212 protein-coding genes and 2 tRNA genes (2 of these 214 running past the window's edge) are annotated in these 230,686 nt (G+C 38.6%); 114 read left to right on the top strand and 100 right to left on the bottom strand.

All coding sequences use genetic code 11. From position 1 onward, the window contains the following. The 3 genes from ACOMC3_RS02315 to ACOMC3_RS02305 form a co-directional block, all read left to right on the top strand. Nucleotides 1–275, top strand: partial view of a PspC domain-containing protein gene (locus ACOMC3_RS02315; protein WP_420317913.1) — the final stretch only. It extends 2,158 nt beyond the left edge of the window; only the last 275 of its 2,433 coding nucleotides appear in the window; the start codon falls outside the window, past its left edge; it ends in the stop codon at nucleotides 273–275. Between the two features lie 102 nt (nucleotides 276–377). Next, on the top strand, nucleotides 378–596 hold the full coding sequence (locus ACOMC3_RS02310) for a hypothetical protein (RefSeq protein ID WP_420317912.1): 219 nt from the start codon (nucleotides 378–380) through the stop codon (nucleotides 594–596). A 24-nt stretch (nucleotides 597–620) separates the two neighbouring features. Further along, nucleotides 621–920, top strand: a complete 300-nt coding sequence (locus ACOMC3_RS02305) for a hypothetical protein (RefSeq protein ID WP_420317911.1) — start codon at nucleotides 621–623, stop codon at nucleotides 918–920. Here the strand turns inward: ACOMC3_RS02305 and ACOMC3_RS02300 are convergent. Further along, entirely contained in the window at nucleotides 917–1,201 is a 285-nt protein-coding gene (locus ACOMC3_RS02300; RefSeq protein ID WP_420317910.1) for a putative quinol monooxygenase, read from the bottom strand. The two genes, ACOMC3_RS02305 and ACOMC3_RS02300, sit on opposite strands and share 4 nt — an antisense overlap. Before the next feature lie 3 nt (nucleotides 1,202–1,204). Further along, nucleotides 1,205–1,981: an SAM hydrolase/SAM-dependent halogenase family protein gene (locus ACOMC3_RS02295; protein ID WP_420317909.1), complete on the bottom strand. Its 777-nt coding sequence runs from the start codon at nucleotides 1,979–1,981 to the stop codon at nucleotides 1,205–1,207. Nucleotides 1,982–2,146: 165 nt separating this feature from the next. Between ACOMC3_RS02295 and ACOMC3_RS02290 the strand changes: the two genes are divergently transcribed. After that, nucleotides 2,147–3,109 carry a PhoH family protein gene (locus ACOMC3_RS02290; RefSeq protein ID WP_420317908.1) on the top strand — a complete coding sequence of 321 codons (963 nt, stop codon included), beginning with the start codon at nucleotides 2,147–2,149 and terminating at the stop codon, nucleotides 3,107–3,109. Continuing rightward, nucleotides 3,090–3,515: a GNAT family N-acetyltransferase gene (locus tag ACOMC3_RS02285; RefSeq protein WP_420317907.1), complete on the top strand. Its 426-nt coding sequence runs from the start codon at nucleotides 3,090–3,092 to the stop codon at nucleotides 3,513–3,515. The genes ACOMC3_RS02290 and ACOMC3_RS02285 overlap by 20 nt, the downstream gene beginning before the upstream one ends. Here the strand turns inward: ACOMC3_RS02285 and ACOMC3_RS02280 are convergent. The 5 genes from ACOMC3_RS02280 to ACOMC3_RS02260 all read right to left on the bottom strand — a co-directional run bounded on the left by ACOMC3_RS02280 (nucleotide 3,484) and on the right by ACOMC3_RS02260 (nucleotide 9,660). Continuing rightward, nucleotides 3,484–6,537 (bottom strand): efflux RND transporter permease subunit, encoded by a 3,054-nt coding sequence (locus tag ACOMC3_RS02280; protein WP_420317906.1) that lies wholly within the window; start codon nucleotides 6,535–6,537, stop codon nucleotides 3,484–3,486. The genes ACOMC3_RS02285 and ACOMC3_RS02280 overlap by 32 nt on opposite strands. Before the next feature lie 59 nt (nucleotides 6,538–6,596). Beyond that, nucleotides 6,597–7,139 carry a TlpA family protein disulfide reductase gene (locus ACOMC3_RS02275; protein ID WP_420317905.1) on the bottom strand — a complete coding sequence of 181 codons (543 nt, stop codon included), beginning with the start codon at nucleotides 7,137–7,139 and terminating at the stop codon, nucleotides 6,597–6,599. A gap of 419 nt (nucleotides 7,140–7,558) precedes the next feature. Continuing rightward, a complete protein-coding gene (locus tag ACOMC3_RS02270) occupies nucleotides 7,559–7,975 on the bottom strand; it encodes a hypothetical protein (RefSeq protein ID WP_420317904.1) in 417 nt (138 codons plus the stop codon). After that, entirely contained in the window at nucleotides 7,975–9,156 is a 1,182-nt protein-coding gene (locus ACOMC3_RS02265; protein WP_420317903.1) for a hypothetical protein, read from the bottom strand. The genes ACOMC3_RS02270 and ACOMC3_RS02265 overlap by 1 nt, the downstream gene beginning before the upstream one ends. A 216-nt stretch (nucleotides 9,157–9,372) precedes the next feature. Further along, on the bottom strand, nucleotides 9,373–9,660 hold the full coding sequence (locus tag ACOMC3_RS02260; RefSeq protein ID WP_420317902.1) for a hypothetical protein: 288 nt from the start codon (nucleotides 9,658–9,660) through the stop codon (nucleotides 9,373–9,375). Between the two features lie 410 nt (nucleotides 9,661–10,070). On the opposite strand from ACOMC3_RS02260, the gene ACOMC3_RS02255 reads away from it, so the two are divergent. Genes ACOMC3_RS02255 through ACOMC3_RS02240 form a run of 4 tightly spaced genes read left to right on the top strand, consistent with a single transcriptional unit; the run spans nucleotide 10,071 to nucleotide 16,403 of the window. Then, the gene (locus tag ACOMC3_RS02255; protein WP_420317901.1) at nucleotides 10,071–10,241 is read left to right on the top strand and encodes a hypothetical protein; all 171 of its coding nucleotides are present in this window, start codon (nucleotides 10,071–10,073) and stop codon (nucleotides 10,239–10,241) included. Then, nucleotides 10,238–11,287 (top strand): efflux RND transporter periplasmic adaptor subunit, encoded by a 1,050-nt coding sequence (locus ACOMC3_RS02250; protein WP_420317900.1) that lies wholly within the window; start codon nucleotides 10,238–10,240, stop codon nucleotides 11,285–11,287. Before ACOMC3_RS02255 ends, ACOMC3_RS02250 begins: the two co-directional genes overlap by 4 nt. 33 nt (nucleotides 11,288–11,320) lie before the next feature. Beyond that, nucleotides 11,321–14,224: an efflux RND transporter permease subunit gene (locus tag ACOMC3_RS02245; protein WP_420317899.1), complete on the top strand. Its 2,904-nt coding sequence runs from the start codon at nucleotides 11,321–11,323 to the stop codon at nucleotides 14,222–14,224. Between the two features lie 16 nt (nucleotides 14,225–14,240). Further along, complete coding sequence (locus tag ACOMC3_RS02240; RefSeq protein ID WP_420317898.1) at nucleotides 14,241–16,403, top strand: ComEC/Rec2 family competence protein; 2,163 nt, start codon at nucleotides 14,241–14,243, stop codon at nucleotides 16,401–16,403. 91 nt (nucleotides 16,404–16,494) lie between these two features. Here the strand turns inward: ACOMC3_RS02240 and ACOMC3_RS02235 are convergent, their stop codons facing one another. The 4 genes from ACOMC3_RS02235 to ACOMC3_RS02220 form a co-directional block, all read right to left on the bottom strand. Further along, a complete protein-coding gene (locus ACOMC3_RS02235) occupies nucleotides 16,495–17,463 on the bottom strand; it encodes a ketoacyl-ACP synthase III (protein ID WP_420317897.1) in 969 nt (322 codons plus the stop codon). Nucleotides 17,464–17,564: 101 nt separating this feature from the next. Then, nucleotides 17,565–19,586: an excinuclease ABC subunit UvrB gene (uvrB, locus tag ACOMC3_RS02230; RefSeq protein WP_420317896.1), complete on the bottom strand. Its 2,022-nt coding sequence runs from the start codon at nucleotides 19,584–19,586 to the stop codon at nucleotides 17,565–17,567. Further along, the gene (locus ACOMC3_RS02225; RefSeq protein WP_420317895.1) at nucleotides 19,586–20,323 is read right to left on the bottom strand and encodes a shikimate dehydrogenase family protein; all 738 of its coding nucleotides are present in this window, start codon (nucleotides 20,321–20,323) and stop codon (nucleotides 19,586–19,588) included. The genes uvrB and ACOMC3_RS02225 overlap by 1 nt, the downstream gene beginning before the upstream one ends. 32 nt (nucleotides 20,324–20,355) lie before the next feature. Next, entirely contained in the window at nucleotides 20,356–21,246 is an 891-nt protein-coding gene (locus ACOMC3_RS02220; protein WP_420317894.1) for a DUF368 domain-containing protein, read from the bottom strand. A 107-nt stretch (nucleotides 21,247–21,353) separates the two neighbouring features. On the opposite strand from ACOMC3_RS02220, the gene ACOMC3_RS02215 reads away from it, so the two are divergent. Then, a complete protein-coding gene (locus ACOMC3_RS02215; RefSeq protein WP_420317893.1) occupies nucleotides 21,354–21,968 on the top strand; it encodes a hypothetical protein in 615 nt (204 codons plus the stop codon). A gap of 1 nt (nucleotide 21,969) precedes the next feature. Here the strand turns inward: ACOMC3_RS02215 and ACOMC3_RS02210 are convergent, their stop codons facing one another. The 6 genes from ACOMC3_RS02210 to ACOMC3_RS02185 all read right to left on the bottom strand — a co-directional run bounded on the left by ACOMC3_RS02210 (nucleotide 21,970) and on the right by ACOMC3_RS02185 (nucleotide 29,289). Continuing rightward, nucleotides 21,970–22,725, bottom strand: a complete 756-nt coding sequence (locus ACOMC3_RS02210; protein ID WP_420317892.1) for a phosphosulfolactate synthase — start codon at nucleotides 22,723–22,725, stop codon at nucleotides 21,970–21,972. Between the two features lie 67 nt (nucleotides 22,726–22,792). Continuing rightward, on the bottom strand, nucleotides 22,793–24,196 hold the full coding sequence (locus ACOMC3_RS02205; protein WP_420317891.1) for a tetratricopeptide repeat protein: 1,404 nt from the start codon (nucleotides 24,194–24,196) through the stop codon (nucleotides 22,793–22,795). Between the two features lie 97 nt (nucleotides 24,197–24,293). Further along, a complete protein-coding gene (locus ACOMC3_RS02200; protein WP_420317890.1) occupies nucleotides 24,294–25,013 on the bottom strand; it encodes a tyrosine-protein phosphatase in 720 nt (239 codons plus the stop codon). Beyond that, nucleotides 25,013–27,388 carry a GumC family protein gene (locus ACOMC3_RS02195; RefSeq protein ID WP_420317889.1) on the bottom strand — a complete coding sequence of 792 codons (2,376 nt, stop codon included), beginning with the start codon at nucleotides 27,386–27,388 and terminating at the stop codon, nucleotides 25,013–25,015. Before ACOMC3_RS02195 ends, ACOMC3_RS02200 begins: the two co-directional genes overlap by 1 nt. Then, entirely contained in the window at nucleotides 27,388–28,140 is a 753-nt protein-coding gene (locus ACOMC3_RS02190) for a polysaccharide biosynthesis/export family protein (protein WP_420317888.1), read from the bottom strand. Before ACOMC3_RS02190 ends, ACOMC3_RS02195 begins: the two co-directional genes overlap by 1 nt. Before the next feature lie 39 nt (nucleotides 28,141–28,179). After that, the gene (locus tag ACOMC3_RS02185; protein ID WP_420317887.1) at nucleotides 28,180–29,289 is read right to left on the bottom strand and encodes a glycosyltransferase family 4 protein; all 1,110 of its coding nucleotides are present in this window, start codon (nucleotides 29,287–29,289) and stop codon (nucleotides 28,180–28,182) included. Nucleotides 29,290–29,354: 65 nt separating this feature from the next. On the opposite strand from ACOMC3_RS02185, the gene hflX reads away from it, so the two are divergent. The 10 genes from hflX to ACOMC3_RS02135 all read left to right on the top strand — a co-directional run bounded on the left by hflX (nucleotide 29,355) and on the right by ACOMC3_RS02135 (nucleotide 41,014). Beyond that, nucleotides 29,355–30,479 carry a GTPase HflX gene (hflX, locus tag ACOMC3_RS02180; protein WP_420317886.1) on the top strand — a complete coding sequence of 375 codons (1,125 nt, stop codon included), beginning with the start codon at nucleotides 29,355–29,357 and terminating at the stop codon, nucleotides 30,477–30,479. An 81-nt stretch (nucleotides 30,480–30,560) separates the two neighbouring features. Next, a tRNA-Arg gene (locus tag ACOMC3_RS02175) sits at nucleotides 30,561–30,632 on the top strand. A 278-nt stretch (nucleotides 30,633–30,910) separates the two neighbouring features. Further along, nucleotides 30,911–31,834: a DUF4382 domain-containing protein gene (locus ACOMC3_RS02170; protein WP_420317885.1), complete on the top strand. Its 924-nt coding sequence runs from the start codon at nucleotides 30,911–30,913 to the stop codon at nucleotides 31,832–31,834. An 81-nt stretch (nucleotides 31,835–31,915) separates the two neighbouring features. After that, nucleotides 31,916–34,303: an ATP-binding protein gene (locus tag ACOMC3_RS02165; protein ID WP_420317884.1), complete on the top strand. Its 2,388-nt coding sequence runs from the start codon at nucleotides 31,916–31,918 to the stop codon at nucleotides 34,301–34,303. Further along, the gene (locus tag ACOMC3_RS02160; protein WP_420317883.1) at nucleotides 34,303–35,661 is read left to right on the top strand and encodes a sigma-54-dependent transcriptional regulator; all 1,359 of its coding nucleotides are present in this window, start codon (nucleotides 34,303–34,305) and stop codon (nucleotides 35,659–35,661) included. The genes ACOMC3_RS02165 and ACOMC3_RS02160 overlap by 1 nt, the downstream gene beginning before the upstream one ends. Before the next feature lie 124 nt (nucleotides 35,662–35,785). Further along, nucleotides 35,786–36,289 (top strand): hypothetical protein, encoded by a 504-nt coding sequence (locus ACOMC3_RS02155; protein ID WP_420317882.1) that lies wholly within the window; start codon nucleotides 35,786–35,788, stop codon nucleotides 36,287–36,289. Nucleotides 36,290–36,343: 54 nt separating this feature from the next. Continuing rightward, nucleotides 36,344–37,249, top strand: a complete 906-nt coding sequence (locus ACOMC3_RS02150) for a hypothetical protein (RefSeq protein ID WP_420317881.1) — start codon at nucleotides 36,344–36,346, stop codon at nucleotides 37,247–37,249. 79 nt (nucleotides 37,250–37,328) lie between these two features. Further along, the gene (locus ACOMC3_RS02145; RefSeq protein ID WP_420317880.1) at nucleotides 37,329–37,928 is read left to right on the top strand and encodes a porin family protein; all 600 of its coding nucleotides are present in this window, start codon (nucleotides 37,329–37,331) and stop codon (nucleotides 37,926–37,928) included. A gap of 115 nt (nucleotides 37,929–38,043) precedes the next feature. Next, entirely contained in the window at nucleotides 38,044–38,376 is a 333-nt protein-coding gene (locus ACOMC3_RS02140) for a PadR family transcriptional regulator (protein ID WP_420317879.1), read from the top strand. Continuing rightward, nucleotides 38,363–41,014 carry an ABC transporter permease gene (locus tag ACOMC3_RS02135; RefSeq protein WP_420317878.1) on the top strand — a complete coding sequence of 884 codons (2,652 nt, stop codon included), beginning with the start codon at nucleotides 38,363–38,365 and terminating at the stop codon, nucleotides 41,012–41,014. The genes ACOMC3_RS02140 and ACOMC3_RS02135 overlap by 14 nt, the downstream gene beginning before the upstream one ends. Here ACOMC3_RS02135 and ACOMC3_RS02130 read toward each other — a convergent pair whose 3' ends face one another. Together ACOMC3_RS02130 and asnS are read right to left on the bottom strand one after the other, a co-directional pair. Beyond that, nucleotides 41,015–41,833: a sterol desaturase family protein gene (locus ACOMC3_RS02130; RefSeq protein WP_420317877.1), complete on the bottom strand. Its 819-nt coding sequence runs from the start codon at nucleotides 41,831–41,833 to the stop codon at nucleotides 41,015–41,017. A gap of 57 nt (nucleotides 41,834–41,890) precedes the next feature. Continuing rightward, entirely contained in the window at nucleotides 41,891–43,348 is a 1,458-nt protein-coding gene (asnS, locus tag ACOMC3_RS02125) for an asparagine--tRNA ligase (RefSeq protein WP_420317876.1), read from the bottom strand. Nucleotides 43,349–43,499: 151 nt separating this feature from the next. Here asnS and rpoN point away from each other — a divergent pair, with 151 nt between their 5' ends. Together rpoN and ACOMC3_RS02115 are read left to right on the top strand one after the other, a co-directional pair. Continuing rightward, nucleotides 43,500–44,939: an RNA polymerase factor sigma-54 gene (gene rpoN, locus ACOMC3_RS02120; protein WP_420317875.1), complete on the top strand. Its 1,440-nt coding sequence runs from the start codon at nucleotides 43,500–43,502 to the stop codon at nucleotides 44,937–44,939. 8 nt (nucleotides 44,940–44,947) lie between these two features. After that, nucleotides 44,948–45,550, top strand: a complete 603-nt coding sequence (locus ACOMC3_RS02115) for a hypothetical protein (protein ID WP_420317874.1) — start codon at nucleotides 44,948–44,950, stop codon at nucleotides 45,548–45,550. On the opposite strand, the gene ACOMC3_RS02110 is transcribed toward ACOMC3_RS02115, so the two are convergent. Further along, nucleotides 45,547–46,254 (bottom strand): outer membrane beta-barrel protein, encoded by a 708-nt coding sequence (locus tag ACOMC3_RS02110; protein WP_420317873.1) that lies wholly within the window; start codon nucleotides 46,252–46,254, stop codon nucleotides 45,547–45,549. The genes ACOMC3_RS02115 and ACOMC3_RS02110 overlap by 4 nt on opposite strands. Nucleotides 46,255–46,414: 160 nt before the next feature. Here ACOMC3_RS02110 and ACOMC3_RS02105 point away from each other — a divergent pair. Further along, nucleotides 46,415–46,488, top strand: a tRNA-Arg gene (locus ACOMC3_RS02105). Between the two features lie 136 nt (nucleotides 46,489–46,624). Here ACOMC3_RS02105 and ACOMC3_RS02100 read toward each other — a convergent pair. The 6 genes from ACOMC3_RS02100 to ACOMC3_RS02075 form a co-directional block, all read right to left on the bottom strand. Beyond that, on the bottom strand, nucleotides 46,625–46,837 hold the full coding sequence (locus tag ACOMC3_RS02100; protein ID WP_420317872.1) for a heavy-metal-associated domain-containing protein: 213 nt from the start codon (nucleotides 46,835–46,837) through the stop codon (nucleotides 46,625–46,627). Between the two features lie 136 nt (nucleotides 46,838–46,973). Continuing rightward, a complete protein-coding gene (locus tag ACOMC3_RS02095; RefSeq protein WP_420317871.1) occupies nucleotides 46,974–48,389 on the bottom strand; it encodes a DUF5689 domain-containing protein in 1,416 nt (471 codons plus the stop codon). 87 nt (nucleotides 48,390–48,476) lie between these two features. Beyond that, nucleotides 48,477–49,508, bottom strand: a complete 1,032-nt coding sequence (locus tag ACOMC3_RS02090) for an FAD-binding oxidoreductase (protein ID WP_420317870.1) — start codon at nucleotides 49,506–49,508, stop codon at nucleotides 48,477–48,479. A 10-nt stretch (nucleotides 49,509–49,518) separates the two neighbouring features. Continuing rightward, nucleotides 49,519–51,768, bottom strand: a complete 2,250-nt coding sequence (locus tag ACOMC3_RS02085) for a heavy metal translocating P-type ATPase (protein ID WP_420317869.1) — start codon at nucleotides 51,766–51,768, stop codon at nucleotides 49,519–49,521. Nucleotides 51,769–51,779: 11 nt separating this feature from the next. Further along, the gene (locus ACOMC3_RS02080) at nucleotides 51,780–52,427 is read right to left on the bottom strand and encodes a helix-turn-helix domain-containing protein (RefSeq protein ID WP_420317868.1); all 648 of its coding nucleotides are present in this window, start codon (nucleotides 52,425–52,427) and stop codon (nucleotides 51,780–51,782) included. A 74-nt stretch (nucleotides 52,428–52,501) separates the two neighbouring features. Beyond that, the gene (locus ACOMC3_RS02075; RefSeq protein ID WP_420317867.1) at nucleotides 52,502–53,083 is read right to left on the bottom strand and encodes a helix-turn-helix domain-containing protein; all 582 of its coding nucleotides are present in this window, start codon (nucleotides 53,081–53,083) and stop codon (nucleotides 52,502–52,504) included. A gap of 180 nt (nucleotides 53,084–53,263) precedes the next feature. Here ACOMC3_RS02075 and ACOMC3_RS02070 point away from each other — a divergent pair, with 180 nt between their 5' ends. Continuing rightward, nucleotides 53,264–54,685: an MFS transporter gene (locus tag ACOMC3_RS02070; protein WP_420317866.1), complete on the top strand. Its 1,422-nt coding sequence runs from the start codon at nucleotides 53,264–53,266 to the stop codon at nucleotides 54,683–54,685. 87 nt (nucleotides 54,686–54,772) lie between these two features. Here the strand turns inward: ACOMC3_RS02070 and ACOMC3_RS02065 are convergent, their stop codons facing one another. The 7 genes from ACOMC3_RS02065 to ACOMC3_RS02035 all read right to left on the bottom strand — a co-directional run bounded on the left by ACOMC3_RS02065 (nucleotide 54,773) and on the right by ACOMC3_RS02035 (nucleotide 64,265). Continuing rightward, complete coding sequence (locus tag ACOMC3_RS02065; protein WP_420317865.1) at nucleotides 54,773–55,969, bottom strand: efflux RND transporter periplasmic adaptor subunit; 1,197 nt, start codon at nucleotides 55,967–55,969, stop codon at nucleotides 54,773–54,775. Nucleotides 55,970–55,979: 10 nt separating this feature from the next. Continuing rightward, entirely contained in the window at nucleotides 55,980–60,353 is a 4,374-nt protein-coding gene (locus tag ACOMC3_RS02060; protein ID WP_420317864.1) for a CusA/CzcA family heavy metal efflux RND transporter, read from the bottom strand. A 204-nt stretch (nucleotides 60,354–60,557) separates the two neighbouring features. Then, complete coding sequence (locus ACOMC3_RS02055) at nucleotides 60,558–60,956, bottom strand: hypothetical protein (RefSeq protein ID WP_420317863.1); 399 nt, start codon at nucleotides 60,954–60,956, stop codon at nucleotides 60,558–60,560. A 47-nt stretch (nucleotides 60,957–61,003) separates the two neighbouring features. Then, nucleotides 61,004–61,405 (bottom strand): Fur family transcriptional regulator, encoded by a 402-nt coding sequence (locus ACOMC3_RS02050; protein WP_420317862.1) that lies wholly within the window; start codon nucleotides 61,403–61,405, stop codon nucleotides 61,004–61,006. A gap of 3 nt (nucleotides 61,406–61,408) precedes the next feature. Then, the gene (locus ACOMC3_RS02045; protein ID WP_420317861.1) at nucleotides 61,409–62,641 is read right to left on the bottom strand and encodes a hypothetical protein; all 1,233 of its coding nucleotides are present in this window, start codon (nucleotides 62,639–62,641) and stop codon (nucleotides 61,409–61,411) included. Further along, the gene (locus ACOMC3_RS02040; RefSeq protein WP_420317860.1) at nucleotides 62,638–63,069 is read right to left on the bottom strand and encodes a Rieske (2Fe-2S) protein; all 432 of its coding nucleotides are present in this window, start codon (nucleotides 63,067–63,069) and stop codon (nucleotides 62,638–62,640) included. Before ACOMC3_RS02040 ends, ACOMC3_RS02045 begins: the two co-directional genes overlap by 4 nt. Before the next feature lie 2 nt (nucleotides 63,070–63,071). Continuing rightward, the gene (locus tag ACOMC3_RS02035) at nucleotides 63,072–64,265 is read right to left on the bottom strand and encodes a di-heme oxidoredictase family protein (protein WP_420317859.1); all 1,194 of its coding nucleotides are present in this window, start codon (nucleotides 64,263–64,265) and stop codon (nucleotides 63,072–63,074) included. 85 nt (nucleotides 64,266–64,350) lie between these two features. On the opposite strand from ACOMC3_RS02035, the gene ACOMC3_RS02030 reads away from it, so the two are divergent. Further along, nucleotides 64,351–65,013, top strand: a complete 663-nt coding sequence (locus ACOMC3_RS02030) for a metal-dependent transcriptional regulator (protein ID WP_420317858.1) — start codon at nucleotides 64,351–64,353, stop codon at nucleotides 65,011–65,013. A gap of 47 nt (nucleotides 65,014–65,060) precedes the next feature. Here ACOMC3_RS02030 and ACOMC3_RS02025 read toward each other — a convergent pair whose 3' ends face one another. The 12 genes from ACOMC3_RS02025 to ACOMC3_RS01970 all read right to left on the bottom strand — a co-directional run bounded on the left by ACOMC3_RS02025 (nucleotide 65,061) and on the right by ACOMC3_RS01970 (nucleotide 77,607). Further along, complete coding sequence (locus tag ACOMC3_RS02025; protein WP_420317857.1) at nucleotides 65,061–65,546, bottom strand: hypothetical protein; 486 nt, start codon at nucleotides 65,544–65,546, stop codon at nucleotides 65,061–65,063. A 204-nt stretch (nucleotides 65,547–65,750) separates the two neighbouring features. Further along, nucleotides 65,751–66,980 carry a hypothetical protein gene (locus ACOMC3_RS02020; RefSeq protein WP_420317856.1) on the bottom strand — a complete coding sequence of 410 codons (1,230 nt, stop codon included), beginning with the start codon at nucleotides 66,978–66,980 and terminating at the stop codon, nucleotides 65,751–65,753. Beyond that, complete coding sequence (locus tag ACOMC3_RS02015; RefSeq protein WP_420317855.1) at nucleotides 66,977–67,444, bottom strand: TlpA family protein disulfide reductase; 468 nt, start codon at nucleotides 67,442–67,444, stop codon at nucleotides 66,977–66,979. Before ACOMC3_RS02015 ends, ACOMC3_RS02020 begins: the two co-directional genes overlap by 4 nt. After that, on the bottom strand, nucleotides 67,444–68,025 hold the full coding sequence (locus tag ACOMC3_RS02010; protein WP_420317854.1) for a DUF2911 domain-containing protein: 582 nt from the start codon (nucleotides 68,023–68,025) through the stop codon (nucleotides 67,444–67,446). Before ACOMC3_RS02010 ends, ACOMC3_RS02015 begins: the two co-directional genes overlap by 1 nt. 52 nt (nucleotides 68,026–68,077) lie before the next feature. Further along, nucleotides 68,078–68,569, bottom strand: coding sequence for a DUF3347 domain-containing protein (locus tag ACOMC3_RS02005; RefSeq protein WP_420317853.1), 492 nt, complete (start codon nucleotides 68,567–68,569; stop codon nucleotides 68,078–68,080). A 130-nt stretch (nucleotides 68,570–68,699) separates the two neighbouring features. Then, nucleotides 68,700–70,493: an efflux RND transporter periplasmic adaptor subunit gene (locus tag ACOMC3_RS02000; RefSeq protein WP_420317852.1), complete on the bottom strand. Its 1,794-nt coding sequence runs from the start codon at nucleotides 70,491–70,493 to the stop codon at nucleotides 68,700–68,702. Beyond that, nucleotides 70,490–70,849, bottom strand: a complete 360-nt coding sequence (locus tag ACOMC3_RS01995; protein ID WP_420317851.1) for a four helix bundle protein — start codon at nucleotides 70,847–70,849, stop codon at nucleotides 70,490–70,492. Before ACOMC3_RS01995 ends, ACOMC3_RS02000 begins: the two co-directional genes overlap by 4 nt. A 44-nt stretch (nucleotides 70,850–70,893) precedes the next feature. Beyond that, nucleotides 70,894–72,168, bottom strand: a complete 1,275-nt coding sequence (locus ACOMC3_RS01990; RefSeq protein WP_420317850.1) for a TolC family protein — start codon at nucleotides 72,166–72,168, stop codon at nucleotides 70,894–70,896. Then, nucleotides 72,158–72,526 (bottom strand): four helix bundle protein, encoded by a 369-nt coding sequence (locus tag ACOMC3_RS01985; RefSeq protein ID WP_420317849.1) that lies wholly within the window; start codon nucleotides 72,524–72,526, stop codon nucleotides 72,158–72,160. The genes ACOMC3_RS01990 and ACOMC3_RS01985 overlap by 11 nt, the downstream gene beginning before the upstream one ends. A gap of 7 nt (nucleotides 72,527–72,533) precedes the next feature. After that, the gene (locus ACOMC3_RS01980; RefSeq protein ID WP_420317848.1) at nucleotides 72,534–73,217 is read right to left on the bottom strand and encodes an acetolactate decarboxylase; all 684 of its coding nucleotides are present in this window, start codon (nucleotides 73,215–73,217) and stop codon (nucleotides 72,534–72,536) included. Further along, entirely contained in the window at nucleotides 73,214–77,113 is a 3,900-nt protein-coding gene (locus tag ACOMC3_RS01975; protein ID WP_420317847.1) for an efflux RND transporter permease subunit, read from the bottom strand. Before ACOMC3_RS01975 ends, ACOMC3_RS01980 begins: the two co-directional genes overlap by 4 nt. Before the next feature lie 80 nt (nucleotides 77,114–77,193). Further along, a complete protein-coding gene (locus ACOMC3_RS01970; protein WP_420317846.1) occupies nucleotides 77,194–77,607 on the bottom strand; it encodes an HYC_CC_PP family protein in 414 nt (137 codons plus the stop codon). Nucleotides 77,608–78,062: 455 nt separating this feature from the next. Between ACOMC3_RS01970 and ACOMC3_RS01965 the strand changes: the two genes are divergently transcribed. From ACOMC3_RS01965 to ACOMC3_RS01940, 6 genes are all read left to right on the top strand, one after another. Beyond that, entirely contained in the window at nucleotides 78,063–79,373 is a 1,311-nt protein-coding gene (locus tag ACOMC3_RS01965; RefSeq protein ID WP_420317845.1) for a TolC family protein, read from the top strand. An 18-nt stretch (nucleotides 79,374–79,391) separates the two neighbouring features. Further along, the gene (locus ACOMC3_RS01960; protein ID WP_420317844.1) at nucleotides 79,392–80,468 is read left to right on the top strand and encodes an efflux RND transporter periplasmic adaptor subunit; all 1,077 of its coding nucleotides are present in this window, start codon (nucleotides 79,392–79,394) and stop codon (nucleotides 80,466–80,468) included. Nucleotides 80,469–80,481: 13 nt separating this feature from the next. After that, nucleotides 80,482–83,703 (top strand): efflux RND transporter permease subunit, encoded by a 3,222-nt coding sequence (locus tag ACOMC3_RS01955; RefSeq protein ID WP_420317843.1) that lies wholly within the window; start codon nucleotides 80,482–80,484, stop codon nucleotides 83,701–83,703. A gap of 7 nt (nucleotides 83,704–83,710) precedes the next feature. Further along, the gene (locus ACOMC3_RS01950; protein ID WP_420317842.1) at nucleotides 83,711–84,016 is read left to right on the top strand and encodes a hypothetical protein; all 306 of its coding nucleotides are present in this window, start codon (nucleotides 83,711–83,713) and stop codon (nucleotides 84,014–84,016) included. 11 nt (nucleotides 84,017–84,027) lie between these two features. Next, nucleotides 84,028–84,213, top strand: a complete 186-nt coding sequence (locus tag ACOMC3_RS01945) for a YgaP family membrane protein (RefSeq protein WP_420317841.1) — start codon at nucleotides 84,028–84,030, stop codon at nucleotides 84,211–84,213. A gap of 215 nt (nucleotides 84,214–84,428) precedes the next feature. Then, nucleotides 84,429–85,058, top strand: a complete 630-nt coding sequence (locus ACOMC3_RS01940; protein ID WP_420317840.1) for a Crp/Fnr family transcriptional regulator — start codon at nucleotides 84,429–84,431, stop codon at nucleotides 85,056–85,058. Nucleotides 85,059–85,091: 33 nt separating this feature from the next. Here ACOMC3_RS01940 and ACOMC3_RS01935 read toward each other — a convergent pair whose 3' ends face one another. Continuing rightward, nucleotides 85,092–85,778 carry an aspartate/glutamate racemase family protein gene (locus ACOMC3_RS01935; RefSeq protein WP_420317839.1) on the bottom strand — a complete coding sequence of 229 codons (687 nt, stop codon included), beginning with the start codon at nucleotides 85,776–85,778 and terminating at the stop codon, nucleotides 85,092–85,094. Nucleotides 85,779–85,942: 164 nt separating this feature from the next. Here ACOMC3_RS01935 and ACOMC3_RS01930 point away from each other — a divergent pair, with 164 nt between their 5' ends. From ACOMC3_RS01930 to ACOMC3_RS01915, 4 genes are read left to right on the top strand one after another with little or no spacing between them, the layout of a single operon-like run. Beyond that, nucleotides 85,943–86,257, top strand: coding sequence for a rhodanese-like domain-containing protein (locus ACOMC3_RS01930; RefSeq protein ID WP_420317838.1), 315 nt, complete (start codon nucleotides 85,943–85,945; stop codon nucleotides 86,255–86,257). Nucleotides 86,258–86,267: 10 nt separating this feature from the next. Then, nucleotides 86,268–86,879 carry a class I SAM-dependent methyltransferase gene (locus ACOMC3_RS01925; protein WP_420317837.1) on the top strand — a complete coding sequence of 204 codons (612 nt, stop codon included), beginning with the start codon at nucleotides 86,268–86,270 and terminating at the stop codon, nucleotides 86,877–86,879. Between the two features lie 5 nt (nucleotides 86,880–86,884). Further along, nucleotides 86,885–87,043, top strand: coding sequence for a hypothetical protein (locus tag ACOMC3_RS01920; protein ID WP_420317836.1), 159 nt, complete (start codon nucleotides 86,885–86,887; stop codon nucleotides 87,041–87,043). Next, on the top strand, nucleotides 87,024–87,248 hold the full coding sequence (locus ACOMC3_RS01915; protein WP_420317835.1) for a hypothetical protein: 225 nt from the start codon (nucleotides 87,024–87,026) through the stop codon (nucleotides 87,246–87,248). Before ACOMC3_RS01920 ends, ACOMC3_RS01915 begins: the two co-directional genes overlap by 20 nt. Before the next feature lie 177 nt (nucleotides 87,249–87,425). Here ACOMC3_RS01915 and ACOMC3_RS01910 read toward each other — a convergent pair whose 3' ends face one another. The 3 genes from ACOMC3_RS01910 to ACOMC3_RS01900 all read right to left on the bottom strand — a co-directional run bounded on the left by ACOMC3_RS01910 (nucleotide 87,426) and on the right by ACOMC3_RS01900 (nucleotide 89,879). Then, nucleotides 87,426–87,749 (bottom strand): hypothetical protein, encoded by a 324-nt coding sequence (locus ACOMC3_RS01910; RefSeq protein WP_420317834.1) that lies wholly within the window; start codon nucleotides 87,747–87,749, stop codon nucleotides 87,426–87,428. A 131-nt stretch (nucleotides 87,750–87,880) separates the two neighbouring features. Beyond that, nucleotides 87,881–88,534, bottom strand: coding sequence for a response regulator (locus ACOMC3_RS01905; RefSeq protein ID WP_420317833.1), 654 nt, complete (start codon nucleotides 88,532–88,534; stop codon nucleotides 87,881–87,883). Beyond that, nucleotides 88,521–89,879, bottom strand: coding sequence for a response regulator (locus ACOMC3_RS01900; protein WP_420317832.1), 1,359 nt, complete (start codon nucleotides 89,877–89,879; stop codon nucleotides 88,521–88,523). The genes ACOMC3_RS01905 and ACOMC3_RS01900 overlap by 14 nt, the downstream gene beginning before the upstream one ends. Nucleotides 89,880–89,959: 80 nt before the next feature. Here ACOMC3_RS01900 and ACOMC3_RS01895 point away from each other — a divergent pair, with 80 nt between their 5' ends. Continuing rightward, entirely contained in the window at nucleotides 89,960–90,550 is a 591-nt protein-coding gene (locus ACOMC3_RS01895; protein WP_420317831.1) for a LuxR C-terminal-related transcriptional regulator, read from the top strand. Here ACOMC3_RS01895 and ACOMC3_RS01890 read toward each other — a convergent pair. Continuing rightward, nucleotides 90,540–93,788 carry a PAS domain S-box protein gene (locus ACOMC3_RS01890; protein ID WP_420317830.1) on the bottom strand — a complete coding sequence of 1,083 codons (3,249 nt, stop codon included), beginning with the start codon at nucleotides 93,786–93,788 and terminating at the stop codon, nucleotides 90,540–90,542. The genes ACOMC3_RS01895 and ACOMC3_RS01890 overlap by 11 nt on opposite strands. A 356-nt stretch (nucleotides 93,789–94,144) precedes the next feature. On the opposite strand from ACOMC3_RS01890, the gene ACOMC3_RS01885 reads away from it, so the two are divergent. The 4 genes from ACOMC3_RS01885 (at nucleotide 94,145) to ACOMC3_RS01870 (ending at nucleotide 98,290) form a co-directional block, all read left to right on the top strand. Continuing rightward, nucleotides 94,145–95,173, top strand: a complete 1,029-nt coding sequence (locus tag ACOMC3_RS01885; RefSeq protein WP_420317829.1) for an extracellular solute-binding protein — start codon at nucleotides 94,145–94,147, stop codon at nucleotides 95,171–95,173. After that, on the top strand, nucleotides 95,154–96,728 hold the full coding sequence (locus ACOMC3_RS01880) for an ABC transporter permease (protein ID WP_420317828.1): 1,575 nt from the start codon (nucleotides 95,154–95,156) through the stop codon (nucleotides 96,726–96,728). Before ACOMC3_RS01885 ends, ACOMC3_RS01880 begins: the two co-directional genes overlap by 20 nt. Next, a complete protein-coding gene (locus ACOMC3_RS01875; protein WP_420317827.1) occupies nucleotides 96,725–97,735 on the top strand; it encodes an ABC transporter ATP-binding protein in 1,011 nt (336 codons plus the stop codon). The genes ACOMC3_RS01880 and ACOMC3_RS01875 overlap by 4 nt, the downstream gene beginning before the upstream one ends. Nucleotides 97,736–98,095: 360 nt before the next feature. Further along, complete coding sequence (locus tag ACOMC3_RS01870; RefSeq protein ID WP_420317826.1) at nucleotides 98,096–98,290, top strand: PspC domain-containing protein; 195 nt, start codon at nucleotides 98,096–98,098, stop codon at nucleotides 98,288–98,290. Here the strand turns inward: ACOMC3_RS01870 and ACOMC3_RS01865 are convergent, their stop codons facing one another. The 6 genes from ACOMC3_RS01865 to carB all read right to left on the bottom strand — a co-directional run bounded on the left by ACOMC3_RS01865 (nucleotide 98,291) and on the right by carB (nucleotide 105,421). Further along, complete coding sequence (locus tag ACOMC3_RS01865) at nucleotides 98,291–99,430, bottom strand: formimidoylglutamase (protein ID WP_420317825.1); 1,140 nt, start codon at nucleotides 99,428–99,430, stop codon at nucleotides 98,291–98,293. It abuts the gene before it with no gap. Nucleotides 99,431–99,529: 99 nt separating this feature from the next. Beyond that, a complete protein-coding gene (locus ACOMC3_RS01860; protein ID WP_420317824.1) occupies nucleotides 99,530–99,856 on the bottom strand; it encodes a hypothetical protein in 327 nt (108 codons plus the stop codon). A gap of 170 nt (nucleotides 99,857–100,026) precedes the next feature. Beyond that, nucleotides 100,027–101,325, bottom strand: coding sequence for an NADH:ubiquinone reductase (Na(+)-transporting) subunit F (gene nqrF / locus ACOMC3_RS01855; protein ID WP_420317823.1), 1,299 nt, complete (start codon nucleotides 101,323–101,325; stop codon nucleotides 100,027–100,029). A 125-nt stretch (nucleotides 101,326–101,450) separates the two neighbouring features. Beyond that, complete coding sequence (accD, locus tag ACOMC3_RS01850; RefSeq protein WP_420317822.1) at nucleotides 101,451–102,290, bottom strand: acetyl-CoA carboxylase, carboxyltransferase subunit beta; 840 nt, start codon at nucleotides 102,288–102,290, stop codon at nucleotides 101,451–101,453. Between the two features lie 54 nt (nucleotides 102,291–102,344). Then, a complete protein-coding gene (locus tag ACOMC3_RS01845) occupies nucleotides 102,345–102,593 on the bottom strand; it encodes a DUF4834 family protein (RefSeq protein ID WP_420317821.1) in 249 nt (82 codons plus the stop codon). An 11-nt stretch (nucleotides 102,594–102,604) separates the two neighbouring features. Continuing rightward, nucleotides 102,605–105,421: a carbamoyl-phosphate synthase large subunit gene (gene carB / locus ACOMC3_RS01840; protein WP_420317820.1), complete on the bottom strand. Its 2,817-nt coding sequence runs from the start codon at nucleotides 105,419–105,421 to the stop codon at nucleotides 102,605–102,607. A gap of 255 nt (nucleotides 105,422–105,676) precedes the next feature. On the opposite strand from carB, the gene pcaF reads away from it, so the two are divergent. After that, entirely contained in the window at nucleotides 105,677–106,882 is a 1,206-nt protein-coding gene (gene pcaF, locus ACOMC3_RS01835; protein WP_420317819.1) for a 3-oxoadipyl-CoA thiolase, read from the top strand. 9 nt (nucleotides 106,883–106,891) lie between these two features. Here pcaF and ACOMC3_RS01830 read toward each other — a convergent pair whose 3' ends face one another. Continuing rightward, nucleotides 106,892–107,401, bottom strand: coding sequence for a hypothetical protein (locus ACOMC3_RS01830; protein ID WP_420317818.1), 510 nt, complete (start codon nucleotides 107,399–107,401; stop codon nucleotides 106,892–106,894). A 207-nt stretch (nucleotides 107,402–107,608) separates the two neighbouring features. Here ACOMC3_RS01830 and ACOMC3_RS01825 point away from each other — a divergent pair, with 207 nt between their 5' ends. Genes ACOMC3_RS01825 through ACOMC3_RS01810 form a run of 4 tightly spaced genes read left to right on the top strand, consistent with a single transcriptional unit; the run spans nucleotide 107,609 to nucleotide 111,716 of the window. Continuing rightward, nucleotides 107,609–108,199 carry a transferase hexapeptide repeat family protein gene (locus ACOMC3_RS01825; RefSeq protein ID WP_420317817.1) on the top strand — a complete coding sequence of 197 codons (591 nt, stop codon included), beginning with the start codon at nucleotides 107,609–107,611 and terminating at the stop codon, nucleotides 108,197–108,199. A 37-nt stretch (nucleotides 108,200–108,236) separates the two neighbouring features. Next, nucleotides 108,237–108,854: a deoxynucleoside kinase gene (locus ACOMC3_RS01820; protein ID WP_420319297.1), complete on the top strand. Its 618-nt coding sequence runs from the start codon at nucleotides 108,237–108,239 to the stop codon at nucleotides 108,852–108,854. Nucleotides 108,855–108,906: 52 nt separating this feature from the next. Continuing rightward, nucleotides 108,907–110,958: a phenylacetic acid degradation bifunctional protein PaaZ gene (paaZ, locus tag ACOMC3_RS01815; RefSeq protein ID WP_420317816.1), complete on the top strand. Its 2,052-nt coding sequence runs from the start codon at nucleotides 108,907–108,909 to the stop codon at nucleotides 110,956–110,958. Beyond that, nucleotides 110,958–111,716 carry an enoyl-CoA hydratase/isomerase family protein gene (locus tag ACOMC3_RS01810; protein ID WP_420317815.1) on the top strand — a complete coding sequence of 253 codons (759 nt, stop codon included), beginning with the start codon at nucleotides 110,958–110,960 and terminating at the stop codon, nucleotides 111,714–111,716. The genes paaZ and ACOMC3_RS01810 overlap by 1 nt, the downstream gene beginning before the upstream one ends. A 1-nt stretch (nucleotide 111,717) precedes the next feature. On the opposite strand, the gene ACOMC3_RS01805 is transcribed toward ACOMC3_RS01810, so the two are convergent. Further along, entirely contained in the window at nucleotides 111,718–112,404 is a 687-nt protein-coding gene (locus ACOMC3_RS01805; RefSeq protein WP_420317814.1) for an alpha/beta fold hydrolase, read from the bottom strand. A 36-nt stretch (nucleotides 112,405–112,440) separates the two neighbouring features. Between ACOMC3_RS01805 and ACOMC3_RS01800 the strand changes: the two genes are divergently transcribed. Together ACOMC3_RS01800 and ACOMC3_RS01795 are read left to right on the top strand one after the other, a co-directional pair. Then, nucleotides 112,441–113,235, top strand: coding sequence for a hypothetical protein (locus tag ACOMC3_RS01800; RefSeq protein ID WP_420317813.1), 795 nt, complete (start codon nucleotides 112,441–112,443; stop codon nucleotides 113,233–113,235). Between the two features lie 57 nt (nucleotides 113,236–113,292). Next, nucleotides 113,293–115,449 carry a S9 family peptidase gene (locus ACOMC3_RS01795; RefSeq protein WP_420317812.1) on the top strand — a complete coding sequence of 719 codons (2,157 nt, stop codon included), beginning with the start codon at nucleotides 113,293–113,295 and terminating at the stop codon, nucleotides 115,447–115,449. A gap of 42 nt (nucleotides 115,450–115,491) precedes the next feature. On the opposite strand, the gene ACOMC3_RS01790 is transcribed toward ACOMC3_RS01795, so the two are convergent. Further along, entirely contained in the window at nucleotides 115,492–116,625 is a 1,134-nt protein-coding gene (locus tag ACOMC3_RS01790) for a Fic family protein (protein ID WP_420317811.1), read from the bottom strand. A 367-nt stretch (nucleotides 116,626–116,992) separates the two neighbouring features. On the opposite strand from ACOMC3_RS01790, the gene ACOMC3_RS01785 reads away from it, so the two are divergent. Next, entirely contained in the window at nucleotides 116,993–119,062 is a 2,070-nt protein-coding gene (locus ACOMC3_RS01785; protein ID WP_420317810.1) for an alpha-ketoacid dehydrogenase subunit alpha/beta, read from the top strand. A gap of 365 nt (nucleotides 119,063–119,427) precedes the next feature. Here the strand turns inward: ACOMC3_RS01785 and ACOMC3_RS01780 are convergent, their stop codons facing one another. Beyond that, the gene (locus ACOMC3_RS01780; protein WP_420317809.1) at nucleotides 119,428–119,856 is read right to left on the bottom strand and encodes a hypothetical protein; all 429 of its coding nucleotides are present in this window, start codon (nucleotides 119,854–119,856) and stop codon (nucleotides 119,428–119,430) included. Nucleotides 119,857–120,054: 198 nt separating this feature from the next. Between ACOMC3_RS01780 and ACOMC3_RS01775 the strand changes: the two genes are divergently transcribed. Further along, nucleotides 120,055–121,167 (top strand): carboxypeptidase-like regulatory domain-containing protein, encoded by a 1,113-nt coding sequence (locus ACOMC3_RS01775; RefSeq protein WP_420317808.1) that lies wholly within the window; start codon nucleotides 120,055–120,057, stop codon nucleotides 121,165–121,167. Here ACOMC3_RS01775 and ACOMC3_RS01770 read toward each other — a convergent pair. After that, nucleotides 121,164–122,534, bottom strand: a complete 1,371-nt coding sequence (locus tag ACOMC3_RS01770; protein ID WP_420317807.1) for an amidohydrolase family protein — start codon at nucleotides 122,532–122,534, stop codon at nucleotides 121,164–121,166. The two genes, ACOMC3_RS01775 and ACOMC3_RS01770, sit on opposite strands and share 4 nt — an antisense overlap. 171 nt (nucleotides 122,535–122,705) lie before the next feature. Here ACOMC3_RS01770 and ACOMC3_RS01765 point away from each other — a divergent pair, with 171 nt between their 5' ends. Then, nucleotides 122,706–123,884 carry a hypothetical protein gene (locus ACOMC3_RS01765; RefSeq protein WP_420317806.1) on the top strand — a complete coding sequence of 393 codons (1,179 nt, stop codon included), beginning with the start codon at nucleotides 122,706–122,708 and terminating at the stop codon, nucleotides 123,882–123,884. 8 nt (nucleotides 123,885–123,892) lie between these two features. Then, nucleotides 123,893–127,675 carry a PKD domain-containing protein gene (locus tag ACOMC3_RS01760; protein ID WP_420317805.1) on the top strand — a complete coding sequence of 1,261 codons (3,783 nt, stop codon included), beginning with the start codon at nucleotides 123,893–123,895 and terminating at the stop codon, nucleotides 127,673–127,675. 6 nt (nucleotides 127,676–127,681) lie between these two features. Here the strand turns inward: ACOMC3_RS01760 and ACOMC3_RS01755 are convergent, their stop codons facing one another. The 3 genes from ACOMC3_RS01755 to ACOMC3_RS01745 form a co-directional block, all read right to left on the bottom strand. After that, the gene (locus ACOMC3_RS01755) at nucleotides 127,682–128,806 is read right to left on the bottom strand and encodes a pyridoxal phosphate-dependent aminotransferase (protein ID WP_420317804.1); all 1,125 of its coding nucleotides are present in this window, start codon (nucleotides 128,804–128,806) and stop codon (nucleotides 127,682–127,684) included. Between the two features lie 7 nt (nucleotides 128,807–128,813). Beyond that, entirely contained in the window at nucleotides 128,814–130,088 is a 1,275-nt protein-coding gene (locus ACOMC3_RS01750) for a hypothetical protein (RefSeq protein WP_420317803.1), read from the bottom strand. 85 nt (nucleotides 130,089–130,173) lie between these two features. Continuing rightward, entirely contained in the window at nucleotides 130,174–131,658 is a 1,485-nt protein-coding gene (locus ACOMC3_RS01745) for an ATP-binding protein (protein ID WP_420317802.1), read from the bottom strand. A gap of 140 nt (nucleotides 131,659–131,798) precedes the next feature. Between ACOMC3_RS01745 and ACOMC3_RS01740 the strand changes: the two genes are divergently transcribed. From ACOMC3_RS01740 to ACOMC3_RS01700, 9 genes are all read left to right on the top strand, one after another. Beyond that, nucleotides 131,799–132,152 carry an arsenate reductase family protein gene (locus ACOMC3_RS01740; protein ID WP_420317801.1) on the top strand — a complete coding sequence of 118 codons (354 nt, stop codon included), beginning with the start codon at nucleotides 131,799–131,801 and terminating at the stop codon, nucleotides 132,150–132,152. Between the two features lie 30 nt (nucleotides 132,153–132,182). Further along, a complete protein-coding gene (locus ACOMC3_RS01735; RefSeq protein WP_420317800.1) occupies nucleotides 132,183–132,749 on the top strand; it encodes a hypothetical protein in 567 nt (188 codons plus the stop codon). 291 nt (nucleotides 132,750–133,040) lie between these two features. Next, nucleotides 133,041–133,916, top strand: coding sequence for a hypothetical protein (locus ACOMC3_RS01730; protein WP_420317799.1), 876 nt, complete (start codon nucleotides 133,041–133,043; stop codon nucleotides 133,914–133,916). Nucleotides 133,917–133,962: 46 nt separating this feature from the next. Further along, on the top strand, nucleotides 133,963–134,931 hold the full coding sequence (locus ACOMC3_RS01725; RefSeq protein WP_420317798.1) for a helix-turn-helix transcriptional regulator: 969 nt from the start codon (nucleotides 133,963–133,965) through the stop codon (nucleotides 134,929–134,931). A gap of 4 nt (nucleotides 134,932–134,935) precedes the next feature. Next, nucleotides 134,936–135,418 carry a YybH family protein gene (locus tag ACOMC3_RS01720; protein ID WP_420317797.1) on the top strand — a complete coding sequence of 161 codons (483 nt, stop codon included), beginning with the start codon at nucleotides 134,936–134,938 and terminating at the stop codon, nucleotides 135,416–135,418. An 88-nt stretch (nucleotides 135,419–135,506) separates the two neighbouring features. After that, complete coding sequence (locus ACOMC3_RS01715) at nucleotides 135,507–136,145, top strand: GyrI-like domain-containing protein (protein ID WP_420317796.1); 639 nt, start codon at nucleotides 135,507–135,509, stop codon at nucleotides 136,143–136,145. Next, complete coding sequence (locus ACOMC3_RS01710) at nucleotides 136,142–136,513, top strand: VOC family protein (RefSeq protein ID WP_420317795.1); 372 nt, start codon at nucleotides 136,142–136,144, stop codon at nucleotides 136,511–136,513. Before ACOMC3_RS01715 ends, ACOMC3_RS01710 begins: the two co-directional genes overlap by 4 nt. Continuing rightward, complete coding sequence (locus ACOMC3_RS01705) at nucleotides 136,510–136,866, top strand: DUF1801 domain-containing protein (RefSeq protein WP_420317794.1); 357 nt, start codon at nucleotides 136,510–136,512, stop codon at nucleotides 136,864–136,866. Before ACOMC3_RS01710 ends, ACOMC3_RS01705 begins: the two co-directional genes overlap by 4 nt. Nucleotides 136,867–136,992: 126 nt before the next feature. Continuing rightward, nucleotides 136,993–138,741 (top strand): ATP-binding protein, encoded by a 1,749-nt coding sequence (locus ACOMC3_RS01700; RefSeq protein WP_420317793.1) that lies wholly within the window; start codon nucleotides 136,993–136,995, stop codon nucleotides 138,739–138,741. A 2-nt stretch (nucleotides 138,742–138,743) separates the two neighbouring features. Here the strand turns inward: ACOMC3_RS01700 and lpdA are convergent, their stop codons facing one another. The 3 genes from lpdA to ACOMC3_RS01685 are packed head-to-tail and all read right to left on the bottom strand — an operon-like array spanning nucleotide 138,744 to nucleotide 144,511. Then, on the bottom strand, nucleotides 138,744–140,138 hold the full coding sequence (gene lpdA, locus ACOMC3_RS01695; RefSeq protein WP_420317792.1) for a dihydrolipoyl dehydrogenase: 1,395 nt from the start codon (nucleotides 140,136–140,138) through the stop codon (nucleotides 138,744–138,746). A 42-nt stretch (nucleotides 140,139–140,180) separates the two neighbouring features. Further along, nucleotides 140,181–141,749, bottom strand: a complete 1,569-nt coding sequence (odhB, locus tag ACOMC3_RS01690; RefSeq protein WP_420317791.1) for a 2-oxoglutarate dehydrogenase complex dihydrolipoyllysine-residue succinyltransferase — start codon at nucleotides 141,747–141,749, stop codon at nucleotides 140,181–140,183. A 47-nt stretch (nucleotides 141,750–141,796) separates the two neighbouring features. Next, nucleotides 141,797–144,511, bottom strand: a complete 2,715-nt coding sequence (locus ACOMC3_RS01685; protein ID WP_420317790.1) for a 2-oxoglutarate dehydrogenase E1 component — start codon at nucleotides 144,509–144,511, stop codon at nucleotides 141,797–141,799. Nucleotides 144,512–144,788: 277 nt separating this feature from the next. On the opposite strand from ACOMC3_RS01685, the gene ACOMC3_RS01680 reads away from it, so the two are divergent. The 11 genes from ACOMC3_RS01680 (at nucleotide 144,789) to ACOMC3_RS01630 (ending at nucleotide 156,148) form a co-directional block, all read left to right on the top strand. Then, nucleotides 144,789–145,553, top strand: a complete 765-nt coding sequence (locus tag ACOMC3_RS01680) for a 30S ribosomal protein S16 (RefSeq protein ID WP_420317789.1) — start codon at nucleotides 144,789–144,791, stop codon at nucleotides 145,551–145,553. 6 nt (nucleotides 145,554–145,559) lie between these two features. Next, nucleotides 145,560–146,123 (top strand): ribosome maturation factor RimM, encoded by a 564-nt coding sequence (gene rimM, locus ACOMC3_RS01675; protein ID WP_420317788.1) that lies wholly within the window; start codon nucleotides 145,560–145,562, stop codon nucleotides 146,121–146,123. Between the two features lie 52 nt (nucleotides 146,124–146,175). Then, nucleotides 146,176–146,847, top strand: coding sequence for a tRNA (guanosine(37)-N1)-methyltransferase TrmD (gene trmD, locus ACOMC3_RS01670; RefSeq protein ID WP_420317787.1), 672 nt, complete (start codon nucleotides 146,176–146,178; stop codon nucleotides 146,845–146,847). Between the two features lie 174 nt (nucleotides 146,848–147,021). Beyond that, the gene (locus ACOMC3_RS01665) at nucleotides 147,022–147,549 is read left to right on the top strand and encodes a hypothetical protein (RefSeq protein ID WP_420317786.1); all 528 of its coding nucleotides are present in this window, start codon (nucleotides 147,022–147,024) and stop codon (nucleotides 147,547–147,549) included. Between the two features lie 3 nt (nucleotides 147,550–147,552). Further along, complete coding sequence (locus tag ACOMC3_RS01660; RefSeq protein WP_420317785.1) at nucleotides 147,553–149,160, top strand: tetratricopeptide repeat-containing sensor histidine kinase; 1,608 nt, start codon at nucleotides 147,553–147,555, stop codon at nucleotides 149,158–149,160. Beyond that, on the top strand, nucleotides 149,157–149,774 hold the full coding sequence (locus ACOMC3_RS01655; protein ID WP_420317784.1) for a response regulator: 618 nt from the start codon (nucleotides 149,157–149,159) through the stop codon (nucleotides 149,772–149,774). Before ACOMC3_RS01660 ends, ACOMC3_RS01655 begins: the two co-directional genes overlap by 4 nt. A gap of 75 nt (nucleotides 149,775–149,849) precedes the next feature. Then, the gene (gene rplS, locus ACOMC3_RS01650; protein WP_420317783.1) at nucleotides 149,850–150,212 is read left to right on the top strand and encodes a 50S ribosomal protein L19; all 363 of its coding nucleotides are present in this window, start codon (nucleotides 149,850–149,852) and stop codon (nucleotides 150,210–150,212) included. Between the two features lie 64 nt (nucleotides 150,213–150,276). After that, a complete protein-coding gene (gene dapF / locus ACOMC3_RS01645; RefSeq protein WP_420317782.1) occupies nucleotides 150,277–151,047 on the top strand; it encodes a diaminopimelate epimerase in 771 nt (256 codons plus the stop codon). A gap of 91 nt (nucleotides 151,048–151,138) precedes the next feature. Further along, a complete protein-coding gene (secA, locus tag ACOMC3_RS01640) occupies nucleotides 151,139–154,492 on the top strand; it encodes a preprotein translocase subunit SecA (protein WP_420317781.1) in 3,354 nt (1,117 codons plus the stop codon). Continuing rightward, entirely contained in the window at nucleotides 154,474–154,965 is a 492-nt protein-coding gene (locus ACOMC3_RS01635) for an SPOR domain-containing protein (protein ID WP_420317780.1), read from the top strand. Before secA ends, ACOMC3_RS01635 begins: the two co-directional genes overlap by 19 nt. After that, nucleotides 154,958–156,148 carry a M20 metallopeptidase family protein gene (locus ACOMC3_RS01630; RefSeq protein ID WP_420317779.1) on the top strand — a complete coding sequence of 397 codons (1,191 nt, stop codon included), beginning with the start codon at nucleotides 154,958–154,960 and terminating at the stop codon, nucleotides 156,146–156,148. The genes ACOMC3_RS01635 and ACOMC3_RS01630 overlap by 8 nt, the downstream gene beginning before the upstream one ends. Here ACOMC3_RS01630 and ACOMC3_RS01625 read toward each other — a convergent pair whose 3' ends face one another. Then, nucleotides 156,149–157,312, bottom strand: a complete 1,164-nt coding sequence (locus tag ACOMC3_RS01625) for a porin (RefSeq protein WP_420317778.1) — start codon at nucleotides 157,310–157,312, stop codon at nucleotides 156,149–156,151. 196 nt (nucleotides 157,313–157,508) lie between these two features. Between ACOMC3_RS01625 and ACOMC3_RS01620 the strand changes: the two genes are divergently transcribed. Genes ACOMC3_RS01620 through ACOMC3_RS01605 form a run of 4 tightly spaced genes read left to right on the top strand, consistent with a single transcriptional unit; the run spans nucleotide 157,509 to nucleotide 161,125 of the window. Then, nucleotides 157,509–159,227 carry a Na/Pi cotransporter family protein gene (locus ACOMC3_RS01620; RefSeq protein ID WP_420317777.1) on the top strand — a complete coding sequence of 573 codons (1,719 nt, stop codon included), beginning with the start codon at nucleotides 157,509–157,511 and terminating at the stop codon, nucleotides 159,225–159,227. A 26-nt stretch (nucleotides 159,228–159,253) separates the two neighbouring features. Then, nucleotides 159,254–160,393 carry a Na/Pi symporter gene (locus ACOMC3_RS01615; RefSeq protein WP_420317776.1) on the top strand — a complete coding sequence of 380 codons (1,140 nt, stop codon included), beginning with the start codon at nucleotides 159,254–159,256 and terminating at the stop codon, nucleotides 160,391–160,393. A gap of 23 nt (nucleotides 160,394–160,416) precedes the next feature. Further along, nucleotides 160,417–160,776, top strand: a complete 360-nt coding sequence (locus tag ACOMC3_RS01610; protein ID WP_420317775.1) for a phage holin family protein — start codon at nucleotides 160,417–160,419, stop codon at nucleotides 160,774–160,776. Beyond that, complete coding sequence (locus ACOMC3_RS01605; RefSeq protein ID WP_420317774.1) at nucleotides 160,754–161,125, top strand: hypothetical protein; 372 nt, start codon at nucleotides 160,754–160,756, stop codon at nucleotides 161,123–161,125. Before ACOMC3_RS01610 ends, ACOMC3_RS01605 begins: the two co-directional genes overlap by 23 nt. Here ACOMC3_RS01605 and ACOMC3_RS01600 read toward each other — a convergent pair. Together ACOMC3_RS01600 and ACOMC3_RS01595 are read right to left on the bottom strand one after the other, a co-directional pair. After that, nucleotides 161,122–162,036: a helix-turn-helix domain-containing protein gene (locus ACOMC3_RS01600; protein WP_420317773.1), complete on the bottom strand. Its 915-nt coding sequence runs from the start codon at nucleotides 162,034–162,036 to the stop codon at nucleotides 161,122–161,124. The genes ACOMC3_RS01605 and ACOMC3_RS01600 overlap by 4 nt on opposite strands. Before the next feature lie 114 nt (nucleotides 162,037–162,150). Next, a complete protein-coding gene (locus tag ACOMC3_RS01595) occupies nucleotides 162,151–163,290 on the bottom strand; it encodes an acyl-CoA dehydrogenase (RefSeq protein WP_420317772.1) in 1,140 nt (379 codons plus the stop codon). A 178-nt stretch (nucleotides 163,291–163,468) separates the two neighbouring features. Between ACOMC3_RS01595 and ACOMC3_RS01590 the strand changes: the two genes are divergently transcribed. Beyond that, the gene (locus ACOMC3_RS01590) at nucleotides 163,469–164,410 is read left to right on the top strand and encodes a hypothetical protein (RefSeq protein ID WP_420317771.1); all 942 of its coding nucleotides are present in this window, start codon (nucleotides 163,469–163,471) and stop codon (nucleotides 164,408–164,410) included. A 71-nt stretch (nucleotides 164,411–164,481) separates the two neighbouring features. Here ACOMC3_RS01590 and ACOMC3_RS01585 read toward each other — a convergent pair whose 3' ends face one another. The 4 genes from ACOMC3_RS01585 to panC all read right to left on the bottom strand — a co-directional run bounded on the left by ACOMC3_RS01585 (nucleotide 164,482) and on the right by panC (nucleotide 167,471). Next, a complete protein-coding gene (locus ACOMC3_RS01585; protein WP_420317770.1) occupies nucleotides 164,482–165,174 on the bottom strand; it encodes a zinc metallopeptidase in 693 nt (230 codons plus the stop codon). 103 nt (nucleotides 165,175–165,277) lie between these two features. Continuing rightward, nucleotides 165,278–166,255, bottom strand: a complete 978-nt coding sequence (locus tag ACOMC3_RS01580) for a lysylphosphatidylglycerol synthase transmembrane domain-containing protein (protein ID WP_420317769.1) — start codon at nucleotides 166,253–166,255, stop codon at nucleotides 165,278–165,280. A 7-nt stretch (nucleotides 166,256–166,262) separates the two neighbouring features. Further along, nucleotides 166,263–166,613: an aspartate 1-decarboxylase gene (gene panD, locus ACOMC3_RS01575; RefSeq protein WP_420317768.1), complete on the bottom strand. Its 351-nt coding sequence runs from the start codon at nucleotides 166,611–166,613 to the stop codon at nucleotides 166,263–166,265. Nucleotides 166,614–166,619: 6 nt separating this feature from the next. Beyond that, nucleotides 166,620–167,471 (bottom strand): pantoate--beta-alanine ligase, encoded by an 852-nt coding sequence (panC, locus tag ACOMC3_RS01570; protein ID WP_420317767.1) that lies wholly within the window; start codon nucleotides 167,469–167,471, stop codon nucleotides 166,620–166,622. Nucleotides 167,472–167,583: 112 nt separating this feature from the next. Between panC and ACOMC3_RS01565 the strand changes: the two genes are divergently transcribed. The 7 genes from ACOMC3_RS01565 to ACOMC3_RS01535 all read left to right on the top strand — a co-directional run bounded on the left by ACOMC3_RS01565 (nucleotide 167,584) and on the right by ACOMC3_RS01535 (nucleotide 175,050). Continuing rightward, nucleotides 167,584–168,393, top strand: a complete 810-nt coding sequence (locus tag ACOMC3_RS01565) for a glycogen/starch synthase (protein WP_420317766.1) — start codon at nucleotides 167,584–167,586, stop codon at nucleotides 168,391–168,393. Nucleotides 168,394–168,430: 37 nt separating this feature from the next. Further along, nucleotides 168,431–169,768: a DUF4270 family protein gene (locus ACOMC3_RS01560; RefSeq protein WP_420317765.1), complete on the top strand. Its 1,338-nt coding sequence runs from the start codon at nucleotides 168,431–168,433 to the stop codon at nucleotides 169,766–169,768. A 5-nt stretch (nucleotides 169,769–169,773) separates the two neighbouring features. Next, nucleotides 169,774–171,612 carry a glutamine--fructose-6-phosphate transaminase (isomerizing) gene (glmS, locus tag ACOMC3_RS01555; protein WP_420317764.1) on the top strand — a complete coding sequence of 613 codons (1,839 nt, stop codon included), beginning with the start codon at nucleotides 169,774–169,776 and terminating at the stop codon, nucleotides 171,610–171,612. 9 nt (nucleotides 171,613–171,621) lie between these two features. After that, on the top strand, nucleotides 171,622–171,999 hold the full coding sequence (locus ACOMC3_RS01550; protein ID WP_420317763.1) for a RidA family protein: 378 nt from the start codon (nucleotides 171,622–171,624) through the stop codon (nucleotides 171,997–171,999). Nucleotides 172,000–172,065: 66 nt separating this feature from the next. Further along, the gene (gene gltX / locus ACOMC3_RS01545) at nucleotides 172,066–173,601 is read left to right on the top strand and encodes a glutamate--tRNA ligase (protein WP_420317762.1); all 1,536 of its coding nucleotides are present in this window, start codon (nucleotides 172,066–172,068) and stop codon (nucleotides 173,599–173,601) included. A 4-nt stretch (nucleotides 173,602–173,605) separates the two neighbouring features. Beyond that, nucleotides 173,606–173,791, top strand: a complete 186-nt coding sequence (locus ACOMC3_RS01540) for a hypothetical protein (protein WP_420317761.1) — start codon at nucleotides 173,606–173,608, stop codon at nucleotides 173,789–173,791. 53 nt (nucleotides 173,792–173,844) lie between these two features. Beyond that, nucleotides 173,845–175,050, top strand: coding sequence for an NAD(P)-dependent oxidoreductase (locus ACOMC3_RS01535; RefSeq protein ID WP_420317760.1), 1,206 nt, complete (start codon nucleotides 173,845–173,847; stop codon nucleotides 175,048–175,050). 55 nt (nucleotides 175,051–175,105) lie between these two features. Here the strand turns inward: ACOMC3_RS01535 and ACOMC3_RS01530 are convergent, their stop codons facing one another. Together ACOMC3_RS01530 and rho are read right to left on the bottom strand one after the other, a co-directional pair. Further along, nucleotides 175,106–176,182 (bottom strand): hypothetical protein, encoded by a 1,077-nt coding sequence (locus tag ACOMC3_RS01530; RefSeq protein ID WP_420317759.1) that lies wholly within the window; start codon nucleotides 176,180–176,182, stop codon nucleotides 175,106–175,108. Between the two features lie 109 nt (nucleotides 176,183–176,291). After that, a complete protein-coding gene (rho, locus tag ACOMC3_RS01525) occupies nucleotides 176,292–177,866 on the bottom strand; it encodes a transcription termination factor Rho (RefSeq protein ID WP_420317758.1) in 1,575 nt (524 codons plus the stop codon). Between the two features lie 251 nt (nucleotides 177,867–178,117). Here rho and serS point away from each other — a divergent pair, with 251 nt between their 5' ends. Then, on the top strand, nucleotides 178,118–179,404 hold the full coding sequence (gene serS / locus ACOMC3_RS01520) for a serine--tRNA ligase (RefSeq protein WP_420317757.1): 1,287 nt from the start codon (nucleotides 178,118–178,120) through the stop codon (nucleotides 179,402–179,404). A 63-nt stretch (nucleotides 179,405–179,467) separates the two neighbouring features. Continuing rightward, nucleotides 179,468–179,914, top strand: coding sequence for a GNAT family N-acetyltransferase (locus ACOMC3_RS01515; protein ID WP_420317756.1), 447 nt, complete (start codon nucleotides 179,468–179,470; stop codon nucleotides 179,912–179,914). Here ACOMC3_RS01515 and ACOMC3_RS01510 read toward each other — a convergent pair. Further along, the gene (locus ACOMC3_RS01510) at nucleotides 179,911–180,216 is read right to left on the bottom strand and encodes a DUF4286 family protein (RefSeq protein WP_420317755.1); all 306 of its coding nucleotides are present in this window, start codon (nucleotides 180,214–180,216) and stop codon (nucleotides 179,911–179,913) included. The two genes, ACOMC3_RS01515 and ACOMC3_RS01510, sit on opposite strands and share 4 nt — an antisense overlap. A 97-nt stretch (nucleotides 180,217–180,313) precedes the next feature. Between ACOMC3_RS01510 and ACOMC3_RS01505 the strand changes: the two genes are divergently transcribed. The 6 genes from ACOMC3_RS01505 to ACOMC3_RS01480 all read left to right on the top strand — a co-directional run bounded on the left by ACOMC3_RS01505 (nucleotide 180,314) and on the right by ACOMC3_RS01480 (nucleotide 185,224). Then, nucleotides 180,314–181,201, top strand: coding sequence for a MerR family transcriptional regulator (locus ACOMC3_RS01505; RefSeq protein WP_420317754.1), 888 nt, complete (start codon nucleotides 180,314–180,316; stop codon nucleotides 181,199–181,201). A gap of 117 nt (nucleotides 181,202–181,318) precedes the next feature. Then, nucleotides 181,319–181,825 carry an RNA polymerase sigma factor gene (locus ACOMC3_RS01500; protein ID WP_420317753.1) on the top strand — a complete coding sequence of 169 codons (507 nt, stop codon included), beginning with the start codon at nucleotides 181,319–181,321 and terminating at the stop codon, nucleotides 181,823–181,825. Beyond that, nucleotides 181,815–183,311: a phytoene desaturase family protein gene (locus ACOMC3_RS01495; protein ID WP_420317752.1), complete on the top strand. Its 1,497-nt coding sequence runs from the start codon at nucleotides 181,815–181,817 to the stop codon at nucleotides 183,309–183,311. The genes ACOMC3_RS01500 and ACOMC3_RS01495 overlap by 11 nt, the downstream gene beginning before the upstream one ends. Next, a complete protein-coding gene (locus tag ACOMC3_RS01490) occupies nucleotides 183,311–184,153 on the top strand; it encodes a phytoene/squalene synthase family protein (protein WP_420317751.1) in 843 nt (280 codons plus the stop codon). Before ACOMC3_RS01495 ends, ACOMC3_RS01490 begins: the two co-directional genes overlap by 1 nt. A gap of 33 nt (nucleotides 184,154–184,186) precedes the next feature. Next, entirely contained in the window at nucleotides 184,187–184,636 is a 450-nt protein-coding gene (locus ACOMC3_RS01485; protein WP_420317750.1) for a beta-carotene hydroxylase, read from the top strand. 99 nt (nucleotides 184,637–184,735) lie between these two features. Then, complete coding sequence (locus tag ACOMC3_RS01480; RefSeq protein WP_420317749.1) at nucleotides 184,736–185,224, top strand: NUMOD4 domain-containing protein; 489 nt, start codon at nucleotides 184,736–184,738, stop codon at nucleotides 185,222–185,224. A gap of 136 nt (nucleotides 185,225–185,360) precedes the next feature. On the opposite strand, the gene rpmA is transcribed toward ACOMC3_RS01480, so the two are convergent. Together rpmA and rplU are read right to left on the bottom strand one after the other, a co-directional pair. Beyond that, nucleotides 185,361–185,621 carry a 50S ribosomal protein L27 gene (gene rpmA / locus ACOMC3_RS01475; protein WP_420317748.1) on the bottom strand — a complete coding sequence of 87 codons (261 nt, stop codon included), beginning with the start codon at nucleotides 185,619–185,621 and terminating at the stop codon, nucleotides 185,361–185,363. Nucleotides 185,622–185,627: 6 nt separating this feature from the next. Further along, nucleotides 185,628–185,939 carry a 50S ribosomal protein L21 gene (gene rplU / locus ACOMC3_RS01470; RefSeq protein WP_420317747.1) on the bottom strand — a complete coding sequence of 104 codons (312 nt, stop codon included), beginning with the start codon at nucleotides 185,937–185,939 and terminating at the stop codon, nucleotides 185,628–185,630. A gap of 418 nt (nucleotides 185,940–186,357) precedes the next feature. Between rplU and ACOMC3_RS01465 the strand changes: the two genes are divergently transcribed. Both ACOMC3_RS01465 and ACOMC3_RS01460 read left to right on the top strand, forming a co-directional pair. Beyond that, the gene (locus ACOMC3_RS01465; RefSeq protein WP_420317746.1) at nucleotides 186,358–187,350 is read left to right on the top strand and encodes a ribonucleoside-diphosphate reductase small subunit; all 993 of its coding nucleotides are present in this window, start codon (nucleotides 186,358–186,360) and stop codon (nucleotides 187,348–187,350) included. A gap of 35 nt (nucleotides 187,351–187,385) precedes the next feature. Continuing rightward, the gene (locus ACOMC3_RS01460; RefSeq protein WP_420317745.1) at nucleotides 187,386–189,785 is read left to right on the top strand and encodes a ribonucleoside-diphosphate reductase subunit alpha; all 2,400 of its coding nucleotides are present in this window, start codon (nucleotides 187,386–187,388) and stop codon (nucleotides 189,783–189,785) included. 107 nt (nucleotides 189,786–189,892) lie between these two features. Here ACOMC3_RS01460 and acs read toward each other — a convergent pair whose 3' ends face one another. After that, nucleotides 189,893–191,788: an acetate--CoA ligase gene (gene acs / locus ACOMC3_RS01455; protein ID WP_420317744.1), complete on the bottom strand. Its 1,896-nt coding sequence runs from the start codon at nucleotides 191,786–191,788 to the stop codon at nucleotides 189,893–189,895. Nucleotides 191,789–191,945: 157 nt separating this feature from the next. On the opposite strand from acs, the gene rpsT reads away from it, so the two are divergent. The 9 genes from rpsT (at nucleotide 191,946) to lysA (ending at nucleotide 200,253) form a co-directional block, all read left to right on the top strand. After that, complete coding sequence (gene rpsT, locus ACOMC3_RS01450; protein WP_420317743.1) at nucleotides 191,946–192,197, top strand: 30S ribosomal protein S20; 252 nt, start codon at nucleotides 191,946–191,948, stop codon at nucleotides 192,195–192,197. A 108-nt stretch (nucleotides 192,198–192,305) separates the two neighbouring features. Further along, entirely contained in the window at nucleotides 192,306–192,998 is a 693-nt protein-coding gene (gene radC, locus ACOMC3_RS01445; RefSeq protein WP_420317742.1) for a RadC family protein, read from the top strand. A gap of 22 nt (nucleotides 192,999–193,020) precedes the next feature. Continuing rightward, nucleotides 193,021–193,617, top strand: coding sequence for a DUF1684 domain-containing protein (locus ACOMC3_RS01440; protein WP_420317741.1), 597 nt, complete (start codon nucleotides 193,021–193,023; stop codon nucleotides 193,615–193,617). A gap of 73 nt (nucleotides 193,618–193,690) precedes the next feature. Next, complete coding sequence (pheT, locus tag ACOMC3_RS01435; protein ID WP_420317740.1) at nucleotides 193,691–196,102, top strand: phenylalanine--tRNA ligase subunit beta; 2,412 nt, start codon at nucleotides 193,691–193,693, stop codon at nucleotides 196,100–196,102. After that, nucleotides 196,103–196,399: a hypothetical protein gene (locus ACOMC3_RS01430; RefSeq protein WP_420317739.1), complete on the top strand. Its 297-nt coding sequence runs from the start codon at nucleotides 196,103–196,105 to the stop codon at nucleotides 196,397–196,399. Between the two features lie 15 nt (nucleotides 196,400–196,414). Continuing rightward, nucleotides 196,415–196,699 (top strand): cell division protein ZapA, encoded by a 285-nt coding sequence (locus tag ACOMC3_RS01425; protein ID WP_420317738.1) that lies wholly within the window; start codon nucleotides 196,415–196,417, stop codon nucleotides 196,697–196,699. Nucleotides 196,700–196,764: 65 nt separating this feature from the next. After that, a complete protein-coding gene (gene rny, locus ACOMC3_RS01420; protein ID WP_420317737.1) occupies nucleotides 196,765–198,330 on the top strand; it encodes a ribonuclease Y in 1,566 nt (521 codons plus the stop codon). An 18-nt stretch (nucleotides 198,331–198,348) separates the two neighbouring features. Then, the gene (locus tag ACOMC3_RS01415; protein ID WP_420317736.1) at nucleotides 198,349–198,852 is read left to right on the top strand and encodes a hypothetical protein; all 504 of its coding nucleotides are present in this window, start codon (nucleotides 198,349–198,351) and stop codon (nucleotides 198,850–198,852) included. Between the two features lie 192 nt (nucleotides 198,853–199,044). Beyond that, entirely contained in the window at nucleotides 199,045–200,253 is a 1,209-nt protein-coding gene (gene lysA, locus ACOMC3_RS01410; protein ID WP_420317735.1) for a diaminopimelate decarboxylase, read from the top strand. 27 nt (nucleotides 200,254–200,280) lie between these two features. Here the strand turns inward: lysA and ACOMC3_RS01405 are convergent, their stop codons facing one another. Further along, on the bottom strand, nucleotides 200,281–201,324 hold the full coding sequence (locus tag ACOMC3_RS01405; protein WP_420317734.1) for a bifunctional transcriptional activator/DNA repair enzyme AdaA: 1,044 nt from the start codon (nucleotides 201,322–201,324) through the stop codon (nucleotides 200,281–200,283). Nucleotides 201,325–201,455: 131 nt separating this feature from the next. Here ACOMC3_RS01405 and ACOMC3_RS01400 point away from each other — a divergent pair, with 131 nt between their 5' ends. The 3 genes from ACOMC3_RS01400 (at nucleotide 201,456) to ACOMC3_RS01390 (ending at nucleotide 202,667) form a co-directional block, all read left to right on the top strand. Then, nucleotides 201,456–201,797 carry a TfoX/Sxy family protein gene (locus tag ACOMC3_RS01400; protein ID WP_420317733.1) on the top strand — a complete coding sequence of 114 codons (342 nt, stop codon included), beginning with the start codon at nucleotides 201,456–201,458 and terminating at the stop codon, nucleotides 201,795–201,797. Between the two features lie 77 nt (nucleotides 201,798–201,874). Beyond that, the gene (locus ACOMC3_RS01395) at nucleotides 201,875–202,324 is read left to right on the top strand and encodes an SRPBCC family protein (RefSeq protein WP_420317732.1); all 450 of its coding nucleotides are present in this window, start codon (nucleotides 201,875–201,877) and stop codon (nucleotides 202,322–202,324) included. Further along, nucleotides 202,314–202,667, top strand: coding sequence for an MmcQ/YjbR family DNA-binding protein (locus tag ACOMC3_RS01390; RefSeq protein WP_420317731.1), 354 nt, complete (start codon nucleotides 202,314–202,316; stop codon nucleotides 202,665–202,667). Before ACOMC3_RS01395 ends, ACOMC3_RS01390 begins: the two co-directional genes overlap by 11 nt. Here the strand turns inward: ACOMC3_RS01390 and ACOMC3_RS01385 are convergent. Both ACOMC3_RS01385 and ACOMC3_RS01380 read right to left on the bottom strand, forming a co-directional pair. Beyond that, nucleotides 202,660–203,853 carry an alpha/beta hydrolase-fold protein gene (locus ACOMC3_RS01385; protein WP_420317730.1) on the bottom strand — a complete coding sequence of 398 codons (1,194 nt, stop codon included), beginning with the start codon at nucleotides 203,851–203,853 and terminating at the stop codon, nucleotides 202,660–202,662. The genes ACOMC3_RS01390 and ACOMC3_RS01385 overlap by 8 nt on opposite strands. Continuing rightward, entirely contained in the window at nucleotides 203,834–205,507 is a 1,674-nt protein-coding gene (locus ACOMC3_RS01380) for an alanine/glycine:cation symporter family protein (RefSeq protein WP_420317729.1), read from the bottom strand. The genes ACOMC3_RS01385 and ACOMC3_RS01380 overlap by 20 nt, the downstream gene beginning before the upstream one ends. Nucleotides 205,508–205,694: 187 nt before the next feature. On the opposite strand from ACOMC3_RS01380, the gene ACOMC3_RS01375 reads away from it, so the two are divergent. Together ACOMC3_RS01375 and ACOMC3_RS01370 are read left to right on the top strand one after the other, a co-directional pair. Continuing rightward, entirely contained in the window at nucleotides 205,695–206,525 is an 831-nt protein-coding gene (locus ACOMC3_RS01375) for a mechanosensitive ion channel family protein (RefSeq protein WP_420317728.1), read from the top strand. A 62-nt stretch (nucleotides 206,526–206,587) separates the two neighbouring features. Further along, entirely contained in the window at nucleotides 206,588–206,965 is a 378-nt protein-coding gene (locus ACOMC3_RS01370) for a RidA family protein (RefSeq protein ID WP_420317727.1), read from the top strand. A gap of 3 nt (nucleotides 206,966–206,968) precedes the next feature. On the opposite strand, the gene ACOMC3_RS01365 is transcribed toward ACOMC3_RS01370, so the two are convergent. The 3 genes from ACOMC3_RS01365 to hutI all read right to left on the bottom strand — a co-directional run bounded on the left by ACOMC3_RS01365 (nucleotide 206,969) and on the right by hutI (nucleotide 210,116). Beyond that, nucleotides 206,969–207,895, bottom strand: a complete 927-nt coding sequence (locus ACOMC3_RS01365) for an aldo/keto reductase (protein ID WP_420317726.1) — start codon at nucleotides 207,893–207,895, stop codon at nucleotides 206,969–206,971. 63 nt (nucleotides 207,896–207,958) lie between these two features. After that, nucleotides 207,959–208,897 carry a formimidoylglutamase gene (gene hutG, locus ACOMC3_RS01360; RefSeq protein ID WP_420317725.1) on the bottom strand — a complete coding sequence of 313 codons (939 nt, stop codon included), beginning with the start codon at nucleotides 208,895–208,897 and terminating at the stop codon, nucleotides 207,959–207,961. Between the two features lies 1 nt (nucleotide 208,898). Next, nucleotides 208,899–210,116, bottom strand: coding sequence for an imidazolonepropionase (hutI, locus tag ACOMC3_RS01355; protein WP_420317724.1), 1,218 nt, complete (start codon nucleotides 210,114–210,116; stop codon nucleotides 208,899–208,901). A 66-nt stretch (nucleotides 210,117–210,182) separates the two neighbouring features. On the opposite strand from hutI, the gene ACOMC3_RS01350 reads away from it, so the two are divergent. Continuing rightward, nucleotides 210,183–210,953, top strand: coding sequence for a hypothetical protein (locus tag ACOMC3_RS01350; RefSeq protein WP_420317723.1), 771 nt, complete (start codon nucleotides 210,183–210,185; stop codon nucleotides 210,951–210,953). On the opposite strand, the gene ACOMC3_RS01345 is transcribed toward ACOMC3_RS01350, so the two are convergent. Next, nucleotides 210,950–212,218 carry a replication-associated recombination protein A gene (locus ACOMC3_RS01345; protein ID WP_420317722.1) on the bottom strand — a complete coding sequence of 423 codons (1,269 nt, stop codon included), beginning with the start codon at nucleotides 212,216–212,218 and terminating at the stop codon, nucleotides 210,950–210,952. The two genes, ACOMC3_RS01350 and ACOMC3_RS01345, sit on opposite strands and share 4 nt — an antisense overlap. A gap of 49 nt (nucleotides 212,219–212,267) precedes the next feature. Between ACOMC3_RS01345 and ACOMC3_RS01340 the strand changes: the two genes are divergently transcribed. After that, on the top strand, nucleotides 212,268–213,152 hold the full coding sequence (locus tag ACOMC3_RS01340; protein ID WP_420317721.1) for a DMT family transporter: 885 nt from the start codon (nucleotides 212,268–212,270) through the stop codon (nucleotides 213,150–213,152). Here the strand turns inward: ACOMC3_RS01340 and ACOMC3_RS01335 are convergent. The 3 genes from ACOMC3_RS01335 to ACOMC3_RS01325 are packed head-to-tail and all read right to left on the bottom strand — an operon-like array spanning nucleotide 213,149 to nucleotide 215,917. Further along, on the bottom strand, nucleotides 213,149–213,559 hold the full coding sequence (locus tag ACOMC3_RS01335) for a hypothetical protein (protein ID WP_420317720.1): 411 nt from the start codon (nucleotides 213,557–213,559) through the stop codon (nucleotides 213,149–213,151). The two genes, ACOMC3_RS01340 and ACOMC3_RS01335, sit on opposite strands and share 4 nt — an antisense overlap. A 26-nt stretch (nucleotides 213,560–213,585) precedes the next feature. After that, the gene (locus tag ACOMC3_RS01330; RefSeq protein WP_420317719.1) at nucleotides 213,586–214,605 is read right to left on the bottom strand and encodes a threonine aldolase family protein; all 1,020 of its coding nucleotides are present in this window, start codon (nucleotides 214,603–214,605) and stop codon (nucleotides 213,586–213,588) included. After that, nucleotides 214,598–215,917: an HTTM domain-containing protein gene (locus tag ACOMC3_RS01325; protein WP_420317718.1), complete on the bottom strand. Its 1,320-nt coding sequence runs from the start codon at nucleotides 215,915–215,917 to the stop codon at nucleotides 214,598–214,600. The genes ACOMC3_RS01330 and ACOMC3_RS01325 overlap by 8 nt, the downstream gene beginning before the upstream one ends. A gap of 358 nt (nucleotides 215,918–216,275) precedes the next feature. Here ACOMC3_RS01325 and sucD point away from each other — a divergent pair, with 358 nt between their 5' ends. The 4 genes from sucD (at nucleotide 216,276) to ACOMC3_RS01305 (ending at nucleotide 219,904) form a co-directional block, all read left to right on the top strand. Further along, entirely contained in the window at nucleotides 216,276–217,148 is an 873-nt protein-coding gene (gene sucD, locus ACOMC3_RS01320) for a succinate--CoA ligase subunit alpha (RefSeq protein ID WP_420317717.1), read from the top strand. 99 nt (nucleotides 217,149–217,247) lie between these two features. Beyond that, entirely contained in the window at nucleotides 217,248–217,919 is a 672-nt protein-coding gene (locus ACOMC3_RS01315; RefSeq protein ID WP_420317716.1) for a hypothetical protein, read from the top strand. 177 nt (nucleotides 217,920–218,096) lie between these two features. Next, nucleotides 218,097–218,459 carry a BlaI/MecI/CopY family transcriptional regulator gene (locus tag ACOMC3_RS01310; RefSeq protein WP_348281962.1) on the top strand — a complete coding sequence of 121 codons (363 nt, stop codon included), beginning with the start codon at nucleotides 218,097–218,099 and terminating at the stop codon, nucleotides 218,457–218,459. Next, on the top strand, nucleotides 218,456–219,904 hold the full coding sequence (locus ACOMC3_RS01305; protein ID WP_420317715.1) for a TonB family protein: 1,449 nt from the start codon (nucleotides 218,456–218,458) through the stop codon (nucleotides 219,902–219,904). Before ACOMC3_RS01310 ends, ACOMC3_RS01305 begins: the two co-directional genes overlap by 4 nt. Before the next feature lie 38 nt (nucleotides 219,905–219,942). On the opposite strand, the gene ACOMC3_RS01300 is transcribed toward ACOMC3_RS01305, so the two are convergent. From ACOMC3_RS01300 to ACOMC3_RS01255, 10 genes are all read right to left on the bottom strand, one after another. Continuing rightward, the gene (locus tag ACOMC3_RS01300) at nucleotides 219,943–220,404 is read right to left on the bottom strand and encodes a MaoC family dehydratase (protein ID WP_420317714.1); all 462 of its coding nucleotides are present in this window, start codon (nucleotides 220,402–220,404) and stop codon (nucleotides 219,943–219,945) included. A gap of 132 nt (nucleotides 220,405–220,536) precedes the next feature. After that, complete coding sequence (argH, locus tag ACOMC3_RS01295) at nucleotides 220,537–221,835, bottom strand: argininosuccinate lyase (protein ID WP_420317713.1); 1,299 nt, start codon at nucleotides 221,833–221,835, stop codon at nucleotides 220,537–220,539. Between the two features lie 20 nt (nucleotides 221,836–221,855). Next, the gene (locus tag ACOMC3_RS01290) at nucleotides 221,856–222,947 is read right to left on the bottom strand and encodes a M20 family metallo-hydrolase (protein ID WP_420317712.1); all 1,092 of its coding nucleotides are present in this window, start codon (nucleotides 222,945–222,947) and stop codon (nucleotides 221,856–221,858) included. Next, entirely contained in the window at nucleotides 222,925–223,713 is a 789-nt protein-coding gene (gene argB / locus ACOMC3_RS01285) for an acetylglutamate kinase (RefSeq protein ID WP_420317711.1), read from the bottom strand. The genes ACOMC3_RS01290 and argB overlap by 23 nt, the downstream gene beginning before the upstream one ends. Continuing rightward, nucleotides 223,713–224,657 (bottom strand): acetylornithine carbamoyltransferase, encoded by a 945-nt coding sequence (locus ACOMC3_RS01280; RefSeq protein ID WP_420317710.1) that lies wholly within the window; start codon nucleotides 224,655–224,657, stop codon nucleotides 223,713–223,715. The genes argB and ACOMC3_RS01280 overlap by 1 nt, the downstream gene beginning before the upstream one ends. Beyond that, nucleotides 224,654–225,778 (bottom strand): aspartate aminotransferase family protein, encoded by a 1,125-nt coding sequence (locus ACOMC3_RS01275; protein ID WP_420317709.1) that lies wholly within the window; start codon nucleotides 225,776–225,778, stop codon nucleotides 224,654–224,656. The genes ACOMC3_RS01280 and ACOMC3_RS01275 overlap by 4 nt, the downstream gene beginning before the upstream one ends. A gap of 1 nt (nucleotide 225,779) precedes the next feature. Continuing rightward, on the bottom strand, nucleotides 225,780–226,589 hold the full coding sequence (gene proC, locus ACOMC3_RS01270; protein ID WP_420317708.1) for a pyrroline-5-carboxylate reductase: 810 nt from the start codon (nucleotides 226,587–226,589) through the stop codon (nucleotides 225,780–225,782). A gap of 2 nt (nucleotides 226,590–226,591) precedes the next feature. Then, nucleotides 226,592–227,554 carry an N-acetyl-gamma-glutamyl-phosphate reductase gene (argC, locus tag ACOMC3_RS01265; RefSeq protein WP_420317707.1) on the bottom strand — a complete coding sequence of 321 codons (963 nt, stop codon included), beginning with the start codon at nucleotides 227,552–227,554 and terminating at the stop codon, nucleotides 226,592–226,594. Further along, nucleotides 227,547–228,728 carry an argininosuccinate synthase gene (argG, locus tag ACOMC3_RS01260; protein ID WP_420317706.1) on the bottom strand — a complete coding sequence of 394 codons (1,182 nt, stop codon included), beginning with the start codon at nucleotides 228,726–228,728 and terminating at the stop codon, nucleotides 227,547–227,549. The genes argC and argG overlap by 8 nt, the downstream gene beginning before the upstream one ends. Further along, nucleotides 228,725–229,357 carry a GNAT family N-acetyltransferase gene (locus tag ACOMC3_RS01255; RefSeq protein ID WP_420317705.1) on the bottom strand — a complete coding sequence of 211 codons (633 nt, stop codon included), beginning with the start codon at nucleotides 229,355–229,357 and terminating at the stop codon, nucleotides 228,725–228,727. The genes argG and ACOMC3_RS01255 overlap by 4 nt, the downstream gene beginning before the upstream one ends. A 249-nt stretch (nucleotides 229,358–229,606) precedes the next feature. Between ACOMC3_RS01255 and ACOMC3_RS01250 the strand changes: the two genes are divergently transcribed. Further along, nucleotides 229,607–230,686, top strand: the 5' portion of a protein-coding gene (locus ACOMC3_RS01250; protein ID WP_420317704.1) for a glycoside hydrolase family 15 protein. 708 nt of this gene lie beyond the right edge of the window; 1,080 of the gene's 1,788 nt are visible here — the first part of the coding sequence; its start codon is at nucleotides 229,607–229,609; its stop codon lies beyond the right edge, outside the window.

Genomic DNA, 230,686 nt, shown 5'->3' with positions numbered 1-230,686 from the left:
ATTATATGGAAGTAGATATAACCGGCGCTTCTGAATTAACCCTTGTAGGCAGAGGTGATGATTTGAAAGCTGAATTGAGAGGAGCATCTGAATTAGATGCTTTTAATTATATAACAGAAGATGCTGACATTACTGCTTCTGGAGCTTCTACTGCAAAAGTTTATGTGAATAATGAGCTTGAAGCCAATGCCTCAGGTGCAAGTAAAGTGAGATACCGAGGCGATGCGAGAGTTTCTTCTGATAGCAAAGGATTAAGTTCAATCAAAAGAGACTAATAAAATCACTAACTGGTCGAGAGCCAACGGCTCTATCATTTAGGTTTTGGTTCCCCTGCTTTTGGTCGGGCAGGGGATTTTTTGTTTATAATGATCCCGATTATGAAAACTCCAATAAACTTAAAATATATTCTTTCGGTGCTTAGTGCAGTTATTTTCACGTGGCTGATTCATGAATTTGCACACTTTAGTACGGGAGAGGTGCTGGGTTATCAAATGAAGATGACTTTGAACTCAGCGGGAACTCTTAGCAATGGTTATACAAAAGAATGGCATCAATTGCTTGTAAGCTTTGCAAGTCCTTTTATCACCATTATATAAGCAGTTTTTGCTTGGATTTTAATTATGAAGAGACCAAATCAACACTTGTTTCCTTTCCTATTTGTTCCTTTTTATTTCAGATTGCTTGCATCGGGTATGAATTTCATCAACCTAAATGATGAGGGTAAGGTAAGTGCTGCATTGGGTATCGGTACATTTACCATTCCAATTATAGTATCACTTTTCCTATTTGTACTGGTCTATAATGCAACACGAAAATTATACTTCAAGCAAAGTTTCATTGCATGGACTACCCTTATCACAATGCTATTTAGCTCAATTTTGATTCTTTCAGATCAAGCATACAACTTTAGGATTCTTTAATCCGGCAGAAGCGAATAAGCCAACGGTTTCCCTCCAAACAAAACCTTGGTTTTGGCCCAGGTATCTTCAAATAGTGCTGAATGCCTGTATTTCTCAAGATCACCTTCACTCTCCCATTTACTAAACGTATAGTACACATGATCCAGGTTGGCATCCTTACACAATTCCAGATGCTTGCAGCCAGGAAATGTTGATATATTTTCTTTTACTGTTTCAAAAAGGGCTAGAAAATCATTGACTTTCTCTGGTTCAAAATCCATACGGACGATTCGTATCAGCATCGTTTAATTGGTAACAAATTCGATAATAACTGGTGAGTCTACAGAAAGCCCTAAAAGAGCTGAGGCATTTCCTTTATTAATTCCAATCTGTAACTGATTGGAAGAATTGAATAGGACATAGCAATCACCAGACTCAACATCAGTAAAAAAATTGTGCAGCTTTTCAAATTGCTCTCTACCAAATCTAAGTACATACTTAACGCCTGTTCCATTAATCTCTAAGATTTTTTCAAACTCAGTTCGATTGATGTTGGTGATCAGATTTCCATAATGATCAACTGAAACCACATGTCCTGCGATTTCCCTTTTTGTGACTTTCAATTGCCGGGCATATAACTCTGTAATCGCTTCAAGTTTTTGACCCACATCCTTTAATTTCTTTCCGTTAGCTAGCTGTAGCGCTGTTTTTGCAAGTACATCCTTTGCCGGGAATGTTGATAGTCCATTTTCCAAAACCACCATCTCTGCAGGCTTTTTGTCAGTTATCAAACTGAATATACCCGAATCAAACCCTACGAAAATGTGTCCATCCAATTCAAGTGCCAATGCTTTAGATTTCTCCTTTACTGAATCTACTGCCACTATGTGCACAGTTTTGGCTGGAAAATCTTTGTAAACACTTCGAAGTACGTTGGCAGCATGAGAGATATCAAACGGTCGGATATCATGAGTAATATCCGTGATTGGCTGATTGGCTGATTCTGAAACAATAGCAGCTTTTACAGCTGCCACATAGTGATCAACTGTCCCAAAATCAGACATGAAGGTGATTAACGCCATTTGAGGGAATTCAGCTTACATTTGTTGTCACAAAGCTATATATTTTACTCACACAGTGAGTTCTAAAAAGCTTGAGGTTTATCACAAAAAAGCGATAATAAATAGTCAAGCAAAGTATTGTATTCCATTGGGAATTTTCTTTTGAAGTTTTAACTGAAATATCGATTGCTGGAAAAAATAATTACACTTGAAAATGTCTCCCTGGTCGACTTTCTGGGGGTTGAAAATCAGAACATCAAAACCATTGCTACGGCATTTCCTGATAGCAAAATTGTAAGCAGAGGAAATGAGATTAGAATCAAGGGCTCTGCACCACAAATTCTAAAAATCAATGAGATACTAAACTCACTGCTCGCACACTACCACGAGTATGGTAAAGTGACTACAGAGAACGTAAAAGATTTTGTTGACAATGAAGAAAACACCATTGAAGCGGATAAAAATTCCGCAGTTCTAGTTCATGGCACTAGTGGATTTAGAATTGCCCCAAAAACGGTCAATCAAAAAAAATTAGTTGCTGCCGTAGAGAAAAACGATCTTGTTTTTGCCATTGGTCCAGCGGGAACTGGGAAAACATATATATCTGTTGCCCTTGCGGTAAGAGCGCTAAAAAATAAAGAAGTCAAAAAAATCATCATAACCCGACCGGCAGTAGAAGCGGGTGAAAACCTCGGGTTTCTTCCAGGTGATTTAAAGGAAAAAATTGATCCATATCTGCGTCCAATCTATGATGCATTGAGAGATATGATCCCTGCGGAAAAACTCAGATACTACCAGGAAAATGGAGTAGTTGAAATAGCTCCGTTAGCCTACATGAGAGGTCGGACATTAAATGATGCGTATGTACTTCTTGATGAGGCACAAAATACAACTCCCATGCAAATCAAGATGTTTTTGACACGAATGGGTCCTCAGTCCAAAGTGATCATTACTGGGGATCAATCACAAATTGATCTACCTAAAAAACAAACATCTGGCCTGATTGAAACCATGAAAGTCCTTAAAAATGTGGGTGGAATAGGATTTGTCACATTAGATGACCGAGATGTGGTAAGACATAAACTAGTTAAAGCAATCATAAAAGCATATAATAAATATGACTTACAGGGTGGTCCTAGCGATAAATGAAGAGCTAAAAAGGAAATCGTTTGAAATTAGGGAAGAGGTATTTGTTGTGGAGCAGGAAGTTGCTCCTGAAGAAGAATTTGATAAATATGAGGATGAATCCTTTCACTTCGTAGCACTTGATGAAAATGATAACCCCATTGGTTCTGCGAGGTGGAGATATACAGATAAAGGCATTAAGCTCGAAAGATTTACAGCCAAGCATTCCATGCGAGGAAAAGGACTGGGGACCGCAATTGTCAAGGCTGTACTTGATCACATTTCAGAAAATACACCAAAAGGAACCTATCTCTACATGCATGCCCAGCTACCAGCTGTGCCACTGTATCTAAAGTTTGGTTTCCAAACGAAAGGCGATCAGTTTGATGAGTGTGGGATTATGCACTATCTGATGTGGCGGGAGCTTTAGTTAATAATGTAGGAAAAATCACAAAAACCAATGCAATGGAAAACAACAACCCACCAATTACTCCAATAGCAAATGAAAACCAAAATACTTCTTGCTGACCGTCTATCAGAAACGGAACCAGCCCGAGGCAAGTAGAAATAATGGTAAGCATGATCGGGACAAATTTTCGTGAACATGCTTTGATAAGATTTCTATTAACATTCTTTGAATGATAATTTCTACTTTCATTGAGAATAAAAATTGTTGCATTTACTACAATTCCTGCAAGTAGTACAAATGCAGCATATCCGCCCTGATCAAAGTAAAAGCCACCCCAGGAAAAGGTCATGAAAATACCAATGAAAGAGAGGGGTATTACTAGTATGATATAAAATGGAAGTTTAAGGTTTTCAAATGTCACAGTACAAATCACGTAAACAAGCAGTAAGATGAGTATAATAAGTGCATACTGTCTTTTCGTTTTATTGGAAGACCAATCATATTCTAACTTTTCATATGAATAGCCTACTGGGAAAACGTGATTTTCTATAACTTCTTTCAGATACTGATTGCCAAATCTATAGCTACCGTAATATTCGAAAGAAACAACACGTATATATTGTCTGTTTTCCCTATACAGCGCACCTGATTTCACTTCACTTGTAAGGATGGCATTGGTCCTTAAGAGATCAGAACTGCCTTCATTCATTAGTCTATAGATGCTGAAATCTTGTGATCGTTTATCTCTTAACAAAATTGGTAATTGAGTATTATTTATTGTCACATTTGATTGAGGTAGGTAACTCATTGAAGCATTTGAAATCTGATTTAAACTCGTCAAATAATTATCCAAGGTCATTTCATTCTTAGGAGATAATACATATTGATCAGCCGATTCATCTCGCCATGAGAAACGATCATTTGTATTTACCTCCTTGATGCGAGGATGAGATATAAGTTTTTGAGCAATGTCCTCTGCAAGAACTTCTAAATCTGAATAATTGTAGCCCTTTAGCTTTATTCTAAATGATGGAATTGATTCACCAGAAGCATTACTAAATCCCCTACCTACACCATAAATACTCCAGTCAACACCTCCCCAATCAAGCGATCTTTGAATTAATCTGTTTTTCAAAACATAAGGCAGAGAGCCGGATTCTGAATCTTTGTTAAACTCAATTACTACCTGCGCATATTGACCTGAAAAAATGGAGGATTTAAAACTCTCCAGGCCTGCAACCTGGCTTAAATAGTCTTCTACCTTATTAATTATCCTATCCATCTGTTCAATGGTATGCCCTTGATCCATTGATGCAGACACATATAGTCGTGTTTTTTCGGGAGTTCGGTATCCGGAACTTTCAAATACATTGAGGTAGAACGATCGAAGCATCCCTCCCAGAATTTTATCTGAAACCGGCCGAATGTTTTCCTGATAGAGATCTGAGCCGATGGTTCTATTATACAGATCAAAACCTTCGATACTCTTTGGGACCAGATAAACGGGCAGTCCAAAGGTCAAGATTAAAAGGACAATGATTACTTTTTTGTATTTTGATAATGTTATAATGAAATTATAATACGACCGCTGAACCCGAATGAGTTTTTTTAAACTCGAAATTGATTTGGATTGCATTTGTTCGTTTCGGCCAACTGCCTTAGAAAAAGCTGGTGTAAAAATTAGAGATACAATTACCGAAGCACATAGAGCAATTGAGATAGCAATAGCAAAATCATCCATGCCAACCCGCTCATCTTTGGGAAGAATAAATATTACTAATATGGCAGAAATGGTGGTTAATGTTGCGACAAGTAGGGCAGCTATCACTTTTAAATTTTTTCTTCTTTTCAAATGATCAATGACCATAATTGAATTGTCGATGACAAGTCCAAAAGATATGGTGAGCCCTGCTATGGTATATAGGTGAATAGGTACATTCATCAGATACATAATCAATGCAGAAATACCCAAGGAGACTAGAACAGAACCTATTAAAACTACCAACTGATTCATTTTTCGGTATACCAGAAAGACCAATGCTGAAAGAATGAGAATGGATAAAATTGCTCGCTTTGAAATTTTTTGTAATTCACGAGTAATAAAATCCGTATCATCGTATGAAAGCTTTATGCCTAAATTCTCTGGAAGACTTGCTGTTAGATGTACTATGGATTCACGAAGAGATTTGGCGAGTGCTGGCTTGTTCTCATGTTCCTGAACGAACAGACTTAATTGAATTGCGTTTTTGCCATTTAATCTTGAAATAAAAGTAGCTCGTTGGTTCTCTATTTGGGCAACAGCAACATCGCCTAAGTCTATATCTTTAGATATGGAGATGCTTAATAAATCTGACAGATCAGAAGGAGTAGAATTGATAAATAGGGCCTTAGTTTGACTATTTTTAGTCATCACGCCAAGTTGCTCATTTTTATATTGCTCAGAAATCCTTTTTAAGAGAAGAGGTGGATTGATTCCAATCGCATTAAGTTGATCCAAATCATAGGATATTACGATTACAGGCTGACTGTCCGTCGACAATTCAAGAGTTTTAATCCCCGGATTAAGGCCTATTTTAGGTATAATAAGATTCTTGGTCAGTTCTACTATTTGATCCATGGGAAGGCTGGAAGAAATAGAATAGATCAGAAGTGGTTCTTCCTTATCTTCAGATCTTCCAAGAGAAATGGAAGGAAATGATATATTTTCAGGCAGTTTGTCTCTTACCTGCCGAATTGCAGTAAGAATCTCCAAGCGCTTTTCCTGGAGTCCATCCTCTTCGAATGTAACAGTGATATAACCACCACCAAAACGTGATACAGATTTTATTTCTTTTAAACCTTCTATAGAACTAAGCGCTCCTTCTAAAATCGATGTGATCTTCTGTTCTGTGACGAGTGGTGGATCGTTGGCATCAGATGAAAAACTGATTATGAATGAATTACTGGAATTAGGTGGCGTAAAATCTACTTCCAGAAGAAAAGCAGAGGCTATCCCTGCCAGAGTGATTACAAGAAATACTAGAGAAATTCGAAAAGGTGTCACATAGCTAAATTAAGTCGAACTCGTTATAAGAAAAAAGCTATTGATAGTGCCTTAAGAATTCAATTGCTTGACAGTAGTGATTTAATATATTTTTCCAGCAATTCATTATTTACCCCTGTAAACAAATCAACCAAGTTTCCCTTCTTATCAATTACGATATGTAAAGGATAGACATCCAAAAATCCATACTCAGAAAATGTCCTATTGGTTGCAACATGAGTGTATTGGAAATTCAACCCCTTCAATTTTTTCTGTAAGCTTTCACTGAGAATATTTGGATTTCCAGGTGCGATAACGGAAAGAAATTTTACATCATCTCCATACTTTTCAACAAGTTTGGAAAGATCTGGCATTTCTTTAAAGCATGGTGTACAGCCAAAAGCCCAATAGTTGATCAAGATCGGCTTCCCCTTTAGTGACTTCAAATCAAATCTATTTCCACCCACATCCAAAAACTTGATATTAGGAAAACCTTCTTCATAATAAGTTCTTTTAAGCACTTCATAATAATTATCTTCATTTTCGAAATAAGAATTAGAAGTTTGTGAATAAGTCGCAGAGAAAGGCACCCAAATAAAAGATATATAGAAGATTATTTTCATTGGTTTCAAAAGTAATCCTAGAGTGTGTTGATAAAATTTATAGTTGAACTGGCTTTGATTCGTTGTAAGAGGTGACAGAAACATTAAAAATGCATGCAATTAGGTTTACTCAGATTGGACTATCGTAAATTATCAAATCCACTACTACATTTGCATAAATTGCCTCTTTCATCACAAAAACAACTCCTTGTTCCGTCTTCATTAATTACCACTCTACCCCATTGATTAGGTGATCCAAAAGAAGGCAAGAATGAAATGTAGGAAATGGCCCCTAAAGTCAATGTAATTACAATTTTTTTCAATTCTAAAATTATTTATTGTTTGAAATATATTTTTTTGTATCAATTGCTTAAAACTGTTTTTAATCTTCAAGTACTTATTTTCTTATACCGTTAGAACCGTATAAATCTCATAAAATATTAATCTTCAAAAAGGGCCTTGATCTTCATACTACTATTATCAATCTGGATTAAATAGGGACTTTTGGGGTTTTCAGTTATTTCTGCCAATTCATCCAAAATGTCAATATTATTTGATCTAATTAGTGAATTTGAATTAAGGTTGATGAGATCTAAAAGTTCCTCATTCACAGCATCGTTTGCCATGTATGGATTATTTACAATAATTGCTGCAATGTAATCATAAGAAGCAAAATGATTTTTCATTTTATTGATTATACAATTTGAACAATCTGTAGCTGAAAAAATTAATATTTTGTGTCCTGAAACAAATAAGTTTTCAGATTCCAAAAAAGACTCCAACCTTGGTGCCTTGACTTCATTATCACATGCAACAAAAAATACAAAAACTGTTAGAATTAAAATCTTAAATTTCATTAATCTAAACTTTTTAATCTAGCCCAAAAGAGAATTGTTGAATTCTGAGTTTCTGTCACTGCAGCATTTGTGTATAATAGTATTCTATTTGCCGATATATATGCTGCAACACCAACAGATGGAAATGGTAATTGAATATCCTCGGTAATTAAGCTATCATTAGTTATTATATTCATATAATACTTCATGTAATCTTGAAACAACTTTGGCATCTGAGAATTCGATTTCATCGCTTTGAACTCATCTTCTGGTAATCCATTTCTATAAACCGTAATTAATGAATCATTCTTGACAAAGAACTGACGATACCAACTATTCACTACCTGATATCCATCTTCAAAATCAGACTCCCTACCAAGTCTATATTTAATAGGAAGTTTATAATTCTGATGAGATAATAAGAGGCTTTTCAAGGGTTTCTTATTTTCATCATACTTGAATACTATTTTGTCTGGGCTGTGTAAAACATAAATATTATGATTGGAATCGGTATCAAATAAAGTTTGAATCTCACCATAATGTTCTTGATTTCTTAAAAAGGTAGAATTCTCAGGAATTTTAAACCCCATTTCAAAATTCTCATTTTGCAAATCGTAAACGGTAATTGCAGTATAGTCCTCAAAAAAAGAAGAACTAAATCCTGAAAAATTTCCATCAATTGTTGCTTTAAGATTGAATAATGCTAGATTCTTATCATCGGTATTTATGAATCGAATTTTTTTATCCTGATATCCACCGTATCCACTTACTGCTGTCTGATCTATTATTTTTCTTATTGGTTCATTTTTTCTATTGAAAAAGAAAACACCTCTAGTCCCTGTTACGAATATTGCTGAATCATTGAGGTATGCAATATTGAATTGAGAATTTCCTATTTGATCCTCAGTATTACCTGTGAAACTAAACCTATTCACTATTTCTCCAAAAAAATTAACTTCAATTACTGTATCTGGCTGATTCTGAGAAGAAAAAAGTAATGTCCTATTATGCAGACTATAATCATATAACTTCAATCCTCTTCTAATAAAATTGATTTTCAAAGTATCATAAATCTCTATTTCATATTTTCCATTTAATATGGACAATCTTTCTAAAGAAGTGTCAATTTGGTTTGAGGAATCTTTTTTAGAGGGACTACATGCACTAAGAAGTGAGAGTAAAATTATTATTATGTTTTTCATTTCAATTCAAATAAACATCATGTAGAAACCAATCTTTAATCAAATAATCATGATACAAATTCATTTTGGATAAATATCCGTTGTGACCATAATTGTTTTAAATAGATTTTCTATACAACGGCAAGAGTTAGATTGTTTTGGAGTAATATGAAAATAAAAAGGAAAAATACCTTAGTTATACATAAGCCTTACTAAATAGTAAGGCTTATGACTCTGTTATCTCACTTCTTGAATTTGCATTCCACAAGTGCATTTGTGACCATCTTCATTACAATAACAATCATATATCCCATCCTCACCAATTCTCAAATATTTCTTCTTGGGAATAGATGCATCCGCTGGTATCATAGTAAGATATAGTAAAACAACTGCAAGACCCCCAAGTACTTTTTTGATATAACTATTAAACTTATTCATAGTATCAATATATTTTTTTGAGCTCAAACCTACATCTACATTTTGTGCCGGTCTCCATACAGCCACAGTGTATAGTACCGTCTTCATTTGTACTTTTATACCTGTAATTGTCCGGATTTGGACTGGCCGTCGCAATTGTAATTGCAAGCGCAAAACTGGCAAACATGCTAGCTAGAATAATCTTTTTCTTCATGATCTTTCAAATTTTGTTTTGACCAACATAGGTCACATCCCGTTTTTTATCAAATGAGAAAATAGAATTGAATAATTTTGAATAGAATTGAATTGAATTACTCAAAAATGATTCATATAAACCTATCAGAAATAAAATCTATTTATTTAAAAAATTACATTTTATTATATAATTGATCCTTCTTATGTTTGCTAGTGGTCAGTAATAAGAATTAACTAAATACGTTTTAAATCAAGATTAATCTTAAAGTCTACCCATTTAAACTTTTTAAAGAAAAATACTCACTATAACACCACTTAAAACAATGCAAAACGGAATTTTAAGAACCAGAAAAGAAATTGCAGACGAATTATCAATAAGCATCAGTACCCTCAGAAGGTACCTTCAAAAAGAAAACATTGAAATCCCTAAGGGCAGATATTTGAGACCTTCAGAGTATCAGAAAATATACGAACTCTTTGATTATCATCAATGAAAGCTACTCATTTACTCACTTTCTATGCTTTGATACTTAGTTGTTCCACACCTCAAAAAGAAGGACAACAATTAAATCCATCTGCTCTTGTTTCTGCAGATACTATTGAAGTCGTGTCTTACATCAGCCGGTTTGAAAAACTCACATACCCAGTTAAGAATATTGGTAAGATAAGAAGTGCAACCAGGAGCAATCTCATTTTTGAACGATCTGGCATTCTTGAGTCTATACATGTAAATAATGGAGAATATGTAAGAAAGGGACAGACTATCGCAAAACTTAGAAATGCCAGTGAGTTAATTCAAAAAGAAAATGCAATAGTAGCCTTGAAAAAAGCTCTAGTAAACTACGAAAATGAAATGCTTGCTTTAGGCGATAGCTTATACTATAAAGAGAAATGGTCACGAGTAAAGGAAAATGTTCAGCTAAATACAGGTGTATTGGCTGCAAAAGTGAATCTAAAGCAAGCCGAACTAGCTTATCAGCAAACCATTATAAAAGCGCCACTAACTGGAATTGTTGAAGGGATAAAAATTCAACCCGGTGACTATGTGTCTGTTAATCAATTGATAGGTTCCATTTATGATCCTTCTTCTTTTGAAGTTGTATGTGATGTTCTTGAATACGATGTGCTGAAAATGAAAAAGGGAATGCAAGCTAAAATTTTCCCTTTAGCATCATCAGAGCTAGAACTTTCAGGATCTATTGCAGAGGTTAATCCTTCTGTGGACAGTAAGGGTTTGGCACAAGTGATCATAAACATATCGCAAGCTGAAAATATTATCCCAGGACTTTCTGCAAGGGTTGAAGTCAATGTAACAGATCAACCTACTGTCGTCATTCCTCTACAGGCTGTTGTAAAACGATCAGAGCGGCATGTCGTTTTCAATATCGATAATGGACTTGCAAAGTGGAATTATGTTACTCTCGGGAAGGATAATGGTGAAAAAGTTCAAATTTTGGATGGAATAGAGCAGGACATGGAAATTATTATTTCTAATAATCTGCAACTAGCACATGATAGTCCAGTGATGAAAGGGATGTAACTCTGCCTCCTAATATTCCAGGAAATAAGCCGAATGATTGTAAGATACCTCATAAACCGACCGATTGCAGTCACAGCCATATTTCTGTCCGTATTATCCATCGGCATATATGGATGGTTTAAAATTCCTGTTAGTTTACTCCCTAATGTAGATCCTCCTGAAATATCTATCGAAGTAAGGAAGAGTGGCTTCTCTCCTGAACTCTTAGAACGTGTGATTTTATCACCTATTCGCCAAGGAGTAACTGGTGCTTATGGCTTAAAGAATATTGAGAGTCAAGCTACTCAAGGATTTGGCAAAATAGAACTTACCTATGAATACGGAACCAATATGGATCTCTCGTTGATAGAGGTGAATGAAAAAATTGATCGACTTATTTCAGTTTTGCCAAAAGATCTGGATCGTCCAATAGTAAAAAAAAATAAGCCTACTGATATTCCTATCATGCGCTTACATATTTCTTCGAACATTCAATCAATTGGAGAGCTATCACAACTTGTAAAGTTTGAAATAACTAAACGCCTAGAACAAATCCCTGGAATAGCTAAAGTGGAGACCAGCGGAAATGTTACAAAATCTATAAAATTGACCCCAATCTATAATAGGATCATTGCAGCAGGTTTGAGCATTAATGAAATTGGGACACTTATTAATCAGGCTAATCTACCCTTGAATCAGGTGCTCATTCGAGATGGTAATTATGAATATCTCATACAAATTGAAAACCTTATTAAGGATGTTCATTCACTGAAAAATCTTAAAGTAAAAGCTGGAAATAGTGATCAGCAAATAGCTCTGGGTAAATTATTTAAAATTGAAGACTCATATCTCAACCCTTTAAACCAGCACATTTATAATGGTAAAAAAGGGATCGTAATTGCCATTTATCATCAACCGGATGCTGATTTATTCATGCTTGAAAAAGAAATTCAATCAACACTAAATCGGTTCGATCAAGATTTTCAAACCGTTGATTTTAGTACATCGCAGAATCAGGTTAATCTTTTAAAGGACAATATCAATCAATTATACATCACCTCCGGACTTGCTGCATTTTTTGCTTTTTTAGTCTTCTTTATTTCTACCCATAATAGACGTATTCCTCTTATCCTGGGTATTATTATTCCTTCATCAATACTAATCTCCATTGGTGTACTTTGGACCATTGGTCTGACGCTAAACATCATAACCCTTAGTGGTTTCATTTTAGGTATAGGACTCTTAGTGGATAATGTGATCATTTTAATAGAGGAAATCAATCAAAATAGATCGAGTGGATTGAGTGTAAAAGATGCTTGTATTCAAAGTGCTATTAGCATTTTTCCTGCATTATTAAGCTCCACATTAACTACGATTTGTGTGTTTATCCCACTAATTGCTATTGGAGGAATAGCGAGTGCATTATTTAAAGAACAGGCATTCGCATTGATAATCATTTTAGGAGTATCCATTGTTTTAACATTTATACTAATTCCGACCTATTATAATCTATGGATTAATAAAGATGTGAGGGATGTAAAATGGATAACCAAGATTAGAGAGGTCACTCATAATTCGTCTCTGAAAAGGATAATACCAATACTAGTTATTTTCATTTTGCTTGGGGTTTTCTCATTATCTCAACTAAAGATGGATAATTTACCGGAATACAGCACATCAAATTTTAATCTGAAAATAGTTTGGAATGAACCTATTTCACTTCAGGAAAATGTCTCGAGGGCTACCTCGCTTTTACCCGAAATACCGGATTCCTTTATATCCTTAGATTTTGGTATTTCTGGCATCTCTCAAAACGAAATCAATTTTTTTGATGAGGTGAATTACTACATCCAATCAAACAGCAACATTTATCAGATCAAAAAGAATCTCTATCAAGAAGCTATTCTCCAATATCCTGATGCTACTATATCAGTTGGAAAAGCAATAAATCCTTTTGAAATGATTTTCTATTCAGACATACCCGATGCTGAGGCTCGCATTAGAAAGGTTGATGAAAGCTTTTTTAATAGAGAAGATATTAGCGAAATAGATTCAACGTTTTTGTCCGGAAGGCTTCAAGTAGACTTTAATAATACATACAAAATAATCTTTGATGATGAGAGGATTAGAAATTCGTCTTTATCCTACGATAATCTCACCGAAAATCTAAAAACTCTAACAGATGAAAGTCAAGTGACTACACTAAAGAATCCTGATCAAAGCATTCCTATTATAATTGGCTCCAATTCTTCTACATTATTTATTAAGGTTGACAGTGGATTTTATGACCTTTCTAGTTTTTATGATGTAAAGGATACCGTTGAGTTAAGGTCTATAAAAGCTGACCTCAGTGGGCCATTTATCTCTTATGTTACAGATAACATGCCCGACGCTCAATCTTTCGGGAAACATGTTTCAAGGTCGCATGGTTGGATTTATGATATAACTGGAAGTTTAGTTGAAAATTCCAAAAACAACAGAAACCTAGCATTCGCCGGCATTCTTAGTTTGATACTACTATATCTAATACTTGTCGCTCAATTTGAATCTTTTAAACAACCCATTATCATTTTCTCCATTGCGCCATTAGCAATGCTCGGTGGTATGATTGCTTTATACATTGCAAACGCAACGATCAATATCATGTCAATTATTGGAATGATTGTGATGTTGGGCATCATAGTCAATGATAGCATTTTAAAAATTGATGCAATTAACAGAAATATAAAAGCTGGCCTTAGTAAGATCGAGGCAATTAGAAAGGCTAAAAATGAAAGATTCAAGCCGATACTCATGACAAGCTTATCAACAATATTAGCCTTGATTCCTGTTTTACTATCGAATGAAATTGCTTCAGAATTACAAAAACCTCTTGCATCTGTTGTGATTGGAGGATTGGTCGTGGGTACATGGTCATCGATTTATCTTTTACCAATGATCTATAAAAAGTATAGTTGATAAGACCTGTTCTTAAATGTATTTCTGGAACTCCTACCCTTTCATTCGTTTTTCACTCGTACTAATTCTCGGCATTGTTTGTTTCGATGCTTTTCCTGCGATTTGGGTTAATGATGGATATGTATTGCTGGCAGGATTTATCACACTCAGTTTATTCGTTTTAATCTCTGAAAAATTTAGCTTTTATCAATTCAGACATCTCAATGGCATTCTTGCGCTCTTTTTAATATTCATCATTGGAGGTACTGTAACCAAATACAAATATCACGATCACAATGAAAATCATTACTTAAATAATAGCCAAGATAACAGCGGTTTTATTGGAACTGTAATAAGCCCTAAAAATGAACGGACCAATCATTTTAGATATGATCTGGAACTTGAAGCAATCGTAAATGATGAAAAAAATTACGTCCCAATTACTGGGACAATTCATATTTATATAAGAAAGGATTCATTAAATCAACCGATCAGATATGGAGATAAACTTGCAGTCCATGGCCGATTTTATCCAGTCCCAGGTCCAGACAACCCAAATGAATTTAACTACAGAAAATACCTTGAACAGCAGAATATTTATGCTCATTCATTTGTTAAAGAGCAGGACGTAAAAATCGTTTCTCATGGTACTCCAAACATTTTCTTAAGTTGGGCTTTTCGGTTGAGAGCCAGCTCTGCTTCCATAATTGACAAAAACATTAAGGCTAAAAGAGAAAGAGGAATTGCAAAGGCATTACTCATCGGAATTAAAGATCATCTCGATAACGACATAAAGAAGGCCTATTCATCCGCAGGAGCAATGCATGTTCTTGCAGTTTCAGGACTTCACGTTGGTATTATCTTTCTGCTGATACAACTGCTATTCGGTAGGCTGAGAAATATTGGCAGATCAGGAAAATATGGATTCGCATTCATTAGTGTCATTACTATATGGCTGTATGCATGTATGGCTGGTCTTAGTCCTTCTGTACTTCGGGCAGCAACAATGTTTTCGTTCATTTCACTAGGTCAAATTGCCACTCGTGAGGGTAATATTTACAACACCCTGGGATTTGCTGCATTTGTGTTGCTTCTCATAAATCCGTATTTAATATACTCAGTCGGATTTCAATTATCGTTTGCAGCAGTAATAGGAATCGTTTACTTACAGCCAAAATTTTATCAACTTTTAAATTTCAAATCATGGCTACTCGATAAGGCCTGGGCCATTACTTGTGTATCAATTGCCGCTCAACTTGCAACTTTTCCTCTTGCTGCTTATTACTTCCATCAATTTCCTACCTACTTCCTGGCATCAAATCTTATAGTAATCCCTTCATCATTTTTAATGCTAATTGGAGGGATTGGTATGATTATAATCGACCCTATTTTTCCAATTGTAGGAGAATTAATCGGACAAGGTCTTGAATCATTTATTTGGTTTATAAATGAAATTATAAGCTATGTACATGTTTTACCAAATAGTCTCATTGAATGGATATACTTGGATAAACACGGGTTGATCCTTACCTATCTCATTGTAATTACACTTTTTGCTGGGCTTCATTATAGGTCATTCAAAACCTTAGTTATTTCAAGTTTCCTTGGCCTGCTATTTATTTTTTCCATTAACATATCACATGGATCTCAAGCAAAAAGACATGAGCTATTGTTTTATGAAATCAGCGATAAGACGGCCATTGATTATATCAATGGTCATTCATCAGAACTTTACATTGACCTTGAGACCAATGATGACCTTGAATTACTTTCTTTTCAAATTGATCCACACAGATTAGCCTCTCACCTTAGACCTATTGAGGAAACACTGATTAATACAGATTCTGCATTTATAAAAAATGATGCAATTAGAACTGGCGTAATTGCTAATAAAAGAATCCTAATATTCGACTCTACTACTTTTCATTTGGATTTTACAAAAAAAATGGAATCAGACCTTATCATCATTGAAAATCAATCTGTTAAAAGTCTAAATTGGCTTTCAGATTCTTTTGATTTTGAGATGGTGATTATTGGGAATCGTAATTCAGGTTATTATTCTAAAAAGATTAAATCTCAGGCAGAAGCGCTTGGGTTGCGAATTCATAGCCTAAAGGAGGATGGGGCTTTACGTATTCCAATAGGCATAAAAAAAGAGCGGACACTCCTGCCCGCTCTGTTCACCACCAATCCCGACTAGCATCGGGAAAAAACTTACTACCGCCTAGTAGTATCACAAATGTATATACATATAGGTTTCCACCAAAACTAATTTTCCAAAAAAGAATACTTTATAGGTTCCATTTCACAATTGCGCCTGCAAATGTCAGCCCCCCGCCAAATCCAATCATCAAAACGGTATCTCCCTTCTTTATACCTCCATTGCTCATAGACTTTGATATTGCAAGAGGAATGGATGCAGAAGATGTATTTCCAAACTCCGTAACACTCTCAGGAACCTGCTCCATAGGATAGTCTAAATTCTTTATTATCGCCTCAATAATTCGAAGATTGGCACTATGAGGGACGATATAATCGATATCGTCTAATGTCATTCCTGCCTTTGCTACAAGCTCTTTGATTTTGATTGGAATGTTTCCTACCGCCCATTTAAACACTGATCGTCCATTTTGAACAATTTTCCCATGGGGATTTATACCTACCCCATTAATGCTATTCTTTTTATGACTTAAATAGAGATCATGTCCCAAATCACCATTGGTTCCGGAATTAAACGCAACAAAATGCTCATCTTCACCTGGTTCCACCAAAACTGCACCCGCTGCGTCTCCAAAAAGTATACAAGAAGTTCGATCTGACAAGTCCATGATCTTGGTTAGTGTCTCTGCTCCTATCACTAAGACCTTCTTGTACACGCCTGCATTTACAAATCCATGTGCCATTTGTAAGCCATAGACAAAACCTGCACATGCAGCATAAATATCATTACATCCGGTACTTTGGATGCCTAGCTTATATTGGACGCGAGATGCAGCATTAGGCATTGGTTGATCCGGAGAAGTCGTGCATACGACGATAAAGTCAACATCCGAAATATCTTTTCCGCTTCTTTCTACTAGGTTTTGTACTGCCTTAACTGCCAGGTCACTGGTATATTCACCATCCTTTGAAAATCTGCGGGTTTTTATTCCAGTTCGTGAAATAATCCACTCGTCATTCGTATCGATAAACTCCTCGAAGTAATGGTTATCTACGACTTTTTCTGGCACATAAGTACCAAATGCTGTGATTTGTGACATATTAAATATTGGGGAATTTTGTTTTGAAAAAGATTAATCTTTTAGGAATGCTATCTATTTCAAAAGCAAGTTGAAGCAGGATATTGTTTTTTCCAAAGAAGCTAGTTGTTTTCTTTCATCAATTTCTCAACTTCCTGCAATTCATCCCTTAAGCGAGCTGCTTCCATAAAGTCCAGATCTTTGGCAGCTTTTTCCATTTTCTTCCTTGTTTCATCCGCTAGCTTCTTCAGCTGATCTTTGGACATATAAGCCACAACAGGATCCGCGGCGAGCGTATGTTCCTCTTCAATGTAGTATTTCTTCGCTCCTTTCTTCTTGTCTGCTACGCCAGTCTGACGTAAGATTTCTTCTTTGTTCTTTTTTAGAGAAATCGGTGTTATGCCATGCTTCTCATTATATTCTGTCTGGATACTCCTTCTCCGATTGGTTTCATCGATAGCCATTTTCATAGAACCAGTGACCTTATCTGCATACATAATCACTTTACCGCGATCATTTCTAGCTGCTCTTCCAATTGTCTGAACAAGGGAACGTTCATTCCTTAAGTAGCCTTCTTTGTCAGCATCCAGTATGGCAACCAAAGAAACTTCCGGAAGGTCAAGGCCTTCCCTCAATAAGTTTACTCCAACCAACACATCAAAAATTCCTAACCGAAGTTCTCTTAAAATTTCTACTCTATCCAGCGTATCTACTTCGGAGTGAATGTATCGTGTCTTTACGCCTGCATTTAGCAAGTATTTCGTTAACTCCTCTGCCATGCGTTTGGTCAGTGTTGTGACCAAGATACGATCTTCCATATCGATACGCTTATGAATTTCCTCTAGAAGGTCATCAATTTGATTCAGACTGGGTCTTACTTCAATGACTGGGTCTAATAATCCAGTCGGTCGTATTAGTTGCTCGATTATGACTCCTTCAGATTTTCTTAATTCATATTCGGCCGGGGTAGCACTCACAAATACAACCTGATTGAGCATATCCTCAAATTCATTGAAAGTCAATGGACGATTATCCATAGCTGATGGCAATCGGAATCCATAGTCCACCAGGTTGACTTTCCTGGCTCGATCTCCTCCCCACATTCCTCTCACCTGTGGAACAGTCACGTGACTTTCATCAATAACCATCAGGAAATCATCCGGAAAATAATCAAGTAAACAGAACGGTCGGCTTCCAGGATTTCTTCTGTCAAAATATCTTGAATAATTCTCTACACCCGAACAGTAACCTATCTCCCGTATCATTTCAAGATCAAATTCTGTTCGCTCTTTTAATCTCTTCGCTTCTAGAAATCTTCGCTCATCTTCGAAAAACTGAACCTGCTCCACCATATCATCCTGTATTTCCTTAATGGCAACCTGGAGCTGATCTTTTGCTGTTACAAATAGGTTGGCTGGAAAAATGGTTACTAATCGTTCATCAGATTGTTTTTCTCCGGTAATAGGATCAATCCTCTGAATGGATTCTATTTCATCTCCCCAAAAAATGAATCGATAAGCAAAGTCAGCATATGCGACAAACACGTCTACAGTATCTCCTTTGACTCTGAATGTCCCTCGCTTAAATTCAGCTTCAGTCCTACTGTATAGAATATCTACTAAATCAAAAAGAAATTGGTTTCTTGCAATAACATCCCCTTCCTGAAGACGGATGACATTTTTACCGAATTCCTCTGGGTTGCCAATACCATATATACACGAGACAGATGCTACCACAATCACATCTCTTCTGCCTGATAGTAATGCCGAAGTAGCACTTAATCTCAACTTTTCAATCTCATCATTGATTGAAAGATCCTTTTCTATGTAAATGTTGCTTGTTGGTATGTAAGCCTCCGGCTGATAGTAATCGTAGTATGAAATAAAGTATTCAACCGCATTATCAGGAAAGAACCTCTTAAATTCTCCATACAACTGTGCAGCTAATGTCTTATTATGACTAAGAACCAATGTTGGTCGTTGTACCTGTTCGACAACATTCGCAACTGTAAAGGTCTTACCTGATCCAGTTACTCCGAGAAGCGTTTGGGCCGCTTCGCCAGCATTTACACCTTCTACAAGCTGCCTGATGGCTTCAGGTTGATCTCCTGTCGGACTATATTCTGAAACAAGTTTAAAACCCATCAGCTATTCCAGATTTCCCATGATTGCTCAGCCTGTAATTCTAGCATCTCAAAACCATTTTTTATCCGCGCACCATGTTTTTTACCACGTCTCAAAAATTCAGTTTCTTCAGGATTATAGATTAGGTCAAACATATATGTCTCCCCATTGATATTCTTGTAAGGTAAGTCAGGAAACGATTCTACGTTTGGAAACATACCAAGGGGAGTGGTGTTAATGATCAACTTAAATCTTTCAATAATTTCAGGATGGGCTTTTAATTGATCGTAGGTGTAATCACCTCCAGTTGCTTTCCTGCTTACCATATTGAATGGAATATTTAAATCAGTCAAACCAGCTTGCACCGCTTTTGAAGAACCTCCGGATCCCAGAATTAAAGCCTCTCCATTAAAGTCCCCAATCCATGAGTTAAGTGACTTTCTAAAGGCCATGTAGTCAGTATTATAACCAATCAGCTTTCCCTTCTTGCGATAGATAACATTAGCAGCTCCTACTTTAATCGAACTTGTATCCTGCCTGTCGAGATACTTAAGAACATTCTCCTTATGCGGTACTGTAACATTAGTTCCAACTAAATCCTGAAACCTCATCCAAAGTGCTGGAAACTCATTCAGGTATTCCATTTCAAACAGATCATATACATGATCTTCTAATCCCAGTTTACTAAACTTCTTTTGAAAGAAACCCTGAGAGTAACTATGGCCCACAGGAAAACCTATTAATCCAAATCTCTTCATGCCGAAATAAAGTTAATCACTGATCAATAAAGCTAGGTGCGATTCGATGATTTACGTTCCATGACATACACTATCAGAAATCCTAATAGGATTAGTAGCAAAGCATAAAAAAAATCTGTCCCAATTGAAGGAAGATTCCACTCATAGCCTACTGCCTTAATTTTTCCATCAAACTCTTCTGATATTGTGGTCTTCCAGGGCCATATAATTAGTAAAGAACCTGCAACAAATCCGACTAGAATTGAAATAGTCTCATTTTTGAATTGTTCAAACAGATATGAAAGTAAACGTGACAACAGGATTAAACCTATAACACAACCCAGGGCTACAGGCAATAGGATAGCAATATCTAGACTACTGATAGCTCTTAAAACAAGCACATAATTCCCCATCAACAGCAAAATATATGACCCAGACAATCCCGGAAGAATCATACTACAAACAGCCACAACACCACATAACATTAGATATAAGAAAGAATCATTTGGCTGAGTTGGCGGGAGAAATGCAATTCCAATTGCGATGGCACATCCTATTATAAATGTAATTATGACGCCCGATGAAACTTTGCTGATCTGACGAGCAACAGCTAAAACAGATGCAATGATCAACCCAAAGAAAAACGACAAAGTAAGGACTTCATATCTCTCAAAAGCAATCTCTAAAAGTTTGGCCAGACTAAGAATACTTACAAAAACACCAGCAAAAAGAACGACCAGAAATGTCAAGTCAATTTTAATAGCCAGATCTTTAATCTTGCCTCCAAAAAGCAATTTAATTGCCTCAAGGTCTATGTTTTTTAAAGCATAAATTAGGCGTTCGTAAATCCCTGTAATAAATGCAACAGTCCCTCCAGACACTCCTGGGATAACATTAGCCGCTCCCATTGCCATTCCTTTTAGAAATAGTTTTAACTTGATCATAGCGCGAACTTAGTCTATGCTAAAGTTTTAGTATCAATCGAAGAAAATAAAAAAGCAAATTAGGGGTACTCAAAAAAAACAGACTCTAACTAATAAAATAACTTGCAATGAAAAGTATCACCATAACTCTATCGCTGCTCGTATCAAGCATTGTTTATTCACAAACAATTGATACTGATTTTTCGACCAATAAAAAGAAAGCAATCAAAATTGAATTCTTCTCACCATTAACTGGAAATACCACTTTCGGGTATGAAAGCTATATTAAAGACTGGCTTTCGTGGGAGGCCAAGATTGGGGTAATAGGAATGAGCTTAGGAAGCGCATCAGAATTCCACCAATCGGGTATCCTTATCAAAGGTGGCCCAAAGTTTAAATTGAATCCGGATTTTGTAACAGATGGTATGAAAGGCGCACACCTTTTGGGTGGTAAATACATCAAACCGGAAATTGTATTCTCTCAATACACTGAAGATGTGGATGAATATTTTGGGAATAGTTTCGAAACTCAAAGAAAAAGCTTCACCTCAGTAGCTTTCTTGATCAATTATGGTCGACAGTACATTCTAGCCAACGTCATGACGGTCGACTATCACATCGGTATTGGATACGGTTATGATTCCTCTAAAGATGGCAAGTATAATTATAGCCATAGCAATGGAGGAACAGATTTCCCAATTGCAATCAGTGCAGGATTTACAGTGGGTGTACTTCTTAAATAATCTAAAGAAAATAACTAAAAGTATCGCCTCTTAACCCTAGCCGAATTGTTTCAAGCGGGATGACTTCATTAGGGGCGATATTTCCAAGGTTTACATTCGTGCCGCAAAGTTTGATAAACCAGACTTGTTGTGCTTTTTGAGGCGCTTCCCAAATGATCTTATCTTTTGGTATCTGAGTTAGAATTTCTTCTACTAAACCTTGTCTAACTTCTCCAGAATCCCTAAAAAGTCCTACATTTCCTCCCTCCCTTGCTTCACCAATAACTTTCCAAGCACCTGCTTCAAGCTCAGTTTCCATCTGCTCAATCCACTTATATGGAGGAATAATTTTGGCAGCATCCTTTGACCCTACTTCACTTAATACGGTCACTTGTTTTGCCAGGGTAGTAATGTAATCACACTTTTTATCATGATCCATCTCTATTGAACCATCTGAAACCTCAGCATATTCAAGTCCAAACTCATCTAGCACACGCTGATAATCTTCAAACTGATCTCTTACTACAAATGCCTCAAACAATGTACCTCCAAAATAGGTGGGTATGCCGGCAGTTTGGTACAAGGCAATCTTTTCTTTCAGCTTTGGATAAACGAAAGATGTGCCCCATCCAAACTTTATTATGTCAATGTATTCTCCGCTTGATTCAATCAGGTCCTCAGCTTCTCTCAGACTTAGGCCCTTATCCATGACCATTGTAAATCCTTCTGTTCGCGGTTTCTGAGTTCTCTCAGGTAGGTTGTTTAGGTTGTAATTCATGAAAAGAGTTTGGTGCATATTGAAATGAAGCCCCAAAAATCACAAATATTCCCCGAACCATCAAAGATTATTTATTGTCCTTCCTGAATTGATCTATAATTCTATATAAAGCTTTTTGTGTTGGTAGGTTTGGGAAGAAATCAAATAGTACCTCATGACCATCAAAATCCAGCATTAGAGCAGTTTCTAATCTATTAATTGCATTTTTATAACTCCCCGAGCTAATCAGATAAACTACACCACGGTAGTACATTTCTGCGTTATCCGGGCATTCATCCAATCCTTGTTCTAAAATTGAAATGGCCTCCTCGAAATCTCCTTGTTCATAATATACCATGGACCAATCCAACCATATACTTGGATTTTCAGAATCCATTTCAGATGATTCGCGATACGCATCAATAGCTGAAACAAGATTTCCGGTTTTATACTCAGCATCTGCCACAGCTTTCCAATAATGTGCGTTTTCTGAATCTAATTTTAAGGCCTTGTTCAAAAAATGTATTGCTTCATACCATTTATCCTGAAGAGCCAGACAAACGCCTACACCGTACCATGCTTCATGATACATTTGATCTAATTTGGTAGCTTTCTGATAGTATTTGATGGCATACTCCATCTGTTGTAATTTTTCATAAGCAGCACCAATATGGCAATAGGTTTCTGGAGAGGCACCTTCTTGATCATGAGTCTTCAAGTATGCCGCGAGCGCTTGATCATACTTTTCAGAATTCATTAGAGCATTACCCATGTTGAACCATGCACTACTAAAATCATCATCAATTGCTGTCGCATATTCGTATGCATCCACAGCCTCATCAAATTTTCCAAGTTTATTGTAGACGATTCCAAGATTGTACCATGCATATTCTGAATAAGGATCCTGGTCGATAAATTTTTGATAGTATGAAAGACTACTCTCTAATTCCCCTGAAACGTCAAGGCAATAGGCAAGTTCATAGAGAGCATTTTCATTGTGCATATTTGTCTCAATAGCCAGCTTGTATTGCTCAGCTGCTTCTTTATACTTACCAAGTCCCTGGTAGGCCATACCGATGCTAAAGTATACTTCATCCTTTTCTTCAACATTCATCAATGCACCTTCGTATGCTAGAATGGCATTATCAAATTCTGAAAGCAGGCAATGAATAGCGCCTTTTTGTAAAAGAAGTTCAGGATCATTGGGTTGAATATTTAAGGTCTCCTCTAATAAATCTATTGCCTCGTCAGACCTTTCCATTTTTACTAAAACATCAGACTTTTCAATGGTAAGATCTACAGAATAAGAAAATTGTTCCAGCGCGATATCAGCAGCCTTTAAAGCTTGCTTTAATTTATTGTTCACACTGTAGTAGCAAATGATCTGAACCATTGCTTCCTCATCAAAAAAATGATTTTCTCTGTTTTTAAGGAAAGCTTCAAACTTTCTAATCAACTCTCTCTCTTCCTTACGCTTATGTTCTTCTGCCATGTTAAAACGTTAAAATGCGGTAATAATTGATAAAAGGAATTTACTTGAAAATGTATTGAAAATTCTTAAAACAAGGCTTAAAAAGTTTTCCACACCCTCATAAAAGTTCATGATTTTTGACTTGCTCTTTTGATAATGCTTTCTGAATAACCTTACTCTTCAATCCCTTTTTGAACGCATCAAGATGTTTTGAATGATGAAGATCAGAACCCACAAAATCAATCATCTCTTGTTTTAAAAGCATCGATCCCATTTTGTTCGGAGCAGAACCATAATACCCTCCTATCGAACCTATAGTCAATTGCAACAACACATTCCTCTTTTTTAGTTCAATAAGCCATTCCAAACTTCCTTCTAAAAACTGATATCTTTCAGGATGTGCCAAGACTGGCTTGTAACCTTTTGACTGAAGATCAAATAGCACATTCTCAAAGTTCATGGGTTTATTTTGAAAAGGTGCCTCTACCAAAACGTAATTATCACCAAATGATAGAATAGGGTCATCTTTTAGAATACTTTCATGAAAACTTTCATCTACATAATATTCAGCGGCTACTTCAATCATTATATTAAGTTCACTATTAGACACTGTATCAATAAGAACTTTTGATTTTTCATTTATTAATTCGGGTGTATTTGGATATCTTGGGTGGATATGTGGAGTTGTGATGATTTTCTTCACCCCTAAAGATTCAAGGGTTTTTATCAAATTTAGACTTTGGCTAATTGTCTGTGTTCCGTCATCAATACCAGGTATCAAATGAGAATGCAGATCAACTAAAAGCAGACGCTGTTCCTTTTTTGTAAAAAAGGACATCAAAAGAAATTTTTAATACTTGAAGCAACCTTTTTCCTATTGGAAATCTCCTCAGTATAGTAGCCATAACCATAGCCATAACCATAACCATAGCCGGGTGTAGAGTCAATGGAGTTAAGTATTGTATTCATTTTAGAGAACTGTCCCGTTGCCTTCAGATCATTGAGGACCTTTATGAAGCTTCTTTTCGAATAATCAGCCCTAACAATATATAATTGAAGATCGCAGTATTTCATCACCAGTCTACCGTCTGTTACTAAACCAACAGGGGGTGTGTCAAGCAAAACGATATCAAACTTCTTTCTAAGATCTGAAATCATCTTGTCAAACTCTTTTTGAAGCAATAACTCTGAAGGATTTGGCGGGGTAGGACCAGCAGAGATAAAAAACAAACCATCTATAGGTGTTTTTTGTACAGCATCTTTAACCAAGCTCTTTCCAGACAATATGGTGCTAACCCCGTTATTAGTGGCTTTACTTCCAAAAGCCAAATGGACTTTAGGTTTTCGCATATCAATATCTACAACACACACCTTTTGTCCAGTCATTGCCATTATTGCCCCAAGATTTGACGCAACAAAGGTTTTCCCCTCACCGGAAATAGTAGAAGTTATACTGATGGTTGTAGATTCCTCGCTTTTATGGATAAAATCCATATTGGTTCGTATGGTTCGAAGCGCTTCACTTAATGAACTTTTAGAATCCTTTTTTACAACAAGTGAGGTTTGATTAAGATTCTCTTTTTTGAAGTGAGGTATTGCACCTAAAACAGGCACATTGACTAGTCTTTCCAGTTCCCTTACACCTGCTACTTTATTGTGAGCAAGGTATCTGATTAAGAGGTATACAATACTTAAAACTATTCCAATCATGAAACCTGCTCCTATTATAAGGGCTTTCTGAGGTTCTACTGGTGTGCGTGGTAAAGAAGCAGGGGATAGAACCACATTTTTAGTAACAGTACCAGCTCTGGTAATTTCCAACTCCATTTTGGACGTCTGAAGTTGAAGCATGAAATTTTCCTGCAAATCATAAACCCTTCGATTTTTACCATATTCTGTTCCCATGGATGGCATTTGAGATAAATTACTCTCAAGTATGTTTCTTCTTCTATCAATTTGAATCAACTGATCCTCCAGAGCTTCATCATACGATATCACAAGGTCTGTTAATTCTTCTTTTAACTTTTCTAACTGCAAATCAATTTGCTCAATCACATAAGAAGTTTCATTATAGGATCCGAGTTTAAGTTCCCTTTGTTGTTGAAGATCAGAATATTCTATAATTGATGATCCCAATGAATTTGGTAAGCCATCTATCAATAGTGGATTTACTGAAATCGCTCCTTTTTCGCTTACCTGACGCTGTATCAAGTTTAGGTCGTTGAGATTTCTCCTAAGATTGTATCTCTGTGAATCGAGTATTGAGAGTTGTTCAATAGTCCTATTTAAATCCTTCCCAAGATTAGTAGTTCTATTTTCGATTGTAAACTGCTCGAAATAATCTTCATACTCAGACAACTTCGTTTCAGTACTTTCAATTTGCCTATCCAAAAAATTAATTTTTTGCTCTATTGCTGCGTTTTTAACTTCTTTGGTATACTCCAGGTATAGTGAATCTATTAGGTCAACTAAATTTCTAGCCTTATATCTATTGTGATCAGAATAAGTGATTTTAATAGTTTGTGCGTTAAAATTTTCAGGTAAAACCTGAAGATTATTTTGAAGTGTTTTTACTTGATTCTCTTTACTACTTACTATAAAGAAATATATATTATCATCGCCTGATCTAGCATGCTCGGTTCTTTCAATTAAGAAATTGAAATTTGTTGTTTTGATATCATCACCAAAATTATAAGTCTCTTTAACTTCCTGCCCATTCAAAAAATAGGATAGCTCGAATGAGTCTTCAGCACCAAAACTCAAATTAAAGGGAATGTCGTAAAAATTAGAATTGATGATCTTGTAAGAAACTCTAAATGGAGAATTTCTATAACGTTCATCTGTTAAATATCTACCCTGCACATGATATGAGACGTCCATTTTGGCAGCATCTGCCACTCGTGATAAAAACAGGGGTGATTTAATTAGCTCAATTTCACCAGAAATTTCATTTCTCTCCTGCGAATTAACACCCTCTACAAGACCGAGAACATTAGCTTCACTTTCGAATTCCAGCTTTACGATAGATTCGGAACTAAAAACAGGCTTAGTGTACCGAACATAGACATAAGCCAATGCTGAAGTCAACATTACAAACCCCAACATCCAAAACTTGCTTCTTTTTAAAACGTACCAAAACCTCTCTAAATCAAAAGATTCAAAAAGATCTTGTTCGTTTTCAATAGAATTTTGAGGTAAATGGTTACTCTCCATTATATATTTTGAGCTACTAAAATCAAAGTTAGAATACTTGTCACCAAACTAAGAACAGGAGTTACATCTTTTAAAGTCAGTAACCATGGTCTTCTCCATGGCTCAACGTAAATAACATCGCCTGGGATTACATTCAAATTGGATTCTCTCATTCCACTTATGGTTGAAAGATCTATCCTAAAGACATCCTTACCTCTGATTAATTTAATGTTTTGTGCTTTGTCACCCAAGTCCAATCCGCCAGCTGCAGAAAGAATCTCAATTAAGCTTGTATTTTCATTTGGGATAGGAATTACAACTCCACCTGGAGAACCCAAAACAAAAACTCTACGATTATTAATTCTTAATTTGATAAAAGAACCTTTATAGACACTATCAAATTTTTCTGCAATCGCTAGCTCTGCTTCAAAAAGAGTCATTCCCTCTAGATTCATATCCCCTATCATTGGAAATGTTACAGTGCCGTCTACTTGGATAATATACTGAAATCTATCCCTGAATTGTTGTTGCTGCTGTCCGGGATTAGCCATCATCTCCTGATTTGGATCAATTAAACGCTCACCATTATTTGTAAATACATCCAATAGTAAAGCATCATTTGGCTTAAGCATATAATTACTTTCAATCTCCTCTGTTATTGTGGATAAATCCTCTTCACTAAAATCATCGTCCAAGCGAAACATAATGTCTTGCTTATATGCTTTGCAACTGCTTAAAACGGCGATTGAGACAAGTAATATTAAACGGTTCACTGATAAGTATTTATAAATCGTAAAAATAGGAGAAATATTCTAGGCTGACTCAATGATTCGACGTATTACAGTTTCATACTTATCAATTACAATTTTTTCATCAAAAAACTCTTCGACATGAGTTCGAGAATTATTTGCCAATTGCTGCTTTTCCTTCTCATTAAGAGTAATGAACAATTTTATCTTATCAATTAAATTCTTAGGATTTTTTACCCTAAAAAGAAACCCATTATATCCATCCCGAACAACATCTCTGCAACCAGGGACATTAGACGTTAATAATGGTCGGCCCATAGCTGCTCCTTCTAGAAGAGTTCTGGGAGTACCCTCTCTATAAGATGGAAGTACCACTACATCTGAATTAGAAATTAATTCATGGATCTTATCCGAATGGTCCATATATTCAAGTACCCCGTCGCTTATCCATTTATCTAGTTCAGGTTTTTTGATTGATCGTGAGTGACCTTCGTCCAACTTTCCGACGAGCGTAAACTTGACCTCATCATGATTCTTGAAGTGGTAAGCTGCTTCCGCAAAATCTCTAACCCCTTTTTCAACAATCATTCTCGATATCATAATGAATTGAATATGTTGGTGTTTTGGAAGTGGAACCTGTTGAAATTGAGTGAGATTAATCCCAGATCCTGGTAAAATGCCCGTTCTCTTTTCTTGGATTTCAACATGAGATAGAAACAACTTCTTATCATCCTTATTTTGGAAAAAAACAAAGTCGGCTGATCTAAACGCAATTCTGTATAGTTTCATAGCCATCTTTCCGACAAACCCCTTCACCAAGAACACCGTACCAAGTCCGCTTACATTGCAGATTATTGGTATTCGATTCATTTTACATGCCAAGGATGAATAAATATTTGATTTAATCGTATAGCTTAAGACCACATCAGGCCGTTCACGATTAAATATTGATTTGATTTTAAGAAAATAACGAATATCCTCAACTGGATTAGTACCAGTTCCTTTAATTGCGGTCTCAAACCATTTTACTCCCCATTCTTGGATTTGACTTGTGTATACATCTTTGGGTGCTAATACAATGACTGAATCTCCCTTAGAGAGAAAGTATTGAACGAGTCCTTTACGAAAATTGTAGATATTCCAGCAAGTATTGGCAACAAAAGCGATCTTCACCGTAATAGTCTTTGGGATAGCAAATTTTTGTAAGCTATAGTTTATTAGCAAACTTTGCGAAAAATATGATAGAAACTAGTAAAAAGAACGAACGTGGAGTTCTGGTCTCAGTTGGTACTAAGTCTGAATCTGATGAGCGACTGAATGAAATGATGGATGAATTGGAGTTTCTTTCACAAACTCTTCAAATTGAGATCATAGGGAAATTCACACAAAAGCTAGAGCATCCAGATTCAAAAACTTTTGTAGGAAAAGGGAAACTTGAGGAAATCAAAACTATGTGTTCGGTGGACAAGATAGATGTAGTTGTTTTTGATGATGATCTTTCTCCTTCCCAACTTAGAAACCTTGAAAGAGAGCTTAAGGTCAAGATATATGATCGTAGTTTACTGATCCTGGATATTTTCCTTAAAAGAGCAAAAACAGCGCAAGCGAAAACACAAGTAGAGCTAGCCAGATTTCAGTACCTACTTCCGCGACTTACTCGAATGTGGACTCACCTTGAAAGGCAAAGAGGTGGAACTGGAACAAGGGGTGGTGCTGGAGAAAAAGAGATTGAGACGGATAGAAGGATGATTCGTGATCAAATCAATGTTCTGAAGAAGAAACTTGAAAAAATTGAAAAACAATCTAAAACTCAGCGAAAATCAAGAACAGGTATCGTTCGTGTTGCACTTGTAGGTTATACAAATGCTGGCAAATCAACCTTGATGAAAATTCTAAGTAAAGAGAAAGTTTATGCAAAAGATGAACTTTTTGCGACTGTAGATTCAACAGTAAGAAAAGTTGTTTTAAATAACATTCCTTTCCTGTTATCAGATACTGTAGGATTTATTCGTAAACTTCCTCATGACCTCATTGAGTCCTTCAAATCCACCCTTGCAGAGGTTCAGGAAGCAGATATTCTCCTTCATGTGATAGATGCATCAAATCCATCTCATGAGGATCATATACGCGTTGTTGATGAGACTTTAGCAGAAATTGGAGCAGGAGAAATAACGACAATCAACGTTTATAACAAAATTGATAGATTAGAAGAGCCTATTTCAAAAAATGGCAAAGGGCTTTCTGTTCAAATTAGTGCTAAGACTGGAAATGGTCTTGAAGACCTTAGAAAACTCCTTATTTCAGAAGTTCAAAAAGTGCATATGAAAATCTACCCTCACTTTATGCAGCAGGAAATTTACTAACCTGTTAAATTGACCCTAAGCTATTAACTGCATATTGACAAACTTTTTTAGAGAGGACAGAGTTTCTATTTTTGTCTGTCTGGCCCTGTAGTTCAATGGATAGAATAGAAGTTTCCTAAACTTTTGATGTGAGTTCGATTCTCGCCGGGGCTACTTTTTAAAAGGTTACTTTTCAAAGGACTGGCATGTCTTTAGAAACCAACCTTAGTTATTTAACTGTCTGAGATCGAATCTGGAGTAACCTCATTTTCCAATAATTTTCTCAATTCAAAATAAGTTTTCTCATTTCGAGAAAGGTCTGCTTTAATAAATCTAGTATTAGAGGCTATTGATCCATTAATTCCTTGATTTGATCTTATCAATGCCGATTGGCACAGGCTTAGCATATCTATAAGACGAAAATAAATGTTGAACATAAAATTTTAATCGATATGAAAAAGCTAAGTATAACATCAAAAATTTTAGGAATAATGTTGTTGACAAGCTTGTTTGCTTGCAGTGACGGAAGTGCTGAAGTTGATTCAAAAGGAACAGCTAGAGTTTCAGCAACTGATGCGGCTGTTGATGCCAAAAATGTAAATAGCGTTAATCTATCAGTAAGTGAAGTTAAAGCAACCGCTAATGGAGAATCAAAAACCATAGCAACGTTTGATAATACTAAACAATTTAATCTGATGGCTTATCAAAACGGTGAAACCTATTTCCTTGGAGAAGGAGCTCTTGAAGCCGGTTCTTATTCGGACCTCAGATTTATTCTATCAGGAACATCTGACTCTTATGTGGAAATGAAGGATGGATCTAGAAAAGATTTAATCATTGAAAACGCAACTACAACTGGTTATCAAATAAGTGGAGCCTTTGATGTTGCAGCTAATAGCACAACAAACCTAGTAGCTGATATTGACCTTAGAAAGGCAATTGTCTCAGAATCTCAGAACTCCTCAGAAACTGCTTTTAGGTTGAGATCTAACGGAAGAGTCGTTGTAGAAGATCTGACTGGTGAGATAAAAGGTACTGTAAATGGTCAAGCTAATTCGGGTGAGCAACTCGTAGTTTATGCATACAGCAAAGGAACATTTTCTGCTTCAGAGGAAAGTGAACCAAGTGAAGGTAGAACTAGATATGAAGGATCAATCAATTCTTCAATCGTTGCTGAAGATGGATCTTATACATTGGCATTTATGGAAGAAGGTGACTATGAAATTTATGTAGCATCTTATTCAAATACTGATAACGATGAGGACCTTGAATTCCAAGGAAGAGTCGAGTCAGAATTGTTGATTGACGGATCACTATTTAACACGGTGAATGTGGATGCAAATGCAACAGTAATTGCAAATATTGCATTGAAATAATATCTAATTGAAGAGATCCCCTGTTGGGATCTCTTTTTTTGTTACCACAAACTCTTAACACCTTTGCTGCAAAAAAACACTTTGAAACGAAGTAGATTTCCTTACATACTAGGAACATCATTATTGGTTCTAACCATAGGTGCATCGTTCTTAGGTTTTTTTGCTTATAAGAACCTGAATCAAATCATTGGTGCTCTGGAAAAGGAAGTAGTACCCAATGTTAATCTCGTACTATTAAATAATATCGATCTAGAACTCCAGAAAGTGGACCATGCCATGGAACGCTTTGTGTATACGGATGAAATTGTACATATGAAAAGCTTTGAAAAAAGCATTGCTAACGCAGTTCGTATGATCGATACACTAAAATTTCAAAATGCAGAGCTTGACTTTATTCTCTCTTTAGATTCACTGCAAAACTTAATCCTAAATAAAGGAACCGTACTATCACAAGTTGCAGATCTTAACTATGAAACAATGAGCGAGACATTTGCTCAACTCAAAATCCAACTTAGTGATATTCAAACTAAACGAATTTTAGAAGATACCCTTCTTCGAAAAAAACGAGGTTTCCTTCAAAGCCTTTTTGGTAAAAAAGAGCAAATCATCGCTTCAGATACAATTGATATTTATGGATCTTCTGAATATAAGGAATTGATCAATAGCCAGCTTGATTCAATTGCCAATCAATCTCAGCGAAATGCTTATACTCAGAAACTCAAAGAATTCTCCCTCCAGCAGGATCATCAGGAAATTCAGTCAAAAATTTCCTCACTTCTTGCTTCAATGGAAACTAATGAATTGGATAGAATCAGGACTCACGCAATTGGCGCACGTGAAATCGCACGAACTACCAATAAGTATGTAACCATGTTTAGTATAGTGGTTCCTTTACTTCTCTTGATTACTCTTTCTGTGCTCATTATCTATATCCTTCGCACCAGAAAATACCAGGAAGCCTTAGCTTCTTCCAGAAAGAATGCACTTAAACTAGCTCAAGAGAAAGAGCAATTTCTAGCCAATATGAGTCATGAAATTAGAACGCCAATGAACGCTATAGGAGGTTTTGCTGAGCTTTTATTAAAAAGTGACATTAATAAAGAGCAGGAAGAATATTTGCAGATCATAAATAAGTCAACAGAACATCTAACTCACATTCTCAATGATGTTTTGGATTTTTCAAAACTTCAAAGTGGCAAAATAAAATTAGAGCAAAAGGTATTTAACCCAGAGGAACTTCTAAATGATGCGATCAAGCTTCTTGAAGATAAGGCCACTGAAAAAAATCTGACTCTAGAGTTAGGAACGGATAACCTACCTAAGTTCGTAGTTGGTGATCCATATAGATTACGTCAAATACTTCTCAATCTTATTTTCAACGCAATCAAATTCACAGATAAAGGAGGTGTTTATGTGTCAGCCTTTAGAGGAAAGGATACAAAAAATGGAATTCAACTGACTTTTGAAGTTAAGGATACTGGCGTGGGAATTCCAGCCGAAAAGCAGAAAGGCATCTTCAATCAATTTGAACAAATAAATAGAGAAGATAAACGCAAGGGAACTGGGCTCGGACTGTCCATTACCAAAAAGCTGGTTAAAATACATCGTGGCAAAATTAAAGTTGTAAGCACTCCAGGAATGGGTAGCACCTTCTCGATAACCCTTCCTTACCAGTTATCAGAGAAAGATGATCATTCTGAAGCTGTACTTGAATCACCTCAATTAAATAATATGCATGTGCTTATTGCTGATGATGAGGAATTTAACAGAAAGCTTTTAATGGCAATCTTAAAAGAACATAATATCACTTATGATTTAGCTGAGGATGGTCAGCAAGCGTTTGAAATGATGCGAAGTATAGAGTATGACGTGATTCTAATGGATTTTCGGATGCCAGAAATGGATGGAACTCAGGTAGCTCAAAAAATCAGAAAAGAAAATAAACTCAATTCAGACACACCAATTATTGGGCTTACAGCAACTGTTTCTGATCAGGATATGAAGCTGGCTAAAAGTTCAGGGATAAAACAGGTGCTACGCAAACCATTTGATACAAATGAACTTCTAACGTTGATGAGAGAAAGTCAAGACATTAATAACAAAAATGAAAATGATATGGGTAACTCCGAAAGTTTACTTTTCAATTTGGATGGCTTAAATAGAATGGGTGATGAAGATTTTGTTATTGATATGATTGAAACTTTTATTACGAGTACAAATGAAAACTTAAGGGTCTTAGATGAAAGTTTTTTGAATAAAGAATGGAGCATTGCAGCAGAAGTCCTTCATAAGATAATAGCCCCAGCACGCCATCTTAAAGCGGAAAAAATAGTTTACCTATTAAAAACCCATGAGTTAAGAGCCCGGGAAGGTCATTCTATATCATCTGAAGGTTATACAGAGATCAAGTCCTCAACCGAAGAGCTCGTTAATGCACTTAATTTACATTTACAGAAAAACAAAAAGTAATGGCTGAGCAATCTTTCAAAATATTTGTTGTCGAAGATGATGAATGGTATAGAAAACTGCTTATACATACCTTAAGCTTAAACCCTGACCATTCTGTAAAAGCATTTCCAGATGGAGAATCTATGTTGAACGAGCTTAAGGAGAAGCCTCAGTTAATTACTCTCGATTTCAGACTTCCTGACTATTCTGGTTCTCAACTTTTTGATAAAATAAAAGCTTTTGATCCAACTATTGAAGTAATCATCATTTCGGAACAACAAGATATCGAGACAGCTATTGACCTTCTTAAAAAAGGAGCATACGACTACCTGACCAAAACAGATGATATAAGGGATCGACTCATTCATGTTTTAAACAAGTTAGGCAAGAATAAAAAGTTAGAAGCGCGTGTAGAATCTTTGCAAGAAGAAGTTGAAAAAAAGTATGAATTTCAATCGAATATCATTGGGCAAAGTGCTGGTATAAAGAGAATCTTCAAGCTGATTGACAAAGCAATCAAGACCAATATTACGGTAATGATAACCGGGGAAACCGGTACTGGAAAAGAGGTTGTTGCCAAATCAATCCATTATAATGGAAAGCATAAAACCAAGCCTTTCGTTCCTGTAAATATGAGCGCTATTCCTAAAGATTTAGTCGAAAGTGAGCTGTTCGGACATGAGAAAGGTTCCTTTACAGGAGCCACTGGAAAACACATCGGCAAATTCGAACAAGCCCAGGGTGGTACTCTTTTCCTTGATGAAATAGGTGAGATGGAAATCTCTCTTCAAGCAAAACTTCTAAGGGCATTACAAGAAAGAGAAGTAACAAGAGTAGGAGGATCATCACCCATAAAAATTGATTGTAGAGTTATAGTTGCGACCCATCGTAATCTCCAGCAGGAAGTAAAAAATGGGAATTTCAGAGAAGATCTATACTATCGACTTTTTGGATTACCGATTGAATTACCCCCTTTACGTGAGAGGGATAAAGATGTGATTATTCTTGCCAAACATTTTGCAGAATCATTTGCAAAAGAAAATGACCAGGAGTTAAAATCATTTTCAAAGGCTTCACTTCAAAAGCTTATGAATTATCCCTTCCCTGGTAATATTCGGGAACTCAAATCTATTGTTGAGCTTGCCATGGTCATGGCAGATGAAAAAGAGATTACACCAGGTGATATCACATTCGCCCAAAAAGATGTGCTTGCAGACATTCTAACCGAAGAAATGAGTATGCGTGAATATCAAATGCGTATTATTCATTCATATATTAAAAAGTATAATGACGATATTAAACTAGTTGCAGAAAAACTAGATATCGGCCAGTCAACCATTTACAGACTCCTAAAAGAAGAAAAAGAGTCCTCCCAATAAGAGATGTTTTCTCATAATGAGAAAAATAATTCAAAATAAATTGAATTAATTGCCTGTTTATCAGTTAGTTAATTTTTAGGCACATCCATTGATTCTTCATAGTCAAATGAAAATAGACAAGATTATGAAGTTATTTAAAGCTATATCAATTCTTTTCTTAAGTGTACTGATAGCTAGCCCACTAGCTGGTCAACAATTAAAAACAGGTACATCCTACAAAACAGCGGTAGGAGTTAGAGGTCTGGGTACATCAGGGTTGACAGTTAAACATTTTACAGGCGCTAATAAGGCAATCGAAGGGATCGTGGGATTTTACCCAAATGCATTCTCAGCAACTTTATTGGTAGAGCGATATGCTCCGGCTTTCTCAGAGCCAGGCCTAAACTGGTACTATGGTATTGGTGGCCATGTGGCCACTCAATCGGATGTAATTAAAAATGACGGACTCTATAGAAGAGAAACATCAGAAGTGGGATTAGGTATCGATGGAATATTCGGTATAGAGTATAAAATTCAGGAAGTACCAATTGCAGTAAGCCTTGACTTCAAGCCGTTTTTTGAAGTGGCTACAGATGGAGATGCATTTATCGCTTTGGATCCAGGGTTAGGAATTAAAGTAACCTTTTGATCATGATGGATTCAATCTCTATATGAAAAAGTGAGAATTTAACTTATAAAAATTATGAAAGCACAAACTAAAAACATATTAGCCGTAGTGATTGGCCTTGCCATCACCATCGGGCTTGCATTTGCATTTATTTCCATGCAAGAAGAAAAAGAAGAATTGACTTTTCAGTCAATGAAATTGGAAGAAGAGCTGCAGAAACGAGATTCTGCATACAATGAAATCATCGATATCATGTATGGTGTGGAAAGCAAAATTGAGAAAATAAAACAACGTGAGAATTTACTCTCTAACGTAAGCAAGAGCAACGATTTTACCACTGCAGATAAAAAGCAAATGGTAAAAGACATGAGTATGATTGATAGTTTAATTGTACAAACAAATGAAACCGTAGCAAAGCTCGTATCAAAGCTTGACAATGCTAATATCAATCTTAACTCATTTAAGAACCGTATTAATCAGCTTTCCAGAGAGTTAGAAGATCGAAAAAAATCAATCACCTTGTTGAGGGAGGAATTAAAAGAGAAGGACGCAGCTATCGCTGAAATGATCGCTGATATCAAGTCTTTGGAATATCGGGTCGAAACACAAGAAGCAACACTGGATACACAGATGGAAAAAATCAATATGCAGCAAGAAGAATTAAGCAAAGCATTTTTTGCGATTGGCTCGGAAAAGTCACTTGTTGAAGATGGACTTGTCTCTAAAGAAGGTGGATTCTTGTGGTTTGGTAAAACCAACGAGTTGGATCCAGATGCTGCAAAAAATAAGTTCAGTGAAATCGACATTCGCACCACCAATCGCTTAATCGTGGATGCCGAAAAAGTCGACCTGATTACAGAACATCCATCTGACTCTTATGAGATTGTGAAAGAAGGAGATGTGATCAAATACATTGACATTAAAAACCCAGACAAATTCTGGGGAATTTCAAAATACCTGGTTGTAGCTGTTAAAAGCTAGAATCAGTTATGGGTTGTGGTGACTCTAAGGGTCCACGTTCTAGTGGGCCCTTCCTTTGAATCATTTAAAATCAAAAATTATGAAAACGAAAGCAATAATATTAAGCATACTATTTTTTACATCAGCGCTTTTAATGGCTCAGCGTAGCGGAATTAAAGGTGGAGCTAATTTCTCTAACCTGTATGTAAACGATGTTAGTGATGAGAACATGAAAATTGGACTTAATTTAGGATTGTGGCATCAGGCTGCAAACGAAGCTTTTCAAGCAGAGCTAAATTATTCTAATAAAGGAGCCGAAATTATCTATGATGGTGCTCTTGGAAGTGGTAAGTACAGGTACAATTTGAACTACCTGGAGATGCCTTTGCAATTCGTTGGACATGTCGGAGATTTCAACCTTCATGTAGGTCCATACCTGGGTTTTCTAGTAGGAGTTAATGTGAAAGATGTAGACTCAGACGGAAGTGTCAACGGTGTTGCTCAATTGGACAGAGATGATTTCAATACAATTGATTATGGGCTATCAGGCGGTGCTGCTATTGAGTTTGATGCAAGTCAGATCGGTCTAAGATACAATTATGGATTAAGGGAAATTGGTAAATCAGGCTCATTCGCTGGAGAGGCGGCAAGTAATGCTAAGAATTCTGTATTTCAGCTTTATGTTGCACTAGACTTTTAATCTTTTTTAAAATCAGCTATGAAAACCTGTCTGGAAACGGATAGGTTTTTTTGTTTACCATCATTAGTTATACCATTAGGAAACTAATTAAATTTTCTTTCGTAAAATCACCTCTATGAAACACACTCAACTTGGTGAATTCGAAGAGTTGGTACTACTAATTGTTGGTTCGCTTCATGATAATGCGTACAGTATTTCAATAAAAAACGAATTGAAAGAAAAAACTAAGCGCAATCCCAGTATTGGAGCTCTTCATTCAGCATTGAATCGATTGGAAAAAAAAGGATTCATAAATTCTTTTGAGGGTGGTGCTACTGCAGAGAGAGGCGGAAGAAGGAAAAGATTTTATGAAATCACTGCTTTTGGTAGAAACGCTCTTGATCAATCCTTCGAGTTGCGTTCTTCCCTCTATCACACTCTTCCTCAGGTAAGCTATGCGAGAGACTGAAGATTCATATGCTCAAAAACCCCCTAAATGGCCAGACAGATTTCTTGGTTGGTTTTGTCACGATGACCATTTGGAAATATTGAGAGGTGATGTTTATGAATTGTATGATGAACGGCGCGAATTAATGAAAAAATGGAAAGCGGATCTCTTTTTTATTCTGGATGTATTCGCACTCTTCAGACCATTTGCTTTAAAAAAAAGAAGTCAAAACTCAACACATATCGCTATGCTCAGAAATTATCTAAAAATTACTTTCCGCACTTTCGTCAAACAAAAAGTGTATTCTTTCTTAAATGTCACAGGATTGGCCGTAGGTTTAGCCTGTTGTGTGCTGATCTGCTTCTATATTTATGATGAACTGAGCTATGACACGTTCCACTCTAAATCTGACAGGATATACCGGGTTCTTGAAAAATTTGAAAGTGAAGGAGTAGGAGAACATTCAGCGAGCCTTCCCTTCCCTACCGGACCGGCACTAAAATTGGATTTTGACAGGCAAGTTGAGGGTTTCGTACGCTTTTTCAATTTTCAGTCTCCTTCATTAGCATTGGCAAACAAAGCGGCAGACAAAGGATTTAATGAGTCAAACATATTTTTTGCTGATTCTACGCTATTTGATGTTTTTGATTTTGAACTAATTGCAGGTGATAAAAACACTGCTCTAAGTGAGCCCAATTCGATCCTAATTACACGATCGATGGTAAAAAAGTATTTTGTAGATGAAGATCCCCTTGGTAAAACGCTTGAATTTCAAGGGAATCAAAACCTACAGATTACCGGTGTTCTGGAAGACACACCCAGTAACGCGCATTTTAAGTTCGACTTTATCATCTCTTTCTCTACATTAAGGCAATCATTTGGCGGAAAATATCCAACCACCTGGTATTGGAACCCATGCTGGACATACATCGTGCTAGAAGAGAACACTCAGCCAAATGAATTAACTGCCCAGTTTCCTGACTTCATTCAGAAATACTTTCCGGATTTTATTAAGGATGACATTCAGTTACAATTACAGCCTATTGAAGATATTCATCTAACCAGCAAGCTCGACTATGAAATCACGGCAAATAGCGATATTAAAAATGTTTACATTTTTGGGTTGGTTGCCATAATCGTTCTTGTCATTGCCTCAATTAATTTTATTAATCTAAGTACAGCCAGAGCAAATAAAAGAGCTAAGGAAGTTGGTGTGAGAAAATCCTTGGGAAGTACCAAGTCACAACTAATCAATCAATTCATTATTGAATCTGTTCTTCTAACATTTCTATCGCTTATCGTTGCAGTTGGAATAGTAGCTTTAGTGCTACCCGGCTTTAATATTCTGACTGAAAAAACAGTTTCTTTAGCAATTTTATTAGAGCCAATATTTCTATTTGGACTGCTAGGTGCAGGATTATTTATTGGATTGCTTTCAGGATTCTATCCTGCATTTGTTTTATCATCCTTTAAAACTGTGCGGGTCATTAAAAATGGTCATTTAAAGACCAGTGGTCTCAACTTTAGGAGAATACTTGTTACCTCCCAGTTTACTATTTCGATCATGCTTATAATTGGCACATTAATAGTCTTAAATCAACTAAACTTCCTTCAAAATAAAGACGCTGGGTTTGATGATGAAAATGTCGTGATGGTGCCTGTAATCCAATCACCAATGGGGAACCATTATGAAAATTTCAAAACTGCTGCATTACAAAGCACACATATTAAATCAATGACTGCTGTAGAAGAAATTGTAGGTGCTAAGTTTCAAGTCGGTAACTATACTTTCGAAGGAATGGATAAATCAAAGCCATTTCCACGATTCAATGTGAGACATGATTTCATTTCCACCATGAATATTCCTTTGAAGGCAGGAAGAGCATACGATCATACGATTCAAACGGATGACTCGCTTGCACTTATTGTAAATGAAACACTTGTTCAAAGTATGGGATGGGGCGATCCGGAAGATGCTGTAGGCAAACGATTTAACTATAGAGGGGAAATGAAAGGGCGAATAGTCGGTGTAGTTGAAGATTACAATTTTGCTTCAAAGCATCATCCAATAGCTCCATTAGTAATAACGCTAAACACCAGACCAGATGCATTTAATCTTTTCATAAAGTACGTGGCAGTGAAGATTGATGGAAGTCAAATGCAAAATGCTCTAACAGATTTGGAAAAGGCATGGGTTTCTGTATTACCAGAACGTCCTTTCGATTTTTTCTTTCTCGATGATCGTCTGAATGATTCTTACAAATCAGAGCAAAAACTCAGTAGTGTTACACTCATATTTTCAATTCTTGCAATAACAGTTGCTTGTCTTGGATTATTTGGCTTGGCCACCTTTAGTGTAGAGCAGCGCACAAAAGAGATTGGCGTTAGAAAAGTACTGGGAATAAATACATCTCAGATTTTGATGCTATTGTCTAAGGAATTTATGCTCTTGATAATTGTTGCCTTTGTAATTGCAATACCTATCTCCTATTATTCATTGACCGAATGGCTCAATAGCTTTGCATTCAGAACAGAGATAAGGGTTTGGCCTTTCATTTTGGCAGGTGCATTAACCTTTATAATATCCATAATTACGATTGCCTACCATGCGTTGAAGGCATCCTTAATTAACCCAGTGGAAACACTTAAATATGAATGATTAGTAATCTGTTTTGATCGACTTATTGAATGGAAGTCCAAGCTGATATTTGATATCTTCATCCCGATTAGGGTCCGTTACATCCAATCCGTATTTGATTTTAGAGGTATCATCGTAAGTGAATGTACCAAATAGTCTGTCCCAAATGGAAAGCACGTTCCCAAAATTGGTATCCGTCCAGGGGCGTTCAAAGTGATGGTGGAACTTATGAGCATTGGGTGTTATAATGATGTAGCTCAATGCTTTATCAAGCCATTTTGGAAGTTTGATATTTGCATGTGTCCAGTAAGTAAAAAAGATTGTGATGATTCGATAAAACAAATAATAAGCCACCGGCATCCCGAAAAGAATGAATGTAAGAAGGGCAAGTGCTTCTCTTAATACAAATTCAATAGGATGCTGACGTACACCAGTTGTTAGATCCACCTTGGTATCACTGTGATGGACCAGGTGAAGTTTCCACATCCATTTAACTCGATGTAATAAGTAATGCGCGAAATATTGGGAGACTAAATCAAGTGCAACGAAAGAAACCAATAGGCCTGCCCATGTCGGCATTGAAATCCAATTAAGTAATCCGAATCCAGCTGAAGATGTCCACCCTGTTGCTGAAACTAATAGTACTCCATATCCGATATTGATGATCATAAGTAATACCAAGAAAAACAGGTTTACGCCATCGTGTCTTAATCGTTTATATTCATGCTTGACCAGTGGGATAAAATTCTCCAGAATGAAAAAGAACCCCAGGCAAATTCCCACCCAAATGATTTTTTGAACGGTTGTCAATGCTGCAAAATAATTCAGAAACTCATCCATCAATTTTTACTTAAACGAATAACGAATATACTACAGCAAGTGATAAATGTTTGATTCTTAAAACTCGCAATTGCCAGGAGTACGTGGGAATGGGATTACATCTCGGATATTACCCATCCCAGTTACGAACTGGATCATACGCTCAAACCCCAGCCCAAAACCACTATGAGGAACCGTTCCAAATTTTCTAGTATCCAAATACCACGAAAGTTCATCTTTTGGAATATTCATTTCCGCCATTCGTTGTTCTAGTTTGGAGCCTCTCTCCTCTCTTTGCGATCCTCCCACGATTTCACCAATTCCTGGAAACAGGACATCCATCGCTGCAACGGTCTTATCATCATCATTCTGACGCATGTAGAATGCTTTGATATCTTTAGGATAGTTGAAAAGAATGACAGGCTTTTTAAAGTGCTTCTCTACTAAAAACCGCTCATGTTCACTTTGCAGGTCTGCACCCCATTCCTCAATTAAATATTGAAATTTCTTCTTCTGATTTGGCTTAGATCGTTTTAAAATTTCGATTGCATCTGAATAAGAAACTCGTTCAAAATCATTTTCTGCAACAAATTGCAGTCGCTCTAATAGTGTCATTTCACTGCGCTGATTCTGTGGTTTTTGCTTTTCCTCGTCTTGCAAGCGTTTATTTAGAAATGCAAGGTCATCCTGGCAGTTTTCAAGAGCATGCTTTACCATGTATTTAAGCATCTCTTCAGCGAGATCCATATTATCAATCAAATCATAGAATGCCATTTCAGGCTCTACCATCCAGAATTCTGCTAAATGTCGAGTGGTGTTGCTGTTCTCTGCTCTGAAAGTTGGACCGAAAGTATAGATCTCCGAAATAGCCAGTGCTGCCAACTCTCCCTCCAACTGTCCAGATACAGTTAGATTTGTTTCCTTTTCAAAAAAGTCTTGCTTGTAATCAACTTCACCCTTCTCCGTTTTTGGTACATCGTTTAAATCTAATGTTGTCACCGTAAAGGTCTCACCTGCACCCTCTGCATCTGAAGTAGTGAGAATCGGAGTTTGAAGGTAAAAGAATCCTTTATTATGAAAGAATGTATGTAGAGCATAAGCCATCTCATGACGAATTCTAAAAACTGCACCGAAAGTGTTGGTTCTTGGTCTTAAATGAGCAATTTCTCGTAAAAACTCCATGGAGTGTCTTTTCGGCTGAAGTGGGAATTCATCCGGATGTGCTTCTCCCAAAACTTCTATTTCATCAACCAATAACTCTACTGACTGACCTGAACCTTGAGATTCAGCTAATCTCCCATTAGCTGAAATACTGGCACCTGTAGTGATTTTACGAAGAACTTCTTCGTCCACTTTGGGTACATCAAGAACTAATTGCAAATTATTGATAGTGGAACCATCATTAAGTGCCACAAACGCTACATTCTTACTTTCACGCTTAGTTCTCACCCATCCTTTTACACATAATTCCGTCCCGGATTTCCCGTCTTCCAAAATTTGCCTGATTTTTGTTCTTCTTATTTTTTCCACAGTCATTAAATATTTGCGCCGCAAAACTAACGAATGTGATATTTTTGACTCACATAATAAGGTCTTATGCTTTTAGGTTTGCCTCAGAGACAAGACTTTATTAACTATAAGGCCTAAAGCGTTTGCTTAAGTGCTTTATTAGATTAGGACTAAAAAAATGCAAAAACTCTCTCTAACACAATCACTTCAACAAAAACTATCTCCTCAGCAGATTCAGTTTATCAAGCTATTGCAAGTGCCAACTGCAGAATTGGAGGCTCGTGTAGAAGAAGAGCTTGAAGTGAACCCAGCACTAGAAGAAGGGAAAGAGGAAAAAGAGGCAGACGATACTTCAGAAGATTATGAAGAGGAATTTGAAGATAGTGTAACGGAGGGAATTGAAGATTACTTACAGGATGATTATGCCGGATACAAAATGCAAGGGGATGGTCGTAATCCAGATGAAGAGGATAAGGAGTCTCCCATCTCTATGGGCAAAACGCTTCACGAGCATTTGATTTCACAATTGGGTTATTTAAAGCTGGATGAGCGACAAGAGGTTTTAGGAAAGCAGTTGATTGGAAGCATTGATTCAGATGGCTATATAAGACGTGAGCTTGAAGCAATAGTAAATGACCTGGCTTTTTCTCAAGGAGTGGAAACGGATGAAGAGGAACTAGAAAACCTGCTTTATAAAATTCAAAATTTTGAACCTGCTGGTATAGGTGCTAGAAATCTACAGGAATGTCTATTGCTCCAACTTGAAAGGAAAGATGAAGACAGTGAAGTAGTCATTACAGCAAGGCGGATTATTGATAATTGTTTCAATGAATTTTCAAAAAAGCATTATGATAAAATAGCAAAGAAGCTAAGTCTTGACAATGAAGACTTACTTCGAGAGGCTATTTATTTAATAACCAAGTTAAATCCTAAACCCGGTGGCACTGGAGACGAACTTGTTAAAACTCAATATATCATTCCAGACTTCATCCTTGTTAACAATAATGATAAGCTGGAACTTTCACTAAATTCCCGAAATGCGCCCCAGCTTAAGGTAAGTCGATCTTATTCGGAGATGCTTCAGGCATACGATAAAAGCAATAAGAAGGACAAGAAACTTAAAGAAACCGTTTCATTTATCAAGCAAAAATTAGACTCTGCAAAGTGGTTTATTGATGCGATTAGACAAAGGCAGCAGACACTACTAAACACCATGCAAGCTATCATTAACTTTCAATATGAATATTTCCTCGAGGGAGATGAAAGTAAGCTAAAACCAATGATATTGAAAGATATTGCCGATCGAATTGGAATGGATATTTCTACCGTATCTCGCGTAGCAAGTAGTAAAACCGTTCAAACGGAATTCGGTGTATTTCCCCTGAAGTATTTCTTCTCCGAGGGAATATCAACTGATTCAGGTGAGGATGTGAGTAGCAGAGAAGTGAAAAGTAAATTAAAAGAGTTCATTGTAGCTGAAGATAAGTCTAAACCACTTTCTGACGAAAAATTAGAAAAAGCTCTAAAAGAGTGTGGCTATAATATCGCTCGAAGAACCGTTGCAAAATATAGGGAGCAATTAAATATACCTGTAGCTAGACTCAGGAAAGAACTTTGAGAATATTAATGAAGATAGTTTCTGTGGCTATGCATCCACTCTTAATGGCCACTTACTTGAGTGCAATCCTATTTTCTGAATCGCCCGAGCTATTCCCACGAATTGTTCCTGAGGCAGTTCCTCAATTTATACTTGTGATTTTTATTACCACTGCTTTGATGCCAGCTCTTAGTATTTTTCTTCTAAAATCCTTTTCATATATCTCCAACCTAGAATTAACAAAAAGGAAAGAACGCATTCGTCCATTTATTTTTATTGTATTCTATTATGGGGCCTCATCCTATCTATTCGCAGAGAAGCTTCAAATGGGTCCAGTTTTTATGACTGTTATGATTGGGGTTTCCGTTTTGATTGGAATTCTTATTGTGATTACCGCATGGTTTAAAATCAGCATTCATGCCACCGCAATATGGAGTTCCGTTGGATTTGTTTGTGCCTTAACAATCTTAATGGGAGTTGATATAGGTTGGTATTTCTATGCATTAATACTTGCCGCTGGAATCACATGCGCAAGTAGGTTATACCTTGGATATCACCAACCGAAAGAAGTATGGTCAGGGGCTATCCTGGGGTTCATTTATAGCTTTTTAACAATTGCTATTTTCCTTTAGAATCCAGTTACATTAATACCAACAGTTGTCATTACAGGATTGCTTCCATCAGTAAAAGAATCTTTAAACACGTCTGATACGTATCTTTTGTAAAAGATGTGAATGCCTTTAAATCCGGCTCTTACTTGATAGCCGTATCTAAACGAATTAAGGTTGAATTTGCCTTCAATTTTCTGAGTTACATTCTCACCTTGATTGTCGTATTTCCATTTGGAATGTGCATTTAATCTTACTCCTATAATTCCTCCCGCACCAATAAATAAACCTTCACCCTCATCAGTTCCCAATGGATGATATCTAAATTCAATTGGAATATCTAAGTACGTTGTAGCAAGTTTATTCTTTTTAAAGTTTTGAGAATTTGGAATAATTGCAACTGATGTAAGTGAATCGGGAGTATTCCCTGAAAATGTAAATGTGTACTTGCTAGATAATGTTGCTGAATCGCCAAGGCTCATCTTCTCAAGACCCAATCCAATTCCATAGCCAAAGGAAAAGTTATTAGCCAAAACCTTTCGCTTGGTATAATAGATTCCGATGGATTTAGAAGCCCAGGTATTTTTTTCTAAAGGTCCTGGCATAGAAGACCACACATTAAAACCCACATCAACCATTAAATCTCCTGGAATATCAGGACGTTTCAACTCTTGAGCGTTTGAAAATAATAGTGTAAGGCTTAAAAATGCTCCAAATAGGTACTTCATATATGTCTTTTTATTTCTGCAAAGAAGGGTCTTTTTCAACTTTTTTGATCTTAATGAATGTTAAATGATGAAAATGCCGCTAGAAAAATTTCGGCAAAGATAGAATCATGGATGACTAACGAAAATTTTAGAGCATAATTGTTACTTTTGCGCTCCTATTGGACTCGTAGCACAACTGGATAATGCACCTGGTTACGGCCCAGGAGATTGGGGGTTCGAATCCCTCCGAGTTCACGAAGAGAAGAAAGCTCAAGTCGAAAGACTTGGGCTTTTTTTAATTTAAGTCAAACGAAACATAATTTCAGAGAGGAATTAAAATACAAAAAGGCAGCCTAAGCCACCCTTTTACAACCCAACCTAATCACAAATACTAGCTTACTTTTTCAGCAGTATATCCTGCCTTTTCCACTGCTGCGATCACATCACCTTCCGATGCTCCGGCAGTTTCTACTATCAGAATCTTATTTGGATTCATGATGTCCACTTCCCATTTTTCAATGCCTTCAGCAGCATTGAGGTGTGGAGTCACATTTGCAAGGCAACCGCTGCACTTGATCGTTGTTTTGAATTTTAACGTATTCATTGTCCTTTATTTTGATTTATAATTTTACTTCAAATTTAGTGTTGTGATTCACCGTCCCTGTTACAATTTTTCTTCTTTGGTTTACATAATTTCAATTTCTAAAAACTAACAAGAGAGGCTTCCTGGTTTCATATTATTACCTGATGATGTCGGTGCTAAAAACCTGAGGCTGCAATCGTCCCCAGTCGCCCACGATCCCAACCAATGATACTTTACAATCCGGCAATTGATACTCTGCAAATTCTGCCCCTTCGTAAGTTGTCAGTAGTGCAGATCTTCCAGATGTATCGGAAAATCTTTTGCTGCCAAGAAAAGTTGCTAAGTTGTTCGCTTCAGGAAAACTGATACCATCAATTCGCACCTTCTTTCCCTCGAATGCTCCGGTATGCAATTGTTCAATGGAAATGGTTTCTGCAGATACCTGTACATCTTCATCCATAATGACACCTGAAAGATCATTTATCCCTGTTATAGCTTTCTGATCATTAATCACCTGACCACTACCGTCTTTCAAGTTTAATCTCACACGGGTGCCATAAGAAAGCTTATTGGCGGAGCTGAACATCAATGCAATACCTGCCATTCCGTCCTGAATGTATGCCACTCGGTTATGAATAACATTGGTCGAGGAAGTGATCACCCCTTCGATGTAGTAGTCTTCACCTAACCAAAAATCTCCTGAAGATTGGTCAAATCTATTTCTTAGCTCTGCAATGGAGTTAACAGAAACTTCAAGGTCGTCATCTTCTTCTATTCGAATCAGCAAAGATGAATTTGAACCTATTGAAATCTGGGTACTACCAACCAGTGTGAGTGCCAGCTCATAACTTCCAAGAATTCTGTTATCATTTACAGGCTCCAATTGAAAAGATAAACTAGTTGCTCCAGGCAAAACTTCTAAAGCAATTTCATTTAAAACAACAGCTGGAACTGATTGGTAGTTTTTATCATATTCAATACCTGTTGGATGCTGAACGCTAATCCTGATAATATCAGATTGCGTTACGGTTCCGCAAATTGGTATATTAATGGTAGTTGATGCTCCGATTCCTTCTGATAACACAACATAAGAATCTGTGAAATTTACAACAGCAGTAGAATTTGCTGAATCTAAATCTGGCAGAATTACAAAAGTTGATGTGCTTTCTCCCAATATAAATCCATTAGATGGATTCTCGAGCCTGAATTCAATTCCAAGGGTATTTGTACTTTTAGATTCCAGACGTATAATCATGAATTCTGCATATTCATCCCCATTATCAATATCTAAGGTAAATATCCCATTGCTTACAATTTGATTAAGGATGTAGTCCTGATTGTGTTGAGCATCGCCTCCCAACCGAATGTCTACAGTTCCCTTTTGATTTGATTTCTTGTCCAGACGCACTTGAATCATTGCACGCTTTTCCATACTGCTAACAGCAACGGAGTTACTTGCAAATTCAACAGAAGAAACCTGCGTTAGATTTTCATCAACGATTAGTTCCTCTTCTATACAACCTAGCATCCCCACCCCTAGGACAGAGATCGCTATCAACGATTTAAATCGCATATTTATTTGAGTTAAAAAAAATAAGATGTGGATTTTGAGTCAATCAATTGACTTTCGAATTCTTGATGCCCATCATAGGTTTCTCTTTCAATAGGACAATTCCAGTTTATCTGATTCCGGAAACCCTGAACATAGCAATACATAGCCCTGATCCAATTCATCATCCGGTAAAGCATAATTGGTTTTCATGTTCAGTTTACCTGAGAGTAACCTGACTTTGCAAGCTCCACACATAGACTCCTGGCAGGAATGTTTCAATCGAAAACCAGCATTAAAAGCTGACTTTAGTACGGACTGGTTTCGATTGGCGCTGAAAGTGACCGGTGCTCCATTGAAGTTCTCAATGATTACCTCAGTGAAAGCCTCCTCATGGTCGATTATATTTTCCCCAAACCCTGATCCTACAAATGCCTCCGTTTTAATCCTTTCTGCCGGCACACCGAGGTTGATCAAGGAATCCTGAGACATTTTCATCATGGAATCAGGTCCGCAAATGAAGGCTTCAGGATTTTGCTTCCAATAGGTATCCATATACTTCTGAAAGTCCTTTGGATTCAATCTTCGATAAATTGCGTTATCGAGCGTTTTATTATTGTTTGCCGATAGGAAATGAGTCACTTTCAGTCGACTTTCATGTTGCCTTTCGAGTGAATCCAATTGATTTCTGAAAATAATCGAATCAGCATTTCGATTTGCATAAAAGAGACTGATAATGCTGTTTGGTTCACTTGCTAGAATCGTTTTGAGTATCGAGAAGAGTGGAGTGATCCCACTTCCTCCAGCCACCATCAGTATCTGACGTCCATTTTTAGTGGATGTAATAAAACGACCGTTTGGGGTGCTTACTTCAATACTATCTCCGGGATTGAGTTGGTCACCCAGATAATTGGAGGCTAATCCCCCTGGCACGCGTTTGATAGTAATGCTGGGCTTTTCATTGAGATATGAGGAAGTTGAGAAGGAGTATTGCCTCACAACTTCCTCACGATTGATGTCAAGGAAGAAATTCAAAAACTGACCAGATTGGTACTTTTCTATCTGTGGATGTCTCTCCAGCACAAGAGTAAAAGCGTCCCTTGTTTCCTGAATGATCTGTTCGATTTTCACCTGCACTTGCATAGCTGTACTGTTACAGTTTGGAAGCTTTCAATCGAAGGCTATTAGCCACTACCGATACCGAACTGAAAGCCATGGCTGCACCGGCAATCATAGGATCAAGCAAGAATCCATTGAGCGGATAGAGTACTCCGGCTGCAATCGGGATACCGATCAGGTTGTAGATGAATGCCCAGAACAGGTTTTGACGAATGCCCATCACGGTTTTAGTGGAAAGGTTCAATGCCTTCGGGATAGACATGAGATCTGATGTGATCAGTGTCATCTTTGCCACATCCATGGCAATGTCAGATCCTTTGCCCATAGCGATGCTGACATCTGCTTGTGCAAGGGCATGAGAATCATTGATTCCGTCACCAACCATGGCCACCACTTTTCCCTGAGCCTGTAGCTCTTTGACAAAGTCTGCCTTCTCGGATGGCATCACTTCTGCTTTAAAATGCTTTAATCCTACCTGATCTGCCACTGCTCCGGCAGTTTGATGATTGTCGCCTGTAAGCATGTAAACATCAATATCCCGATCCTGCAGGGTTTGTATAGCCTGTTTGGAACTGGCCTTCACCTGATCAGCTATGGCCAACACCGCAAGCACCTGGTGCTCATTGGCAAAATAGATGACTGTCTTAGCTTCCTGCTGTAACCAGCCGGCATTTTGATTGAGCGGTAGACTTATGCTGATGTTGTTTTCTGATATCAGCTTGCGATTTCCAACATAGTACATGACGTCCCCTGAAACTGCCTTGACACCCCTACCTGTGATGCTTTCAAAAGCGGATACCTCAGCAGCCTCTATGTGGTCTTCTTTCAATTTGTTGACCACTGCTTCTGCTAATGGGTGCTCAGAAACGGCCTCCATTCCCAGGAGAATCTCCGTAGACCTTTGCACATCTGAATCCTGGGTACCCCAAATCATATCTGTCACAACAGGCCGGCCTTCTGTGATGGTGCCGGTTTTGTCCAGGATCACTGCGTTCACTTTATGCGCAAGTTCCAGGCTTTCTGCGTCTTTAATTAAGATGTTGTTTTCAGCACCTTTGCCCACTCCTACCATGATGGCTGTTGGAGTAGCTAGTCCTAATGCACAAGGACACGCGATGACCAGCACCGCGACGGAAGTAAGCAGAGCTTGTGTGAACGCATTGTCGCCACCAACCAACATCCACGTGATGAATGTAACAATGGAAATACCTACAACGATTGGCACAAAAATGCCTGCGATCTTGTCTACCAATTTTTGTACTGGTGCCTTACTACCCTGCGCCTCCTGTACCATTTTGATGATCTGAGAAAGGAGCGTTTCTCCACCTACCTTCTCTGCCCGAAACTGGAATGAACTTTTCTGATTGATCGTTCCGGCGAATACTTTGTCGCCACTTGTTTTTGAAACGGCAATGGGTTCACCCGTAATCATGCTTTCATCCACAAAAGACTCCCCTTTGATCACCTCGCCATCCACAGGAATTTTTTCACCCGGTCTGACAATAATGGTATAACCCACCTGAACAGACGAAATTGGAATCTCTACTTCTTCTCCATCAATCAGGGCTTTTAAAGTCTTTGGTTGAAGACCCATCAGCTTTTTGATAGCGGATGAGGTATTGGATTTAGCTTTTTCCTCAAGGAGTTTACCCAATGAAATAAATGTGATAATGACAACAGCCGCCTCATAATAGACATGAGGATGAATACCCTTGCTGTGCCAGAATTCAGGGAATAATGTATTGAATAGGCTATATATAAATGCGATTCCGGTACTTAGAGTCACAAGGGTGTCCATATTCGCTTTACCATGTTTTGCCTGCTTGAAGGCATTAATGTAAAAGCTGCGACCAAACCAAAAAAGGATAGGGATGGTCAGTGTAAGGGATATCCATCGCCCTTGGTTCCACTCCATGAAGAACATCCCTATGATAAAGACCGGTAGCGTGAGCAGTGCCGACCAGATGGTTCGGTTTTTTACGTCCTTATAATGTTTCTGTTGTAGCTCTTCCTGCTTTGCGGATGGATCTACTTCGTCTACGATCAGGTCATAACCTATTGCCTGAACTGCCTGACGGAGCATCTCAGATGTCACTGATTTTTCACGCTCTACCAATACGGAGTTTGTTGCAAAATTTACACTCGCCATGGTGACTCCTGGTGTATTGCTGATCATGGACTCCACACTGGAGGCGCATGCCGCACAGGTCATCCCTGTCACCGGGAAGCTTTCCTTGATAACCTCATTGGTTATATTGGCTGATTTTTCTATTATTGTTTCCATTTTATTTTGATTTACTCTGCAAAGTTCAGATCGACCTCCGGGTTATCTGTTACATAATTACCGATATGGATTGCATCATTTTGCATTGAATTTTGATTTAAAACCTGCGCCTTTGCAGCTTGTATCTCCCTGAAGTGGGAGGGATTCAGGCCTGTGACTTTCTTGAACTGAGTTGAAAGATGATGAACGCTGCTGAATCCTTTTTTGAAAGCAATTTTTGATAAGGATAGATCGGTATATACCAGCAATTCCTTTACAGCTTCCAAACGCTTCTCAATGTGATACTTCTCAATGGACTTACCTTCCATTTGCGAGAATAGTTCACTGAGGGAGTCATAGTGTATGATAAAATGTCTTGCAAGGCTTTCTGAAAGTGACAAATTCGAATCCTTGCCACTACCTTCCTCAATCCATGTATGAATGAATGCCTTAATTTCTTCCAGGCGTTTTTCTTTTTTGTCTGAAATAAGCTCAAAGCCTAAGTCCGAAAGAATGGACCGAATTTTTACCTTATCGATTTCAGCAATCGGCTTGCAAAATGCGACTTTTCCCAATGAAATGTCCCGAATGAACATTCCGGCCTTATGCAGATTTTCCCTGATGGTATAAATGCAGCGACTGCAAACCATCCCTTTGATATTGACCTGTGTGCTTTCCATCGTACCAATTTTTATCAAAGTTGCGTACGAAAAGCGCCGAAAGCGTTACATAATCACCAGGAAGGATTGCAAGATTATATGATCTGGTCCAGTGACTTTCTTGACTGGGTATTTTGAATACTTTTCTTGAATTCAGTAGGTGACATTCCGATGACTTTTTTGAATTGATTGGACAGATGAGCCACACTGCTAAAACCCATTTTGTAAGCTATTTCTTTCACCGATAATTCATCATAAAATAGAAACTCCTTCACTTTTTCCATCTTCTGACGTATGATGTATTGCTCTAATGTAATACCCGCCATAGACGAAAAAAGACCACTCAAATAGTTGTAATCATAATGGAGCTGATCTGCCAGAAAAGCAGACCATTGGATATGGGTATCGTAAGGATCTTTATGATGGATGGTGTCAATAATCAGGGTTTTGATCTTTTCCTGGAGCCTGACTTTCTTATCATCAATTCGCTCAAAACCATTTTTTTTCAGCAAATCGTCTAAACGCTTTTGCTGTTCTGAATTCAATTCGTCATTCAGCTTCACCTCCCCCAGCTCAACAGATAAAGGTTCAACTTCAATCTGATCAAAGGCTTGTTTGACCACCATAATACATCGGGGACAAACCATGTTTTTAATATGTAGCTGAGTGATTTCCAACGTCTTTCAAATTGACCCAGTTAAGTTAAATAAATAGGATGAGGATTGCTATTTCAACAACTATCTCCTTAATAAAGTCAATAACAATTCAAGTATCAAAATTGTGCAATCAATAGAGGCAATTGTGTAAAGTAGCTCATGAGTGGCTGTCGGAATTTTGTGAAAATAAATTTCACAATTATGTCAAATTCAATGTCATTAAACGCCGGCACGCTCTTCGAGAAAAGATGGGCAGCTTTGGCAGTCTTGTGTACTGCACAGTTTATGGTGATTATGGACACTTCCATTATTGGAGTAGCCCTACCTGCCATTCAAAGTGCATTAAACTACACCCCATCCGCATTGCAGTGGATCTTCAATGCTTATGTGATTGTATTGGGGGGTATGTTGCTTTTGGGTGGAAAGCTTTCCGACCTGTATGGCTCAAAGAACATCTTTCTTTGGGGCTTTGCTATTCTAACGTTGGCTTCTTTACTCACAGGTTTGGCCTGGTCAGAAACATCTATGAACGTGGGAAGAGCATTGCAAGGACTGGGTTCAGCCCTTATTGCTCCTGCAGCACTGAACTTGCTCATGAGCATCTTCACTGATCCAAAAGAGCTGGGAAAAGCTTTTGGTTTCTGGGGTGCTTCTGCTGCGGCCGGTGGTTCTGCCGGTGTTTTCCTTGGCGGTGTACTTACCGAGTACATGTCATGGAGATGGGTGTTTTTCATCAACATTCCAATGGGAATAATTGTAATGATGTTCGGTGCATCTCTTTTGATGAATGGAAGTAAAGTTCGTGGTAAAATCGATTATCTAAGTGCCATTCTGGTAACTGCTGCTACCATGCTGATTGTATACACCCTTGTCATGGTGGAGCAAAATGGGTGGAGTTCTTTAACTACCATTAGCTTGTTTGGGATTGCATTGGTGTTGCTAATCGTTTTCATTGCGATCCAGAAAAATTCAAAATCTCCATTACTCCCATTGAGCATCTTCAAAGCTCCTAATTTGTCTGCAGCCAATCTGGTAATGGCGCTGATGGCAGGTGCATGGATTCCAATGTGGTTTTATCTGAACCTTTATTTACAGCAAACACTTGGCTACTCCGCTTTTTGGTCAGGTGTGGCACTGTTGCCTATGACCATTGCGATCATGATCCTAATGGTTGGCGTGAGCGGTAAAATGATTGAGCGCTTTGGGGTGAAAAATAACCTTGTTGCCGGACTGATTGTACTAACTGCTTCACTCGTATGGTTTTCGACAGTATCTGTAGATGGGAATTTCCTTGTGGACGTATTGGGTGCCTCATTACTTGGTGCTATTGGTATGTCACTGGCATACATCCCCGGAACTATGGCCGCCATGTCGGGTGCAAAGCCAGAAGAAACCGGATTGGCTTCAGGCCTGGTGAACACCACATATCAGGTGGGGTCTGCTATTGGTTTAGCGATTGTTGTGGCTATTGCCATAGCCATCACCAACGGATTGTCTATTGACGGAACGGTTTATAAGGAAGCACTGACTGAGGGTTTTCAGGGTGCATTCCGAACAGCTGCCATAATTGGTGTGCTTGGGACTTTGGTGGCAGTAGTTGGTATTAAATCAACTTCCAAGTAATAAATGAGTACTTAAAATCGAATTGATACCACCTTCTCTAATCAGAAGGTGGTATTTATGAAAAACGTACTAACTCAAATAAAATAACTAGTGTCCATGTCCTCCTTCTTCTTCGGTATTTTTAGCTTTTGCCAGTACGGTAAATGCACCTTGAGTGACCAAATCAATAGAGGTGATGTCAATAGAGGAGTTTATCAAACTGATCTGCGTGAATCCATCTTCAACAAACCCTTTGTTAATTTCGATCATTTCGAAATCATATATACTCACCTCGTTTTCAATACGCTCATTTCCCAGCGCAAAAACGTAATGTCTGCCTCCAAATCTTACAATTGATTCCTCTGGAACTGCCCAGGTCTCATTACTGCCAGTTTCAATTTTTGCTGATACGTACATTCCTGGAAGCAGATCTTGATCCTTTTTCATCAGGTGACCGTGAACTGTAACCGAACGGTCTTCACGCACACCACTACCAACGAGAAATACCTCTGCTTCCCGCCACTGATCAGGAGCGTTGGCTAGTGAAAAACGAATTCTCTGACCTTTTTTAATCAGTGGAATATCATTTTCATAAACCGTCAGCTCAACGTGCAGATCATCTGAGTTTGTGATGTCCATAATTACATCCTGCGGATTGATGTATTTGCCTACATTGGTGTACACCTCTCTCACCTGACCTGTCACCGGGGAGTAGATGCTGACAAATGAAACCACGTTTCCCTCGCCGATTTTAGACGGATTTAACCCGATCATTTTCAGTCGTGCTTCCATGGTTTTTATTCGAGCTTCATTAGCCAGAAAAGCACTCTTGGCTTGCTGGAAACTTTTACCGGAGGCAACCTTCTCATTGTACAACTCCTGCTGTCGTTCAAATTCAGCCTTTAGAAATTCCTGATTAGCCAGACTTTCCAAATACTCCTGTTGAAACTGAATGAATTCAGGATTTTCAATGGTCACTAAAAGCTGACCTTTTCTCACTGAAGTTCCAGGAAGCATTTCTGTGTATTTCACAAATCCACCATAGGGCATGTTAATCGAGATGTTGCTTTGGGGTGGAACGTCAATGACGCCATTCACACGCAGTTCTGAGCCCATGACTCGCTTTTCAATCGATCCGATTTTGATATTTGCCTGATCAAATTGTGTCTGGGTTAGCTCTATGCGGTTTTCCTCTTCATGATGTTCTTCAGTCTGCTCGGCTGTCTTTGAACTACATGAAATGATGGCTGCACCCATAAGAGTGATCACCAATGCCTTGTTGATATATTGATATATAGTTTTCATTTTTTCTTTTTTATTGAATTCCTGAAATGAATTCGATTTGGATAATGATCTGATTGTATTGATTGAGAATGTCCAAGTAATTAAACCGGACACTCAGGGACCTATTGAGCCCCTGGGTATACTCGACGTACCCTATGTCTCCGCTTTGAAACCCTTTTTGCGCTTGATTCAGAATTAACTCCGCTTGTGGAAGCGCAATCGTCTGATAGTAGCTGAGACTATTTTTAAATTTATAGTATTGCTGCAATAGTGATTGCAAACGTCCCTCCAACTCGTTGTTCACGGATTGAAACAATGCTTCATTTTCCTGTTTTTTCAGCTCAATCGACCTAATGGCAGAAGCTTGGGATTTTGCACCAAATATGGGAATGGAGATACCTACCTGAAATCCTGTGAAGCGATCACCTGAACCATAGGTAACCGGATTTCCATTGACGTCCTGGTTCGGGCCATTGAGGGATTGGTTGAAATAACCAACCATCAGGTCAGGCATTAGTTTGGATTTTTCCAAAGACTTCTCTTTCTCAGCAACTGATATTTGCTGCCTGAACCAGGCCAATGTAGGATTACCGTCCACATCTGCTTCCGCAATCAATGATTCGACTTCCCTTTGGGTTAAACTATCACTAGCTGGATCAATCAATAAATCGGTATTCAAAAGCGTTTTCAGCGACGTTTGATATATCTCAATGTCAGATTTGTTTTGCTCCAACATCACTTTGATTTCTGCAACCTGAGATTCTGCAGTAGCCTTTTCAAGCAAATTGGTTTCTCCTGTCCGGTATCTCAAATTGGCTGCTCGCGAAAAACTTTGATAGATACTGTCCTGCTCCAGAAGAAGCCTCCTCTTGTTCTTTTCCATCAGCAGCCCATACCAAGTGGATTTCACCTGCTGAATCAATTCATTTTTTGTAATTGCTTCCCTCCACTCACTCGATTCAATTTTGGCACTGGCCAATTTGGATTGATTTGAGTAAACAGTTGGAAAGGCAATGGATTGATTCACATTGAACTGGTTGTCATTATTAAACACACTGTTGTATTGCCCGTGCGTCAGACTAACATCAGTCTTTGGCAGGTTCCAACTAGCGCCCTTCAATGTCCTTTCCTGCTGGGTTTTTAAGTCAGCTGCCCGTAGTGTTGGATTGTTCTTTACAGCAATCTCTATGACCTCATCCAACGTATATTTCGACTGAGTTTCTTGTGCTTGCACACCCTGAGATTGGAACATGAAAATCCCAACTAAAAGGATGGGTAACACAGCTTTGGTTTTCACCTTCAATCCCTTTTCAAAATAGTAATAGAGTATCGGCAGCACGATCAGGGTCAGAAAAGTAGCCGTAATCAATCCTCCAATGACCACAGTTGCCAATGGCTTCTGTACTTCGGCACCACCTGACTGAGATAAGGCCATTGGTAGAAACCCAAGAGACGCAACTGCGGCGGTCATAATCACCGGTCTCAACCGCGTTTTTGTGCCCTGGTAGATTCGTTCAAAGATATCCGAAACACCGTCCTTCTTCAGTTGATTGAATTCTGAAATCAGAACGATCCCATTTAAAACGGCTACTCCAAAGAGGGCAATAAACCCAACTCCTGCTGAGATGCTAAAAGGCATTCCTCTCAGATAAAGTGCCACTATTCCCCCAATTGCCGACAAAGGAATAGCTGTGAAAATCAGAATTCCTTGTTTGACCGACTTGAACGTGAAGTATAGTAGTACAAAGATGAGCAGAAGCGCAAGTGGAACAGCCACTGCGAGTCTTTGACGAGCCTCAACCAGATTCTCAAACTGACCTCCGAATGAGATAGAGTAGCCGGGAGCAAATACTACTGCCTGATCAATCTTCTGTCTAAGCTCCGTCACCACACTTTCTACATCCCTGTTTCGAACGTTGAAGGCTACTAAGATTCTGCGTCTCGTATCATCACGCTGAATTTGGTAAGGCCCATCTTTGATCTCCACATTGGCAACCTGATACAAAGGGATTTGGTGTCCGTCTTTCCGTGAGATGTACAGGTTTCTCACCGACTCCAGGTCATTTCGATTGGCCTTATCCAATCTAACCACCAAATCGAAACGCCTTTCATTTTCATACACAAGTCCGGCTGACGCTCCGGCAAATGCGGCCTGCACAGATCGATTTACATCCATTATGCTTAATCCGTACTTCGCCAATTGATCCCGTTTGTAGGTGATGACTATTTGAGGTATTCCTGTTACTTCTTCAATGTACAGGTCAACCGCACCCTCTACTCCCGAGGCTATACTTCCAATTTGATTGGCATACTCTGATAAATCGTCCAGATTTTCTCCATAAATCTTTACTGCTACATCCTGTCGCACTCCAGTCATCAGTTCATTAAATCGCATTTGAATCGGTTGTTGAAAACCAAAGGTTACTCCGGGAATTACTTCCAATGCTTCCGCCATTTTGTTAGCTAGTTCTTCGCGATTGGATGCCGTAACCCACTCACTCTTATCTTTCAGAATAATCATAAGGTCGGCGGCCTCAATGGGCATAGGATCTGTTGGTATCTCCCCAGCTCCAATCTTGGATACCACTTGCTCTACTTCAGGAAATTGATCCAGCAGTATTTTCTCCGCCTGAGTTGTTGCCTTTATTGTGTTTTCCAGTGAGCTTCCAGTCATTACCCGTGTTTCCACCGCAAAGTCCCCTTCTTCCAATGTTGGGATAAACTCGCCTCCCATGTTAGAGAAAAGCCAAAGTGAACCAGCAAAAAGTCCCACTGCTACCCCAAGGAGAGGTATTCTCTTGTGCATGGCCCAACGAATAGAGGGGTTATAGAGCCGATGGAAGAAGTCCATGATTTTATCTGAGATATTCTTCTTGTATTCGGTCTTTTTGCTTAGAAATAAGGCGGACATCATTGGAACATAAGTAAGCGACAAGATGAATGCGCCAAGGATTGCAAAACTTACAGTTTGTGCCATTGGCCGGAACATTTTCCCTTCGGTACCAACCAGAGCTAGGATAGGTAGGTACACTATAAGGATGATGATCTCACCGAATGCTGCTGAATTCCGAATCTTACTCGCGGACTTATAGACTTCCAAATCCATTTCTTCCTGCGTCAGTTTTCGTCCCGATTTTATCAGTCCCAGATGATGCAAAGTAGCCTCGACGATGATGACGGCACCATCTACAATCAATCCAAAATCAATGGCTCCAAGGCTCATCAGGTTGCCGGAAACTCCGAAGTAGTTCATCATTCCAAAGGCAAAGACAAGTGCCAAGGGAATAACAGATGCGACTATTAAGCCGGCCCGCATATTTCCAAGTAGCAAGAGCAAAACGAATATGACAATCAGGGCTCCTTCTGCCAGGTTCTTTGTGACTGTTCCAATGGCAGTGTTAACCAACTTGGTACGATCCAAAAACGGCTCAATGGTCACTCCTTCTGGTAAGGTTTTTCTAATTTGTTCGATACTTGTTTTGACGTTTTCTATTACCTCAGCAGAGTTCTCCCCTTTCAGCATCATTACGATGGCACTGACCACCTCACCCTCTCCATCCCGGGTAGTGGCGCCATATCGCACCGCACTTCCCAGCTGCACGGTGGCAACATTTTTAATGAGCACCGGAATGCCATTTTCATTCGTACGAATGTTGATATTCCTGATATCCTCAAGATTTCCAACCAGCCCCTCTGTTCGAATGAAGTAGGCATTCAGGTTCTTTTCAATATATGCCCCGCCAGTATTCTGATTGTTCTCCTGAAGTGCCTGAAATATATCTGCAATGGAAACATTCATTGCTTTGAGCATATCAGGTTTAATAGCTATTTCAAATTGCTTGAGATGGCCTCCAAAACTGCTCACATCGGCAACACCTGGCGTACCTAGCAGTTGTCTGCGCACTATCCAATCCTGGATAGTTCTTAACTCACGAGCGTCATATTCATCTTCGTAACCGGGAGATGTACCTACCACATATTGATAGATTTCTCCCAGACCTGTGGTTATAGGAGCCATGCCTGGCGTTCCAACCCCTGGTGGTATTTGGGATTGTACCTCGGCCATGCGTTCGTTTACCAGTTGCCGTGCCCAGTAAACATCTACATTCTCTTTAAAGACTATGGTCACCACCGATAATCCAAAGCGGGAAAATGACCTGATTTCATCAATATCAGGTATAGTGGCCATGGTTATTTCAATGGGAAACGTAATGAGCCGCTCTACTTCCTCCGCAGCTAAAGAAGGGGATGTCGTAATGACCTGAACCTGATTGTTTGTAATATCAGGGACGGCATCAATCGGTAGTTGGGTGAGGGAATAGCCCCCCCAGATTATCAAGCCTAGTGTAATTAGGCCAATAATCAGTTTGTTTTTCACTGAAAAGTGAATGATTTTATCCAGCATTTTATTTTGGATTTAGGAATTCTAAATGATTTAATCGTAGGGCGTTAGCCTTTTGGGTTGAAGTTCCCCATACTCTGCATCGGAAAATGAGAGCTGATTTCTGAGGTTTACTACCGTTTATTGGCTAATCGCCAGACATGCGGACACACACCTGTGAGAGCGATATGCACGCAGATGATTGTACTTAGTAAAGTGTCCGAGAAATTAGACCTGAGGGGGCTGAATTGGCTTCTCCAGATACTCAGAAGAAACTGAAAACTGGTAAAAACTACCTTTAGATTGAATGGAAAAAGTTTTGTCTCCTAATTCTATGTTTGAGAAATTATGGGTAACATAAACGGGTGCATGATTGCACTGATGCTGACCGTGAAACGGAAGATCGTCATCCTTATCATTGTCATGATGACCCTCACTATTATCATCATAGTGAACATAGTCTTCGACTATAAATTCAAAAAATGAATCTCCATCAAAAGCTTTATGTTCCTCAAAATGCTCAAAAAGTGCAGGGAGTTTTTGTAATTCACAACACATGTCCATGTTGGGAGCAAGAATCTGTATCACGAAAATCAGAGACAATGATATGGATATCAAACGCTTCATCTAACAACAAATGTAATCATTTAGGTATGCAACCTGTTTGCATTGTTTTAGGAGCAGTTCGCGCATGTGCCTTTGTACACCATACTGGCACTGGCTGCCTTGAATCCTGACGGAATGTTTGTTTGAGGGATTTTAGACTGAGTTAGGCAATACGTTTCGTCACATCCTACACAATGAAAGTGAATGTGTTGATCCTGGGGTTCGCATTCACAGCCTTCTTCGCAGAGCGCATATTTCACCGCACCAGTTCCATCATCAATGCCATGTATGAGCTTCTTGTCTTCAAAGGTTTTCAGGGTTCTGTAAAGCGTAGCTTTATCTGCCCGTTCAAACTTCGCTTCTAGGTCACTGAGACTTATTGCTGCTCCAGATTCCACAAGCTTTCTGAGTACTAACAGCCGCATGGCTGTTGGTTTGATGTCTCTATTTTCTAGTTTTTGTTCGAGCATTGACTAAAAATACGAAGAAACGCCAAACTGGATACCTGAGATCTTAGCAGGTGGATTGCCCAGAATATCAGTTTGTTCCATGAATCGATAGTTTAATCGAATCACTGTCTGGGCGGTGGGGCGAAAACTTATCGCCGGAACAACTGCCCAAATTTCATCTCCGATATTTCCTCCTGTTTCACGGAATGTCCCGTCATTCCAATCAACATATTCCAAACGCATAGCAACATTGAAAGAAGCGTTATTGAAGCCAAACAAATCCCCGGTAAGAATCGGCTGAACAAAGTCTACAAAACCTCCTTTTTGTTGATCCCCAAATTGCTGAGAAAAAGTACTAGGCACATCGATATTTATCCACGCCCATTCACCGACAATAAAGGTCTTGGTTACAGGAATTGTCGTATTAAAATCAATAGCATATACGTTCAGTCTCCTTTTATCATCCAATATCAAACCGTCTTCTTCATAGGTGTTGTAAATACCTCCCATATATGAAAGGCCAATTTCACCAACCTTGTTATGTCTTACGGCTATTTTTCCTGTCAGCAATGGCTCTCCGTTAGAGGATTCTTCAAACCGCTCTTTGTTTTCTTTAGATGCGGGTAAAAACGTGCGATTCTCTCCGTTATTGATAATGGCATCATTGAATCCATTGGTCAGGTAGGCTTCATATCCAAATGCCCATTCTTTCATGTAATATTTACCATAAAGTCCAAAGCCAACATTACTCCAGGTTGCTGGCAGCATATCAGTTGCAGCTATTGGGCGATCCACAAACTCCCATTTAGGTCCGTCATGATTTTGATTGAATGCTCCGATTGGATTCATCACGATTCCGCCACGTAGATTCAAAAGAGGATGCATACTGATGTCAAGTGCCGCAAATTCTATGGCTACCTCTTCTCCACCTTCCTCAAATTCTATTTCAGAAAGAAACTTGATTTTTCTGTGTATTGAAGAAGCAACAAAAAGCGTCATTCGCGGGACTCTGAAGCTATGTCCATCTGTCACACCATCTTCACCAATGTATCCATAATCTGCCTCAATATATCCACCTACTGATACCGGTAGCTTACCAACCTGCAAGAATGGTCTGTTGTAAACAGCATCCATATTAAGCTGGTTTTTTGCCGTATCAACTGGTGTACGCTTGAGTAACGTACTGTCTATTTGAGCCTTTGCATCTATCGAAAGTAGAGATGTTATTGTTATAAGTATCCAACCAAACTTCCTCATGATAAATCGATTTTAAGTGTTTTACTTTCTTTTATAATTGGGAAACTTCTAAGCGATGTATCAGCCGGGCCATTTTGAACACTCCCGTCTTGTGTAAACTCACTTCCATGAGCAGGACACTGTAGGCGGTCTCCAAATACCTGAAGTTCCGTGCCTTGGTGTGTGCATTTCATGAGCAAGGCTTTGTACTCATTGTCATGGAAGCGGAAAACAACTACCGGATATTGTAATACTTCATTCTGCACCACTACATGCTTTAAATAGTTATTTTCCTCTTTTAAAAAAGCTGCTTCAGGCAGACTCAGATAGGAACCATCTATGTTGCCAGAAATGTAGCGGGTTCCAGCACATCCTTCAAGGAGTAAACCTGCGGCTGCTATACCGAGGCAGCCCATTCCGCATTTCCACACAAATTCTCTTCGTTCCATATCTAAAGAGATTTGAGAAACTTAATGAGTGCCTCTTTATCATCTTCAGAAAGAGAGACAAATTGATTTTTACTGCTGTCAGCTTCTCCGCCATGAAGCAGGATAGCTTCTTTAATACTTCCGGCTCGTCCATCATGCATTAAGAAGAATGACCCACCTTGCGAATTGGGGGAAAGCCCCAAGCCCCATAATGGTGGAGTCCGCCATTCGTATGTTTCAGCAGATCCTTCGGTGGCACCATCATCCAGCCCTGACCCCATATCATGTAGCAACAAATCCGTGTATGGGTAGAATGTCCTATTCGATAATGCTTCGATATCAGACTCTGGGGTTGTCCATTCAGGGATATGACATGAGGCGCACTGAATTTGGGTAAATATTGACTTCCCTCGTAGTACTACTGTGTTTTCTTCTGATCTAGGAATAGGAGCCTTTAATGTTCTGAGATAAAAGACCACATCACGAATCGTTTGATCCGTAACTTCCGGGTCGGTAGAAAGCTGGCTGTAAGGATCGATGGGCTCAAAAGTTGAAGTAATTCCCATATCCTGATTGTAGGCACCTACGGTCTGTTGAAGCAAATCAATAGCCGCAGCTTTCTTCCCAAAACGCCCTATAATTTTACCATTGACAGGTTGATGAATTGATTTCTGTTCAAAATAGTCTGGTGGGTTTATGTAATTTGGTTTTCCGGAAATACCATCACCATCTTCATCAAGAGAATCCACATTCTGCAGAATCTGTAGATCTGAAAGTGCTGCAAGGAATCCTAACCCAGTGACAGCCGGTGGAGTAAACTTCATGAATGGAATACCGTCTGGTAGTTTTTCAGGTTCAAATCCTGGTATTGCTCGGTTTTGGAGTTGAGGGCCTCCAATAGATAGATCCGGCAATGTGTTTGGCAGTGATTGACCAAATCTAGTGAGCGTGGTAGAAGGATGACCTTTGCCATCTCCTGCATGACAGCTTCCACAGGACGTGGCAACAAAGCCTGGTCCAAGTCCATTTTCCACTGAAAACACCTCGTCATTAAAAGCAATATCTCCATCTAAAAATTGTCTTTGCTCAGCATGGGATAAGCCTTCCGTAGGGCCATCCAGCAGCTCATTTTCAGCAGGAGCAGCTGGTATTATTTCCTCACATGAAATAGCCAACACAAAAGTGACAATGCTCAGGTATATTATTATTTTATTCATCTCAAAATAATTTTATACAAATCTATTAATTAAAGTTAGACATGTCAAACTTTTAAATAAGACACGCGATACTTACTTTTGAAATATGATCACTATCACGGAGGAGAATTATCTGAAAGCCATCTACAGCCTAAACCTGAATCGAAACGGGAAGGAGCTTGGTACCAATGAACTTGCGAGTCATCTTGGAATATCTCCTGCTACGGTGAGTAGTATGCTAAAGAAGCTGAAAGAAAAGGGATTCATTGATTATAAAAAATACGGTGCAATATCACTGCTGAAAGAGGGTGAAACAATTGCCTTCTCTGTCATAAGGAAGCACCGATTGTGGGAAACATTTTTAGTTGAGAAAATGGAATTTACCTGGGATGAAATCCATGAGGTAGCCGAGCAACTGGAGCACATTAAATCTAAAAAACTGGTAGATCAGTTAGATAAGCTCCTGGGTTTTCCTGAATATGATCCACATGGTGACCCTATCCCGGATGCCAATGGCAAGATTAGAGGAATGCACAAAACCACTTTAGTAAATGAATCAGTCGGCAAGCCGCTAAAAGTTGTTGGGGTTAAGAATGATTCTCCGGCATTCCTTCAGCACATCACCCAATTGGGAATTGTGATCAATAGTAAGATCCTAATCAAATCGCATCACGAGTTTGATAGATCTTTGGATGTTGAAATCGAAGGAGAGACTCGAATGGTTTCTCAAAAGGTTGCTGAGAATGTGTATGTTTCACATATCACATAAGGTTGTGTGGATATTCATTACGCCAGATCTCTTCACAAGTAGCCGCTTTAATCATATCGGCAATAGTTCTGATGTGCAGTACGAATTGAATCCATCAAATAATCATCCTCAAGATGATGACCCTTTCCATTATGGGCATGTTCCGTATTCATGTGGCGCATATAATTCGTTTGATTCATATTCGCGTTATTGCCCATTCCATTTCCCATCATCCCGTTACCATTATTTCCACTGCACCCCTGATTGGTTGTTGATCCATTACTAAGTTGGTAATTATTATGATGAAAGCTGTATAATGAATCATGGTGATGGTAGTGAGAATCATAATAAATGCATAGACTATCATTAGGGTTGTTTGTTTCTGAGATAGAAAAAACAAGTGAGTCACTATAGTAGATGGTTGCTAAAATAGCTTCATTCATTCCAATCAAGGAAATTTCATCTTGAATCGATAATTCATCAAGTTGATCATCTTGAAAACAACTTGACATTATTCCAAATAATACCAAGAAAACGATCACCGTATTTTTCATCTCTCTAATTCCGTTTAGTTATAGAGATAAATCTGAATATTATTATACATAAATACTATGAGCTGCATCACCTTCTGCTGTGATTTTAACCAATTTCATTTACCAAAATCAGACTCGCAAACCTATCAGGGCTAGGAGCTGGAACGAAACATTTGCGATGCGTGATGAGATAAGTTGTAGGTTCAGAAGCGCTAAACTATTACTTCACAGCACAAAACTTCTACACCCAATTGACGTATTCTGTCCATCAACCATTGTCCAGGCAAAAAACAACGTACCATCAATAACCTCCATCTGAGGAAATCCGCTCCCTCTGGATGCACTGGTTTCAGAAACTACTACCGGTTTCTCCAATGAACCATCACTTGATACTTTCCTGAATTTGATAAGAGGTCTTTCGCCTTCCAGATCAAGCCAACTTACATAGGCTGATTGATTATCTATCATTACAATATCTACTCTACCTACCGAAACGGAATCGTCCACAATGATTGGCTCCTGAAAAGATTCTCCCGAATCATCCATGAAAGCAACCTTCACTTTGGCAATTCCCTCAGCGGCAGTAAACCATGCCGTAGCAGTTGTATTTTCAAAAGCAGCTATTCGAGGACCATTTACCGGACATCCTGCAATTTTCCATCCATCTGAGTTAACCGTCTGAGGTTCAGACCAATCATTTCCAATAAACCTTACAAAGGACATATCCCGCATTTCCTCCTCCGAGCGATCTCTGTACACGATGACAGGCCCACTTGAAGTCATAGCTCCTCCTGTCTGACAGCAATCACATACTTTGGAATCTAGTTCCGCCTCTTGTGTTAGATTACCAGTCATATCTAATGTAGCTGTTCGGATCGTCATGGCTCCACCTCCTCCGTGGCTGTCATGTGAGTCGTGATCACCACCTCCGGTATTTCGACCGTCCAGCCATGACAGCAGGAACGTTCCGTCATTTTTGGGTAGCATGGTCACAAACCCATGCTCTGTAGGTGTTCCGTCATTATGAGGAATCACCGGTTGTGACCATTCACCACCCACTGGCTTGTAAACCACATTGACGTCATAAGAGTAGGTTCCGGAAGAACTTTTAGCAGGAAAGTGGGCTATCATGTTGCCCTTATTGTCCACTGCCATCATCGGGTAATCTGCCCAATTGACGAACCAATCGTTTCCGGAAGCAATTAATTCCGGTGCACTCCAACTATCACTGCTAAGGATCGAATACTTCAGATCGATCCAACCGGAATCCCTTTTCTCCACCCAAGACATATACAATCTGCTGTCCCCACCCTTGATCAAGTAAGGCAAAGAAGCATTGCTTCCGGTCGGGGATTCTATTTTTTTAAGAGCTGTCATCTCTTTTTTTTCTTCCTTGCCCGACTGGCAGGAAACAAGAGCTATTGAGATAATTGTTAGTATGGTTAATGATTTCATTTCTGATAGGTTTTAAGTTGTTCAATTTGTTCAGGACTGTCCCATTTCCTTGCGCCCACGAGTGTTTCCAATAGCTGTCCGTCTTTACCTATTACGAAAGTAGTGGGCAAAGAATAGACACCTAAAGACTCAATGGAAGTTTGAATTTGAGCAAATGCAAGATCGAAAGGTCGCCTCTCAATGAATTGTTGAATCTTTTCAAGGGACTCGTCCGATGCAAGAAGTAAAACAAAGTCATCAGATAATTCATTTTGCATCTTCACCAAATCAGGCATTTCCTTGATGCAAGGTTTACACCAGGTAGCCCAAAGATTAAGAATAACAATTTTATTTTCGAATTGCTTCGAATCCAACATTTGACCTTGCAGATCAGTCAGTTTGATTTTGCTAAGAAAAGTCTCTTTTTTGGATTGACAGGAAACTATCGAGCCAAGAACTAATAATGAAATGACTAGCTTTCTCATTAGTTCTCAATGTCAAATGAAACGCCCGTCTGATCCCATTTAATGGTGATTTGTCCATTCTTATCGCTGATTTCACTGACCTCAAAAGTCAGCGACTCCACGACCTCCTCAAGTTTTTGTACGGGAGCATTTACTCTAACCACATCATTGGTTTCATCATATTCATCTGCCAAATGCATGTCCCAGTCTTTACTGATAATGATTGTCCATTCTGATTCTCCGGGGATGGTAAAAAGACCATATTTTCCTGCCGGAATTTCTGTGCTGTTGATGATTACATCCTTATCAAAGGAAATGGTTGTCGCTTTATGCGCACCGGTGGCCCAAACTGTGCCATAGCCAACCAGGCCTCCAAAAATCATTCGACCTCTTTTACTGGGTGATCCATAATCTATGTGCACATGGTTGTTCCCAATATTGGACATGGAAGCGGTTCGGGGACTCAGGGGTTTTTTCTTGGTGTCCTCTTTTTTAGCTTCATGCTGGTGTTCAGAATGATCTTCGGTTTTTTCTTCTTTCTTTTCTGATGTGGTACAGCCAATTAAGCTGACCACTGCAATTATTAATAATATTTTTTTCATGATAGGTAGGGTTTTAAGGCAAGAGGAGGACAAGCCTCCTCTTCAATGGGTTTTAAAGTTCTTCAGTTACTTTTCCGCACTTCAGCATTTTGTCACCGTAGTATGGATTTCTGATCTGATCTGACATGCTCAACCAGCTGGCTCCTGTGTTGTCAAAAGCCATAGGGCAGAACTGAACATAAACACCATCTTCTGAATCGTTGGCTTTTAATGAAGCGATCAGGCCATCTGTCACCGTTTTGAAAGCTGTACGTTGTACTTCAACATCGTCACTAGATGCTATTGTTTTTGCAGCCTCAACGATATCACCACTCCAATTCTCACTGGTTGCAGATTCAGCGAGTTTAGCCGCTGCACCCTTTGCTGCTGAAGCGTCAGTTTGAACCAAAGCATCTTTCAGTGCCATATAGTCTGAAATGCCCGAAGATGGAGCTGAAACTTCAGTTTTTGCCGCCTCTTTAGTTTCAGCTTTCTCTTCCTTTTTTGCAGAGCTGCAAGAAGCAATCGCCAATGCAAGCCCTAGAGTCAATAGTGTTGTTTTCATCGTATTTAAGTTTAAAAGTTTAATTCATGTGTGAGTAATGATTTTCAACGGTCACATGGAATTCGCGATTAACATTCATCAACCAGTTGATATAAATTCGGTCTCGAATGTTTATGCTCATTTCATTGATTTATTTAAGTTCTTCTTCGACATTCCCGCAGGTGAGCATGGCATCACCGAAATATGGATTCAGGATTTTATCCGAATCGCTTAGCCAAAAGGCTCCTGTGTTGTCAAAAGCCATTGGGCAGAACTGCCGATAGCCATCTACTTCTACCTTGTATTTTTTAAGTGAGTGGAACAGCTGATCGCTCAAGGGTGAAAGCATCATTCGAGCATTTTCCAGATTAGTTTCATTCAGAATAGCTTTAGCAGATTTCTGCAGTATGCTCAGGTCTTTCATCCATTCCATGTGTGCCTCATCCTTCACTAACTTCATATCCACTTTTTCGATAGCCTTTTGAAGATCATTAGCTTTCTTACTTGCCGTTTTCGCATCACTTTCTATAAGTGCATCCTTCACCGGTAGATAGGCCGAAAAGACCACTTGAAGTTGCTCCTTAAATTTGGGATCACTATCATAGGTTTGTTCGGCTTCATTTACCTGAAGCATGTTCATTTGATTATTGCTTTGAGAAGATTCTTGGTTCATTCCCCCGTGATTATGTCCGGTCATAGCAGCTCCTCCTTCTGGGCTCATCATGCTTGGTTTGCCTGCAAGCTGTGCCGCAGCATCAATACTAAACGTTCCATTCACAGCAATTTCTTCACCTGGTTCCAACCCTTTCTCAATGATGTAAGCGTCTCCCAGTGCCGGGCCAAGCGTCACTTCACGCATTTTGAAATGCAATCCTTGATCTGAGGATAGCTTCACATAAACCACGGATCGTTTTCCCGTCCACATCACTGCAGATTTGGGTACAGTCAATTGATCGACTGTCTTTCCCAGTTGAGCTTTCACTTCACCGGAAGCAAACATCTCAGGTTTCAGAATTCGATCATTGTTTTGGATTACTACTCTCGCTTTTGTCACACGAGTTTTGGGATTGATCACAGGATCGATGTAATCAATCTTGCCTTTAAACGTTTGTCCCGGAAGCGAACTAATATTGAACTGAATGGAATCACCTTTATTAATCCAGGACAGGTCACTTTCATATACATCAAATTGCACCCAAACTCTGGATAGGTTTGCAATTTCATAAAGGGTCTGCCCTCTGTTGACATAGTCACCGAGATTGACCTTCTTGGTAGTCACATAGCCCGATTGATCCGCCAGTACAGGAAACTGATCCTGAGTCTTTCCGCTAGATCTGATCTGATCTATTTGAGTTTCGGTCAGCTTCCAGTTCTTCAGTTTTTCTCTTGCCGCCCGATATAAATTGGGCTGGCTTTCCCTGATTTTATAAGCCTCGAACAACTCTTCCTGAGCGGTCACCAATTGAGGTGAATAAAGATTAGCGATCACGCTTCCTTTAGTGACATATTCGCCTGTAAAATTCACTGTAAGTTTTTCTATCCTTCCGGGAAAGTGTGTGGTTTGACTGAAGATTAATCGCTCGTCTTCCTGCACTTTGCCGTTCAAGCGAATGGTTTTTATTGCCGATTCGCTACCTACAATTGCCGTAACAACATTGGCCAACTGCATCGCCGTAGGTGACATGGTTATGGCCATCGGGTCAATACCTTCTCCATTGTCGTCTTCAAGCGGGATGAGATCCATCCCACATATCGGACATGCGCCTGCTTCATTTTGGCGAATCTGCGGGTGCATGGAACAAGTAAAAACTGTGTTTTTACTTGTTTGATTAGTTGATGACTCGATATGCTGATGACTGGATGGTTTGATGAACCATATCAGTATTGCGCCCAAGCTGAAAGCAAGGGCAAACAAGACATATTTATTATTAATTATCTTTTTCATGATCGTTTCATATTTGACCGTGTTGTGGAAATAATCTTGCTCAGAAGCTTTTGGATGGAACTTAATAGGCTATCCAATTTAGGATCTGGGTCAGGGTAAGATTTTGACTTTTGACATAGTAGAAGCCAATACTCGGTCTCCTCGGCTTCTTTAGCAGATATTTTTAGCTTGTGAATGAAGTCAGCTTTGCTTTCACAACTTTGAGCCTCGCGAATATTAGCTCCAATTGAGGTGCCAGACTTCATCAACTGTCTTGCAATCACATATTTCTTATTTTCCTCAAGTAGCTCTGTGTAGTCAATGATCAGCAAGGCAAACTCAAAGCTCAATTCCAATATTTCATTTCTTCTTTCCATATTACTTTCTAATTAGTAAATCAGCACATCAAATAATCAGCACATCAATCAAATCGGTTAGTCAAATAATTAAGCCTGGCCACTGCAACGTGATAGTCCATCATCGCTGTAGCCTTCAATTTTTTATACTTCAAGAGTTGTTGTTGCGTACGCAATACCTCTTCGAATGCTGTTCCTGAGTTCCCGTAGGCAGAGAGTAAAAGGTTAAGCACCTGTTGCGTCTCTGTAATTTGCTCATCATAGAGCTGGAGAAGTTCCATTTGCTTTATCCGGTCAAAATCTGCCATTTCATAGCCTGAAATGAGTTGATTGATTCGATCCTCTTTTTGAAGCGAATAACTTTCCTGCATTAGCTGTGCTTCTTTCTTAGCCGCTTTGTACTTTCCTCTGAAAATAGGGATACCTACAGTTACCATAGGCATCAATGCATTCTGACCATTGTCAGGGACAGACATATCAGTTCGTTCACTAACAATCACGTAATCCAAGCCCACTCCCAGCTTTGGCAATCCTTGCTTCTCAGCTAACACCTCTTGCTTCCTGCTCGCTTCCAATCGAATTTCCAATTCATCCAGTACAGGGTTATTGACCAGTAATGAATCTCGACTGATTGCCAGATCGTTGGCCATCAGAGAATCTGTTACCACCACTTCTGAATCCTCTTCTCGGTTCAAAAGCTTGTTGAAAGAGGTCACCAATGGTTGCTTTTTCTTTTTCAGAATTTCCAAATTGGTCAATGCATCCTTGAGCAGTATATCCACTCTAAGTACATCAACCAACGTCCCCTGATCATTTTCAAACCTAGTGGTTGCAATGGTCTTGTATGACTCAAGGATTTCTGCATTCTCACTTTCCAGCACAATCCACTTATCCAATTCATAGATTGGATAATAAGCTGCAGCAATTTGATAATACAGCTTATTTCTGGCATCCAAAAAGACCTGATATTGCGCCTCTGCATTCAGGGTAGCTACATCACCACTGGCTTTTAACGTTCCAAACCATGGGAACATCTGGGTCAATGAGAAACGTGCTCTTTGTGGCCCAACTCGAGTTTCAACCGGAGAGATAAAATATCCGAATGAAAAGGTTGGATCCTGTAGGCTGTTCGCCTGAGGAATTCTTTCCATCGTGGCTTCAAAAGCCTTGTACTTGGCCTGAAGACCGGGATTCTGCTCGGCAGCTATTTGTTGATAGTCTTCGAGATTTTGAGCTCTCAATGAAGAAGAAGTTAGAAAATAGAGGCTAGAGGCTAGAATAACCACACACCAAACTCTAACTTCTAATTTCCAACCTCTAATCACTAAACTACTTCCCATGACTTTTCCAGTTTTTATGAAGTGAAGTCAACATTTTACTAATCTCATCAAGCTCCTTTGACATTGCATTAAAGTCTTCTTGAGCGATATACTTGCATTCCAAGGCAAACTTTAACCAGTTTTCAGTCTCTGAATTGGACCCTAGTGAAGTGATCAAATGTTGTTTAAAAATTGCTTCATAATTTCTTTTAGCCCATCCCTCCGTGATATTAGAACTAACAGATCTTGAGGATCTTACGATTTGTGAGGTAAGGGAATAAACCTCTTCTTTAGGAAAATTTCTTGTCATCCAAAAAATGTCCATCGCCATCTTAAATGATCGGTTATATACTTCTAAGTCTTTATATGATTTTATCATCTGAATTCTAGTTTCTAACTTCTCTTGGAAGTATTAATTTCATATTTCTACCTTCTATATTTATCTGATCGACATGCCCCATTACACTTCTATCTGCATTGATAACATGCATGTGAAGATTACTGTCATGGTGTGTATAAATTCCTTTCGCTTCTTTTGAATAGAAGCCCAGAATAGTCAGTGACTCATTTTCAAACGAACCTCTAAAGGCACCTTCCTTGTGTTTTGAAATGTCTCCGTTTTCCGGATTAAAATTGATAACATGGTAATCCAACGAAGGACTTCCCAACAATATGAACGGAAAAGCTTTTGATAAATCCTGGCTTTTCTCAAGTTGAAGTTCGATATCAGAAATGCCTGAAAAATCTACGGTATCCCAGGCTGTGACTGAAGCGTACACAAACAAGGTAGCCTTGGCAGATTGATCAGTTTGTGTAATCAAAGTGTCATTCTTCAAGTATGACCTAAAAACTTCTCCATCGATTACCAGTATCTCACCTGACAAAGAATCCAGTGCTCCTAAGCCATAGAGTTCTTTTTTAGCAAGCGTGTCCAGGCTAACTCTGGCCTGAAACTCTCCTTGATGCATGATTTTTCTCAACTCACCTATGTTTTTAACAATAGGATATTCATTTGGCTTTGAGCAAGCCAATAAGAACAGAGCGACTAATATGAAATACATGTTTCTCATGATTCAAGCTTTTTAAGTTTTCGTTCTTCTCGCATACAATACAGTACCGGCACCACGAAATAGGTGATTGCTGCAACGGCCATTCCTCCAAATGCTGGGATAGCCATTGGGATCATGATATCTGATCCTCTTCCGGCAGATGTAAGAATTGGAAGCAAGGCAATGATGGTTGTGGCAGAAGTCATCACAGCTGGTCGGATTCTTCGTAACCCTGCTTCCACTACAGCCTCTCGTATTTCAGGAATCGTTTTTGTTCTGTTCCGATCAAAGCTTTGATCCAGATAAGTGCCCATCAACACCCCATCGTCCGTCGCAATTCCAAATAAAGCAATAAAGCCTACCCACACCGCAACACTAAGGTTGATGGTTTTGATCTGAAAGAGGTCTCTGAAGTCAATCCCCAGTAATGAGAAGTTAAAAAACCAATCCTGTCCATAAAGCCAGATCATGATAAATCCACCACTAAATGCCATGGCGATTCCGGTGAAAACCATCAGTGAAGTGGTCGTTGATTTGAATTGGAAATAGAGGATCAGAAAAACGATCCCCAGCACCAGCGGGACAATGATAGCCAATCGCTTTTCTGCGCGTACCTGATTTTCATAGCTACCGGAGAACTTATAACTGATACCCGAAGGAACATCCAATTCACCACTATCAATTCGCTGTTGGATTGTTTCCTGAGCGTCGTTCACTACATCTACTTCTGCATAGCCATCTCGTTTATCAAAAAGTACGTACCCAACCAGGAAAGTCTCTTCACTTTTGATGGCCTGAGGTCCCCTCATATATTCAATATCCACCAACTGCCCGAGTGGAATTTGTGCTCCTGTCGGAGTTGGAATCAATACCTTGGCTAGCGACTCAGGATCGTCACGGAGCTCTCTGGGATACCTTACACGTACTGGAAATCGTTCTCGCCCCTCAACTGTAGTGGTGACCTTCATGCCACCAATGGCCGTTTCAATGGTTTGCTGAACATCTTCAATGTTGAGTCCATATCGTGCGATCTGTTCCCTGTTGATGTTCAGATGCATGTAAGGTTTGCCAACTATTCTGTCAGCAAAGACAGCTTCTGTTTTCACTGAAGGAACTTGTTTAAGAATCTCCTCCAGTTGCAAACCGAAATCCTGTATCGTCTGCAAATCAGGCCCATATACCTTGATTCCCATTGGAGCTCTCATGCCTGTTTGAAGCATAACCAACCGGGTTTCGATTGGCTGCAACTTCGGAGCTGAAGTCACGCCAGGTATTTTGGTCACCTTGATTATTTCATTCCAGATATCATCCGGAGACTGAATTTCCGGTCGCCAGTTGCGGAAGTACTTTCCATTGTTGTCTTCAATGAGTTGCTTTTCTAAAGATGTTAGAAGTTGAAAGTTAGATGCTAGACTGATGGTGTCTTCTCCATCAAAATACCACTGTTTTTCTCTATCTAATTTCTTCTTCCTAACTTCTTTCTTCTGACTTCTAACTTCTCCCCCTTCTAAAACATAATGACCATTCTTATCTACTTCAAACCTCAATCTCCTTCCTTTATCATCTACCTTATACTCCGACTTGTAGTTGATCACATTCTCATACATGGAAATTGGTGCCGGATCCAGTGCTGATTCTACTCTGCCCAGTTTACCGACCGTCAGATCCACCTCGGGAATATTGGTTAGCAACATATCCAGCTGACCTACCACCTTCCGATTGTACTCAATGCCTGAATGTGGCATTGAAGTAGGCATAAGCAAGAAACTTCCTTCATCTAATGATGGCATGAATTCTTCACCTACTCCAGGAAAGGCATGTGCCAAGGTCGACCAGACTTTAGAGGATTGAACCTCAACACCAATCGCCTCAAATCCTTTAGACATAAATCCAAAAACCGAGTTGAATCCCAGCCAGATATTGACTCCCAACAGAATTAGAAATGCCGGAATTAGCATGAATTTGACCCTATTGGCCAGACACCATTTTAGTATGGACTTGTAATAGTATTGCAGCAATGTGAATACTCCCAGGATAACACCAATCAGAAGCGCCACAAAAAGCACATTTGTAAATACACTTTTTCCGGCTCCCAGAGGCAGCCAATATTTACCAAGTAACCAAACCACTCCAACAACAGCCAGAATCAGTTCAGCCTTGCCAATTAACCCACTGTACCATTTTTGAGATCGTTCTTTTCTTTTATACCAAGCTTTGAAGAAAACCAGTGATCCGAAAAGTAGCAACATTATACCACCCCAAATCTGGCCGAATGCTAACCCCACTATCCCTATGAGGATCAAGCCAAGGTTTACGACTTGTTGCACCTTCTCATTTTTAATTCTGGCTCCAAAGAACCAGTAAGCCAGTGTAGGTAAAATCAATAGTGACACGATGAGTGCCGCAACCAATGCAAAAGTTTTGGTGAAGGCTAATGGGCCAAATAGTTTGCCTTCAGCAGCTTGCATAGTGAACACAGGAATGAAGCTGACAATGGTGGTAGAGACAGCCGCAAGTATGGCAGTTGCTACCTCTGCTGAACCATTGTAAATCGTCGTGATTAACTTTTGATCCGCTGGAGCTTCATCCAGATGTTTGATGATGTTTTCTGAAAGAATAATCCCCAGATCGACCATCGTTCCAATGGCAATGGCGATTCCGGATAGTGCCACGATGTTGGCATCCACACCAAAATAGCGCATGGCAATGAATACCATGAGCACCGAGATGGGTAAAATACTGGATATCAGAAATGAGGCTCTTAGATTGTACACCATGACAATCACTACCAGAATCGAAATCAGGATTTCCAATGAAAGTGCCTCTTCAAGTGTGCCCAGTGTTTCATAAATCAATTGGGATCGATCATAGAAAGGCACGATGGTCAGTTGGCTCTCTGTCCCATCGGCAAGTGTTTTCTTTGGAAGTCCAGTAGCGATTTCCTTAATCTTGTCCTTGACGTTGTTGATAACCTCCAGTGGATTTGCACCATATCTGGCGACCACCACTCCACCTACTACTTCAGCTCCGTCTTTATCTAGCAATCCTCTGCGTGTAGCCGGGCCGAGCGATACGCGCCCAATGTCTTTAACCCGAACAGGTACGTTATCCTGCACCGCTACTACTGCTTTCTCCAGATCTTCAACAGACTTGATGTAGCCCAAACCTCTGACCAGGTATTCTGCCTGGTTGATTTCAATGGTTTTTGCCCCAACATCTTTATTCGATTGCTTTACAGCCGTCATGACACGGTGTAGTGGTATATTATATGCCAAAAGCGCATCCGGATTTACATCGATCTGGTATTCCTGAACAAATCCACCTATGGAGGCCACTTCAGACACTCCTTCCGTAGCATTCAATCCGTATTTCACATAAAAGTCCTGAACGGTTCGGATCTCGTGCAGATCCCATCCTCCGGTAGGATTTCCATTCTTATCTCTTCCTTCTATAGTGTACCAATACACCTGTCCAAGTGCTGTCGCGTCTGGGCCTAGGGTAGGTTGAACTTCATCTGGCAGTAATCCTGATGGAATGGAATTGAGTTTTTCCAGAATCCGTGAACGACTCCAGTAAAATTCAATGTCTTCATTGAAGATGATGTAGATACTGGAAAAGCCAAAGATGGATGAGCTTCGGATGGATTTAACACCCGGGATACCTAAGAGATAGGTCGTCAATGGATAGGAGATTTGATCTTCGATATCCTGAGGCGACCGCCCTTGCCATTGGGTGAAAACAATCTGCTGATTCTCCCCGATATCGGGGATCGCATCAACAGGCACTGGATCAGAAGGCAATGCGCCTACCTGCCAGCCAAATGGAGCCGTCACAATCCCCCAGGCAATGAAGCCAATGAGAATCAAGACTGTTACCAGTCGGTTTTCCAGGAAGTATTTTATTATTTTATTCAGCATTTTTTTGATTTATTGATTTGAAAGAAAGTATAGATGCAGGATCACCTATTGGTGCCTGTAAATACATTCAAATCAATAAGTCATATCAAGAATGCCTGATAGAGTACCTGAAAATCCAGGTCAGGTAATGGGGGGGAGCTATCAACCGGAATTGGTTGATTTTGGTTGAACTCAGGGTTAATTTCATAAAGGAAACCAGCTATTGTTGAGGTGACAAAGATTTGTGCTAACTCAGTAGAAATATCTTTCTTGAAAAGCTCATCCGTTTCAAGTGTTACATATTCGTTTTCACAGCAGTCTGGGGCTGCAAAGTGCATTTTTTCGTCTTCATGGTCCGGGTGATCCATGGTGCCCATACCACAATCCATATGCTCCTGACCCAGCATGAGCTCACTTTTCATTGCCATGCCCATGCAAAAGTGGGTTCCGTAGGTAAACCCAACGTTTCCAAGCAATAAAATGATAGCAAGCGATATGGATATTATCTTTTTCAACTCAACAAATATACGAAAAGTGAAAAGGAAGGATTTACAGAATTTTGGGAAAGAGTTATATGATTTCAATTCAAACCCATTACAATCCCATTAATTGAGCCCCAATCAGTCGGTTACTTCTTCGGTTATCATATCAGGGCATTAATTCATACTTATAGATCTTCAATGGGTAAAATGGAAGTTCATGTTCCTCTGTGTTCACAACAATATTATTCTTATAACGACCTTCTATTGCATCTGATTTTAAATGAAGATTTATGCCATAGTGGCTTTGTAACAAATGTTACAATACAACCTCTTGTGTAACATTTGTTTCATTAACCCTTTTCCCACCACCGTAAACTTGCCACATAAAACAATTGGAACATATCCGAAAAAGTAATTCTAAGAGAGCTGAAGTATTGACAATACAAACAGTTCCAAGGAGAGTAAAACGAATGAATGAGAATTTGAAAATGAAACAGATATTACTAATACTATTAATGGTTGCAGGAGTCAGTACTCTGTCTGCCCAAGACACGCTTTCACTTTCAAAAGCAGCGTTTTTAGAGAAGGTGAATATAAACAATCAACAGGCAAGAATAGCAGAGAAGCAAGCTGCAATGGCACAGGCAAATTATCAGCAGTCAAACGCGCTATTTCTGCCTAAAGTGACGGCTTCTTACACAGCGATGACCACTAATAATCCATTGATGGCATTCGGATCTAAGCTGAATCAGGAAATCCTGACGCAACAAGACTTCAACCCTGCCTTGCTAAATGATCCTGACAATGTAGAAAACTATGCAACCGAGATAATGGTACTTCAGCCCCTCCTCAATCTTGATGGAGTATATGGTCGTACGGCTGCTAAGATTCAAAAGGAAGCCTATCAACTCAAAGCGGAACGAACCAAGGAATACCTGCAATTTGAAGCCACTAAGCAATACATGCAGTTGCAGTTGGCCTATAAAGCTGTTGAAGTATTGGAACGAGCGGAGCTGACGGTAAATGAAGCGGTCAGAATGACAACTGATTATTATGATCAGGGCCTGGTTCAGAAAGCAGATGTATTAGATGTAATGGTTAGAGCCAATGAGGTAAAAAGTCAACTGAATTATGCCCGATCCAATGTACAAAATGCCTCTGATCAAATCTTAACGTTAATGGGGCAAGAACCGGGCTCATATGTGTTAAAGCCGGAAGGGCAACCACCACTTGTATACACGAGCGAGTCATATCCGGTAATTCTACCTCAAAATCGAAAAGATTTATTGGCCATGGACAAGGCGGTAGATGGATACCAAAATGTGCTCATGTCATCAAAGATGAAGTTTGTACCGCGGATCAATGCATTCGGAAGTTTTCAAATCTATGATAACCAACCGCTCGGGTTCGATGCGAACGGATACATCATGGGCGCTAAGCTTTCATGGGATATTTTTTCAGGATATGCTAACGTAGCTAAGACCACCAAGGCACGTCTGGAAATGGAAAAAGCCACACTGGAGCAGGAGGAGTATCAGTTAAAGCAACAAGCGGAACTAAGTCGTGCTAACAGGCTGCTGACAGATGCCGCGCATAAAATAGAGCTATCACAGGTGGCCCTTGAACAGGCATCTGAATCTTTCAAAATCAGGAAAGATCGATTTGAGGAAGGTCTTGAAAAAACGGTGGATTTGCTATCTGCAGAAAGCCAGAAATATCAGAAAGAACTCCAGCTACAGCAAGCCATCTTCGAATACAATTTCACGAAAGAATACCTTCATTTTTTAACAAGAGAATAAAAGATAAGAAAATATAAAATGACAAAGATTACATACATATCAATAATCCCGGCACTTGCAATATTCCTTACAGGATGTGGATCAAGTGAAAAGCACCAGGTAGCAGAAATGAAACCTATTTCAGTTGAAGTAGGAACAGTTAAAAGTTTGGGCGAAGCTCAGACCATTCAGGTTAGCGGACGTTTAGAAGCCGCAAGCAGTGCCAACATCAGCACCCGAATGATGGGTAATGTGTCTCGTGTGGTGGCAAAATCTGGAGACAAAGTCAAAAAGGGCGATTTGCTACTGGTTATTTCCAGCGCTGATCTTAGAGCAAAAAAAGCTCAGGTACAAGCCTCCATTACTCAGGCTGAGAGTGGACTGGAAAATGCGAAGAAAGATTACGAGCGTTTTCAGGTTCTATATGAAAAAGGAAGTGCTTCTAAAAAAGAGTTAGAGAACATGACCACCCGTTATGAAATGGCCAGGGCCGGTTTAGAAGTTGCAAAGCAGATGGAGAATGAAGTCGAAGCACAGTTTGCATACACCAACCTTCGAGCTCCATTTTCAGGTGTAGTAACCAACACATTTGTCAAGGAAGGTGATATCGCAAATCCTGGAATGTCTTTGGTCACTGTAGAGGGAACTTCCGCTTATGAAGCGGCTGTGATGGTACCGGAATCCCAAATCTCAAAAGTGAAAACCGGCGCAAATACTTCGGTACTGGTGAAATCTAAAAACTTGTCATTGGAAGGAATAGTGAAAGAGGTGAGTCTTTCAGCCAAAAACACCGGAGGACAATACCTGGTGAAAATTGACCTGAAAGATGCGAAAGACATCTTGCCCGGAATGTTCATCAACGCCTCCATTGCCACCGGACAAAAATCCAGAAACACTTCTCCGGTTGTTTCAGAAAATGCACTGGTAAGAAATGGGCAGCTAACAGGTGTTTATACCGTAGGAGACGAAAATACCGCTATTCTACGATGGGTGAGTACCGGACAATCGAAAGATGGACAGGTAGAAATATTATCCGGTGTAAAAGACGGAGAGCAGTACATCATGAAGCCTGAAGGTAAGCTCTACAACGGAGCAAAAATTTTAATCAACAATTAAAAGGGAGACGGATATGCAAGAAGGAATATCAGGCAAAGTCGCCAACTTTTTTATCCATTCAAAGCTTACCATCCTGTTAATGGTCGCTTTGATGATTATCGGAGTATATAGCTCCTTTTTAATCCCAAGAGAGGAAGAGCCACAGATCATTGTACCAATGGCTGACGTGATGGTGGGATATCCGGGAGCTTCTCCGAGAGAGATAGAGAGCCGGGTGGTAGAGCCACTTGAGAAGATTATCTCTAACATAAAAGGCGTAGAGCATATTCACAGTATGGCTATGAATGGTATGGCCGTTCTGGTCGTGCAGTTTTATGTAGGAGAAGACACTGAGCGGTCATATGTGAAGCTCTATGATGAGCTGATGAAACACCAAAACATGTTTCCGGAGACTGTTTACGAGCCAATTGTAAAGACCCGATCCATAGATGATGTGCCGATGTTGGGCCTCACACTTTGGAGCAAAAACTACGATGACTACCAGTTGCGTTTACTTGCAGAGGAGGTCACTTCAGAAATAGAGAAGGTTAAAGATGTCTCTATTACCCGTGAAATCGGAGGCCGTCCGCGTCAACTAAGGATCTTACTGGACAAGGATAAGATGGCTGAGAATGGTGTAGATGTACTAAGCATTATGCAAATAATCAAAGCCAGTAACAGTAGTTCTCAATCAGGAAAATTTGTTGTCTCAGATTCAGAATATCTTCTAACTACGGGACAATTTCTAAATTCTGCTGAAGATGTTGGAGGTATTGTGGTCGGAGTAAATAATCAGTTGCCCGTTTATCTGAGTCAGGTGGCGACTGTAATGGATGGACCTTCCAAACCCAAAGATTATGTGGCCTTTGGATATGGGAAAGCAAACGAAGCTTACAATGTAAATCCCGCAACTTATCCCGCAGTTACAATTTCGGTAGCTAAGGTAAAAGGAGCTGACGCCATGAAAGTGTCCGATAAGATTCTGGACAAAATCGATTTGCTCAGAACGACACTCATTCCAAATGACGTACAGGTAGAGGTAACACGGAACTACGGAGAAACAGCTTCTCACAAAGTTGGAGAACTGTTGCTTCACCTGGGAGTAGCTATTGTGGCCGTAACTGTACTGGTCATGTTGGCGATGGGCTGGCGCGGAGGTCTGGTGGTATTCCTTTCCGTTCCATTGACTTTTGCGCTTACGCTTTTCAGCTATTACATGCTGGGCTACACGCTCAACCGGATCACGTTGTTTGCGCTGGTGTTTGTCGTGGGTATCGTGGTGGATGACAGTATTATCATCGCCGAAAACATGCACCGTCATTTCAAGTCCAAGCGACTGCCATTTGCACAAGCGGCAATTTATGCCATCAATGAAGTAGGTAACCCTACGATTCTGGCAACATTTACCGTGATTGCAGCAATTCTTCCTATGGCATTTGTCTCAGGTATGATGGGGCCCTATATGAGTCCTATGCCAATAGGTGCTTCTATCGCAATGATGCTGTCGCTATTTGTTGCGTTGACAGTGACGCCTTATTTGGGTTATCACTTTTTGATAGAAAAAGACAAGAAAGGCAAAGATGGCACAAGTCATGAAGAGCATGGACCTGGATGGATTCATCGTATGTATAGCAAAATTGAAATGCCGTTTCTGGAAAGTGGAGTGAAACGTTGGGTAATGCTGGGTATCACAGTTGTGTTGCTTTTCGGGTCAATGGCCATGTTTTTCACCAAGTCAGTGGTAGTAAAAATGCTTCCATTTGACAATAAAAATGAATTTCAGGTGATCATAGATATGCCCGAAGGAACAACGCTCGAGCGAACCGCTGCTGTAACAGCAGAGATCGCGCAGTATTTGGCGGGCGAACCGGAAGTTGTAAACTATCAAACCTATGCTGGCACTTCCGCACCGATTACCTTCAATGGCTTAGTTCGGCACTATGACTTGCGTGGAGGTAGCAACATGGCTGATATCCAGGTGAACCTTTTGCATAAAGAGCATCGCTCTCATGCCAGCCATGAAATTGCTACTAGAGTTCGTCCGGAGGTGCAGCGCATCGCAAAGAAATATGATGCCAATGTGAAAATAGTAGAAGTGCCACCCGGTCCTCCGGTACTATCTACTCTCGTGGCAGAAGTTTACGGTCCAGATTATCGTGAGCAGATAAAAGTAGCTGAGCAGGTAAAGGAGATTCTCGAAAACACACAAGACGTTGTAGATATCGACTGGTATGTAGAGGCTGGACAAACCGAATACACGCTCGATATAGATCGAGAGAAAGCCATGATGTATGGCATTGTGCCACAGCAGGTGGTTGGTAATCTGACCTATCTTCTTGGTGGTCATCCTGTCAGCAACTTGTATGACGAGCACGCAGATAATCCAGTGGGTATTGTTATGGAGTTGGAAGATCAGGAGCAAGCCGGGATTGAGCGGATTCAAAACCTCAAAATCAAAGGAATGAAGGGGAATATGGTGCCAGTGAGAGACATTGTAATTGTTAAAAAAGACACGCTAAAATCTACGATCTATCGAAAGGACCAGAAACGGGTGGTATACGTCCTTGCAGATATGGCCGGTGAGTTAGAAAGTCCTGCTTATGCTATCCTTGGCATGACTGAAAAGCTAGAGGCAATGGACTTGCCTGCGGGCTTTAAAGTAAATGAATTGTACATGAGCCAGCCGGAAGATGAATCGGACTTCACCGTAAAATGGGATGGCGAATGGCAGATTACACTGGAAGTATTCCGGGACCTGGGTGGTGCTTTCGTGGTAGTGATCATCGTGATTTACATGTTGATTGTCGGGTGGTTTCAAAACTTTAAAACCCCAATCGTAATGATGCTGGCTATTCCATTATCATTGATTGGTATTGTGCTGGGCCATTGGATTTTAGGAGCCTTCTTTACCGCTACGTCATTCATTGGGATGATTGCATTAGCAGGTGTTATGGTGCGGAATTCCGTGCTACTTATTGACTTCATCGAAATTCGATTGAATGATGGTGTAGACCTGAAGACCGCCATCATAGAGGCAGGGGCCGTACGAACCACACCGATTTTACTGACTACAGGAGCTGTTGTAATTGGCGCTTCTATTATCCTTTTCGATCCAATATTTCAAGGGCTTGCTATCTCGCTGGTAGCCGGAGCGATTGTTTCAACGATGCTCACCTTGATTGTAGTACCATTGATTTACTACATGACCGAAAGAAAAAAATGGGAAAAGGAAGCGATAGCTGAGGAAATTAAATAAAAAAATAATGGAATTATTAATCATAACAGCCGTGCAGTCTTATGAAAAAGACATCAAAAGACTGCTTAAGAAAAGTGAGGTAAAAGCATTTTCCCACATGGATGTGACCGGATACAAAGACTTGTCAGATCAGCCAAATGATGACAACTGGTTTGCTTCCAGTTCCGGTGAGCACCGTTCTGCTTTATTCTATGCATTTGTGGAAAAGTCAGGGGTAGATAAGGTATTAAATGCCATTGCAGAATTCAATAAAGATCAGGACTCCATGTCTCATGTACATGCGGTTGTGGTAGATGTAAAAAAGAGTATTTAAACAAATAGAAAATGAGAACAAGAATAGTACACGCAGTAGCAGGAACATTTATTTTGGTGAGTCTCCTGCTCTCGATTTATATAAACATCAACTGGTTGTGGTTTACTGCATTTGTTGGAGCGAACTTACTCCAGTCATCATTTACCAAGTGGTGCTTAATGAGTGACATCCTAGCCAAATTAGGCGTAGAGGATTAGGCAAAAAGATAGCTATCAATGATTTCCATTAAATAGATAACTATTAGACTGGACAAAGTGAGCATGTCTCACTGGTGATTTACTTGAACAATAAGATTGTTCCAATTGCCTTACTCATACACAACCTTAGTCGGAGGCAATCCACTTAAGGATTGAATGTGAATATTGGAACCCTTCCACTAAATTCAAGGTTAGAATTCGAGTAAATCACAAAAATGTCCGAAAATATAGATGTCGTTCTCAGCAAAGCAGGGCTAGAGCCTAAACTCATTGACGAAATAGTCACAATAGGGAGGCTTAAGAAAGCAAAAGCAGGCCATGTGCTAATAGGTCCGGACAGCACCGCAAACGAAATCCCTATTGTTTTGTCAGGCTTGCTTAAAGTAATGCGGCAAGATTCAAACGGTGAAGAAATATTCCTGTATTACCTGGAGGGTGGAGAAACATGCGCCATGTCAATTACCTGCTGCATAGAAGGTGAAAAAGCAGCCTACAAGGTAATTGCTGAAGAAGATTCTACTATTTGGATGATTCCAATGACGTACCTGGATTCATGGGTAACGAAGTATCCTTCCTTTAGAAGATTTGTTTTTGGATCCTATCAATTGAGATTCGAAGAGCTGCTGAAGACGATTGACAGTATTGCTTTCCACAAAATGGACGAGAGGGTTTACAAGTATTTGCTAGACACCAAACAAGCCACAGGTTCTTTCGAAATACATAAAACACACGAGCAGATTGCCAATGAACTAAATACCTCTCGTGTAGTAGTTTCAAGGCTCTTAAAGCAGCTTGAAAAAGATGGTAGAATAGAGCAATACCGGAATAAAATCGAAATTTTATAGTTGTAATACATCCAATTCAAATATTATCATTCCCTAAATCTCCTCCAAAATAAAATCTACCGCCATATTCACATGCAATTCTGTAGTTGGCAATAGTGGAATTTCATAGCTCACTTCCTTAAATAGTATTGGCAACTCGGTACATCCCAAGATAATTCCCTCTGCCTCTTTTTCTCTTAACAAATTCATTTGTTCCAAAAAGAAGTTTTTAGCCTCCTTTGAAAAAACTCCTTGTGTCAGCTCCTTGGAGACATAATGATGTGCCTGATCCAGGTATTGAGGATCTGGAATTATTGTTTCAATAGAAAAATGGTCATTGAGCACTTTGGGGATAAAGTCCCCGGTCATGGTTGGCCTATTCCCTAAAAGCGCCAATTTTTTTAGCCCTTGTTTTCGGGCATCATTACCAGTCGCATCAGCAATGTGCAGTATTGGAATATCAATTTTTGGCTGAACAAAAGGATAAGCCATGTGAGGAGTATTAGCACAAATTATTATTGCTTCCGCACCTGACGTCTGTAGTTTCCTTGCAACATCAAGGTATTTTGCATTGATCTTCTCCCTATTCTGCTCACGCATCACTTCAATATTGATGCTATGAATGATGAGCGGTGGGTTAGACTGGTTTCCTATTTTGTCCCCCACTCTTTCATTAATAAGCCGGTAATACTCTATGGTAGAGTGCCATGATGTTCCTCCAATCATTCCCAGTGTTTTCATAGCATGTTTGTCTAGAGTTATGTAATCTGGTGTTTAGTAAACCTTGTATTCTTTAAAGTTAAAATTATTCGAATTGGGAAAGTGGCTGTGTAACAAAAGTTACGCCTTTGGATGTGTATGAAAATTAATTTTGAAGCACATATAAATTATAAATGAATAGATAAATGAAGTATCAAAATATTAATGCAGAGACATTTGCAGAATTAAGAACTACAGAGAATCATGTAGTATTGGACGTGCGAACACCTGGCGAGTTGGCTGAGGGTTCAATACCAGGATACACCATGATCAATTTTTTTGATCCCAATTTTAGAGAAGAGGTTGCCAAACTTGACAAAGCAAAAACCTACTTGATATACTGCAGAAGTGGAAACAGAAGCGGTCAGGTTTGTGCCCTAATGGCTGATATGGGATTTGAAAAACTTTATAATCTTCAAGGGGGTATTGGAGCCTGGAATAAAGCTGTGAGCATTTCATAATTTTAAACATATGGCTAATTTTTATCAACAAAACTTCTGGGATAATCGATATGCGAAGAAAGAGTATGTCTATGGTGAGCAACCCAATCAATTTTTGAAAGAAGTAATTGATGATTTGAAGCCTGGCAAGGTCATTCTCCCAGCGGAAGGAGAAGGAAGAAATGCCGTTTACGCTGCTTCTCTTGGTTGGGAGGTTGATGCTTATGACAGTTCAAAAAAAGGAAAGTCTAAAGCTGAATCGCTTGCGATTAAAAGAGGTGTTTCGATCAATTATACAACGAATGATCATGAAGCCTGGGAACCGAAACATGAAGCGTATGACTTAGCAGTGATGACCTATGCTCATTGTGACCCGAAAACACGAAAAGCATTACACACAAAAGTTATTGATTCATTAAAGCCGGGCGGAATTGTTTTATACGAGGCATTCCGCAAGGAACAAATTGAACTTGATACCGGAGGACCAAAAGACATTGACATGCTCCTCGATAAAGAGACTCTTAGAGCAGACTTCATAAATCTTTCAATACTGGAGTTGACGGAATTAGAGGTAGATTTATCAGAAGGAGAATACCATAATGGAGTTTCCAGGATAATAAGAATGATTGCGAAGAAAAAATAAGAACTATGAATCACGAAATACCAAAAGCCGAATATGAGGCTATTGAAAAGATGATAGCCAGTGACGAAAGTGTAGTGGGTATTGATGCCAAGAAAACCCATATCATCATCATTCATAAATTGATCGAATTGGAGAAAAGAATTAGTGCACTTGAAAAAAAATAAATCAAAGCTCGGACTGGCTGTGGCACTATGCCTTACGCTTGGTCTTTTACCATACTTTCCTGAACCTCATATATGGGGCAAGCTAAAATGGATAGCAGGAGGAGCTGAAGGCATGGGCATCATGGACTACTTTGACACAGTGCTTCATGGGTTCCCCTGGGTGTTTTTGGTTATTATGATTGTTAAAACAATTGTAAAAAAATGAAATACTGAGATTATACAAATTGAGAATCTTAAGTGTGGTGGATGTGTAGAAGGGGTTGAGCTCATGAGTAATCCCTCCGAATTCAATATAAAATGCAAGTCAGTACGAAAGTGTTGGCTTTTTCAGTTTGGACGAGAATGTATCTACAAGATCTAACTTAGGCTGAATATCATTATCCTACTTAATGTAATTCTCGGCAAGAGACAGTTTTTCTAAGGAATTGTTATCGTTTGAGGTGCAAATTCCTAGATATGTGTTACCGCCAATTTTTTGAAGCTTAATTATCGTTTTCTCATCATGATGAGTGTAGGAGTTTTGATCTTTTGTTAAACCATCAATTCCATAAACCTGATCTAATGAGATGACAAATTGCTCACAATCAGGGCTATTCTTTGATTTGTAGATGAATGAACGATCCGTAGTATCTAACACAAACACAAACCCCTCCGGCATTATTTCACGTAAAGCGTCAATTTTCTGATGGGTATTATTTACAATCATATTTATACCATTAATTCAAGAGTTAGAATTAGGCGGTTTCTGCTTATTTTAAACTACATCAAACTTAATTGTAGAATCTGCTAATTATAGGAAGGTAAATACGGTTCTTTATTTAGGCAAAATCACTATGGTTAGGTCTTTATTAGACCAAGATTCATGGCCTTTTTAATGAGTTCAGCCATGTTTTTGGCACTTAGCTTCTTCATAATGTTTCCTCGGTGAGCTTCAACAGTCCGTTCGCTAATAAATAATTTCTCAGCTATTTCCTGACTTTTTAGACCATCAGAAATGTCATTCAAAACTTCAAGTTCTCTTTTTGTGAGTTGAACACTATCTGCTTTCTTTTTTTCTTTCTTTATCTCCTTGTAAGAATTAAGTGCTGTATCTATGACTTCTCTGGAAAAGAATTTTCCTCCTTCCAATACCTTTTCAATTGCAATTAAAATTTCATCAGCTACACTATCCTTAACTACGTATCCCGCAATATTGAAATTAAGGCCTTCCATGACATACTCTTCATCCTTATACATGCTAAGTATGATAATTTTAAGTTCTGGATGTTTTTCACCAATTATTTTAGCTGCCTCTAATCCCGTCATTTCAGGCATTGAAATATCCATTAAAATGATATCCGGCATATTACCACCGTCAATTGCTTCGATTGCTTTTGAGGCTCGATCATACTCACCAATTATGTCAATGGTTTGATCTAGGTCGATAATGCTTCTAACACCCTTTCTAACTAGTTCATGATCTTCTACGAGGAATAGTTTAGTCTTTTTCATTAAATGGGATCTTTAGGCTGATGAATGTTCCTTTTCCTTTTTGAGTATCAATATTACACTCAGCTTTTAAAACTTGCGCTCTAAATAAAATGTTTTGTATACCGTGATGTGAGGTGTTCGTTGTATAATCACCAACTTCAAATCCTAAACCATCATCTTCGATGGTCATTTGTAAATGATCATGGAACCCATATAACTGTATAGAAGCGTTTTTTGCTTGTGAATGTTTGATAATGTTTGAAATATTCTCTTGTGCAATTCTATAGATATTTACTTTATGCTTCATTTCAAGCTCCGGAAGGTCCTCAGAGTGGAATTCAAATTTGATCTCGGAAGACTTAGTAGCCTGATCTAATATTTTCTTAACGCACACTTCTATAGGAAAATCGCTAAGCAGTGTTGGTAACAATCCATCTGTTACCTTCCTCATCTCGTCCAGAAACTGATCAACCATATCAGAAAGCTCCGGACCAGTATCTCCTTTTTTAACTGACAGCTTGATCATATTAGCAATCTGTCCAACACCATCGTGCAGATCACGAGCAATTCTTTCTCTTTCCTTTTCCTGACCTTCAATAAACGATGCTAATCGTCGATTTTTCATGTTCTCGTTAAACTCGTGCATTTTAACACGTTCTGATATGTCTTTAAAAAACAATAAAGTATAGTCTTCATCTAAAGACACATTGTGAGAATAGAAATCGCCAAAAATTCGATCATCCTCTCGTAGCTTAAGCTCTAATTCCTCCACTTCATCCTTCCCTACTACCTCTACGGGCACTCCACTTTTGTAATCGTAAAAATTTAAGACCTCTGATATCTTTTTATTCATGAGCTGCTCGAAAGGAAAAGAGGTGATTTTTTCAACCACAGAGTTCGTATATCTGATGACACCTTTAGAATCCAATAAGAAAATAGCTTTATCGATTGAATTGATTATCGCTTGAAAGAGCTCACTGTTTTCCTTAATCTTTTTCTCGGCCTGTGCTTTATAAAGAGCAACATCTATGTTTGATAGCAGCTCCGCTTCATTGAAAGGTTTTACTACATATCCATATGGTAGGCTGAATTTTGCCTTTTCAATTGTCGGTTCATCAGTAAGTGCAGTTAGGAAGATTATTGGAATGTCGAGATCTTGCTTGATTTCAAATGCGGCATCAATTCCATCTGAATTAGTTTCCATCATGATATCCATCAAGATTAGATTTGGTTCCTCTTGCCGAGCAGTAGAGACTGCATCTTTGCCAGAATAAACAGATATTACTTCATGTCCACCTGACTCAAGCGCATGTTTAATGTGCTGATTTACAATGATTGAATCTTCTGCAACTAAAATTTTTCCCATAGCTTTTCAAGCCGATTAATCCGAATTTATAAGAAATTGTAGGATATTACAATTTGAATCGTCATATATCCGCCAGATAAATGCAACACGTTTTTATATTATCTAAAAATCCTTCCTTTCCAAACTATCTATTTCTACTTATAGATGAAGTTTATCCAAACCATTGCGCCCTTTCTCCTGACTATCAAGAGGATTTAAATTTGATCATAGTAGATACCGAAACCGTACATCCAGAAGAGATTGCTGAATTTAATTCTGAAATCCCGATTGTTCTTTTCTGTAACAATATCAAGCCATTGTTAATACAGTACACAAGCAGATATGATATTAATGGAGTTTTGTCCCTTTCAATGGAAGCTTCAGAAATAATGAAAACTATCCAAACAGCTCTTTCAAAAGATATTTTTTATAATGAAGCCATGATTTCAATGCTTTTTTCAAACAAAGCAAATGAAATAGCAGAACGTATTTCTTCACTTACTGAAAGAGAAAGTGAAATCTTAACCTTTATGAGAAAAGATTTGACAAATGAAGAAATCGCAGAAAAATTGAGCTTAAGTGTAAGGACAGTAAATGCTCACAAAGGCAATATCATGAGAAAAATTGGATGCAAAACAACCAGTGGCTTAATTCAAATTTTATTTGACTATTCAGTTACCTTCAAAAGGTAGCTTTAAAGCCATTTTGATCGTCAACTTCTACTGTGCCTCCAAGTTGCTTAGAGAAAGTTTTAATCAATGAAATTCCAAGGCCAGTAGATTTATTAAGTACTTCGGGCTCCAATTTTTCTCCATTATTAAGAACCCGTAGAACATAATCTTCTTCTACCTTCGAAAAGAAAATTGACACCTTTCCAGCTTCTTTTTCTTTGAACCCATGCTTAACGGCATTTCCAACCATTTCACTCACCATCAAACCGATCAAAAGTGCCTTTTCTACATCAAGTACAATTCTTTCTGAATCAACCTTGACGGTAAACATTGAAGATGAAAGAATAATTTGAAGTTCATTCGCAATATGATTTAGATACTCAGCAATATCTATTTCTGATACATTGTAAAACGTATAAAGTTTGTCATGAATCACAGCCATCGCTTTGATCCGATCGTTTATTTCTTCAAAAATTTGTTTCGATTTTTCATTGTCCAGCTCATAGGATTTTAATGCTAAAATCGACGAGATTAACTGCATGTTATTCTTGACTCGATGATGTACTTCTTTGATTAATATATTTTTCTCTTCTAGAGAGGATTCAAGCTGGTTTTGAAGTTGCTTGTCTGCTGTAATATCATAAACGACTCCAATCATACCACGGAGCTTATTCTTATTATCCTTCAATACTCTGGTAAAAGCACGAAGGTATTTGATCTCATCATCTACTTTGATTTTAACTTCCATCTCGAGGAAATTGATACCATTGCGAATCAGTTCAAGACTTGAATCAACCAAACTTTCCTCAACAAAATAGGACCTTAATTCATCAAGTGAGAGCGGACGATCTGTATTGCTGAATATGTTATACATCTGGTCTTCCCAAAAGATTTCATCTTTCTCACGATCATATTCCCAAACTCCCAAATTGGCAATTTCGGTTGCCAATAAAACTCTATCGGTAAGACGCTTAATCTTCTGCTCAGCATGTTTTTGTTCAGAAATATCCTGAACAGTGCCTATCATTCTTATAACATTGCCATCTTCATCCTTGATCATCTTCCCTCTACCAGAAATCCATTTTAAGTTCTTAGATTTCAAATGTATGATTCTGTAGATATGAAAAAAGTCTCTTCCTTCATGAATGCTATTCTCAAGTTTTTTAACAAATTCAGTAAGGTCCTCTGGATGAATCAATCGCTCTACTACAGATACATGTCTATCAGATTTTGCAAACCCCATCATCGAAATCATTTCTTTTGATGGTTCAAACGCTCCTGTCGTTACATCATATTCATAATCTGCGATTTTGGATATTCGCTGGGATTCAAGGAGCTTTAATTGACTATCCTGAAGTTTTCGTTCTGCCTTTTTTAGATCAGACACATCAAGCATACCGGATATTGAACGCTCAAAATTTCCTTCCTCATCATATTCTGCCACTGCAGATAATAGGACATCTAGCGTCTCTCCTGATTTTTTTTTGTAGGTGTACTCAACATTTTTTATGATCCCATCCTTGAAAAAATTTTTCAGATTAGTAGCTATAGAAGGCACAGAATTTTCGGCAAGAAAATCAATAGGCGTCTTACCAATAACTTCATTTCGGTCATACCCCATCTTTTCCAACCAGAAATCACTTACGCTAATTATCTCCAATTTGTCATTGATTGAATGCATCATTACAGGAGCCTTATTGTAGATGTTCCTATACTTTCTAAGTGACTTCTCCAAAGCCATCTCGATTTCCTTTCTGGTATTTATATTTTGCCATGAAATAACAGCTCCAAATGGCTCTTCAAGGCGTGTGGCTCTTAGATTGTACCATTTCCCATCAGCCATTTTCATTTCATGCTCGATGACTTTTACTTCCTCATTTAAGATTGTATTTAATCCATTCTTTAAATAGTCATCATTATCCAGGTATTCAATAAAATCAAAGATTGACCTTCCTATCTCCAATTCAGAATATGGTTGTTTTCGAATGTAGGTCTTTAGCTTCTTATTAACGTTGAGTATGTTCCCATTTGCATCAATAACAAGTATGGCTTCATCCAACGCATCTAATATCCCTTGCTTAAGCGTTTCTTCTTTTTGAATAGTTTGACTGGTTTCAACATAATCAGAAATATCCTCAGTGATGTATATGACATTTTCAAGATTATTATCTGAATCAAAAAGTGGATAATATTTCAATCTATAATGCTTTTTTGTTTCTGCATGAGATAGATTTACTGCTGTTGTTATTTCTCCGCTTTTTCCTTCAAATGCTTTTCTTATTTCATCGATCTGAGAATCTTTTGTGAAAATTTCATTCTTAAAAATGTTGAATTTGCCTATATATTCCTTCAGGTCAACCAACCAATATTCTTCGCATTTAGAATTAGCAGCTACTAAAGTTCCCTCTTTATTATAGATCGTTATTGCATATGGTGCTTCGGATATCATTCGCTGATACCTTTGCTTTGTGTCTCTAAGCTGTAACCTTGAGTTTTTCCTTTCGGTAATATCTAAGGTAATTCCCCTTAGCTTGATTGGTATGTCACCTTCGTATACTACTTCTACCAAATCTCTCACCCAAATCAAATCGCAATCTTTACGAACCATCCGATACTCAATCTGGTAGCTACTCAATTCTTTCGCTTTGCTCTTTTCATATGACAAAACCCTGTCCTTATCCTCTTTATAAATTCTAGATTGCCAGAATTTAGGTTTCATCCATTCTTTGATAGGAAATCCTAAAAGTTGTTTGGCTTTGGGGCTTACGTAAGAAAAAATTTCAGAACCAATATCAGTCTCCCATACGACTCCATTTATATTTTCAACTAAGGTTTTATATCGCGCAGAATCCTCTTGTTGCTTTCTTTCAACGTTAACCTTGTCGGTTATATCCGCAAAATTTGAAATACCTCCAACCAAAATCTCATCATCATAAATGGGGGCTGCATTAATAGAAAACCATCTGATTTTGCCATCAACTTCAATTCCCTGAACATTTGATGTGACGACCTTCTCATTGACTAAGGCGTCATATAAGGCATGATCAGAAACCTGTAATGGCTCCATCCGATCATTAAACTGCGTCCACTTAAAGGATTCATAGCTCGCTCCTAATAAATCTTTATTCTTTTTTATGCCTAGCAACTTAAAGGCCGATTTATTAGCATAAATAATATTCCCATTTGTGTTAACCTGGATGATTCCAAAGGGCATATTATCAAGCGCGTGGTGATATTGAGTATTAATTTGATTCTCCAAAATAGCTAGAATGAAACTTGAGTATTAACCCAATTTAAGAGGAAATGAATGAAAGAAAAATGAAATAATTGAGAATGATTTTCCAACATAAGCATTTTAACTAAATCAAATTCATTATTAGTACCGAGGTTTTGAACTCTCATAAAGTCGTCTATTTGTAATGTAATAATTGAGTAAAATATTACTTGATATTAAAAGTTTAACAAGAATTAATTGGTGAGTTAATTCTTATTAAAAGTACAATGCGTTCAGCAGTGTGATTAGGTGATTAGGTGCCTCGGAGGAGGTACCTTTTTTTATGTCTTTTTACTTTATTTAGATTGATTCTAAATAATTACATTTGCAAAAAAAGACTTATGCGATATATATACCTCTTAACATTCACCATATTTTTTGCCTGTACGGGCACCAAGGAAAACAAAGAAGAAAACGCTTCAGAAAAGCAAATATTAAATGTCTATTCCCATAGACATTATGATGCTGATAAAGTCGCTTTTGAGAGATTTACCAAAGAATCTGGCATAGAGATTAACCTTGTAAAGGCTGGTGCTGACGAGCTAATAAGCAGACTAGAAATGGAAGGAGAAAACTCTCCGGCTGATGTACTTATTACTGTAGACGCAGCTAAACTCAATCGAGCTAAATCAATGGGATTACTTCAGTCAGTTGAAGCCAACACCAATCACAGAGAAGGCTTTATAGATGAAGATAAGAATTGGTATGCACTGACATACCGAGCGCGTGTGATAGCGTATGACAAAGAAGATGTCAATGTATCTGAACTATCTACATACGAAGATCTGGCAAATGAAAAATGGAAGAATCGAATCCTAATACGCTCTTCAAGCAGCTCATATAATCAGTCGTTACTTTCATCAATCATTCATGAAAATGGAACCGAAGTTGCCAAAGAATGGGCACTTGGGATTGTGGCCAATATGGCCAGAGAACCAAAAGGTGGAGATAGAGACCAAATCAAAGCGATTGCTTCTGACATAGGTGACATTGCAGTTGTAAATACCTATTATGTTGGTCTACTACTTAATTCCGAAAATCCTGAAGAAGTAAAAGCAGGTCAAAGAGTTGGCATTTATTTCCCAAATCAAGATGGACGTGGCGGACATATAAACATAAGTGGAATTGGTGTAACAAAATATGCACCGAACAAAGACAATGCAATCAAGTTTATTGAGTTCATGACAAGTGAAGAAATGCAGAAGTTTTATGCCTCTAATTCATTTGAATATCCAGTAAATAAAAATGTAGCTCCGGACTCTACCATTGCGGCTTGGGGTGACTTCAAAATAGACAATCTAGATTATGCGAAAAATCCAAATCTTTTGGATGAGGCCATAAAAATCTTTGATGAAGCTGGCTGGAATTAAACATTCAAGACATCTTTTTTGGCGACTCGCAACAAACTTGGTACTGGCGGTATTAATAGTGCCACTTGTGTTTGTAGCGAGTCGCTCTTTTACATTAGATACTTCCAACCTTTTACATATTTCAAAGAATCTACTCCCATTATATCTTTGGAATACCTCTATCCTGGTAATAGGTACTTCAATATTTACGCTCATTTTTGGTGTTGGTACTGCCTGGCTAGTGACTATTTATGATTTCCCATTTAGAAGGCACTTCGAATGGATTTTGATCTTGCCTTTAGCTATACCAACTTTTATTAATGCCATAGCATATGTCGGTCTGACAGACTATGCAGGCCCAATGAGAATTTTTCTTCGCTGGTTGGGTACGGATTACTATTTTGATTTAATGACCCACTCAGGAGCCATATTTGTAATGGGATTGGTCCTGTATCCATACGTTTATGTGACCTCCAGATCTGCATTCTTACTTCAATCTGCCTCATTAATAGAAGCCTCAAGATCATTGGGTCAGTCAATGAGAAAGACATTTTTCAGGGTTGTCTTACCTCTTTCATGGCCTTCAGTATTCGCAGGACTCATTCTTGTAATAATGGAAGTTCTTAATGATTATGGAGTAGTCTCATATTTTGGTATTCCTACTTTTACTGTCGGTATTTTTAGATCATGGCTGGCTTTAGGTGACTTATCCACAGCTGTATTCCTTTCCATGATTGTAATGCTATTTGTGGTAGTTTTACTCATTATTGAGTTTAGAGCTGGTAGCAGTAAAAAAGGCACTCATGATAAGTCTGAAAGAGAATTAACTCGAATCACTACTAGGAAGAAATGGTTGATATTTTTCATCTGCTTTATACCTGTAGCTTTAGGCTTCATCATTCCAGTAACACAACTTTTATGGTGGTTTTATCTTACTTATTCTAATGAGGTCTGGCGTCAACTAATTTCCCTTACAGGAAACACAGCCTTACTTGGAAGTCTTACAAGTTTGATTGTCGTATCATTATCAGTTTTACTTACCTACACTTTCAGACTTGTCAATAAAAAGGGAATAAGAAAGACCACATCCAAGCTTCCAATGTTAGGATATGCAATGCCAGGTGCTGTTATTGCCATCGGCATAATTGCATTTATATTAATCATCAACCCAAATCTTATTTATTCAGGAATTATCGCATTGGTTTTTGGATATACCGTCAGGTTTTTTGCTGTTGGGTATGGATCAATAGAGTCAGGGTTTGAAAAAATTCCAAGACAAATTGATGATGCTGCAATTTCCCTAGGAAGTAATAGATGGAGAAACTTGATTAAGGTTCATCTGCCAGTACTAAAACCAGTCTTAGCCGGTGCTCTAATTATGGTATTCATTGATGTTGCCAAAGAGCTTCCAGTGACACTTATATTGCGACCATTTAATTTCGAAACTCTGGCAACTAATGCATTTCAATATGCAAAAGATGAAATGGCTCCTCGTTCTTCTTCGGCAAGTCTTCTTATTATTTTTGCAAGTGCCGTACCAGTTTACTACTTGAATCGCATCCTACATCGTAAATGAACCTCAAAGCAGAACACATCAATAAGTCGTTTGGAGACAATAAAATATTGAAGGATATCTCCCTTGAGGTAAATCGAGGTGAGATTTTATCTCTAACTGGTGAGAGCGGTTGTGGTAAGAGCACTTTATTGAGGATTATTGCGGGACTGGAATTTTCTGATAGTGGCAATATCTTTTTGGGAGATAAAGAAATCACTCATTGGAAACCTGAAAAAAGAAGATTTGGATTTGTGTTTCAGAACCTGTCTCTTTTTCCACACCTCACTGTAAAAGACAATATTTTCTTTGCGATTAGTAAAAAAGAGAAATCAGAGAAGAAATTAAAGGAGTTGCTTGGAATGACAGGACTGGATGGGCTGGAAAAACGATATCCACATGAGTTATCAGGAGGTCAGCAGCAAAGAGTCGCATTAGCTCGAGCATTAGCAATCGACCCAAACCTTCTAATTTTGGACGAACCATTCAGTAGTCTTGATGAATTGCTAAAAGCAAAGATTAGGGAAGAGATATTTGATCTGCTTAGAGAATTAAAAATCACCACTATTTTAGTAAGTCATCAAGCATCTGACGCATTTCTCATTGCAGATAAGTTAGTGGTAATGCGCCAAGGCGAAATTCAACAAGCCGGTACACCATCGGAAGTGTATAAAAAACCTGTATCTCCCTACGTTTCAGAATTCTTTGGGGCTAGTGTTATCATTTCCGGAAAGAACGTTGATAATCACACAGTACATACTTCCTTCGGTAACCTTAACTTCGAAAATGAAAGAGTTGATGAATTTCAATTATTCATAAGACCTGAGAATATAGCAATTTCAAATTCAGATGATTATAACTTAAGTGGTAAGGTGGTTAGAAAGGAATTCAAAGGTCCTCATGATGTTTTACGAATTGAGAATGCTAAAACCGATGAATTCATCAGCCTCGAAACTGAAAGGTGTCACATTGATGTTGGAGAAAACATCTATTTAAAAGTCCCTGAAGAGCAAATACAGGTATTTAAATAGTGTTCAGTCTTTCGGGTTTAATGTGCGTTTATGCACACATGTAAGAATAGGGTATTCTGTATATTTCTGATTTTCAGGTACTTAATTACTTTGGCATACCGTTTGTAAAACATGTAAGTCAAATGGCAACCAACCGAACAAAAATTAGACGTAATCGTACCCTGATAATTTTATTGGGTATTCTATTGGCATGTCTAATTACCTTGAATGCCAAATCATTATACACTGCAGAAAGCATCAATGCTTCGACCAAAATTCAAACTGCAGATACACCATCCCCCAAAACCATACTTGACCAAATTGGAAAGATCAGTTTATCAGAAATTCATAAAAAAGTTTCATCTTTAAACTAAAGACTTAATGGAAATGACAAAACGACTTTTCAGATCAAATGATAGAATGCTAGGTGGAGTTTGTGCAGGTATTGCTGAATATCTGGATTGGGATCCTACACTAATAAGAATTGGATATCTTATTCTCTCCGTGATAAGCGCGGCTTTCCCTGGAATTTTAATTTATATCCTTCTTTGGATTATAATTCCACCACGGTATTAATCAGACCTTATTGAAGAAATTCATCCATCGGTCAGGTAGTTCTCCTTTTAAGGCCAGATCATAGTCGCTGTAATTACATGCAATCATTCGATTTCTATTAAACAGTCCTTCTGCCTCTGGATTGGGTACCTCCATCCACCACCGCTCGGATAATTTGCTTTTATAAAACCTTATTGTTTCCGGATCACCACCAAGGTGAACCTCATACATGATGTAATCATTGGATTTGAAGTTTTTATCTCCTTTACGATGATAAAAGCCTTCTATAAAATACCAAAGCATTGTGGCCAAAACAAAAGCGGTCTTCATATCTTCAGAATCACTTGTGGCATCATAATCATAAAGTCCAACTGAACTCATCTTTTCATTTTGACCGGCGTACCAGCATAACTGACATGCCTCCTCTCCTGTCAAACCATAAACCTTGGAATCTGTTGCTGCTGGAGCATAAAACGCCTGAATTGCAGACATGTCGAAGGTCAACATATCAGCATCTCGAACCAATGGCTCCATTTCTTTGATATTTTCCTTTACCACCCCAAGCCTGATAGCCTCAAATGACAACTTCTCCAGCAATTCCAAAGCTTTTTGATTGGTCAGGTAACTTTGATAAGCCAAATGGTAATAGCTAAAAAGATAGTTAGGCTCATGTTTAAATATCTTGCTTATGTGTCCTTTTGAAGCAGATTGATCCTCTTCCAAATCCATTGAATTATCTATGTTCAAAACTGAAATTAATTTTTCAGCAGACTCATACGCATAATACTGACCCAAATCCATATCATGGCTTCCACCAAAAAGAATTGGGATTATGTTTTTTTCCATAAGATACCCACACACTTCCTTAAGCCTTAAATATGTGTCTTCCAGTTTAGGGCCGTTCCTAAAATTGCCAAGATCCACTATGGCGTAATCCCCAAAGCCTTTTTTCAGCTTATATAATTGCTTTCTGACTTCATCAGCTGATGTTTGTTCTGCACTTTCTGATTGTCCCCTGTATTCTGTAAGTCCAATTAATGCTATATCCATGCCTTCGTGATCTGGCATTTTATGTCTGTTGATGTAAATCGAAGATTGAAATGTAGCTGGATCTGAATCTACATCTACCTCAGTGGGATTGAAAAAAAGCTTTAGGTCCATAGGGCTAAGATAGGTATAGTCTTAAAATGAACGTCCACTACAGATAACAAAAAAAAGCCTCACTAATGTGAGGCTTTATGCTCTTTGGTTAGAAGGAATTTATCGTATGGTAAATCCGAATGTTTCTTCGTAATCTTTTCCTTGAATTAGAACGGTATATGTGCCTTCTGAAAATTTAATGAGAGAAGACAATTCGATATTTTCAGAGTTTGTTACAAAATCAACTTGATCATTAATAACCACTCTTACCTCTTCCAGACTCGCAGTTTTTAGAATAGCCGTGGTTTCATCTTTAAATACAGGTTGACCACTTTCAAAATCTATTGCAGACTGTGAGAATTCAATACTTGGTAATGGTTTTTTGCTAGTTTCAGTAACACTTGTTCCAAACAAAGCTACTGCAAGAATTAGGGCGAATTTCAGCATGACTTTAGGCGTTTTTAATTTAATTTCTATTACAAAATTCCTAAATTCTTACTTATAAAAAAGACAGAGAAATACGAAAATCAATGTAAGCATTTAACTTAGGGCTATTCCGCAATAACCAAAAAAAGCCCTGCTTTCACAGGGCTTTGATCCTTTTAGGATATTTTTAATTATCCTCCAAAATCATCAAATCGGATGTTTTCATCTGGAATTCCAAAATCTTCACCCATTTTCTGAACAGCCTGATTCATCAATGGAGGGCCACAGAAGTATAATTCTATTTCTTCTGGTTGATCGTGCTTACTTAAGTAATGGTCAATTACGGCTTGGTGAACAAAGCCTGTAAATCCATCTCCTTTATCATCCATACTTTCCTTTGCATTCCAATTGTCTTCTTCCAGAGGCTCGGAAAGAACGATATGGAATGTGAAATTTGGAAATTTCTTTTCAAGGTCATAAAAATGATCAAGATAGAAAAGCTCTCTTTTAGAACGGCCGCCATACCAGTAACTTACCTTTCTTCCTGTTTTAAGGGTTTTGAATAAATGGTAAAGGTGTGATCTCATTGGAGCCATTCCTGCTCCACCACCTACATACAGCATTTCTGCATCTGAAGGGTTAATGAAGAATTCTCCATAAGGACCTGAGATAGTCACCTTATCTCCTTTTTTCAATCCAAAAATGTATGATGAGGCAATGCCTGGATTTACATTCATCCAAGTGTTCTTAGATCTATCCCAGGGTGGTGTGGCAATACGTACATTCAACATGATCTCTCTTCCTTCTGCCGGGTAAGAAGCCATTGAATACGCTCTTTCTATGGTCTCATCATTTTTCATTTTCAAATCCCACAGACCAAACTTATCCCACTCCAATTGAAACTTGTCAGGAGCTCCTGGATGCTCGTCTGGGTGAGCGGTAATATCAATATCCTTAAATTCAACTTCACATTTTGGTACTTCAATCTGGATGTATCCTCCAGCTTCGTAATCCATCTCCTCTGGAAGCTCAACTACAAATTCTTTAATGAATGATGCTACGTTGTAATTTCTAACTACAGTAGCTTCCCATTTTTTAATTCCGAAGATCTCTTCCGGAATTTCAATTTCCATGTCATTTTTTACCTTAACCTGACATGCCAATCGAACATTTTCCTTTTGCTCTGTTCTGCTTAGGTGACCAACTTCTGTAGGCAGCACATCACCACCTCCTTCTATTACCTTACACTTACACATGGCACATGTTCCACCTCCACCACAAGCCGATGGAAGAAAAACGCTCTTTTGAGAAAGTGTTGATAAAAGAGTAGATCCCGCCGTGGTAACCATTGGATTATCGGAATCACCATTTACAGTGATTTTCACAGGGCCTGATTGAACCAACTTAGACTGGGCTATCAGCAGAATTAATACCAATAATAATATTAATACCGTGAAAGCGATGATTGAAGTAACTACAATTGAAGACATATGTCTAAAACCTTTTATTTAAAAATCAGGGCAAATATAGGTTATCTAGCTCTCCACTTTTACCCAAAATATGAACCTTTTTTTGTCAATGGTTTAGTAACACGCTGATTAGGCAAAATGTTGACCTAATCCAACATTTTTAACAACATCGTAAGTCTGGATTTTAGTTGCCTTCGATCCACAATGAAATCGAGGAATCCATGATCCAAAACAAACTCTGCACTTTGAAAACCTTTTGGAAGATCTTTTCCTATAGTTTCTCTAATAACTCGAGGGCCTGCAAACCCTATGAGCGCCTCAGGCTCTGCGATATTAAAATCTCCCAGCATTGCATATGATGCAGTAACTCCTCCTGTAGTAGGATCGGTTAACAATGAAATGTATGGGATCTTCGCCTCTGACAATAATGCAAGCATTGCGGAAGTTTTAGCCATTTGCATCAATGAAAATCCTGCCTCCATCATCCTGGCTCCACCGGATTTTGAAATCATTAGAAATGGAATCTTCTTCTTGAGAGAATAATCAATAGCTCGAGCTATTTTTTCACCAACGACAGACCCCATTGACCCGCCAATAAAAGAGAAGTCCATACAGGCAACCACCAAATCTATTCCGTTCATCTTTCCCGTAGCACTCCGAACAGCATCATTCAATCCTGTCTTCTTCTGGGTAGCTTTTATCCTATCTGGATACTTTTTTGTGTCCTCAAATTTTAAAGGATCTCCCGATGTTAGTTCAGCATCTAGCTCAGTAAACTTATTGTTATCAAAAAGTATTTCGAAATATTCTTTCGAACCAATTCGTACGTGATAATCATCATCTGGACAGACATAAGAGTTATTTTTCAATTCTCTCATGTGTATGATAGCCCCGCTTGGAGTCTTGTACCAAAGTCCATCCGGGACTTCTTTTTTATCTTCTGTCTTGGTAAGTATTCCCTTATTTTGTCGCTTAAACCACGCCATAGAATTCTTTCTCAGTGAATTAGCAAAGCTAAGTTATAATTGGTTAAACAGTTGTTATTTGACTTCTTCAAAATCAACATACTCTCCACCCTTGTAATCGGAATCATTTTTAGAACGTGGATTTGGAATGTCGTCAATATTCAAATTACTATCAGGTGCTTTTCGTGATCGATGGCCATAATTCGTCTGGTTCCCGAACTGCTGATGTCGATTGAACCCGCTAAAAAGTCCAGTAAATATGAAGGAAGTTACCTTATAGAAAACATATCCGACCAGGATAAGTATGATTATTATTTTTAGCATGTCTATTAAACTTATCTACTGAGATACAAGTTTCGTTCAGCGTAGATTTCCATAAAATAGTCATCCATCAAATCATCAATGAAGTAAATTGCCTCGCCAGTAGACTTCATCTCTGGGCCCAGCTCCTTATTCACATTTGGGAACTTATGGAATGAAAAAACCGGCTCTTTAATTGCGTATCCTTTCTTCACTGGTTTAAAATCAAAGTCTGTCACCTTCTTCTCTCCCAACATCACTTTTGTGGCATAATTGACATATGGCTCCTGATAAGCCTTACAGATAAATGGGACAGTTCTAGATGCCCGAGGGTTTGCTTCAATGATATAGACCTTATCATCTTTAATCGCGAATTGGATGTTAATCAATCCCACCGTTTCAAGCGCAATGGCAATCTTCTTCGTATAATCCTCGATCTGACGAATGACAAAATCTCCCAGATTATATGGTGGCAGCACCGCATAGGAATCTCCTGAGTGAATACCTGCTGGCTCAATGTGCTGCATGATACCTATGATGTAAACATTTTCACCATCACAGATTGCATCAGCTTCAGCTTCAATGGCTCCTTCAAGAAAATGATCCAACAGTATTTCTCCATCTGGTTTATCCTTGATGATATCTACTACATGCTGCTCCAATTCTGTCTCATTGATCACAATCTTCATGCTCTGACCACCAAGGACGTAACTAGGCCTAACAAGAAGGGGAAATCCTAATTCCTTTGAAAGCTCTACAGCTTCCTCCGCACTTTCAATAGCACCATAAAGTGGATAAGGAATTCCTTTTTCTTTTAGAAGGTCAGAAAATCTCCCTCTGGCTTCTGCCAAGTCGAGTGCTTCATAACTAGTACCTATGATTTTAATTCCATACCGTTCGAGCTTTTCAGCCAACTTAAGTGCAGTCTGACCACCAAGCTGAACGATCACTCCCTCTGGTTTCTCGTGCAGGATAATGTCATAAATATGTTCCCAGAAAACCGGCTCGAAATAAAGCTTATCCGCAACATCAAAATCTGTTGATACCGTCTCAGGATTGCAATTGATCATGATCGTTTCATAGCCACATTCTTTTGCAGCAAGCACGCCATGAACGCAGGAATAGTCAAACTCAATCCCCTGACCAATTCTATTTGGTCCGGACCCTAAAACAATAATCTTTTTCTTATCTGAAACAACCGATTCATTCTCTTCCTCAAATGTGGAGTAGTAGTATGGGGTTTGTGCTTCAAATTCAGCCGCACATGTATCTACCAGCTTGTAGACTCTTTTGATTCCCAGATCATTTCTCTTTTTATAAACTTCACTCTCAAGACATCCCATTAAATGTGCGACCTGGCGATCCGCATATCCTTTTTGTTTTGCCTCCATTAAAAGGCCTTTAGGAACATCTTCTACTTTGTATTTCTCAATCTCTTTCTCAAGTGTGATTAGCTCTTCAATTTGGTTGAGGAACCATGGGTCAATTTTTGAAAGTTTATGAATGGTTTTGAAAGGGATACCAAGCTTAAATGCATCATAAATATGGAATAATCTGTTCCAGCTAGGATGCTCCAAACTGTGAAGGATTGTTTCCTGATCCTTTACTTCTCTACCATCAGCCCCCAGCCCGTTTCTTTTTATTTCCAATGACTGACAAGCCTTTTGAAGGGCCTCCTGGAAATTCCTTCCTATTCCCATGGCCTCTCCAACCGACTTCATTTGTAAGCCAAGCTTGCGATCAGAGCCTTTGAACTTATCGAAGTTCCAGCGTGGAACTTTCACAATAGTATAGTCAATAGCAGGCTCAAAGAATGCTGATGTCGTTTTAGTAATTTGATTCTTTAGCTCATCCAAATTGTAGCCAATAGCAAGCTTTGCTGCAATCTTAGCAATAGGATATCCTGTAGCTTTCGATGCTAATGCTGATGATCGTGAAACCCGTGGGTTAATTTCTATACCAATAATATCTTCAGTATCTGGATTTACAGAAAACTGCACATTACAGCCTCCTGCAAAATGACCAATGCCATTCATCATCATCTTGGCCAGGTCTCTCATTTTCTGATAAACTGTATCAGAGAGCGTCATTGCTGGCGCTACCGTAATTGAATCTCCAGTGTGGACACCCATCGGATCAAAGTTCTCAATGGAACAGATAATGATGATATTACCCAGATTATCTCTTAAGAGCTCAAGCTCATATTCTTTCCATCCAAGAATACTTTGTTCAACAAGTACCTCATGAATTGGTGAGGCTTGAAGACCAGCATTTAATGCAGTGTCAAACTCTTCCGCAGTATTAACAAATCCTCCACCATAACCACCAAGTGTATACGATGGACGGATAACCAATGGGAATCCAATTTCTTGCGCAATTTCTTTTCCTTTTAAAAAGGATGTTGCGGTTTCTCCTTTACATACACCTACACCAAGTTCAATCATTTTGTGACGGAACTTCTCTCGATCTTCTGTTGTCTCAATCGCATCAATGTTTACACCAATCATCTGAACATTATACTTCTCCCAAATTCCAGCCTTATCACAATCAATCGCCAGGTTAAGGGCTGTCTGCCCACCCATTGTAGGGAGTACTGCATCAATCTGGGGATGTTTTTCTAAAATCTCACGAATGGATTGCTTCGTAAGCGGTTTTAAGTAAACGTTATCAGCAGTTACCGGATCTGTCATAATGGTCGCCGGATTGGAATTGATCAATGTTACTTCAATCCCTTCTTCACGCAGTGACTTGGAAGCTTGAGAACCAGAGTAATCAAATTCGCAAGCCTGACCAATAATGATCGGACCACTTCCGATAATTAAAACTGATTTGATGTTTGGATTTTTAGGCATATGATGAGTGTGTTTCCTGTGAGTTAATCAGGTTAAAACAAATTCCGGCAAAATTAAGGTATGAAGTATGGGCCACAAAGGAATTTATGAATTACTAATGTGGTTAATTGGTAGGTAAGTTTTAAGACTGAATATTTGCGTAACAAAAAGAACCCATAAGACATGAAATGAGCATAAGACTGCAGACATACCTAGCAAGGTTGAATGCAGTTGATGCGAATTCCATGTATGCGATTAATAATTAACTACTTAAACATGAAAGAAGCGTACATCATTGACGGCATACGAACACCTATTGGAAATTTTGGAGGAACACTTTCAGCAGTGAGAACAGATGATTTGGCCGCACTCGTTATCAATGAGTTGATGAGTAGGAATGCTGATTTAGATCCAACATTGATTGATGAAGTCGTTATGGGATGTGCTAATCAGGCTGGAGAAGATAATCGTAATGTTGCCAGGATGGCTGGACTTTTAGCCGGACTTCCATTTTCGGTACCGGGAGAAACAGTTAATCGATTATGTGCATCTGGTATGTCTGCAATTATTCATGCTAATAGAGCAATTAAATCCGGAGATGGAGATCTTTTCATTTCCGGAGGAGTGGAAAACATGACCAGAGGACCATGGGTAATTTCCAAGTCAGCCAAGCCATTTGGGACTGACGCTAAAATGTATGATTCAAGTTTCGGTTGGCGCTTCATCAACCCTAAGATGGAGGAGCTTTACGGTACTGACGGCATGGGTCAAACAGCAGAAAATCTCGTTGAAATGCACAGGATCAGTCGTGAAGATCAGGATGCTTTTGCTTATTGGTCTCAAATGAAAGCGACAGAAGCTCAGAAAAACGGAAGACTGGATGAAGAGATCATAGCAGTAGAAATTCCTCAGCGAAAAGCCGATCCAATCATATTTGATAAAGATGAATTTGTAAAGCCAAATACCTCATTGGAAATACTTGGAAAGCTAAGAGCTGCTTTCAAAAAAGACGGATCAGTAACTGCTGGAAACTCTTCAGGTCTCAATGATGGAGCTGCTGCTGTGTTGGTTGCATCAGAGGATGCTGTGAAGTCACAAAGTCTAAAGCCTCTCGCTAGAATTGTATCATCTGGGGTTGTTGGTGTGGAGCCAAGAATCATGGGTATTGGCCCAGTTGAAGCTTCCAAAAAAGCATTGTCAAAAGCTGGACTCTCATTGGAACAAATTGATATCATTGAACTAAATGAAGCATTTGCAGCTCAAGCTCTTGCGTGCACTAGGTCATTAGGTCTTGCAGATGATGATGAGCGTATTAATTCTAACGGTGGAGCGATCGCAATAGGCCATCCTTTGGGTATGACTGGCGCTAGAATTACTCACTCAGCAGCCCTGCAACTTCAAAAAACAGGTAAGAAATATGCGCTTTGTACAATGTGTATTGGTGTTGGGCAGGGGTATGCGGTTGTTTTAGAAAAGGCTTAGATCAAATTGCTAAAACCTTATCTTAATGAAGATACCACCTCCACCTTCAATGGGTTGATACTTGGTGTACCAGTGCATTTCTATACCTATATTAACGATGGATATAAAAATACCAGAAGTTAATCCTCCACCAAAAGTTCCATATGAAGGCATCTCTCGATCTTTCATTCTATGAAAACGGAAATAACCCAATCTGGCACTGAAATAAGGTTTGATTACTTTGCCTTGCTTACTTACTTGATACGTGAGAAGAAAAGAATTTAGCTTGTGATGTCTACTCCCAAGCCATTTGTAATTCTTATAGCTCATCTCAAAGCCAAGTGATGCATTATTTGCAAATGTTAATTGAGGCTCGAGGAAGTATGCTTGCCCGAAGGCACCATCACTAACAGATATTCCAGTCCCGACCTGAAGATGAAATGATTTACTTGGATGAAGCTGAAAACCCCTTGAATAAGATTGACAAAATGAAGAATATGACAGGGACAAGATGAATATTAGATAAAGCAAAAATTTCATTGAGGTCAGGTTTTAAAGTTAGGCCAGCCTAAAATCTAAAACCCTCAACACATCTCATTAAAAAAGTTTGGCTTATGAAAGACCCAAAAAATATTAATGAAATGTCGGGAGTATTCTTTCCTAAATAGTTATTGGTTATTGATTTTTGTGTGGTGATTAAAAAAAGGAATAAGAAATCACTTCATTTGTTCTAAACAAAATCCTTTCATGATTTACGAATTCAATAATCTTACGCCCGTAATTCATCCAACTGCTTTTATACATCCTTTAGCCGCTGTGACTGGAGATGTTATCATTGGAAAAAACGTCTATGTCGGACCTGGCGCTGCTATTCGAGGTGACTGGGGACGAATTGTGATTGAGGATGGATGCAATGTTCAGGAAAACTGCACCATTCATATGTTCCCTGGAATTACCATTACACTCAAGCAAAGTGCACACATAGGGCATGGCGCAATTGTTCATGGAGCTAACATTGGCAGAAATGTACTGGTTGGAATGAATGCTGTGATTATGGACAATTCAGAGATCGGAGATGAATCCATCATTGGGGCACTTGCCTTTATCAAGGCTGATTCTATCTTCGAGCCACGAAGCTTGATTGTTGGCAATCCGGCAAAAAAAATCAAAGACGTTAGCGATGAGATGATTGCATGGAAAACCGAAGGAACCAAATTATACCAGCAGCTACCAAAAGAATGTTTCGACACATTGAAAGAATGTGAACCTTTGACAGAAGCTGAACCAAACAGACCCGTAGCATCTGCTGCGTACAAAACCTGGAACGAAACCAAGTAATAGATTTTCTAAAAATTAGCGAATGAATGAAAAGAACATGCATATTGCCGTATCTGGTAATATTGGAGCTGGGAAGACCACACTTACGGAAATGCTTGCAAAGCACTATGGATGGCAGGCAGAATTCGAATCAGTAGAAGACAACCCATATCTACAGGATTTTTATGGAGATATGCACAAGTGGTCATTTCACCTGCAGGTATATTTTCTAAATAGCCGCTTTGAACAAATCAATCAGCTGAGGCGAGGTGATAGGACCATCATCCAAGATAGAACCATCTATGAAGATGCATACATTTTTGCAGAAAGCCTTTACAAACAAGGATTCTTCAAAGAGCGTGACTACCGCAACTACCGGGCACTATTTGATTCTATGATCGAATTTGTGAAACCACCTGACTTGCTTATTTATTTAAGGTCCGACATAAGTAAACTGGTGAAAAACATAGAAACCCGAGGTAGAGATTATGAAAACCTGATCCGCATTGAATACTTAAAAGGGTTGAATGAGCACTATGAAAACTGGATCTCCAATTATGATGTCGGCAAACTATTAATCATCGATGTATCAGAAATAGATTTTGTGAAAAACACAGAAGATTTCTCAGATATCGTATTCAAAATCGATACAGAATTACACGGCCTGTTTAGTTAATATGGCTTCTATTATCTGCTTAACTTTACATTGGAACTAGAATAAACTACATATGTCAATACCCAAAATAAAACATTACATAGCTGGAAAATGGATGGAAGGTGCTGGAGATGGTGAAGTGCTTCATCATGCCATCACTGGAGATCCTGTAGCAACTCATACCATTGAAGGAATTGATTTTAAGGACGCATACGATCATGCTAGAAATGTAGGGAATCCAGCACTTCGGAAAATGACCTTCCAGGAGCGTGGATTGATGTTAAAGGCTTTAGCATTTCATCTGTTAGACAATAAAGAAAAATTTTATGAGGTAAGTAAAGCCACGGGTGCGACTCGGATCGATAGCTGGATTGATATTGAAGGTGGTATTGGAAACGTTTTTTCCAATGCCTCTCTTAGAAGACAATTCCCTGACCTCCCCTACCATGTAGATGGTGAAACTGTAGGCCTATCCAAAGAGGGAACATTTGTTGGCCATCATATCATGGTGCCAAAAGAAGGTGTTGCGGTACACATCAACGCGTTTAACTTCCCGATTTGGGGGATGCTGGAAAAAGCTGCAGTAAACTGGCTTGCCGGCATGCCTTGCATCATCAAACCTGCAGAGCAAACGTGCTATCTCACCGAAGCAATGGTGAAAGACATCATAGATTCCAAAATACTTCCGGAAGGAGCACTTCAGTTAGTGGCGGGATATGGAAACGGCATACTAGATCATGTAGACTCTCAGGATGTGGTCACATTCACTGGTTCATTTGACACAGGTAAAAAACTTAAAACTCTTCCTCAGATTGTTGAAAATTCGGTTCCATTCAATCTGGAAGCAGACTCACTGAACTGTGCGGTACTTGGAGAAGATGCAGTTCCCGGCACAGCGGAGTTTGACCTTTTCATCAAAGAAGTTCGAAAAGAGATCACTGTGAAATGCGGACAAAAATGTACAGCTGTTAGAAGAATCATTGTCCCTGAAAAACTGGTAGAAGATGTACAAATCGCTTTGGGTAAAGCGTTTGAAAAAACTACGATAGGAGATCCTGATGTAGAAGGTGTACGCATGGGTGCGCTGGCAGGAAAAGAGCAATTGGAAGAAGTAACAAAACGTGTTGCAGAGTTGGCAAAAACTTCTGAGCTGGTATATGGTTCACTGGATAATATAGGTGAAGCGATGGGTGCAGACTGGAAAAAAGGCGCTTTTATGTCACCAATGCTTTTTGTGAATCAAAAGCCGTTGGATACAGAGGAAGTACACAACATTGAAGCTTTTGGTCCAGTAAGCACCATACTTCCATATAACACAATAGATGAAGCAATCGCTATTTCCAAGAAAGGTAAAGGCTCCCTTTGTTCCTCCATTACCACAGCTGATGATAAACTGGCTAGAGAATATGTGGTAGGAGCTGCGACTCACCACGGACGAATCCTGGTCTTGAATCAAGATTGTGCAAAAGAATCAACCGGTCATGGTTCTCCTATGCCGCAACTGGTACATGGTGGTCCCGGACGTGCTGGAGGTGGTGAAGAGATGGGAGGAAAGCGTGGTGTGATGCACTATTTGCAACGGACTGCCATTCAAGGTTCACCAACGACCTTAACAGAAATCACTCAGCAGTATCAATATGGCGGAGCGTACAAGGACACTGAAACGCATCCATTCTCTAAGTATTTCGAAGACCTGGAGATTGGTGATACAGTCATTACAGCTAAGCGTACGATTACTGAAGGTGACATTGTCACATTCGCCAATGTTAGCTGGGATCACTTCTATGCCCACACAGATGTTACTTCTTTAGAAGGAACCACCTTCGAAGGGCGTGTGGCACATGGCTACTTCATCCTTTCGGCAGCAGCAGGTCTTTTCGTGCAAGCGAAAAAAGGACCTGTTCTTCTTAATTACGGATTGGAAGAATGCCGATTTACCAAGCCAGTATACCCAGGCATGACGATTGGTGTACGGTGCAGCGTGAAAGAAAAAGTAGACCAGGAAAAGAAAGATGATATTGCAAAAGGCATAGTTAAGTTTCTGGTTGATGTGTATGATGAAACCGGAGAAACAGTAGCAATTGCTACAATTTTGACGATGATTAAAAAGAGAAACCAAGACTAATGAGCAACTACGTAAAACTAGACATACAAAACGGAATCGGTACCGTTGAATTCTTTACTGAGCAGAGCAACTCCCTCCCGGGAGACATTCTGAAAAAACTGGCTGAAACCATCGCTGAAGCAGGGAACAATCCAGATATTAAAGTGATCATTCTTAAAAGTGGTGGCAATCGAACCTTCTGTGCAGGTGCCAGCTTTGATGAACTAATGGCGGTCGACAGTCCGGAAAACGGCAAGAAGTTTTTCATGGGCTTTGCCAATGTGATCAATGCAATGCGAAAGTGTCCAAAATTTATCATTGGTCGCTTACAGGGAAAAGCTGTGGGCGGAGGAATTGGTTTGGCCGCATCAGTTGATTACTGCTTTGCATCCAAACACTCAGCTATCAAATTAAGTGAATTAGCGTTAGGAATTGGACCATTCGTTGTTGGTCCTGCCATTGAGCGAAAAGTAGGACTCTCTGCTATGTCACAAATGGCGATGAATCCCGATGAGTTTTATGATCCAAAGTGGGCACACCAAAAAGGTCTTTTTGGAAAGCTTTATGATGATGTTGAATCTTTAGATAAGGCAGTGAATCAATTAGCAAATAAGCTAGCAGCTTACAACCCTGAAGCAATGGCTGAATTAAAGAAAGTTTTCTGGGAAGGAACTGATCACTGGGATCAACTTTTAGCTGAACGAGCAGAAATGAGTGGAAAGCTGGTTCTTTCAGAATTCACACGAAATTTTATTCAGAAGTTTAAAGACAAACAGTAATTCAATTTACCTGTTCAATAAATGACCTGATTGTTTGTGAAAGAGCGGTCAGGTTTGTTTTTTCCATCGGGTGCTTACTATGAAAGATTTTTTCTATTCTGCTGTTACTTAACCATCTTTTCACCTCTTCCGTCTCCTCTACTGAGACCATTGAATCTTGATCCGCCAGACAAAGCTGAACAGGAATCTTAATTGCACTCATTCGATTATGAGTCATTGGTGAATTTTCTCCCAGCCTTCTCATGAATTGTGCCGTTCGGTTAAGTACCTTTTTCCATTGATTTCCATGACGCATTTTAAGAGCATTGGCAAAGGCCGGAACTTTTTCTTCAATCTTTTCAGGATTTAAGCGCTTAGCCTCCTTTTCTGCTATTGCAGGACTCCATCGCATTTTGGTACCTAAAGTTGTAATGGATTTTATGTTGGAATTACCCTGACTGGCACTTATTAAGGCAATAAATCCACCCATGCTATAACCAAAGATGTGCACCGATTCATCATTATCAATTTTCTGATCTAATTGAGAAACAAATCCATCTAATGAATAATCCTCGCTAATGAAGGATTTACCTCCATGTCCTTCAAATTCAATGATTTCAACTACAAAATCTTTCTCTAAAAGTTCTTTTAACGGAATCATTTGATCAGCAGCACCCAAAGCGCCATGAATTAGTAAAAGCTTCTCCATTTAATAAATTTATATTTTTACCAGAAATCTCGACGGATGTTTTTACGCAAGCTTTTTAATTCTGAGAATAAATTGACCTGGGTCTTTATTGACCTTTTAATTGTAATTATTGGGGTTTATTGTGCTTTCCTGATTCAGAATTATGCAGAAAATCAAAAAAATGCAAAAGAAAGAGATCGTGTAGTCACAGCTCTAAAATACGAAATGGAAGCCTTTCGATTTTTAATGACTGAAATATCAGCAGGAATGAAGGGTGAAACTCAAAAGATGAAAGCGATCTTAGCAGAAACCAATTATTCAGATTTCTCAAATTCTCGATTTATTGAACCACAATATGACTATCAAACCATTGAGTATGCACTAAACCTTCAAAATTCTTCAATTGTAGATTTTGAATTGTATAATGCATTACAATCACTGTATGTTGAGATAAAAAAAATTGAACATGCTGAGCGGCTTCTAACAGAAACATCCCGACGATATCATACCCTTCCTTCTAATCTCAATAAAGAAAGTGATGCTTATAAATTGGGATGGACCGAAAATTACGACAATTTCGTTCGATACATAACATTGACTGAAGATCGAGGCAGTATTTCTAGTAGAATAGCAAAAGCGTCCACATCATCACTTTCACTAGTTAACAAAAGGCTTGGGCCTAAAAAATCAAAGCAAATAGAAACTGAGCTTATTTTAGGATATGCAAAAAAGGTTGCGAGTGAAGAGCATGCAGTATTACTTGGTAAAAAGTATTTTCCCAGTTTTTCAGAAAAAGAAATAAAGCAATTGTACCAACAAGCAACACAATCAAAGTCAAATACGAAAGAATAGATGAACCGATTTTTTGGTAATCCGGATTTTTTTATGAGACATTAGCAAACACGATTTATGAGACATTATAGAATATTAGTCTTTCTTCTTTCTTTAGCATCCGCTCTCACAACTATTGCCCAGAAGGAAATAAAAGTCGAGAATACTTCCGACGGCACCTTCCGTCAAGAATCCGTCAGAAGCCTGAACTGGATGAATGACGGGCAGTTTTACAGTGCCCTATCTGACAATAAAATTATTAAGTACAGCGTAAGAACTGGTGAAGAAGTAGAGACGATCGTAGATGGTGACGCAATTGATTTAGAAATTGATTCATACAACTTTAGTGATGATGAGTCAATGGTGCTATTGATGGTCGACCGTGAAAGCATTTACCGACGGTCTTATACCGCAGTTTTTTATCTGTATGATCGCAATTCACAAGAATTAAAAAAATTATCTGACGGACGGCAGTCTTACGCAACTATCTCACCCGATAACTCCAAAGTCTCTTTTGCGAGAGACAATAACCTCTTTTATGTTGACTTGAATGCTAATGAAGAAGTAGCAATAACAAACGATGGTAAATTCAATTTCATAATAAATGGAAGTGCAGATTGGGTGTATGAGGAAGAGCTCTACCTAACTCAGGCATTTGGATGGTCGGCGGATGGAAAAAAGATAGCCTTCATCCGTTTTGATGAGACCAATGTCAGAGAGTACAATTTGCAGTATTGGAATGAAGGCGCAATTTATCCTCAGGATTATCGATACAAATATCCGAAAGCAGGTGAAGATAACTCGGAGGTTCAGGTTCGCATCTATGACCTTGAAAGTAAATCAACAATCACAGCAGATATTGGGGAAGAAAAGGACATATACATCCCTCGCATCTATTGGACGAAAGATCCAAATCTCTTATCCATCCAGCGATTAAATCGACTTCAAAATCAATTGGATATACTGCATGTGGATGCTAAAACCGGTGACTCAAAAACGATTCTAACTGATAAGAGCGATACATACATTCATTTCACTTTCTGCGATGATCTCACGTATCTGGATAATGGCACACAATTCATCTATAGCACGGAAAACAGTGGATACAAGCATTTCTATCTCTACAACATGGATGGAAGCCTTGCCAATCAAATTACGAAAGGAAGTTACGAGGCGCGCTTAATAGTTGGCTTAGATCAAAAGAAAAAAGTGCTTTACTATGCCAGTACGGAAGACACCCCCCTTGAGCTTCATCTGTATTCAGTTTCACTCTCGGGAAAAGGGAAGAAAAAACTTACAAATACTCCAGGGAGATCTACTATCGACATGAGTAATGACTGCAGTTTTTATATAAATTATTTTTCATCAGCAGATACGCCGCTGATTGTTTCCCTTTATCAAACCAAAGGAAATAAGCTCATTAAAGTGATGGAAGACAATCAAGAGCTAGCCCAGAAGATTAAAGAGTATGGATTTGTAGATAAGGAATTCTTCCAATTGACCAATGCCACTGGGAGCACCTTGAGTGGATTCTTTTTGAAACCGGCAAATTTTGATGAAAACAAGAAATATCCATTGCTTATCTTTCAATACAGCGGACCAGGCTCACAAAAAGTAGCAAATCAATGGGGAGGTGGTCATTATATCTGGCACCAATACATGGCACAGGAAGGATATATTGTGGCGGTGATCGATACCAGAGGAACAGGATATAGAGGTGAGGCCTATAAAAAACTTACCTACAAACAGCTTGGGAAATACGAAACTGAGGATTTGATATTCTCAGCAAAAACTCTCGCTGATTACAATTACATTGATGAAGATCGTATTGGTATATGGGGCTGGAGCTATGGTGGATACATGTCTTCATTAGCCATTCTAAAAGGCAATGATGTTTTTAAAACAGCTATTGCCGTTTCCCCAGTGACTACCTGGAGATATTATGACACCATCTACACTGAAAGATATCTGCAAAGACCGCAAGACAATCCAAGTGGTTATGATGACAATAGTCCAAATACACATGCAGATAAATTGAAAGGAAATTTTTTGTTAGTCCATGGGACCGGAGACGACAATGTGCATTTCCAAAATTCAGTAGCACTTCATGACGAATTGGTGAATGCTGCCAAACAGTTCGATTCCTTCTATTATCCTGATAGGCCTCATGGTATGGGCAATCGTAGGGGTCACTTATACCAAATGATGACAGATTATTTAATGGAAAAACTTTAATTGGAACCTTAAATGATTAGAAAAGAGGTAGTTAGCCTCTTTTTATTCTGATAATATTCGATACAATTCCAAGTTGAGATAATAATGGTGTCCAGAAATGGATTTCTTCTCCACAATCCCCATTTCCACCAACTCATTTAGATAATTCCTTGCAGTATTCTCTGCATAGATTTTCGCATCCGTTAAATGACTCACCTTGGTCAGAGGCTGTGAAAAAATCATTTGAACCAGTAGCTCCGGCTTCCTAATCTTCGTGTCCTGTTCGATACTTTCCATTATTCCTTCTTTCGCGGCAAGAATGTCATTGATTTTATCGAACGTGAGATTAGCCGTAGACTCTATTGCCCTAAGCATAAATAGAATCCATCGCTCCCACATCGCTCGCTGTGTTACGCTGGCCAGGTGAGAATAGTAGTCATTCTTATGATCAATGATATATCGACTTAAAAACAGTATTGGTAAGTCCAGTAAGCCTTTTTGAGTCAAAATATTGATATTAAAAATACGTCCGGCTCGTCCATTCCCATCTCGAAAAGGGTGAATCACCTCAAATTGATAGTGCGCTATTGCCATCTTTATCAATGGGTCAACCGGATATTTTTCATCATCATTCACAAATTCAAGGAGGTTAATAAGCTTATTCTCCAATACTTCTTTCCCTCGTGGTGGAGTATAGATAGCTGTTCCGGCATTCGGTCCTGTTCCTCCCTGTTTGATATAAATGCGTGCACTTGGCGGTCGTAATCCATCATTGGTTTGTTTCACGATGCGATAGACCTTAATAAAATAGTCCATATCAAATTGACCATGATCCATGAGATGCTGATGTCCGGCCCACAACGCTTCTCTGTATCGCAACACCTCCTTTGGAGCACCCTTGATCTGCATGTCTTCTCCCTTTTCGCTATACGCTTGATACAGTTCATCATCTGTGGTAAAGATATTTTCGATCTCACTCGATGCTTTGGCTTCCTGCAGGGAAATCGTATTTATAAGTACACCCTGATTAGGGATAGCAACCGAACGACCATGCAAACGTCCCAGTGCCGCTTTCGCATTGGCCAGCTGCTCCATGATTTCAACCGTACGATACAAATCCGGGTGGATGGGAAGATCAGGAAGGTCATTCCATGGTTTACTGCGATCCGGATTTATGTTGAAAAGGGGCTGTTTCATGGAAATATTTATTCGTAAAAGTCTAGTGAAAAGAATCTCATTTAGACATTTAGTCTAGCATTTTTAAACACCCCTATAATCCCCTCGAGGGGATATTCCCCCTTTGAAGGGGGCTAGGGGGATGTTTTAAACATTCTTCTTCGATTCGATGTTTAAAGGTTTTTTTTGATCAAACATCAATTTAATCTACTTTTAATGTTTACTCGAAAGTAAGGTATTAATTTAAGGCCCGCAAGCAGACAAACATTAATTTGTTAATATTTTAATGTTTACTCCTAAATAAACATTAAAATGGTTGCCACGATCTGATAAACGGTTTCGTTGCAAACCATTGCGTTTTGTATCTTAGCGCTCCCAAAAATTAGTTATGGCAAAAACAGCAACAGCACCCAAAAAAAAGAAAGATTCTGCGATTGATTGGAAAGAGATTGCCCTGAAAATGCTCATCTCCAGAGCAATGGATGATCTGGAAGAAAATAAGCTGGTTCCTGAGAAAAAAGTGCTTTATCAATTTTCAGCAAGGGGACATGAATTAGGGCAATTGATCCTGGCTCACCTACTTGATAAACCAAAAGATTCAGCGAGTGCTTATTATCGTTCACGGCCCTTGATGATCGGACTTGGACTATCAGTGGAAGATGCACTTTCTGCTCCTCTTACCCGCTCAGGAGGCTACAGTGACGGACGAGATATTGGAGTGGTTTGCAACATGCCAAAATCAGATCGAGGGTGTGTGGTACTGCCTATGGCTGGAGATGTGGGTGCGCAGTATACCCCTGCCGTGGGTTGGGCACAGAGCATTGAATATTACTCTGAAACACTAAAAAATAAAGAATATAAAGATTCCATTGCTGCTATTCTGGGTGGTGATGCATCTGTGGCTACCAATGGATTTTGGTCTGCACTGACGATAGCTACTACACAAAAACTTCCTGTACTATTTTACATCGAAGATAATGGTTATGGCATTTCTGTAACGAGTGAATACCAGACACCCGGTAAAAACATTGCGGAGAATTTGGCCTCATTCAAAAACCTGGATATCTGGGATGGAAGCGGAACAGATCCTGAGGAAGCCTACCAACTATTAAAAGCAGGAACAGATCATGTGCGATCTAGAAAAGGTCCGGCACTTGTTCGACTGAAAGTACCAAGGCTAAACGGCCATTCCTATCAGGACAATCAGGCTTATAAGGATGAGAAGCTGGTGAAGAAAGAGCAGGCCAATGATCCTTTGAAAGCAATGAAAAAAATGTTTTCAGACAAGGAGTGGAAAGCACTTGAAAAAGAAGCCCAAAAGATTGTAGATGAGTCAGCAGAAGCAGCTTTGAATCGACCTGCTCCAGATGCTTCAAAAATCAAGAAATATGTGTTCTCAGAACCGGATGAAGTTCAAGGAATCGGCGGTTTACGATCATCAGGCCATGAATTCCCTTCATCATCGGAAGAACCAAATCCAGATAAACGAAGAATCAACATCGGTGAAGCGATCAATCTTGCCCTGGACTATGAGCTGAAAACCAACCCTAAAGTCTTAGTATTTGGAGAGGATGTAGGTATGAAAGGAGGTGTACATGCAGTAACGATGGGGCTTCAATCCAAATATGGAGAAGATCGTGTGTTTGACACATCACTTTCAGAAGAGGGAATCATCGGTCGGGCAGTAGGAATGGCCTATGCCGGACTGATGCCCGTGGCAGAGATCCAGTTTAGAAAATATGCAGATCCGGCAACAGAACAACTTAACAACTGTGGTACCACCCGCTGGAGAACAGCCAATCGATTTGCCGCACCAATTGTGGTACGAATGCCCGGAGGATTTGCCAAGGTGGGTGACCCGTGGCACTCTGTGACCAACGAAGTAATGTTTGCACATGCGATTGGATGGCAGGTGGCATTCCCTAGCAATGCACAGGATGCAGTAGGTCTGATTCGCTCTGCTATGCGATCAGATAATCCGACCATGTTCTTTGAGCACCGAAACCTGAACGATAACCGCTACGCTCGCCGACCGTATCCGGGAGATGAATTCATTGTCCCTTTCGGAAAAGCGAACCTTCTCAGAGAAGGAAACGATATCACCTTAGTGACTTGGGGTGCCATGTGTGAAGCTTGTGAAGCGGCGGTGGATGAAACTGGAATCTCAGCAGATGTCATCGACCTGCGAACAATCATGCCGTGGGACAAAGAAGCCATTATGACTTCCATCCAAAAAACAAACAGGTGCTTGATTGTTCATGAAGATGCACTCACAGCTGGTTTTGGGGCGGAAATTGCAGCAGTGCTTGCTTCAGAAGGATTTAATTATTTGGATGCACCTGTAGAGCGAATAGCTATGCCGGATATTCCATTGCCACACAATGTGCCGTTGATGGAGTCAGTGGTGCCTAATGCGGAACGGATTGCGGAGAAGATGAGGAATATTTTGGCGTTTTAGCAGTAGTTATCCTGCCCTGGTTCGTGTCCTCACGAACCACATCTAAAACTCTTCGCCCAGGTGTTTCAAGAAAGCAAACCGATTATCTTCAAACTCATAATAAGATGCAGATGAATACGTGTGTTCATTAGGCTCATGGAAAAGGTTCTTCCGCCCTAGTTCGTGTCCTCACGAACCACCTTATTCAAAATTCTTCACCAACATGTTTTAAGAAGTCTCCCGCCATGGTTTGTGTCCTCACGAACCACACCTAAAACTCCTCACCAACATGTTTCAAGAATGCAAACCGATTATCTCCAAGCTCATAAAAAGATGCAGAGAATATGTGTAATCACTTGGCTTATGGACAAGGTTCCAGTCTTTTGCTATTGGATTTTCATGGATGTAATCAAGTTTTTGATATACCACTTCAGGACTGTATAACTCAATGGCCATTGAATCTCTTTGCCAAAACTCAAACCCCTTATTGCTTGCGTGGACTTTAACTTTTGCAGTTCGTTCTCATTAAGCATTTTCTTAAACTCATGAGCTGTGTACTTCAAGAAAGATCCGAAAGGTGTCTCATTTCCATTTGAAGAATTCATTCTCCAGATCATATGGATATGATTAGGCATAATCACAAACCCGAAAACATCGATTAGCTGCTTATTTGATAAAAAGGAAAGTGAATCAATTAAGATGGTTTTAAACTCTTTAGATTCAAGTAAAGGAATCCAGTTATTTATCGTGGCTGTCCAAAAGTATATTTTTCCAATCTCAGTATAGGAAGGCCTTCTTTCCTTGAAGTAATCCATTCAATAAAAATATGAAAGGTGTTTTGAATAGGTTCGTGAGGACACGAACCTTGGAAGTCCTTTAGAGATAGTGAGAAATTTTTTTTAAGAGAAATTTCAAATCCGTCAAAACAGCCACCACCCATCATATTTTATTATCATTTGATAATATTTAAGTATTATCCTGTAATTTTATAGGATAATCACCTTTTTACATTAATGTCGTTTGCATCATCGCCCTTATTCTTGCTCGCATTATTCTTGTTCAACAATGATCCCACTTCGATCAAAGGAATTATCAAGGATAAAGAAACGAATGAGCCTATTCCTTTCGCCCATGTTGTTGTTGGAGATGTGATTAACATAAGCAACATTGACGGAGAGTTTGTAATTTCTGCCAAAGAAATTTCAGATGGCGAAGAGTTGAAAATCTCCTACATGGGATACGAAGTGTATCAGGAAGAGCTTCATAATATCAAAGATTTTTACACCATTTACCTTGAGCCCTCCACCATTCAATTGGAAGAAGTGGTCGTGATGACAGGTAAGTCTTTAATGGAGACAGTTTTTGATCGATTTCATCTCAATTATGAAATGGATCGGCTACACATGATTGGCTATTACAAAGAGTCCATGTCTGATTGGAACTCTATGTATTATATAGCAGAGGGGATCATGGATATTTACGTTCCAAGCAATGTAGATAAGCTGAATGAGGCCTTGGTTAGACCTATTCGCACACGCAAAAAAGTATTTCGCCAGATAGATATTATCAATGAAGTCCTGGGAGGAAATGCCAGCGATATGGCTCAATCTTCCATTTGGAGAAAGAGTTCTTTTCTACATCCAAAAAACAGAACTAATTACGATTATCAATATTCCGGCTACACGAACATGGGTGATCATGAAGTATACATTATAGACTTTGAACCGATCAACAAAAAGGGTAATACAAGCGGCAAAATCTACGTAGATTACGAAAGCCATGCCATCCTCAAAATTGAGTATTTTCCAATCCTAAAGGATTACGCTTTCTGGGAGTCCGTATCCTGGACAGAAGAATATGAAAAACGTAATGGTATTTATGAGCTATTTAGTGTCTCTTTTGATGGGACCAGCACTCATAATGAATTTAATTATCATGCGCTTTTGGTGGTCAACGAATGTTTTGTTATTGATGAAATTCCCAATGAATACCGGTTGCTGAATTCTCAATATTCCTTTTTTGAAGAAGCAGTTGAGGATTTTTCTGATGCCTTTTGGAATGGCTACAATTTCATAAAACTAGATGTTGAGTCAGCGCAACTCGTTCACGCAACCAGTAAATTTTAAATGTCCTTGGCTCTTTCTGCAATCTCGGCAAGCCTCTGATCTATTGTAGCTTTGTCAAGCCACTGGCCTCTTACCATTACCCCTACAGGATTTCTGAGGTTCTTTAAATCTTCTAGTGGATTTTGATCCAAAAGTATAAGGTCTGCACTTGCTCCTTCGATCACCTCGCCAAATTTGCCTTCCATTCCAAAAAACTTTGCTGGATTGATAGTTCCTGTTTGGATAGCTTCTAATGGACTAATGCCTGCATCAACTACTGATTTTAGTTCATGATGGATAGAAAAGCCAGGAACATTGAACACCTGAGGAGCGTCAGATCCAAGCAGCAATCCGTGCCCATTTTCATGAAGTGCTTTAATCATTTGTTGTCTGATATCTGTAAAGATTATATATTTCTCAATTGAGAAATCTGGGCTTTGAATCAAGCTCCGCTTACTACGAACCCATTGGTCAACTGTAGATTTGGGCATGTATTTAAAGTCTGGATCTAATTCAACGGTTTTTTCGGGTGGAACAGGTGAAAACCATCGAACAAATAAGCTTTGAGTAGGAACTACCCACACTTCGTGAGATTTAGTTAAAGCCACTAGCTCATCAATCATGCCTGTATCAGCCAAATGAGAAAAATTGAACCCAAAGAATCCATTTTCGTTGGGGTTGACATCAAATTCGGATGGAACCAATCCTTCCAAAAACCCATCTACATGATCGATGGTGCCATACCCACTTTTGATCGCATGTCGGATGCCTACATCAACAGGAACATGACCGGAGAATCCTATTCCTGCCTCCTTGGCAGTAGCCTCCACCTGATCAAAAACTTCTCGAGTTAAGCCGGGATGTATTTTCAAGAAATCATATCCATCATTCTTATACTTAGTCACCTTTTCTATGGCCTCCTCTACCGATTTTACCGTGTTTCCATTTACGGATGGGCTAGACGTGAATATCCTAGGACTCAATATTTCATTGTTTGCTGCCTTCTCTCTAAGTTCCAAATGAGCCGGATGCCCCAACATTCCGCGAATGGTAGTAACCCCATTTGACAAAAACAGAAAGAGGGTTTCATTGGTATTATCGCGACCCCATTGTGGCGAAGGAATGTGAGCGTGCATCTCTGTCAAACCGGGCACGAGATATTTATCCGTTCCATCAATTATCTGAGCATTTGTTTCAAAATCATCAGATTTTATTATCGAGCTGATTTTACCATCGGCAATTATCACGTCCATTTCTTGGCCGATAGATCCATCTCTCACATCAATGACATTGACATTTTTGATGATATAAGAAGCTTCAGATTGTGGATTCTGGATTGGAGCCGAACAGGCAATAAATAAGAATAATAGCGAGTATAAATAATTCATAACTCTTTTGATTTTAACTGAAAGTAGTTGTATCAGCAGAACAAACAAAGAGGTATTCCACTAGCGGCTTTTAACTAAAAGCGTCAAAATTTCGATGTGCGAATAACAACAAGTGGATTTTGAGGTCAGAATTATTTAAATTGAATAAGGTTTCATTATAAATCACCCATCATGAAAACGCTACTCACTCCAATCCTTCTTGGGCTTACTCTATCTGTTGCTGCCCAAACTGTCCGTATAGTTGATAATAATTCCAATGCTCCAACAGGGGATAATGTATACGCCACACTGCAAGCAGCTGCTGATGCAGCTTCAGCAGGAGATTCTATTTATGTTCAGCCCAGTCCCACCACTTACGGTAGTATTGTTGTGGAAAAAGAATTACACTTAATAGGCATTGGATTCAATCTTACCAAAGATTTACCTCACTCTTCCAGAATAACTAATATCACCCTACGATCAAATTCTGATAACACCGAAAATGCTTCTAAAAGTACAATTACAGGACTTCATTTATCCAATATATATCTGACACGAAATACAAATGGCGGTCCTGTTTTCACGCTTGATACTGTAACCATTCATAATAATTTAATCACTTCTATTACCTGGCAAACATCTACATCAAATACAATTCCGGTGACAAACATGGTCATTTTCGATAACCAAATTACGAGTGGGATCACTTTCCAGCGAGAAGTGGATGGGGTGATTATTAGAAATAATTTATTGCAAGGCCTAACCTCATTTGAATCTTCAAATCCAAACAATGCTTTTATACAAAATAATATTATTCTATCAGGGATTAGAAAATACTCAGAGGGTGACGTGCTAATCATTCAAAACAATAATTTCATCGGTCAAAATGGATCGAACAATGCATTTTCTACGATAATGCTCGACGCATTGGTCTCTAATAATATTTTTTATGGTAGAACACCAAGTCTCACTTCGGGTGGTGCTAGCACATCTACTAATTTTCAGCGTAATGTTTTTGACAACAACCTATCATTTGAAACGGGAAATAACGAATTACCCCCTTCTGGTGGTGGAGTGAGTAATTCAGGAAATGCCAATAACCTTGAAGGCATTTCACCTGATTTTAATGGAACAATACCAGTCTTAAATACCTGGTCCTTATCATACGACTTTAGTCTCGATCCACTTTCAGCTGCAGTAGATGCCGGAAGTGATGGGTCGGATATTGGCATCACTGGCGGACCTTATCCTATGACTCCAAACTTTTCCTTGAAGACTTCAAGCCTTCCTACCATTGAATCTTTCAATGTTTCCACAGTTATCAATCCCGATGACGATCTGGATGTAAGTGTGCAGGCTAAGTCCAACTAGGAGGAGCCATGAGAAGAATAGTTTACTCGATACTATTCCTGCTTTCCTTAAGCTGGGGATTTGCTCAACCAGCAGACATTGTAGCTGCTGAATACTTCATTGATGAAGACCCTGGACTTGGTATGGGTACGCCTTTTCCGGTATCAATCACACAAGGCCAGTCTATTGACCTAAACTTCACCATAGCCACTTCATCTATGGGCTTGACCAATGGTGTGCATGTCCTCGGAATCAGAATACAGGATGAAAATGGTGATTGGAGTCTACATGAAAGGAGATTATTTTACATTCAACCCAATTCGAGTGTAAGTAATCCACCACCTGCCGATATAAACGCGTTGGAATATTTTATTGATGAAGACCCTGGGGTTGGTAACGGTATAACATTATCTGGAAGTGGACCTACTGTAGACGTAAATGATATTGTGGATATAGCAGCCCTTTCGGATGGTTTTCATACCATTGGTGTTCGTGCCAGAAATACAGATTCACAATGGGGTTTTGCTGAAACCAGACCCTTTTATATCCAAAATTTAGAAGATTTAACACCATCCAGTCCAGCAGAGATATCAGCCGTTGAATATTTTATTGATGAAGACCCTGGACAAGGAAATGGTACAGACATTCCTGTGACTCAAAGTTTGAGTATTGACATTACCGAAGCATTGACAATTGCTGCCATTGAAGATGGATTTCATACAGTTTCCGTGAGAGCCAAGAATACCGATGAGCAATGGGGAATGGCGGAGACCAGAGTTTTTTTCATTCAGAATATAAATAATTCCTCAAATGAGATTTTGCCAATTGCAGCAATGGAATATTTCATCAATGAAGATCCTGGAACAGGCAATGGCATCCCAATAGATATTACTTCAGGAACACTTATAGATATCACCAGTATTCAGCTAGAATTGGTGGACAGCTACCCAATTGGTACGCACACGATTACAATCCGAGCACAAGATGCGAATGGTAGATGGGGATTTGGAGAAACACGTGAATTCATGATTGACGGAGATTGTCCGATAGCCAATTTTGATATCCTGGCTGCTTGCGTAGGTGAAACAATTAGTCTGACAGATCAGAGTACTGGAATTCTAGGTGATGCTTCTTACAAATGGTATGCTGACGGAGTTGAAATAAGCACCTTTGAAGGTGACATCAGTCATATTTTTGATCGCCCCGGATTACACACATTTTCTTTGGCCATCCAAAATGGTGCAGTTTGCGCTGACAGCACGGGGCAGGAAATAACCATCAAACCTGAGCCATTTGTTACCTTCAGTGCAGAACCGGTGATCGTCGGATCAGAGACCATCTTTGAAGTGGAACAGTTCAACGTAGATACGGATGCCACATGGTCGTGGGACTTTGAAACTGATGGAGTGATTGACGCAACGACTAAAGAGAATACAACATTTACATTTCCAGCAATTGGTGACTACACAACTACACTAATCATTTCAGATGGAGCAGGATGTGAGACCACATTCTCCAAAGTAATCAAAGTCCTTTCTGATGGCAGTGATCCAACCGCAGATTTTAGTACAGATGCATCATGTGTTGGCATTGTCGCCTCATTTCAAAACACGTCCATCAACATGCCTATTGGATCTACGTATGAGTGGGATTTTGACGAGGATGGAGTAACAGACGCCACCACCGAAGATGCTACCTATACATTTGCTACAATCGACACGTTTGAGGTTAGCCTTACAGTAACTACTCCTGACACTGAAGTATTTACTGAATCCAAAGAGATAATAATCAGCTCTGCTCCTACTGCTGATTTTGATGCAATTCTTGCATGTGTTGGAGAAACAATTAACCTAATTGATCAAAGTGGTCTTACAAATGATTCCTCTTATGTATGGTTTGCTGATGGTGAAGAAATAAGTACAACCATCGGAGATATCACCCATGTTTTTAATACCTCTGGCCTGCATACATTCGCTTTGATAGTACAAAATGGGGCTTGTGCTGACAGTATTGGCCTTGAAGTAGATATCAAGCCTCAACCATTTGTAGCTTTCAGTGCAGAGCCGGTAATCGTCGGATCACCAACCGTTTACGAGGTAGAATTATTAAACGTAGAATCAGATGCCTCCTGGTCGTGGGATTTTGAAACAGATGGAGTGATTGATGCAACGACTGAAGAGAATACAACATTTACGTTTCCTGCAATCGGTGAATACACTACCACGCTTACCGTCTCCAATGGAGAAGGATGTGAAACCACATTTTCAAAATTGATAAAAGTTCTATCCAATGGAAATGATCCTGATGCAGATTTCACTACTGACGCTTCTTGCCTCGGCATAGAGGCATCCTTTCAAAATCTATCAACCAATATCCCTAACGGATCTACTTATGAGTGGGATTTTGATGGAGATGGAACGGTCGATGCTACTTCTGAAGATGCTCTTCATACATATTCAGCAGAAGGCACCTTTCAAGTCAGTCTTACCATTACCACTCCTGATACAGAAGTTTTAACTGAAACAAAAGATATTGATATAGATGCGGCTCCAACTGCTGATTTTGATGTCCTCTTGGCCTGTGCCGGAGAGGTAATTAACCTCATTGACTTAAGTAGTGGACTTGCCTCAGATGCCTCTTATAAATGGTATGCGGATGGCAATGAGATTAGCACGGATGCAGGAGATATTACTCACGTTTTCAATAGCTCGGGTCTTCATACGCTTGCTCTGGTAGTTCAAAACGGAGCTTGCGCAGACAGCACAGGAGTTGAAGTAGAGATTAAGCCTGAACAATTTGTGGTATTTAGTGCCGAACCAGTTGTTGTTGGGTCACCCACTATTTTTGAGGTCGAGCTATTCAACATAGATTCTACAGCAACCTGGTCATGGGATTTTGAATCAGATGGCGTAGAAGATGCCACAACCAAAGAAGGAACAACTTTTACATTTCCTACTGCCGGAGAATACACAACCACTCTTACTATTTCAGATAATCAAGGATGTGGAACTACATTCTCTAAAACTGTTGAAGTTCTTGAAAGTGGAAGCGGCCCTTCGGTGGACTTTACCACTGATGCCTCATGCGTAGGAATTGAAGCTAATTTTCAAAACACATCATCGAACATTCCAGATGCATCAACCTACGCGTGGGATTTAGATGGAGATGGAGAAACGGATGCCACAACCGAGGATGCTTTGTTCACCTATTCCACTAGTGGCACCTATCAGGTAAGCCTTACAATAACCACTCCTGATGCAGAAGTCCTTGAAGAATCAAAGGAGGTTCAAGTAGATTCTTCCCCTATTGTTGATTTTGATTTCTCTTATGAGACAGATTTGTTCGAAAGAGCAAATGTTAGTTTTATCAACCTATCAGAGGGATCAGGAGTAGATTTTTTATGGGATTTTGCAGGTGAAGGAACCTCCTCTGCAATAAGTCCGGATTTTTCTTTTGAAGATTATGAAGGCAAAACATATACTATTTGCTTGACTGCAGTTAATCAATGCCCGGAAGTTATGGTTTGTAAAGAAGTGGTTTTCACAATTACTGGATTGGATCTTCTGGATTCATTCGGCATTAGCCTTTATCCAAATCCTAGTGATGGTCATGTCAATTTAGATTTTGGAATGGCAGATGCTGATACTTACCAAGTAGAAATCATTGATCTTACTGGTAAAATTTTCTACAACAAATCCTTAAATAATACCTCTAAAAAATTATTCGAATTGCCTCGATTACAGAGTGGGACCTATTTGGTAATTGTACGTTCAGAATCCTTTACAGCGCAGGAAAAAATAATCATTCGATAGTCTGGCTTAAACCAAAAACTCAGCGACCGTTTCTACAAACGTTCGCATATGCTCTGGTTTACCAATACTCACTCGAAAGTGATTGGTCATGGTTGGCCATTTGGTTATCAAAATTCCTTTCGCTCGCATTTTGGCTACTAAATCTTTTTCAAAACGATCATCTCTTGCGTAAACAAAGTTGGTGGAGGAGGGGTTGTACTTTACTCCCCATTTATCATACCCATTAAAAATAATCTGTTTCCCTTCAGCATTTTTTACAACACATTTATTGATAAATTCAGGGTCATCAAGAGCAGCTGTTGCAGCTACTAGAGGAGGCCAGCCTGTAGAAATCTCGGCCCCTAAATGACGTTCTCTCAAAGCCTGGATGTTACGCACATTTGATATGGCATAACCCATTCGTAACCCTGCAAGGCCATATGCTTTAGAAAAAGTTCTGCAAATAATCAGGTTCGGTAACTCTTTAATCAAACCAACCATACTACCACTCATCCCTGCATTAGAATACTCCACATATGCCTCATCCACACAGATCAGAACGTTTTCAGGCACCTCTCGACAGAAAGCTCTTAGATCATCTGTCGCTAACTCCGTTCCTGTAGGATTATTGGGATTGCAAATGAACACCATGGTGGTTTTGTCTGAAATGGCATCCAGTGTTTGATCCAAATCAATGCGATCATTTGAATCTAACTTTACTTTTTTGATGGTCGCTCCTGCTCTTTGACCAAATTGAAGTGCTGTTGGAAAGGTTGGGAATGGAGTAACAATCTCACCTTTTTGTAGACCAACATGCTGGCCAAGTAAACTCAATACCTCAGTAGAACCTGCGGTCAAAAGAAAGTTAGCAGGCTTTAATCCATTCTTCTTAGCCAGCTTTTCTTTTAGCTCATTTATCTGCTCGTCAGGATATCGGTTGGCATATTTCATGGCGTCATTAACTGCCTGAATGGCTGTATCCGATGGTCCGTACGGATTCTCATTCCAATTAAGCAGAATCAACCCGTCTTTTTCACCTAAATCTTGGAGCCGTTCGCTGGCACAACCTTGTGCTATGTGAGGTCCGGCAACCAGCATGGTGGTTGATGCCAATAAACTTTGCCGTATCCAATCTCTTCGGGTGATGCTCATAAAGATATTATTGAATGGTACTCGCAGTGTTGGGATTACTTAAGAGTTCTTTGAAAACCTCCCAGCGTTTTTCTGGTTGGTCAGCCGTTCCCCCTTGAGATTCAACATAATTAGCAACCAGGTCTTTGCCTAGATTGTAATTGATGACGTAGCTTCTATACTGATCAAAAAATCGTGTTCGTTGTAACGCTCGCTCAGGCTCATTTAATTGATATTTTACCATCCAATCTGCAGCTTCTTCCCTGCTGATCTCACCATTGAGATACATCCGAGCTGCTTCGTTTCCGGCATAACTGAGTTTACCAATGAGGCCTTGCACTTCATAATATTTATCTGCCATAGAAGCATCCAAACCAGCCAGAGGGAACAGAATCTCTTTTTCATATTGTATTCTCTCATCTCCCGGAAAAGCCACATCAATACCATAATTGGCGCTTCCCTCTGCTATTAGTGATTGAGGAGAAAAAAGCGGATACACAGAGTATTCTTTCCATCCTTTGTTATTAACTAAATTCTGCTCCAGAAGTGCATTGAATACATGGTGACCTGGGTATCCTTCATGGCAAGCCAAATCGATTGCTCGACTTATTTTAATAGGTAAATCTGTGTTGATCTGAATGAGACTCTGACTATTCCCTTGATAATAATTATAGCCTGACCAGCTTTTGTCGATCACATATTCCAGTACAAAATTTTCATTTTCAGGGAGATCATATCTGGCCATTGTACGTTTCCTTGCCTCTGTGATTGCCGTCTGAAAAACCGTATCTAATTGATCTTTAGGAATAATAAACTGATTTACAAATTCATTATATCGGTCAGCTAAACTTCCCTCTCCTGGCAAAGCATTCTCTAAATCCATCAATAAGTTATCAAAATATGATTCTTCATATGATGGTGGTTCCGCATCATACAAAAGTTTAGCCTCCTCGTCAAATGAGTAAACTTTTCCATTAATAATCTCCACTTTGGTTCGAGCAGCAATCAATTGCTTAACAAGCATCAATTTTCTGTCCTTATCTCCCTCCACAGATTGAATTTGGCTAATCAGTTCATTTGCTCTAACAAGGAAATCTGCAGATGGAAAAGTATCTCTCTTATTTTGAGGCTTCCATTCCTCTGGTCCATAGTAAGCGTCTACAAAATCAGAGTCATACTGACCAATATCCAGCATGAGTTTGACATATTTTTCTGCTATCGAATCCATAGTCGCTGGTTGTTCTGTAGGCTGGCAGGCTACAATTGATATCAGAAGTAGCATCCAAAGGCTCTTTATTCTCATGGTTGAATATTATTAGGTTGATTGGAAAGTTACTCAATTGAAAGATTAAGTGGTTTTCAAAAAAGTATTTTGTTAATGTTAGGGATTAAGAATTGCTTGACTTACTTACTGGCACCTCGATGGTAAAAGAAGTTCCTTGCCCCTCAACACTCTCGCATCTTAATGTTCCATCATTCATTTCTACAAAATCTTTTGTAATTAAGAGACCAAATCCATTTCCTTTTTCCCCTTTAGTTCCTTTTTTAACATCAGGTTTGCCAGATTTAATTAAATCATCATACCAGGATGGATTCATTCCAACTCCAAAATCTTGTATAACTAAATGTGCGGAATAATTTCTTTTGTCTGATGAGATTTTGATTTTGCTGCCTTCATAACTGAATTTGATAGCATTGGAAATAAGGTTTCTTAAAACAACCCTCAGCATATCCTTATCAAATGAAACTTTTTCAATTTTGAGGGATGATTCAATACTAACTTTCTTATTGGTCAAATTGGTATTCAGTTCTTTTTTGAGTTCGCTGATGATTTTATTTAAATCACATACTTCCTTTTGCACCTGTATTCCTTCCAGCTGCTTAGAGCTCCAATAAAGTAATCGTTCCATCACCATTAAACTTTCCGAAAGACCCAATTTCGTTTGCTCTGTAAATTCTTTTATCTGTTTGGGCTCTAAGACATGATCTCCCATTAAATCGACAAGACTGGATAAGTTTTGGAGCGGATTACGTAGATCATGAGCTACCAATGAAAATAATTTGTTTTTGAGCTCATTAGTCTCTTTGAGTTCATTTCTTTGAGTTTCCAACTCTGCCATAGCCTTCTTAAGGGATCTCGTTTGCTTTTCTACCTCATCTTTTAGCTTCTTATTAATACGGTGTTCTAAAGCAATTCTTTGTTTCTCTGCTTTCTGGATTTTATAACCCACAAACACAGAAAATAAGACCATTTGTAACGTCATGCCGATGTAAATAATCAAACGCAAATCAGCAGTTCCAATTATCAACTCTTTTTGAACCAAAAACCAAATGAACGTATAAGCTATCGCTGATGCGATCATCGGTAAATTGGTAAAAAAGTAGAGCCTAGCTAGCAATTCCTTTTTCCAAAGAATAAGCCCAACTGAGAAATTCAGCAATGAAGTACACATCGCAATTAATGCAGCCACATAAGAAATGTTGGTACTTAGCGAAAGACTATCAATGGCCAGCATATTAATAAGCTGAATACTTATTATAGCTAAAGCAATCACTGCTAAGAACTTATAGAATCCGGTAAGCCTGGGGTATTTCGATCTGGTGATCCCTATAAAGGACTGGGTAAAAAGTAATCCTCCCAGTGCAGCAGTAGTTGCCGTTACGATTGAAATACTGCCAACAAAATCTAAATGGTTCTCACGGAATATCGGCAATGAAATATGAGCAGATAGCCCAAAAATCATGATGCAGTAATGAATAAAGACCTTATTTCTTAATACAAAATACAGCAATAAGCTGTTGATCCCCATTATTAAAAAAATCGAGGAAAAAAGAATTGAAATGTCGTCTATGGATAATTCTAAGGAAGTCAACAATAAAAAATCTTACATGCAAGATAATTAGGAATGGAAACTATGATTCTGGCCAACTTTTAACTTAATAAGCTAAATCACTTTTGCTTCAAACGTTCACAACATATTTTTACCCCTAGCCATCTATTAATCTTTAGAATATGAAGAAAGTATATTATTTATCCACATGCACTACTTGTAAGCGAATCATGGATGAATTAGGTCCTTTGATCTCTGATTTTGAAAAACAGAATATAAAAACAGATCAAATGACGTTTGACCAAATTGATGAAATGAAAGAAAGAAGTGGCACTTATGAATCGCTCTTTTCAAGAAAAGCATTGAAGTATAGATCGATGGGTCTGGGTGACAAAAATCTTTCAGAGGATGATTATAGAAAGCTTATTCAGGATGAATACACTTTTTTAAAACGACCAGTTTTCATTGTCAATGATCAAATATTTATTGGTAATTCAAAGAAGGTCATTGATTCAATGCAAAATCACCTAAGCTAACCATCGCTCAAAATCGTTCGTTTATTCAGCATGCCTAAATTTTTCACGCTATTACTATTACTTAGCTCATGCGGAATTGATCGAACAATTAATTCCATCTCATCGGCAGAAAAACGTGATTTCGATAGTTTTAAAAAACTAGATCAGAAACATAAGCTATCAATTGCGGATAAATCAGAACCAGGAGAACCTCTTACCCTTTGCTTGACTTTTGTTGATAAAATAACAAAAGCTCCTCTTGTAAATAGGCAGGTGCACTTTTATCATACCAACATCAATGGAGATTATCGACCAGAAATAGCAGGAGATGAATCAACAGCCAGATTAAACGGGGATGCAATAAGTGATTCGAATGGCAGAATATTAGTGAGCACTATACTACCTGGTGATTATGGAAGTTCGACAGATAATCGTCACATCCACACTTCTTTCTTTGGAGCAAAACCAGAAGCCTATGACATACATTTCAAGCAATACACAGGAATAATGGGTAAACGATTTATTGATGGCAGTGATCAACATTTCTTGGCTGATCTAAAGAAAAACATTGATGGCACTTTAATTGGTTTTTTGACAATCGAGGTAAAAAATCCATAATTGGTCATTTTAATGCATGGTTTATTTCACTATACTTCATAAGTTGGACTTCTCTACGTTTTAAATACTATCGATAAAAACCAAGCTTTGATAGATATAATTGTGATTAGAAACGTTCAAACTTATTGTCAGTAAAAAACTACACTGAAACATTAAAAGGCTTAAAGTATCACTTTAAGTAAAAGCGGTTATAACGTGTTAGGTAGATTACTTATATAGAATTATGTGAATCTATGGATTAAATGTGGTCAAATTCCGTCACACTTTTGTATCATACCAAACACTATAGGTATGACACTTAACACACTTGTACTCATATTAAGTCTATTTGCCATTCAAGGAAATGGTAAGGAGAATGACTCCATGGAGATGCGTCTTGAAAAAGGGCATGCTCTTATGGAAACTGTATTTGACCGATTTCATATTAATTATGAAATGAGTAGGCTCCATAAAGTTGGCTACTATAAGGAATCTGTATCTGATTCAGCTTCCGTTTATTATTTAGCGGAGGGAATCGTTGACATTTACATTCCATGCAATCTTAATAAAACTGAAAATGCATATGTGAGCCCAATAAAGGCACGCAAGAAAGTATTCAAAGAAGTAGATAGCGAAAGCTTGTTGCTTGGCAATGCCAGCGATATGGCCCGTTCATCCATATGGCGACCAAATTCATTCCTGGATGAGAAGCATCGGGATGATTATAAATTTAGTTACTCATCTGATGACACCTTTAAAGGATCTGATGTGGCAATTGTTGAATTTGAACCTAGAAAAGAGCATGGGACTACCATGGGACGAATCTATGTGGATAAGAATAGCTATGCCATTGTCAAAATTGAATATCAACCGATAATTATAAAGTCCCGGGTTTGGAAAAACATTACTTGGACGGAAGAATTTACCTATAGAAGTGGCGCATATGAGCTTACAAACGTTCATTTCCATGGTGAAGGATCTGATAATCATTATCAATATGATGCTACCTTAATAATGGATCAACTGGAAGTTGTTAGTAAATTTCCTGAACATGAAGTTTTCTTTCAGGATGAGGTACCTCTATTTGATCGTGCACAAGATGAACTTGATGAATCTTTTTGGGAAGGTTTCAATTTCCTTAGACAAAACATAACTACCGATCAACTACTAACAGCAAAAAATCATTAAACTAAAAATGATTTAATCTCGTGAGAGAATAATATAATTTTCTCTCATGAACCGAATCGACCGACTCAATGCACTCCTCATTCATCTTCAGGGGAAGCCTAGAATTCCTATCTCTGAACTTGAAGATAGGTTTGAAGTAGGAAGAAGAACCATTTTCAGAGATATTCGATCATTGATTGATGCCGGAGTACCTATTGGCGGTGATGCTGGTCAAGGATACTTTATCGTCGAGGGCTATCGTTTGCCACCAGTTGTATTCAATAAAGAAGAAGCAAGTGCCATTCTCTTAGGTGCTAAATTCATTGAACGTAGCGCAGATCCTCAAACCATCGATGCTTTTAATAAAGCCATGTATAAGATCAAGGCGGTATTGAAATATTCAGATAAAGAATTTCTTGATAACCTTGAAGACAGGATAGCCATCAGACCCAGTCCAGTACCCATGCAGCAGCCCGATTCTCACCTCGCCGAAATTCAGCTGGCTATAGCTACCAATAGGGTACTCTCAATGAACTACTATTCACACTACAATGACAAAACTACCGATCGAGAAGTAGAGCCACTTGGAATGGTCTACTATTCAAGTCGGTGGCATCTCATTGCCTTTTGCAGACTCAGACAAGATCTCAGAGACTTCCGAACAGATCGTATTCAAAAAGTGATTGTCCAAGGCGAATCATTTGATCCAAATTGTCACCCCAATTACCTTGATTTCTTAAGTGAAGCTCTTATTGGAACAGATGCTAAAGAGGCGATCATTCATACCTCAGCGACCGCAGCTCGATTTATGGGAGAGCAGAAATATTATATGGGTTTCGTGGAAGAAACAAAACTCGAAAACGGAAGATATGAAATGAAATTCGTCACTCCACATTATAACTTTTTTGCGCGATGGCTGATGTCTTACGGAGATGAAGTAGAGATCATCTCACCATCAGAATTGCAAGGTATCGCAGCAAATTTCGCAAAAGAATTACTTGAGCATCACAGTGCGCCATTTCTAACTAGAACATAAAATCATGAAATTTTCAGTTTCTATTTTTGTAATAACCTGCTCACTCACAGTTTTCTCTCAAAACATTCAAAGTGAAATTGATGAACAGGTTTGGATTCCATTTACCAAAGCATGGGAAAGCAACGATGGTGAAGCGTATAATGCTATTCATTCGGATGATGTATGGCGCATTAATCCCGGAAGATTACTTATTGGAGATGAGTACAAAAACAGAAATCTAGAAAAAATGCACGGCCTGCCTAAAAATCAGATCATAGAATTCACATTCGAAACACGTACTGTTAATGGTGAAAATGCCTACGAAGTAGGCTATTATCGCATCACACGAAATCAAGATGGCCAACAATTTGTTGGTAGATTTCATGTAGCACTGAGAAAAATCGATGGCCAATGGAAGATCACTCAAGATTGGGATACTGGAGAGATCAATGGAGTAAAAATCACCCCCGAAAGTGTAAAGAATAGAGATTTTACACATTTTGAATAATTTTTTTTAATCTGGGATTTTCGAGTGACATAGGGCTGTCACTAAAGCTCATTTCTTTGTTTTCATTATCATATAACTCACATTAATTATGGAAGCAACAATTGAAAAAATCGATTTAAAAAAAGAAGATCCCAACTATTACAAGGCCAGAAAACAACCAGAAATCCGTGACTTAGATAGCTACTATTACCTGACACTTTCTGGAAGATGTGATCCACAATCGGATCAATTTCTAGAGGCAATTGACAAGCTTTATGCAGTGGCATTTAATATCAAATTCATCTGCAAAGCAGAGGATATGGATTTTGTCATCCCTAAGATGGAAGGCTTTTGGTGGATTGATGGAGGCCTGGAGGCTCAGCATAAGTTTGCTCAAACTCCTCCCGATGAATGGAATTGGAAGATCGTTATCAGAATGCCGGATTTTGTAGAAGGTGATCACTATTACCGGGCTATTCAAAAGGTGAAAGCTAAAAATCCTGAACTTTTATCTGACGATGAAGTGAAGTTAGAACTCATAAATGAAGGATTATCTGTACAAGGTTTACACATTGGTAGCTTTTATGAAGAGGAACCAACCATAGCCAAAATCATGGAATTTATCCAGGAAAATGGCTTTAAAGTAAACGGATATCATCATGAGATTTACCTTAGTGATCCGAGAAGGACACCAGAGGAGAAACTGAAGACCATTTTGAGATACGCTGTAAAAAAAAATGAAAAATGAATAACAATATTCTTGGCTTAAGAACCACCATTTATATGGTTCCTGATATTGAAAAAGCTAAATCATGGTACACTAAGGCCTTTGATACGGATCCCTATTTCGACGAGCCCTTTTATGTAGGTTATAATATTGGTGGATACGAGCTGGGATTACAACCTGAAAAAGTAGGACAGAAAAGAGCAGATAATATTGAGTCCTATTGGGGTGTCAAAGACATCAGGAAAGAACATGAACGGTTTATTAAACTTGGCGCTACAGAACACACGGAGATCAGGGAAGTGGGTGGCGGAATCGAGGTGACGACTCTATTAGATCCATGGAAGAATGTGATCGGCTTGATTTACAATCCACATTTTAAACTTCCATGACTGTTGAAGATTTCATACTAGGACTCGATGGTCAGCAAAAGGCCATCGTTTCCTTTTTACATCAGCGGCTCACAAGCCAACATGACCTGATCCCAAAAATCAGATTTAAAATTCCCATGTATTTTAGAAGAACATGGGTCTGTTATTTAAATCCAATTAAAAATGATGGAATAGAATTAGCCTTCCTTAATGGCAGCAACCTATCTAACGATCAGGGTTTATTAAAAAGTAAAGGTCGCAAGATGGTTTCAGGCATTGACCTAAATGATGTATCAGTTATTCCGATAACACCAATTGATGAAATTGTTCAGGAGGCATTGATACTTGATGAATTAGCTAAGTCAAAATCTTAAGTAATTTACTTATGGATATTGTAAGTAAATACACTTAATTATTCCATATTTAACATCATCCAGGACAGAATTTGATACAAAAATGTAATGTCTAAACTATCTTTCTATGTACGATTCAATTAAGTTTTGGAAACCACATCCACCCTCACCACATCAAAAATTCATTCATTATTGAATGAAGCCTATCTTAAGCGGGTTAATGACTTAAAGTCAAGCATCCAACTTACTGAGGAAGCTCTTAGCCTAAGTAAGGAGATGGATGATAAATCTTGTATTGGAAAATCTCTATCTCATTTGTCGCTTTTTCATATGATTATTGGTGATTTTGATCTTTCCATCAACATGGCAGATGAAGCAATTGAAATCTTCGAAGAAATTGGTGATGAAAAGGGAATTGCGGATGCCAAATATACCATAGCAGGTGCTCTGTATAAAACAGATGATTATAACCTCGGCCTTACTTATTTGATCGACTGCCTTACCACGTACAAAAAGCTAGAGGATTATCATAATCAAGCCAGAGTAGAAAAGTCAATTGGAACTATCTATGAGTTTTTTGGTGATGTAGATAGTGCAATCAAAGCATATAAATCTGCCATTGAATCCGGACAAAAGGCCAATGATTTAAATCTTCAATCTAATGCTTTCAACCCTCTTTCGGGAATTTATCTGAATAAAGGGAAGAATAAAGAAGCAATGGGTTTGATTGAAAAATCCATTGCTTATAAAAAGGAAACAGAAGATACCCGGGGGCTTGCCTTTGCACTTTACGGACGGGGGAAAGTTTATACTCAACTAAAAGAATACGACAAAGCTGAAGCTGATTTTCTGGAAGCTGAAAGAATTCATAGAGACATGGGTGAAAAGCTTGGTCTGGCCATGTGTTTTCACAAAAGAGGTGCTCTCTATATTCAAATGAATAAAGATCGAGAAGCTGAAGAAATACTTGTTAAGGCACTGGAATACAGTAATAAGCATCGAATCATTCTGATAAAATTTAAGGCAAACCTATTATTACATGAAATAGCCAAAAAACAAAAAAATCACGAGTTAGCACTTAAATATCTGCAGCAATATATCGATGAAAAAGAGAGCGTAATCAATGATAGAACTGCGAAAGTGATTGAAAGCTATGATGTAATTAATAAAATGCAGACACTTGAGGCAGATGCAAGAGTTCAAAAAGAGAAGGCTGATTTAAACGAGAAAAAGAAACTGGAGCTTGACTCTTTTTTCTACAGAATATCTCATGATCTCAAAGGCCCAATTACTTCCTTGATGAGCCTTACTTATGTTGCCAAGCTTGAAGTGAAAGATGAAACGTCTCTTAGGTTTATTGACGATTATGAAAAGCAGGCAAATCGATTGAATACCATTCTGGACGGATTGCTCAATCTTACTAAGATGTCATTCAATGAAGACAGAAAACAGGAAATAGATTTTGAAAAAATCATTTATGACTGTATTACTTCATATAAGTTCCTTCCTAATTATGATAAGGTTGAATTTAAAATTGCTGTTGATCCAACTATCAAATATGAGGCTGAATGGGCTTTAGTTAATACAATTGTTCAAAACCTGATAGAAAATGGCATAAAGTATGCCAGAGTAGAAGAAAATAATCCTTTCATTTCAATTTCTGCAAAAGAAGAAAACAATAAGATTCTAATATCTGCGACCGATAATGGTATTGGGATGGATGAAGAAACAGTTGATAAGATCTTCACCATGTTCTTCAGAGTGAATCGGAAAATAGAGGGAACGGGTTTAGGACTTCACATATTAAAGCGAGCCATTGAGCGCTTGAACGGAGATGTAAATGTGGAAAGTAAATTAGGGGAAGGCACAACGTTCACAATATCCCTCCCCAAATAATCTTACATATGTATTGGTCTATTCTCAGTAGCTGCTAATGCAGCTTCCTTGAATGCCTCCATATAGGTTGGATGTGCATGAGACATTCTGGAGATATCCTCTGCGGATGCACGGTATTCCATTGCAGTAACACCTGCTGCTATCATATCTGCAGCTCTGGCTCCAATAATGTGAACTCCTAAAATTTCATCAGTGTCTTTGTCTGCTATTATTTTTACCAGTCCTTCGGTATCCATACTTGCTCTTGCTCTACCTAAAGCTTTGTATGGAAATTTGCCCGTCTTATACTTTTTACCCTGCTCTTTAAGCTGCTCTTCAGTATATCCAACAGATGCCACCTCTGGCCAGGTATATACTACTCCTGGAATTAAATTATAATTGATGTGAGGCTTCTGGCCGGCAATGCTTTCAGCTACAAACACCCCTTCTTCCTCTGCCTTATGAGCAAGCATGGCTCCTCGAACCACGTCTCCAATTGCGTAAATGTTATCAACATTTGTTCGAAGGTGATCATCTACTTCTACCCTTCCTTTATCGTCGGCTTTTACCCCTGCTTTATCCAGACCTAGTTTATCTGTATATGGCCTTCTTCCGATAGAGACCAGACAATAATCACCTTTAATTTCTACTTCTTCTCCCTTTTTGGTTTCAGCTTTTACCGTCACATTCTTCCCCTTTTTCTCAACCCCAGTCACTTTATGACCTAGATAAAAATCGAAACCTAATCCTTTTAAGGACTTCTGAAGCTCTTTTCCCATGGTGGAATCCATGGTCGGAATTAAACTATCCAAATATTCAACAACAGATACTTTAGCTCCCAATCTTGCATACACTGACCCAAGTTCCACACCAATAACACCTCCACCAATCACAATCATATGATTTGGAACTTCTTTCAATTCCAATGCTTCGGTGCTAGTGATTACTCGATCCTTATCAAGCTTAATGAAAGGAAGGTTAGCCGGCTTAGAACCTGTTGCGATAATTACTTTTTCTGCAGTGATTTTTTTCTTGTTTTTCCCATCAATCTGAATAGTATTTTTATCTACGAAGCTTCCCATCCCATGAAAAACATCAATCTTGTTTTTATTCATCAAGTAATCAATGCCTTCCACGTTTTGCTTCACCACATCAGCTTTGCGAGAAATCATTTGCTTTAGATTGACCTTGGGCTTATTGATGTCTATGCCATGCTCTTTAAAAGTATGCTCAGCTGCATGAAAATGCTCCGAAGAGTCTAACAATGCCTTAGAAGGAATACACCCAACATTCAAACAAGTCCCTCCGAGTGTATCGTACTTTTCAATGATGGCAGTTTTCATCCCTAGCTGTGCACAACGAATAGCTGCTACGTATCCACCAGGTCCTGATCCAATTACTACTACTTGATAATCCATAATTACAGATTTATGATTGGGAGATTTTTGATTTTAGATTGATTAAACGCCAAGAAGAAGTCTTGTTGGATCCTCAAGTAATTGTTTAACCCTCACAAGGAAACTCACAGACTCACGTCCATCGATGATTCGGTGATCGTAAGAAAGCGCAACATACATCATTGGCCTTACTACCACCTCCCCATTTTCCACTACGGCACGCTCTACAATATTATGCATCCCTAAAATCGCTGATTGGGGAGCATTGATGATTGGTGTAGACATCATCGAACCAAATACACCACCATTTGTAATGGTGAAAGTTCCACCTTCCATCTCTTCAATACTTAGCTTATTATCTCGTGCCTTAGTAGCCAATCTTACCACTTCTTTCTCTATCTGATCAAAGCTTAATGATTCAGCATTTCTAATGACTGGGACAACCAATCCTTTTGGTGCAGATACAGCAATTGATATGTCACAGTATTCACTGAATACCATTTCATTTCCATCAATCATACCATTAACTGCAGGCCATTCCTGAAGAGCAACACATACCGCTTTTGTAAAGAAGGACATAAATCCTAGCCCCACTTCATGCTTCTCTTTGAATTGCTCCTTATATTTTTTACGCAGATCCATGATAGGCTTCATGTTCACCTCATTGAATGTGGTGAGCATAGCCGTTTCGTTTTTCACAGAAACAAGTCTGCGAGATACAGTCTTTCTTAGAGAAGACATCTTCTCTCTCCGCTGCTCCCTTGACACTCCTCCACCAAATGTAGGTGCTTCAAATTGTGGTTTCGATGGTTTCGAATCCTCTTGTTTTGAGGATGCTTCTTTTTTGACTGATTTCTCTGCCTTCATTGCATCTTCCTTGGTGATACGACCATCCTTACCAGTCCCTTTCACATCATCTGGTGATATTCCTTTTTCATCCAAAATCTTCGCCGCTGCTGGAGACGCATGTCCAGTCGCATATGTTGCTTTATCAGCAGTAGTACTGCCTGATGATTCATCTGAAGAAGAATCGCTGGACGAAGAGCCCGAAGATGGTGCGCCACCCTCCATCACTTCTATTTTACAAATCAATGCTCCTATTTCTAAGGTGTCACCTTCCTGTGCTACTATTTGAAGCTTACCTTGTGCTTCAGCTGTTAGGTCAAAAGTTGCTTTATCAGATTCTATTTCAGCTATAACTTCATCCAGTTCAACAAAATCACCATCAGCTTTTGCCCAGTTGGAAATGGTTACTTCAGTGATAGATTCTCCTACCGCAGGAACTTTCATTTCCAATACTTCTCCTGTGGCCTTATTTTCAGCTGATCCTGAATCACTTGAACTTTGATCCTTTCCAGAAGATTCATTGCTAGCGTCTGAAGATCCCACTCCCGCACCACTCTCATCTATTTCGCAAAGAACCGCTCCTATTTCGAGCGTATCTCCTTCTTCTGCTTTAATTTTTAATGTGCCAGCAGCTTCAGCTGTTACCTCGAAGGTGGCTTTGTCTGACTCCAGTTCACAGATCACCTCATCCATCTCGACATAATCGCCATCGCTTTTTGTCCAGGATGCTACGGTAACCTCTGTGATTGATTCACCAACCGAAGGAACTTTCATTTCAAGACTCATTTTCTTCTTTTTTTAATGTTTTTATATTCTTTCCAGATTATTTCATATCAAATTTCAAATGCTTGCTTAACCAGTGTTTCTTGTTCTTCCTTATGGACTTTAGAAAATCCTGTAGCAGGTGAAGCACTTATTTTCCTGGATATCAAATTGAAATCCATGTTGATTCGCATATTGATATAGCTCCAAGCACCCATGTTTTTTGGTTCCTCTTGTACCCAAACAAGCTTTGGATTATTGTATTTTTTTAGAATTGCATCAATTTGCTTTTGAGGCCATGGATATAGCTGCTCTACTCGAACAACAGCAATGTCCTTAGCTTTCTTTTTCTTCTGCTCTTCTAATAAATCAAAATAGACTTTACCTGAACAGAAAAGTACTTTCTTAACATTTTTATTAGTTACGAAATCATCGCCTTTTACTTCCTGAAACTTTCCGGATGTAAAATCTTTCAATGGGGATATTGTGCCTTGATGTCTTAATAAAGATTTAGGTGAGAATACTACCGCTGGCTTTCTAAACTCCCAAGTCACCTGTCTTCTCATGAGGTGGAAGATATTAGCAGATGTGGTCAGGTTCGCTATAATGATATTCTCGCTTGCACACATTTGTAAGAATCGTTCCATACGAGCACTTGAATGCTCTGGACCTTGTCCTTCATATCCATGTGGCAACAACATCACCAACCCATTCATTCTTTGCCACTTACTCTCCGCACTCGTAATGAACTGATCAATCATGATCTGGGCTCCATTGGCAAAATCGCCGAATTGAGCCTCCCAAATAACCAAAGCATTTGGTGTAGCCATGGCATAGCCATATTCAAATCCTAATACGCCATATTCAGAAAGCAAAGAATTGTATATTCTAAGTGGCTGCTGATCATCCTGAATGTGATTCAAACCACAGTATGGCTCATTCGTATTCGAATCAAAAAAGTATGCATGTCTATGGGAAAAAGTTCCTCTTTTAACATCCTGCCCTGTCATTCGTACAATTGTACCTTGAGCCAAAAGAGATCCGTATGCAAGTAATTCTGCATCAGCCCAGCCAAGTTCTCCCTTCTCAAAGAAATTGGCCTTCCGATCCTTAAGCAATTTTTCAATTTGCCTCAATGGCTTAAAACCTTTAGGAACCTCAGAAATCGCTTTAGCTACTTTTTCAACAAGCTCTTTAGAAATTGATGTGTCCGGTGAAGCATCGAAATCTTTTGCTTCCGAACGTCTCAGGTGATCCCATTCTTCTTCAATTTTTTGAGGTTTATAAGGAAGTGGGTGCTCTTTGATTTCATTTAGACGGTCCTGCAGTTTATTCTTAAACTCCTTCTCAAGTTTTTTTACTTCCTCTGCACTTAAGTCCCCCTTTTCAGTAAGCTGCTTAACATAAACTTCTCTAGGATTTGGATGCTTGCCTATTGCATTGTAAAGTTTTGGTTGAGTGAATTTTGGTTCATCACTCTCATTGTGTCCATGCCTTCTATAGCAAAGCATGTCAATGAAAATATCCTTATTGAATTTCTGACGATATTCCGCAGCAAGGTTTGCACAAAATTGTACTGCTTCTGCATCATCCCCATTCACATGTAAGATTGGAGCATCTACTATTTTTGCTAAATCCGTGCAATAAATACTTGATCGAGCATCAGCAAAATCTGTGGTGAAGCCCACCTGATTGTTAATAACGAAGTGAATTGTCCCACCAGTCTTGTACCCATCAAGCAATGACATTTGGATACACTCATATACGATTCCCTGTCCAGCTACAGCAGCATCACCATGTATCAGAACAGGAATGGCCTTATCCATATCCCCATTATACTCATCATCGATTTGAGCTCTGGAGTATCCAAGCACCACAGGGTCTACTGCCTCCAAGTGCGATGGGTTAGGAGCCAACTTGACATAACATTTCTTACCTGCAGTAGTATCAAGGTGCGATGCGTAACCCAGGTGGTATTTTACGTCACCATCACCCATGGTTAAATCCACCTCCTGATTTCCTTCAAATTCGCTGAATATTTCTTCGTAGGTTTTGCCCATGATATTGGCCAAAACATTCAAGCGACCTCTATGCGCCATCCCTATCACAACCTCCTCAGCATTAAGCTCAGCTCCTTTATTAATGATTTTATCCAAGGCAGGGATCATATTCTCACCTCCTTCTAGTGAAAATCGTTTTTGACCTAGAAATTTGGTGTGAAGGAAATTTTCGAATCCGCTTGCTTCATTAAGCTTTGAAAGAATCCTGTGTTTCTCTTCTCTGGAAGGATTTATATCAGCTCCCTCGGTCTCTATTTTGCTTTTTAGCCATTCACTGACGTTTGAGTCACGAATATGATTGTATTCAAATCCAATAGAGCCAGCATATACCTTCTTTAGTTTTTCTAATATTTTCCTTAATGGAGCTTTCCCAAGACCAATCTCCTCACCTACTTCAAATTCTGAATCCAGATCTTTTTCCGATAATCCGAAATCAGAAAGTTCCAATTTTGCCGTATGTGGGCGTCTTTCACGAACTGGGTTTGTCTTAGCAACCAAGTGAGCCCAAGCACGATAATTATAAATCAGATTTCGTACAGCCGTTTCTTTTGGAGTAGAAACGATACTATCCTCCCCTCCACTTCCATAATTCTCCTGTGCAAACTCGAATCCTTCAAAGAATTTCTTCCATGATTCATCAATACTTTCAGGATCATTTTTATACGCTTGGAATAATTCATCCAGATAATTGCCGTGAGCATTGGCGATGTAAGAATATTTGTCCATATTCAATTTAGTTGTGAAACAAAGGTATAATCAATATAGTTTCTTTAAAAATCGTAAAATCGGTTTTACAAATACACGATGAGTGAATACCTCCATTCTAGCGTGTCAATAGAGAAATCTGTAGTTATAATGTGAAATTAATTAACAGACTGATAACCATCTCTTTCTGATGATTGGGATTATTTTATTTCTAGCTTCTTTGATCAGCAAAAAACAACTACATTTGCGCTCCATTTTTAAAACTTTTGATGGACGAGTTCCATAAACAAAAAGAATTATGCCAGTAAAAATTAGATTAGCGCGTCGAGGACGCAAAAAGAACGCCATGTACGATGTAGTAGTGGCAGACAGCAGAGCACCACGAGATGGTCGCTTTATTGAAAAAATTGGTACCTACAATCCGAACACTGACCCTGCAACTATCAATCTTGATGGAGATAAGGCATTTGATTGGGTAATGAAGGGTGCTCAGCCAACTGATACTGTGCGAGCAATGCTTTCATATCAGGGAATCATGATGAAAAAGCACTTACAAGTAGGTGTTAATAAAGGAGCTATCACTCAGGAACAAGCTGATAAGAAATTAGAAGCTTGGATGAAAGATAAAGAATCTAAGATCCAGGGTAAGGTAGACACTCTTGCTAAAGCGAAAGCAGATAAAAGGAAAGCTGCATTGGAGGCAGAGAAGAAAGTAAGTGATGCAAGAGCTGAAGAATTGAAGAAAAGAGCTCAGGAAGCAGAAGCTGCTTTGGTTGAAGAAATCAAAGAAGGTGGAGCTGAAGGAGATGAGGATTTAGCTGAAGATGCTGCTGAAGTAGAAGAAGCACAAGCTGCTGAAGCCACAGAGGCACCAAAAGAAGAAGCCAAGGCAGAAGTTCCCGTAGAGGAAAAGAAAGAAGAGCCTAAAGCTGAAGTGAAGGAAGAAGCTCCTGCTGAGGAGAAGAAAGAAGAGCCTAAAGCTGAAGTAAAGGAAGAAGCTCCTGCAGAGGAGAAGAAAGAAGAGCCTGAAGCTGAAGCTAAAGAAGACAAAAAAGAGGGCTAATCTGCTATGCGGCAGGATGATTGCTACCAACTAGGGGAAGTGATCAAGACCCACGGTCTTAATGGAGAAGTTAGCGTCCTCCTGGATGTAGACTTCCCTGATGAATATCAAAATTTGGAATCAGTATTTCTGGAACAATCCGGAAAACTGGTTCCTTTTTTTATTGAAACCATTCAGATCAATGGGAACAAAGCATTGATTCGCTTTGAAGACATTGAATCTTTAAATGATGCCAAAAACCTGGTAAAATCAAAAATTTTCCTGCCCCTCTCCTCACTTCCTGAACTTGAAGAGGGCCAATATTACTTCCATGAACTGGTAGGATGCGAGGTTTTTGAAGAAAAACAACTCATTGGCATTGCCAAAAATGTGATTGACCTTAATGGCAATCAATTACTATCTGTTGAAGCGAATGGCAAGGAAGTTTTAATCCCACTTCTTGATGAAATCCTATTACAGGCTGACATTAAAAATCAAAAGTTAATGGTTAAGCTACCGGAAGGATTACTTGATATGTATCTGGAGGATGATTCTGACCCTCAAGATGACTCTGACCCTCAAAAAGAGTAATAAAAGTGCTCTGTCTTCTCTGTGATTACCTTTGTGTCCTCTGAAGAAAATTATGCGAATAGATATCATCACCTGTTTACCTAACCTTTTTGAGGGTCCTCTCACTCAGAGTATTGTTAAACGCTCAATGGATAAAGGTCTGGTTGAACTGGAAATCCATAACCTTAGAGATTACGCCACAGATAAGCACAAGCATGTAGATGATTACGCATTTGGTGGTGGTGCAGGGATGGTCCTGATGATTGAGCCAATAGATAAATGCATCTCAGGCTTAAAAGAGAAAAGAAACTACGATGAAGTCATCTACCTTACCCCCGATGGAGAAACTTACAATCAGTCCATAGCCAATCAGCTTTCACTAAAAAAGAACTTCATTTTCCTTTGTGGACATTACAAAGGAGTAGATCAGCGTGTACGAGAACATTTGATTACCCGTGAAATTAGTATTGGTGATTACGTCCTTTCCGGAGGCGAGTTAGCAGCAATGGTATTGGCTGATTCTCTCATCCGATTAGTTCCAGGTGTTTTAAATGATGAGACCTCTGCCCTTTCCGATTCATTCCAGGACAATCTACTTGCCCCTCCTGTATATACCCGCCCTGCAGAATACAAAGGATGGAAAGTTCCTGAAGTGCTGACTTCTGGCCATGAAGCTAAAATTGAAGCCTGGAGAAATGAACAGGCTTTGAAAAGGACTGAAGACAGGCGTCCGGATTTGCTTTAGTTATTCACTACAGATTTCGGAATAATCAATGTCTTGAGCGAGTTTAAATACCCCTCAATAGGTATTTCGTAAGACAATCATATTTTGCAATTTTATCTTGCAGAAATTAGATTCTGTGCAAACAGAAAACATTTTCATTATTTTTAATAAACCAACTCACTAACCCTTACAATTATGAAATTCAACCCAAGGAATCTAACACTATCTTTATTACTGTTAATTACATCGCAACTAATGGCCCAAAACCCTCCGACTATTGTTGATGATGAAATCTACGTTAGCCCAATACATATCATGTGTAATGAAAGAGAAGTTGAGGCATATGCTTTTAAAATAATAACTGATGATAAGAAAGCGGATCTGTGGTATAGGATAAAAAAATCCGACAGTACATGGGATGTTATGTTTACTCTTAAAGAGCCTCAAAATATTGGTCAGGTGGAGAAAAAAGATTGCTATGATGAATATCCTGATGCATGGGTTGCTGCAACAAATAATCTCATTTCTGAGAAATTCAATAGGATTTTATGGTTTGGTGGTGATAAAATAATGCAGTTCACATTAAGATTACCTCCATCCACGAGCGATTTAGATTTAAATGTTTACTTATGCAGTAATCCAGACGATTGCCCACCGGAAATCATGAAAGGAGCTGAAGAGCATGATGGTACTATTCATTTCCCATGCAATGATGAATGCTAGTTCATGCAAATCATTCGACTTTTATTGATTTTACCATTTTTACAAAATTCATTTTTTGATCGATTAAATGAAGCTATAAAGATTTCGGATGAGGGTAATTATCCTAAAGCAATCGAACTCCTGCATGATATTATTGATGATGCGCAACTGGCATCAGAAGACTCGATCCTGACTTACTCTTATATTAAGTTGGGATCTGCTCTTTGCAAGGCTAATAAGTGTGAGCTGGGGGTGGCATATTTTTCCAAGGCACTTAATAAAAGTAATCAGCTAAATAATTCAAGCCTGAAGTCTTCGGCTTTGTTTGGATTAGCTGCTGCTTATCAATTATTGAATAAGTATGACTCATCTTTAATCTATTATGAACAAACTGTTCCCTTGTTTCAGATTAATAATGACTCAACAACTTTGAGCTATTTGTTTAGTAATCTTGGCATGCTTCATTCAAAACTTGGAGACTACAATGAATCCAAGGTCTATTTCAGTAAAGCCAAAGACATCCAACTTATTCAAAAAAATTATTTGGCACTAGGTGACACCTACTACAATCTGGGATTGGCGAATTTTCAGATGGGTGAAATAGAATCGGGATTAATTAATTACAAACTGGCACTGAAATACTACAGCGATGATGAATCGGTGAGCAAAACTCTTAAAGCGATTGGAAAAGCTTTCTACGAATTAAATGTTTATGACAGTTCATCTTATTACTACTTTCAATTCGATTCACTTAATCATGATATTCTACACAGTGAATACGAAGACAAAATCCTCGAACTGGAAACCAAATTCAAAACGGCAGAGATAGAAAGAGATAATGCTTTAAAGCAAGCGGAAATTGAAAAAAATAAACGAGAGCTTACCATCCTTTATATTTTCTCATTCTTCCTCATAATCATATCTATTGCTATTTACTACATCCTCAATCAACGTAGAAAAAGAATCAAAATAGCTTCAGAAAAAGCCATTCAAGATCTACTCTCCGAACAGGAAAGCAAAGCAACTTCTGCCATTCTTGCAGGCCAGGACAAAGAACGGAAAAGGATTGCAGCTGAATTGCATGATAATTTAGGAAGTATACTCGTCACGTTGAATATGTATGCAGATTCAATGCAATCGAAAGACAAAAAAGATATTCCAGCATTAGCTGAAAAAATCTCAGAGGTTGCTCAGTTAGCAAATGAAGAAACACGAAAAATTTCTCATAGCTTATATTCAGGTATGCTCAAACATTTTGGGCTAGAGGCTGCAATCAAACAACTAACTGAAGCTGTATCATCTGCAAGAAACATTCAATTCAAACTGAGTCTTCAAATTGACAAAATCCCTTCTGACGCTGGACTTGAAATCTATCGTATTATTCAAGAGCTTGTTAACAATACTTTAAAGCATGCGGAATGTACGAGAGTACACCTTGAAATAACACATATTGATCAATCGATCAATATAATATTTGAAGATAATGGCATTGGCTTTAATAAGAATGAATTTCAAGCAGGGTTAGGGCTTAAGAATATAGAAAATAGGGTTGAAAAGCTCGAAGGTGAGCTCACCATAGACTCTAAACCAGGAAAAGGAAGCACATTCATTATTGAAATTCCAAATCTATGAAACAAGTAAAAATATTAATCGCCGATGATCATCAGATAGTGATCGATGGTTTGAAAATGGTGCTAAGTGCAAGAAAGGATTTCGATGTAGTAGGTGAAGCGGCCAATGGAAATGAAGTTTTGGAATTTCTATCCCAAGATAAAGTGGATGTCGTCGTACTAGACATTAATATGCCAGAGATGGATGGCATTAGATGTGCCAAAAAAGTAAAAAAACTCTATCCTGAAATCAAAGTAATCATTCTCACCATGTATGCTCAAAAGTCTTTTGTTGAAGAGATCATTAAAATAGGGATAGATGGTTGTTTGCTAAAAAACAATACTGGAAAAGAACTTTCGGATGCAATTTCAAGAGTGCATCAAGGAAAATCATATTATGATCAAATTCAAAACTTCAATAAAGATGATTCTGATCTTAAAGAATATCCCTTGAGCGAGAGAGAAATAGAAATCATTCGCAAGCTTGGAGATGGCCTTACCAGTTCTCAAATTTCTGACGCTCTATTTATCTCTGAACATACTGTAAAAACGCACAGAAAGAATATTTTAAGAAAACTTGATTTGCATAGCAGTTCGGAACTGATTCAATATGCACTTAACCATGGAATTATTTGAATCAATATCTTTTTTTCCAATTCTTATTTCTATATTTGCACTCCTTTTTCAAAACACTCAGCAAAGAGTAAAGAGATGAGCACAGAATTATTGAAAGTTGTAGCCGAAGAATATAAAGACATCAAGTCAAATCATCCTTCTTTTGGTCCTGGTGACACCATCAATGTTCACTATAAAATTAAAGAAGGTAACAAGGAACGTGTACAGCAGTTCCAGGGTACTGTAATGCAGATAAAAAATCAGAACACCAACGGTGAAACCTTCACTGTAAGAAAAGTTTCTGGTGATATTGCTGTGGAGAGAATCTTCCCAATTCTTACCCCAAACATTGAAAAAATTGAAGTTCTTCGAAAAGGTAAAGTCAGAAGAGCCAAGCTATATTATCTAAGAGGTAGAAAAGGTAAAGCTGCCAGAATTAAGGAAAAGCTTTCCAGATAAAAATTTCAATCCTGACCTCAGTGTCAGGATTTTTTTTGCCTTACTTCCAGTTAACTTAGCTTTCATGAAGCTAAACTTCACAAAATATCAAGGAACAGGTAACGACTTCATTTTAATTGATGATCTAAATCTCACTTTTCCTGCTGAGTTTGATTTGATTCAAAAGCTCTGCGATCGGAAATTTGGGATCGGAGCTGATGGGTTAATACTCATCCAAAATCATCCTGAACTGGACTATCGAATGATCTATTTCAATTCGGATGGTTCTCAAAGCCTCTGTGGAAATGGATCACGGTGTGGATTTGCATTTGCTAAAACACTAGGATTAGTAGAGCAGATGGCTACTTTCGAAACAACGGATGGTGTCCACCAAATAAAGGAAAAGAACGGACTGATCCATTTTCAACTTTTTGATGTCAATGAAATTATGCAGTTGAATGATACCGAATGGTTTATAAATACGGGATCCCCTCATCATATAGTCCAGGAAAAAGAAGTTGATCGTATTGATATTGTTTCATTAGGCAGACAAATAAGGAATGGATCAGCTTATTCCAGCCAAAATGGCACGAATGTCAACTTTGCACAGCTTTTGCAAGACAAGGTCAAAATAAGAACATATGAGAGAGGTGTTGAGGATGAAACACTAAGCTGTGGAACCGGAGCTACAGCAGTAGGGATTATGGCAGGTAAATTAGGATATTCAAGTCCTGTACATATTCAAACCAAAGGAGGAGATCTGAAAGTTTTGTTCACTCAAAAAGAAGGACAATTCACAGATATTTGGCTTGCTGGACCAGCTGAAAAAGTGTTTGAAGGAAGTGTTATAATCTGACCCTCTTATCAACAAACCATTATAACTTTAAGGCCTTTTAATAAAGGCTAATTTTGAAACATAGACGGAGGTCTTAAAATAATATTTTTCAATGCTAAACTCGATTACGAAGGGATTTGCCAAGATTTTTGGCACGAAGACTGAAAAGGATCTCAAGGAACTCACTCCTTACGTTGGACTAATCAATGCTGAATTTGATAAACTACAGAACATCTCTGATGATGAACTTAGAGGGAAAACATCAGAGTTAAAAACAATCATCAAAGACAGATTGAAGGATATCGATGATCAGATAGAAGCCCTTCATAAGCAAGTCGATGAGGATAAAACACTAGACGTACATCAGAAAGAAGAGATTTTCGGACAAATTGATAAGCTGGAAAGCGATAGAGATGTAGAGCTTGAAGAAGTTTTGATGGAGATTCTTCCACTTGGTTTTGCAGTGGTAAAGGAAACTGCCAGAAGATTTGCTGAAAATGAGAAAATAGTAGTTACTGCCACTCAATACGATAAAGAAATTGCTGCAAAAAAAGATAACGTAGAAATAAGTGGTGAGACAGCTACCTGGAAGAACAAATGGATGGCTGCCGGCAATGAAGTATTGTGGAATATGGTACACTACGACGTTCAGCTTATTGGTGGTGTCGTATTGCATCAAGGTAAAATAGCTGAGATGCAAACGGGTGAGGGTAAAACACTAGTTGCTACTCTTCCCGCTTATTTGAATGCACTTGCTGAAAGAGGTGTTCACATCGTGACAGTTAATGATTACTTAGCAAGACGAGATGCAGAATGGAATGCGCCATTGTTTGAATTTCATGGCCTTAGAATTGATTGCATAGATAACCATCAGCCCAATTCCACGGAAAGAAGAAATGCTTACCTCGCAGACATTACTTATGGAACCAATAATGAATTTGGATTTGACTACCTGAGAGACAACATGTCAAGGAGTCCGGAAGAATTGGTACAAAAGAAGCACCACTATGCTATGGTCGATGAAGTGGATTCTGTCTTAATCGATGACGCCAGAACCCCATTGATTATTTCAGGACCAATTCCAAGGGGCGATGAACATGAATTTTATGATCTAAAACCTCGTATTCAGCGACTTGTAGATGCTCAAAGAAAACTGGTTGGTGAGTACCTGAATGAGGCAAAAAAACTAATCAAAGAAGGAAAAGAGGGAGAGGCCGGACTTCCACTTTTCAGAGCTTTCAGGGGCTTACCAAAGAATAAGCCACTCATAAAATTCATGAGTGAAACCGGAATAAAGCAAATCCTTCAAAAAACAGAAAACATTTATCTGGCAGATAATCAAAAACGAATGCCAGAGGCTGACGAACCGCTTTATTTCACCATCGATGAAAAAATCAACAGCATTGATCTTACGGAGAAAGGCATTGACTTAATAACCGGAGAAGGGGAAGATGCCACATTCTTTATCCTTCCTGACATTGGAGATGAAATTGCCCAGCTAGAAAAAAATGAAGAGCTCCCTGAGAATGATAAACTTCAGAAGAAAGAAGAAATCATTCGCGAGTATAACATTAAAGGTCAAAGAATCCACTCTGTCAATCAGCTCTTAAAAGCATACTGCATGTATGAAAAGGATACTGAGTATGTGGTAATGGATAGCAAGGTGAAGATTGTAGACGAACAGACCGGCCGTATCATGGAAGGTCGCCGATACTCTGATGGGTTGCACCAAGCCATTGAAGCGAAGGAAAATGTGAAAGTAGAAGATGCAACACAGACTTACGCTACAATCACTTTGCAAAATTACTTCCGAATGTATCACAAGCTTGCAGGTATGACAGGTACAGCAGAAACAGAAGCGGGTGAGTTTTGGGACATCTATAAATTGGATGTGGTTGTCATCCCAACCAACAGACCAATCGCCAGAAATGACGAGAATGACAAGGTATACAAAACGATTAGAGAGAAATTTAACGCTGTAGCAGAAGAAGTCGTTGAGCTTACTCAGGCAGGAAGACCCGTACTTGTAGGTACTACTTCAGTAGAAATATCCGAGCTATTGAGCAGAATGCTTAAAATGCGAAACATCAAGCATCAGGTTCTTAATGCAAAGCAGCACGCTCGAGAAGCAGATGTAGTGGCTGATGCTGGTAAGCCGGGCGCAGTTACGATTGCTACCAACATGGCAGGAAGGGGAACGGATATTAAGCTTTCCTCTGAGGTGAAAGAAGCTGGTGGTCTGGCTATTATAGGTACAGAAAGGCACGAATCACGAAGAGTAGACAGACAGTTAAGGGGTCGTTCCGGTAGACAGGGTGATCCGGGATCTTCACAGTTTTATGTATCTCTCGAGGACAACCTTATGCGACTCTTCATGTCTGATCGTGTAGCGAAAATCATGGATAGACTTGGATTGCAAGAAGGTGAAGTGATCCAGCACTCAATGATTACAAAGTCCATTGAAAGAGCTCAGCGAAAAGTAGAAGAAAACAACTTTGCGATTAGAAAAAACCTTCTCGAGTATGACGATGTAATGAACTCTCAGAGAGAGGTTATTTACAAGCGAAGAAGAAATGCTCTCTACGGAGAACGCCTTGAGCTTGACATCCTTAATATGCTATTAGAGACTTGTGAAGACATCATCTTCAATGCGAAAGGAACGAATGATCTCGATAGCCTTAAACTAAATGCCATTTCTATTCTTGGGTTAGACTTCAATATCACCAAGGAAGAACTTGAAAAAGAGGATGAGAATGTACTCTCAGAAAGGCTTTATAATGAGACACTAAAAAGCTATCAGCTGAAGAACCAACTAATCAAAGACAAGGCGCTTCCAATTCTAAAGCAATTGAACCTTACAAGAGGTGCTACCTTGGAAAATGTATTGGTACCGTTCACAGATGGTAAAAAGCAAATTGGAACATCCGTAAATCTTAAAAAGGCTGTTGAAACTGAAGGGCAAGAGCTAATCCTTGAAATGGAAAAAATGATTGCCTTGGCGACTATTGACCTACTTTGGAAAGAGCACTTAAGAGAGATGGATGATCTTCGTCAAAGTGTTAGAAATGCTCAGTATGAACAAAAGGATCCACTTTTAATCTACAAGTTCGAAGGGTTTGAAATGTTTAAGCGATTTATCGGTAGAGTGAATGAAGAGACTATTTCATTCTTGATGAAAGCTGAAATCCCTGTTGAGCAACCTGATCAAATGCAGGAAGCGAAAAAACAGCAAACCGCCAGAAACTACAAAGAACAAAAAGAAGAAAGCAGATCTGCATTGGCGGGTCCTGATGGTGGAAACAGACCACCTGTTCAACAGCAGTCTCAACCGATTCAATCTCAAAAGATTGCAAGTAGAAACCAACGAGTGAATGTACAATATGCTGATGGATCAGTTAAAAAAGATGTGAAATACAAAACGGTAGAAGACGATATTAAAAACAATAGATGCGTACTTATCGATTAGTCATATTAATTCTGCTGGTTGGCTGTAAAGCCGCAACTCCAACAGCTCCGAGTAAATACTCAGAGGATTTGAGCATTCACCGCCCAATCCTAATTTCTGTTGAGGACAGTACAGACCTTAAGCAGGAAGTTGTTACAGAACAGTATAGTCCTCTTGAGGGGCACATTAAACTAGAGCTGGATAGCATTGCCAAAGTTGCTTTAGAACAAAACAAATCTGGTAAAACGGTGGACGGATTTGTAATTAATGTTTATTCGGGTGGTAGTCGTGATGAGGCAAACCAAGCCAGATCGAAAATGCTTGAATTATTTCCTGAGCTTGAACCTAAGGTGACCTATCATCAACCGAACTTTCGTGTCATTGCCGGTCGATTCACCAATCGATTAAGAGCTAATCGTATATTCCAGGATGTAAAAGAAGAGTTCCCCCGCGCATTATTAATTCCTGAAAGGTTTACTCAGAGATATGAGTGACCTCATCAGTAAAATAAAGGCACTGGCTGAAACTCATTTCGGAGAAATTCTTGAAGTAAGAAGGCATATACATGCTAATCCTGAACTTTCTTTTCAAGAACATAATACAGCTGATTTCATTGAGGAGAAGCTGAAATCCTTTGGAATAACAAATACCCAACGAATTGCTGACACGGGTGTCACATTCTGCCTTGAGGGAAAAGAAAAAGGTAAAACAATAGCGCTTCGGGCAGATATTGATGCGTTACCAATCCTTGAAGCAAATGACGTCCCCTACAAATCAAAAAATGAAGGTGTTATGCATGCGTGTGGGCATGATGTACACACCTCCAGTTTGTTAGGAGTAGCAAAGATCCTTTCAGGACTTACTGAAGAATTTAACGGAACCATTAAATTCATTTTTCAGCCTGCCGAGGAAAAATCTCCAGGCGGAGCATCTATTCTAATAAAGGAAGGTGTTTTAAAAAATCCACAACCTGAAACCATTTTGGGTCAACATGTCATGCCGCTCATTCCTGAGGGAAAGGTGGGATTCCGGACTGGAAAATATATGGCTAGCGCTGATGAAATCTACCTGACAGTTAAAGGGAAAGGTGGACATGCTGCTATGCCGGAAACTTTTGTAGATCCAATAGCCATCTCTGCCCAAATCCTTGTTTCGCTACAACAAGTGGTTAGCAGAATGGCCAATCCAAAAATTCCTTCTGTACTTTCATTTGGAAAAATTCAAGGTGGAAACATCAATAATGTGATTCCCGAAGAAGTGAAAATTGACGGTACATTTAGAACATTCGATGAAGAATGGAGGAAAAAGGCGCTTCAAAAAATCAAAGATATTTCCACCTCCATCGCTGAGTCAATGGGTGGTTCTTGTGATGTGAATATTGCTTCCGGCTATCCATTCCTTGTAAATGATGAAGCTTATACTTTGCGGAACATCGAAGCAGCAAAGAACTACTTGGGTGATGAAAATGTAGTGGAGCTAGACCTCTGGATGGCAGCAGAAGATTTTGCGTTTTATACCCATGAAGTTCCAGGGTGCTTCTATCGTCTGGGAACCAGGAATGAGCAAAAAGGCATCACATCTGGCGTCCACACCCCTACATTTAATATAGACGAAAATGCCTTGAAAACCGGGATGGGACTAATGGCATATTTAGCTATAAATGAACTAAAGAATTAATTACAGGGCTACTTCTGTCTGAAATCTAAAGACTAAGTATTCTCTGGTTTGGCCAGGGAAAGTCTGATAGCTTATATCCGTTTGAAATTTCAGGTCATGCCCAGAGATATATCTAGATAATCCTAAAGTATACTCTCTTTGATCAGAAAAAACAGATTGTGTTGCATCCGCATTAATATCCGTGAATCTGCTAGCTATTTCCCAATTGGAAGGGAATAGGTAGCCCGCTTGAAAAACAAATCCTGTCCCTGTCCCATAGCTATCTTCGTTATTCCCTGCAGTACGCTTCACATACTCTGACATGGCTGAAAAACCATTATACTTAAACATCATATCTGCAATGAATGATTTTAAATCTGTTGGTAGATAAGCATCATCAGTATCTGTTACAAACCCACCTAGATTACCTCTTGATCGCACAGCATTCGTATTCAAATCTCCAGAAACACCAATTGAAAGTTTTGGTGTCGGTTCTCTTTTTAGATCAGAACCAAAGTAATCTCCTTTTCCGGTAAAACTCCCCATTGGTAAAAACTCCAATCTACCGGTAACCTGATAGCCCTCTACTGGATTTCTAGCAATAACATTTCTTCCCTGCCCCATTGATATTGCCAAAATTTGTCTGAATTTATCATTGGCACTTTTGTGTCTTAGCTGAACTCCAACATCACGATCGAGATTAAAGCGTGAATTCACTAAACTTCGATCAACAAACTGAAGATTTTGAGAAGAGATTACACGCTCACGGTTACCCGGCAGTTTTGTTTGTCCGTACCAAACATGCCAGTTTTTAGCGAAATTCCACTTTATCACCGCATCAAGAACGATATTGGCTGTATTACCTGACTCAGCATTGTGACCACTTCGCTGATCTCTATTCGAAACGGCCAGCTCCAGTTTGTAAACGATACTTGGATCGATAGCCCACCCATCAAACTTCAACCGTGTTCTTCTAACCATCAATGCATCTTCATATACATTATCTTCTAGGTCATATCTGCCATCATACAAGGTTTGAAATCGGAATCCGAATTTTAAAAGAAAGGACGAATCTTGTGCAGCAAACTGTAAACGCTTGCCCCATTTACTGGATGTTGAATCCTGGGCGTGCACATGAGGAATTATAAACGCAAGAAATAGTAGTGTAGTGTAGGCTTTTTTCATGCTAAGCAATTAAGCCTGCAATGTTAACTAAACATTAACTAAACATTAAACAAGATACTTTGAATGGAGGATTTTTTGACTTAAAAAATACATAACTCATTGATTATCTATCTGTTATAATTCTAGTTTTAATAAATATTCACGTAATACACACGACACATTAAAAATTTATCTTTGCGCAAAATCTTACAAAAAAATGGAATACGGACTGTTAGACCTACTTAATTTACTTGGGGCCTTGGGCTTTTTCATCTACGGGATGAAGGTGATGAGTGAGGGCATCCAAAAGGTGGCCGGCTCAAAAATGAGAAACATTCTCAGCTCAATGACCTCTAACCGATTCAAAGGTGTTTTTACCGGCTTTACCATAACAAGTTTAGTGCAGTCCTCATCGGCTACTACTGTGCTTGTCGTAAGCTTCGTTAACGCCGGACTTCTTTCATTGACTGAATCAATCGGGGTGATTATGGGAGCCAATATTGGTACAACGATCACAGCATGGTTGATATCAATTGTTGGATTTAAAGTGAAAATTGCGACTTACGCATTACCAATAATCGCCATTGGGTTCCCGTTAATGTTTTTTAATCGTGAACGATTGAAATTCTGGGGTGAGGTTCTTGTAGGTTTTGCCTTACTTTTTATGGGTCTTGCTTTACTTAAAGATTCAGTTCCAGATCTAAAAGCCAATCCTGAAATCCTTGAATTCCTTAGCCGCTATACTGATCTTGGTTATCTATCGATCTTATTATTTGTATTAATAGGTACAGGATTAACAGTCGTTGTTCAATCTTCGAGTGCTGCTATGGCATTAACACTTGTTATGGCTAATAATGGCTGGATTCCGTTTGAATTAGCTGCGGCAATGGTACTTGGAGAAAACATTGGAACTACAATTACTGCAAACCTTGCCGCTTTGGTAGGAAACGTTCATGCAAAAAGAGCTGCGCTTTCTCACTTGATCTTCAACTTGTTTGGAGTTCTATGGATTCTAATATTGATTAGGCCTGCCCTAAATCTTGTTGACTGGTACTTGGTTTCAAGTGGTTCAGCTTCTCCATTTGTTACTGCCACTAGTATCCCTGTAGCACTTTCTATATTCCACTCCACGTTCAACATACTGAATACTTTATTCCTTATCTGGTTTGTGAATTTTATTGCCAGAACAGTAACCCGAGTTATAAAGTCTACAGGTGAAGACGAGTTTTCTTTGGAGTACATCAGCACCGGTATGATGAATACTTCAGAGCTATCAATTGAAGAAGCTCGTAAAGAAACAGTACGTATGGGTGAAATGACTCAGAAGATGTCCAAGCAGTTTCAAAACCTCATCTTAGAGGAAAAACCTAAGAAGGTGAAGAAGTTATTGAAGAAAATTCGTGACTATGAAATCATCACCGATAGAATGGAACAAGAAATTGGCGAATATCTGATGAAAGTTTCTGCAAACGGTACCTTAAGTAACACCAGTGCTGTAAAAGTTACCAGCTTATTAAGTTCAGTTAATGATCTGGAGCGAATTGGAGACATCTTCTTCCAAATGTCCAGAGATGTAGAACGCATCCTTAAGAGTGACAAGAAATTCAAAAGCAAACAAGTAAAGAATCTTCAGGAAATGATGGAGCTTATTGATGAGGCTCTAAAAATTATGCACACCAATTTAGACTCAACTGAAAAAGATAACTCATTAGAGCCGGCAATGATTGTTGAGGAAAAGATTGATTCGTTGCGTAATGCATTACGAAAGGATCTTACCAAGGACATTAAGAAGGATAAGTACGATCCTCAAAGAGATGGATGGTATAAAGATCTTTTCCATTTATGTGAAAAGGTTGGTGACCATGCCATCAATGTATCAGAAGCCATGACGGGTGAAAAGGAGCGAATCTTGAAAGAGGAGTTAGAATCAGAATGATAAGAAATTTGTCCTTGTCAACTGACATGGGAAAAAACTATCAATCCATACTTAAAAGGACACTCATTACTGGAGTGTCCATTCTTTTTTTTCTATTTTCAATAGAACTATTAGGCGTGTCTTTAGCTGAGATGGCCGAACCTTTTACTGAAAGTATTTCAATGGTAACAGCCAATCCGTTCATCGGCCTATTCATTGGCTTGCTATCCACAGCTTTACTTCAAAGTAGCTCTACTACTACATCCATTGCAGTAGCGGCAGTGGCTTCTGGGGCAATCAGTCTTGAAAATGCTATTCCTATCGTTATGGGTGCCAACGTTGGTACTACAATCACGAGTACTATCATATCGATGAGTTATATCTCTAAACACAAAGAGTTTAGAAAAGCTGTCGCTGCAGGTACTTCGCACGATTTCTTTAATATACTCACCGTTTTATTGCTTTTCCCTCTAGAGGTTAACTATAGATTCCTTGAACGAACAAGCGCCGCTATTTCTTCTCACTTACACGTAACAGGGAGATCTTCGGCCTCTGATACTGGCTATGAATTTACATCCATTTTTGAAACAGCTACAGAATGGATAATTATCAATTTTGGTCCTCTCTTATCACTCTTGATAGGAATCATTTTGATATTCACCTGCATTAAGCTGATCTCAAAATGGCTCTATAAAATATTGATTGGAAAGACGAAAGATCAGTTTGAGAATGCTGTTTTTAAAAACAAATTCAGAGCCTTTAGTTGGGGGCTAATTATTACATCTGTTGCACAATCAAGTTCACTTACTACTTCATTGATTGTTCCTCTTGTGGCTACAGGAAAAGTAAAAATCAAAAAAGCATTTCAATTCATTTTAGGAGCCAACATTGGAACAACCATTACCGCTCTCCTGGCAGCAATCTTTCAGTCCGAAGCAGCAATTAGTCTGGCTCTTGTTCATCTATTATTTAATCTCACAGGTGTTCTTATTTTCTACTTCATTCCTTACTTGTCACAGCTTCCTGTAATACTTGCAAAGAAAATGGGCAGACTTACCATGAGCATGAGAATAATAGGTTTTGCTTACATTTTTGTAGCGTTCTTTATGCTACCTTTTACACTTATTTATTTCTCAAAGACAGTGGAAAAGCAATCCGATCCTATAGAAGTTATTACAGAGGATTAGATTTGTGAATAAACAATTTGAATATGGCATCTTCTGCAAGAAAGGTGATTGATAATATTGTTGAGTTTATCGAAATAAAAACTGAGCAAATTAAGTTGCGGATCATTTCCAGGATCGCTCGAATGCTGTCTGGTGTAATCGCATTATCCCTACTCGCTGTATTTGGTTTATTCTTTTTCTTTTTCTTGAGTTTCGCGATGGCAGAGTTGATCAATATTGGGATGGATAGTGCCTATCTTGGATATCTGATAATATCTGGATTCTATTTGCTAATAATTATAATTGTAACAATACTGGTTAAAAGTAGACTTCTTCAGAAGTGGATAGAAGTGCTTATTGTAAAACTTGAGGAAGCCAAATATGAGCAAGAAAGAAACCATTGAATCCCGGGTAAAGGCTCTTACAGAAAGAGAGCAAAAAATCAAGAAACAACTTGACAATGACTCAGATGAAATGAAGGACAAAGCAATGCGAGTAGGAAAAATTGCATTGGTTGCGGGTGGGGTAGCGTTACTAGGTTATTGGCTTTTCAACATCTTTTCAGATGATGATGAGGAAGTTGAGAAACCAAAAAAGAAGAAAAAGCATAAGAGATCTTCTCCAAATACAACAGCAAGAATTACTGCGCTTTTAATGCCCTATCTGAATAAATTTCTAGACGGTGTGTTGGATGATGAAGACAATGATAAGAAAGAGGATATTAAGAAAGAAGAAGGTCAGGAAACTGATTAAACATTCATCAAAGACTCCCTACGACGCATTTTACCTGCAGGAATACCAAACATCATTTTAAATCTTCGGCAGAAGTATGCGGTATCCTTATATCCTACTTCTTTACCAATATCTCGGATACTCTTCTTGCTTGTCCTTAACAGATTGACAGCCGCTTCCATGCGCTGATACTCAATGTAATCCTGTGGATTGATTCCTGTAAGCATTTTGAAGTACTGACCAACATAATCTTCAGACACATTCGCCACATTGGCCAAAACCTTGTTAGAAAGATCATCAGAAAGATTTTCCTTAATGAAAGTGAAAATATCAATGAGTCTTGGGTCTTTGAAATACGTGCTATTGGTAGCTAATTTCTCAACGAATAAGCTATTATTCAAAATATAACGAATGAGCTCAATCGTCATGTTTTCAGTAAGCACCTTAACAATCCGATCCCTGCCAGGCATGCTTGCCTTTACCTCGTCATTAATTTGCTGAATGAGTCCAGCCAGCTTATAATTCTCTTCGATTTTAAATGGAGGGATATCCAGAGAAGAAAAGAAGTTTACCGAGTCAAAAGCTTTCGCATCAAAAGCTACATAGCTATAGTGCTCGTCACTAATTGAATGTTCATTGTAAGACTTAAGAAACTGATCTTTATTGGTTAAAAAATCATCTTTAGAAAGGACTGTAGCTGCTCCAGACCCATACGTCATTGAAATAGGGCGACCTCCTGGTACGAAGATCACATCTCCCTCTACAGCCGTCTCTTTTTCCTTTCCAAACCTGATTTCTCCTCCTGTAACTAATAAGAGGTAGTTTTCAACCTCATAGTTATTATCGATAGTAACCGGCTTTAAAATATTAATATTTTTAGCCTTGATATATCGAATCTCTAATGATTCAATGATTTTATTGTAGTCCTCCATTTATGAATAAAGCTGGTTAATCTATCAATAAATAGTAAAATAATAGGACGAATCTAATAATATTCGCCCTCAAAACCTAATTGGAGTGGATTAGGGTAATATCCAGCTATTGAACTATTTCAATAAACCTCTTGAAATTACGATGCGTTGAATTTCAGAAGTACCTTCATAAATCTGAGTGATTTTTGCATCTCTCATTAATCTTTCCACATGAAATTCTTTCACATAGCCATATCCACCATGGATCTGGACCGCCTCGACTGTTTGTGTCATGGCTACTTCAGATGCATATAGTTTGGCCATTGCGCCTTCCTGGGAGAAGTCTTCGCCAGCGTCTTTCTTTTGGGCTGCTTTTAGACATAATAATCTAGCTGCTTCAATTTGAGTGGCCATATCAGCAAGTTTGAATTGAATTGCCTGATGTTTGGCTATTTCAACACCAAATGCTTTTCGTTCTTGAGAATATTTAAGCGCCAGTTCAAATGCACCAGAAGCTATTCCTAGCGCCTGAGACGCTATACCAATTCTTCCGCCATTCAAAACATTCATCGCAAAGGTAAAGCCAAAACCATCGGCCCCTATTCTATTCTCTTTTGGAACTTTTACATCCTGAAACATCAATGAGTGGGTGTCACTTCCTCTGATTCCTAGTTTATCTTCCTTCCTTCCTACTGTGAATCCTTCCATATCCCTTTCTACGATGATGGCATTGATCCCTTTATGTTTCTTTTCGGCATCCGTTTGAGCCATTACAATATAGTAGGAAGCTGAATTACCATTGGTTATCCAGTTTTTTGTTCCATTCAATAGGTAGTGATCACCTTTATCTTCAGCAGTGGTTCGTTGAGAGGTAGCATCTGAACCCGCTTCTGGCTCTGAGAGACAGAATGCACCGATTTTCTGGCCGCTCGCTAAAGGTTTAAGATATTTCTCTTTTTGCTCTTCTGTTCCGTATTTTTCTAATCCCCAGCATACCAATGAATTGTTTACAGACATACAAACAGATGTAGATGCGTCGATCTTGGATATTTCTTCCATTGCCAGCACATACGAGACCGTATCCATCCCGCTTCCACCGTATTTTGGATCAACCATCATACCCATGAAGCCAAGTTCACCCAACTGCTTAATTTGTTCAGCAGGAAACTGTTGCTTCTCATCTCTCTCGATTACACCTGGTAAAAGCTCTTTTTGTGCGAAATCTCGCGCTGCATCTCTAACTGCTAATTGCTCCTCTGTAAAATTGAAATTCATCTATTTTATGTCTTAGATTTATACATTAGTCGAATTGGCCGCAAATATATTCAATAAGATTCAAGACCATTACGAAAACTATTGTATCATCGCTTTTGTTATGCAGTAAACCAAACGACACCATCGAGTGTCATAATTAAATTAAAACTTAATCGTTAATTCTCTTAAAACTTTATTTATGAAAAATTTGAAATTAAAATTATTACCAATATTGAGTCTTTTCGTCATAGCAGCAATGACTAGCTGTGGTGGTGATGATGAAATAACAGCAGCTGCACCATCAGTAACTGTCAACGCCTCTGTGGATGGAACTGCAATTGCAAGCGGAGATGAAATATCAATCGGATCTGATTTGGTATTAAATGTAACTGTAAATGCTCCAGGAGGGGTAAATGGATTAGATGTTAATGGTACATCATACAGCAGAGCTCAACTTAATGCTGATGCAGGTGCAACAACTGGAAGTATAACGCTAAATTCGACCGTTTCTGTTGATCTTCAAGTAGGAGCAACTGTTGCATTTGAATTTGAGGCAGTAGATGATTTAAATCAAACATCGGAGGTTGTAACATTCACATATGTTGTGGCAGCAGCACCATCACCTGATGCTAGATCTTATTCAGCTGTTCTTTTGGCTGCACCTACTGGTGACTTAATGAATCAGAATTTCTTTAGTGTAAGTTCAGGAACTAAGTATTCAAGCAATGACGTGACAACAACTTCAGAATCTGTTTCCCCAACAATTGATTTTGGATATTATTACGGTCAAACAGGTGAAGCTTCTATTGCATCTCCAGCAGGTTTTGAATCAACTGTTTTCGCTGCTCAAGTAGAAGGTTGGACAACTAAGAACGCAACAGTTCTGAAGACAACCACAATGACAGCTACTGAATTTAATGAAACAGCATCCTGGGCTGATATCGATGCTGCATTTGATGCGGGTACTGCTGATGATAATGGAATTATTACTAATCTAACTGTTGGTACTGTTCTGGCATTTGAAACTGTCGGGGGAGTAAAAGGACTTATCCATGTTTCAGCTATTGAGCCTGGATTTGAATCAAATGATTCTATTACACTTGATGTTCTTGCTCAGCTAGAAGCAACAGGAACTAATTAATAAAACAATTACTTCATAAAGAAAGGGATGCTGAAATCAGCATCCCTTTTTTTGATTCATATCATTTTGTGTTAATCCCTGCTTCCCAGGAAGATCATCACATAATACAACAGGGTGGCTAGCGCACCAAGAGCAGCCACCAAATAAGTAGAAGCAGCAGCATTTAATGCATCTTTTGCCATATCATGCTCTCTGGCATCCACAATGTTTCGATCTTTTATCCATGCTAATGCGCGATTACTTGCATCATACTCTACAGGTAAGGTTACAAACGCGAAAAGTGTGAATACACTGTAGCACGCGATAATTACGAGTAAAGCTAACTGCGGATTTATGATTCCCGGAAGAGCAAATGCTCCAAAAAACATTGCAATAAAAACTATATTGATAACTCGTGCACTTACATTCTGCACAGGCACCATTGCAGATCTGAATTCCAGCCATTGATACGCTTTTGCATGCTGTACGGCGTGACCACATTCGTGAGCAGCAACAGCCGCTGCAGCTGCTGATCGTCCATTATAAACATCTGGGCTCAGATTCACTGTTTTATTTGCTGGGTTATAATGGTCAGTCAGTTTACCTTGAACAGACGTGACTGTGACATCATATATATCATTGTCTCTAAGCATCAACTCAGCGATTTCTCGTCCTGACAATCCGGAACCAAGTGCTACTTGCGAATATTTTTTGAATTTATTTTTTAACCGTGTACTAACCGCCCAACTGGCGATCATAAACACAACGATAATTACTATTAACATATCTCTAATTTTTTATTAATCATAATCCATTTTATCTGTGATACGACAAACCTAGGGTTGTGTTGTACCATTTTCAAGCCAATTATTATTTCTGCCAATTTGTCTATTTTGTTGGTCGCTTCCTACGAATAATAAAAGAAATCACCAATGCAATACTGCCAAAAATTGCAACTGCTACAATCTGAGAAGTATGTAATAAAGTGGCAAGAAAAATTCCTGTGGTCTCATCAATGGAGTATAACAACAACATTCCTGCTATCATCCCGTGATAGGTGCCAAATCCACTTTGTACTGGTATCGAAAGCGCTATACCGCCTGTGATTAAAAGCATAAATCCCGCTCCCAGTCCTAAATGCGCCGTTTCTGGTAATGAAAAAATAATAATGTAGGACATCAGATAATAAACGGCCCAAAGTACTAATGTTGAAATGAAAAAGCCGATGGGTCTTTTTATATCCTTGAGTGATAAAATACCTTGAACCAAACTTTTGATCAGACTTGAAAATTTTCCCTTAATCTTATCCTGTTTCTTTATGAATACTATTAGAAAAATTATCCCTAAAAGAACGATACTAGACATAATATACCATGCATAAGTTGGAATGGTTAAATCTTTATAAGCTTGCCTTAAAAAATTTATTAATCTATCAGATTCGATGATCAGGCTTATCAGTATTAAAAGCAACAATGTGCAAAAATCAATGATTCGTTCAGTTATAACACTCCCAAGCGCATTGGGCATTGATACATTATCATTCCGTTTTAGAACACCGCAACGAGTAATCTCTCCGAGCCTGGGTAGAGCCAAATTGGCGAGGTATCCTATCAAAACTGCCAATGTTGTACGACTTGTTTTTAATTCATAGCCTAATGGTTCCAAAAGAATATTCCAACGATAAGCTCTTGCCATATAAGCAACTATGGAAAGTAAAATAGAAACAATGACCCAAGTGTAATTAACTGATTTAGCTCGCTCCCAAAACTCAATCCATTCTACATTTTTAAATACCAAGTACAATAAAAATGCAGCGATCCCAATACTAATCAGTATCTTAAAAATTGCAGTTAAGTTCTTGACCATTTGATTATTAAGAACTGAGTTTGTTCTTTTCGTCTGGGAATATCACGATTGGATCATGACTTTTAGCTTCAGATTGATTGATAGAGCAATATGAAATGATAATTACAATATCACCTACTTGTGCTTTCCTTGCAGCTGGTCCATTTAAGCAAATTTGACCAGAACCTCTGACACCTTTGATCACATAAGTCTCAAGTCGTTCACCATTATTAATGTTAACAATCTGTACTTTTTCATTCTCCACTAAATTGGCAGCATCCATTAGGTCTTCATCAATTGTGATTGACCCAACGTAATGAAGTTCAGCTTCAGTGATCTTGACTCTGTGAATCTTGGATTTTAATACCTCTATCAGCATTCCCATCTATTTGAGGCGCAAATATAAATTATCAATTAGTCTTACACCCTCTACATAACCGGCAACACACACAGCAAGTTCGTCTAAGCCCAAATAATCATCGATTGGTTTTAGATTTGATGGATCTACAGCTTCTAAATATTCGAGTTGAAAGCTATCAGAATCTGCATAATTTTTCTTAGCCACCTCGAGTAACATATCAAGTGATTCTCCATTTTCAAGACCCTCGCCAATACATTTTAATTCCCTGAAAATAATTGTCGCATCTTCTTGACCTTTCTTAGTAAGTCTCCTGTTTCTAGAAGACATTGCTAAACCCGACTCCTCTCGGACGGTTTCAACCCCAATAATTTGTGTTTGAAAATTAAGATCTTCACATAATGTTCGGATCAATATAAATTGTTGAAAATCTTTAAGTCCAAAATATGCACGATCGGGACTTACCAAGTGTAACAACTTGCTAACAACAACTCCAACACCTTCGAAATGACCTTTTCTAAATTCACCTTCAAGTCTTTTGGATAAATCGCCAAAATTGATAGATACAGCTGGCTTTATAGGATAGAATCCATCAACAGTTGGACTAAATACCACATCCACGCTAAGCTTTTCTAATTTTTTTATATCATCTTCAAATACACGAGGGTATTGCTCTAAATCAGTAGCATTATTGAATTGTAACGGATTAACAAAAATACTTACTATCGTAATATCATTTTGGGCCATTGAAGCACTGACAAGGGCTAGATGACCTTTGTGGAGTGCACCCATGGTAGGAACAAAACCGATGGTCCTTGTATTTTTTTTAAAAAAAGAAATAGTTTCGACTAACTCACTCGGAGCGCTGATTATGCGCATATAATCAATGAATTTTAAGGGCTAACTTATTGAAAGCGTTGACAATAAATCAAAATTATGGTAAATTTGTGGTCATTTTTAGGTCCCATCAAGAAATTAATCAAAAGCACTTATGGAAAATATTAGAATCCTCTATGTGGCAAGTGAGATAAATCCATTTCTCAAAACCACAGAAGTAGCGGAGTTTGTGAGAAGGCTGCCCCAGGCAATGCAAGAAAGGGGAATGGAAATTAGGATTTTAGTTCCAAGATTCGGACTCATCAACGAAAGAAAGAACAGACTGCATGAAGTAGTTAGACTTTCTGGAATAAATATTGCAGTTGGAGATGAGGAAAAACCACTTGTAATAAAAGTAGCATCTATTCCAAATGCAAAGTTGCAGGTCTACTTCATTGATAATGAAGACTATTTTTATCGCAAATCAGTGTTTTTTGATAAAGAAGATAACTTCTTTGAAGATAATGATGAGCGAGCAATTTTCTTCTGTAAAGGAGTTCTTGAAACAGTTAAGAAACTTGGGTGGTCTCCGGATATTATTCACTGTAACGACTGGATGACAAGTCTGATTCCATTGTATACGAAGACAACATACAAGAATGATCCCATTTATAAGGACTCAAAGACTGTTTTCACAATTTATAACAATCGCTTCTCTCATAAATTTGGAGAGGACCTTTTAGAGAAAGTGAAAATGATTGATATTGACGATCAAATGCTGGATCCATTGAAAACCGCAGACTATGATGGATTTGTAAAGCTTGGCATGCAATATGCTGATGCAGTTATAAATGCAAATGAAGAAAATACAGACAGCTTTAAAAAGCTGATCGCTGATTTAGGGGATAAGAAAACCGATACGATTGAGAAAGATGAGAATTTTGAAGAGTCTTATTATAACCTTTACAATGAACTTATTGGATAAGAAGCTCTCAATTAAAAATATACTAAAACCGGGATTAATGATTTTGATCCCGGTTTTTTTCGGTTGTGATTCACAAGAAGACATTGGAGTACGCTATGAGCTGGATTCCGATGCTGTCGTTAAATTCGTTGAATTTGACTTGCCTGCTACCAACGTATATCTCGATAGTCTTAGAACAGATGGAGAGAATCGAATATTAGTAGGAGCACAATCAGATCCAATTACAGGCTCACTTCTGGCAGAAGGATATTTTCAATTTCTATACGAAAAAGGACCTCTTCCAAGAGAAAAAGCAACTGATGATAATCCAAATCCAACAGACACACTGGTAGTTGATTCTGTAGTAATTGTTTTGGAATCTAATGGAGTTATTCCTCAAAGAGGTACTTCATTTCAGGAATTTACAATTAATGAACTGCCTGATACGCTTGAAATTAGTGCGATTTATTTATCTAATTTAAAGCAGAACATAGGAAATTCAATTGGCTCTTTTTCGAGTAATATCAATGTTGTCTTAGATACAATTTTTAGGGTTAAACTTTCAGATACTTTCTCACAGACACTTTATTCCAGACTAAGCGAAATTGCTGGTGATTCTGAACAGTCAATTGCTATAAGTTCTTTTAAAAATCTAGCATTGGTGCCCGGAGCATCTTCGCAGAGTATTAATTTATTTAGTTTATCTAGCGATACTTCTAAATTGATTGTCTACTCTTCGCCATCAAACACTGATTCAAAGGATACAACCTACCTGACTTATTTTAAATTATCTGGAAAACACTATACTCATTTAGATAGAGATAGATCTGGATCAAGCTATGATGGTATTCAAGAAAAAGAAAATTTTGATATTGCTAGCAATAAGACAATAATTGAACCTCTCACGGGATTGAGTACAGCCTTTTCTGTAGAAGAATTGTCTGAATTTTTTGCTGCCAATGAACGAGTGATCATCAATAAGGCCACTATTGCATTGGAATTTGAGTCAGAAAACAATCGCGACACGTTAGTAAATTTCATGAGCTATTTAAGAAAAGGTGATAACCGAATATATGGACCTGCGATCGTTGAAAATGCATTTGACAATATTGTGATGTCAGATAATGGATATTTGAGTTTTGAAGTTGATCCAGCTAATGGAACTCTTAGCGAAGAGAAGGAGGAAATATTAATTAATTCAACGTTATTCTTTCAATCGCTATATGGCCTCTATCTTGAAGCAGATAGCCTGGTTTGGAGAGGACCCCTAGGTGGTTCAAATAAGACAGTGAATGATTTGGTACTTATCAGCCCGATTGATTTAACACTTCAAAGAACCATATTCAAAGAAAATGGCATTAAACTAAGACTCTTTTATACGGAAGTAGAACAATAGATATTATGTGCGGCATTGTAGGATATCTAGGCAAACAAGAAGCTTATCCGATTTTAATCAATGGATTGAAGAGGTTAGAATACAGAGGTTATGATAGTGCGGGAGTCGCATTGATTGAAAATAATAATCTTGCGGTATTCAAGAAAGAGGGAAAAGTAAGTGATCTTGAAACAATTACAACTTCTGAGAGATTTAAGAGTAACATTGGAATAGGCCACACGAGATGGGCTACCCATGGAGAACCCAATGATATAAATGCTCACCCACATGTTTCTAATAGTGGCGAACTTGCTCTTATTCATAATGGCATTATTGAAAATTATGGTTCTCTTAAAAAAGACCTTATCCAACGTGGTTATACATTTGAAAGTGATACGGACACGGAGGTTTTAGTAAACTTCATTGAAGATATCAAACAAAGCGAAAAACTACCATTAGAGGAGGCATTAAGAATTGCATTATCCAAAGTTATTGGAGCCTATGCAATTGCAATAATTTCAAAAGATAACCCTAATAGGCTTGTTGCGGCAAGAAAGGGAAGTCCTTTGGTTTTAGGTCTTGGTAAAGATGAATTTTTCTTAGCATCAGATGCAACGCCATTAATTGATCATACTAATGAAGTGATCTACCTCAATGATGAGGAGATTGTGGTAATGGAGAATGGGAAATATTTTATCAAAGATGCACATGATGTCCCTCAAACACCATACATCCAAACATTAGAGCCGGAGCTTGAAGCCATTGAAAAAGGAGGGCATGAGCACTTCATGCATAAAGAGATTTTTGAACAGCCGCTATCTATTGCCGATTGCATGAGAGGCCGTCTAAATGCTGATAAAGGAACATTAACATTAGGAGGAATTCGGAATTATGCTAAAGCGCTTGAAAATGCCGAAAGAATAATAATCATTGCCTGTGGCACATCATGGCATGCAGGCTTAGTGGCTGAGTATGTTTTTGAGGACCTCTGCCGAATTCCTGTTGAAGTGGAGTATGCATCTGAGTTTAGATATAGAAATCCGGTTATAAAAGAAGGCGATATCGTTCTTGCAATTTCTCAATCTGGAGAAACGGCAGACACACTTGCGGCGATCGAACTTGCGAAGAGTAAAGGTGCAATTGTACTTGGAGTAGTCAATACAGTAGGATCATCAATTTCCCGAGCATCACATGAAGGTGCCTATTTACATGCTGGACCTGAAATTGGAGTGGCTTCAACAAAAGCATTCACAGCACAGCTAACAGTCCTTTATATGATTGCCTTAAAGGCAGCAAAAAATAAGGGGACAATAGCCGAGAATAGATTTCAACAGCTTGTTCGTGAGCTTAGTCTAATCCCCGGGAAGGTAGAGAAAGCACTATTATCGAACGATAAGATTGAAGCTATTTCAGATATGTTTAAGAATGCTTCTAATTTCTTATACCTCGGTAGAGGGTACAATTTTCCGGTTGCCTTAGAAGGAGCTCTTAAATTGAAAGAGATTTCATACATCCACGCTGAGGGGTATCCTGCTGCAGAAATGAAACATGGACCAATTGCTCTGATTGATGAAAATATGCCGGTCGTCGTTATTGCAACTAGAGATAGCAGCTATGACAAAATCGTTTCAAACATTCAGGAAGTTAAGGCTCGTAAGGGAGTCGTGATAGCAGTTGTAACAGAAGGTGATGCACTTATACCTGATATGGCTGATTTTACCATTGAAGTTCCTTCGACTCATGAATCCTTAATGCCACTGGTGTCTGTAATCCCTCTACAGCTTTTAAGTTATCACATTGCTGTTATGAGAGGAGCAAATGTTGATCAACCAAGAAATTTGGCAAAATCAGTGACTGTTGAATAATTTAACAGAATGAAGGAGATCATTAACTCATCAAAAGCCCCTGCACCTATAGGTCCTTATTCACAGGCAGTGAAATCGGGTCAAACACTTTATGTATCCGGGCAAATCCCAATAGATCAACAGAGTGGAAATCTGATTGAAGGAACTATTGAAGAAGAAACGGATCAGGTGATGAAGAATATAGGATTCATCCTAGAGGAAGCAGGGCTATCATTTGAAAGTATTCTAAAATGCTCAATATTCGTTTCAAGCATGGCTGATTTCTCTAGAATCAATGGTGTTTATGGGAAATACTTTGAAAAGAATCCACCTGCAAGAGAAACAGTTGAAGTAAGTAAGCTTCCAAAAGGTGTCAATGTGGAGATATCCTGCATTGCTTCCTACTAAGAATCGTAACTATTCCTAGCATTCCGTTTTCTGATTCTTATTTTTGCGCTCCAATCAAAACTTTAGATGGAGAACGTAAGAGTAAGATTTGCACCAAGTCCAACCGGAGGTTTGCACATAGGAGGAGTTAGGACAGCCCTATTCAATTACCTATTTGCAAAAAAATATAATGGGAAATTCGTTCTACGAATTGAAGACACTGATCAGGCCCGGTTCGTAGAAGGTGCTGAACAGTATATCAAAGAATCTCTGGAATGGTGTGGAATCTCACCTGACGAAGGTCCAGATCAAGGTGGTGAGTTTGGCCCCTATAGACAATCTGAGCGAAAAGAAATCTACAAAAAATATGCAGATAAACTCGTAGAGGAAGGTAAGGCATATTATGCATTCGACACCCCTGAAGAACTTGATGCAATGCGAGAACGGCTGAAGGAGCAGCGGGTCGTTAATCCACAATATGATACTATCACTCGAACAACCATGAAAAATTCACTGACTCTCTCAGAAGAGGAAGTGAGAAGGAGAATTGATAATGGAGATCCATATGTTATTCGAATCAAAATTCCTAAGAAGGAGGAAGTGAGACTCAAAGACATAGTGAGAGGTTGGGTCATGGTACATACTGAAGTATTGGATGACAAGGTTCTTATGAAATCCGATGGTATGCCTACTTACCATCTGGCTAACATCGTGGATGATCATTTAATGAAAATCACTCACGTCATTAGAGGGGAAGAATGGTTGCCTTCTGCCCCATTACATGTCCTGCTCTATCAATTTCTTGGGTGGGAAAATGAGATGCCAGAATTTGCTCATCTTCCATTGATTCTGAAACCAGATGGCAATGGAAAACTCAGTAAAAGAGCTGCAGATAAAGCTGGTTTCCCAATATTTCCATTAAACTGGAATGACCCAGATGCAGAAGAAACCTCTCAAGGATTCAAAGAATTGGGTTTTATACCTGATGCCCTTATTAATTTTTTAGCTTTTCTAGGATGGAACCCGGGCACTGAGCAGGAAATATTCTCACTAGATGAATTAGTCAAAGAATTTTCTGAAGAAAGAATAAATAAAGCTGGAACTAAGTTCGATTTCGACAAAGCAAAATGGTTCAATCAGCAATATATAAAGTCTAAGGACTCGGATTTATTTGCGGAAGATCTTATCCAATCGTTTAAGGATAACTATGCGATTGAGTGCTCTGAAGAAAAAGCGATCCAAATCATAGATTTATTGAAAGAAAGGGTCACATTCCCAAACGAATTTGTTGAGAATGGTTTGGTTCTATTTAAGAACCCTGAAAGTTTTGACGAAAAAGTAGTTCGAAAAAAATGGAATGAAGAGGCTGCTACTGTTCTTTCATTATTTTCTAAAACAATCGAATCCTATCAAAACATTTCTGCAGAAGATGCCAAAAATCTCTTCTGGGAAACCTTAGAAACAAATGGATATAAACCAGGTCAGTATATGCAAACACTAAGATTGGTTCTAACAGGCGAGGGTTCCGGACCAGATCTCATGACAATCATTGAAATTTTGGGTGGTGAAAAAACAGCGCATCGAATCAATTCTTCGATAGATTTGTTAAACAGTCAAAGCTGATATCATGAGCAAAAAAGAAAAAGCCCGCGTACATAAAGATCTTGATGGTTTAGAGCTTAATGTTGATTCATTTGGCGAAATATCATCGAACATGCCAATAGATAAACTCAATAAATTCCTGAATAAAAATGTTGAAGATAAAAAACTCAAGGACAGGGAGGATATTGACGATTTGAAGAAAGATAAATAATCATTGCTCTACACAAGCCCATTTCGCTATTTTCGCACATTCGATAGAGCAAAATGAAAAAAATTGGCATCATAAAAGAGGGCAAAATTCCGATTGACAGGAGGGTACCTCTTACTCCTTTTCAAGCAAAACAAGTCAAAGAAACATTTGATGTTGAAGTTTTGGTTCAATCTAGTGATATTCGATGTTTCTCGGACGATGATTATCGAAATGCTGGATTGGAAATCGTTGAGTCGGTATCAGATTGTGATATAATTCTGGGTGTTAAGGAAGTGCCCATTGAGATGCTCTCTGAAAATAAAACGCATTTTTTCTTTTCTCATACCATTAAGAAACAAGACTATAATAGAGAGCTGCTTCGAGCTATCCTTAATAAGAATATCAACCTCATCGATTGGGAAACACTTACAAATGAAAACGGTAATAGAATTATCGCTTTTGGAAGGTGGGCTGGAATAGTAGGCGCTTATAATGGCATTTGGACATATGGAAAGCGATATAACCTCTTTAATCTCAAAAGAGCCCATGAATGCTTTGACTATGAAGAGCTTAAAAAGGAGCTTAAAAAAATTGATCTTCCGAATATTAAAATAGCGCTTACCGGGGGTGGTAGAGTAACGAAAGGAGCGATGGAAGTATTATTAGGAGCTGATATTAGACAGGTCACTCCTCATGCATTCATAACGGAAAACTTTAATGAGCCGGTCTTTACGCAACTGAATTCAAGAGATTACAATAAGAGGAAAGACGGTGCTGAATTTCATAGAAATGAATTCTACAAGAATCCTGAATTATACGAAGGAGATTTCTTGAAATACGCCAAGGTAACTGACATTCTAATCGCATGTGCATTTTGGGATCCTGCGGCACCAGTTCTATTTCGCAGAGAAGACATTGTGAAAGATGATTTTGATATCCGAGTCATTGCTGACATCACATGCGACATTGAAGGCTCAATTCCATCTACTAAAAAACCGAGCACCATCGATGATCCAATCTACGATTATAATCCAAGCGATGACGAAGTAGAGCAGGCACTCATCGATGAAGGAAATATCACAGTAATGGCTGTAGACAACCTTCCATGCGAACTTCCCAGAGATGCCTCTGAAAGTTTTGGTTCTGAATTAGTCAATAATGTTTTACCTCATTTGTTGGGAACTGATGAAAACGGCATTATCGAAAGGGCGACAATTACTAAAGCCGGAACATTGACACCAGCCTATAATTATTTACAAGATTATGTTGATGGTAAATAAAAAACCATCCGATGGTTATCGGATGGTTTTTTTAAAGACTTGGGAGGGTTTTGATTTAGAATTCGTCTTCTTCTTCAAACTGTGCGAAGAATTCCTCCATATCTTCAATCACAGGCTCTAACAAATCTTCTAGATTATCCCTTGATCCATCTTCATATTCAACATATGGAACATAATCTTCAAATCCAGGCTCTATTTCTTCCAATACAAAGACAATATCTCCTACTTTTTCATCTCCAGCGAACAATGCCAGATCTATGAAATCATTCGGGTCTGCATCATCCTCAATATCTCTTACATCTACATTTCCAGCAATTTTTATGTCTCTGTAGCTTACAGATCCTTCAAAATAAACCGGTTCTTCTTTGTCTGCAGTCTCAAATTCAACAGTTAAATCAACAGCAAGGATTGACTCTTCTCCAAGTAACATCGAACTCGACACTAAAGATGACTTATCAAAGGTGTCATCAAAATCTAGTTGGAATGTAAATGGTGTAACAAATAAACTAACATCAGCCTTCTCAGGAGCTCCGGTGCTAGACCAATTGGCACTAAAATCCAATTCAATAACAGTAACGTCATCAACCTTAACATAGCCTACAATAACTGTTGGAAGCTCGTACTCATCAACATAGTCTGCATGTACTTCTCTTATTGTTACAAATTCTAGCTGAGAAATTTTTAGTTCAGCGTTATTTGTTTGTGACCCTTCTGTTGGAAATTTTACAATAAAGAATTCAGATGCCTCTTTATCAAAATCTTGAGTTTCAGGGTTCCATTCATACAATCCTTTGATATCATCAAATGTCATAGGATCATCATTAGAAACTCTGGCAGCTGGTCCATCAACAAAATATTGAATAATCAAATCCAACTTTTCTTTAGTCCAGGCTTTTTCACTTACTCTCCCTCCGATTACTGCAGAATTTTCAAGTAAGTCTGCAAAATCCATTATTGCCTGCGTCCCATCAGACTCAATCAATGAGACAACATCGTCTCCAATTTTATCCGCAGAATTGTTAACAAGAGCTTTCGCCTCATCAGAAGTCAATTCTACATTTTTCTCATCATCATTATCACATCCCGTTAGGATGAATAAACTCAACAATGATATTCCAATTAGTTTTTTCATAGTGATAGTAACTTTTCCTATTTAAAGATTTTTTGTAATTATTTATTGAGGCACATAAAAAAAGCCAGACCCCCAAGTCTGGCTTTTGATTTATTTCTTCTTCGATGAATCAGCCATTCATGCTGACTAAAAACTCCTCATTGTTGGCCGTACCCTTCATCCTACTAAGTAAGAATTCCATCGCTTCATTACTATTCATATCAGACATGAACTTTCTCAGTATCCATACTCTGCTAAGTTCTTCTTTGTCCATCAATAGATCTTCACGGCGTGTGCCGGAAGCTGGTACATCTATAGCAGGATAAACTCGCTTGTTAGATAGTTTTCTATCTAATTGTAGCTCCATATTACCTGTACCTTTGAATTCTTCAAATATCACCTCATCCATCTTAGATCCAGTTTCAATCAATGCTGTAGCGATGATAGTAAGTGATCCACCATTCTCCACATTTCTTGCTGCTCCAAAGAATCTTTTTGGTTTATGTAAAGCATTAGCATCAACACCTCCAGAAAGAATTTTACCAGAAGACGGAACTACTGTATTATGTGCTCTCGCTAGTCGAGTAATTGAATCCAGAAGTATCACTACATCATGGCCACATTCGACCATTCTTTTAGCTTTTTCAAGTACCATATTGGATACTTTCACGTGCTTGTCAGCTTGCTCATCAAAGGTAGACGCTACAACTTCACCTTTAACTGATCTAGCCATATCTGTTACCTCCTCTGGTCGCTCATCAATAAGAAGTACCATCAGGTAACATTCGGGATGATTTTCGGCAATTGCATTAGCCACATTCTTTAGAAGGACTGTTTTACCAGTTTTTGGTTGCGCTACAATCATTCCTCTTTGTCCTTTTCCAATTGGTGAGAAAAGATCAAGAATTCTTGTAGAATAATTATCCGGCTTTGTGCTTAGATTAAGTTTCTCCTGTGGAAATAGAGGTGTTAAATATTCAAATGCAACACGATCTCTTACTTCCTCTGTTGTTTTACCATTTACAGTTTCTACCTTGAGAAGAGCAAAGTATTTTTCTCCATCTTTCGGTGGTCTGATCTGTCCTTTCACAGTGTCTCCGGTCTTCAATCCGAAAAGCTTGATTTGTGATGGAGATACATAGATATCATCTGGACTCGCTAAATAGTGATAATCACTTGAACGAAGGAAACCGTAACCATCCTGCATGATTTCAAGGACACCTTCGTTTTCTATAACGCCATCAAATTCTTTGATTTCCTCGTTATAAGCTTCCTTTTTTCTCCTTTTCTCCTGACGCTCTGCTTCCCTTTCTGCTCGCTGACTATCTCTCTCCTGGCGTTCTTTGTTGTCAGAATCTTTTTTCTCTGGTCTATCCTCTTGCTTCTTGTCTTCAGTTTGTTTTCTGTCCGGTTGACTTTTTTTGTCTTCCTTCTCGTCTTCTGAAGCTTTTTCCTTCTTAGGAACTTCTTTTTTAGGCCGAGGTTTTCTTTCTGGCTTCTCTTTTATTTCCTCTACGGGAGCACCTCCCGTAGTTTCGTTTTTAATTTTCTTGATTTCGCCTTCTGGCATACTTGCTTGCTGATCAAGGATCGCGTAGATTAAATCCTGTTTTGCTAGCTTTTTGTAGTTCTTAATTCCTAGTTTTTCTGCTATTTCTTTCAGTTCTGATAGCAGCATAACACTAAGATCATCTAGTGTGTACATAACTGTGTGTAAAAGTGGGTTTCAAAATTTGTTAGTAAAATGATTCCGAAGAATTCGTGGTAATCGCTTAATTAGCTTTTTTTTGTAAAAGCAGAAAAACCCGGATGAGCCTTTCTTGGATTGCTTCGCAATAATATACGATCCAACCCACTATCACAAACATTACTAAAAATTTTACCTTTTTATAATTCCTGCATCAATTCATTATAAAATGAATTTTCTTTGCGGTTCAAATAATAATTTGAAATTTCATGCTGCAAGTAACAACAATAGAGAAGGATTTTGATCGATGTGTCGAGGGCCTGAAGAAAAGGGGACTCGAAGATGCTAGTGAATTATTAAAAGATGTGCTTAAGCTTGATAGCAGTAGAAAAAAAATCCAAGGCGAGTTAGATGAAATCCTTCATGAATCAAACAAACTGGCTAAGGAAATAGGTGTCTTATTTCAGCAAGGTAAAAAAGATGAGGCAGAAGGGATCAAGTCTAAAACTTCAGAACTAAAACTAAAAAGTAAATCCCTTGGTGTGGATCTCAATTCTATTGAAGCCTCACTAACAAAACTTTTATATGACCTTCCCAATATTCCAAATGAGGCTGTGCCTGCAGGCAATTCTGAAGAAGACAATGAACTTGTTAAATTATCTGATAATAACATACCTGAGCTTGGAGAACATAAAAAACCTCATTGGGAATTAATCGAAGAATTTGATATTGTTGATTTTGAACTTGGAAATAAGGTGTCAGGAGCAGGATTTCCATTCTACAAAAAGCAAGGTGCCAGAATGGTTCGAGGGATGATAAACTACTTCCTTGACCAAGCTACGGAAGCAGGATATGAAGAAGTTCAACCGCCTGTAGTCATAAATGAGGCTTCCGGGTTTGGCACAGGTCAACTTCCTGACAAGGAAGGCCAAATGTATCACATAGAGGCAAATGACCTTTATTTAATACCAACTGCGGAAGTTCCTATAACAAATATGTATCGGGATGTAATACTCAAAGAGAATCAACTTCCAATCAAGCACTCAGGTCACACCCCATGTTTTAGAAGGGAAGCGGGCTCGTGGGGATCACATGTTCGTGGCTTAAACAGGCTTCATCAATTTGATAAAGTCGAAATCGTTCAGGTGGTAGAGCCAAAAAATTCTTACGATGTTTTGGATCAAATGATAGCACATGTTGAAAACCTAATTAAGTCATTGGATCTCCCTTACAGAATTCTTAGGCTTTGTGCAGGTGATCTAGGATTTACATCTGCAATAACCTATGATTTTGAAGTGTTCTCTGCTGCGCAAGAAAAATGGTTGGAAGTAAGCTCAGTTTCAAACTTTGAAACTTACCAGGCCAATAGGCTTAAACTCAGAATTAAAAATAGTGAGGGTAAGAAAAAGCTGGCTCATACACTAAATGGAAGTGCACTGGCCCTCCCCAGAATCATGGCTGCTATATTGGAAAACAACCAAGCTGGTGATCATATAAAGATGCCTGAAGTATTGCACTCATATCTTGGATTTAAAGAGATAAGAAAAAGCAAATAACCTTTGGAAGTCATTCTATTAATAACCAATGGATGATTAAATTCATAGGCTTAATAAGAACATATGATTGAAATTAGAGAAGGTAAGAAAGCAGATTTGCCACAAATACTGGATCTTATCAAAGAACTAGCTATTTATGAAAAAGCCCTTGATCAGGTAGCAAACACCGTGGGAAGAATGGAAGTTGATGGATTTGGTGAAAATCCAATATTTGGCTTCCTCGTTGCAGAGGAAAACGGACAGATAATAGGGACATCAATCTACTATTATCGTTACAGTACCTGGAAAGGCAAAAGACTATACTTAGAAGATTTAGTGGTAACTGAATCTAAAAGGGGAACCGGTGGTGGTAAACTTCTCTTTGAAGCAACTCTTGAAATCGCTCGGGAATCTAACTGTACTGGAGTGATGTGGCAAGTTCTTGATTGGAATGAACCCGCAATCAACTTTTATAAAAAGTACAATACTCGATTCGAAGATGATTGGATCAATTGCAATGTTGATTTTTAAACTTCTTCCAGCACAGTTCTAAAAGCCGCCATTTTAGTGCCGTACCGAATAATAGATTTTTTTTGAATTTTAGGAGCCACTGTGTTTAAGTAAGTCTCAAGATGACCCAAGGTTTCAGCATTGTACTGGATAGCGTAGGTTGACCCAGTCTCATCTTCCTCTTGGGATAGCATACGCATCATTCTGTGATTAGTGAAATATCCAGTTTCCATTACCTCAGGAATATGAGTGGTCTTCATCCATTCTATCCAATCCGGTTCTACATCCTTATCAATGTTTACGGTTACGTTATATAATATCATAGTTAAGTTAGTGTTGAATATTTCGACCTCTTCAGAAAACGATATTTTTGTGGTTAGGATTCAAAACAATCTTATTCAAAGATAGGTTATCATGGGGATGAGCGTATATTCAATTAAAGATTTGGAACATCTATCTGGTATAAAAGCACATACCATTAGGATTTGGGAGCAGAGATACGATCTTTTTTCTCCCCAAAGGACAGCCACTAATATAAGATACTATAATAGTGATGATCTTAAGCTAATTCTAAATATTGCTATGCTTAAAAATCATGGCTATAAGATTAGCAAGATTGTAGCTATGCCATATGACATACTTCGAGAAGAGGTAAAAACAATAGGTTTAGAAAATCAGACATATGAGGATCTGATAACTGGATTAACTGTTTCGATGATCGATCTTGATGAAAATGGATTCTCGATAATTTTAGACCAATGTATTGAATTACTTGGATTTGAAGAAGCCATGATGAAAGTGGTTTATCCATTCATGAAAAAAATTGGAATTCTGTGGATGACCAATTCCATCAATCCCGCTCAAGAACATTTTATCTCACATCTGGTACGTCAAAAATTGATTGCCGCTACAGACAAAATTGAAATCAATACAGATGGCCTACTATACCTCCTGTTTCTCCCGGAAGGTGAATTACACGAACTGGGACTATTGTTTGCTAATTTTTTATTGAGAAGCAGAGGAAACCGCACCATATTTTTTGGTCAGACTGTACCACTTAATGCACTCGAAGAAGTATACCACAAATTAAATCCAGACTATATACTAACTGCCTTAACCACTGCTCCTGAATCAAGTGAGGTCCAAAAGTATGTAAATTCTCTAGGGAAGAAGTTTAAAGACTGCAGTATTCTGATAACGGGAAGTAAGGTAATTGGTCAGGATATCGAGATCCCCCAAAATGGTCAAATACTGAATCAATTCGAGGATTTAGTATCTCATACAGAAATATCAATTCTTAAAGCTTAATATCCACTTTTTTAGAAGTGTTCTAGGCAAGTATTTTTTTTGTTTAACTATTTTTCTTGTTTGTTAAACAAAATGTTATTACTTTCGTTTAACCTTTTAACTAAAACATTAAACAATATGACAGCTTTAGAATTCGGTTATAAAATTGAGAACCTAACCAGCTCACTCAAGCCATATGCGTTGAAGTTGACTAAAGACGGTGAAGACGCTAATGATTTACTACAAGAAACTGTATTTAAAGCTTATAGTAATAGAGATAAATTCCAAGATGGGACTAATTTAAAAGCATGGATGTATACCATCATGCGTAATACCTTCATTACCAATTATCAAAGAATGGTGAGAAGAAATACCTTCATTGACACTACCGAAAACAATCATTTTATCAATTCTTCAAGTACATTAATTGAAAATGGTGCTCAAGGAAACTTTGTGATGAGGGATATTCAGGCCGCAATAAATGGGCTTAAAGACATGTATAAAGTTCCATTTACCATGTACTTTAGAGGGTTTAAGTATCATGAAATTGCAGACAAGCTCGAGATACCAATAGGTACTGTGAAAAATAGGATTCACATAGCTAGAAAGGAGCTAAAAAAAGGATTAAAAGTATATGCCAACTAAGAATTTCCATAGTAGAGTAGTAGTGATAGGGGCCGGATTTTCCGGCCTTTCTTGTTCCTGCCATCTTGCACAAATGGGCTATAAGGTTACCTTGCTTGAAAAAAATGATCAAGCTGGTGGAAGAGCAAGAAGCTATACAGATAAGGGATTTATCTGGGATATGGGTCCATCATGGTATTGGATGCCAGATGTATTTGAGAAATTTTTCAACACTTTCGACCGGAAAGTCTCTGACTACTACCAACTGGATCGACTGGATCCATCATATAGAATCAAATTCAAAAATGATACGATTGATATCCCCGCCAAAATGGGGGAGCTTGAAAAGCTTTTTGAAAAAATAGAACCTGGGAGTAGCAAAAAGCTGAAATCATTTTTAAAACAAGCCAAATACAAATACGATGTTGGAGTCAAAAAGCTTGTTTATAAACCAAGTAGAACATTGCTCGAATTCGTTGATCCTAAACTTTTACTTGGTTTACTCAAAATGGATGTTTTCACATCTATTTCAAAGCATGTAAGAAAACACTTTAAGGACGAAAGGCTCATTCAATTAATGGAATTCCCTATTCTCTTTCTGGGAGCCACCGCTGAAAACACTCCTGCACTCTATAGTCTTATGAATTATGCAGATCTTTCATTGGGTACTTGGTACCCTAAAGGAGGGATGAATTCAGTGGTAAAAGGTATGGTTCAGCTGGCAGAGGAGCTTGGAGTTGAAATAAAATTAGGTGAAGAGGTTGAAAGCTTTTCATTTCACGATAAAAAGGTTCAATCTGTCAATACCCAATCATCATCTTTTGATTGTGATGTGGTAGTGGCTGGAGCAGATTATCATCATGTTGATCAACATATTTTGCCTAAAGAATTTCAAAATTATGATGAGAAGTATTGGGATTCAAGAGTCCTGGCTCCATCGTCTTTGTTGTTCTACATTGGAGTAAACAAAAAGTTGCCCAATTTGGAACATCACACCTTATTTTTTGATGAAGATTTTAAGCAACATGCAAGTGAAATTTACGACAAGCCACAATGGCCCAGTAAACCATTATTATATGTTTCGGCAACTTCAAAAACAGATGATTCTGTAGCTCCTGTTGGAAAAGAAAATTTAGTGGTTTTAATACCTGTAGCGCCTGATATTGAAGATACGGAAGAAACGAGGGAAAAATACTTTGATCTCATAATGAATAAACTTGAAGACTTTACTGGTGAAAGCATTCGAGATCACATAATTACCAAAAGAAGCTATGCGCATAAAGAGTTTATTGAGGATTATCATTCATTTAAAGGCAATGCTTATGGATTGGCAAACACATTACTGCAGACGGCTATTCTAAAACCTTCACTCAAGAATAAGAGTCTCAAAAACCTATTTTATACTGGTCAATTAACAGTCCCGGGCCCTGGAGTTCCACCATCGCTGATTTCCGGGGAAGTAGTGGCCAGAGAAATCGAAAAAGATTTTCCTATTTTTAAAAGCTGATGGAAGAACTTTTCACACGTACTGCTTTCGATTGTAGTAAGTTGATAACAAAAACTTACAGTACATCTTTTTCATTAGGAATACGAACGCTTCATTCACGGTATCATGATGCTATTTATGCTATTTATGGCTTTGTACGGTATGCCGATGAAATCGTAGATACATTTCACGACTATAATAAAAGTGAGTTATTGAGTCGATTCAAAAAGGACACATACCAGGCGATAGAAGAAGGCATAAGTTTTAATCCTGTCCTACATAGTTTTCAACAAGTTGTAAATCAGTTCAATATCAACCATGATCTCATTGAGGCCTTCCTAGTGAGTATGGAAATGGATCTTAGCAAAACAGATTATGCTGATACTGATTACAAGAAATATATCTATGGAAGTGCTGAAGTAGTCGGGCTGATGTGTTTGAAAGTATTTCTAGAAGGTGATGAAGAAAAATATCAGGAACTTCTCGAGTCTGCAAAACATCTTGGGTCTGCCTTTCAAAAAGTAAACTTTCTTAGAGATATAAAAAGTGATTATGATGAGCGCGGAAGAGTATATTTTCCGGGGGTTGATTTTAATAGATTCAGCAAAGAAGAAAAGAAAGAAATTGAAGCTGACATTAAAGAAGATTTTAATAAAGCATTAACTGGAATTAAAAAATTACCGAAAGGAGTTAGAGCAGGGGTTTATTTAGCATATATATACTACACAGTTTTATTCAAAAAAATAATCAAATTAACCCCTGAAAGAATAAAATCTGAACGAATTCGTGTCCCCAATTCCAGAAAACTCTTTCTTTTGATTAAGTGTTACCTCCTACATAAATTCAATTTTATCGTAGAGTAAACAAGACTACTTTTACTAAGTTATAATGGATATATGAGCGTATTAATAAATATATTAATTGTAATAGGAACTTTCCTATTTATGGAAGGAGTGGCATGGTTTACACATAAGTATATCATGCATGGTTTTTTATGGAGTTGGCATAGATCCCATCATAAAGTACATGATCATGCACTTGAACGCAATGATTTGTTTGCCGTAGTTTTTAGTATACCATCAATACTAACAATATATTTCGGATATGATAATTATCAGGAATTTTGGTGGTTGCTCTATGTAGGGATTGGTATTCTATGTTACGGTCTGTTTTATTTCATTTTCCATGACATCATTGTTCACAGAAGAATAAAAATTCCATTTAAAGCTAAAAGCAAGTACATGAAACGAATAATGCATGCACATTACATGCATCATGAAAAACACAGTAAGGAGGGAGCTGAGGCTTTTGGATTTTTATATGCCCCTAAAAAGTATCAAAAATAACGTACTTTCATTATCATTTGATAAGTATTTAGCAAATCGTTACATTTGATCATCATTAAGTACTCAGCTTGTTTGACAAACCAAAAAAAAGCGAGCTAAATGGCAGATCAGAAAAAAGAAGAAGAATGGAAGCCCATTGATGGGTTCTCCAATTATGAGATTTCTAACCGAGGTAAAATCCGAAGTAAGAGTAGAAAAGTGTGGCATAAAGGCAGTAAAACCCATATGAAGCTGAGAGGTAAACTCATGCGTCAGCGTTGGAATAAAATCTGTAAGTGCTACTTTTTAGATTTAATCGATGATGATGGTAAAAGAAGAACGGTTTATCCTCACAAAGAGACAGCAAAAGTCTTTGTAAAGAATTCCGATTCAGCTAAGACTATGATCATCCATAAAGATAACAACCCTCGAAATAATTATTTCGAAAATCTTGAATGGAAGACTAAATCAGAGCACATGAAATGGCAGTTTGAGGTGGGCAATAAAAACAATTATAAGGTCTGGAAAACCAGAAAGAAAAGATACAAAAACGGTTTTAAACCGGATACTGTTCTTCCTGGAAGGCCTAAGAAGAAAGCTACAGCCTAAAAAGAGTAAGGGGTTCCAAGTGGAACCCCTTTTTTAATACTCTAACTAACCTAACCTAAAATCGCTAAACGCAATTGTCTTTCGTTCACAGGTAAAGCCAGTGAATCAATTTCTTGTAACTAAGAATGAGTTTGAATTATTCTGCAGATGGATCTACGCTAACGTAGGATCTGTCTTTTCTTCCTTTGTGGAATTTCACAACACCATCAGCAAGCGCAAATAAAGTATGATCTTTACCAAGACCTACATTATCTCCAGGATGATGTTTAGTACCTCGCTGGCGTACGATGATATTTCCAGCTACAGCTTTCTGTCCACCGAAGATTTTTACTCCAAGTCGTTTACTTTCTGACTCTCTTCCGTTTTTCGAACTACCTACACCTTTCTTATGTGCCATGAGATTTTATCCTTTTATGTCTTCGATCAATATTTTAGAAAACTGCTGACGGTGACCATTCTTCACCTTATAGCCTTTTCTTCTTTTCTTTTTGAACACGATCACTTTATCGTCCTTCACATGCTCAAGAATCTTGGCAGAAACCTTAGCTCCTTTCACAGTAGGCGCACCCACTTTCACTTTACCATCGTTATCTACGAGTAAGACTCTATCAAAGTCTACTTTCGATCCTTCCTTGCCCTCCATTAGTGGAGCGTAAAGAAATTTGTCTTTTTCTGCTTTATACTGCTTCCCAGCAATGTCTACTATCGCGTACATTTTATCTTCTTTTGAAAAAAGGATTGCAAAGATACTATTCTAGTAGGAATATCCAAACATGAAGTGCAGATAAAATAGTGATAAAATATTTTTTATTTTTTTTTCACTTTTTTTTACCCCCATTTCTGCGTGTTTTCCTCAAAGTAGCAATTGCAAAATTGTGATCTAAAACGCTATAAAACAATTTGTTATAACAAATATTTAATTTCCAAATCGCACATTCCGCACCCGTAATAACTGCTTGGATTTTCCCCTCATTTTAAACACATTTGTAGACAAGCCGCGAGAAAAAATAAACCACTCTTAGGGCTGTATCCCAAGACTTAAAAAAGTTTAGAAAAAGCACACAGTTTTAGTGAGCTTAGGGGCGTTTTATTGTTTAAGAAATAGACTAAAAACTATTCAGAAAACAGAAATTATGAGCGATACAACAGCACATGTAGAAGAACCTATCTTGAAAGAGAATAAAGATCGCTTTGTTCTCTTCCCAATTCAACATAATGATATTTGGGAATTCTATAAAAAAGCAGAAGCAAGCTTTTGGACTGCAGAAGAGATTGATTTGAGTCAGGACCTAAAGGACTGGAACAATACGATGACAGATGATGAAAAACACTTCATCAAACACGTTCTTGCATTCTTTGCTGCTAGTGATGGTATTGTAAATGAAAACCTTGCTGAGAATTTTGTTGCTGAAGTACAATACACAGAAGCTAAGTTTTTCTATGGGTTCCAAATTGCTGTTGAAAATATCCACTCTGAGACTTACTCCTTATTAATAGATACCTATGTAAAAGATCCAAAGGAAAAGGATTACCTCTTCAATGCTATTGAAACGATGGATTGTGTGAAGAAAAAAGCAAACTGGGCGCTTCGGTGGATCGATGAAGGATCATTTGCTGAAAGGCTGGTTGCTTTTGCAGCAGTAGAAGGTATCTTTTTCTCTGGAAGTTTCTGTAGCATTTTCTGGTTGAAAAAAAGAGGGCTAATGCCAGGTCTCGCATTTTCTAATGAATTGATTTCAAGAGACGAAGGGCTCCATTGCGATTTCGCATGCTTACTATATACGGATCATGTAAAGAATCAGCTTCCAAAAGAGACTGTTCAGGAAATTATTAAAGATGCAGTTACAATAGAGAAGGAATTTGTAACTGATGCACTCCCAGTGAAACTAATAGGAATGAACTCAGACTTGATGTGCCAATACATTGAGTTTGTGGCAGACAGACTATTGAATGAGCTTGGATGCGAAAAAGTATATAACTCAACCAATCCATTTGATTTCATGGAGATGATTTCGCTGCAAGGAAAAACCAACTTCTTTGAGAAAAGAGTGGGTGAGTATCAAAAAGCCGGTGTAATGGATGGCGATAGTGGAAAATCCAAATTTTCATTAGATGAAGATTTTTAAAGAATTTATTGTAATCACCTTATCAAGATAGCCCTATGTTAGTAGTAAAAAGAGACGGAAGAAGAGAATCCGTCAAGTTTGACAAAATCACAGCTCGAATCGAAAAGCTGTGTTATGGTTTAAACGCAGACTTTGTTAAGCCAGTCGAGATTGCCAAAAAGGTAATTGATGGTTTATATGATGGAGTTTCTACCATCGAACTCGATAATCTAGCAGCTGAAACTGCAGCAACTATGACTACACGTCATCCTGATTTTGCCAAGCTAGCGGCCAGAATCTCCATTTCTAACCTCCACAAGGTAACAGAGACATCATTCTCTAACACAATGAAGAGAATGTATGAATACATCAATCCTAAAACGGAGGAGAATGCTGCCTTACTATCCAAAGAGATTTATGGAATCATTCGAAAGAATGCGAAGAGACTGGATGATGCAATTGATTACAACAGGGATTACAATTACGACTACTTCGGCTATAAGACATTAGAGCGCTCATACTTAATGAAGCTTGATGGAAAGATTGTGGAGCGTCCGCAACACATGCTCATGAGAGTATCAGTGGGTATTCATGGTGAGGACATTGATTCAGCAATCCAAACATATAACTTAATGTCAGAGAAGTGGTTTACACACGCCACTCCTACCCTTTTTAATGCGGGTACTCCAAAACCACAACTTTCTTCTTGTTTCCTACTTTCGATGCAAGACGACAGTATAGATGGTATCTATGATACTTTGAAGCAATGTGCCAAAATCTCGCAATCTGCTGGTGGTATTGGACTTAGTATACATAACGTTCGTTCTACAGGAGCTTATATTAAAGGAACAAATGGCACCTCAAATGGTATCGTGCCAATGCTTAGAAACTTTGACATGACTGCTCGTTATGTTGACCAGGGTGGTGGAAAAAGAAAAGGAAGTTTTGCCATTTACTTAGAGCCTTGGCATGCGGACATCTTTGATTTCCTGGATTTAAGAAAGAACCATGGAAAAGAAGAAATGAGAGCCAGAGACTTGTTCTACGCTCTTTGGATTCCTGATCTTTTCATGGAACGTGTAGAGAGTAATGGAGATTGGACAATCATGTCACCAGACGAGTGTCCGGGACTTTATGAAGCATACGGAGATGAGTTTAAAGCACTCTATGAAAAATATGAGCGTGAAGGAAAAGGTAGAAAAACCATAAAGGCACAAGATCTTTGGTTTGAAATACTTGAAGCTCAAATTGAGACTGGAACACCTTATATGTTATATAAGGATGCTGCTAACAAGAAATCAAATCAAAAGAATCTCGGTACCATCAGATCTAGTAATCTATGTACTGAGATCATGGAGTACACTTCTAAAGACGAAGTGGCGGTTTGTAACCTGGCTTCTATTGCTCTATCCAGGTTTGTGATTGATGGTAAGTTTGATCATGATAAATTATATGAAATCACTAAGGTGGTTACTCGTAACCTTAACAAGGTCATCGATGTAAACTACTACCCGGTACCTGAGGCTAGAAACTCCAATATGAAACACCGTCCTATCGGTATTGGTGTTCAAGGACTAGCTGATACTTTCTTATTATTAAAGCTGGCTTTTGAGTCTGAAAAAGCTAAGAAGCTTAATAGAGAGATATTCGAAACCATCTACTTCGCTGCAATGGAAACCTCTATGGAAATGGCAGTAGAAGAAGGTCCTTATGAAACATTTAAAGGATCTCCAGTATCTAAAGGAGTATTCCAGTTTGATATGTGGGGTGTAACACCTGATTCCGGACGATGGGACTGGACTGAACTTAAGCAAAAAGTGAAAAAGAATGGAGTAAGAAACTCTTTACTTCTAGCTCCTATGCCTACAGCTTCAACCTCTCAGATTCTTGGAAATAATGAGTGCTTTGAGCCTTACACATCTAACCTCTACTTACGAAGGGTACTTTCAGGAGAGTTTATTGTTGCCAACAAGCATCTAATGAAAGAGTTGATTAATCTTGGTCTATGGGATGAGCGCATGATGAATCGTATCAAAGCAGAGAATGGATCCATCCAGAATATTCCAGAAATTCCAGAAGACATTAAAGAAAGATATAAGACCGTTTGGGAAATTTCCCAAAAAGCTATCATCGACATGTCAGCAGAAAGAGGAGCGTACATCTGTCAAAGTCAGAGCTTAAACATCCACTTACAGGATGCAAACTTCGGCAAGATGACATCCATGCACTTCTACGCCTGGAAGAAGGGATTAAAGACAGGTATGTACTACTTGAGAACTAAAGCAGCGACTGACGCAATCAAGTTTACTGTATCAAAAGAAAAACAAGAGCAGCCAAAGGAAGCTATAGCCGCCACTCAGGCGGAAGGAGCTCAGACCCAAGCACAGATTGATCAGCAAGCAGCAATGCAATGCTCATTAGACAATCCGGACGATTGCGAAATGTGCGGCTCTTAAAGTAAATAAGTGTAATTCTTTTAAAGCCCTGTCTGCTTAAATGGAGATAGGGTTTTTTATATTGAATCGTAATGATTTTATTTGGTTAAAGGCTAAGTAGGCATGAATTAAACTGCTCCTTTAATTATCTCATCAACAACATCAGGATTAAGAAGTGTTGAGGTATCACCGAGATTGTCGGTCTCTTTACTAGCAATCTTCCTCAATATTCTTCTCATTATTTTTCCTGATCGGGTTTTAGGTAAATCAGAGACTAACTGAATGTGATCGGGTTTAGCAATAGGTCCGATCATTTTATTTACCGTTTGCCTTATTTCCTCCTCCAATCCGTCAGACTCAGCGATAACAAATGCATAAATACCTTGTCCTTTGATATCGTGAGGAAATCCAACGACAGCTGACTCAATCACTTTTGGATGTTCATCAATTGCATTTTCCACTTCTGCTGTTCCCATTCTATGACCTGACACATTAATCACATCATCTACCCTACCTAATATTCTCAGATAGCCATCATGATCTCGCTTAGCTCCATCACCAGTAAAGTATTTGTCCTTATAAGCAGAAAAGTAGGTATTTCGGCATCTTTCATGATCTCCATAGGTAGTCCGTAATATGGATGGCCATGGAAACTTAATACACAAATTACCTTCAACATTATTACCCTTAAGCTCATTCCCCTCTGAATCAACTATTACAGGCTGTATGCCCGGCAAAGGAAGTGATGCATGTGCAGGTTTAGTAGGTGTAATACCCGCCAGCGCAGAGACCATAATTCCTCCTGTTTCTGTTTGCCACCAGGTATCAACCAATGGACATCTTCGCTTTCCTATATGTTCATGATACCAGTGCCATGCTTCTTCATTGATTGGCTCGCCCACTGAACCAATTACTTTTAACGAGTCTAATTGATGTTTTTCTACCGGCTCCAGCCCATGAGCTTCCAATGCCCTTATTGCAGTCGGAGCAGTATAAAATTGATTGACCTGATGTTTATCACAAACTTCCCAAAACCTGCCTGCATCCGGATAAGTAGGTATTCCCTCAAACATAACAGTAGTCGCACCGGCAAGCAGTGGTCCATATACGATATAAGAGTGACCTGTGATCCACCCAACATCGGCCGTGCACCAATAAATATCTCCGGGTTCGTATTGAAAAACATTTAAAAATGAATAATAAGTGTAAACCATATAGCCCCCACAAGTATGAACAACCCCTTTAGGTTTGCCGGTGGATCCAGATGTATAGAGAATAAAAAGCATATCCTCTGAGTCCATTTCTTCTGACTCATGGTGTTCGGGCATTCCTTTGACTGCATCGTGCCACCAGACATCTCGTCCGGATTTCATCTGTACCTCTGTATTGGTACGCTGATACACAATGACTTTATCAACAGATTTAGTTTTTTCTAATGCCTCATCCACGACCCCTTTCACGTCTATAGTCTTGGTACCTCGAAAGTTTCCATCAGATGTTAACACCATCTTAGCCTGACAATCATTGATGCGGTCCGCTAAAGCACTCGAGGAGAACCCTGCAAAAACCACAGAATGCACAGCGCCAATACGGGCACATGCAAGCATTGCAACTGCTGCTTCTGGCACCATGGGCATATAGATGATTACACGATCACCTTTTCCTACCCCATTGGCAACCATTGCATTTGCAAACTGGCAAACCCTGCTATGTAGTTCTTTATATGAAAGTGAAATAGATTCTTCGTCAGGATTATTTGGTTCCCACAATATGGCAACTTCGTCCCCTCTCTCTTCTATATGTCTATCAAGAATATTTTCTGTGATATTCAGTTTTCCACCAATAAACCATTTAACATCAGGCCCTTTAAAATCCCATTCCAGTGTTTTGTTCCATTTCTTTCGCCACGTAAAGGAATCAGCTATTTCAGCCCAAAAACCTTCAGGATCTTCCACGCTGTGATCATACTTTTTGGTATACTCACTAAGAGATGATATTCGGTGTGATTTTGTAAAATCATTCATAGGTCTAAATCTAATAAACGTGCATCTTTGTACCACAGAATAGGACATCAATCCTGAGATAGACATTATCTAAATTTCTCTTTGAGAAAAGCTTTTACATTTCAAAAGAAAAATCCTATCTTTGCCGTCCTAAATTTTTGGAACAGAGAAAAGCGTTATGGCAAACCATAAATCAGCACTTAAGAGAATCAGAAGCAACGAAGCGAAGAGACTGAGAAATAGATATCAGCATAAAACGACTCGTACGTTCATTAAAAGACTAAAAGAAACAACTGATAAGAAAGCAGGCGAAGAGCTTTTAACTCAGGTTATTTCTATGGTGGATAAACTTGCTAAAAAGAACATTATCCATGATAACAAAGCTGGTCACCTTAAGTCACAATTGACTAAGCACGTGGCAGGCTTATAAGCCTCAGCTTTTAAAGACTTTTTTTTTACCCTGCGCAAGCAATTGTGCAGGGTTTTTTGTTTCAAAACCGAAGTGATTTATCTCGAAGGTTTTATTTTACGGGTTCTTATGGAAGATAACCGTTTGACGATAAAACGTTGGGCTGAAGAGGACAGGCCTAGAGAAAAACTAATACTAAAAGGAAAGGCTGCATTATCTGAAGCAGAGCTGATTGCTATCCTTATTGGGTCCGGAAATACGGAACAAACTGCAGTGGAGCTCTCACAACACATTCTCAAACAATGTGAAAACAGTTTGATGAACCTGGCTCGCCTTTCTGTCAAAGACTTACAAAAATTTAAAGGAATTGGGGAGGCGAAAGCAATCTCTATTGTAGCCGCTCTAGAATTAGGTAGAAGAAGAAAAGATTCCGAACCTAAAAGAAAAGTGAAGATCACTTCATCTAAAGACGCTTTTGAAATCTTAAGAGGCGATATGATGGATCTCAACCATGAGGAATTCTGGTTGCTTCTGCTTAAAAGGAATAATGAGGTCATTAAAAAAGAAATGCTGAGTCGTGGTGGAGTCTCAGGAACAGTAGTAGACCCGAAAATTATTTTCAAGCGTGCACTTGAGGAAACAGCCAGTGGCCTCATTCTCGCTCACAACCACCCCAGTGGAAACCTGAAACCAAGCCAGGAAGACATTAACTTGACCAAACGTCTGAAAGAGGCAGGTAAATCACTTGATATTTCGGTGCTTGATCATTTAATCATCACGGATCATACTTTTTTCAGTTTTGCTGATGAAGGCATTTTGTAATCCTCTTATCTAAATTTGCATCATGAAAAAGGCATGGCTGATCCTTATGCCCATTGGGGTAGTGGTATTCTTTATGTTGCGTTCAGGAGGGGATGATGAAAGCTACTCTCGGGAGATTAATCAATTTTGGGAAGACAGACACGATTTCTTCAAAACCTCGAAAGCCAGTCCATTTGTCCAGAAAGAAGTTGAATACAAAGCAGTTGAATACTTCGCTCCAAATCCTGAATACAAGGTAAATGGCACATTGAGTAGATATAGTAAGCGAGAAACACTCACGTTAGGCAATAGCGACGGTACCACAACCACTTATCTCAAGTTTGCTGACGTACAATTTAAGATCAAGGGTCAAAAGTGCTCACTACTTATTCTCAAAGCATTGGGTTTTGGTAACCAATACTTACTTGCTTTTGGTGATGCAACTAGTGGTGTTTCCACTTACGGTGGTGGTCGTTATCTTGATGTTGCCATCGGAAAGTCAGATCAGATCACATTAGATTTCAATAAGGCCTACAACCCCTACTGTGCCTACTTTGAAGATTTTACCTGTCCGTTACCCCCCCGCGAAAATCTTTTAGATGTTACTATTGAAGCCGGGGAAAAGAATTATCCGTATTAGGTGCTCAAACTCAACCCACAGCTTAACAGATTCTTTATTTTTGCTCTCTTAATTTCAAGAGCACGATAAAGGCATGAAGATTTCTTACAGTTGGCTGAAAGAGTATATTGATTTCAACGAAACACCTGAACAATTGGGTGACATTCTGACCCAAACAGGTCTGGAAGTTGAAGGCATTGAGAAAGTAGAGAAAATCCCTGGAGGACTACAGGGTATTGTCGTTGGTGAAGTCATGTCTTGTGAAAAGCATCCAAATGCTGACAAGCTTAAAGTAACCAAAGTAGATATCGGTGCTGATGAACTTTCAGATATTGTATGTGGAGCTCCTAATGTAGCTGCCGGGCAAAAAGTGCTGGTCGCTACCGTAAATTCCACAATCTATCCTACTAATGGCGAACCATTTAAAATCAAAAAAGCCAAGATTAGAGGGGAAGTTTCTGAAGGAATGATCTGTGCTGAAGATGAACTAGGGCTCGGCACCAGTCATGATGGCATCATGGTGTTGGATACTGACAAACTCAACGGTACACCTGCAATCGAACTATTTGAAACGGGTGAGGATCATGTTTTTGAAATAGGATTGACACCTAATAGAGGAGATGCTACCTCTCACATGGGAACAGCCAGGGATCTTAAAGCCTACTTTAGAAAGGAACTTCAGCTTCCTGAAACTAAAACATTTGATATTACGGAAAGCAATCCTGTCACTATTGAGATTGGAAATACGGAAGCATGCCCCAGGTATTCCGGAATCACCATTCGTGGAGTAGAAGTAAAAGCTTCACCAGACTGGCTACAATGGAAACTTCGATCGATAGGCTTAGAACCAATTAACAACATCGTTGATATTACAAACTATGTATGTCATGCCATCGGTCAACCTATGCATGCCTTTGATGCTGATAAAATCGAAGGGAATAAGGTCCTTGTGAAAACGCTTCCTAACAAAACCAAATTCACAACGCTTGACGAAAAAGAAAGAGAGCTGCATGAAAAAGATCTGATGATCTGTAATGGCAAAAGTGAAGGCATGTGTATCGCAGGAGTATTCGGAGGGATTCGATCAAGCGTTACCGAAGCTACCACGGATATTTTTCTTGAAAGTGCTTATTTCTCAGCAGACTGGGTAAGAGCTACTGCTCAGCGACACTCGCTTTCTACAGATGCCTCTTTCAGATATGAAAGAGGTGCAGACCCGGAAATGACCGTTCCAGCAATAAAACTTGCAACTTCACTCATTTTAGAAATAGCAGGTGGTCACGCTGCATCTGAGATTTTAGATGTCTATCCAGAAGCAATTAAGAAAAAAGAAGTTGATATCACCTTCCAAAACTTTCATTGGATCATTGGAAAGGAGCTGGATAGCGACTTAATCATCGAAATATTAAATTGGTTGGATATCAAAACAGAGAATATCACTAAAGAAGGGTTTAAAGCCATTATACCGGCTTATAGAAGTGATGTGACAAGACCTGCTGATTTAGTTGAAGAAGTACTTCGCATTTATGGATTCAACGAAGTAGAGCTAGATGAAAACTTCTCTGCTGATTACCTAGCTGAGTTTAATGAATATGAACCATACAGGGTACAGGAAGACCTTACCAAATTTTTGGCAGGTAATGGTTATTCTGAAATATTGACTAATTCATTGACCAATCCAAAATATCACGAGAAGTTTCCTTTAGGCGGTGAACCAGTTGAAATGCTCAATCCTTCCAGTGAAGAATTGACGATCATGAAAACATCACCTGTTTACACCGCATTGGAATCAGTGGCTTATAATATCAACAGAAGAAATCCAAACCTTAAGTTTTTTGAGTTTGGACGCTCGTACAAAAAAGAAGACAAAGAATACAAAGAGGCTGAGTGGCTTTCTTTTTATCTCACAGGGAATACCGTGGAAGAAAATTGGTTGGATGAGCCTCGAAAGAATTCATTTCATGATCTCAGTACTGCGGTAGTGGGAATGTTGAAATATGCGGGTATTCGAAAAACTGAAATTATACCGTCCGAAAAAGGTACACTTTATGAGTATGGTGTAGTCATCAAGAAAGATGGAAAAATGCTTGGATTACTAGGAAAACTTAAGCGAGAATTGCTTTCTATTTATGGTATCAAGCAAGATGTATTTCACGCACAGTTAGATTGGAACACCGTATTAAGTTTATACAAATCGGATGTTGCATACGAACCTATTCCAAAATTCCCGGAAGTGAAAAGAGATTTGTCACTTGTGCTGGATAAAGGAGTGCCTTACTCAGAGATTCAGAAACTTGCATTTAAGCAAGAGAAAAAATTATTGAATCGAATGAACCTTTTTAGTGTGTATGAGGGGGATAAAATAGAAAAAGGAAAAAAAGCTTATGCAATTAGTTTTTTTCTTCAAGATAAATTCAAAACTTTAACAGATAAACAAATTGATAAAAGTATGAATGCATTGATGAATCTTTATGAAAAAGAACTTAATGCAGTAATACGAAAATAGATGCCAAGCGAAAAGTTATATCGTGAATTTCAAAATCTTGAACGCAAGATTCAATTAGTGTTAAATGAAAACAAGCGCTTAAAAGATGAATTGAATCACGCCAAAGATGAGAATGGCAATCTGAAAGAGAAAATGAAAACTCATGAGAGTAGCTTGAGTAACTTTCAGAACCAAATGAATATAAATAAATTAGCAAATAACATGGTAGTCAGTGAGGGTGATTCAGTGAAGCTGAAAGAGACGATAGAAGGCTACATCAAGGAGATAGATAAATGTATTGCCCATTTGGCAGAATAATTAAATAACCACCGAATGGCAGAACTATCCATAAAAATCAGAATTGGGAACAGGGAGTATCCCATGAGAGTGAAAGCGGAGGATGAGGAAAGGATTAGAAGAGCAGGAAAATTATTAAATGAGAAAATAAAAAATTACCAAAATCAATTCGGAATAGATGATACTCAGGATTTGGTTGCAATGGTAGCTTTTGATTGCCTGGTAGAGAAACTAAAACGTGAAGAAGCATCCGATGCTTCAGACGACTATGCTCTAGGTGAAATTTCTAAGTTAAATCAGCTCATAAGTAACTCCATCTGATTATATCGCCCTTGATTTAGAGAAATCTGACTATCCTGTTATTTGATTCACTCAAATACACACAGATGGACACCACATTAATAATCGTAATAACTGCAGTTGTCAGCGCTCTGGTTGGCTTACTTATAGGTAGGGCCTTGCAAGGAAAAAACGCCAGCAAAAAAGTTAAGGAGGCCGAAGAGCAATCTAAACTTATACTAAAGGAAGCTGAGGTCACAGCCGAAAGTATTAAAAAGGATAAAGTACACGAAGCAAAAGAGCAACTCTTGAAAATGAGGAGTGATTTTGAAGATGAGTCTACACGGAAGAAGAACATCCTTATTACGAATGAGCAAAAGCTTAAGCAAAAAGAATCCAACCTGAATAAGCAATTTGAGCAGGTCAAGAGGAAGGAAGATGAAATAAACAACCTGAAAGAAACACTTGCTAATCAAATGGAGATTGCTCGTCAACGGAAAGACGAGTTTGAAAAAATGCAAAAGCAGCAGGTTGCGATACTTGAAAAAGCTGCCAACCTTCCAGCTGATGAGGCCAAGGCCCAGCTCATGGAAGCACTGAAAGATGAGGCTCGAACCAGTGCTTCGGCACACATTAAGGAGATAGTGGAAGAAGCGAAAATGACGGCTACTAAAGAGGCTAAAAAAGTGGTGATCGAAGCAATTCAGCGTACTGCAACTGAGCATGCCATTGAAAATACTGTTTCAGTCTTCAACATTGAAAGTGATGATATCAAAGGTAAGATCATTGGGCGTGAGGGTAGAAATATACGAGCACTTGAAGCAGCTACAGGTGTAGAAATTATTGTGGACGACACTCCAGAGGCTATCATTATTTCAGGTTTTGATCCTGTTAGAAGAGAGATTGCAAGGCTTTCTTTACATAGACTTGTTCAAGATGGAAGAATTCACCCAGCACGAATCGAGGAAATTGTCAACAAGACATCAAAGAACATTGGAGATGAAATTATTGAGATCGGTGAGCGAACCGTCATCGACTTAGGAATTCATGGACTTCACCCGGAGCTTATCAAAATGATTGGCAGGATGAGATTTAGATCATCCTACGGTCAAAACCTTCTGCAGCACTCTCGTGAAGTCGCAAATCTTTGTGCCACACTAGCATCAGAACTGGGTCTCAACCCTAAGCTTGCTAAACGTGCCGGACTCTTACACGATATTGGAAAAGTTTGGCCGGATGAGCCAGAAAAGCCACATGCAATAATTGGAATGGAATTGGCGCAGAAGTACAAGGAAAATACGGAAGTGTGTAATGCGATTGGTGCTCACCATGATGAGATAGAAATGACATCAATGATCTCCCCTATCGTGCAGGCATGCGATGCGATCTCTGGATCCAGACCGGGAGCAAGACGTGAAATTATGGAGCAATACCTGAAACGATTGAAAGATCTGGAAGGAATTGCGTTAAACTTTGATGGAGTGAATAAGTGCTATGCTATCCAGGCTGGTCGAGAACTCAGAGTCTTGGTTGATGCAGAAAACGTAGATGACAAAGCGGCAAGCGACCTGTCATTTAACATTTCTCAAAAAATAGAAAAGGATATGCAATATCCAGGTCAGATTAAGGTGACGGTCATTCGTGAAACACGAGCTGTTGCTTTTGCTAAATAGAATTAAAAACAATAAGCTATGAAAAAAATCATATTTAGTCTCTCAATTGTTGGGCTACTATTCATTTCCTCATGTGGCGGTGATGATGACAGTACGCCTATGGCCGTTGGTCTTTCTGGCACCATTAATTATGACGGACAATCATACTCAATAGTTAATGGTATTCTTGGACTTTCAGTTGAAGAAGGTAATGCTGTTGGTGAATTTTTTATGGCCGATGGAACCATTACTGCGACATCTACTGGGGTCTCTACTAGTGATAGTCAAATAATCATTTCAGTAGTTGCTACTTCTGTTGGAACTGCAACGCTTGGAAATGGTGATTATGCGACAAGTACAGATATTCCTGAGAAGTATGCAGATATTCAGGTCACAACCTCTAGTGGTAGCAAGCAAGCATTTACCAATGGCATTGTGAACATATCAGGTTCAGAAAACACATACACCATTTCATTTGATGTACCGTTTGGTCAAGGAATAGAGTTAACTGGAACTGTGAGTGGGACTTACGCAGCGCGATGATTAGAGTGAATTAAAAAAGAATTATTTTAGCAAAATGTTGTTTAGCTGGTCCAATAAGAAAAGAAAATTTGTAAAGAAGTCAAAACGACTCCTTTAGTCCGGCTATTGAATAGATTTATATTTTTAAATAATATTTCATGAACCGGAGCATCAGCTTCGGTTTTTTTGTTTAACCAATTTGTGAATTTAATAATGAAAAATGCAGGCCTAGTCCGAGCAGTGGAGAATCACGGCTCACCCTTATATGTTTATGATTCTGATCAAATTAAAGAAAACTATAAACAGTTTATCAAAGCATTTAAGGTTGATAGTTTAAAGGTTCATTATGCATGCAAAGCACTAAATAATCAATCCGTTCTCAAACTATTTAAATCACTTGGTGCTGGACTTGATTGTGTTTCTATAGAGGAAGTTCACATCGGGTTGCATGCTGGATATCAGGCAGAGGATATATTATTTACGCCCAATAATATCTCAACAGAAGAATATGAACAAGCCATCGAATTAGGTGTGAAAATCAATGTAGATAACCTGTATACTTTGGAGTATTTTGGAATGAACCATCCTGAAATTCCTATTTATATCAGGATAAATCCTCATTTGATGGCTGGTGGGAATCAAAACATCTCTGTTGGGCATATTGATTCAAAATTCGGCATCTCGATACATCAGGTTCCAAACATTGAGCGTATAGTGAAAAAACTTGGAATCAATGTGATGGGAGTGCACGTACATACCGGGTCTGACATCCTGGACGCTGAAATATTTATTAAAGCAGCAGAACTTGTTTTTAGCGTTGTAGAAAAGTTCGAGACGGTTACACATATCGATTTTGGGAGTGGTTTTAAAGTGGCATACAAACCAGATGATTTACATACAGATATAGCAGCATTCGGTAAAAAGTTCAGCAAGTCATTTAATGACTTTTGTACAAAACAAGGTAAGACATATACTTTGGAGTTCGAACCAGGAAAATACATGGTTAGCAATGCTGGTTATTTTGTTGCAACAGCAAATTTGATTAAACAAACGACCTCTTGCACCTTTGTTGGCCTGAATACAGGTTTTAATCATTTCATTAGACCTATGTTTTACAATGCCTACCATCACATTGAAAATCTTTCCAATCCAAATGGCGAGAAGAAGGTGTACAATGTAGTGGGATACGTTTGTGAAACCGATTCATTTGCTTCAGATCGAATCATTCCAGAGGTAAGGAAAGGTGACACACTTGTTTTTAAGAATGCCGGTGCGTATTGCTCAACAATGGCTTCCAATTACAATTCTCGACCCAGACCTGCAGAAGTGATGATCAATAATGGTAAGGAACATTTGATTAGGAGGAGAGAGACTATTGAGGATATGCTTTGTACTCAGGTAGACGCTAAGATAGAATTTTAGGATACCTCTTTTATTAGAAGCAAAGAGTTACTGATTCTCAAACTCATGTTTGAGTAGCCATTGCTTTCTATGAATACCACCTCCATACCCTACAATACTCCCATCGGAACCAATGATGCGGTGGCAAGGAATAATGATTGAAATCTTATTTTCACCATTAGCTCTTGCCACTGCCCTGACGGCTTTTACATCACCAACAACATCAGCCTGTTGTTTATATGATCTTGTCGTTCCGTATGGAATTTTCATAAGAGCATTCCAGGCTTTTTGTTGAAAATCTGTTCCAGGAACAGCCAATGGTATATCAAAGGATTTTCTTTTCCCTTCAAAATATTCCTGCAATTGTTTTGCTGTATTATCAATCATTGGGTGTTTTCCTGTGATCATCTCGGATTGCATCCGTTTTTTCAATACCTCTATCTGAGTTTCCAGCATTTTCCTGTCCGTAAACTCTAGAAGACATAATCCCTCATCAGTCACACCAATCATCATTGGACCTAAAGGTGTTGGGATACGATTGATTGTAATGATTTGACCTTGAGTACCTGGTGAAAATCCTGTCATATTCTTAAATGTATCTGAAAAACCACTTAATGAGTCATAGCCTTGTTCGAAAGCAGATTGAGTGACTGTTTGGCCTTCCTTTATTTTTAAAAAAGCTTCATTGATTCTGCTCATTCTAAGATATGCTTGAAAAGTGATACCATGAGTCTTCTTGAAATATCTCCGGACTCTACTAGGACTATAGCCGAGTTGACTCAGTTCATAATCTTTCCATTTTTTAGTGGGATAGCTTTCCACTTCTTTTAATAATGGTACCAACCAGTCTGGCGCAGAATGATAACTTTTCATAGGTCTACAGACTTTACATGCTCGATAACCATTGCTTAATGCGTCCTTTGTTGACCGAAAGAACTCAACATTTTCATACTTCGGTTTTCTTGCAGAACATGTAGGTCTACAAAAAATGCCTGTTGTCTTGACTCCTGCTATAAAGACTCCTTCATAATGAGAATTTTTGTCCAGTAGGGCTTGATACATTTCGTCAATGGAAGGGAGTGTAGAGATCATACTTCAAAAGTAGATAAGCAAGACTTCAAGGTACAACCGAAAAATGAACAACCATTTTTCAACGGTCTCCTTAAACACTTTCATTAAGAAAACACTAGCTTCAATTATTTCATATCAAAAAATACTTAGTTATGGCATACAATGAATACCTGGCTGATAGATTGAGAAATGCATTAAATGCTCGAAAAATCTCATTCGAAGAGAAGAAAATGATGGGAGGGCTTTGCATAATGGTAGATGACAAGATGCGTATTGGGGTCATAAAGGATGATCTAATGGCACGGGTCGGTCCAGATGCATATGATCAATTACTTAAGAAATCTAATGCAAGAATCATGGATTTTACTAAACGTCCCATGAAAGGGTATTTATATGTAAATCCCGAAGGTTGGGATAATGATTCTGAGCTCAACAAATGGGTAGATCAGTGCCTGGAATTTAATAAAGAGGCTAAATCGTCTAAGAAGAAGTGACTCCTCCAGTGGGTATTTTTCCTAAATACTCACTAACTTTTTGATAGCAATCGATCACTAACCTAAAGTAAACTACTATGAAATACGCATGTGAGATTGTAATTGATAAACCACGGGATGAGGTTATTAAATTTTTTGACAATCCTGACAACATGAAATATTGGCAAAAAGGGTTTGTGAGTTTTGATCACATTTCCGGCGAGCCAGGAAAACCTGGAGCTGAATCAATCATTAAATATGACTTTGGAAAAAGAAAGATGGAATTGATTGAAACCATCACTTTTCGTCAGCTTCCAGATGAATTTCATGCCAATTTTACAACAAAAGGAGCTGTGAATATTCAAAAAAACTATTTCAAAGACGAGGGTGATAAAACCCGTTGGATTTCAGAAGCAGAATTTAAGTTTTCAGGTTTCATGAAACTCATGGCCTTTTTCATGGGTATAAAACCATTTAAAAAGCAAACAATGATTTTCATGGAGGATTTTAAGTCCTTTGCTGAAGGCAGACCTCAATATGGAAATTGAAAGCATTCGAGAGTACTGTCTCCAAAAACCCGGAGTGACGGAAGGAATGAAATGGGGTGATCATCTAACGTTTATGGTCGCAGAAAAAATGTTTGCCATCTTCGGATTAGATCAAACACCGATTAATGCATCATTTAAAGTCAGCGATGAAGACTTTGAGTTGATGCAGCATCAGCTGGGTATGAGAGCAGCGCCTTACCTCGCCAGATACAAATGGATCGCAATTGATGACATTGGGATCATTCCGGAAAGTGATTGGAAGAGGATCTTGGATAATTCTTATGAGTTGATAAAAAACAAATTACCTAAAAAGGTGCAAGCATCAATAACGGCTCTTAATTAAACGGAAAGAAAAATTCCAACATGTCATCGGTTGTTGCTCTCCATAGTCCCCAACTATGACCTTCAGGAAGTTCCTTCCAGACTACATCATATCCCGTTTCAATTAGATAATCTTTTATCTTTCTCATATTAGGAGGTAGTGAGCTTCCCTCATAAGTACCCCAAATTGTAGCTACTTTGATTGCTTTCTTCTCACCATCCATCACTATTCCATTCGTGTGGAAATTATTTGGCTGAAATGCTCCTGAATGGATGCCGCAATTACCAAAAACGTTAGGGTTTTGAAATGCGATGATTGCCGAAATGTTTCCCCCATAGGAATCCCCAATTACAGCTCTTGAGTCTGCTATTTGTAATGTGCCATAGTTGCTATCAATATGAGGTACCAGTTCATTCACAAAAAAGTCTGTGTACTTGAATCTATCGTCAAAAGCATATTCTACGTTTCTGTCATTAGGAACGACAAACACTCCAATAGTCGGAACAATTCTTTCATCTGCAATCAGGTTATCCAACACATTCTTTGAGCTCGCTAAGTTGAGATAGTCAGAACCATCCTGAAAATAAGCAACTGGATATTCACCCGATTCAGAATAAGCAGCTGGTAGATAAATATGAACCGTGTAGGTCTTACCGGTAGCAGAGCTAGTAATCTGGATTTCTGAAACAGTCCCCTTATCAATCCCTTCTCTTGATTGTATTTCTTCCGGCTGCTCATATTCTGGCATTGCTAATTCCGAATTGGAGCCGAATCCTCCGCCAATACGATTTGGATTATTTGGATCTAAGATCCAATTGGAGCCATTAATTACCAGTTTGTAATCCAGCCTTGCATTTCGCTCGAATGTTTCCATTCGATACCAAAGGTCTGTGTCTCTTAATTGCGTGAACTGCTTTCCTGTTGGATTCCAGCCCGTAAAATCTCCAGCAATCTGAACTTGTGAAGCCTTACCAAAGTAGAAGAAGTAAACAATGGTATCTTCTTCTATGTGTGGTGCTTCCAATGAATCCAGAAAGGCTTCAACTAATGCATATTGATCAGTAGAGTCTGAAAGAGATACCGCTTCTATCAATTCTGAAAAGCTATTTATTTCTTTTTCCTCTTCAAGTACCGGTCGATCCTGCTTACATCCAAAAGCAAGCAAGATCGTCAATAAATAAAATAATTTACTCAGGTGTTTTCTCATCCGGAAATTCTTTCTTAAAACCATCCCAATATTCTGCAATGGTTTGCTTCATGTCTTTTCTAAGCATTAGGATACCAAACAAGTTTGGCAATGTCATGACTGCAATCGTAATCCCGGAAAGTGTCCATATAATTGTTGTATCGGCAAAGGATGCAATGAAGAAAGCTACAACATAGACCAATCGGTAATACTTCACTGATTTTGGTCCAAATAGATATGTCATGGCTCGATCACCATAGTATGACCAACTAATTGCCGTACTAAAAGCAAACAATAGCAATCCGATTGAAACGATGTACTTTCCTGATTCGCCAAAGAAACTACGTGTAAATGCTTCAGCTGTGAGTGGTGCACTGTGAACCAATGATTTTCCTTGAAATACTAATTCCAGACTTTCAGGTTTTCCATTAATAATATTGACAGCTCCTGTTACAGGCTCTCCATTTTTAAGAATACTTACCTCTTCGGCTAAAGATCTAGCGTTGATAATAGATACTTCATTTAGTATTTCGCCATCAACTACATTAAGTGAACCATTAAATAGTGGCAGTGCATTTGTTTGGCTAATATGTCCATATAGCTCCTGCTTTCCTGCATCGGTTGCGTCGGAATAAATCCCTTCAACAATGCTCATGTCCGTGTAATCGAATTCATTCGACAATTTCTCATTCCAAACACCGGATGATAAAAGAACAAGTGCGGTCACAGTACATATAACAATCGTGTCAATGAAAGGCTCCAGGATGGCCACAAAACCTTCAGAGACCGGTTCGTGACCTTTGGCTGCAGCATGTGCAATAGGGGCACTACCCTGACCGGCTTCATTGGAAAACAATCCTCTACCCACGCCTTTATTAAAGGCAAATGCGATAGATGCTCCAAGGAATCCCCCAGTAGCAGCGGATCCGGTAAATAGATCTGCAAAAATTGATACAAATGAAGGAACAATATTTCCGATATTATAGAAGATTACCGCAAATGCTCCAATGAAGTAGATTAAAGCCATTGCTGGCACCAAACGTGAAGTAACCGCTGCGATTCGTTTAATTCCTCCTATGATAACCAACCCAAGAAGTACGGCAAGCACTCCTCCTACAAGCATTTCATCAAAACCGAATGTCGCATTCAGTGAATCTGCAATACTGTTTATCTGAGGTAGGGAACCTGTGCCAAAAGAAGAAAGGACAGTTGCGCCTGCAAAAATGGCTGCCAGCCAACCCATATTCAGCTTATTCTTCATGTAGTACATAGGGCCTCCGGCCATTGTACCATCTGCAGTTTTTTCTCTGTATTTATGGGAGAGAGTTACCTCCACAAATTTGGTACACATACCTACAGCAGCTGTCATAAGCATCCAGAAAACAGCAGCAGGTCCTCCAATATGAACGGCTAATGCTACCCCGGCAATATTACCTGTTCCAACTGTACCGGATAAAGCAGTGGTAAGTGCTTGAAAATGATTGGTGTCTCCTTCATCATCTTCCTTATCAAATTTTCCTTTAACCACTTTAAAGGCAAATCGGAAATAGCGTATTTGGGGAAATTTTAAATAAATGGTAAAGAAAAGTCCAGTTCCCAGAAGTGCGTATGGAAACCAGGCTGAGCTACCAATGTAACTATCTATTAAGGAAAGAAAATTGTTTAATTCTCGCATGAATCAGGTTTTGATTTCAGAAATTCGATTTTCGCAATCCGACAAAAATAACTTTTTTAATGAATCAAGCCTTACCTGGAACATTTCAATATGAAGCATGTTACATAGATGGGATAAGAAAGTCCTGAAAGGCACTTTTTTCGTATCTTTTCAAAAGAAATTTTCAAATTCAAAACCTAACATCGACATGGAAGAAGTTACTTCTGAAGCATCTAAATACACTCAAATTGCAATAGACATTATTATGACCTGGGGGCCAAAAGTGATTGCCGCAATTGTCACACTACTAATTGGTTTATGGATCATAGGCATCATTACTCGTGGAATTTCCAAAACCATGCAAAAACGAGACGTTGATCCATCGCTACGACCCTTTCTTAAGTCATTGATTTCCGCTGCGCTAAAAGTGATGCTGTTTATTTCAGTCATCGGAATGGTAGGCATAGAAGCTACAAGCTTTGTAGCAGTATTGGGAGCTGCTGGTTTGGCAATAGGCTTGGCTCTTCAAGGGACACTTCAAAATTTTGCTGGAGGAGTCATAATTCTACTTATAAAACCATTTAAAGTGGGTGATTGGGTTGATACTCCAAATCATTCAGGGACAGTCCACGCAATACAAATCTTTCATACCATCTTAAAGACACCTGATAATAAAACGATCATAATCCCGAATGGGCCTTTGGCAAACTCATCACTTACGAATTATTCAACAGAGCCACGAAGAAGATTGGACCTTACAGTAGGTGTCGGCTATGGTGACAGCACCGAAAAAACGAGGGAAACATTGATGGAACTCATCAATGCAGATGACAGAATTTTAAAAGATCCTGAACCTTTTATTGCCTTAGCAGAATTAGCAGATAGTTCGGTGAATTTCACCGTCAGACTATGGGTTGAAGCTACCGACTATTGGCCTCTGAAATTTGATATGAATGAGCGGATCTATAATAAATTCAATGAAGTTGGATTGAATATTCCATTCCCGCAAATGGACGTACATGTTCACAAAGACAATTAATTTTTGAAGGAATAAAGTCTTAAAAGTCCGTTTTAGATTCGGACTTTTTTTATTTTTATTAGATGAGGCAAAACATTCCATCCGGAGCACCATGGGAAAATGAAGTTGGATACTCCAGAGCAGTGCGTATTGGCAATACGATTGAAGTATCGGGAACCGCTCCTGTTCGTGATGGAAAAACGGCAGGAGATAATGCGTACGAGCAAACGAAGATTTGTCTTGAAATCATCAAAGAAGCCCTGGAAAAAGGAGGTGGGAAGATGGAAGATGTGATTCGTACCAGAATGTTTGTTACGGATATTGCTCAATGGGCCGCCATAGGTAAAGCTCATGGTGAATTTTTTGGTGAAATTAAACCTGCAACTACGATGGTAGAAGTTAGCTCATTAATCAAAAAAGATATGCTTATTGAAATTGAAGCGACCGCAATAATTTCTTAGCTTCTAATTAATAAAATTTACCATCTTTTTTTTATGATTCTCATTTGGCAATCTTCCATATCCAGCGGCCATATTGTCAATCATATGCTTTTCCTTCGATGTACCTGGAATAACGCAGGTGACTGCATCATTGGCTAGTAAGTATTTCAGAAAAAACTGACCCCAGCTTTTACAATCAAACTCGTCAGCCCACTCAGGTAATTGTTGTCCACTTGTCTTTCTAAACAAGGAGCCTCCCGCGTAGGGCCGGTTGGTTAGGACGGCCACACCCTGATCTTTTGCAACTGGCAATAAAGACTTTTCTGCATTGCGATCGATTATGGAATAGTTGACTTGTACAAAATCAATCTTTTCAGACTTTATAATCCGTTCCAAATCATCGTGTGCGCTATTTACATAATGAGTAATTCCAATGTGTCGAATTAGACCTCTATCCTTCCAATCATAAAGTGTCTTGATATGTGTTTTCCAATCCTGAAGATTATGAATTTGCATCAAATCCATTGGGTTGGCCTTCATTTTATGCATTGAAGCATTCATTTGATTGATACCTGATTGCTTTCCTGTTGTCCAAACTTTTGTCGCATAGAAAAGATCATTTTTGATTCCCAGTTCGTCAGACAAATCTCCAACAACCTTTTCTGACGAACCATACATTGGAGATGAATCAATGACACTTCCTCCCCCTTCAACCAGCGCTCTTAATACTCCCTTCAATGGTTCTCTCGCTGAAGATGAATTGCCAACATCAAATGTTTGCCAGGTACCAAGGCCCACTACCCCAATTGTCTTGCCAGAAGATGGAATAACTCTTTTCATCATTTGGGTTGTTTGTGAGAAGACAAGTTTTGGTATTCCCATTGCAACACATCCTACTGCAATATGCTCAAGGGCTTTTCTTCTTGATAAAAAGCGATTTTTCAATTTCATGGCTATTAAAATTAAAACAACCACAATTAAACAACACCTCAAAAAATGAATCTAATACCTGTATTATTCAGTGAGGTATCTTGATGTAACAACATCATAAACAAAGCTGGCCGCCAGTTTTGCAGTGCGACCATCATCATATTTGGGACTCATTTCTGCTACATCAAAGCTGACCAGCTTTTCTGATTGAAGAATTTGGCTTATTAATGGCTTTATATGATGTGGCAATGCACCATATGGGTTAACGGCACTAACGCCCGGTGCAATTCCTGCAGAAAAAACATCAAGATCTAAAGTAATGCAGACCTTATCCATTTGATCAATGAAAAAATTAATACGTGCCTGTAGATCCTCTTCTGACTCCTCAAGCAATTCTTCCATAGAAATGAATGATTGGTCTTTTTCACGCATCAACTCAAACATAGAAGCAATATTTACAGCTTCATTAATTCCGATGGGCAGATAATGAAAGTTGCTATACTCCTCAAACAGTTGATTTGCCCAACTTCCCGAGTGCGGCCCCTGAGGATACTGTCGTAAGTCAAAATGTGGATCAAAATTGATCATTCCTACCTTCTGACCTTGAAAGCTATCCAGTACCCCTTTGCCATGAGCATAGCTAATTTCATGTCCTCCTCCCAGAAGGATTGGAAAAGATCCCGCTTTGACCATCGCTTCCACATATCGAGCAAATTCCTTTTGTGCATTCTCTAATTGTTCTCCGCTCACCACCACATCTCCAACATCTGTCAGTCGTGTATTTTCATTAAAATGGACGGCTAAATTGACCATTGCTTTACGGATTGCATCAGGCCCATCTACAGCACCAGTTCTTCCCAAATTACGCTTCACCCCCACATCAGAACAAAAGCCAAGAAAACAAAAGCCCTGGGGGATTTCTGCATTGAGATCTCCTGTCTGAGTTATCTGATGCCATAAATCTTTCGTTGAACCTGGATCTTGTCTTCCTTTCCAAATGGATTGATTCCCTGGTCTGTACATATTAAATCTGTTTACCGTTTTTCCAAACCATATCTGGTTTGATCTTTCCTTGATTGTATAGTATTTCTCTATAATCGTCTACAGGAAAAGCGATCATATCTGCTTTCATTCCTTCTGCCAGTCGACCTCTATCATTCAATCCTAGAGCATTAGCTGCTCGAAATGTGATGCCTGAAAATATTTCAGCTGAGCTAAGCTTCTCGTAGATGCCCAGAATTGCCGCCTGAACCAACAGATCTCCCATTGGTCCGGAACCTGGATTCCAGTCTGTCGATATGGCTAACGATGCTCCTGCGTCCAATAGTTTTCTTGCTGGAGTGAATTGCATCCCTAAACCTATAGATGCACCAGGTAATGCAACAGCAACAGTATCAGATTTGGCTAAAATCTCCACTTCCATTTCCGTGCTAGCCTCCAAATGGTCAGCGCTTCGTGCACCTAGTTCTACAGCTATCTGACTACCTCCAGTGTGGAATTGATCCGCGTGAATCGTTAGATCGAATCCTAGCTTTTTGGCCGCAGACATGTAGTCTTTCGCTATTTCAACCGGAAATGCTGAAGGCTCAACAAAAATATCGACACGATTAGCAAGATCTTTTTCTATCAATTTTGGAAGCAGTTCCTTCTCCAAATACTCCAAGAATTCCTTCTTGTTAGTAAATTCTTTGGGACACACATGTGCAGCAAGACAGGTGGGTATCAAATCCGCCTCGATATCACCTTTCGCGTTTTTTACCACCTCCAGTATTTTCAATTCATTTTCAACATCAAGCCCATATCCACTTTTGACTTCTATGGTTGTGATACCATCTTTTAGATGACGTTTTGCTCTTTTAATGAGACCAGTTTTTAGCTCTTCTTTAGTAGCCGCTCTAGTTTTTTCTACAGAATCGAAGATTCCACCACCTTGTTCTAATATCTTTTCATAAGACTCTCCAGACATGCGAAGGGTGTAGTCCCTTGCCCGGGTACCTCCCCACACCAAATGGGTGTGACAATCAATGAATCCGGGAAGCAACACATGACTCCCCTCAATTTCTTCTATCGTGACATCATTCTTCCTGAGATCATTAAAATCCCCTACTTCCAAAATTTTTTTACCCTCAATTAATACTCCACCATTTTTAATAATATCTAAGCTAGAATCAGCCAGAGCACCTTTTTCGGGTGTGCGTGATAAAGTCAATATCTCTTTGAATGGTCCGATAAGTTTCGACATGGTACGAAAATTGAAATGATTACAAAAGTTACGATTTTTGCTAAAGTATCACGAACCACACCCATCATGAAAAAACTCATCACTTCATTATTAATTATTTTAATTACCGGATCTTCTTTTGCCCAAATGGGTAGTCTTTCTCTAGCTTTTGGCTTGCCTCAAAATGAATTCAGAGAGAATACAGATGCTACCGGTTTTGGAGGCGATCTATCTTTCGCATTTCCTTTTCAAAAAGGAACACCAATTTATCTTGGTGGAGATATTAATTACATGGTCTATGGGCTTAATTCACGAGATTATGATTTATCCGCTGATATTGTTGCCAATGGACAGATAATAGATCAATTGGTTATTCCCCTTAGAGTAACGAATACTAACAGCATATTTGGTACTCACCTTTTTATGAGAGCAGTCGCACCCTTTGAATTGATTCAGCCTTATGTAGAAGGTTTGATTGGCTTTCGATACATCTCTACTAACACAAAAATCATTGACCGATCGGATGACCAACAGTGGGCTGACGATGATGATAGTGACGTGATAACTAGAAAGACTGTTTTAGACGACTGGATATTTAGCTATGGCTATGGTGGTGGTTTTCTAATAAAAATAGGACCAAGTGTATTTATCGATTTACGAGCAGACTTTTTCAAGGGCCAGCGAACAAAGTATTTCGATGGAGATGATACATCGTCATGGACAATAGAATTTAACGGTGATCCAAATTCGTATGATAGAGAAACAGTATCCGGTGATAATTTATCCTACGAAACAGATCCACGTGAGTCAACTACTGATTTGCTGGTTTTGAAGTTTGGAGTAGCTTTTAAGATTTAATACCCATACTTCTCTTTCCACCTTGCTTTCAAAAACTTTCTCAATTCTTCTTCTCTAGCATTCTGTCCCGGATCATAAAGCTTCATGCCTTTGATTTCATCTGGTAAAAATTCCATATCAGCAAAATTCATGGGATGATCGTGGGCATATTTATACCCTTGCCCATACCCCTGGTCTTTCATGAGTTTGGTGGGTGAATTACGAATGGCCATTGGAACCGGGAGATCACCCGTTTTCTGAACCAGGGATTGTGCCTGATTGATGGCCATATAGCTGGCATTGCTTTTTGGTGATGACGCTAAATAGGTCACACATTGTGAAAGTATGATTCGTGACTCAGGGTAACCGATCATATTCACTGCTTGGAAGGCATTGGTAGCCATCACTAATGCAGTAGGATTCGCATTTCCAATATCCTCTGATGCCAGTATTACCAATCGTCTGGCAATAAATTTGACATCCTCTCCTCCTTCAATCATTCGCGCTAAATAGTAAACAGCAGCATTTGGGTCACTTCCTCGAATGGATTTGATAAATGCAGAAATGACATCATAATGCATTTCTCCTTTCTTATCGTAAAGGACCGTTTTACGTTGTGCCGCAGCAATCACTTTCTCATCTGTGATGATCTTTTGTTTCCCATCATCACTTTTGATAACAAGTTCCAATAAATTCAAGAGCTTTCGCCCATCTCCTCCAGAAAGGTTAAAAAGAGCTTCCGTTTCTTTAAGTACAACCTCGTCTTTTTTCAGTTCTTCATCTTGCTGAAGTGCTTTCTCAACCAGCATCAGCAAGTTTTCTTTTGTTAATGCATTTAGTGTGTATACCTGGGATCTTGATATCAATGCTGAGTTTACCTCAAAACTCGGATTCTCTGTTGTTGCACCTATTAAGGTGATGGTTCCTTTCTCAACTGCACCAAGAAGTGCATCTTGTTGTGCTTTGTTGAATCGGTGTATCTCATCTATGAAGAGAATTGCTTTGTTGCCTCTACTGGCTAATTGAATTACTTCCCGTACTTCTTTAACTCCTGCGCTTATTGCACTCAAAGTGTGAAATGGTCGCTTTACCTCATTGGCAATGATATTGGCAATCGTTGTTTTGCCTGTTCCGGGTGGTCCCCACAGTATCATTGACGGTACCTGACCTGAATTTATAGCCCTTCTTAAAACACCATTTTCACCAACTAAATGTTCTTGACCCACCAGATCTGATAGTTTAGACGGGCGCATACGTTCTGCTAATGGTGATTGATCTTGAAACATTTTTTAAAAATAAGAAAACTCCTTTCCCTCTCAACATACATTTGCAACCGTGAACTGGTCCGTTATAAAAACATATGGTGCCCTTGCCTTTGTCAGCCTCTTCTATGGCATAAACTATAGCGTACTTAAAATAGTAGTACCCGATTATGTTGGGCCATATGGCTTCATCGTTTTTCGGGTGATCATCGCCTCTGCCATTTTTTGGATGATCCACTCCTTTAAAAGAGAGAAGATAGATTGGAAAGCAGATGGTCTGACTCTTGGCCTTTGTGCATTGACAGGTGTAGCCGTTAATCAATTACTTTTTTACAAAGGAATTAGCCTAACATCTGCAGTTAATGGCAGTATCATAATGACACTCACACCTGTGTTGGTTCTTATTTGGGCATCACTTCTAGTGGGAGAGTCCATTACTAAGAGAAAGGTATTGGGAGTAACACTAGGTCTATTTGGTGCGATCATCATTCTCTATCAACCTGACAAGCTCCTTACATCAGGAGACTGGAGAGGCGATGTATTGGTTTTAATTAATGGTGCTAGCTATGCCTGTTATTTAGTCATTGTAAAACCTCTCATGAAAAAATATAACCCAATGACTGTTGTCACCTGGGTATTTACAATCGCTATTCTATTTGTTGTACCTATAGGGTTCACTCAAGCTACATCTGTCGATCTTGGAGCACTTCCTTCCAAGGTTTGGTGGAGTATGGGCTATGCTATCATTATCGTTACCGTTGTTGTTTATTTCTTAAATGCATGGACACTGGTAAAAGTTGATTCTTCGGTGGTGGGTGCTTTTATTTATTTACAACCAATATTTGCCACGCTCACTGCCATCTTATTTTTTGAAGAAATATTTCTTCTAAAGCATCTTGTGGCTGCTCTTTTTGTGTTTTCGGGGGTTTATCTTGTTACTAAAAAGCAACAGACTTAAAACTTATAATGAAGTTGGCCCTCCCAGCCTTCCAGATTTAAATACAGTTGATCTTCAACACGAAGAGAGGATATATCAATTGAATATTCTCTGGAAACAATTGCATCGCATAGCTCTTCATTTTCCAAAGCGATTTTTCCAAAGCGTTGAACAGGGTAAGATTCGGCGATGGCTCCAGAGTCAATCAATTTTATCACCCAGTCACTACCATCACAGCCTGAAGATTGGATGGTTAAAATCAATAAATCTCCATCGATTGCAGCATTTTCAATGGTATAGCTATCCGTATTAGTTTGGTTGTAAAGGGACTGACTAATTATCACCTCCTGATCCATATTTATTGGACCATCAGAAGAGCAAGATGTGAACACCATTATCATAAAGACAAGTGAGGGTAAAATCTTCATGTGCGTATTTTTAAAAATAACGATGATTAAGCAATAATTGTGCGAATCGACTTTGAAAATTGATCGAGATCTTCATCACTAAAATCTAAATGAGTAACAAATCGCACCAATCCTTTGCCAAAACCAACCGCCAAGACATCTCGTTTTTCAAGCTCCTCTAAAAACCATTTTTCAGATTTTCCCTCCTCCAATTTTCCAATCACAATGTTGGTATCAACGGGCATGACCTCTTCTACAAACGAAAGTTCCTGCAGGATTTGACCAATATTTTGAGCACGTTTATGATCCTCTGCTAATCGAACGACATGATAATCCAATGCGTAAATACATGCTGCTGCTAAATAACCCGCTTGCCTCATTCCTCCGCCAAAAACCTTGCGAACTCTCCTGGCTTCTTTGATTTGATCTTTGGTACCTAATAGAACGGAACCTACAGGAGCTCCAAGGCCTTTGGAAAAACAAATAGAAATTGAATCAAACAACCTTCCATATTGAGATGGCTCCTCCCCTGTCTTAACAATCGCATTAAAAAAACGGGCACCATCTAAGTGCAACTTCAGCCCATTATTGTCGCAGACTTTTCTGATTCTCTGAATTTCATCGATATCATAAATAGAGCCACCACCTTTGTTCATGGTGTTCTCTAGAACTACCAACTTGCTATTAGGAAAATGGATATCATCCGGATTTATGCTTTCTACTATTTGATCAGCAGTAATTCTCCCACGGTCGCCTTCCAACAGTTTGGGTGATACCATCGAATTGTACATCATACCACCTCCCTCATATAAATAAACATGCGAATGTTTGTGGCAAATAACTTCATCTTGCGGTCGAGTAAGAGTGCGCATCGCAATTTGATTCGTCATAGTGCCCGAAGGACAATAAAGAGCATCCTCCATACCAAACAGATCAGCAATTTTCCTTTGTAGTGCATTAACCGTTGGATCATCACCAAAAACATCGTCTCCTACCTTGGCAGACATCATTTCCTCCAGCATTTCAGGTGTTGGTTTTGTTATGGTATCGCTTCGTAAATCAATCATAAGTATCGTAAGTTAAGATCCAATCTGAATGCCCAAAGGTATCCCAGGGAACACGAGCCAAATCCACATTCTTATCAATTAATGCTTTCCGTTTATGTCCATTAAGCGAAACACTGGCATCCACAAATACTGCAATTTCCTTCCCTTGCGCTTCTAATTCTTTCTTCAAATGCTGAGCCAATTGCCAAATCATATCTGGCTGAACAGAAACTGAGGATTCCTGATCACGGGTAAGATATTTATTAAGATTAATCCTCTTCCGTTCTTTTGTCGCTTTATCCTCAACAAAAACTTGAGTGTAACCAGATTTTACTCGCAACATCATCCGCCAGGAAAGCCTGTGGCCCTCCTCTGTCCATGATACATCTCCATCAATAAAATGATGACGGAGAGGAAGTGCAATTTGAATTAAAAAATATATGGATAGCACATATGCCCATCCAAGAGAAAGTTTTTTTCTGATTGGATATGTTTTAGGCTTCTTCTTAAAAAAGATATTTCGTATTGTTTCGGGTGGAAAGAAAAATACGGTAAGACCTATCATTAGGTATGGAAATATCCCAATTCGGAATACAAAAGAATTGAAGAGGTTAAAAAAGATGGATAAAGCGAACCCCAACTTTCTGGTCTTAGGATAGAGCAGAAGGAAAACGATCATTCCATCATAAAGCACTCCCCCCCATGCAATGATATATTGAAACCACCTTTCTTGAAGCAATGATCCAATCAGCCAATAGTTTGATTTTTGATTAAACCAAATTTCCAGTGGGCGAGCCTCCAACCAATCCCAATGCATTTTATGAATACTCGCGTATACATAGACAATTAGAATTTGCAGAATAAAAAACCAATGACAAATTCTTGCGCAGGTCTCTTTTGAAATGGTCAATCCCCACTTTGCATCTAATGAATGACTCTTATGAGCTGGTAATAGCATCATGGCTGCACTTAGTAACACAAGTAAATAGTAGTGATTATTATAATGCGATTTCTGCATTATATACACCACCGCCCACATACTAAAAAAAACGAATGTAGAAGTTCTATAAAACAAGCCCAGCATGATGCAAAGCGCAGCAATGCCCATCACAATGAAATAGTAAATCATACCATTTCCATCAAGAGGCTGCAGCCATTCAAGGCCAATAACAGTGAATGTAAAATCGGGTTTAATAAATGCTTTATCCACCCAACCCGTCAAAATCGCTCCAAAACTTTCTGCAGCAGCCAGAAATCCAAAGACCATTCGGAAAAAGACCAGAGGGCTATTGTCTACTTCAGTGCCAAAAAAAGTACGAATTGAGGTGAGCATACTTAGTGTTTAGACTGTGAAAATAGAAAAGGAGCCCGAAAGCTCCTTAATTCTAAACCTAAGTAAATATGAAGAGGATTAATTACTTACTTATTTCTTACGAGTGCCATCACTTGAGGTTTTGGCTATTAACAATGTTTAACTAACAGATTATCATGCTCATCGAAAGTTTACCAAACCGTAATGATATGATGGAGTGGGAAAATGCCAAAAGCATGCCAAACGATTCAAAACCGGAAAGAAATTTTATATTAAATCAATTACTATTGAGCAATAGGCTCCTTTTAATGCGAAGCAAATTGAATAAGTAATTGGTAGACAGATTTAATCATATATTTTTGCGGAAAATCTAATAGAAATGAGTGTTCTTGTAAATAAAGATTCTAAAATCATCGTACAGGGTTTCACAGGCTCTGAAGGTACTTTTCACGCAGGTCAGATGATTGAGTATGGTTCCAACGTTGTAGGTGGTGTTACACCAGGCAAAGGTGGACAAACTCATCTTGACAAACCTGTTTTCAATACAGTGCAGGAAGCTGTTGATGAAACTGGAGCTGATGTTACCATTATATTCGTTCCACCTGCATTTGCTGCTGATGCCATCATGGAAGCTGCTGATGCTGGAATCAAAGTAATTGTTACGATTACTGAAGGTATACCTGTGAAAGATATGATGAGTGCCAAGCCTTATGCTAAATCAAGAGGTGCAGTTTTGGTAGGTCCAAACTGTCCTGGAGTCATCACTCCTGAAGAAGCGAAAGTGGGTATCATGCCTGGCTTTGTATTCAAAAAAGGAAAAGTTGGTATTGTATCTAAATCTGGAACACTAACCTATGAAGCCGCTGATCAGGTGGTGAAAGCTGGAATGGGTATTTCTACAGCTATCGGTATTGGTGGAGATCCAATTATTGGAACTTCTACGAAAGAAGCTGTGCAGATGTTGATGGAAGATCCTGAAACTGATGGGATCGTGATGATTGGTGAAATCGGTGGATCATATGAAGCTGATGCTGCAAAATGGATTCAGGAAAATGGAAATAAAAAGCCAGTGGTTGGATTCATTGCAGGCCAGACAGCTCCTCCGGGAAGAAGAATGGGACACGCTGGTGCCATTATTGGCGGAAAAGATGATACTGCTGAAGCAAAAATGAGGATCATGGGAGAATGTGGGCTACATGTGGTAGACTCTCCAGCTGATATTGGAGCGGTAATGAAGAAGGCACTCAGCTAATTAAGAATTTGACATTGAATAATTAAAGCCCCAAACTGGGGCTTTTTTTCTTTTAAAAGAAACCTAACTGTATTATTGCTGTCACTAAAAGAAACCCTTATGAGATTTTCAGTTATAATCTTATTCACTTTATTGTTCGCATGTGAATCTTATGAAGATAAGGTACAAATCGATGAAAATGATGAATTAGCATTTAATGCTTCCGACTCTGTATATGCCTTGTACAGAATAAATGATGGAGAAGAAATTCGAGTTGATCAAGATGGGTATGGGGGCACTTTTTGGAGTTCAAACGCAGACTCGCCTAAGAGCTATACTTTTAGCTTTCAAAATGAAGACTATACCGTCCTCAGTGTTACTCTGAATTTAAGTCAATCCGAGTCTAAAAACATCAATGAAACTTCATCTGTTGAAGAGCTCGCTTCACTACTTCATATTGGAAACTGGAACAGTCGAAAATACATTGGTGATACTAGCAGAACAGTGACTGTTAATTATCTAGACGAATACGAAAGGAGTTATTATAATGATTACAATCCTTCTATAAACAATTACAATCCAAATTTCGGGGTTTTTAATCTGGATTCCGTAATAGTAGAAACAAATAATAAATATTTACAATCAAAATTTGAAATTGATCAAGCGATCAGATTAAAGGGCAGTTTCAAGCAAATCGCATATAAACTAAAAAACAACAATCCTTACGAAAATGACTCTTTGGTTTTAAATGGCTCTTTTAATGCTATAATCAAACCACTTTCCGACAACTAATTGGAGATCAAGATTCCAGACTAACATAATGTTTAGAGTCCATATTGCTACTCTATTAGATAATTAATCCTTCAATTTAAGGATTAGGAAAATGCTAACTAAAAATTTAGTTCAAAATAATTTGCATCTTTAAACTAAATGTTTAGTTTTGAAACTAAGTTATTAGTTAAAGGATATATGAAGCCACTTACGCAAGCGGAAGAAGAGATCATGCAGATTCTATGGCAACTTGAAAAAGCGTTTGTCAAAGAGATTGTAGAGGAATACGATGATCCTAAACCAGCCTACAATACCATTTCCACACTTATCAGGATTATGGAAAAGAAAGGATTTGTGGGCTATGAAGCTTTCGGAAAATCACATCAGTATTATCCTTTGATTGACAAGGAAGACTACAGCAAGAAATACCTCAATCGATTTGTAGACAAGTATTTCAGTGGGTCTTACAAAGACCTGGTATCCTTCTTTACCAAGGAGAAGGAAATGAGCGTACGTGACCTTGAGAAACTATTGGATGAACTGAAAAAAGACCAATCATGATTATTTATATCGTAGAATTTTCAATCCTACACCTATTATTTTTTGGCATCTATAAACTGATGCTATCTAAAGAAACACAACTTGAATTTCTTCGATTTTTTCTGATTGGGTCTACGCTGCTTTCCCTAAGTATCCCTCTCATTGAAATTCCAACACGTACATCCTTACCGGTAGTAAACTTAGAAGCAACATTTTTACCCATGTTTGAAGTAGGTCAAAGTACTGTTGAAACTAGTTTATCTTGGTATGAAATTATATTCTATGTCATCACGCTGCTATTCATTGCACGCTTTTTATTTGGAATAGTTAGAATCCTGCATTATCGAAAAAACAGTAAAATCAATACCGTAGATGGAATTGAAGTAAGGGAGCTTCCAAACCTGGAAACCAGCTTTACATTCATGAAATGGATTTTCATCGACACCTCTCACTTCGAGAATCCAGGAGATATTGTGCAGCATGAATTAGGTCATGCCAAAAAACTCCATTCGCTGGACATGCTCTTTTTCCACCTTCTTACTATCCCATTTTGGTGGTTGCCTTCTATTTGGTTGATGATCAAAGAATTAAAAGATGTACATGAATTTGAAGCAGATGAGTATGCTTTGAAAACCAAAAACGAAACATATGCTAAGACCTTGGTGCATTGCACCTTGAAAGCGCATGGGATGAACCTGGCCAGTTCATTCGATGACGCTCCTATTTTTAACCGATTAAATTTTATGAAAAAGATGAAAAAGAAAATCAGTATTTGGAAAGTGGCGAGTATTGCTACTTTGGTGGCCATCTCAGGAGCCATGTTTGCCTGTGAAGAATACTTGGAAAATAATGAAATGGTGGCATTAAATTATTCACAAGAAACACAACAATTCTTAGAGATCATAAGAAATGAATATCCAAATGATAAATTCACGGTCGTTGTAGATCGGTTGCCTTACGGCTCTAAAATCGACGATTTAGAAAAGTATAAGGAATTATACACAGTATACACCATGGTAGCTGAAACTGTAGACTCAAAATTTCGCAATGTAGAAATGGTTCAAAGTGAAAAAAAGTCTACGACATATGATATGAAAACAATCAAAAGACTGATTAGCGAAATCAAATATGAAAAGACTAAAGATGAGAGTGTAGAGACTGTAGTTGAAGTTTCTGCATCTTTCCCTGGAGGTATTGAAGCATTTTATGAATATATTAGTAAAAACCTCAAATATCCTGTACAGGCAAGTAGGCTTGGTGTGGAAGGGAGAGTGTTTATTCAATTTATTGTAGAGGAAGATGGGAGCATTTCAAGCATTGAGGTAGTAAAAGGTATTGGCGCAGGATGCGATGCAGAAGCACTCCGAGTATTGACAAATTCACCCAAGTGGATTCCAGCCAAAGTGAATGGAAAAACTATTAGGCAAAAATTGATTCAGAATATAGCATTTAAACTCCCAAGCTAGAATAAGTTAAGCCCGATTATAACGGGCTTTTTTTGTCTTTACTCAAAATGATATAAGAAGATCATTGTCGCTGTAAAAGCCGGTTTTTTCTCTCCTTTAATCTCCAACAATGCATCAACCTCTGCCTTAGATATCCCTCTTAGATTCACCAAAGATTTCAAGGTAGCTGTAAGTTTAATCTCACTATCAACTTTTACCGCTTGTCCAAATTTCAGTCTATCCATTCCATAATTAACCAACATCTTCACATTGTTGAACTGCGCAATTTGCTCCCACAAATAAGGCATTAAAGAAAGGGTGAGATATCCATGAGCAATCGTAGTTCCGAAAGGTCCACTCTTTGCTCGTTCTTCGTCTATGTGAATCCACTGATGGTCTAGCGTAGCATCTGCAAATTTATTGATCTGTTCCTGATTGATCTGATGCCATTCAGATTCTCCCAATACCTTGCCCAGGTGAGATTCAAATTCTTCGTGATTATTGATGATTAGTTTAGCCATAGTATTGTTTTGAAAATGTGAATTTAGCTTAACCCGAATAATTTGGTATATATTCATTGAGAAAATACAACACCCAGATTAAAGGGTACTACCAGAATTATACGAATGAGGGCCTAATAGGCATAACTTTGTTCAAGCCAACTGAAACCAAGAATATTCCTTTTCAAAAGCTGCTTTAATTTGGTCGTTAGCCAGATTACCTATACTTCCTAAATGTGTGTGCCTTAAATTTCTGTCAGGCTGATATTTTCCGGATGTAATCAACTTTGCTACCTCCTTGTAAGCATCTCGAAAAGGCACTCCATCCATTACCAGTCGATTGACTTCTTCCACAGTGAACAAAAGATCATACTTTTTCTGATCTATCACTTCTTTATTAACTGCAAGCTCCCCGGTCATGGCAATGGTTACATCTAAGCAATCCATCAATTGCTTAAAAGCAGGCATAAAGCTTTCTTTTAACACCTGTAAATCACGATGATAACCAGAAGGCAGATTAGCTAAAATCATGTTCAATTCCTGAGGTAAATTCAGCAATTTGTTACACTTGGCACGGACCAATTCGAACCCATCAGGATTATGTTTATGTGGCATGATACTGGAACCTGTTGTATATCGGGTATCCAATTTTAAGAAACCATAATCATCCCCTGCAAATAGGCAAACATCCATCGCGTATTTGGCCAGTGTAGAAGCCAATGAACTTATAGCGAAAGAGGCTGATCTTTCATTCTTTCCTCTTGTCATTTGCGCATAAACCACATTGTGATTAAGTGCTGCAAAATCAAGTACATCTGTTGAATATTCTCGATCTAAGGGGAATGAAGATCCATATCCAGCACCTGAACCTAAAGGGTTTTTATCAGCAATCTGATAGGCCATTTTAAAAAGTAGAAGGTCATCTATCAGGCTTTCTGCATAGGCTCCAAACCATAACCCAAATGAAGATGGCATAGCTACTTGCATATGCGTGTAGCCTGGCATTAAGTAATCTTTGTTTGACTCACTTTTGTCTTGAAGTAATTCAAAAAGTGTCTTTACTTTTTTCACCAACTCCTCCAGGTTATGCTTTGTAAAAAGCTTAAGTGCGGTCAACACCTGATCATTTCTAGACCTACCGGCATGTACCTTTTTACCAACATCTCCTAGCTTATTTGTGAGCAACAATTCGATTTGAGAGTGGCAATCCTCCACACCCTCCTCTAGCATAAAATCACCCTTGATTGCCAATTCTTTTATTTCTTCCAACTCTTGTAAGAGTATCTCAACTTCCTCCTCTTTCAAGAGAGAAATCTTTCCAAGCATCTTTACATGCCCAATTGTACCGAGTACGTCAAAGTAGGCCAACTCAAGATCGAGTTCTTTGTCTTTACCGATGGTAAATCGCTCAAAGAGCTGGTCAATTGGTTCATTTTTATCCCAGAGTTTCATGTTAGTTTTTTTTAAATGATTTACGCTTCACTCGATTTTTCAAAAAGTGCATTAAGCAAGTATATATACCCTTCTATACCTCTTTTTATTTCATCAAGGTAAATAAACTCGTCTACCGTATGTGACCGTTCAGATTTTCCAGGTCCCATTTTAAAAGTCGGAAAATTCATAACCGCCTGATCCGAACAAGTAGGTGATCCAAATTTTTCAATACCTAGCTCGTCAGCGACTTTCGATATAAGCATATGATCTGGTAAATAAGAAGAGTTCAATCGAAAGGATCTCGCCTTCACCTCACTGTTGAGGTTTTCTCTTAACAACTGATGTACTTCCTGATTGGAATAGGCATCTGTTGTTCGAACATCCACAACAAAATGACAAACATCCGGAATAACATTATGCTGGTATCCTGCATTGATCATGGTTGTGGTCATTTTAATTGGTCCCAGATATTCAGATTCCTTCTCAAATGAATAATCATTGATCCATTGAATGTCTTCCAGTGCCTTATAAATGGCATTTTCTCCTGTATCTCTGGCTGCATGACCTGAAGTCCCTTTTGCATAGCAATCAAGGACCATAAGTCCTTTTTCTGCTGCCCCCATTTTCATTTCTGTTGGTTCACCCACTATTCCGAAATCAATAGGTTTTATATCTTCTAAAATGGATCCAACTCCATTTATACCTGAATTTTCTTCCTCGGCAGTAGCTGCTAAAATCAAGTTGAATGGCACTTTATCATACTCATAGAAATGAATAAATGTCATTATTAGCGATACTAAGCTCCCTCCAGCATCATTGCTCCCTAAACCATACAGTTTTCCATCTTCAACAATAGCCCTAAATGGATCCTTTGTATAACCTGAGTTTGGCTTGACGGTATCATGATGTGAATTGAGTAGAATCGTGGGTTTTGAGGAATCAAAATACTTATTGCATGCCCATATGTTGTTTCCTTTCTGATTGAAAAGGATTTCTTTTTCTCCTAAAAAATCTCCGATCAAAGAAGCTGTTTTTTCTTCTTCAGTACTCAAACTAGGAGTCTCGATCAATTTTGACAACAAGGAAATAGCCTCTCGAGAATAAGTCTCAATGGATGGTAGTGTACTCATTAGATTCAGGATTATTTAATTGTGAAAACGCAGAAACGTTTAGCAGCCTAACCAGACTAGCTCCTTGTTCGATGGTTGAAAAAGCATTGTCCAATTTAGGAATCATACCGCCGGTAATTACACCTTCTTTCTTAAGTCTTAAATAATCCGATTGATTAATAGACTTGATCAAAGAGTGCTCATCTTTTAGATCCTCCATAACTCCTTTGTGATCAAAAATAAAATTGAGAGACACTTCAAAATCGGATGACAATGCGCCAGCAAGCTCACTGGCTATTGTATCTGCATTGGTGTTTAATAAATGGCCTTCTCCATCATGAGTAAGGGGAGCCATCACTGGAACGATGCTTTTAGCAAGTAGATTCCTGAAAAACGAACTGTTAACTTTTTCAACATCCCCAACCCAGCCAAAATCTACCCCTTCCTTAACAGGCCTTTTTTTAGCAGGCATACTGTTTCCGTCTGCACCAGTCAAACCAACACAATCTACATTTCTCCCCAATAGTTGTGCTACCAGTTTTTTATTGATTCCGGCATAAGACATAATGACCACCTCAATCATTTCATCATCTGTAATTCTTCTTCCTTCCACCATCTTGACTTCAATACCCAGCGAATCAGCCAACTGACTTGCCATTTTTCCACCACCATGTACAAGCAATTTTTTTCCTCGGATCTGAGCAAATGCATCTAAAAAATCTGAGCATTTAGCAGGGTTATCCAAGACAGCCCCTCCCACTTTGACTATGGTTAGTTTTTCCTTCATTATAGACATGTCAAAATTTCTTTTAAAATCGTCTGCGCAGTAAACAATCGATTTTGTGCTTGTGGAATTACGATGGAATGATCGCTATCCAACACATTATCAGCAATCACCACGTTTCTTCTTACCGGCAAGCAATGCATTACTTTAGCTTCATTGGTGTTTCGAAGTTTTTCGAGTGTTATTTCCCAATCAGGTTGATCGACCACCTTTCCATAGTCTTGATAGGAAGACCAATTTTTTACATATACAAAATCTGCTTTTTCGAATGCTTTTTCCTGATTGTATTCTACCTGAATTCCTTCAGTAAATTCAGAAGCCAACTCCAGCCCTTCGGGATGTGTGATCGTTAACTCAAAATCCATTTGTTTGGCCCACTGCAGGAATGAATTTGAAACAGCTTGAGGTAAGGCTTTAATATGAGGAGCCCAGGTCATGACCACCTTTGGCCGATCAACTGATTTGAATTCCTCGATGGTCATCATATCTGTGAATGACTGTAGTGGGTGAAGAGTGGCCGATTCTAAATTAACGACAGGACACGTCCCGAATTCAATGAAAGAATTGATGACCTTTTCACTGTAGTCTTCTTCACGATTCACAAGAGCTGGGAAACTACGAACACCTATGATGTCACAATAGGAACAAAGTACCGGAACAGCCTCTCTAATATGTTCTGCTGTACCTCCATCCATTCGGATACCATCTGAAAACTCAAGCTGCCATGAATCCGAGCTTACATTCAGTGCAATTACATTCATGCCTAGATTATAGGCTGCACGTGTCGTACTCATCCTGGTGCGCAAACTGGAATTAAAGAAAACCAACCCAAGCGTTTTATTTCTCCCCAGTTCAGAATCCGCATGAGGATTTTGCTTAATCTCTTTGGAGGTTTTGATGAGACCTGTTAAATCAGCAACTTCTTTTGTGGATATGAAATGCTTCATCCTAATACGGATTTAAATGATTGAATAAAATAATCAAGATCCTCTTGAGTAATCGTTAATGGAGGTAAGATTCGAATGGTGTTAGGCTTGCTGGAAGATCCAATGAAAATGTGATGGTCAAATAATAATTTCTCTCGAATTTCCTTCCCCGGAACTGGTAGATCTATACCTATCATCAAACCTCTTCCTCTTACTTCTTGAATTGAATCAATTCCTTTAAGTTGATCCATAAGATATGCTCCAGCTTCGAAAGCATTCTTTATTAATTCCTCTTGTTCCAATACATCAAGTACCGCTAATCCAGCTGCACACGCTAAATGGCTTCCTCCGAAAGTAGTGCCCAACATCCCCATCCAGGGTGAAATATTCGGATTTACTAAAACACCGCCTATTGGAAACCCATTACCCATTCCCTTTGCTACGGTGATGATATCGGGATTTACATCAGCATATTGGTGTGCAAAAAACTTTCCGGTTCGACCATACCCCGATTGAATTTCATCTACAATGAAAGCAGCCCCGTACTTACTACAAAGCTTTTCTATTTTTTTCATGAAAGCGTCTGAAGGAATATGGACTCCACTTATTCCCTGGATTCCTTCAACAAGAACCGCAGCAACAGAATCATCCATAGTCGATTCCAGCATTTTCTCATCATTGAGTGGCAATCGAATAAAATTGCCCGTGTGATTAACCGGTGCTTGGATCTTTTCATTATCAGTTGCCTCAATAGCCAGTGATGTTCTGCCATGGAAACCATTTTCGAATACGATAATTTTCTTCTTCTCCGTGTGAAAAGCAGCAATCTTTAGCGCGTTTTCAATGGCCTCAGCACCTGAATTGCAGAGGAAAAATGCGTAATCTTCATATCCGGAAAGCTTACCTAGTTTATAGGCCAACTTATCCTGAATAGACATTTCTACTGAATTAGAATAAAAAGCTATTTGATTCAATTGAGACTCTATGCCGTTGATATAATGAGGATGATTATGACCTATGGAAATCACGGCATGCCCTCCATAGAGATCTAGATAGCGGCTACCATTTTCATCCAACACATAGCAGTCATCACCTTGGACGGGCTCTATTTTCAGGCGTGGATATACTTCGAATAATTCCATTTTAGGTGTCTTTCGTGGATTTCATTTTTGTAATTCTATTGTAGGAGGTCATGATCCCTCGAATAAGGGCAGAACTAAAACCTTGATGTTCCATTTCATTCAACCCTTCAATCGTGCACCCTTGAGGAGTCGTCACTTTGTCAATTTCAACTTCGGGATGTGAGTGATTTTCTAAAACCAATGATGCTGCTCCCTTAGCAGTCTGCATCGCAATCAACTGGGCATCTGCGGTATCAAACCCCATCTGTATTCCGCCCTGAGTTGCAGCTCTAATGTATCGCATGAAGAAGGCAATCCCACTTGCCCCTAGAACCGTAGATGCTTGCATCAAGTCTTCTTCAATGATCAGTGTTTTCCCCAATACATCGAATAGCTGCTTGCAAACCGCTAGTCCCTCTTTACTCGATGAAGAAATGCAAGTCATCGATTCGCCAATTGCAATGGCTGTGTTTGGCATTGCTCGTACAATTGGTACCGCCTTGCTGATCTGACTTGCTATTTGAGCAATCGAAATGCCCGTGATGACAGAAATCAATAATTGATTTTCATTGAGAACATCATCCAGTTCATCTAGAACTTCAGTTAATTGGATGGGTTGCACACACAGAATGATTACATCTGCTTCAGCCGTAGCTTCAGTGTTACTACTTGTAACTTTATAGCCTTGCGATAATAAGTCATCCAAAGAAGCTGTATCTCTTTTAGTCAGAGTAATGTCACTCGCTTGAGAGACATTTTTTTGAACGATTCCTTTCGCAATGGATCTTCCAAGGTTCCCTGCTCCAATTATGGTAATTTTTTTATTCTGCATTTTTAAAAGGCGATTGATTTAAGTTTAAGACCCGTAGTTTCTTCCAGACCAAACTGAAGGTTCATGTTTTGGACAGCTTGGCCTGATGCTCCTTTTAACAGGTTATCAATAACCGAGACAATGATTGCTCTTCCATCGATTACCTGTGGGTAGACTAAACATTTATTCGACCCGATTACTTGTTTTAAGTCCGGATTCTTCGGCACCACGTGGGTAAATGGATGATCACCATAAGATTTCTGATATATTTCAATTAGCTCCTGCTCAGTGCATGAAGTATGAAAATGAGAAGTAGTTATAATCCCTCTGGTAAATGCTCCCCGATAAGGGACAAACAGCAATTTCTGATCAAATGAGGTCTCTATTGAGGCGATGGTCTCTCCTATTTCATTCAAATGTTGATGCCTTAGTGGCTTGTAAACACTGGCGTTATTGCTTCTCCAGCTAAAATGAGATGTGGATGAAAGAGATTGACCAGCCCCCGTGGATCCGGTGATTCCAGAAATACTTATTTCACTATCGACTAAACCAGACTGAATAGCTGGCAGTAATCCCAGTTGGATACTGGTAGCAAAGCATCCAGGGTTAGCAATGTGCTTAGCTACCCTCAGATGATCTCGATTGAGCTCTGGCAATCCATAGGTAAAATCATGTGCCCCCTTTAGACGAAAATCCTGACTAAGGTCAATGACCTTTTTGTTTAACAAGAACGGATTCTCCTTAATTATACGGACAGATTCTCCATGACCTTTGCATAAGAAAACTACATCCAAGTTTTTATTGATTTCCTCCGAAAAAGACAAACCTGTTTCTCCAATCAGGTCTTGATGCACCTCACTCAACAATTTTCCTGATTGACTTCCGCTTTGAGCCAACGTGATTTCTACTTCAGGATGATGAATCAGTATTCGGATCAATTCACCTGCTGTGTATCCTGCTGCTCCTATAATTCCTGCCTTAATCATGATGGACCGAATTAAAGATTTTGCCCTGATTCGACAGAATTTTCACAAACCCCTTAGCATCATCACCAGTCCATGCATTGTTCATTTCACCATATTGACCAAAAGAAGACTTCATCAGATCATATGGAGATGAAATTCCCTCAACATAAAATCGATAAGGAGCCAAATGAATTTTAACTTCTCCAATGACATGCTGTTGAGTAGACACAAAGAAGGATTCAATATCACGCATAGCTGGGTCTAAGTATTGTCCTTCATGCATCATGTCACCGTACCATGCAGCGAGTTGATCCTTTAGCTTCAGTTGTGTTTTGGTTAAAATGTGCTTTTCTAATGTGTGATGAGCTTTGATGAGCATCAATGCTGCCGGAGCTTCAAAACCTACGCGTCCTTTGATCCCTATAATGGTATCACCTACATGAATATCTCGACCGATTGCATACTGGGATCCAAGTTTATTTAGCTGTTGAATAATCTCAATAGGATTATTTTTTTCACCATTTATGCTAACAGGTTCTCCAATTTTAAAGCCCACACTAATTGTTTCCGACCCTTCTTTTTGCAGTTGCCCAGGGAAAGCTTCTTCAGGTAAATACTGATCAGATGTAAGTGTTTCCTTCCCACCGACAGATGTTCCCCATAATCCTTGATTAATGGAATATTTAGCTTTCTCCCAATTCCCTTCTACACCGTTTTCTTTCAAGAAATTGATTTCTAGTTCTCTTGAAAGTTGTTGATCACGTATGGGGGTAATAATCTTTATTTTGGGACATAAAATCTGGAATACCAGATCAAAACGTATTTGATCATTGCCTGCTCCTGTACTGCCATGAGCAATTGCCTCTGCACCAATTTTTTTGGCCCATTTGGCGATGGCTACCGCCTGGAAAACGCGCTCCGCGCTTACCGAAAGTGGATAAGTATTGTTTTTAAGGACATTGCCGAACAAAAGATACTTGACTCCTTTTTGATAGAAGGTTTCCGTTTCGTCAAGAAACTGATAGGAAGCGACTCCTAATTTTAGTGCCTTGGTCTCAAGTTCTTTCTTTTCTTCAAGGGAAAACCCTCCAGTATTCACGGTAACTGCGTGCACCTCATAACCCAGGTCTTTGGACAAATGAATGGCGCAATATGAGGTATCTAAACCTCCACTAAATGCTAATACTACCTTCATGATATAATTTGTTTTTTAGCCAAACGCTTCTTTTTCAAATTCATAAATCGCTCATACAACTTCGATTTTTTCATGAAATTCCATCGATTGTTTTCAGCTTTTCCCGGATCATGGAGCATCGCTGTGCATATACAATTGGTCTTGTTTTTACTACTAAGAATTTCATAGTTCACACAACTTTTACAGCCATTCCAAAATTTTTCATCCTTCGTGAGCTCTCCGTAGGTTACAGGGATATAACCGAGTTCGGAATTAATCTTCATTACCGGAAGTGAAGTAGTAAGACCAAAAAGTTTAGCATCCGGAAAAAGCTTCAAAGAATGCTCAAAGGCCTTCTTCTTGATTTTCTTGGCCATCCCAGTAGATCGAAACTCATGCTTAACAATGAGTCCTGAATTGGCCACATATTGTTTATCGCTCCATGCTTCGATGTAGCAAAATCCAACCAATTTCTTACCTGACAGAGAAATGATGGCTTTCCCCTCGACAATTTTTTGTCGAATATATGCTGGAGATCTTCTGGCTATTCCAGTTCCGCGCTGTTGAGCACTTAACTCAATTAACTCGCTGATTTCATCAGCATAGGATTGATCATCAGATGTTGCAACCTGAACAATAATCTTGGACATTGTCTTTGTGATTAATACTGAAAAAAATGAAAAAAAGTAATGCGAAGGAGATCACCACGTAGGTGATACGAAACTATGATGTAGGCCTGAGCCTGGCCGGGTTGGCCCTAAAGAATCTTGGTGCTATAGTTTCGAAATGTTTCAATTTCTGTTTTCAGATAAGCAAAGTTTGAACAATTGTTTTGAATTAAACAAACAAAATTTAAAAAAACCGTTTCCTGTTGTACATTCACCCCTTAAAATTAGTCCATGAAGAAAAGACATTCTTATGATTATGGTGTGATAGGGAATTGTGCATTTACCGCACACGTGGGGTTGGATACCAACATTTCATGGATGTGTTGGCCAAGATTTGATAGTAGCTTCATATTTGGTGGAATGCTTGACAATGAAAAAGGCGGTGAGTTTTCCATACTTCCTAATAGCTCTAAATGGAGTACAGATCAATACTATATAGATAATACCAATGTTCTTTGTACGGAAATTCACTCTGATTCCGGTACGTATCGGGTAACTGATTTTACTCCAAGGTTTCACCAAATGGACCGATACTTCAAGCCGCTAATGCTGATTAGAAAAATTGAACGAATAAGTGGTGCTCCTAACATATTGGTGAAGTGTCAACCAAAAGGAGACTATGGTAATATAGTCCCTGAACCAAGTATTGGAAGCAACCACATCCGGTTTTTAGGCTTAGAGTCACATGTCAGGCTTACTACCAATATTTCTCTAAGTCACATTCTAAATGAAGAAGCTTTTGTCTTAAACGAAACTAAATACCTCGTGCTAACATGGGGTCCTCCATTGGAAGCCTCATTGATGGAAACCTGTGAGACCTTCCTAACTAAAACTGTTCAATACTGGCGTAATTGGATAAAAACCGCGAATATTTCTAATTTCCATCAGAAGCATGCGATTCGCTCCGCGCTTGCTCTTAAAATTCATCAATATGAAGATACTGGAGCTATCGTGGCAGCAACGACCACTAGCTTACCAGAAAGTCCGGGAAGCACCAGGAACTGGGATTATCGCTTTTGCTGGATGAGGGATACCTTCTATACACTCAATGCTTTCAATAACATTGGTCACTTTGAAGAACTGGAACAATACTTTCATTACATCCTGAACACCACTCTGGAAGAGACAGAAAGGTACCAACCTCTGTATAGTGTAACTGGTGAAAAGATATTGACTGAGAAGACTTTAGACTTAAAAGGATATAAGGATAATGTCCCTGTCAGAGTTGGAAATGATGCTTACACACACATTCAGAATGATGTATACGGTCAGGTTTTGATTTCTCTTCTTCCCCTATACAACGATAAACGC

This window comes from Ekhidna sp. (genome assembly GCF_965212185.1).
Lineage (GTDB): Bacteria > Bacteroidota > Bacteroidia > Cytophagales > Cyclobacteriaceae > Ekhidna.
This window is presented reverse-complemented; position numbering and strand designations above follow the sequence as displayed.

Bases quoted from the DNA above. Each gene is read 5' to 3' on its own strand.
- ACOMC3_RS02310 (WP_420317912.1), top strand. From the start codon at position 378: ATGAAAACTCCAATAAACTTAAAATATATTCTTTCGGTGCTTAGTGCA.
- ACOMC3_RS02305 (WP_420317911.1), top strand. From the start codon at position 621: ATGAAGAGACCAAATCAACACTTGTTTCCTTTCCTATTTGTTCCTTTT.
- ACOMC3_RS02300 (WP_420317910.1), bottom strand. From the start codon at position 1,201: ATGCTGATACGAATCGTCCGTATGGATTTTGAACCAGAGAAAGTCAAT.
- ACOMC3_RS02295 (WP_420317909.1), bottom strand. From the start codon at position 1,981: ATGGCGTTAATCACCTTCATGTCTGATTTTGGGACAGTTGATCACTAT.
- ACOMC3_RS02275 (WP_420317905.1), bottom strand. From the start codon at position 7,139: ATGAAAATAATCTTCTATATATCTTTTATTTGGGTGCCTTTCTCTGCG.
- ACOMC3_RS02270 (WP_420317904.1), bottom strand. From the start codon at position 7,975: ATGAAATTTAAGATTTTAATTCTAACAGTTTTTGTATTTTTTGTTGCA.
- ACOMC3_RS02265 (WP_420317903.1), bottom strand. From the start codon at position 9,156: ATGAAAAACATAATAATAATTTTACTCTCACTTCTTAGTGCATGTAGT.
- ACOMC3_RS02260 (WP_420317902.1), bottom strand. From the start codon at position 9,660: ATGAAGACGGTACTATACACTGTGGCTGTATGGAGACCGGCACAAAAT.
- ACOMC3_RS02255 (WP_420317901.1), top strand. From the start codon at position 10,071: ATGCAAAACGGAATTTTAAGAACCAGAAAAGAAATTGCAGACGAATTA.
- ACOMC3_RS02250 (WP_420317900.1), top strand. From the start codon at position 10,238: ATGAAAGCTACTCATTTACTCACTTTCTATGCTTTGATACTTAGTTGT.
- ACOMC3_RS02245 (WP_420317899.1), top strand. From the start codon at position 11,321: ATGATTGTAAGATACCTCATAAACCGACCGATTGCAGTCACAGCCATA.
- ACOMC3_RS02240 (WP_420317898.1), top strand. From the start codon at position 14,241: ATGTATTTCTGGAACTCCTACCCTTTCATTCGTTTTTCACTCGTACTA.
- ACOMC3_RS02235 (WP_420317897.1), bottom strand. From the start codon at position 17,463: ATGTCACAAATCACAGCATTTGGTACTTATGTGCCAGAAAAAGTCGTA.
- uvrB (WP_420317896.1), bottom strand. From the start codon at position 19,586: ATGGGTTTTAAACTTGTTTCAGAATATAGTCCGACAGGAGATCAACCT.
- ACOMC3_RS02225 (WP_420317895.1), bottom strand. From the start codon at position 20,323: ATGAAGAGATTTGGATTAATAGGTTTTCCTGTGGGCCATAGTTACTCT.
- ACOMC3_RS02220 (WP_420317894.1), bottom strand. From the start codon at position 21,246: ATGATCAAGTTAAAACTATTTCTAAAAGGAATGGCAATGGGAGCGGCT.
- ACOMC3_RS02215 (WP_420317893.1), top strand. From the start codon at position 21,354: ATGAAAAGTATCACCATAACTCTATCGCTGCTCGTATCAAGCATTGTT.
- ACOMC3_RS02210 (WP_420317892.1), bottom strand. From the start codon at position 22,725: ATGAATTACAACCTAAACAACCTACCTGAGAGAACTCAGAAACCGCGA.
- ACOMC3_RS02205 (WP_420317891.1), bottom strand. From the start codon at position 24,196: ATGGCAGAAGAACATAAGCGTAAGGAAGAGAGAGAGTTGATTAGAAAG.
- ACOMC3_RS02200 (WP_420317890.1), bottom strand. From the start codon at position 25,013: ATGTCCTTTTTTACAAAAAAGGAACAGCGTCTGCTTTTAGTTGATCTG.
- ACOMC3_RS02195 (WP_420317889.1), bottom strand. From the start codon at position 27,388: ATGGAGAGTAACCATTTACCTCAAAATTCTATTGAAAACGAACAAGAT.
- hflX (WP_420317886.1), top strand. From the start codon at position 29,355: ATGATAGAAACTAGTAAAAAGAACGAACGTGGAGTTCTGGTCTCAGTT.
- ACOMC3_RS02170 (WP_420317885.1), top strand. From the start codon at position 30,911: ATGAAAAAGCTAAGTATAACATCAAAAATTTTAGGAATAATGTTGTTG.
- ACOMC3_RS02160 (WP_420317883.1), top strand. From the start codon at position 34,303: ATGGCTGAGCAATCTTTCAAAATATTTGTTGTCGAAGATGATGAATGG.
- ACOMC3_RS02155 (WP_420317882.1), top strand. From the start codon at position 35,786: ATGAAGTTATTTAAAGCTATATCAATTCTTTTCTTAAGTGTACTGATA.
- ACOMC3_RS02150 (WP_420317881.1), top strand. From the start codon at position 36,344: ATGAAAGCACAAACTAAAAACATATTAGCCGTAGTGATTGGCCTTGCC.
- ACOMC3_RS02145 (WP_420317880.1), top strand. From the start codon at position 37,329: ATGAAAACGAAAGCAATAATATTAAGCATACTATTTTTTACATCAGCG.
- ACOMC3_RS02140 (WP_420317879.1), top strand. From the start codon at position 38,044: ATGAAACACACTCAACTTGGTGAATTCGAAGAGTTGGTACTACTAATT.
- ACOMC3_RS02135 (WP_420317878.1), top strand. From the start codon at position 38,363: ATGCGAGAGACTGAAGATTCATATGCTCAAAAACCCCCTAAATGGCCA.
- ACOMC3_RS02130 (WP_420317877.1), bottom strand. From the start codon at position 41,833: ATGGATGAGTTTCTGAATTATTTTGCAGCATTGACAACCGTTCAAAAA.
- asnS (WP_420317876.1), bottom strand. From the start codon at position 43,348: ATGACTGTGGAAAAAATAAGAAGAACAAAAATCAGGCAAATTTTGGAA.
- rpoN (WP_420317875.1), top strand. From the start codon at position 43,500: ATGCAAAAACTCTCTCTAACACAATCACTTCAACAAAAACTATCTCCT.
- ACOMC3_RS02115 (WP_420317874.1), top strand. From the start codon at position 44,948: ATGAAGATAGTTTCTGTGGCTATGCATCCACTCTTAATGGCCACTTAC.
- ACOMC3_RS02110 (WP_420317873.1), bottom strand. From the start codon at position 46,254: ATGAAGTACCTATTTGGAGCATTTTTAAGCCTTACACTATTATTTTCA.
- ACOMC3_RS02100 (WP_420317872.1), bottom strand. From the start codon at position 46,837: ATGAATACGTTAAAATTCAAAACAACGATCAAGTGCAGCGGTTGCCTT.
- ACOMC3_RS02095 (WP_420317871.1), bottom strand. From the start codon at position 48,389: ATGCGATTTAAATCGTTGATAGCGATCTCTGTCCTAGGGGTGGGGATG.
- ACOMC3_RS02090 (WP_420317870.1), bottom strand. From the start codon at position 49,508: ATGCAAGTGCAGGTGAAAATCGAACAGATCATTCAGGAAACAAGGGAC.
- ACOMC3_RS02085 (WP_420317869.1), bottom strand. From the start codon at position 51,768: ATGGAAACAATAATAGAAAAATCAGCCAATATAACCAATGAGGTTATC.
- ACOMC3_RS02080 (WP_420317868.1), bottom strand. From the start codon at position 52,427: ATGGAAAGCACACAGGTCAATATCAAAGGGATGGTTTGCAGTCGCTGC.
- ACOMC3_RS02070 (WP_420317866.1), top strand. From the start codon at position 53,264: ATGTCAAATTCAATGTCATTAAACGCCGGCACGCTCTTCGAGAAAAGA.
- ACOMC3_RS02065 (WP_420317865.1), bottom strand. From the start codon at position 55,969: ATGAAAACTATATATCAATATATCAACAAGGCATTGGTGATCACTCTT.
- ACOMC3_RS02060 (WP_420317864.1), bottom strand. From the start codon at position 60,353: ATGCTGGATAAAATCATTCACTTTTCAGTGAAAAACAAACTGATTATT.
- ACOMC3_RS02055 (WP_420317863.1), bottom strand. From the start codon at position 60,956: ATGAAGCGTTTGATATCCATATCATTGTCTCTGATTTTCGTGATACAG.
- ACOMC3_RS02050 (WP_420317862.1), bottom strand. From the start codon at position 61,405: ATGCTCGAACAAAAACTAGAAAATAGAGACATCAAACCAACAGCCATG.
- ACOMC3_RS02045 (WP_420317861.1), bottom strand. From the start codon at position 62,641: ATGAGGAAGTTTGGTTGGATACTTATAACAATAACATCTCTACTTTCG.
- ACOMC3_RS02040 (WP_420317860.1), bottom strand. From the start codon at position 63,069: ATGGAACGAAGAGAATTTGTGTGGAAATGCGGAATGGGCTGCCTCGGT.
- ACOMC3_RS02035 (WP_420317859.1), bottom strand. From the start codon at position 64,265: ATGAATAAAATAATAATATACCTGAGCATTGTCACTTTTGTGTTGGCT.
- ACOMC3_RS02030 (WP_420317858.1), top strand. From the start codon at position 64,351: ATGATCACTATCACGGAGGAGAATTATCTGAAAGCCATCTACAGCCTA.
- ACOMC3_RS02025 (WP_420317857.1), bottom strand. From the start codon at position 65,546: ATGAAAAATACGGTGATCGTTTTCTTGGTATTATTTGGAATAATGTCA.
- ACOMC3_RS02020 (WP_420317856.1), bottom strand. From the start codon at position 66,980: ATGAAATCATTAACCATACTAACAATTATCTCAATAGCTCTTGTTTCC.
- ACOMC3_RS02015 (WP_420317855.1), bottom strand. From the start codon at position 67,444: ATGAGAAAGCTAGTCATTTCATTATTAGTTCTTGGCTCGATAGTTTCC.
- ACOMC3_RS02010 (WP_420317854.1), bottom strand. From the start codon at position 68,025: ATGAAAAAAATATTATTAATAATTGCAGTGGTCAGCTTAATTGGCTGT.
- ACOMC3_RS02005 (WP_420317853.1), bottom strand. From the start codon at position 68,569: ATGAAAACAACACTATTGACTCTAGGGCTTGCATTGGCGATTGCTTCT.
- ACOMC3_RS02000 (WP_420317852.1), bottom strand. From the start codon at position 70,493: ATGAAAAAGATAATTAATAATAAATATGTCTTGTTTGCCCTTGCTTTC.
- ACOMC3_RS01995 (WP_420317851.1), bottom strand. From the start codon at position 70,849: ATGGAAAGAAGAAATGAAATATTGGAATTGAGCTTTGAGTTTGCCTTG.
- ACOMC3_RS01990 (WP_420317850.1), bottom strand. From the start codon at position 72,168: ATGGGAAGTAGTTTAGTGATTAGAGGTTGGAAATTAGAAGTTAGAGTT.
- ACOMC3_RS01985 (WP_420317849.1), bottom strand. From the start codon at position 72,526: ATGATAAAATCATATAAAGACTTAGAAGTATATAACCGATCATTTAAG.
- ACOMC3_RS01980 (WP_420317848.1), bottom strand. From the start codon at position 73,217: ATGAGAAACATGTATTTCATATTAGTCGCTCTGTTCTTATTGGCTTGC.
- ACOMC3_RS01975 (WP_420317847.1), bottom strand. From the start codon at position 77,113: ATGCTGAATAAAATAATAAAATACTTCCTGGAAAACCGACTGGTAACA.
- ACOMC3_RS01965 (WP_420317845.1), top strand. From the start codon at position 78,063: ATGAAACAGATATTACTAATACTATTAATGGTTGCAGGAGTCAGTACT.
- ACOMC3_RS01960 (WP_420317844.1), top strand. From the start codon at position 79,392: ATGACAAAGATTACATACATATCAATAATCCCGGCACTTGCAATATTC.
- ACOMC3_RS01955 (WP_420317843.1), top strand. From the start codon at position 80,482: ATGCAAGAAGGAATATCAGGCAAAGTCGCCAACTTTTTTATCCATTCA.
- ACOMC3_RS01950 (WP_420317842.1), top strand. From the start codon at position 83,711: ATGGAATTATTAATCATAACAGCCGTGCAGTCTTATGAAAAAGACATC.
- ACOMC3_RS01945 (WP_420317841.1), top strand. From the start codon at position 84,028: ATGAGAACAAGAATAGTACACGCAGTAGCAGGAACATTTATTTTGGTG.
- ACOMC3_RS01940 (WP_420317840.1), top strand. From the start codon at position 84,429: ATGTCCGAAAATATAGATGTCGTTCTCAGCAAAGCAGGGCTAGAGCCT.
- ACOMC3_RS01935 (WP_420317839.1), bottom strand. From the start codon at position 85,778: ATGAAAACACTGGGAATGATTGGAGGAACATCATGGCACTCTACCATA.
- ACOMC3_RS01930 (WP_420317838.1), top strand. From the start codon at position 85,943: ATGAAGTATCAAAATATTAATGCAGAGACATTTGCAGAATTAAGAACT.
- ACOMC3_RS01925 (WP_420317837.1), top strand. From the start codon at position 86,268: ATGGCTAATTTTTATCAACAAAACTTCTGGGATAATCGATATGCGAAG.
- ACOMC3_RS01920 (WP_420317836.1), top strand. From the start codon at position 86,885: ATGAATCACGAAATACCAAAAGCCGAATATGAGGCTATTGAAAAGATG.
- ACOMC3_RS01910 (WP_420317834.1), bottom strand. From the start codon at position 87,749: ATGATTGTAAATAATACCCATCAGAAAATTGACGCTTTACGTGAAATA.
- ACOMC3_RS01905 (WP_420317833.1), bottom strand. From the start codon at position 88,534: ATGAAAAAGACTAAACTATTCCTCGTAGAAGATCATGAACTAGTTAGA.
- ACOMC3_RS01900 (WP_420317832.1), bottom strand. From the start codon at position 89,879: ATGGGAAAAATTTTAGTTGCAGAAGATTCAATCATTGTAAATCAGCAC.
- ACOMC3_RS01895 (WP_420317831.1), top strand. From the start codon at position 89,960: ATGCAACACGTTTTTATATTATCTAAAAATCCTTCCTTTCCAAACTAT.
- ACOMC3_RS01885 (WP_420317829.1), top strand. From the start codon at position 94,145: ATGCGATATATATACCTCTTAACATTCACCATATTTTTTGCCTGTACG.
- ACOMC3_RS01880 (WP_420317828.1), top strand. From the start codon at position 95,154: ATGAAGCTGGCTGGAATTAAACATTCAAGACATCTTTTTTGGCGACTC.
- ACOMC3_RS01875 (WP_420317827.1), top strand. From the start codon at position 96,725: ATGAACCTCAAAGCAGAACACATCAATAAGTCGTTTGGAGACAATAAA.
- ACOMC3_RS01870 (WP_420317826.1), top strand. From the start codon at position 98,096: ATGGAAATGACAAAACGACTTTTCAGATCAAATGATAGAATGCTAGGT.
- ACOMC3_RS01865 (WP_420317825.1), bottom strand. From the start codon at position 99,430: ATGGACCTAAAGCTTTTTTTCAATCCCACTGAGGTAGATGTAGATTCA.
- ACOMC3_RS01860 (WP_420317824.1), bottom strand. From the start codon at position 99,856: ATGCTGAAATTCGCCCTAATTCTTGCAGTAGCTTTGTTTGGAACAAGT.
- nqrF (WP_420317823.1), bottom strand. From the start codon at position 101,325: ATGTCTTCAATTGTAGTTACTTCAATCATCGCTTTCACGGTATTAATA.
- accD (WP_420317822.1), bottom strand. From the start codon at position 102,290: ATGGCGTGGTTTAAGCGACAAAATAAGGGAATACTTACCAAGACAGAA.
- ACOMC3_RS01845 (WP_420317821.1), bottom strand. From the start codon at position 102,593: ATGCTAAAAATAATAATCATACTTATCCTGGTCGGATATGTTTTCTAT.
- carB (WP_420317820.1), bottom strand. From the start codon at position 105,421: ATGCCTAAAAATCCAAACATCAAATCAGTTTTAATTATCGGAAGTGGT.
- pcaF (WP_420317819.1), top strand. From the start codon at position 105,677: ATGAAAGAAGCGTACATCATTGACGGCATACGAACACCTATTGGAAAT.
- ACOMC3_RS01830 (WP_420317818.1), bottom strand. From the start codon at position 107,401: ATGAAATTTTTGCTTTATCTAATATTCATCTTGTCCCTGTCATATTCT.
- ACOMC3_RS01825 (WP_420317817.1), top strand. From the start codon at position 107,609: ATGATTTACGAATTCAATAATCTTACGCCCGTAATTCATCCAACTGCT.
- ACOMC3_RS01820 (WP_420319297.1), top strand. From the start codon at position 108,237: ATGCATATTGCCGTATCTGGTAATATTGGAGCTGGGAAGACCACACTT.
- paaZ (WP_420317816.1), top strand. From the start codon at position 108,907: ATGTCAATACCCAAAATAAAACATTACATAGCTGGAAAATGGATGGAA.
- ACOMC3_RS01810 (WP_420317815.1), top strand. From the start codon at position 110,958: ATGAGCAACTACGTAAAACTAGACATACAAAACGGAATCGGTACCGTT.
- ACOMC3_RS01805 (WP_420317814.1), bottom strand. From the start codon at position 112,404: ATGGAGAAGCTTTTACTAATTCATGGCGCTTTGGGTGCTGCTGATCAA.
- ACOMC3_RS01800 (WP_420317813.1), top strand. From the start codon at position 112,441: ATGTTTTTACGCAAGCTTTTTAATTCTGAGAATAAATTGACCTGGGTC.
- ACOMC3_RS01795 (WP_420317812.1), top strand. From the start codon at position 113,293: ATGAGACATTATAGAATATTAGTCTTTCTTCTTTCTTTAGCATCCGCT.
- ACOMC3_RS01790 (WP_420317811.1), bottom strand. From the start codon at position 116,625: ATGAAACAGCCCCTTTTCAACATAAATCCGGATCGCAGTAAACCATGG.
- ACOMC3_RS01785 (WP_420317810.1), top strand. From the start codon at position 116,993: ATGGCAAAAACAGCAACAGCACCCAAAAAAAAGAAAGATTCTGCGATT.
- ACOMC3_RS01780 (WP_420317809.1), bottom strand. From the start codon at position 119,856: ATGGATTACTTCAAGGAAAGAAGGCCTTCCTATACTGAGATTGGAAAA.
- ACOMC3_RS01775 (WP_420317808.1), top strand. From the start codon at position 120,055: ATGTCGTTTGCATCATCGCCCTTATTCTTGCTCGCATTATTCTTGTTC.
- ACOMC3_RS01770 (WP_420317807.1), bottom strand. From the start codon at position 122,534: ATGAATTATTTATACTCGCTATTATTCTTATTTATTGCCTGTTCGGCT.
- ACOMC3_RS01765 (WP_420317806.1), top strand. From the start codon at position 122,706: ATGAAAACGCTACTCACTCCAATCCTTCTTGGGCTTACTCTATCTGTT.
- ACOMC3_RS01760 (WP_420317805.1), top strand. From the start codon at position 123,893: ATGAGAAGAATAGTTTACTCGATACTATTCCTGCTTTCCTTAAGCTGG.
- ACOMC3_RS01755 (WP_420317804.1), bottom strand. From the start codon at position 128,806: ATGAGCATCACCCGAAGAGATTGGATACGGCAAAGTTTATTGGCATCA.
- ACOMC3_RS01750 (WP_420317803.1), bottom strand. From the start codon at position 130,088: ATGAGAATAAAGAGCCTTTGGATGCTACTTCTGATATCAATTGTAGCC.
- ACOMC3_RS01740 (WP_420317801.1), top strand. From the start codon at position 131,799: ATGAAGAAAGTATATTATTTATCCACATGCACTACTTGTAAGCGAATC.
- ACOMC3_RS01735 (WP_420317800.1), top strand. From the start codon at position 132,183: ATGCCTAAATTTTTCACGCTATTACTATTACTTAGCTCATGCGGAATT.
- ACOMC3_RS01730 (WP_420317799.1), top strand. From the start codon at position 133,041: ATGACACTTAACACACTTGTACTCATATTAAGTCTATTTGCCATTCAA.
- ACOMC3_RS01725 (WP_420317798.1), top strand. From the start codon at position 133,963: ATGAACCGAATCGACCGACTCAATGCACTCCTCATTCATCTTCAGGGG.
- ACOMC3_RS01720 (WP_420317797.1), top strand. From the start codon at position 134,936: ATGAAATTTTCAGTTTCTATTTTTGTAATAACCTGCTCACTCACAGTT.
- ACOMC3_RS01715 (WP_420317796.1), top strand. From the start codon at position 135,507: ATGGAAGCAACAATTGAAAAAATCGATTTAAAAAAAGAAGATCCCAAC.
- ACOMC3_RS01710 (WP_420317795.1), top strand. From the start codon at position 136,142: ATGAATAACAATATTCTTGGCTTAAGAACCACCATTTATATGGTTCCT.
- ACOMC3_RS01705 (WP_420317794.1), top strand. From the start codon at position 136,510: ATGACTGTTGAAGATTTCATACTAGGACTCGATGGTCAGCAAAAGGCC.
- lpdA (WP_420317792.1), bottom strand. From the start codon at position 140,138: ATGGATTATCAAGTAGTAGTAATTGGATCAGGACCTGGTGGATACGTA.
- odhB (WP_420317791.1), bottom strand. From the start codon at position 141,749: ATGAGTCTTGAAATGAAAGTTCCTTCGGTTGGTGAATCAATCACAGAG.
- ACOMC3_RS01685 (WP_420317790.1), bottom strand. From the start codon at position 144,511: ATGGACAAATATTCTTACATCGCCAATGCTCACGGCAATTATCTGGAT.
- ACOMC3_RS01680 (WP_420317789.1), top strand. From the start codon at position 144,789: ATGCCAGTAAAAATTAGATTAGCGCGTCGAGGACGCAAAAAGAACGCC.
- rimM (WP_420317788.1), top strand. From the start codon at position 145,560: ATGCGGCAGGATGATTGCTACCAACTAGGGGAAGTGATCAAGACCCAC.
- trmD (WP_420317787.1), top strand. From the start codon at position 146,176: ATGCGAATAGATATCATCACCTGTTTACCTAACCTTTTTGAGGGTCCT.
- ACOMC3_RS01665 (WP_420317786.1), top strand. From the start codon at position 147,022: ATGAAATTCAACCCAAGGAATCTAACACTATCTTTATTACTGTTAATT.
- ACOMC3_RS01660 (WP_420317785.1), top strand. From the start codon at position 147,553: ATGCAAATCATTCGACTTTTATTGATTTTACCATTTTTACAAAATTCA.
- ACOMC3_RS01655 (WP_420317784.1), top strand. From the start codon at position 149,157: ATGAAACAAGTAAAAATATTAATCGCCGATGATCATCAGATAGTGATC.
- rplS (WP_420317783.1), top strand. From the start codon at position 149,850: ATGAGCACAGAATTATTGAAAGTTGTAGCCGAAGAATATAAAGACATC.
- dapF (WP_420317782.1), top strand. From the start codon at position 150,277: ATGAAGCTAAACTTCACAAAATATCAAGGAACAGGTAACGACTTCATT.
- secA (WP_420317781.1), top strand. From the start codon at position 151,139: ATGCTAAACTCGATTACGAAGGGATTTGCCAAGATTTTTGGCACGAAG.
- ACOMC3_RS01635 (WP_420317780.1), top strand. From the start codon at position 154,474: ATGCGTACTTATCGATTAGTCATATTAATTCTGCTGGTTGGCTGTAAA.
- ACOMC3_RS01630 (WP_420317779.1), top strand. From the start codon at position 154,958: ATGAGTGACCTCATCAGTAAAATAAAGGCACTGGCTGAAACTCATTTC.
- ACOMC3_RS01625 (WP_420317778.1), bottom strand. From the start codon at position 157,312: ATGAAAAAAGCCTACACTACACTACTATTTCTTGCGTTTATAATTCCT.
- ACOMC3_RS01620 (WP_420317777.1), top strand. From the start codon at position 157,509: ATGGAATACGGACTGTTAGACCTACTTAATTTACTTGGGGCCTTGGGC.
- ACOMC3_RS01615 (WP_420317776.1), top strand. From the start codon at position 159,254: ATGGGAAAAAACTATCAATCCATACTTAAAAGGACACTCATTACTGGA.
- ACOMC3_RS01610 (WP_420317775.1), top strand. From the start codon at position 160,417: ATGGCATCTTCTGCAAGAAAGGTGATTGATAATATTGTTGAGTTTATC.
- ACOMC3_RS01605 (WP_420317774.1), top strand. From the start codon at position 160,754: ATGAGCAAGAAAGAAACCATTGAATCCCGGGTAAAGGCTCTTACAGAA.
- ACOMC3_RS01600 (WP_420317773.1), bottom strand. From the start codon at position 162,036: ATGGAGGACTACAATAAAATCATTGAATCATTAGAGATTCGATATATC.
- ACOMC3_RS01595 (WP_420317772.1), bottom strand. From the start codon at position 163,290: ATGAATTTCAATTTTACAGAGGAGCAATTAGCAGTTAGAGATGCAGCG.
- ACOMC3_RS01590 (WP_420317771.1), top strand. From the start codon at position 163,469: ATGAAAAATTTGAAATTAAAATTATTACCAATATTGAGTCTTTTCGTC.
- ACOMC3_RS01585 (WP_420317770.1), bottom strand. From the start codon at position 165,174: ATGTTAATAGTAATTATCGTTGTGTTTATGATCGCCAGTTGGGCGGTT.
- ACOMC3_RS01580 (WP_420317769.1), bottom strand. From the start codon at position 166,255: ATGGTCAAGAACTTAACTGCAATTTTTAAGATACTGATTAGTATTGGG.
- panD (WP_420317768.1), bottom strand. From the start codon at position 166,613: ATGCTGATAGAGGTATTAAAATCCAAGATTCACAGAGTCAAGATCACT.
- panC (WP_420317767.1), bottom strand. From the start codon at position 167,471: ATGCGCATAATCAGCGCTCCGAGTGAGTTAGTCGAAACTATTTCTTTT.
- ACOMC3_RS01565 (WP_420317766.1), top strand. From the start codon at position 167,584: ATGGAAAATATTAGAATCCTCTATGTGGCAAGTGAGATAAATCCATTT.
- ACOMC3_RS01560 (WP_420317765.1), top strand. From the start codon at position 168,431: ATGATTTTGATCCCGGTTTTTTTCGGTTGTGATTCACAAGAAGACATT.
- glmS (WP_420317764.1), top strand. From the start codon at position 169,774: ATGTGCGGCATTGTAGGATATCTAGGCAAACAAGAAGCTTATCCGATT.
- ACOMC3_RS01550 (WP_420317763.1), top strand. From the start codon at position 171,622: ATGAAGGAGATCATTAACTCATCAAAAGCCCCTGCACCTATAGGTCCT.
- gltX (WP_420317762.1), top strand. From the start codon at position 172,066: ATGGAGAACGTAAGAGTAAGATTTGCACCAAGTCCAACCGGAGGTTTG.
- ACOMC3_RS01540 (WP_420317761.1), top strand. From the start codon at position 173,606: ATGAGCAAAAAAGAAAAAGCCCGCGTACATAAAGATCTTGATGGTTTA.
- ACOMC3_RS01535 (WP_420317760.1), top strand. From the start codon at position 173,845: ATGAAAAAAATTGGCATCATAAAAGAGGGCAAAATTCCGATTGACAGG.
- ACOMC3_RS01530 (WP_420317759.1), bottom strand. From the start codon at position 176,182: ATGAAAAAACTAATTGGAATATCATTGTTGAGTTTATTCATCCTAACG.
- rho (WP_420317758.1), bottom strand. From the start codon at position 177,866: ATGTACACACTAGATGATCTTAGTGTTATGCTGCTATCAGAACTGAAA.
- serS (WP_420317757.1), top strand. From the start codon at position 178,118: ATGCTGCAAGTAACAACAATAGAGAAGGATTTTGATCGATGTGTCGAG.
- ACOMC3_RS01515 (WP_420317756.1), top strand. From the start codon at position 179,468: ATGATTGAAATTAGAGAAGGTAAGAAAGCAGATTTGCCACAAATACTG.
- ACOMC3_RS01510 (WP_420317755.1), bottom strand. From the start codon at position 180,216: ATGATATTATATAACGTAACCGTAAACATTGATAAGGATGTAGAACCG.
- ACOMC3_RS01505 (WP_420317754.1), top strand. From the start codon at position 180,314: ATGAGCGTATATTCAATTAAAGATTTGGAACATCTATCTGGTATAAAA.
- ACOMC3_RS01500 (WP_420317753.1), top strand. From the start codon at position 181,319: ATGACAGCTTTAGAATTCGGTTATAAAATTGAGAACCTAACCAGCTCA.
- ACOMC3_RS01495 (WP_420317752.1), top strand. From the start codon at position 181,815: ATGCCAACTAAGAATTTCCATAGTAGAGTAGTAGTGATAGGGGCCGGA.
- ACOMC3_RS01490 (WP_420317751.1), top strand. From the start codon at position 183,311: ATGGAAGAACTTTTCACACGTACTGCTTTCGATTGTAGTAAGTTGATA.
- ACOMC3_RS01485 (WP_420317750.1), top strand. From the start codon at position 184,187: ATGAGCGTATTAATAAATATATTAATTGTAATAGGAACTTTCCTATTT.
- ACOMC3_RS01480 (WP_420317749.1), top strand. From the start codon at position 184,736: ATGGCAGATCAGAAAAAAGAAGAAGAATGGAAGCCCATTGATGGGTTC.
- rpmA (WP_420317748.1), bottom strand. From the start codon at position 185,621: ATGGCACATAAGAAAGGTGTAGGTAGTTCGAAAAACGGAAGAGAGTCA.
- rplU (WP_420317747.1), bottom strand. From the start codon at position 185,939: ATGTACGCGATAGTAGACATTGCTGGGAAGCAGTATAAAGCAGAAAAA.
- ACOMC3_RS01465 (WP_420317746.1), top strand. From the start codon at position 186,358: ATGAGCGATACAACAGCACATGTAGAAGAACCTATCTTGAAAGAGAAT.
- ACOMC3_RS01460 (WP_420317745.1), top strand. From the start codon at position 187,386: ATGTTAGTAGTAAAAAGAGACGGAAGAAGAGAATCCGTCAAGTTTGAC.
- acs (WP_420317744.1), bottom strand. From the start codon at position 191,788: ATGAATGATTTTACAAAATCACACCGAATATCATCTCTTAGTGAGTAT.
- rpsT (WP_420317743.1), top strand. From the start codon at position 191,946: ATGGCAAACCATAAATCAGCACTTAAGAGAATCAGAAGCAACGAAGCG.
- radC (WP_420317742.1), top strand. From the start codon at position 192,306: ATGGAAGATAACCGTTTGACGATAAAACGTTGGGCTGAAGAGGACAGG.
- ACOMC3_RS01440 (WP_420317741.1), top strand. From the start codon at position 193,021: ATGAAAAAGGCATGGCTGATCCTTATGCCCATTGGGGTAGTGGTATTC.
- pheT (WP_420317740.1), top strand. From the start codon at position 193,691: ATGAAGATTTCTTACAGTTGGCTGAAAGAGTATATTGATTTCAACGAA.
- ACOMC3_RS01430 (WP_420317739.1), top strand. From the start codon at position 196,103: ATGCCAAGCGAAAAGTTATATCGTGAATTTCAAAATCTTGAACGCAAG.
- ACOMC3_RS01425 (WP_420317738.1), top strand. From the start codon at position 196,415: ATGGCAGAACTATCCATAAAAATCAGAATTGGGAACAGGGAGTATCCC.
- rny (WP_420317737.1), top strand. From the start codon at position 196,765: ATGGACACCACATTAATAATCGTAATAACTGCAGTTGTCAGCGCTCTG.
- ACOMC3_RS01415 (WP_420317736.1), top strand. From the start codon at position 198,349: ATGAAAAAAATCATATTTAGTCTCTCAATTGTTGGGCTACTATTCATT.
- lysA (WP_420317735.1), top strand. From the start codon at position 199,045: ATGAAAAATGCAGGCCTAGTCCGAGCAGTGGAGAATCACGGCTCACCC.
- ACOMC3_RS01405 (WP_420317734.1), bottom strand. From the start codon at position 201,324: ATGATCTCTACACTCCCTTCCATTGACGAAATGTATCAAGCCCTACTG.
- ACOMC3_RS01400 (WP_420317733.1), top strand. From the start codon at position 201,456: ATGGCATACAATGAATACCTGGCTGATAGATTGAGAAATGCATTAAAT.
- ACOMC3_RS01395 (WP_420317732.1), top strand. From the start codon at position 201,875: ATGAAATACGCATGTGAGATTGTAATTGATAAACCACGGGATGAGGTT.
- ACOMC3_RS01390 (WP_420317731.1), top strand. From the start codon at position 202,314: ATGGAAATTGAAAGCATTCGAGAGTACTGTCTCCAAAAACCCGGAGTG.
- ACOMC3_RS01385 (WP_420317730.1), bottom strand. From the start codon at position 203,853: ATGAGAAAACACCTGAGTAAATTATTTTATTTATTGACGATCTTGCTT.
- ACOMC3_RS01380 (WP_420317729.1), bottom strand. From the start codon at position 205,507: ATGCGAGAATTAAACAATTTTCTTTCCTTAATAGATAGTTACATTGGT.
- ACOMC3_RS01375 (WP_420317728.1), top strand. From the start codon at position 205,695: ATGGAAGAAGTTACTTCTGAAGCATCTAAATACACTCAAATTGCAATA.
- ACOMC3_RS01370 (WP_420317727.1), top strand. From the start codon at position 206,588: ATGAGGCAAAACATTCCATCCGGAGCACCATGGGAAAATGAAGTTGGA.
- ACOMC3_RS01365 (WP_420317726.1), bottom strand. From the start codon at position 207,895: ATGAAATTGAAAAATCGCTTTTTATCAAGAAGAAAAGCCCTTGAGCAT.
- hutG (WP_420317725.1), bottom strand. From the start codon at position 208,897: ATGTACAGACCAGGGAATCAATCCATTTGGAAAGGAAGACAAGATCCA.
- hutI (WP_420317724.1), bottom strand. From the start codon at position 210,116: ATGTCGAAACTTATCGGACCATTCAAAGAGATATTGACTTTATCACGC.
- ACOMC3_RS01350 (WP_420317723.1), top strand. From the start codon at position 210,183: ATGAAAAAACTCATCACTTCATTATTAATTATTTTAATTACCGGATCT.
- ACOMC3_RS01345 (WP_420317722.1), bottom strand. From the start codon at position 212,218: ATGTTTCAAGATCAATCACCATTAGCAGAACGTATGCGCCCGTCTAAA.
- ACOMC3_RS01335 (WP_420317720.1), bottom strand. From the start codon at position 213,559: ATGAAGATTTTACCCTCACTTGTCTTTATGATAATGGTGTTCACATCT.
- ACOMC3_RS01330 (WP_420317719.1), bottom strand. From the start codon at position 214,605: ATGATTGATTTACGAAGCGATACCATAACAAAACCAACACCTGAAATG.
- ACOMC3_RS01325 (WP_420317718.1), bottom strand. From the start codon at position 215,917: ATGCTCACCTCAATTCGTACTTTTTTTGGCACTGAAGTAGACAATAGC.
- sucD (WP_420317717.1), top strand. From the start codon at position 216,276: ATGAGTGTTCTTGTAAATAAAGATTCTAAAATCATCGTACAGGGTTTC.
- ACOMC3_RS01315 (WP_420317716.1), top strand. From the start codon at position 217,248: ATGAGATTTTCAGTTATAATCTTATTCACTTTATTGTTCGCATGTGAA.
- ACOMC3_RS01310 (WP_348281962.1), top strand. From the start codon at position 218,097: ATGAAGCCACTTACGCAAGCGGAAGAAGAGATCATGCAGATTCTATGG.
- ACOMC3_RS01305 (WP_420317715.1), top strand. From the start codon at position 218,456: ATGATTATTTATATCGTAGAATTTTCAATCCTACACCTATTATTTTTT.
- ACOMC3_RS01300 (WP_420317714.1), bottom strand. From the start codon at position 220,404: ATGGCTAAACTAATCATCAATAATCACGAAGAATTTGAATCTCACCTG.
- argH (WP_420317713.1), bottom strand. From the start codon at position 221,835: ATGAAACTCTGGGATAAAAATGAACCAATTGACCAGCTCTTTGAGCGA.
- ACOMC3_RS01290 (WP_420317712.1), bottom strand. From the start codon at position 222,947: ATGAGTACACTACCATCCATTGAGACTTATTCTCGAGAGGCTATTTCC.
- argB (WP_420317711.1), bottom strand. From the start codon at position 223,713: ATGAAGGAAAAACTAACCATAGTCAAAGTGGGAGGGGCTGTCTTGGAT.
- ACOMC3_RS01280 (WP_420317710.1), bottom strand. From the start codon at position 224,657: ATGAAGCATTTCATATCCACAAAAGAAGTTGCTGATTTAACAGGTCTC.
- ACOMC3_RS01275 (WP_420317709.1), bottom strand. From the start codon at position 225,778: ATGGAATTATTCGAAGTATATCCACGCCTGAAAATAGAGCCCGTCCAA.
- proC (WP_420317708.1), bottom strand. From the start codon at position 226,589: ATGCAGAATAAAAAAATTACCATAATTGGAGCAGGGAACCTTGGAAGA.
- argC (WP_420317707.1), bottom strand. From the start codon at position 227,554: ATGATTAAGGCAGGAATTATAGGAGCAGCAGGATACACAGCAGGTGAA.
- argG (WP_420317706.1), bottom strand. From the start codon at position 228,728: ATGAAGGTAGTATTAGCATTTAGTGGAGGTTTAGATACCTCATATTGC.
- ACOMC3_RS01255 (WP_420317705.1), bottom strand. From the start codon at position 229,357: ATGTCCAAGATTATTGTTCAGGTTGCAACATCTGATGATCAATCCTAT.